Here is a 227,032-nt window from a genome sequence, read left to right as displayed (position 1 = left end):
CGGCCGGCCGCACTCGGCGGACCTCCTGCACTCGGCATCGTGGGCCGCGCGCGGCCGCGGTACGCCCGCGAACGCGGCACGACCCGGGCCTTCGTCGTGGTCGCGCCGAGGTAGGAGCGCAGCGGGGACAGGGTGTCATTGGTGATGAGCCCCGACCAGACGAGATCCCAGAGCGCGGCGAGGAGCTCCTTGTCGTCGGTGCTGCCGACGGCGTTGGAGAGCTGCCGGAAGAAGTAGGCCCCGCCGCCGGTGAGGCTCGCCAGGATCGAGCGCTGCAGCTCGGAGGTCTCGGCGCCCGTCGGTTCCGGCAGGGTCAGGCCGGCGGTGTCGGCGAGGTGCAGGCTCACCCAGCCGTCGTTGCCGGGCAGCGCGCCCCCACCCGACCAGATGACCTCTCCCGCGGCGGTCAGTTCGTCGAGCATCACCGGCGAATAGTCCTTGACCCGTGCCGGGAGCACCAGCGACTCCCAGGCGGATGCCGGCAGCGCGACCCCGGCGAGCTGGTCGATCACCGCTGCAAGCCCATCGACCCCCCGCAGCGGCTCTGCCACGTGCTGCCAGGACGGCAGGAAGCGGCCGAGGGTCGCGGCATCCACCGGCTCGACCTCGTGGCGGAGGGCGGCGAGCGAGCGGCTGCGCAGCCGGCGGAGCACCTCGACGTCGCACCACTCGCTGCCGGTAGCGCCCGGACGGAACTCCCCCTCGACTACCCGCCGTTGCCCCGCGAGAGCTCGCAGGGCGGTGAGCACCACGGCGGTTCCGAGGCCGAGGCGATCGGCGACGGCGGCGACGGTGAACGGGGCGTGGGTGCGCGCGAACCGGCTCACCAGGTCGCCGAGCGGGTCATCCACCGGCTCGATGAAGGCAGAGGGGATGCCGATGGGCAGAGGTGTGCCGAGCGCGTCGCGAAGGCGGGCGGCATCTTCGATGATCGCCCAGCGATCGCTTCCGGCGCGCCAGATGCGGTTCGAGCGGGCGAGGGACGCGAGCGCAGTATCTAGTACCGCGCCAGCGAGCCCACTGGCCGGATCGAGGCGCTGCAGGATCTCCGGCTCGGAGAGCGGCCCGAGCATGCGCAGCAGGTCGACGATGCCCTCGGAGTCCCGGGCCCGCCGATCCGGGGCCAGGCGTTGCAGCTCGAGCTCGAGCTGCTCGATCACGGTGGGATCGAGAAGCTCCCGAAGCTCCGCCCGTCCGAGCAGTTCGGCGAGGAGGGTGGGATCGAGCGACAGTGCCGCGGCCCGGCGTTCGGCGAGCGGCGAATCGCCCTCGTACATGAACGCAGCAACATATCCGAACAGCAGCGACCGTGCGAAGGGCGACGCCTGCTCCGTCTCGGTCTCGACGATGCGGATGCGGCGGCTCTCGATCTGCCCGGCGAGTTCGGTGAGCGCCGGAAGGTCGTAGACGTCCTGGAGTACCTCGCGCACCGCCTCGAGCACGATGGGGAAGCTCGGGTACTTGCGCGCGACATCCAGAAGCTGCGACGCCCGCTGGCGCTGCTGCCAGAGCGGGGACCGACGCCCGGGGTTGTAGCGCGGAAGCAGCAGGGCCCGGGCGGCGCACTCACGGAAACGGGAGGCGAAGAGCGCGGATCCGCCCACCTCTTCGGTGACGATCTCGCGAAGTTCCGCGGGGTCGAACACGAACAGCTCGGCGCCGGGTGGTTCGCTCTCCGTGTCGGGGATGCGCAGGATCACGCCGTCGTCGCTGGCCATCGCTGCCCCGTCGAGCCCGAATCGCTCACGGATCCGAGCCCCGATCGCCAGTGCCCATGGTGCGTGCACTTGCATGCCGTACGGGGAATGCAGAATGACGCGCCAGTCCCCGAGTTCATCGCGGAAGCGCTCGACGACCAGGGTCCGATCGCTCGGCACGTGCCCGGTCGCCTTCTTCTGGTCGTCGATGAACGACACGAGGTTGTTGACGGCACGATAGTCGAGCCCTCCGAGTACGGCCCTCGTGCGAGCGTCCGTCGTCGATCCGCTTGCGATCTCGCGGGTGAATTCGCCGATCGCCCGCCCGAGTTCGGCGGGTCGGCCGATCCCGTCGCCTTTCCAGAATGGCACTTTGCCCGGCTGTCCGAAGGCGGGCGAGACGATGACGCGGTCGTGCGTGATGTCCTCGATTCGCCAACTCGTGGCGCCGAGCGCGAAGACGTCGCCGACTCGGGACTCGTAGACCATCTCCTCGTCGAGTTCGCCGACCCGTGCCGGCGCTTTGTCACCGGTGCCCGATCCGACCATGAACACACCGAACAGCCCGCGATCCGGGATGGTTCCGCCAGAGGTCACCGCGAGGCGCTGTGCTCCCGGGCGGCCGGTGATCGTGCCGGCGACACGATCCCAGACGATGCGTGGGCGCAGTTCGGCGAACTCGTCGGACGGATACAGCCCGCTGAGAAGATCGAGGGTGGCGTCGTAGGCCGATCGCGGCAGGCTCGCGAAAGGCGCGCTGCGTCGCACGGTGTCGAACCATTCGTCCACGTCGAGGGAGTCGAGGGCCACTGCGGCGACGGTCTGCTGGGCGAGCACGTCGAGCGGATTCTGCGGAATGCGCATCGCCTCGATGAGTCCGGCGGACATCCTCTCGCTCGCCACCGCGGAGTGGATGAGGTCGGCCCGGTGCTTGGGGAAGATGATGCCGCGCGACACCTCGCCGACCTGGTGCCCGGCGCGCCCGACACGCTGGAGACCGCTCGCGACGCTCGGGGGCGATTCCACCTGGATCACGAGATCCACCGCGCCCATGTCGATGCCGAGCTCGAGCGAACTCGTGGCCACGACACAGCGCAAGCGCCCGGATTTCAGGTCGTCCTCGATGAGCGCGCGCTGCTCCTTCGACACCGAGCCGTGATGGGCGCGGGCCAGCAGCGGACTTCCCGCACCCTCTGCAATCCCTGTTTGTCGAGTAGGGCGCTCAGCGCGTTCTGCTGGTCGAGTAGGGCGGTCAGCGCGTTCTGCTGGTCGAGTAGGGCGCTCAGCGCGTTCTGCTGGTCGAGTAGGGCGCTCAGCGCCCGTGTCGAGACCCGCGCCGACCAACTCCGACTCCTCCTGCCGCACCGCGTAGATCTCATTGAGTCGCGCCGTCAACCGCTCGGCCAGACGGCGAGAATTGGCGAACACGATCGTCGAGCGGTGTTCGAGGATGCGATCCACGATCTGCTCTTCGACATGAGGCCAGATCGACCCCTGCACGGCTTCGGTGGATGCCGCCGCCGACCCCTCGCGCACCGCCGGAGCCGTGCCGAGTTCGGTCATGTCCTCCACGGGCACGACGACGCTCAGGTCGAACTTCTTCGTCGATGGCGGGGCAACGATCGTGACGGGGGCGCCCCCGGCGAGGAACCGGGCCACCTCCTCGCGCGGCCGTACCGTTGCGGAGAGCCCGATCCGCTGCGCCGGCCTGTCGAGCAGCAGGTCGAGCCGCTCGAGGGACAGCGCGAGATGGGCACCGCGCTTGGTCGAGGCGACGGCATGCACCTCGTCGATGATCACCGTCTCGACGCCCCGTAGAGTCTCCCTGGCCGAGGCCGTGAGCATCAGGTAGAGAGATTCCGGCGTAGTGATCAGGATGTCCGGGGGCAGGCGCTGCAGCAGGCGACGGTCGCTCGACGTGGTGTCGCCCGACCTCACGCCGACGGTGACCTCTGGGGGCGACATCCCGAGCCGTTTCGCGGTCTGGGTGACGCCGACCAGCGGGGCGCGCAGGTTGCGTTCGACATCGACGGCGAGGGCTTTGAGAGGGGAGATGTAGAGCACGCGGGTGCGGAGGGCGCGGTCTTCGGGCGCCGGGGTGGTCGCGAGGCGATCGATCGCCCAGAGGAATGCCGCGAGAGTCTTGCCCGATCCGGTCGGGGCGACGACGAGCGCATTGGCGCCGGCGGTGATGGCCTCCCAAGCGCCGAGCTGCGCCGGGGTGGGCGCGCTGAACGCTCCCGAGAACCAGTCCCGGGTCGCCGGGGAGAATCGCCCGAGCACATCGCTCATCCCCCTATCCTCCCCGAACCCGCTGACAGTCTCGTTTGTCACTAGGCTTCCTCAGGGATGGGGCCGGAATTCCGTGCTCCCGGAGGGGGCACTGATGGACTTCAACTTCTATACGAACCAGATGTCGGGGGAGCAGTCGACCACGAGCAGTCTCGTCTCGCTCGTCTTCTACGTGATCGCCGTGATCGCCCTCTGGCGAGTCTTCACGAAGGCGGGCCGACCGGGCTGGCTGGCGATCATCCCCATCGTCAATGTGGTCGTGCTCGTGCAGATCTCCGGTCACAGCGGATGGTCAGCCCTTCTCTTCCTCATCCCCATCGTCGGCTTCGTCTGGGCGATCGTCGTGTCGATCCATGTCGCGCAGAGCTTCGGAAAGGGCGGCGCGTTCGGTTTCTTCCTGCTCTGGCTCTTTTCGATCATCGGATACCTCATCCTCGCCTTCGGAGCGAGCACCTACCGCGACCGCCGGACGCTGATCGCCTAGACCCGGCGCGCGGGTCGTCATCCGGGAGTCCGCCGATAAGTGACAATGGAGCATGAGCTCAGTAGGCACTCCTGACCCGAACTCCGGCTGGCTGTCCGATGAGGAGCTCGCCGAAACGCGTCGACGACTTCCGCTGCTCTACGTGGAAGCGGTGCCCGTGCGCGTGGATGGCGTCGGCCAAGTGACCGAGGTCGGCATCCTCTTGCGCGCCAACTCGGCGGGGGCGATCACCCGCACCCTCGTCTCCGGGCGGGTGATGTATGGCGAGAGCCTTCGGGACGCGCTGTTCCGTCACCTCGAGAAGGATCTCGGGCCGATGGCGTTCCCGCTGCTTCCCGCGAGCCCGATCCCCTTCTCCGTCGCCGAGTACTTCCCTTTTCCCGGGTCGCAGTTCACGGATGACCGCCAGCACGCGGTCTCGCTCGCTTACGTCGTGCCGGTCACCGGCACCTGCGATCCTCGCCAGGACGCCCTCGAGCTCACCTGGATGACCCCGCAGGAGGCGGCATCGGAGGCGGTCTCCGTCGAGATGGAGGGTGGCCGCGGCGCACTCGTGCGTGCGGCCCTCGCCTCGGTCGGCCGCCTGTACTGAGCGTCCTTCCCGGCTGTCCGCCTCTGCCGTCCGGCTCCGCTGGCCCTCTCTGCTGCCGCGAGTGACACGCGCGCCCGAATGTGCGGGCGCGCGTGTCACTCGGCGGCGCGGGGGGTGGTCCCGGGCGTCCTGAGGGTGCGAAAGAGGGCCCTCACACCGCGGTGTGAGGGCCCTGTCAGATCGTGTAACTGACTAGCGACCGCCGCCGCCACTGCGACGACGTCCGCCCCCCTGCGACATTCCGACGAGTCCGCCTCCGGATCCGGCACGACCGGCACCGGATGACGCACCGCCGCGCGGAGCACCCCCGGAGCGAGGAGCGCCGGATGACGCGCCCTCACCGCTTGCCGTGCTGTAGAAGTTGCGCGAGCCTCCGACGGGAGCGGCACCGTCGCGGTTGGCGCGCTTGCGCTGGGCGTTCGCACCCTGCGAGCCGCCCTGCGAGCGACCCTGTCCGGCGGCGCGCCCGCCCTGAGACTGGCGCTGTCCGGACCGGGCACGCGGGGCACCCTGCACCTGGGCGGCGGCGCGAGGAGCCGGCTTGACCCAGGCCGCGACGTCGCCGACGAGGGCGGCAACGGCGGCGGAGTCGGCGGTCACCTGCTGCGGGGTGACGGTGATCTCCGCCTTCTTGAGGAGAGCTGCGGTGTCGCGACGCTGTGTGGGGAGCACGATCGTGACGACCTCGCCCTCCTTGCCGGCGCGGGCTGTGCGGCCAGAGCGGTGCAGGTAGGCCTTGTGCTCGGCCGGCGGGTCGACATGGATCACGAGTTCGATGTCGTCCACGTGAACCCCACGAGCCGCGACATCCGTCGCCACGAGCACGCGGGTGTCGCCGGCAGCGAAGGACGCGAGGTTGCGGTCACGCTGCACCTGCGACAGGTTGCCGTGCAGGTCGACGGAGGGGATGCCCGCGTCGGTGAGCTGCTTGGCCAGCTTCTTGGCGTGGTGCTTGGTGCGCATGAAGAGGATGCGGCGTCCGGTACCGGAGGCGAGCTTCTCGATGAGGAGACGCTTGGCTTCGACCGAGTCGACCTCGAACACGTGGTGTGTCATCGCACTGACATGAGACGTAGCCTCGTCGACGGAATGGAGCACCTCGTTGTGGAGGTACTTCTTCACGAGACGGTCGACGCCGTTGTCCAGCGTTGCGCTGAACAGCATGCGCTGGCCTGACTGCGGGGTCTTGTCCATGATTCGGGTGACCACGGGGAGGAATCCGAGATCGGCCATGTGGTCGGCCTCGTCGAGGATCGAGATCTCCACGGCATCCAGCTGCACGAAGCCCTGCTTCATGAGGTCCTCGAGGCGACCGGGGCAGGCGACGACGATGTCGACGCCGGCCTTGAGCGCCGCGACCTGGCGCTGCTGCGAGACGCCGCCGAAGATCGTGACGGACTTGAGGCCGTAGACATCCGCGAGCGGGGTGAGCGCAACCGTGATCTGCGTGGCGAGCTCGCGGGTCGGGGCGAGGATGAGCGCGAGCGGCCGACCGGGACGGCGCTGGCCGCCGGCGAGCGAGCCGCCGAGCCGCGCGATCATCGGGATGGCGAACGCGAGGGTCTTGCCACTGCCGGTCTTGCCGCGCCCCAGCACGTCACGCCCGGAGAGCGTGTCGGGCAGGGTGTCGACCTGGATCGGGAACGGGGATTCGATCCCCTGCGCGGACAGCGCCGAAACGAGGGGGGCCGGCACGCCGAGCGCGCCGAAAGATGAAGTTGATTCAGACATGGTGGAGCTTTCGGATAGAACCACACCCGGCGATCGAGCTTGTCGAAACCCTGGTGTGAAGTGGCGAGAGCGACAGTGGCCGCAATCGATCGCCGCAGAAAGTATCTACAACCCGTTCGCGCCGCAGTTGTCGAGTAAAACCTGGGGTGCGACGGGGAGAAGAGGGAGCGTTCAACGACGCAGGGAGACCTTCGTGGTCTCACAAGTACCCTCAGCCTAGCAGGTGCCTTCAGTGGACCCCGGAATAGCGTTCGCCTACCGGGATTTCCACTGCCACGCGGTTGCCGGCCTGGGCAAGGGGGCAGGCCCACGCCGGGTCGTAGGCGCACGACGGGTTGTAGGCGAAGTTGAAGTCGAGCACGAGGGAGTCCGGCGCGCGGCCCGGGCCGAGATCCGCTCCCTTGATGGTGTCGAGGAGGTAGCGTCCGCCGCCGTAAGTGCCCCCGGCCAGCCCGGCTAGGGCATCCTTCACCGGCAGGTAGATGCCGCCGCCGTAGCTGCCGAGCTTCCAGACGTCCAGGGAGCCGACCCCCGGAATGTCGGCGACCCCGAGCAGGTCGAACGGCACTATGCCGTCGGTGCCCGTCTCGAAGTCCATGTGCCGCGGCTCTGCCGGTGTCAGGGCGACCTCGAACCGCCAGTCCGGGTCGTAGGGCTTCACCGGGAGACCGGTGAACACCGCGAGGTCCTCGGCGAGCAGCGGAGAGGACGGATGCTCGGCGAAAAGCCGGTCCCGTTCGCGTCGCCACAGGTCGTGGGCGGCGAAGAGATCCGTCGCGCCGCGCACCTCCGCGTAGAGCGCGAAGACCCGGCGACGCCAGTCGGCCACTTCGAATGCGGTGATCGTCATGCTCAACCGACCCAGCGGCTTGTCGCACCGATGATCGCGGACCCGTCGAGGTCGGCGAGCTTCGGCGCAATGAAGTTTCGAGCGGTCTCCGAGGTCTGGACCCGAAACGCCGGGGAGTCGGCGAGCAGGGTCGCCACGATGGCCCCGGCGGCGTCCGCGGACGTCTGCGCCGCGCTGAAAGCTCCCGCGGTGCGCTCCAGGTAGTTGCCGAGGGCCGTGCCGTAGGGCCCCGCCGCCTCGACCATCGCGGGCACATCGATCCCGACGTTGGAGACGAATTCACTCCCGACGGCACCCGGTTCGACCACCGTCACGCGCACCCCGACGGCTGCCGCCACAGGGGCCAGGGCCTCCATGAACCCCTCGACCGCGAACTTAGCGGCACAGTACGCCTCGTTGAAGGGCTGGCCGACCACCCCGCCGACGCTCGTCACCGTCACGAGGCGGCCGGCGGACGCGCGCAGGTGCGGCATGACCGCCTTCGTCATCGCGACGACCCCGAAGAAGTTGACCTCCATCGTGGAACGCACCTCGTCGATGCTCTCGAGCTCGATGGTGCCGACGTGGCCGGCGCCGGCGTTATTCACGAGGGCGTCGATCGAGCCGTGGTGGGCGACGACTTCGGCGACGCAGGAGGCGATGGAGTCGGCATCCGTCACGTCGAGGCGGCGGATGTCGAGGCTCACGCCGGCGCTCGCCGCCGCCGCGCGGAGTGCATCCGCCTTGCCCGGGTCGCGCATCGTCGCAACGACCGTGTGGCCGGCGGCGGCAGCCTGGACAGCGGTTTCGAGGCCGATTCCGGAGGAGGTTCCGGTGATGAGGGTGACGGTCATGAGACGGGCGCCTTCCAGGTGGGGGCGAGCGAGCGGATGCGGGCGGCGCGCCACTGCCAGAACGCCCAGTAGCCCAGCCAGAGAAGCGGAGTGAGGGAGCCGGCCTCGAAGACCAGCTGGTCGCGGTAGAGCGTGCGGCCGCCGGCCGCGGGAGCGATGGCGATGGAGTGCTGCCATTTCGTCACGAGGGCGAGTGGACCACTGAGTCCTCGCCCGTCGTCACGCTGGACGCGCACGTCATCGTGCCGCTCGGGGTAGGAGATGCCAATCACCTGCTCGCCGATCGGCACGATCCCGAAACTCGAGATCTTCACCGGGTGCTCGCCCGGCGACCAGAACGGGGGGAACCCCACTCGCTCGAGCGACTCGAAGGTGGTGAACGGTGCGGACACCTGCTGCATGCCGCGCGGGGAACGCACGGCGTTCCAGGCGGCATCCGGGGTGCAGTCCAGCACGAGCTTGAGGAGGATTCGCATCGCTCAAGTCTGCCACCGTCGCCTGAGGGAATTCAGGTTGCGCGCGTAGCGTTACGCCCAGTACCAACCCACAGTCTCCAGGAGGAATCATGACCCAGGCAATTCTCAACGGCGTCGTAATCGCCGACGCTCCGCAGGAAGACCTCATCAAGATCGAGGGCAACTGGTACTTCCCGCCGTCGAGCGTAAACAGCGAATTCCTCGTCGACAGCGCCACCCCGTACACCTGCCCGTGGAAGGGCGAATGCCAGTACTTCAGCGTGAAAGACGGCGACGCGCTGCTGCAGGACCGCGCCTGGAGCTACCCTCACCCCTACGAGACGGCTTTCGCTCGCACCGGCGGCAAGGACTTCAGCAACTACGTGGCCTTCTGGAAAGAGGTGCAGGTCGGCTAGACCTGCATATTCATTCCGATCAGCTCGAGCTGGTGCGCGCGCGATGCGCGCGCACTTTCGCCCGGTTGCCGCACCGCTGCATGGAGCACCAGCGGCGGTTATTGGAGCGCGACTCGTCGTAGAAGACCAGGTCGCAGTCATCCGCAGCACACTCGCGGATGCGATCGGTCGGGTCGGCGGCGAACAGTTCCACGGCCTCCCTCGCCAGAACGGAGAGGGCCTGGCTCGCTTTCGCCCGGGAGCGCCCGGCCTGTCGCGTGCCTCCCACCAGGGAGGGCGCGATGTCAGGCGTCGCGGCGAACAGGTTGATCACGTCCACGTCGTCCGAGAGGATCTCCTCGCCTCGACTGCGGGCGACTGCTGCGCGGGCGAGCGATCCGCGTAAGGCTCGCGCGTCGATCAGGTCGCGGTCCGTCGCTCCATCCACGACCTCGGGGAACCTCCCGCTGAGCCACGCCGTGAGATCGGATGCCGCGTACATGGTCTCCCCGCCCGCATCCAACACGGCGCCCGTGTAGGCGAAGTCGATCGCGAGCGATCCGGAATCGAACCACCAGGAGTGGCCATCGGTCATGGTCATCTGCTGGCCGGTCGGGCGGCCCTCGGTCGCGTGCATGTAACCAATATAGCCAGTTACGTCTCCCCGGTGCTCCCTCTTCAGTGCGCGAGGCCGGGATGCGGCCGCGCACCCTTCGTGGCAGAGTCGGAGGCGACATCAGGAGAGAGAGCCCATGAGCGACAGCACGGCAAAGCCCAGCACGGGAAAGACCAAAGGTGCCGGCTGGGAGGTCGGCGTTCGCCAGACCGTCGCCGCCTCGGGGGATGTCGTCTGGGCGTTCCTGCTCGGCGAGGGTCTCCCGTTGTGGCTCGGCGAGACCGCCCTCCCGCACGCGAAGGGCGAGACGTACCGCACGGCCGATGGCATCGTCGGCGAGGTGCGTGGCTACACCGAGGGCACGAAGGTGCGGCTGACCTGGCAGCCGGATGACTGGCCGCACGAGACCACCCTGCAGGTGTCGGTCAAGGAGGTACCCGGCGGTACGACCATCGTGCTCCACCAAGAACGCCTCGCCGACCGGGACGAACGGCGGATGATGCTCGGCCACTGGAAGAACGTCGCGGCCCACATCGCCGCCGCCTTCGACCCGAACCGCTGACTCTCGCAGAAGACCGCAGCGGTCAGCGTTGCCGCGCCACCTCGCGCCGTGTCCAGGCGATGGTGTGCGCTGCGTCGAACCGCCGGGAGCACTTGCCACACGCCAGCGTGCGGGTCGGACGGCGGTACCGGTAGTGGAGATGGCCGGCCGGGCAGGCGCCTACCCACGGTGCGAGTTCGCTGGCGATCGCCCCGTCGTGTAGGCGCTTGCCCTCGTAGCCGAGGTCGGCGGCGACGGATTTCCAGCGCGGCCCATGGCCGGCCCGCGTGCCGGCGATCGCGTGGGCGACCTCGTGGAGCAGCACCTGGTGGATCTCGTCGTCCTCGTACCGCGACGCGAGATGGCGCGAGACGCTGATCGTCTTCGAGGTGTAATTGCAGAGGCCGGCGCGTGTCTTCGCCGTATCGAAGGCGAAGGTCCAGGCCGGGTCGAGGTGCAGGGTGATCAGGGCATCGGCCCAACGGCGCACCCGTAGGAGATCAGCCATTCGCAGCCGCCTGACGGGTGGCGATCTCGAGCGCGAATCGAGCCGCCTCGATCTCGTCGACAGGGGCCTCGGATCCGGTGCGGATGTCGAGGGCTGCGCTGAAATCCGCCCGCGCTTCGGCGAAGCGGCCGAGGTCGAACAACACGGTTCCCGCACAGAAGACGGCCGCTCCTTCGAGGGAGGCCCATTCTTCGAGGGCGGCGGTCGCGCGCACGGCGGTCATCTCGGCGAGGGCGCGGTCGAGTTCTCCCTGATGCTGGAAGACCCGCGCTCGCCGCAGGCGTGCCGTGGTCAGCTGCTCCCGGTCTCCGCCGAAGTGGGCGAGCCGGAAGGCCTGCTCGGCGGCAACCAGCGCCTCCCCGTTGCGACCGAGCAATCGCAGCAGCTCGGCCTTCTCTCCCAGCGCTGCCGTGCTTCGACCATTGCCGAGCTGGCGCAGCCGAAATTCCGCGGCAGCGCGGTCGACGAGCTCGCGCAGGGTCTCGGGGTCGTAGCCGGTAATCATCCCTTCGAGATTAACCCGCCGGGGAGACATCCAGTCGCACCTCGAGCAGTTTGTCGTCCCCGGCTGTGGGCGACCCCCGCCCGTCGGTGTTGTTGGTGAGAATCCAGAGGGATCCGGCCGGGCCGGGCACCGCATCGCGCAGGCGACCGAACGATCCGGTGAGGAACGGAATCGCAGTCGTCGCGGATCCCGGCGAAATCGCCCACAGGCGTTCGCCCCGAAGGGCGGCGAGGAAGAAGGTGCCGTCGACGAAAGCGAGTCCACTCGGGCTCGCGTCGGAGGTCGGCCACTGGTACTCCGGATCCACGAAGCCGTCCTTCGCTCCGATGCCCTCGACGATCGGCCAGCCATAGTTGCGGCCGGGCTCGATGCGATTGAACTCGTCCCAGGTGTTCTGGCCGAACTCTGCCGCCCAGAGCTGACCGGTCGAGTCCCAGGCGATGCCCTGCGGATTGCGGTGGCCGAGCGAGTAGACGAGCGAGCCGGCGGTCGGGTTGTCGCGCGGCACGGCGCCGGTGGGCGTCATCCGCAGGATCTTGCCGTTCAGCGATGCGGGATCCTGGGCGCGCGAGGGCACCCCGGCGTCGCCGACTGTCGCGTAGAGCATGCCGTCCGGGCCGAAGGCGATCCGGCCGCCATCGTGGTTGCCCGCCCGCGCGAGCCCGGTCAGGATCGGGGTCGCGGCTCCGAGCCGATACGATCCGGATGCCCCGTCGAGCGGCATCCGCACGATGCGGTTGTCCGTGGCAGTCGTGAGGTAGGCGTAGAGCATGCGGCCGGAGCCTGCGGAGTCGCGCGGCGGTGTCGCCAGCCCGAGCAGACCACCCTCGCCGACATGAACCACACCCGGCACCACCCCGACGTCGCGCAGCCGACCCGAGGGGAGCCGCTCCACCACCGTGCCGGAATCGCGCTCGCTGATCAGGGTGGAGTCAGCGGTGCCGAGTCGAACGATCGACCACGGTGCCTCGAGGCCGCTCGCAAGCACGGTCGGATCGCCCACCGGGCGGAGTGCCCCGGGGGGAGAGGCGGAGGCCGTCGGGGCCGCAGGGCGGCTCGATTCGGGGCTCGCGGTGCATCCCGCGAGCAGGAGCACCACCGCAGCGGACAGGGCAAGGCGACCTCGGACCATGACTCGAGTGTGCCTTCGCTTGCTGACAGTTGCAGGTCAGCGGCCCGGGTCAGTCGCGATTGCCCGCCTGGAAGATGTTCTTCGCCGGGGGAGGGGACTGCACCGCCGTGTCGTCGGTGACGATGGAGGCTCCCGCGATCCAGTTGCGCAACTCCGCGCCCTCCACCACTTTCGACGGATGCGGTCCGCCGGCCAGCAGCCGCGGCATCCAGTCGAGGGGCAGCGGTGCGCGCGAGCCCACCATCACCACGTTGCCGAAGCGACGGCCCTTGAGGATCTGCGTCTCGGCGAGGGCGGCGACGTGCCCGGTTCCCGCCAGCCCCGGGCCTGACTGCGCCGTGGCGGCGAGCATGGTGGCCGCCTGGCCGCGCGCGAACGCGAGGCCGGGACCGTCGGCGACGTTCGCGACGATGATGCCGTCGGGCTTCAGCAGCGCCACCGCCTCCCGGTAGAACTCGAGGCTGGTCACGTGCGCGGGGGTGCGGGCGCCGCTGAAGACGTCCACCACCAGGAGGTCCACCTCCCCCCGGAGTCCTCCCGGGAGCTTTCCGAGCACTTCGCGGGCATCGCCGTGCCGGACCCGGATCGAGGCGTTGCGGGGCAGGGGGAGGTGGGCGCGCACGAGGTCTACGAGGTCGGTCTCGATCTCGACCACCTGCTGGCGGGATCCCGGTCGGGTCGCCTCGATGTAGCGGGGCAGGGTGAACGCGCCGGCGCCGAGATGCACGGCGGTGAGAGGCTCGCCCGGCATCCCGATCTGGTCGATCACGTGCCCGATGCGCTGGATGTACTCGAAGAACAGCTGGCTGGGATCGTCGAGGTTCACGTGGGACTGCGGCGTGCCGTCGACGATCAGGGTGAAGCTGCCCGGCACCCAGCGGTCGGGCTCGATCACCGCGCGGTAGCCACTGAGCTTCAGGATCGCGGAGGGATGTTCGGTCACCACACCGACCATGCCACACTCACCGCCAGACCGCGGGCGTCCCTCATCCGGGGAGCACCAGTTATGGGGAATTGTCTGGATACCTACCAATGCATGAGAATGACTCTGGATCAGCTTCCGGCGAAATGGACCCCATGAATTTGTACGACGAGATCGGCGGATCATCCGCGGTCACGGCTGTTGTCGAGGACTATTGGCGCCGGGTGAGCGCCGACGAGATCCTGGCACCGTGGTTCTCCACAATCGACAGCCGCCAGCTCAATTTCCACCTTCGCGCCTACCTCACGGTGGCGCTCGGGGGGCCCGAGGAGTACGAGGGGCGCAGCATGCGCCATGCGCATGCTGGGCTCTCGGTGACCGGAACCGCCTTCGATCTTCTGGTCACGCGATTGAACGAATCGCTGCTTGCCGTTGGCGCCACTCCCGAAAGCATCGTGAAGGTGGATGCCCGACTCACCTTGCTCCGCCCGGTGATCGTCGAGCGCGAGGCCTGACCGGGCGTCTGCGGACTTTCGGGGCCGGCGCGCCAGCCCGGATTGACCGTTTCGGCCCGGGTTGTGGCCGTCGCGCCCCGAAAGTCGCCCGGCCCGCCGGCCGCTTCGCCCCGAAAAGTCGACGGTTATACTCGCTTTTTCGAAATTGGTCAAGAATCGACTTGCACTTGTGATCAATTCCGGCCTATAGTGGTTCTTTGCGCTCCCAGGAAATCTCTGCCTTCATATTGCGGTCGGCTGCGCTCGTCAACGACGAACACACCCCTGGAGCGAAACCCATCACCGACTGAACTCCTTACTTAGGCAACGGGGCGCGTAACACCGCCCACCGGAGGTTATTTCCTTGGCTGCTGCTCGCAACGCATCCACCACGAACTCGTCGAAAAAGGGATCTCCCAAGAACGGACGCTCAGCTGAGCGTCTCTCGTTCGCGAAGATCACCGACACGCTGACAGTTCCCGATCTTCTCGCACTCCAGACGGAGAGCTTCGACTGGCTCGTCGGGAACGACCTCTGGAAGGAACGCGCTGCAGAGGCGAAAGCCTCCGGTCGCCAGGACCTTCCGGCACTCACCGGCCTCGAAGAGATCTTCGAGGAGATCTCCCCGATCGAGGACCTCGGCGAGACCATGCAGCTCTCGTTCACGAATCCCTTCCTCGAAGAGAAGAAGTACTCGATCGACGAGTGCAAGGAGAAGGGCAAGACCTACTCCGCCCCTCTCTACGTCGAGGCCGAGTTCATGAATCACCTCACCGGTGAGATCAAGACGCAGACCGTCTTCATGGGCGACTTCCCGCTGATGACCCCCAAGGGCACCTTCGTGATCAACGGCACGGAGCGCGTCGTCGTCTCCCAGCTCGTGCGTTCGCCCGGTGTGTACTTCGAGCGCCAGCAGGAGAAGACATCCGACAAGGACATCTACTCCGCCCGCATCATCCCGAGCCGTGGTGCCTGGCTCGAGTTCGAGATCGACAAGCGCGACCAGGTCGGCGTGCGCATCGACCGCAAGCGCAAGCAGTCGGTCACCGTGTTCCTCAAGGCCCTCGGCCTCACCAGCGAAGAGATCCTCGAGGAGTTCAAGGGCTTCGCGTCCATCGAGCTGACGCTCGAGAAGGACAACATCCTCACGAAGGATGAGGCGCTCAAGGACATCTACCGCAAGCTCCGTCCAGGAGAGCAGGTCGCCGCCGAGGCAGCCCGCGCGCTCCTCGACAACTTCTACTTCAACTCCAAGCGCTATGACCTGGCGAAGGTCGGTCGCTACAAGATCAACCGCAAGCTCGGCATCGACGCGCAGCTGTCGAACTCGGTGCTCAGCCAGCAGGACATCCTCGCGACGATCAAGTACCTTGTCGCCCTGCACGACGAGCAGAAGACGCTCCCGGGCATCCGAGATGGCAAGCCGGTCGAGCTCCGCCTCGACGTGGACGACATCGACCACTTCGGCAACCGTCGCATCCGCGCGGTCGGCGAGCTCATCCAGAACCAGGTGCGCACCGGTCTCTCCCGCATGGAGCGCGTCGTCCGCGAGCGCATGACCACTCAGGACATCGAAGCGATCACCCCGCAGACCCTGATCAACGTGCGCCCCGTCGTCGCCGCGATCAAGGAGTTCTTCGGCACCTCGCAGCTCTCGCAGTTCATGGACCAGAACAACCCGCTCGCGGGTCTCACCCACAAGCGCCGCCTTTCGGCGCTTGGCCCGGGTGGTCTGTCGCGTGAGCGTGCCGGTGTCGAGGTGCGAGACGTTCACCCCTCGCACTACGGCCGCATGTGCCCGATCGAGACCCCGGAAGGCCCGAACATCGGCCTGATCGGATCGCTCGCGTCGTTCGCACGCATCAACTCCTTCGGTTTCATCGAGACCCCCTACCGTCGCGTCATCAACGGTGTCGTCTCCGAGACCATCGACTACCTCACGGCGAGCGAAGAGGACGAGTACGTGGTGGCCCAGGCCAACGCGCCCCTCACCCCCGACGCCCGCTTCGCCGAGCCCCGTGTGCTCGCTCGTAAGAAGGGTGGAGAGGTCGACCTCTTCCTCATCGACGAGATCGGCTACATGGATGTCTCGCCGCGCCAGATGGTGTCGGTCGCGACTTCGCTCATCCCGTTCCTCGAGCACGACGATGCAAACCGCGCCCTCATGGGTGCGAACATGCAACGCCAGGCCGTCCCGCTGCTGCGCAGCGAGTCGCCGCTCGTCGGTACCGGTATGGAGGGCTACGCGGCCATCGACGCCGGAGACGTGATCACCGCGGATGCCGCGGGAGTCGTCTCCGAGGTCTCGGCCGATGTCGTCACCATCCAGCTCGATGCCGGCGGAACGCAGGACTACTACCTGCGCAAGTTCAACCGCTCGAACCAGGGAACGTCGTACAACAACCGCGTCATCGTCAGTGCGGGCGACCGCATCGAGGTCGGCCAGGTTCTCGCCGACGGCCCTGCGACGGAGAACGGCGAACTCGCCCTCGGAAAGAACCTCCTCGTGGCATTCATGCCGTGGGAGGGCTACAACTTCGAGGACGCGATGATCCTGAGCCAGAACCTGGTGAAGGACGACACCCTCTCCTCGATTCACATCGAGGAGTACGAGGTCGACGCCCGCGACACCAAGCTCGGCAAGGAAGAGATCACTCGCGACCTGCCGAACGTGAGCCCGGAGCTGCTTGCAGACCTGGACGAGCGTGGGATCATCCGCATCGGTGCCGAGGTACGCCCCGGCGACATCCTGGTCGGAAAGGTCACGCCGAAGGGCGAGACCGAGCTCTCCGCCGAGGAGCGTCTGCTTCGCGCCATCTTCAACGAGAAGAGCCGCGAGGTGCGCGACACCTCGCTCAAGGTTCCTCACGGTGAGGCCGGAACGATCATCGGCGTCAAGGTGTTCGACTCGCAGGACGGGGACGACGAGCTCGGCTCGGGCGTCAACCAGCGCGTGGTCGTGTTCATCGCCCAGAAGCGCAAGATCACCGAGGGCGACAAGCTCGCCGGCCGTCACGGCAACAAGGGCGTCATCTCCAAGATCCTCCCGGTCGAAGACATGCCGTTCCTCGCCGACGGAACGCCGGTCGACATCATCCTGAACCCCCTCGGTATCCCCGGACGAATGAACTTCGGCCAGGTTCTCGAGACTCACCTCGGATGGGTTGCAAAGCAGGGCTGGGATATCAAGGGCAACCCGAAGTGGGCCGCCAAGATCTCCGACGAGGCCAAGTCGGCCGCCCCCGGCACCAAGGTCGCGACCCCGGTGTTCGACGGCGCGCTCGAGGCCGAGATCGAGGGTCTCCTCGACTCCACGACCCCGACCCGCGACGGCGACCGCCTCATCGGTTCGTCCGGTAAGGCCCAGCTGTTCGACGGCCGCTCCGGCGAGCCGTTCCCGCAGCCGGTCTCGGTCGGATACATGTACATCCTGAAGCTCCACCACCTCGTGGACGACAAGATCCATGCACGCTCGACGGGTCCGTACTCGATGATCACGCAGCAGCCGCTGGGTGGTAAGGCGCAGTTCGGTGGACAGCGATTCGGTGAGATGGAGGTCTGGGCCCTCGAGGCCTATGGCGCCGCTTACGCCCTGCAGGAGCTTCTGACGATCAAGTCGGATGACATCCTCGGTCGAGTCAAGGTGTACGAGGCCATCGTCAAGGGTGAGAACATCCAGGAGCCCGGTATCCCCGAGAGCTTCAAGGTGCTCATCAAGGAGATGCAGTCGCTCTGCCTCAACGTCGAAGTGCTTTCGGCGGACGGCACGGCAGTCAGCCTGCGCGACACGGACGACGAGGTCTTCCGTGCCGCCGAGGAGCTGGGAATCAACATCTCCACCCGCTTCGAGAACTCGTCGATCGACGACATCTGAGCTAGCTAAAGCTCTTTGGTCACGATCCAGACAACGACAAAACTTTTCTAAAGTAGGAGAAAAATTGCTCGACGTAACAACGTTCGATGAGCTTCGTATCGGCCTCGCAACCGCTGACGACATCCGTCGCTGGTCGCATGGTGAAGTAAAGAAGCCCGAAACGATCAACTACCGCACGCTCAAGCCCGAGAAGGACGGCCTCTTCGGAGAGCAGATCTTCGGCCCGAGCCGCGACTGGGAGTGCTCGTGCGGCAAGTACAAGCGCGTGCGCTTCAAAGGAATCGTCTGTGAGCGCTGTGGTGTAGAGGTCACGAAGTCGTCGGTGCGCCGTGAGCGCATGGGCCACATCGAGCTCGCAGCCCCGGTCACCCACATCTGGTACTTCAAGGGCGTTCCGTCGCGCTTGGGCTACCTGCTCGACATGGCTCCGAAGGACCTCGAGAAGGTCATCTACTTCGCCGCTTACATGGTCATCTCCGTCGACGAGGAGGGCCGTCACGACGACATGCCCGGACTCGAGAACGAGATCCGCCTCGAGATCAAGGAGCTGGAGAGCCAGCGCGATGCCCGCATCGCCGACCGCCTCCAGCGCCTCGAGACCGACCTCGCCGCCCTGGAAGAAGAGGGTGCCAAGGCCGACCAGAAGCGACGCACCAAGGATGTCGCCGAGAAGGAGATGGGCCAGGCCCGCAAGTCCTTCGACGAGCAGATCGCCCAGCTCGAGCGCGTGTGGGATGACTTCCGCAGCCTCAAGGTCGGCGACCTCAAGCCCGAGGATGCCGTCTTCCACGACCTCCAGGACCGTTTCGGCGTGTACTTCGAGGCCTACATGGGCGCCGAGGCCATCCAGAAGCGTCTCCAGGCCTTCGACCTCGCCACCGAGAGCGACGACCTCCACGACCAGATCGCCAACGGCAAGGGCCAGAAGAAGATCCGCGCCATCAAGCGCCTCCGTGTGGTCAACTCCTTCCTCCAGACCGGCAACTCGCCGGCCGCCATGGTGCTCGAAGTCGTTCCGGTCATCCCGCCGGAGCTGCGCCCGATGGTGCAGCTCGACGGTGGACGTTTCGCCACGTCCGACCTCAACGACCTCTACCGTCGTGTGATCAACCGCAATAACCGTCTTCGTCGACTGCTCGACCTCGGTGCACCCGAGATCATCGTCAACAACGAGAAGCGGATGCTGCAGGAGGCCGTCGACGCACTGTTCGACAACGGTCGCCGTGGTCGCCCCGTCACCGGTACCGGTAACCGGGCGCTGAAGTCCCTGAGCGACATGCTCAAGGGAAAGCAGGGTCGTTTCCGCCAGAACCTGCTCGGAAAGCGCGTGGACTACTCCGGTCGTTCCGTGATCATCGTCGGCCCGCAGCTCAAGCTGCACCAGTGTGGTCTGCCCAAGCAGATGGCACTCGAGCTGTTCAAGCCGTTCGTGATCAAGCGCCTCATCGACCTCAGCCACGCTCAGAACATCAAGAGCGCCAAGCGCATGGTCGAGCGTTCGCGCCCGCAGGTGTGGGACGTGCTCGAGGAGATCATCCGCGAGCGCCCCGTGCTGCTGAACCGTGCACCCACCCTTCACCGCCTGGGTATCCAGGCGTTCGAGCCTCAGCTCGTGGAGGGCAAGGCCATCCAGCTGCACCCGCTCGTCTGTGCGGCGTTCAACGCCGACTTCGATGGTGACCAGATGGCTGTGCACCTTCCGCTGTCGGTCGAGGCCCAGGCCGAGGCGCGCATCCTGATGCTCGCCTCGAACAACATCCTGAAGCCTTCCGACGGCCGCCCGGTCACCCTGCCGACGCAGGACATGATCATCGGTCTCCACCACCTCACCACGCTCAAGGAAGGCGTCGTCGGCGAAGGCCGCGCGTTCTCCTCGATCGCCGAGGCGATCCTCGCTCACGACCAGCACTCGGTCGACCTCAACGCGAAGGTGCGCATCCGCCTGTCGGATGTCGTCTTCGCCGAGGGCCAGGAGCCGGAGGGCTTCGAAGCCGGCAAGCCGGTGCTCGTCAACACGAGCCTCGGACGGGCCATCTTCAACGAGACCCTTCCGGCGGACTACCCGTACGTCGAGGCCGTCGCCGACAAGGGTCAGCTCTCCGCGATCGTCAACGATCTCGCCGAGCGGTACCCCAAGGTGGAGGTCGCCGCAGCACTCGACCGCATCAAGGACGCCGGATTCCACTGGGCATCCCGTTCCGGTGTGACCGTCGCACTCAGCGACGTGCTCACCCCGCCGAACAAGCGCCAGATCATCGAGGGCTACGAGAAGCAGGCCACGAAGGTGCAGACCCAGTTCGAGAAGGGACTCACGACCGACGCCGAGCGTCGCCAGGAGCTCATCGAGATCTGGAACAAGGCAACCGCCGAAGTCGCCAAGGCGATGGAAGACAACATGCCGGCCGACAACACCATCAACCGCATGGTCACCTCCGGTGCCCGTGGTAACTGGATGCAGGTTCGCCAGATCGCCGGTATGCGTGGACTCGTGTCGAACCCGAAGGGTGAGATCATCCCCCGCCCGATCATCTCGAGCTACCGCGAAGGACTCTCGGTCGCCGAGTACTTCATCGCGACTCACGGTGCTCGCAAGGGTCTGGCCGACACGGCGCTTCGTACCGCCGACTCCGGATACCTCACGCGTCGCCTCGTGGACGTCTCGCAGGATGTCATCATCCGCGAAGACGACTGCGGCACGACCAAGGGTCTCGACATGCCGATCGCGGTGCAGGATGCCGCGGGCAACTGGGCTCTGGACGTCAACGTCGAGAACTCGGTCTACGCTCGCAGCCTCGCCGCTGACGCCGTCAACGACAAGGGCGAAGTCATCGCCCAGGCCGGTGCTGACGTCGGAGACGTGCTGCTCGACACCCTGCTCGCCGCCGGTGTTCACAACATCAAGGTGCGTTCGGTGCTCACGTGTGAGTCCGCTGTCGGTGTGTGCGCGACCTGCTACGGCCGTTCGCTCGCGACCGGCAAGCTCGTCGACATCGGAGAGGCCGTCGGCATCATCGCGGCCCAGTCGATCGGTGAGCCCGGCACGCAGCTCACGATGCGTACCTTCCACACCGGTGGTGTGGCATCCGCGGATGACATCACCCAGGGTCTGCCGCGCGTCACCGAGCTGTTCGAGGCCCGCACCCCCAAGGGTGCGTCCCCGATCGCCGAGGCCGCCGGTCGCATCACGATCGAGGACACGGACCGCAGCCGCAAGCTGATCCTGACCCCCGACAACGGTGACGAGCCGATCGCCTACCCGGTGCTCAAGCGCGCGACCCTCCTCGTCGAGGACGGACAGCACGTCGAGCTCGGACAGCAGCTGCACGTCGGCGCCATCGACCCGAAGGAAGTCCTTCGAGTCCGCGGTGTCCGTGCCGTTCAGATCCACCTCGTCAGCGGTGTTCAGGGCGTCTACCGCTCGCAGGGTGTGCCGATCCACGACAAGCACATCGAGGTCATCGTTCGCCAGATGCTCCGCAAGGTGACTGTCGTCGACCACGGTGACACCGGGCTGCTTCCGGGTGAGCTCGTCGACCGCCTCAAGTACAACGAGCTCAACCGCTCCGCGCTCACCGAGGGCAAGAAGACAGCATCCGCTCGCCAGGAGGTCATGGGTATCACCAAGGCATCCCTCGCGACCGAGTCGTGGCTGTCGGCCGCGTCGTTCCAGGAGACCACGCGTGTTCTCACGCAGGCCGCCATGGAGGGCAAGTCCGACCCGCTGATGGGCCTGAAGGAGAACGTGATCATCGGAAAGCTGATTCCCGCCGGAACCGGTCTTCCGAAGTACCGCAACGTCTCCGTCGAGGCGACGGAAGAGGCGAAGGCCGAGCGCTACCCAAACCGCATCTTCACTGATGACTCGGTGTTCTCGGAGGCGGACCTCTCGTTCGTCGACTTCGACAGCTTCTCGTCGGACGACTACACGCCGGGTACGTACAACTAAGCACCACTCGCTGGTCGAGTAGCGCCGTCTTCGGCCTACTGCTGGTCGAGTAGCGCCGTCTACGGCGCGTGTCGAGACCGCTCCACGAATGGCCCTTCACTGCGGTGAGGGGCCATTCGCGTTTCCCGGGTCCGCCCGCGCCGCGCCCCGGAGTGACACCCGCTTCCGAAAGTGCGAGCGCATGTGTCACCACGGCGCGCGGAGACCGGTGGTCGAGTAGCGAGCGCCAGCGAGCGTGTCGAGACCGAGGGGCGATCACTCTCGATGGAGTGGGTCCCCTCCGCGGTTGACTGGCGAGAAGTACACCTTCGTTCCCTTCGGGAACATGTACTTCCCGCCAGTCGCCCTCAGCCGGACACGACTGCCGTCAACCCCTCGACCCCGTCCCGCGCCCCGGAGTGACACGGGCGTCCGAGAGTGCGGGCGCGTGTGTCACAGAGGGGCGCGCTAATCGACCACCGCCCGACCACCGCCTGGTCTCGATACGCGCGCTGCTGGCGCTACTCGACCACCGCTGGTCGAGTAGCGCCGTCTTCGGCGCGTATCGAGACCCGCGCATCCGAATGGCCCCTTTACTACGCCGTGCGCCTCTTCGTGGTCAACCACGCCGTGCCCCCCTATCGCGGGACTGTGTTTGCCCCCGTTGCGCGGATAACGTGGGATTTCCGGGGGGATCGTCCTACTTTCGTTTTGCGTCCTTCCCGTCGAACACGAAATGAAAGGGCGCGGGAATGTCTTCAGTTGCTGAGATTCTCATCATCCGTGGCCTCATGCCGATCGAGAGTCTCGATGACATCAGCGGAGACCCGGCCACTGATGAACTCCAGATCATCAACCTGATCGACAAGGGAGTGCTGACCGACGTCCAGGTCGCGTCCGCACGTGCCGCACAAGCCGGGCTCCCCTTCGTGGAACTCGTGGACTTCCCGATAGACCGCACCGCGGTATCCCTCGTCTCCGCCGCGCTCTGCCGTCGGCACGACCTCCTCCCGCTCTCCGTCGCCGGCGACACGATCACCGTCGCCATGTCCAACCCCGGCGACGTCTTCGCCCTCGACGACATCCGAGCAGCGACGCGGATGCGCGTCAACGCGGTCGTCGCTGAGCGCCAGGACCTGCGCAACGCCATGAACCGCCTGCTGCGCGCCGACGGCGAGCTCAGCGATCTCACGACCGCGCTCGAGGAGGAGGTCAAGCCGTCCGCCGACATGGTTCCGGTGGGGAGCGATGCCTTCGAAGACGACGCGCCGATCGTGCGATTCGTCAACCTGCTCATCAGCCAGGCCATTCAGGACCGGGCGTCCGACATCCACATAGAGCCCGCCGAGCACGAGATGCGGGTGCGGTACCGCATCGACGGCGTCTTGCACGAGATGCAACGGGCTCCGAAGCAGATCCAGAACGGAGTCATCTCCCGCCTCAAGATCATGAGCGACATCGACATCGCCGAGCGTCGCAAGCCGCAGGATGGCCGGCTCTCGGTGATCCACGGCGGCCGCAAGGTCGACCTCCGGGTCGCGACCCTGCCGACGGTGTGGGGCGAGAAGGTCGTCATGCGAATCCTCGACAACTCGGGGTCCAGCATGAGCCTCGACGACCTCGGGCTGCTGAAGCGCAACTTCGACGTCTACAAGAAGTCGTACACCAAGCCCTACGGCATGATCCTCGTGACCGGACCGACCGGATCCGGCAAGTCGACCACCCTATACACCACCCTCAACACGGTGGCCAAGCCCGAGATCAACGTGATCACGGTCGAGGACCCGGTGGAGTACCGCATGGCCGGCATCAACCAGGTGCAGGTGAACCCGAAGGCCGGGCTCACTTTCGCGAGCGCGCTGCGGTCGATCCTGCGATCGGACCCGGATGTCGTGCTCCTCGGTGAGATCCGCGACCATGAGACCGCGCAGATCGCCATCGAAGCGTCGCTCACCGGTCACCTCGTGCTCTCGACCCTTCACACCAACGACGCCCCAAGCGCGATCACGCGTCTCACCGAGATGGAGATCGAGCCGTTCCTGGTCGGATCTGCGCTCGACTCGGTGGTCGCCCAGCGACTCGCCCGTCGACTCTGCGACCGCTGCAAGCAGCCGTACACGCCGATAGCCACCGAGATGGCGGCCTTCGGCTTCTTCATCGATCCTGACCAGCCCGTGCCGACGCTCCACCAGCCGATCGGATGCTCGGTCTGTTCGAACACCGGCTACCGGGGGCGTATCGCGATCCACGAGATCATGGCGGTGAGCGAGGAGATCGAGCGAATGGCTGTCCGTCGAGCGTCGAGCGCCGAGATCAAGAGCGTCGCGATGGCCGAAGGCATGCTCACCCTGCGCCAGGACGGATGGTCGAAGGCCCAGATGGGCCTCACCTCCATCGAAGAGATCCTGCGCGTGGTCGCCTAGCTCACACATTTTCCGTGTCCGTGGGGGGCTCGGGTCACACGTTGTACCAAGGGGGATATCCGAATGAACCAGCCGTATGAAATTCCGGTGGGTAACATCACACCGATCCTGTCGCCGCGTCGCGCGGCACAGGCTGCCGCAGACGCCGCGGCGATGAACGCCGATCCGCTTCACTATGCCTCGACGCCGTATGTCGCGCCCGAATACGTCGAGCCGGCCGGCCAGCTGCCCCCGGAGGAGTTCTTCGCGAGCCAGCCCCAGAGGCTCTCGCCCGACCTCGCCCCGCCCGTGGCGGGAACCTCGCCGTTCGGGGTGGCACCCCCGGCGGCCACCTATTCCCCGACGATCGAGCCGGATGCCTACGACCTCACGATCATCCCGCCGGCAAGCGCCGCTCCCGTCTACGCTGCGCCGACCTACGCCGCCGCGCCGCCGCCCTCCGTCGCCCACAACTACGAGGCGCCGTCGACGCCACCCGCCTATGACCTGTTCGAAGCACCGGCCCCGGTTGTCGCGGCTGCGGCACCCCAGGCAGCCCCGTCCGACACCAGCTCACTCCTCGAGCAGGCGCTCGCCGACATCACCGCCGGCTCGACGTCGAGCTACGATCTCGACGATCAGCAGGACCTGCAGTATTCCGCGGACCTCGACGACGTTCAGGATCGCGACGAGACGCCGTTCTACGAAGATCCCACCGCCGGTGAAGGCAACTCCTCTCCGCGACTCAACGTGGACGCCGACCTCATCGCCGCTCTCACCGATGTGCTGTACTCCGGCGCATCCGACCTGCACGTGACCGTGAACGCTCCGCCGACCATCCGGGTGGATGGCGTGCTACGGCAGGTCGACGGCACATCCGTCTGGAACCGCGCGAAGGTCACCTCCGCCCTGCTCAGCATCCTCACCGCCGAGCAGAAGGTCGCGTTCGACAAGGAACTCGAGCTCGACCTCGCGTACACCCTCTCGGCCAACGCGCGATTCCGCGTCAACATCTACCAGCAGCGCAACTCGATGGGGGCCGCGTTCCGACTCATCCCCACCGAAATCAAGCAGCTGAAGGACCTCGGTGTGCCGGAGACCATCGGCAGGTTCGCCAAGCTCCCTCGTGGCCTCGTGCTCGTCACCGGGCCGACCGGTTCGGGCAAGTCCACCACCCTCGCCGCGCTCATCGACCTCGTCAACCGCACCCGGGCCGACCACATCGTCACCGTGGAAGACCCGATCGAGTTCATGCACAAGAACCACAAGTCGCTGGTCAACCAGCGCGAGGTCGGACCGGACACCCACAGCTTCCAGTCCGCTCTCAAGCACGTGCTGCGGCAAGACCCCGACGTGATCCTGATCGGTGAGCTTCGAGACCTCGAGACGATCTCGGTGGCCCTCACGGCGGCCGAGACCGGCCACCTCGTGTTCGCGACCCTCCACACGCAGGATGCGGCCCAGACCATCGACCGCATCATCGACGTGTTTCCTCCTCACCAACAGGGCCAGGTGCGTTCTCAGCTCGCGGCGGTGCTCCAGGGCGTCGTCTGCCAGACACTGGTGAAGAAGGCGAGCGGATCCGGCCGAGTCGTCGCTACCGAGATCCTGATCGCGACGCCGGCCATCAACAACCTCATCCGCGAGGGCAAGACCTACCAGATCGCCTCCGCCATGCAGGCCGGTCGCGATCACGGGATGCACACCATGGACTCGCACCTCGCGGATCTCGCCAACGCCGGCATGATCACCGTCGCGGCCGCGATCGAGAAGGCGCAGGACGTCGAGTCGCTGAAGCAGCTCATCCACCGTGGTGAGAGCGCGTCGGATGTCGCGGCGCAAGCCATGGCCGCCACCGGGATCGACTTCAAGGACGCCTACTCGAGAAAGATCGGTGAATGATGGCCACTCTCGCCTACGCCTACAAGGGCCGGGATGCCCAGGGCAAGGTCGTCAAGGGCAGGCTCGAAGCATCCACCGAATCGAACGCGGCGATGCGCCTGCGTTCGATGGGGGTGTCCCCGACCTCGATCGAGGAGTCCAAAGAGGGCACCGGTCTCAACATGGAGATCAAGTTCCTCAGCAAGGGCGTCGGGCTGAAGGACCTCGCCATCATGAGCCGCCAGATGGCCACGATGATCGCGGCCGGACTCTCACTGCTTCGCACCCTGACGATCCTGGCCGACCAGACCGAGAACAAGGCACTCGCCTCGACCCTCGGCGAGGTTCGCACCGACATCGAGGGCGGTTCTTCACTGTCTGCGAGCTTCGCCAAGTTTCCCCGGGTCTTCCCGAGGCTCATGATCCACCTCGTGCGCGCGGGTGAGACCGGCGGGTTCCTCGACGGAGCACTGGAGTCGATCGCCAACAACTTCGAGTCCGACGTGAAGCTGCGGGCGACCATCAAGTCTGCGCTGACCTACCCGATCGCGGTGCTCATCATGGCCTTCGTGGCGGTCATCGCCATGCTCATCTTCATCGTGCCGGTGTTCCAGGCTATGTTCACCAGCCTGGGGGGCACGCTGCCCCTTCCCACCCAGATTCTGGTGACGCTCTCGCAGAACATGGTGTGGATCTTCCCGCTGCTCGTGGTGATCATCGTCGGAACGAACGTCTGGTGGAGGTTCAACAAGGAGGATGACCGGGTCCGAAGCATCTTCGACCCGCTCAAGCTCAAGATCCCGGTGTTCGGAGGTCTGTTCGCGAAGGTGGCCGTCGCGCGCTTCACCCGCAACTTCTCTGCGATGATCGGTGCCGGTGTTCCCATCCTCCAGTCCCTCAGTATCGTGGGGGAGACCTCCGGGAACTGGGTCATCGAAGATGCCCTGAAGAAGGTGCAGGAGTCGGTGCGCACGGGAAACTCGATCGCCGCGCCCCTCGCCCAGCAGCCCATCTTCCCGTCGATGGTCGTTCAGATGATCGCCGTCGGAGAGGACTCCGGGGCGCTGGAGATCATGCTGACGAAGGTCGCGGACTTCTATGAGGAAGAGGTGCAGAGCACCGCAGAGGCGCTCACCTCCCTCATCGAGCCGCTCATGATCGCTGTCATCGGCACGGTGATCGGCGGAATGATCGTGGCGCTGTACATGCCGATCTTCACCATCTTCAACGCGATCAACAAGTAGAGCCGCCGGTGCCCGTGCTAGCGTGCGGGCATCACCGCGTCACCGCGAAATGCCGCAATACCCCCTAACTGGGGCCGGATTTCGACTGTTTCACCCCTGTTCGCGGGATTTCGGGCTGCTTACGCCGCCGCCACCATGATCTCAGGGGGCAGTGTTACCGGTGCCACCTGTCCATCGCGAAACCAATGAACAGGAACACTTCACATGATCACTCGACTCAACCGAGCCATGTCGGCCGGCCGTGAGGCTCGTAAGGATGGGGAGAAGGGCTTCACGCTCATCGAGCTCCTCGTCGTCATCATCATCATCGGCATCCTCGCCGCGATCGCCATCCCGGTGTTCCTCAACCAGCGCCAGAGCGCTTGGAAGGCCTCGCTGGCTTCCGACCTGAAGAACGCTGCTGTGGTCGTCGAGACCTACGGCACCTCGAACGGTGGGTCGTTCTCCGGCTTCACGCCGACCACCGTTCAGACTTCCACGTCGACGGTGTTCAAGATCAGCGCCGGAAACAACATCACCGTGACCCTCGGCGGAACCCCCGTCGGCTCGTCGTACACGATCCTCGGAACGAACTCAAACATCTCCACCGGCAGCCAGACCTACAACAGCGCTACCGGTGGTCTCGGAAAGTTCACTCCCTGACCGTTCGGGGATTGAGGCTCGCGGTGGGGAGTGCCCGGCCGACCGGCCGAGCACCACAGTGGACATCGAACGAGAGGAGTGGTCACATGACCGAACGCAGCGCCGAAACCATCGCCGGTAGGCTTCCGGTGCGGGGGGAGAGGGGCTTCTCTCTTATCGAACTCCTCGTCGTCATCGTCATCATCGGCATCCTCGCTGCGATCGCCATCCCGATGTTCCTCAACCAGCGCCAGAGCGCCTGGAAGGCTTCTGTGGCGTCCGACCTGAAGAACGCTGCTGTAGTCGTCGAGACCTGGGGGATGAACCACGACGGGTCTTTCGCGGCCTTCCCCCTGAGTAACGCCGTCAACGGCATCAAGGTCTCTCAGGGCAACACGATCCTCGTCAGCCCGAGCGCGACGACGTTCACTATCCTCGGCAGCAACGTGAATATCAGCCCGGGCGGGCAGACCTACGATCGAACCTCAGGTGGCCTGGGGAAGTTCACACCGTAAGCGTCGACGCACCAGCTCTCACAACGGCAGCATCCGATATCGGGTGCTGCCGTTGTCGTGGGTGCCGAATCGCCGGAACACCCCCGTTTTGGGGCCGCTTTTTCGTCGAATTACCCCTGTTCGCGGGATTCCGGGCTACTTACGGTGCCGCCATTCTGATCTCAGGGGGCATTGCACTTGGGGGCCACCTGTCCATCAACATTCTCATGAACAGGAATCAATCACATGATCATTCGTATGAACAAGGCCATGTCGGCCGGCCGTGAGGCTCGTAAGGATGGGGAGAAGGGCTTTACGCTCATCGAGCTCCTCGTCGTCATCATCATCATCGGCATCCTCGCCGCGATCGCCATCCCGGTGTTCCTCAACCAGCGCCAGAGCGCCTGGAAGGCCTCTGTGGCTTCCGACCTGAAGAACGCTGCTGTGGTCGTCGAGACCTACGGCACCTCGAACGGCGGTTCCTTTACAGGCTTCTCTCCTCAGACCGCACAGACGCCGGGCTCCGCAACCTTCAAGATCAGCGACGGCAACACGATCACCGTCACCGTGGGCGGAAGTCCAGCCGGATCCTCGTACACCATCCTGGGCTCGAACTCGAACGTAACAGGCTCACAGACCTACAACAGCGCAACCGGTGGTCTCGGAAAGTTCACTCCGTAACTTCCGCCCGTGGAACGGTGCGGACTGTGGCCAAGCCACCAGTCCGCACCGTTCTCGCATCATTTGTAGCCAAAAACTTCTGCTGATCGTTCTGAGGGAGGTGCCATGAACAGGATCCGACGTCTATTCGACCGTGTCACCACGGACTCGAGCGGGATGACGCTCGTCGAGGTGATCGTCGCGATCGCGATCATGGGCATCGTCGCCACAGCGGCGATCGGCCTCGCGATCTCTTCGACGCTCGGCTCCGTCTCGCAGCAGCGACGGGCGATTGCGGTGACCGTGGCAAACGCCGCGATGGAGAAGGCCAGCGGCCTTCCCGCCGACAGTCTCTTCAGCGGACGGTCGCTCGCCGCCGTGGCCACCAGTTTCACCGGCAATTCAGGAACAAGCGGCGTCAATAAGACCTACCAGGAGTACGACCACTCCCTTCCTCTTCCCGGCGCCCAGACGGTGCCGATCAACGCTCCCGTGACCCAGAACGGCACGCCATACACCGTCACGACGATCATCGGGACCTGTTTCGAGAAGCTCGGCACGAATGCGGGCCAAACGGCTGGTGGCGACTGCGCAAAAGTGGATTCCGCCACCTACGCGCCAGTGACACCGGCTGGCTACACCCCGCTGACGCGGGTGATCGTGATCGTCGGATGGACCGCTGGTCAGGGATGCGGCGTTGCCGGATCCTGCGTGTATACGATCTCATCCCTGATCGACTCCCACTCCGACCTTGAGTGGAAAACCAATGGCTGAGCGTTCGCAGCAGGATATGTCGGCTCGCAGCGCCGAGTCCGGTTTCAGTTTGATCGAGCTCATGGTCGCGATGGCGATCTTCACGATCTTCGTCGTTATCGTCATCACCTCGGTTGTGGCCATTTCGCGAAGCGCCGTCCGCACGCAGCTCGTCGGCCAGTCGACGAACAGCACCCTTGTGGTCTTCGGAAGCATCGACCGGCAGGTGCGGTACTCGGACTCGATCAACTACCCGGGGGTCGGCGCATCCGGCAATCGTTATGTCGAATTCCGGGTGCCCGCCGCGAGCACGACCAGCGGGCTGCAGGCCATCTGCTACCAGTGGCGCTTCTCCATCGCGAACTCCCGGCTTGAGTCCCGCCAGTGGAATGAGAGCGACCCCACGACTGCAACGGCCTGGTCTCCGAAGCTCACCGATGTCGCCGACGACGGAGACCCGACGCATCCGTTCCAGCTGATCCCGGCAAACATCTCGGACAAGCCCCGCCAACAGCTCCTGATCATTCTCAACCCTGGGGCAGACGCCCAGAATGCGGGAGCGGGGATGTCTACGACCTTCATCGCCCGCAACACGTCGATCAAGTCCCGAAGCAATGACCCACTCACTCCCGTCTGCACATTCGGAGCGTACCGACCATGACAAGGATCCCGACGGCGCTCACTTCCTGGCGAACCTCTGCGTTGAGAAGCCGACTCCGCGAGGACGGGGAAGAGGGAGTCGCGCTGCTGACCGCGATCCTCTTCATGATCCTTGCCGCGGGCCTCTCGGTAGTGCTGCTCAGCGTCATCCTGTCCCAGGCGACGCCGATCTTTATCGCGCAGAAGAACACGCGCACGATCTACGCGGCGCAGGCCGGAGTCCAGGCATCCCTCGGTGTAGTTCGCTCCCTCGCTCAGACGGATATCGCCACGGGAAAGACGACCGGTATCCGGGCGAAACTGCCGTGTTCGGTAGCAGGCAAGGTCGATGGCAACGATGCGACCTCCACGTACTCGGTCAGCATTAAGTACTTCATGCTCGATCCCACCGGAAAAGACACCGTGTGGCAGGATGCGAACGACATGGACTGCAGCGGCACGGTGCTGGCGGGTACGACCCAGCCCCTCTATGCGCTGGCGCTCGCCGATGGTGTCGGTGCGGGCGTGCCTGGCAAAGCCGACGTCAACTATGGCAACCGCTATATCTCGGCGGTCTACAAGTTCAAGGTGACCAACGTCAACATCGCGGGCGGTCGCATCTGGGACTACAACATCGGTTACTGCCTCGAGGCCACCACGGCCACGGTCGGTTCGACTGTCGTCTTCAAGTCGGCGGCCAACTGCACCTCGGCGAAGGACGCCACTCAGCTGTGGGTCTACGACGACGACTACGAGATCAAACTCGCCAGCACGACGGTCTCGCCGGCTACTCCCCTCTGCATCACCAGCCCGACCAACGTCTCGGCGACGGCCGCTGCTGCGGGAAACGCGGTTCTGGCGGTATGCAAGTCGGACGCAACCCGGTGGAGCCAGCTGTGGAGCTGGTTCGGCTCCAACACCTGGCAGGGCCAGAAAGCCGACAACACGGACTATTCCAACTACTGCCTCAACCCCGGGACTCCTGCCAACAACTCCTTGCTGACCGTGACCAACGGCTGCGGCGGCGGGTTCACTCCCACGACTGCCGTCGGAGCCGGCGCGGCGAGCTACGCCACGAACCAGATGGTCAACTACAAGGAGTTCGGCCGCTGCGCCGACGTGACAGACCAGTCGATCACCAAGACCTTCATGATCTCCTACCCATGTAAGCAAGACCCGACGGGCACCGGCCTGAAGCTCAACTGGAACCACAAGTGGTACTACACCGAGCCGACCTTGCCGGCCAGCTCCCTCGGCAACCAGCAGATCTCCGTTCTCAACAACAACGATGCAGCCCAGAAGTACTGCCTCACGACGCCGGCGGTCGGAAGCAAGCTCGTCACCTTCACCCTCTGCAGCGCAGGCAACACCACGACGCAGCGATGGACCCGCTTCCTCGACACCGGCACCTACTCCACCAGCTACCTCTTCACCGATTACCTCGGTCGTTGCCTCGCGGTCGACGCGACAGACACGTACACCAGCGGACAATGGTCGAAATTGATCGTCGCTACCTGCAACGGTGGCCTCGAGCAGAAATGGAACGCACCCGCCTCCTACAGCGACTCGGACGTGAGTGGTTACAAGGAGTACAGCAAGTGATCGCCGTGACCGTCGTGCTCGCGGCCGTGCTCGGACTGCTGCTCGGATCCTTCCTCAACGTCGTCGTCTACCGGGTCCCTATCGGCAAGTCGATAGTGTCTCCGCCGAGCGCGTGCCCACACTGCGACAGCGAGATCAAGCCCTGGGACAACATCCCGGTGCTGTCGTGGTTGCTGCTCCGCGGCAAATGCCGCAACTGCTCCGCGCCGATCTCGGCGCGCTATCCGCTCGTCGAACTCGCCACGTCGGTCTCCTTCGCGCTGGTGGCACTCGGCTTCGCCCCCGCGGCCTTCGCGGCCACGACATCCGCCGGTGCCGTCGCCGCAATCCTGGTCATGATCGCTTTCCTCTACCTCGCCGCGATCACCATCGCGCTCGCACTGATCGACCTCGACGTGCACAAGCTGCCGAACGTCATCGTGATTCCGGCGTACGGCGTCAGCGCGGCACTCTTCACGGCAGCCAGCATCCTGTCGGGCGATTTCGGACCGTTGATCGGCTCGGGCATCGCCATGGCAGCCCTGTTCCTCTTCTACCTCGTGATGGCACTCGTCTACCCCGGGGGGATGGGCCTCGGCGACGTCAAGCTCGCCGGCGTCCTCGGCATCTACCTGGGCTGGGCGGGATGGGGAGCCGTGGCCGTCGGGGCGTTCAGCGCCTTCCTTCTCGCCGGCGTCTTCTCGATCATCCTCATCGCGACCAAGCGCGCGGGGCGCAAGAGCGGCATCCCGTTCGGGCCGTGGATGTTTGCAGGGGCGTGGCTCGGCATCGTCATCGGCAACGCGGCCTTCGCGAGTTACCTTTCAGTCTTCGACCTCACGGTCGCCTAGTACACGCAGTTCACAGGGGGAGAAATGGCGAAAACAATTGTCGGGCTGGATATCAGCGCTAACGGGATCCGAGCCGCAGAGCTGGGAGCGGCGTCGAAGTCGCGCCCGGAGCTTCTGAGGTACCACTCGCTGCCTTTGCCGCCCGGAGCGGTCAATCGCGGTGAGGTCGCGGAGCCGGCCACCGTGGCGACGGTCCTCAAACAGCTCTGGTCCGCTGGCGGGTTCGGCACCAAGAACGTCGTGCTCGGAATCGGTAACTCCCGGGTGCTCGCCCGCGACCTGAGCGTGCCGAAGGCGCCGCTCAACCGCATCCGCGAGTCTCTCCCGTTCCACGTGCAAGAAATGCTGCCCTTCCCGACGGAAGACGCCCTCCTCGACTTCTACCCGATCAGCGAGGGGGTGGATGCCAACGGGCCGGTCATCAACGGACTCCTCGTCGCCGCCCTCAAGGAGGCGGTGCTCGGCAATGTGAAGGCCGTGCAACTCGCCGGCCTCAACCCGGTCGCCGTCGACCTCATTCCCTTCGCCCTCAGCCGGATCCTGCTCCGCGGATCTCAACTGAGCGGCACCTCGGCGATGATCGACGTCGGCGCCACGACGACGACCGTCGTCGTCTCCTCCGACGGGGTTCCCCGGTTCGTGCGCATCATCCCCACCGGAGGGGACGATCTCACCCACGCGCTCTCCAGCCGGATGGGCGTGTCCATGGAGGTCGCCGAGCGGGCGAAGAGGGCGCTGGGACTTTCCACCGCCCCGACCACCGCGGAAGAGAATGCGGCGGTCGGCATCATCTTCGAGACCACCGGCGAGCTCATCACAAGCCTCCGTAACACCCTGACCTACTTCGCCTCGACCGGGGCGAGCAACACGATCGAGCGCGTCGTCCTCTCGGGCGGCGGATCCACCCTCGGCGGGTTCGGAGCCGCGGTCTCGGAATACACCAGGCTGCCTGTCTCTGCCGGCGATCCCTTCGGCAATATCGCGATCGGGCGCCAGGCGGACAAGGCTATGAAGGAGAGAGGCGTGGATTCTTCCATGACTGTAGCAATCGGCCTCGCGCTGGGGACAGCGGCATGAGCGCCATCACGCTCGGTCGGCCATCGGTCGACGCGTCCCTGATCCTGGGAGGAATGCCGAGAGTCCATCTTCTTCCCCGGGAAGTGGGCGCCGGGCAGAAGACCCGCGCACTCCGACGTCGGCTCCTCGCCGGACTCGCGGTCGTCGTCGTACTGGCGATCCTCGCGACGGTAGGCGCAACCTTCGCGCTCTTCACGGCGAATTCGCAACTGGCGAATGAGCAGTCACGCAGTGCGCTGCTTGCGGCATCCCGGGCCAAATACGGCGATGTGACCAAACTTCAGAGCCAGGTCGACCAGATCGTCGCTTCCCAGCCCATCGCGGCCGCAGGGGAGATTCTCTGGGCGCCATACCTGCAAGAAATCCAGGCTTCGCTGCCGGCCGGGACGACGATCACGGCCTTCACTGCGTCTACCGCCACGGCGACTTCTGTCACCGACGCGTTGACGCCGGCGCATGTTGCGGATGTCAAGATCTCCGCGGACAGCCCGCAGCAACCGATCTCCGACTGGCTCGACAACCTCGCGAAGGTGAAGGGGTTCGTCGCGGCGCTGCCGGGAAGTGTCACCCGGGTAGAGGAGACGGGGCATTACACCGTCGAGGTCGACCTTCTCGTTAATTCCGATGCGCTGTCCGAGCGCTTCGCCCCGGTGAAAGCAGCGAAGAAATGAACCGCGATCGTCTTCTCACCCTCGCCATCGTCGGTGCCATCGCGCTTGTCGGGGTGCTCGGCTGGCTGGTCGGCGTCTCGCCGATCCTCTCCCAAGTGGCGTCCGCCGACGAGGAGCGCGCCAACGTCACGTCGACCAACGACCTCAACGCGATGAAGCTGATCGCTCTCAAAAAGCAGTTCGAGAACATCGGCGAGACGCAGACCGAGCTCGACAAGCTCCGAGGGTCGATCCCGGCCACCGCCGACATGCCGGTATTCCTGCGCACCATCAAGGAGTATGGCGATGCTCAGGGCATCACTCTCAAGAGTGTGGAAGTCAGCGGAGTCTCGGCTTACGTGGCTCCTGCCGCTGCTGCCCCGGTGGTCACTCCCGGTGCGGCAGCGACGACTCCCACGCCGACTCCGACCCCCTCGACTCCCGCCGCCGGCACTACGGCACCCGTGGTGCCAGCGGCCCCGTCGAACGGTTTGTACGTCGTGCCGATCAAGGTCTCGGTGAGCGGGACCTACGCCCAGGTCATGGCATTCGCTGGAGCGATCCAGGCTGGGCCCCGCCTCTTCCTGGTGACAAGCCTGGCGCTCGGCAGCGTCGACGGTGTGTTCACCGGCGACCTCGGCGGGGACGTGTATGCGATGCCAGCGCCGGTGACGGCAGCAGCGACCGCAGGGGCGACGGCGACGACCACCCCGTAACCGGCACCTCCTCGCGAGCCGACCTCCCGGCAGTTCACCGTCATTGCTAGAGTGACCTGAACTGCCGGGATGGCCCGGCTGGCCCGTAAGGAGTGGCACCGATGAGCGACAACACGCCCGAAACCGCTGCAACCCAACCGCCGAAGCGAGTCGACGGACCAGACATCGACGGCGGTGTCGTTCCGGCAGAGGAACTGCCGACGACTGGCGGGCCCGAGCCGGTCTACGATCTCGTCGAGGTCGCCCCGGCCGCGCCATCCGCCACCGAGCCGGTCGTGGCGACACCCGAACCGGCCGCAGCCGAGACGACGGTTGTGGAGCGCGCGCCAGCAGAGGCCGCCCCGCTCGCCGCGACGTCCGCGGCCTCGATGCAGACGATCTACGTTCCCTCGCCGGTACCCCCGCGCCGCAAGGGCAATCGGGGCTTCGGCGTACTGATCGCGCTGCTATCGAGCGTCCTCTTCGCCGCCCTGTATGCAGTGGCGATCGCGACGATCCACGCTGTCGAGATCGGTGTTTTCCGGTTCGACTTCTTCGGTTCGCTCGCCTATTACACGCCCATCGCATTCTTCTTCGTCGGCTTCGTCATCGTCGTGCTGCTCGCCAATCGCGCATCGTGGTGGGGTTACGTGCTCGGTAGCATCTTCGTCGGGCTGTTCGTCTACTTCGGATCGGTCGGCACCAGCCTGCTGGTCAACAACGTCTTCGGTCTGACCCCGACCAACGCCGCCCGGCTCTTTTCGACCGCACTCACCAGCCCCTTCATCATCGCGGCGGCGCTGCTCGCCCGCGAGGTCTCGATGTGGATGGGGGCGCTCATCAGCGCCCGTGGCCGCAAGGTGAAGATGCGCAACGTGGAGGCGCGGGAAGCCTTCGATCGCGAGTCGGCCGAGCGCACAGCGGAGTACGAGAAGTCGCGCTACGCCACGCCCGTCTCCACCGTCTAGCCCGACCGGGTGGATGCACGCACGCGCTACGCGACCACGATCGCGGTCTTCGCCGTGGTGCTCTTCCTCGCGCTCGCCATCGCGGCCAGCGGGGTGATCAGCCTCTATGCCGACCGCGAGGTGCTCACCGAGCGGGACGCTGGGCCGCTCATCGCGCCGACGATGTTCGCCGCGGCAACAGCCGCGCTCTACGTTCTGCTGATCACCTTCGCGCGGCGGCGCGGCTCCCTCATTGTCAGCGCACTGCTCACGGCGGTCATCACCTACTTCTTCTTCCTCCTCAGCGGATCCACCCTCTACTCCCTCGGCAAGGGCCGACCCCTGCTCTCCCTGCTCTTCTTCGGCGCGAACGCCGTCGGACCGTTTGCGATCGCCGTCGCCGTGATCGCGTTCGTGGTGGCGCTCGCCTTCCTGCTGTTGCTGTCCTACCGCGACAGCGGGGGAGCCGGCCGCACGCCTCGCTGGTGGTGGGAGAACCGAGACGAGCGGGAGCGTGACGATCCCGCGTGATGAGTGAGTTTGTCTCTCTCCTATACTTACTGCAGCGTCCAGCAGGTCGCCTCGGGGGAGGAAGAACGTGCGTCTCAAACTGACCCTTCGGCGGGCATCCGGAGTCACCGACGACATCGTCGTCACCGCGGATGCCTCGGCGAGCATCTCCGATGTCGCCGCGACGATCGCCCGGCTGGATCCGCAGGCCGCGGCCGCGAAGCCGGATCCGCAGCGCGTTCTCACCCTTCACGCCACGCTCCCCGGGCAGACGGAGGCCCTTCTCCTGCCCCCGGATGCTCCCCTCGGAGAGGCCTGGATCGGCAGCGGCGCCACAGTGAGCATCGCGGATGCCGGCACCTACTACCAGCCCGCAGCCTCGGGCAAAGCCCCCACCATCGCCACGCTCACCGTGGTGTCCGGTCCGGACGCCGGTCGCGAGTTCCCCCTCGTCACCGGCACCACCGTGCTCGGCCGAGAGGATGCTGCGGACATCACCCTCCACGACCCGCTCGTCTCTAAGCGCCACGTGCGCTTCGAGGTCTCCTCGGTGGTCGAGGTCGTGGACCTCGGCTCGGCGAACGGAGTGGTCGTCGACGGCGGGATCGTCACCCGCCTGCGCATCGAGAAGGAGGAGACGCTGCTCATCGGCGACTCCGAGGTACGCGTCACGGTGGCGGACTCCGCCGTGCACTCTGGGGTCGCTCCCACCGCCGGCCCGATCTTCTTCAACCGTTCGCCGAAGGTCGAACGCCGCTACGCCGGCCAGGAGTTCGCGGGCCCCGCGGTGCCGGCCGAGAAGCAGGACCAGCCGTTCCCCCTGCTGGCGATGATCGCCCCCGTGCTGATGGGCGGCGCCATGTTCGCGATCTCCGGTTCGCCGACATCCCTCATCTTCGTCGCGATGTCGCCGATCATGCTCATCGGCAACTTCATGACGGGCAAGACCCGCGAGAAGCGGCGGCTGAAGAAAGCCATCGGAAAGTTCGACGTGCACCTCGCGTCGCTCACCTCGCAGCTCGAAGAGGAGCGGGTGAGGGAACTCGAACTGCGCATCAACGAGTCGCCGTCCACCGAGGAGGCCTACGCCCAGGCCATCCGTCGTGGACCGCTGCTCTGGACCCGACGCCCGGAGCACTGGTCGTTCCTCAACGTGCGCATCGGCATCGGCACGATGGCCTCGCGAAATGTCGTGTCGACCCAGCCCAAAGGCGAGATGCTGCCCGAGTTCCAGAGTCGCCTCGACACTGTCGTCGAGGAGAACCGGATGATCGCCGGAGTGCCGATCATCGACAACCTGTTCGACTCCGGTGCGCTCGGTATCGCCGGCCCGACCTCGGCGACGGTCGGCTCGGTCAACTCGGTGCTCGTGCAGATCACCGCGCTTCACTCCCCGGCTGAGCTCGTGGTCGCCGCGCTGGTGAGCCCGGCCTGGTCCCGAGAGCTCGAATGGCTCAAGTGGATGCCGCACACCTCGTCTCCGCACAGCCCGCTGGAGGTCAGCCACCTCGCCGACAGCGCGGCGAGCGGATCGCAGCTGCTGTCTGCGATCGAGGGCCTCATTGCTGACCGGCTGGCGGGCAAAGGCGCGCAGCGCCGCGGGGCGATGGAGCAGGAGGGGGCAGCGCTCGAGCGCGGTGCCGAGGTGGGGTCCGCCAACACCACCGTCGGCACCCAGTCCCCGGTGCCCGCCATCGTGCTTCTGATCTCCGACGATGTCGCCGTCGACCGCGCGCGCCTGGTGCAGCTGGCCGAGCAGGCCGCGGACGCCGGGGTCTATCCGATCTGGGTCGCGCCGAGCGTGCCGTCCCTTCCGGCGGTCTGCCGTACCTACCTGCATCTCGAGCCGGAGTCCGCCCTCGGCACCGTCGGGCTCGTGCGTCTCGGCGAGACCATCACCGAGGTCGAGACCGAACAGGTCGATTCCGCTCGCGCCCTCGACTTCGCGAAGCAACTCGCACCGGTGATCGACGCTGGCGCTCTCGTGGCCGACTCCAGTGACATCCCCCGCTCGGTCTCGATGATCACGCTTCTTGGTCACGAACTGATCGAGACCAGCGACGCCGTCATCGACCGCTGGCGCCAGAACGCGTCGATGCACGACCGCACCCCGGGGGCGACCCCTAAGCCGCGCCGGGCAGGCAAGTTGCGGGCCATCATCGGATCCGCGGGAGTGGATCCTCTGCACCTCGACCTGCGCACTCAGGGGCCGCACGCCCTCGTCGGCGGCACTACCGGAGCCGGCAAGAGCGAATTCCTTCAGGCCTGGGTGCTCGGGATGGCCGCGGAGTACAGCCCCGACCGCGTGACCTTCCTCTTCGTGGACTACAAGGGTGGATCGGCCTTCGCCGACTGCGTGTCGCTCCCGCACACCGTGGGCCTTGTCACCGACCTCAGCCCACACCTGGTTCGTCGCGCGCTCACGTCACTTCGCGCCGAACTGCACTACCGGGAGCACCTGCTCAATCGCAAGAAGGCCAAAGACCTGCTCGAGCTCGAGAAGCGCGGCGACCCCGACAGCCCCCCGGCACTGGTGCTCGTGATCGACGAGTTCGCGGCCCTGGTCGGAGACGTGCCGGAATTCGTGGACGGCGTCGTCGACATCGCCCAGCGCGGACGTTCGCTCGGGATCCACCTGATCATGGCCACCCAGCGCCCGGCCGGCGTCATCAAGGACAACCTGCGGGCCAACACCAACCTGCGCATCGCGCTGCGCATGGCCGACGAGTCCGACAGCCAGGATGTGGTGGGCATCAAGGATGCCGCCCACTTCGACCCGGGCATCCCCGGCCGTGGTGTCGCCAAGACCGGTCCCGGCCGCCTCGCCCTGTTCCAGTCCGGCTATGCCGGCGGGTGGACCAGCCGCGAACCGGAGAATGCCGACATCGAAGTGGCCGAGCTTCGGTTCGGCGGCGAGAACCGCTGGGAGGACCTCACCGCGAGCACCGTCGACGAGGCGCGGGATCTCGGTCCCACCGACCAGCAGAAGCTCGTGGCGTCCATCGTCAGGGCCAACGCCGACGCGCAGATCCCGCCGCCCCGCCGACCCTGGCTCGACGAACTCGCCGGCCTCTATGATCTCGGCCGCCTTCCGCAGCGCACCGACTCGGAGCTCCTTCTCGGCGTCTCCGACATCGCCGAGCGCCAGCAGCAGCTGCCCACCTACTTCCAGCCGGACGTCGACGGGCACCTCTCGATCTTCGGCACCGGTGGCTCGGGAAAGAGCGCCGTGCTCCGCACGCTCGCGGCGGCGGCGGCCATCACGCCGCGCGGGGGCCCGGTGAAGGTCTACGGCATCGACTTCGGCTCCGGAAGCCTCCGCATGCTCGAGACCCTTCCGCACGTCGGCGCGGTGATCGCCGGTGACGACTCCGAGCGCATCATCCGGCTCTTCCGCCAGCTGCAAGCCGAACTCGAGGACCGCGGTCCGCGCTTCGCCGCCGCGAACGCTTCGAACATCGTCGAATACCGCAGGCTCGCGAATCGGCCGCAGGAACCCCGCATCCTGTTGCTGATCGACGGGTTCCCGAACTTCCGCAACGACTTCGAAATCCCCGCCGGCAGGTCGATCTGGTACGACGTCTTCAAGGACATCCTCAGCGACGGGCGGCAGCTCGGCATCCACGTCGCACTCACGGCCGACCGCGCGGGAGCCGTTCCGGCATCGATCGCCTCCAGCATCCAGCGAAAGGTCGTGCTGCGCCTCGCGGATGACGGCTACGGCATGCTCGATGTGCCCAGCGACATCCTCGGCTCGAAATCACCCGCAGGCCGGGCCATCGTCGACGGCTTCGAGACGCAGATCGCCATCCTCGGCGGATCCTCTTCGGTCTCGGAGCAGGCTACCGCCACGCGGTCACTGGCCGAGGCAATGGTGCGCGCGGGCGTCGCCGCCGCCCCGGGCATCGGATCGCTGCCCAAGGAATACCCGGCCTCGGACCTGCCCCCACGGGTCGCGGGCGAGCCGGTGCTCGGGATCAGCGACTTCGACCTCGGGCCGCTGGGGTTCGATCCGGTTGGCACGTTCCTGCTTGCGGGGCCACCGGCGAGCGGACGAAGCAATGCGCTCCACGCACTCGCCCGTTCGGTGCAGGCGTTCGATCCGGATGCCCGCCTCTACTACCTCGGCAACTCGCGCTCTCCGCTGTCGCAGGCGATGCCGTGGACCGACTCGGCGACGACAGTCGAGACCGTTGCCGCCCTTGCGAAGGACCTCACGGCCGCCATCTCGGATTCCGATACCGAGGGGCGGATTGTGGTGCTCATCGAGTCCATCGGCGACTATCTGCAGACCCCGGCGGATGGCGCGATCGTCGAGCTGGCCCGCGCGGCGAAGCGCAGCGACCACCTGGTGATCGCCGAAGCGGAGATGTCTGCCTGGGGCTCGTCGTGGCCGCTCATGGGCGAGTTCAAGAACGGCAGGCGTGGCTTCCTGCTCCAGCCGGAGACAGTCGAGGGCGACATCATCCTCAAGACGCAGCTACCGCGCATCAACAAGTCCGAATTCCCTCCCGGGCGCGGGATGTATATCGCCAAGGGCAAGTCCGCGCGGGTGCAGTTGCCGCTCATCGACGGCTGACGCACCGGATGGGGAGTGCTGCCCATCGCCATCCCGGCGGGTGCTCGATAGATTACTGACAGCGTCGAGGTGGGGAAGAAGATCTCGACCGTAAGTAGTGCGAAGAACGAATAGGGGACGATCGTGGCCGACCTGGTACTGGACCTCCAGTTGATCGAGCAGTTGAAGAGCGACCTCGCTGCGGTCGCCAAGGAGTTCAAGGATGCCGACGATTTCAGCAACACCGTCGCAGACGCCACGGGTCACGACTCCCTGCACGACCACGTGCGTGACTTCGCCCACAACTGGAATGACAAGCGCAAGTCGATGACTGAGGATGTCGAGGCGCTCCAACAGCAGGTGCAGGCCATCGCCGACGGCTTCACGGACGTTGACGAGTCGTTCCGCAAGGCCCTCGAGGACGGCGCGAAAGAGACGGCCACCAACCACCCGGGCGCCGTTCCGCCGAAGAAGAACTGAGCGACGAGACCATGTCAGATAGAGAATTCGAGCCGCTCAGCGGCGATGCCGACACCCTGCAGTCCAAGGCCAACCACTACATGAATATCGCCAACGCCATCACTCGCTCGGTGGTGACACTTCGCAAGATCCACAGCGTCGACGGCATGACCTCAAAGGCGGTGGATGCCATCAAGGAGAAATCGGGCGGCGTCGCCGATGACATCGACAAGGCGCAGCAGCGCTACGAGGTCACGGCCAAGGCACTGCTCACGTACTCCTCTGCACTGCGACAGGCGCAGGATGATGCGCGCACGGCCATCAGCCACATCAACGCGAAACAGGGCGAGGCCGATTCCGCTCATCGCACCGAGTCCCACGCCAAAGACAAAGTCACCTCCGCCACCGACACCGACAAGACGACGGCCCAGACGGAGGCCGACAAGGCCGCAGGGGATTCCGACTCGGCCGACCAGGCGCTGAGGGCCGCCCACGGTGAGTGGCACGCGGCCGTGCAGGCGAAGAACGACGCGGCCGAGCGGGCGGTGAAGGCCATCGTCGAGGTCGTCTCCGGCAAGAAGAACAACGGCCTGGAAGACTCCTGGTGGGACGACTGGGGATCCAAGCTCTATGACGCTTTCAAGACGATTTGCAAGTGGGCCGGTGTCCTGGCGATCTTCCTTGCCTGGGTGCCCGGCCTCGGCCAGATCCTCATGGTGCTCGCCGCCATCGGCGCCGTGCTTGAACTGCTCGACTCCGTGATCGCCGTGATCGCGGGCAAGGGAAGTTGGGGAGATGTGCTCATGGCGTCGGTTGGCGTCGTGCTCACCTTCGCCGGTGGCGCTCTGCTCGCCCACCTCGGAAAGCTCGCGAAGTCGGCCATGATCATGAAGAGCGTGCCGAAGCTCGCCGGCGACGCACAGATGCTCGGCCGCATGCGCGGCATCCTCAAGCTCAAGGACGGCGAGAGCATCGCCCCCGAACTTCTGTCGGCAAGCAAGCAGATGCGCATGGGGCTGAAGGACATCATGAAAGAGCCGTTCAAGGCCCTTGTGCCCAAGAGTGTGATCAACGACGCCAGCGAGTTCACCCGCGCCAACTTCCTCAAGATGCTCACAGAGGCCGGGCCGGGCAATCCGATCAAGAACGCGTTCAAAATCAACGGCGACACGCTGCAGGCGATCAAGATGGGCTTCATGAATCCGTCGGCACTCGCCGATCCGATGGTGTTCGCCCGGGTCGCTATCCCCGCGACCATCCAGGGAGTGCAGACCGTCATGGCGAGCACGACTATGATCACCGACCCCATGGCGTTCATCAAGGACCCGACGAATTTCCTCGGCGGGCCGACAGTCGATGCAATCAAGGGCACCCAGGAAACCATTCACCACATCTGGGGTTAGCCTGTTAGCGGCCCGGGGGACCGGCCGTTGACCACCGACAGCTGCAGAGCCAAGGAGCGCGCGAAACCATGTTCGGAAGCAAAGCCCTCAACCGCGTCATCACCGATTTCGACATCGGCATCCCCGAGAATTGGCATCTCGTCGACCTTGCGGATTCCACCTCGGCGGAGTGGGCACGGGCGACGAGCACCGCTCTCGCCACCACCGATGAGAGTCGCATCGCCCTGTCAGAGCGGCTGAAGACGGTCTTCGAGTCGCTGGCCGCACTCGGCCAGCCGGGGTTGTCGGCGGCGGTCTGGGTGCGCGACCCCGATTCGGGAGTGGTGGATGCCATCCTGGGAATCAGGATGGCGCAACTCGACGAGGGCATGGACAGCGCCGCATACCTGGCGGGTCTCGAAGAAGACGAGGGCCGCGCGCAGCCGGGGGAGCGCTACCAGGTGGTGCAGACCTGGACGACCCCCATCGACGCCGGTCTCGCCGTCGGCGCCTACAACCGCATCACCCACCTCGAACTCGGCGGGGATCGCGTCGATGTCGAGGAGCGCACGGTCATCGCCGTGTTCCCGCCGAAGTCCAGCCAGGTCATCGAGTGCGTGTTCACGACCGCTGTGCCGGGCACCTATGACGACATCATCCTCGAGACCATGGCGCATGTCGCCACGATGCGCATCGAGACGGCGAAGGCGTGAGCGACGCGCGATCGGCGAAGACCGAAGCGCGCCAGGTGCGGATGGGTGCGGGCGACTACAGTCTCGTGCTCCCGGGTACGTGGGCGGCGATCCCCCTCACTGATGAAACGGTGATGAAGAAGAGCATCGCGGCCCTGGTGAAACGACAGCTCGGGGGCGACGACCGCATCGCCCGACGACGCATCCAGCTGCGCAACGAACTTGTCGAGACGGCTGAGAAGGCGGCGGCCGAGGGTGCTCTCTCGTTCTCGCTGTCGATGGAGTTGTTGCCCGGGGTGCCCTTCCCCGCCGCGATGATGGGCAAGCGTCGGCCCTGGCCGGAGGTCACCGCGGCCCCGGTAGCCGCGCCACAGCAGGAGCGCCTCGCCGCCGCGTTCCCGGGGGCGACGGTGCTGCCGCTCGACTCCGGGGACTGGATGGCCAGGGTCGCCACATCCGAGACCCAGCGCTATGTCGAGCAGACCACGCCGTCGCTGACCGTCGAATACTGGATCGTGGCGCCCGACGGCGACCTGCTCTATCTCACCATCTCAGCCCCGATGGTGCCCGAGGCCGAACTCTTCGTCGAGCTCTTCGACCTGATCGCCGCTTCCCTCACCTGGGACATCGATGTAGCGAGGTCGGTGATCGCCGTCGAGGACAGCCTCGACGACGGCGTCGACGAGGAGCCGCGGGATGTCCGCTAGGGGTGAGCGCGCTGGTCGGGTGTTGTTGGCCATCGGCGTCGCTGTCGCCGTCGTCGCCCTCGCGAGCGTGCTGGTGCTGTTCTGGTACTTCAGCCTGCCTATCGACCACGGATCGCTGTCTACCGAGACGAAGGTGCGCGGCGGGCTGTTCCTCACCGAAGACACCGTGAGCGAGGGCGGAGTCGTCTTGGCCGTGCCGGCCGGGCTGCTACTCCTCGCGAGCTGCCTGCTCTTTCCGGGCTATTTCCTCACCCGCGGCCGGATGGGGCTGTCCTCCGGCACGCGGCTCGGGGGCAGCGTGGCCGCCTCCTACCGCGTGCTCGGACGGCGAGCTCACCTGGCCTGGATCGCGGTCGCGATAGTGCTCTGGATCGGGCTGCTCGTCGTCCCCCTCGCGAGCGGCGCGGCGGGAGGTTGGCCGGCATCCATTGAGGATGACGCTCGCCAGTACATCTATGTCCTCTCGGGCCTGTACGGCGGATTCGCGGCAGGGATGGCCGCGCTGCTCGGGGTCTCCCTGGTCAAGAAGAGTCACTACCTCGCTATGGTGGCCGCAGCCGACAACCGGCTTCAGACCACCGATCCCGCGCGGGGCTTCTGGCGCTGGTTCGGCTTCCGGTGGCGCATCGACGGCTGGCTCGCCACTGTCGGCGGCATCTTCGTCGGGGCCAGCGTGATGGCCTTGGTGGTGGGCACCCCTCTGTTCTTTGGGGTGACCCTTGCCATCGGAGTCGTCCTGATCGCGATCGCTGTCATCACAGCCCTGCAGTTCTGGCGGGCGGGCGAACCCATCGGCTCGGCAGAGGGATTCTCGTGATCGACCGGAATGCTGGCGGTGCGGCCGCGCAGGCATGGGGAGTCCTGCCCATTCCGGCGTCGAAGGGCGCCCGATAGGTTGTAGGTAGTTGGTTGGCCCCGGGGGTCGGCCCCCAATCGAACAAGGAGTTCAACTCATGGCGAACATGAATGTCACGTACAGCGAGATGACCGATGCGGCGAACCGTCTGACGACGGGTAAGGACGACATCACCTCGAAGCTCCACGAGCTGCAGTCGCTGGTCAATGGTCTCGTCCAGGGTGGTTTTGTGACGGATGCCGCGTCGGGTGCGTTCCACACCTCGTACGAGCAGTTCACGAAGGGCACCACAGAGGCTGTGAATGGTCTCGATGGTATGTCGCAGTTCCTCACCAAGGCCGCGTCGGCGCTTGAGAACGTCGACTCCGAGCTCGCCAAGGGCATCAGCGGCTGACCCGTCCCTGTACCAAGGAGAGCCGGTCCTTCGGGGCCGGCTCTCCTGCAGTTAATGCGCCGTTCGCCATAATGGGCACCGCTGCCCATTTCGAGTTTCCGTCAGTGACGATAGGTTTACCGGTAGTCGGTTGGCCAGGGGGTCGGCCCGTCACTATGCGAAGGAGCACCACCTCATGGCGAACATGAATGTCACGTACAGCGAGATGACCGATGCGGCGAACCGTCTGACGACGGGTAAGGACGACATCACCTCGAAGCTCCACGAGCTGCAGTCTCTCGTGAACGGCCTCGTCCAGGGTGGCTTCGTGACGGATGCCGCGTCGGGTGCGTTCCACACCTCGTACGAGCAGTTCACGAAGGGCACCACAGAGGCTGTGAATGGTCTCGATGGTATGTCGCAGTTCCTCACCAAGGCCGCGTCGGCGCTTGAGAACGTCGACTCCGAGCTCGCCAAGGGCATCGGCGGCTGACCCGTCCACTTCACCGTCCGACGGCGCGGGCCCGTCCAGCCGGACCGGCCCGCGCCGTCGCGCACCACATTCATCAATCACCGCTCGGCGACCGTGGGGGACTCTCGTGCCGGATCTCGACTTCAACCTGACTCATCTCGAAACGCTCATCTCGGACCTGCGCACGATCAAGTCGAACTTCGACGACGCGGAGAAGTTCAGCGACGAGGTCTCAGCCGCCGTCGGGCATGCCAGGCTCTCCTCGAAGGTGCAGGATTTTGCCGGCCAGTGGAACGACAAGCGGCGCGAGATGGGCGACAAGGTGGGCTCGATGGCCCAGGCCGTGGACGGCATCCACGACTCCTTCATCTCGGTGGACATGGAGTTGCGGGACGCCGTGACCGTGGAACAGGGCGTCACCACCCACACCAAAGACAATCGCTGATGGCCACGTTCGATGCCCTCCCGGGCAACCAGGTCACGGTCGCCACCCACGCTCAGAAGTACCTCGTCACGGCAGACGCGATCAATCGCGCCGCGGCAGACCTCATCTCGATCTCCAACCAGGACGACTCGGTGGGTAAGGCGTTCACCGCCATTCGTGACCTCGCGTATGAGGTCTCCAAAGACATCCAACTGGCCGAGTCCCGCTACCGGCAGACGGCGACTGCGCTCAGTGCCTACGCGGTGGCCTTGGGTGAGGCGCAGGAAAAGGCGCTGCGGGCAGCCTCCGCCGCCGGCGACGGACAGCAGCAGTTGAATTCGCTCCTTGCCCGCCGGCCCGATCTCGAGGACAAGGCCCGGGTGCCGGATGCCGAGCAATTGGCTAACCAGAAGGCCCTCGAGCTGCTCGATCGTCGCATCGATGGCGCGCACGCGGACACCCAGCAGGCCGAGGCCCTCTACAACCAGGCCGTGCACGATCGTGACGAGGCGGCGGATCGCGCGGCGAGCCTGATTGAGGATGTCGTCAAGGACAGTCCGCTGAACGACGGGTTCTGGGACAACGTGAAGGGATTCGTCGAGGGCATCGGCGACTGGATCAGCGGCGTGCTCGGCCCGATCCTGCAGTCGATCATCGACATCGCGACGGCGATCGGCAAGATCCTGCTCGCGGCGATCATCGTCATCGCGCTCGTACTACTGGTGGTGGCGGCACTCCTGTTGCTCGTCTTCGTCTTCCCCGCCCTCGCCGGCCTGGTGCTCCCACTCGCTGCCCTGCTGGTGCTCGTCACACCGCTGTTGGTCGCCGCGATCGTCGGACTCGCCGTCTCCGCCATGATCAAGGAGACGGGCACTCCTACGGTCGTGCCGATGGGTACTCCCGAGACCTACGAGTATCCGCCCCGTATCCCGGGCACTTCCGACTACGGGCCGGGCGAGCAGCACCGCGACCCGTACTACGATCTCTTCGCCGAGCAGGCCCGCATCGATTCGGCGGATGACCTCGACGGCGACGGCGTCGCAGACGTCGGAGTCATCAGCGTCACCAAGGTGGTCGGCGACGACGGGGTGACCCGCTGGCGGGTGCAGATCCCCAGTACCCAGGAGTGGTCCCCGTTCGCCGACGGAGTGCCGAACGACCTCAACTCCGACCTCGTGTCGAAGCTCAACCCGGCTCAGCAGACACAACTCATGAAGGCGGTCGAGCTCTCTCTCCAGCAGGCGGGCTACGTCCCCGGGTCCGGAGATCCGCTCCTGCTCGGCGGCTTCAGCCTCGGGGGTATCGCCGCGGGAAAGCTCGCAGCCGATGCGGGCTTCACCTCGCGGTTCAACGTGCAGGCTGTGGTGACGGGAGGATCGCCCCTCGACGACGTGTACATACCGCCCAACATCAAGGTCGTTTCGCTCGAGCACAACACCGACCCGGTGGCCAACGTCGGCGATCTCCTTGCGCCGCACCAGCCCTACCCGAATCGGATCGTCTTCGACGTGCCGCCGCCGTCGACAGTCGACAAGGCGCTGTCGGATGCCCCGGCTCCCCTCGGACACGGCGCGGCCGACTACGCGGCCAGCGCCACCAAGTACATCTCCGAGTCGACGGATCCCCGCATGCAAGACTTCAGGGACAGCACGGCGGAGTTCTTCGGCACCACAGAGACCTCTATGGACTACGCGGTGACGAGAGGATGAACGCGGTGACATCTCCCCTGAGAGCGGCCATCGTCGCCGGCGCCGCCAGAGTGCTCGGTCTCGCGGAGGGACACCCGCTCCGCTCCGGCGCCGGCGGCGACCCCGTCATCGTCTCGGCGGCGCTCCAGAGCCTCCGCCTGCAACTGGTGGCGCTCGATCCGGTCATTACGGACGCCGTGGCAGCGAGCAGCTTCGACGGCTCGCCCGAACGCCGCATTCTCAACCTCCGGCTGTTTCTCGCCGTGTCCGCCGCGGACCTTCCCGCACCGGAATTGGCCCGCATCGTGGACGACGCCCTCGAGTGCGCCTGGGGGTTCCGGGAGTTCCTGGCGGCCGGCATCTCCGTGCAGGTGTGGCTCGGACCGCGCCAGGAGCTGCCCTACGACAACTCGGCGAAGGTTGACCTCGCGCCGGTGCTCGCGGCGCTGGACCTCCCCGGCGCGCGGGTGTTCAAGAAGTTCCTCTCCGTCTCCGCGCGCGATCTCGAGCTGCATTTCGGGCCGCGATCTGAGGGCGCCGAGTGAGCGCCACGCTGCCGGCGGTGAGCGCTGCCGAGAGGCTGCGCCTGCGATTTCCGGGGGCCTGGCGCGAGGTTCCGCTGCGCGACGCCGCCGTCACACGAGAGGCCATCCGCCGGCTGGTCGTCGAGTCGATCGGTCGCGCCGACGACCGGGCACGACTCCGGGCTGAGGTGCGGGATCGGCTCCTGTCCGCAGCATCCGAAGCCCGCGCGGCAAACGCGGACCGCTTCGTCATCGCCCTCGAGGCCGTCACAGACCTGCCCATTCCCGCCTTTCTCGGGGTCTACGCTCCGGGTCTCGACGTCAGTGCCGCCCCCTCGGTGGCCGCGGCCGCTGTGATGGATGTAATTGTCGCCGCCCTCGACGCGCGCCCGGGCGAGGACGGCTTCGAGCGCTATTCGACCGGCGAGTCGGAGGTACTGGTGTCGAGCCGGGTGGATGTCGCGGTACCTGAGGTACCCGCTGGAGTAGACATCGAACCCGACGAGGTGCGCAATCTGCTCATCGACTTCTGGATGACCGTACCGGGGGAGCGTCGCGTCGTCCTGCTGTCGTTCTCCTCTCCGGCCGTCGAGCTACGGGAGCCGCTGTTCAACCTCTCTCGGGCGATAGTCTCGACCGCGGAATGGAGCCCATCGTGACCACTCGACGCCGGATGGGGGTCGCTGCGGTGGCGGTTTCCCTGGTCGTGCTACTTGCCGGATGTGCCTTTGCGCCGCCGTCCGCGCGCACGCCGGATCCCGCCCTCGTCAGCCTCGCCGCCGAGGTCGCCGCGTTGGACGGGGTGCAGGACGCCGCAGCAGTACCGAGTTACGACGGTTCCCCTACCGCGCGGAGACTCGGCATCCGCATCTACCTCGATGAGCCCGCCACCGGCGACCTGGCAGCGATCACCACCGAGGCGCTGCGCCTGGCCTGGGGATTCCGCGGTTTCACCCCCGTCTCGTACACAGTGCAGGTGTGGAATGGGCCCCGTCAGACGCCGCCCTATGACAACAGCAAGCGGGTGGATCTCTCGACCGTGCTCGACCAGCTCGACCTGCCGACCTCCCGGGTCTACAAGGGCGATCTCATCGCGTCGATAGACGACCTGACGGCCGAGTTCGGAGCCCGCGAGTGAGCACGGTGGTCATTTGACCGCTACCCCTCGCGGAGGATAGTATCTACGAGGTGTGCGCTTTGTCGTGCGCTTGAACCGTGCCCGCTTTTCCCAGGGGTTCCGGTCAGGTTCGACACCAGCCATACAAGCTGGGTTTGCCGGTCTGTGTAAGATCGGCAGCCCCCACGGCATACCACTCAGAATCTCGCACTCGTGCGATTCGCGTGTGGTGCAAAACGTTTCCGACGGACCTACAGAACGTCGGAAACGGATGCTACGCAAGATCTGTCACCGTGCAGTAAATACAAGGAGTATGTAGTGCCCACCATTCAGCAGTTGGTCCGCAAGGGCCGCAGCCCCAAGGTCGTCAAGACCAAGGCGCCCGCCCTCAAGGGCAACCCGCAGCAGCGCGGTGTGTGCACCCGCGTGTACACGACCACCCCGAAGAAGCCGAACTCGGCCCTCCGCAAGGTCGCGCGCGTCAAGCTCTCCAACGGCACCGAGGTGACCGCCTACATTCCCGGCGAAGGCCACAACCTGCAGGAGCACTCGATGGTGCTCATCCGCGGCGGTCGCGTCAAGGACCTCCCCGGTGTGCGCTACAAGATCGTGCGCGGCGCGCTCGACACCCAGGCCGTTAAGAACCGCAAGCAGGCCCGTAGCCTCTACGGCGCGAAGAAGGACAAGAAGTAATGCCTCGTAAAGGACCAGCACCGAAGCGTCCCGTAGTCGCGGACCCGGTCTACGGAGCCCCCATCGTCAGCCAGCTCGTCAACAAGATCCTTCTTGATGGCAAGAAGGGCCTCGCCGAGCGCATCGTCTATGACGCGCTCGTCGGAGTCTCGACCAAGAACGGTGCAGATGCCGTCGTCACGCTGAAGAAAGCGCTCGACAACGTCCGCCCCACCATCGAGGTCAAGAGCCGCCGTGTCGGTGGATCGACCTACCAGGTGCCGGTCGAGGTCAAGCCTCATCGCGCCAACACCCTCGCGCTGCGCTGGCTCACCACCTACGCCAAGGGCCGTCGCGAAAAGACCATGACCGAGCGTCTCACCAACGAGATCCTCGACGCGTCCAACGGCCTCGGTGCCGCGGTCAAGCGTCGCGAGGACACTCACAAGATGGCCGACGCCAACAAGGCCTTCGCGCACTACCGCTGGTAACACCTCTGTTCGTCGAGTAGCGAGCTCTGCGAGCGTGTCGAGACCCTGGGTCTCGACACGGGCGCGGGCCGCCTGCTCGGCGGGCATCCATTCCACTTTTTAACCGTAAGGACACTCCGTGGCACAAGACGTGCTCACCGACCTGAACAAGGTCCGAAACATCGGCATCATGGCTCACATCGATGCCGGCAAGACCACCACCACCGAGCGCATCCTGTACTACACGGGCATCACCCACAAGATCGGTGAGGTGCACGATGGTGCAGCCACGATGGACTGGATGGCGCAGGAGCAGGAGCGTGGAATCACCATCACGTCCGCTGCGACGACCTGTTTCTGGAACAAGCACCAGATCAACATCATCGACACCCCCGGCCACGTGGACTTCACCGTCGAGGTGGAGCGTTCGCTCCGTGTGCTCGACGGCGCGGTCGCGGTGTTCGACGGCAAGGAGGGCGTCGAGCCCCAGTCCGAGACCGTCTGGCGCCAGGCCGACAAGTACGACGTGCCGCGCATCTGCTTCGTGAACAAGATGGACAAGCTGGGCGCCGACTTCTACTACACGGTCGACACCATCATCAAGCGCCTCGGTGCGAAGCCCCTCGTCATCCAGCTCCCGATCGGGTTCGAGAACACCTTCGAAGGTGTCGTCGACCTCGTCGAGATGCGTGCGCTGACCTGGCGCGGAGACTCCAAGGGTGACGTCGAGCTCGGTGCCAAGTACGACATCGAAGAGATCCCGGCCGACCTGGTCGAGAAGGCCAACGAGTACCGTGCGGCCCTCCTCGAGGTCGTCGCCGAGACCGATGACTCGCTCCTCGAGCGTTTCATGGAGGGTGACACCGACTTCTCGGTCGCCGAGATCAAGGCCGCCATCCGCAAGCTCACCATCTCGAGCCAGATCTACCCGGTGCTCTGCGGTTCCGCGTTCAAGAACCGTGGCGTCCAGCCCATGCTCGATGCGGTCGTCGACTACCTGCCGACGCCTCTCGATGTGCCGGCCATCGAGGCCCACGACCCGCGCGACGAAGAGAAGGTCATCCTTCGCCACCCGGACTCGACGGAGCCCTTCGCGGCACTGGCCTTCAAGGTCGCGGTCCACCCCTTCTTCGGTCGTCTCACCTACATCCGGGTCTACTCGGGCAAGGCGGACTCCGGTGCCCAGCTGGTCAACGCGACCAAGGGCAAGAAGGAGCGCATCGGCAAGATCTTCCAGATGCACGCCAACAAGGAGAACCCGGTCGACAGCGTCACCGCCGGGCACATCTACGCGGTCATCGGCCTCAAGGACACGACGACGGGTGACACCCTCACCGACCCGACGAACCAGGTCGTTCTCGAGTCGATGACGTTCCCGGAGCCGGTCATCGAGGTGGCAATCGAGCCGAAGACGAAGGCCGACCAGGAGAAGCTGGGTCTCGCGATCCAGAAGCTCGCTGAAGAGGACCCGACTTTCCGTACTGAGCAGAACATCGACACCGGCCAGACCGTCATCAAGGGAATGGGCGAGCTCCACCTCGACATCCTTGTCGACCGCATGAAGCGCGAATTCGGCGTCGAGGCGAACGTCGGAAAGCCGCAGGTCGCTTACCGCGAGACGATTCGTCGTGTCGTCGAGAAGCACGACTTCACTCACAAGAAGCAGACCGGTGGTTCTGGCCAGTTCGCCAAGATCCAGATCTCGCTCGAGCCGATGGAGGTGACCGCGGAGAAGAGCTACGAGTTCGTCAACAAGGTCACCGGTGGTCGGATCCCGCGCGAGTACATCCCGTCGGTCGACCACGGAATCCAGGACGCGCTGCAGGTGGGCGTGCTCGCGGGGTACCCGATGGTCGGCGTGATGGCGATCCTGCTCGATGGTGCATCCCACGATGTCGACTCCTCGGAGATGGCATTCAAGATCGCCGGCTCAATGGCATTCAAGGAGGCGGCTCGCAAGGCCGATCCCGTGCTGCTCGAGCCGCTCATGGCCGTCGAGGTCCGCACCCCGGAGGAGTACATGGGCGACGTCATCGGCGACCTGAACTCGCGTCGTGGGCAGATCCAGTCGATGGAGGATGCCACCGGTGTGAAGGTCATCGCCGCGAAGGTCCCCCTGTCCGAGATGTTCGGCTACGTCGGAGACCTCCGGTCGAAGACTTCCGGCCGCGCGGTGTACTCGATGTCGTTCGACAGCTACTCTGAGGTGCCGCGCGCGGTGGCCGACGAGATCATCCAGAAGAACAAGGGCGAATAGCTTCGGCTGTCTGCCCAAGTAAAATATCTACATCCAAACCCCGTAGCGCACGCGGTTCGAAACAATTCGAACCGTGGGCGTCTACACCTAAGTCCTGAGGAGGACCAATTGGCGAAGGCAAAGTTCGAGCGGACTAAGCCACACGTCAACGTCGGTACCATCGGTCACGTCGACCACGGTAAGACCACGTTGACGGCTGCAATTACCAAGGTGCTGCACGACAAGTACCCGACGTTGAACGCTTCTTACGCGTTTGACCAGATCGACAACTCCCCTGAGGAGAAGCAGCGTGGAATCACGATCAACATCTCCCACGTGGAGTACCAGACCGAGAAGCGCCACTACGCACACGTAGACGCCCCCGGCCACGCCGACTACATCAAGAACATGATCACCGGTGCCGCCCAGATGGATGGCGCGATCCTGGTCGTCGCCGCCACTGACGGCCCGATGCCCCAGACGCGTGAGCACGTTCTGCTCGCTCGCCAGGTCGGCGTGCCGTACATCGTCGTCGCACTGAACAAGTCCGACGTCGTCGACGACGAGGAGATCCTCGAGCTCGTCGAGATCGAGGTTCGCGAGCTGCTCTCGAGCCAGGAGTTCGACGGGGACAACGCTCCCGTCGTGCGCGTCTCTGCGCTCAAGGCCCTCGAGGGCGACGAGAAGTGGGCAGCGACCGTTGCCGACCTCATGGACAAGGTCGACGAGTTCGTTCCCGAGCCCGTCCGCGAGACCGAGAAGCCCTTCCTCATGCCCGTCGAGGACGTCTTCACGATCACCGGTCGTGGAACCGTCATCACCGGCCGTGTCGAGCGTGGAATCCTCCACCCGAACGATGAGGTCGAGATCGTCGGAATCAAGGAGAAGTCCTCCAAGACCACCGTCACCGCCATCGAGATGTTCCGCAAGACCCTCGAAGACGCGCGCGCCGGTGAGAACGTCGGACTCCTGCTCCGTGGAACCAAGCGTGAAGACGTCGAGCGCGGCCAGGTTGTTGTCAAGCCCGGCTCGGTCACGCCTCACACCGAGTTCGAGGCGAACGCCTACATCCTGTCCAAGGATGAGGGTGGCCGTCACAACCCGTTCTACGCGAACTACCGTCCGCAGTTCTACTTCCGCACCACGGACGTCACCGGCGTCATCTCCCTGCCCGAGGGCACCGAGATGGTCATGCCCGGCGACACCACCGAGATGACGGTCAACCTGATCCAGCCGATCGCCATGGAGGAAGGCCTCCGCTTCGCTATCCGCGAAGGTGGACGCACCGTGGGCGCCGGAACGGTCATCAAGATCCTCAAGTAGTAACTGTTCGGCGCTGATCCAGCGCACACGAAGGGCCGCATCCGAGAGGGTGCGGCCCTTCGTCGTTGTCGCGGCCGCCCTCCTCACCGCCCTCCTCACCCTGTCCTCCGTGCAGTCCGATCGCTTCGAGCCGGCACTAACTGTCATTCCCGGCCGCGCTTGGGACGGAACGTGACGTATCGATCACGAAAACCTGGGCGGGGCGGGCACCCGCGGGCGGGGAGCTCGCCACGCACGGAAAGGCCCTTCGCGCAACCCGCTTGTCGGTGCACTCAGGCTGCCTAGGGTGAAATCATGCCTCGTCTCCGCCGCAGCGACTCGTCCGGTGCCGGACTGCGCCGGGTGCGCGCCGGACGGGGCTTCTCGTACAAGGATGCCGCGGGCCATCCGATCTCCGACCCGGACCTGCGGCGGCGCATCGAGCACCTCGCAATCCCGCCGGCGTGGACCGAGGTCTGGATCGCGCCCTACGCCAACGGCCACATCCAGGCGACGGGAGTGGATGCCGCGGGCCGCCGCCAGTACATCTACCACCCCACCTGGCGCGAGCAGAAGGACCGAATCAAGTTCGATCGGGCGTTGAGCCTCGCCGAATCACTGCCTGCAGCCCGCCGGCAGGTCACCCGGGAATTGCGCTCACCCGAACCCGGTCGAGCGCGCGCACTCGCCGCGGCGTTCCGCATGCTCGACACCGGCTCGCTGCGGGTGGGGTCGGAGCAGTACGCCGAGTCCAACGGCAGCCACGGCCTCGCCACGCTGTTGTGCTCGCACGCGCGCGTGAGCGGCGACACCGTGTCGCTCCACTTCCCCGCCAAGAGCGGCCAGGAGTGGCAGTCGGACATCACGGACCCGGACCTCGCGCCGGTGGTGCGGTCGCTGAAGCGCCGAGGACCCAACGCCCGGCTCCTCGCCTGGAAGGACGGCGCGAGGTGGCATCCGGTAGTCGCCCAGGACATCAACGCCTACGTGCGTGAGCGCACCGGGGGAGAGTTCACGGCAAAGGACTTCCGCACGCTCCACGGAACGCTCGCTGCGGCGGTCAGCCTCGCCAAGCACGGGCCGGAACCCCGCAAGTCGGCACGCGACAGGGCGATCGCCCAGGCTATGCGGGACGCGTCGGCGGTGCTCGGCAACACCCCGTCGATCGCACGGAAGAGCTACGTGGATCCGCGCCTCATCGACCGCTATTCGGAGGGGGCGACGATCGACCCGACGAGACTCGGGTCCGCGGAATCCGAACTGCGGGCGCTGCTGTTCGACTGACTCTTTACGGCTGCCGGGGAGTAGGGCACACTGGTGTCGCCATCCGGTCTGGACGGATCAACAGTCAAGGAGATGCGCATGGGACTCGAAGACATCACGGGCAAGGCGGAGGCATTCCTCAAAGATGAGAAGGTTGCCGGCGCCCTTCACAGCTCACAGGCCGAAGACATCAGCGACAAGCTGCTCGATGGCGTGGCCGATCTGGCGAACAAGGTCACCGGCGGCAAATTCGAGGAGCAGATCGACGGCGCGCGGGACACCGCGGACAAGGCCGTCGGCACCGAGTAGTCGCCGAGGCGGGCGCGCCGTTCCAGTACCGTTAGGAGAATGGCGCGCCTCCCTCTCCTCCCCGTCGGCCACCACTTCGTCACCGGACTACTGCTGCTGACCGCATCGACAGGATGCATCGATGCGGTGAGCTACCTCGCACTCGACAAGGTCTTCACCGGCAACATGACCGGCAACGTGCTCTTCATCGGGTTCAGCCTGGTGGGTGCGGGAAAGACACCGCTTCTCAACAACATCATCGCGCTCCTCGGATTCGCTCTCGGCTCCATCATCGGTGGGCGTGTCATCGGCCGGTCGGCGCCGAAGGGTCTGCCTCGATCGAGCAGAGCCGTGTTGGTCGGAGGCGCAGGGCTGATGATCGCCCTCGCCATCTATTGGCTCGTCGTGCACGATCTCGGCCATCCGGCACTCTTGGTGGTGACGGCACTTCTCGCGGTGGTCATGGGCGCTCAGGTTTCCGCGGTAAAGCCGATCGGCAACTCCGACGTCACCACCATCGTCGTCACCAACACCCTCGCGAACCTCGCTCGGGACAGCCGGCTTGCCGGCGGAACGGGCAAGAACTGGTTCCCCCGTCTCGCCGCCGTCGTCTCGATGGGCGTCGGTGCAGCGATCGGCGCACTCTGCGTCGAATGGGCGGGCGGAGCGGTCGCACTGCTCGCCGGCACGATCATCTTCACCGCGGGCACGATCACGCTGGTGACCGCAGACCGACGCTCCGCCTGAGCCCGTGTTTCCGGCCCCGCCGCGACACGCCGGAGAGTGACACGCCCGGGTTGCAGACACTCCGAACCTGTGGCAGACTCTCCTAGTTCAACAAAACCGGCCATGCGCCGGGATCACTGCCAGGCAGTGCACAGATGTGAGACCGGGTCGTCAAGATCCAGCGTCACCACCTGGGCCGCGGGTAGCAGAACACGACTTAATCGAATCCCCTGGATATGGCGCTACACCCAATGGGTGTAGGGCCATGTGCGGTGCGAGGGCAACACGCCCGAGCGCGGGGGTCGGTAAAAAGCACGCAGTAATTGACACAACAACAGTGGTGCGCAGCGTCTGAGTTACCAGCAGGGGCCAAGCAAACCGAGCATCCAATAGCCGCGCGCTTGTCGCCAAGCCACGATGCATTAAAGAGAGTGAGTCACACATGGCGGGACAAAAGATCCGCATCCGACTTAAGTCGTATGACCACGAGGTCATCGACAGCTCGGCGCGCAAGATCGTCGACACGGTGACCCGTGCCGGTGCTACTGTCGTCGGCCCGGTGCCCCTTCCTACCGAGAAGAACGTGATCGTCGTGATCCGTTCCCCTCACAAGTACAAGGACAGCCGCGAGCACTTCGAGAAGCGCACCCACAAGCGCCTCATCGACATCATCGACCCGACGCCGAAGGCCGTCGACTCGCTCATGCGACTCGACCTCCCCGCCGACGTTAACATCGAGATCAAGCTCTAAGGGAACTCTGATGGCTACTACTAAGACAAGCAAGGGACTGCTGGGCAAGAAGCTCGGCATGACCCAGGTCTGGGATGCGAACAACAAGCTCATCCCCGTCACCGTCGTGGAGATCACTCCGAACGTCGTGACTCAGCTCCGCACCCCCGAGGTCGACGGCTACAGCGCCGTGCAGATCGCCTTCGGTGCGATCGACCCCCGCAAGGTGAACAAGCCCGCGACCGGTCACTTCGACAAGGCGGGCGTCACGCCTCGCCGCCACCTCACCGAGGTGCGCACTGCGGATGCCGCCGAGTACACGCTCGGCCAGGAGATCGCGGTCGACATCTTCGAGGCCGGCCAGAAGGTCGACGTCGTCGGTACCTCCAAGGGCAAGGGCTTCGCCGGAGTCATGAAGCGCCACAACTTCAAGGGCGTCTCGTCCTCTCACGGTTCGCACCGCAACCACCGCAAGCCCGGCTCGATCGGTGCATCCTCCACGCCCTCGCGCGTGTTCAAGGGAATGCGCATGGCCGGCCGCATGGGTGGTGACCGTGTCACCGCGATGAACCTCATCGTCCACTCGGTCGACCTCGAAAAGAACCTGATCCTGGTCAAGGGTGCCGTTCCCGGCGCTAAGGGCCGCATCGTCTTCGTCCGCAACGCAGTGAAGGGAGCGTAAGGCCATGGCCGAAACGAACACGCTCGACGTCATCGACTCGAAGGGCAAGAAGGTCGGATCCGTCGACCTCCCCGCCGAGACCTTCGACGTGCAGACCAACGTCCCGCTCATCCACCAGGTCGTCGTCGCCCAGCGCGCCGCCGCCCGCCAGGGAACGCACAACACGCTCCGTCGTGGTGAAGTCTCCGGTGCCGGCCGCAAGCCGTTCAAGCAGAAGGGAACCGGTCGTGCCCGCCAGGGATCGATCCGTGCTCCCCAGATGACCGGTGGTGGAATCGTCCACGGACCCCACCCTCGCGACTACGCCCAGCGCACCCCCAAGAAGATGATCGCGGCAGCACTGCGCGGCGCCCTCTCGGACCGCGCTCGCGGCGGACGCATCCACGTCGTCGACTCGCTCTCCGTCGGAGACGTGCCCTCGACCAAGACCATCGTCGCGCTGCTTGCGAGCATCACGACCTCGAGCCACGTGCTCATCGTCATCGAGCGCAACGACATCGTCAGCCAGAAGAGCGTGCGCAACATCCCCGGCGTGCACGTGCTCACCTGGGACCAGCTCAACGCCTACGACGTCGTCGTGAGCGATGACATCGTGTTCACCAAGAGCGCCTTCGACGGCTTCGTCGCCGGACCGGTCAAGACCGCCACAGTCGAGACCACCGAAGACGACGCGCCGGTCAGCAAGAAGCGCGTCAGCCCCGAGCGTGCAGCTGCACGCCGTGAGCTCGCTAACACCGGGAAGGCATCCGCATGAGCACCGCGACCCAGAAAGACCCCCGCGACGTGATCCTGTCGCCGGTCGTCTCCGAGAAGAGCTACAGCCTGATCGACCAGGGCAAGTACACCTTCATCGTCGACCCGCGTTCGAACAAGACCGAGATCAAGCTGGCGATCGAGAAGATCTTCAGCGTCGAGGTCGCGTCGATCAACACCCTGAACAAAAAGGGCAAGACCCGCCGTACCAAGTTCGGTCTCGGCAAGCGCAAGGACACCAAGCGCGCGATCGTGACCCTCAAGTCCGGTTCCATCGACATCTTCACCGCTGTCGGCTAGGGATCACAGGAGATAACTCATGGCTATTCGTAAGTACAAGCCCACGACTCCAGGTCGTCGCGGTTCCTCGGTTGCAGACTTTGCCGAGATCACGCGTTCGACCCCGGAGAAGTCGCTTCTTCGCCCGCTGCCCAAGACCGGTGGACGCAACAACGCCGGTCGCATCACGACTCGTCACATCGGTGGTGGCCACAAGCGCCAGTACCGCGTGATCGACTTCAAGCGCAACGACAAGGACGGCGTCAACGCCCGCGTCGCCGAGATCGAGTACGACCCGAACCGCACGGCGCGCATCGCGCTGCTGCACTTCGTGGATGGCTCGAAGCGGTACATCATCGCTCCGAACAAGCTCAACCAGGGCGACATCATCGAGTCGGGTGCCGGCGCGGACATCAAGCCGGGTAACAACCTGCCTCTCCGCAACATCCCGGTCGGTACCGTCATCCACGCGATCGAGCTGAAGCCGGGCGGGGGAGCCAAGATGGCTCGTTCCGCCGGAGCATCCGTTCGTCTCGTCGCCAAGGACGGCCCGTACGCGCAGCTCCGCCTGCCGTCGGGTGAGATCCGCAACGTCGACGCGCGCTGCCGCGCCACGATCGGCGAGGTCGGCAACGCCGAGCAGTCGAACATCAACTGGGGAAAGGCCGGCCGTATGCGCTGGAAGGGCGTTCGCCCGACCGTGCGTGGAGTCGCCATGAACCCGGTCGACCACCCACATGGTGGTGGAGAGGGCAAGACCTCCGGTGGACGCCACCCGGTCAGCCCGTGGGGCCAGAAAGAGGGCCGCACCCGCCACATCAACAAAGAGAGCGACAAGCTCATCGTTCGCCGCCGCAATGTCGGCAAGAAGCGCAAGTAGGAGTTGTAAAGGATGCCACGCAGTCTTAAAAAGGGCCCCTTCGTCGACGACCACCTGTTTCGCAAGGTGGCCAAGGCGAACGAAGCCAGCAGCAAGAGCGTTATCAAGACCTGGTCGCGTCGCTCGATGATCATCCCGTCTTTCCTGGGACACACCATCGCAGTGCACGACGGCCGCAAGCACATCCCGGTGTTCATCACCGAGACCATGGTTGGGCACAAGCTCGGAGAGTTTGCTCCCACCCGCACCTTCCGTGGACACGAGAAGGACGACAAGAAGGGTCGTCGCCGCTAGCGCGGGGACGGAAAGGTATAGAGAAATGGTTGAATCCATCGCTCGCGTGAAGCACATTCGCGTCACTGCCACAAAGGCTCGTCGTGTCGTCAACATGATCCGCGGCAAGCAGGCGCACGAGGCCCTGGCCATCCTGAAGTTCGCTCCGCAGGGTGCAAGCACCCCCGTCTACAAGCTCGTCGAGTCGGCTATCGCCAACGCTCGGGTCAAGGCGGACGCAAGCAACAGCTACCTGGATGAGCAGGACCTGTTCGTCTCGTCGGCCTATGTCGACGAGGGAACGACCCTCAAGCGCTTCCAGCCTCGTGCACAGGGACGCGCCTTCCAGATCCTGAAGCGCACCAGCCACATCACGATCGTCCTGGCCACGCCGGACGAGAACGAGACCGCTGTCGTCGCGCAGCGTTCATCGACTGCGAAGGCAGGGAAGAAGTAATGGGACAGAAAGTAAACCCCTACGGGTTCCGCCTGGGGATCACCACCGACCATGTGTCGCGTTGGTTCTCGGACAGCACAAAGGTCGGCCAGCGTTACAGCGACTTCGTCGCCGAAGACGTGAAGATCCGCAACCTGCTCAAGACCTCCCTCGACCGTGCCGGAGTGGCACGCATCGAGATCGAGCGCACCCGTGACCGCGTTCGCGTCGACATCCACACCGCCCGTCCGGGCATCGTGATCGGTCGCCGTGGAGCCGAGGCGGAGCGCATTCGCACCGACCTCGAGAAGCTCTCGGGCAAGCAGATCCAGCTCAACATCCTCGAGGTCAAGAACCCCGAGGCCGAGGCCCAGCTCGTTGCACAGGGGATCGCGGAGCAGCTCAGTGCTCGCGTCGCGTTCCGCCGCGCCATGCGCAAGGGACTTCAGGGTGCCCAGCGCACCCCCACGGTCAAGGGTGTTCGAATCCAGGTCTCCGGTCGACTCGGTGGTGCGGAAATGAGCCGCTCCGAGTTCTACCGCGAGGGTCGCGTTCCGCTGCACACGCTGCGCGCGAACATCGACTACGGCTTCTACGAGGCCAAGACCACCTTCGGCCGCATCGGCGTGAAGGTCTGGATCTACAAGGGCGACATCACGAACAAGGAGCTCGCTCGCGAGCAGGCCAACGCCAAGTCAACGCGCCCCGAGCGCCGCGACGACCGTCGTGATGGTGCCCGCGACAGCGGACCGCGTCGTGGAGCTGCCCCGGCAGCCGCGGCCGCTCCGAAGGCAGACGCTGCTCCGGCAGCCGTAGCAGTGGAGGCCTAGAGCCATGTTGATTCCCCGCAGGGTCAAGCACCGTAAGCAGCACCACCCCGGCCGTAGCGGCCAGGCGACCGGTGGCACCACGGTGACGTTCGGCGAGTACGGCATCCAGGCCATCACTCCCGCCTATGTGACCAACCGCCAGATCGAGGCAGCTCGAATCGCGATGACCCGTCACATCAAGCGTGGTGGAAAGGTGTGGATCAACATCTACCCCGACCGCCCGCTCACCAAGAAGCCGGCCGAAACCCGAATGGGTTCCGGTAAGGGTTCCCCCGAGTGGTGGATCGCCAACGTCAAGCCGGGTCGCGTGCTCTTCGAGCTCGCCGGCGTGAACGAGACGGTCGCGCGTGAGGCACTGACTCGCGCAATCCACAAACTGCCGCTCAAGGCACGCATCATCAAGCGCGAGGAGGGCGACGCATAATGGCGATCGGTTCCAAAGAGCTCGCTCCAGTCGAGCTCGACACATTCGAAGACGAGCGTCTCGTCGACGAACTCAAGAAGGCCAAGGAAGAGCTGTTCAACCTGCGCTTCCAGTCGGCCACCGGCCAGCTGGAAAGCCACGGTCGCCTTCGCGCTGTCAAGCGCGACATCGCTCGCATCTACACGGTGATCCGTGAGCGCGAGCTGGGCATCCGTGCGACTCCGGCGCCGGTCGAGGTGGCTCCCAAGGCCGCCGCCAAGAAGACCAAGAAGACTGAGGATGTCGCTGACGCGGCCGCCGAGTCCGCCGAGGAGAAGAAGTAATGGCTACCGAGACCAAGACCACCGCGGTCGAAGAGACCGTTGCGGACCGCGGATACCGCAAGACCCGTCGTGGCTATGTCACGAGCGACAAGATGGACAAGACCATCGTCGTCGAGGTCGAGGACCGCGTAAAGCACCCCCTCTACGGCAAGGTCATCCGCCGTACCTCCAAGGTCAAGGCGCACGATGAGGCCAATGCGGCCGGAATCGGCGACCTCGTCATCATCAGCGAGACCCGCCCGCTCAGTGCCACGAAGCACTGGCGCCTGGTCGAGATCCTCGAGAAGGCCAAGTAGGCCTCGCGTCTACTTCGTATAAGGACACCTAAATGCTTCAGCAGGAATCCAGGCTCAAGGTCGCCGATAACACCGGTGCCAAGGAGCTGCTCACGATTCGCGTACTCGGTGGCTCCGGCCGTCGCTACGCCGGCCTCGGCGACATCATCGTCGCCACGGTCAAGGATGCGATCCCTGGCGGAAACGTCAAGAAGGGTGACGTCGTCAAGGCGGTCATCGTGCGCACCAAGAAAGAGACCCGTCGTCCCGACGGCTCGTACATCAAGTTCGACGAGAACGCCGCTGTCATCCTGAAGGCTGACGGCGACCCTCGTGGTACCCGCATCTTCGGACCGGTCGGTCGCGAGCTCCGCGACAAGAAGTTCATGAAGATCATCTCGCTCGCACCGGAGGTCTTGTAACCATGGCGAACATCAAAAAGGGCGATCTCGTCCAGCTCATCAGCGGTCGCAGCCAGGCTCGCGGCGGCGACCGTGGCAAGCAGGGTCGTGTCATCGAGGTGCTCGTGGAGAAGAACCGCGTCGTCGTCGAGGGACTCAACTACATCACCAAGCACGTGCGTGTCGGACAGAGTGACCGCGGCACCAAGACCGGTGGCATCGAGACGCGTGAAGCGCCGATCCACGTGTCGAACGTGCAGCTGGTCAACCCCGACACCAAGCAGCCGGCTCGTGTCGGCTTCACGGTCGACACGGATGACTCTGGCAAGACGACCCGCACCCGCTACTTCAAAGAGTCGCGCCGCGTTCCCGTGAAGGCGACTGCCAAGAAGACTGACTCCAAGAAGGCCGACACCGCGAAGGCCGGCACTGCAAAGGCCGACAAGGCCGACGACGTTGTGGTCACTGACGGAATCGTGAGCGACGAGGAGTCGACGACTCCGGTGGCCACCGAGGTCGTCGAGCCCAAGGCGAAGGCCGCCCCCAAGGCGAAGGCCGCCCCCAAGGCGACTGCGACCGACAAGGACGCCGCCCCCAAGGCGGCTGCCCCTAAAAAGGCCGCCCCCAAAACCACCAAGGCAACTGAGAAGGACGCCGACTAATGACCGACACTTCAACTGCTCCCGCCGCTGGCAAAATCCAGCCGCGTCTCAAGCAGAAGTACAAGAACGAGATCTCCGCCCAGCTGGCGAAGGACTTCGGTTTCACGAACGTGCACCAGGTGCCCGGACTCGTGAAGATCGTCGTGAACACCGGTGTCGGCGAGGCTGCCCGTGACGGCAAGATCATCGATGGGGCCGTCAAAGACCTCACCGCGATCACCGGCCAGAAGCCTCAGGTCACCGCCGCTCGCAAGTCCATCGCGCAGTTCAAGCTCCGCGAGGGCCAGCCGATCGGCGCTCACGTCACCCTCCGCGGTGACCGGGCCTGGGAGTTCCTCGACCGCCTGCTCTCGCTCGCGCTTCCCCGCATCCGCGACTTCCGCGGCCTCTCGGACAAGCAGTTCGACGGCAACGGCAACTACACCTTCGGTCTCACGGAGCAGTCGATGTTCCACGAGATCGACCAGGACCGCATCGATCGCGTCCGCGGCTTCGACATCACTGTCGTGACCACCGCCAAGACCGATGACGAGGGTCGTGCGCTGCTCAAGGCGCTCGGGTTCCCGTTCCGCAACGCGGAGAACACCCCCGCCCAGGTTCGATAGTTTCACTCACGCATCACCGATCACTGCAGGTCGCCAGTTCCGTAAGAGCTGGCGAAACCGGGTGAGGAAGGCACCACCATCATGACAATGACAGATCCGGTCGCAGACCTGCTGACCAGACTGCGCAACGCGAATTCGGCCTACCACGACACCGTGTCAATGCCGAACAGCAAGCTCAAGTCCCACATCGCCGAGATCCTCAAGACCGAGGGTTACATCGGTGGATGGAAGATCGAGGACGCGCGCGTCGGCAAGACCCTGACCCTCGACCTCAAGTACGGCCCCAACCGTGAGCGTTCCATCGCTGGAATCAAGCGCGTCTCGAAGCCCGGCCTCCGCGTCTACGCGAAGTCCACGGAGATCCCCCGCGTTCTCGGTGGCCTCGGCGTCGCGATCCTCTCGACCTCCTCCGGCCTCCTCACGGATCGCCAGGCGTCAAAGAAGGGCGTGGGTGGGGAAGTCCTCGCCTACGTGTGGTAGTCCCTGATGTCACGTATTGGACGCCTTCCCATTGAGATCCCGACCGGGGTCGATGTCACGGTGACCGGCTCGGCCGTCACCGTCAAGGGCCCGAAGGGTGAGCTCGCGCTCACCGTCGCCAGCCCGATCGAGGTCAAGATCGAGGATGGCCAGCTTCTGGTCACCCGTCCGGACGACGAGCGCGAATCGCGTTCGCTTCACGGCCTCACCCGTACCCTGATCGCCAACCAGATCATCGGCGTCACGACCGGCTATTCCAAGGGCCTCGAGATCGTCGGTACCGGTTACCGCGTGCAGGCGAAGGGCAGCTCGCTCGAGTTCGCTCTCGGCTTCTCGCACTCGATCACGGTCGACCCCCCGGCCGGCATCTCCTTTGCCGTCGAAGGCAACAACAAGCTGACGGTGCACGGCATCGACAAGCAGGCTGTCGGAGAAGTCGCCGCCAACATTCGTAAGCTGCGCAAGCCGGAGCCCTATAAGGGCAAGGGCGTTCGCTACGCAGGCGAGGTAGTCCGCCGCAAGGCCGGAAAGAGTGGTAAGTGATCATGGCTCTCGGAACTAGAGGCAAGAGCAAGTCGGCCGCAAAGGGCCGCAGGCACGCACGTCTTCGCAAGAAGATCGTCGGCACCGAGCTTCGACCGCGTCTCGTGGTCACCCGCTCGGCCCGCCACGTCTTCGTGCAGGTCGTCGACGACAGCAAGGGTTTCACCCTCGCGTCGGCATCGACCCTCGAGGCGGACATGCGCACCTTCGACGGTGACAAGACCGCGAAGGCCCGTAAGGTCGGCGAGCTCGTCGCCGAGCGTGCGAAGGCCGCCGGCGTCGAAGCCGTCGTATTCGACCGTGGTGGAAGCAAGTACGCGGGACGCGTCGCTGCAATCGCCGAAGGCGCCCGCGAAGGGGGACTCGACCTGTGAGCGACACAACCAACACCAGCAAGGAGACACCTGTGGCAACCGAAGCCGAACCGACCGTCACGGTCGTGGAGACTGCGGCCGCGACCGAGCCTGCCGCCAACGAGCCTCGTGAGGCCCGCCGCGGTGGACGCGAGCGCAACCCCAACCAGCAGCGCGGGAGCCGTGACTCTGAGAAGAGCCAGTTCCTCGAGCGCGTCGTCACTATCAACCGCGTCTCCAAGGTCGTCAAGGGTGGTCGTCGCTTCAGCTTCACCGCTCTCGTCGTCGTCGGCGACGGAAACGGACTGGTCGGCGTCGGCTACGGCAAGGCCCGCGAAGTGCCGACCGCGATCTCCAAGGGTGTCGAGGAAGCGAAGAAGAACTTCTTCCGCGTTCCCCGCGTCGGAGTGACCATCCCGCACCCCGTCCAGGGTGAAGCCGCTGCCGGCGTCGTTCTCCTGCGCCCGGCATCCGCCGGTACCGGAGTTATCGCCGGCGGACCGGTGCGCGCCGTACTCGAGTGCGCGGGCATCCACGACGTTCTGAGCAAGTCGCTCGGTTCGTCCAACACGATCAACATCGTGCACGCAACCGTCGCTGCCCTCAAGCAGCTCGAGGAGCCGAGTGCGGTCGCCGCACGTCGTGGCCTCTCGCTCGAGGATGTCGCGCCCGCGCGCCTCCTGCGTGCCCAGGCTGACGCGAAGGCAGGTGTCTGATGGCTGCTCGCCTGAAGGTGACCCAGATCAAGTCCAAAATTAGTGAGAAGCAGAACCAGCGCGACACGTTGCGGAGCCTCGGGCTCCACCGCATCGGCGACGTCGTGGTTCGCGAGGACAACTCGCAGAACCGCGGATACGTTCGCACCGTCGCTCACCTGGTCAAGGTCGAGGAGATTGACTAATGGCTGAAGAAACGAAGGCCGACAAGGCCCCCGCGGCAGCCCCCAAAAAGGCCAGCGCAGCGAAGGCCACTGCCACCAAGGCCGCTCCGGCGAAGAAGGCTGCAGAGCCCGTCGTCGAGGCTCGCCCGCAGGTGCTGAAGATGCACCACCTCCGCCCGGCTCCCGGTGCGAAGAAGGACCGGACCCGCGTCGGACGCGGTGAGGGCTCCAAGGGTAAGACTGCCGGCCGTGGTACCAAGGGCACGAAGGCCCGTTACCAGGTGCGCGTCGGGCTCGAGGGTGGAAACCTGAACAGCATCATGCGTACCCCGAAGCTGCGCGGGTTCAAGAACCCGTTCCGCGTCGAGTACCAGGTCGTGAACCTCGAGAAGCTGGCCGAGCTGTACCCGGCCGGTGGGGACGTCACCATCGGCGATCTCGTCGCCAAGGGTGCCGTGCGCAAGAACGAGAAGGTCAAGGTTCTCGGCGCTGGTGACATTGCAGTTAAGCTGAATGTTGCAGTTGACAAGGTCTCTAGCTCTGCTGAGCAGAAGATCGTTGCAGCGGGCGGTTCCGTAAACTGAGGCGACCGCCGGGCTCAGGCCTGGCGATAGCCCACGCTACGCATCGTCAAGGTGGCCCGAAAGGGCCACCTGCTTCGCCCGACCGTTCTCACCAGGAGGCCTCGTTGTTCAGAGCCGTAGCGCGGATCTTCCGCACCCCCGATCTTCGCAAGAAGATCGGTTTTACGCTCGCCCTGATTGCGCTCTTCCGCCTCGGGTCGTTCATCCCCTCGCCGTTCGTCGATTTCGGCAACGTACAGATCTGCCTCAAGGCGAATGCCGGCACCTCCGGCCTCTACGAGCTGGTCAACCTCTTCAGCGGTGGAGCTCTGCTCCAGCTGTCGATCTTCGCGCTCGGCATCATGCCGTACATCACGGCGTCGATCATCGTGCAGCTGCTGCGCGTGGTCATCCCACACTTCGACACCCTCTACAAAGAGGGCCAGTCGGGCCAGGCTCGTCTGACTCAGTACACGCGCTACCTCACCATCGCGCTCGGTGTGCTGCAGTCCACGACCCTGATCACGGTCGCTCGCAGCGGCGCGCTCTTCCCCACCTCGACCGGAACGCCCGAATGTTCGGCGCTCATCACGAACTCGGCCTGGTACGCGATCCTGCTGATGGTCATCACGATGACAGCCGGCACCGGTCTCATCATGTGGATGGGCGAGCTCATCACCGAGCGCGGCATCGGCAACGGCATGTCGATCCTCATCTTCACCTCCATCGCCGCCCGCTTCCCCGGCTCGCTCTGGGCGATCAAGGAGTCCAAGGGCTTCGAGACCTTCCTTCTCGTCATCCTCATGGGCATCGTGATCATGGCGCTTGTGGTCTACGTCGAACAATCGCAGAGACGTATCCCCGTGCAATACGCCAAGCGGATGGTCGGCCGACGCACGTACGGCGGTAACAACACCTACATCCCGATCAAGGTGAACATGGCCGGCGTCGTGCCCGTCATCTTCGCTTCCTCGCTGCTCTACCTGCCGGCCCTGATCGCCCAGTTCAACCAGCCCGCCGCTGGCAAGGCCCCGGCGCCCTGGGTGACCTGGATCACCGACAACCTGCGCACCGGTGACAACCCGCTGTACATGGTGCTGTACTTCCTGCTCATCGTCGGCTTCACCTACTTCTACGTCGCGATCACCTTCAACCCGGAGGAAGTCGCCGACAACATGAAGAAGTACGGCGGGTTCATCCCCGGTATCCGTGCCGGTCGACCGACGGCCGAATACCTCGACTACGTCCTGACGCGAGTGACCCTGCCGGGATCGATCTACCTCGGCTTGATCGCGCTCGTGCCGCTCATCGCACTCGGGCTGTTCGGTGCCAACCAGAACTTCCCGTTCGGTGGCGCCAGCATCCTGATCATCGTCGGCGTCGGACTCGAGACCGTGAAGCAGATCGATTCGCAGCTGCAGCAGCGCCACTACGAGGGTCTGCTCCGTTGACCCGCCTGCTGATCGTCGGTCCCCCCGGGGCCGGCAAAGGCACGCAGTCCGCTCGTCTGCTCGAGACCTACTCGATTCCCGCGATCGCGACCGGCGACATCTTCCGCAAGAACATCAAGGATCAGACTCCCCTCGGTGTCGAGGTCAAGGCGATCGTGGATGCGGGCGACTACGTTCCCGATTCGCTCACCAACGCGCTCGTCAAGAGTCGCCTCGAAGAGGAGGATGCCCTCGACGGCTTCCTGCTCGACGGCTATCCCCGCACCCTCGAGCAGGTCTCCTACCTCGACGACCTGCTCGCGACGAAGGGCCAGTCCCTCGACGCCGTGATCCAGCTCGTCGCCGACCAGGAAGAAGTGGTCACCCGGCTGCGAAAGCGGGCGATCGAGCAGGGTCGCACCGACGACACCGAAGAGGCGATCCGTCATCGCCAGCACCTTTATGGTCGAGAGACCACGCCGTTGATCGCGGTCTACCGTGATCGTGGGCTGCTCATCGAGGTCGACGGTCTCGGCGAGATCGATGATGTGAGTTCCCGCATCTCCGAGTCCCTCGTCGCTCGCGGAATCGTGCCCGCAGCGAAGTGAGCTTCCGCAAGAACATCTACAAGTCGCCGGCGGAGTTGCGTCTCATGGTCGCGCCGGGTCGTGCAACCGCGGCATCCCTCGCCGCCGTCCGCGCGGCGATCCGGGCGGGAATCACGACCGGCGAGCTGGATGCCATCGCCGAGTCGACGATCCGCGGCCTGGGTGGGGTGCCTAACTTCATGAAGGAGCCGGGCTACCACCACACGATCTGCGCCTCGGTGAACGACGACGTGGTGCACGGAATCCCCGGCGCGCGCGTACTCGAGCCCGGCGACATCGTCTCGATCGACAGCGGGGCCGAAATCGGCGGGTGGAACGGCGACGCCGCGATCACCGTCGTAGTTCCGGATTCCTCCCGGCCGGGCGTGGTCGCGGAGCGGCAGAAGCTCGCGGACGTCACGGAGCAGTCGCTCTGGCACGGGATCGCAGCCCTCGCCTCCGCCACCCATCTCAACCACATCGGCGCTGACATCGAGGCGTACATCGACTCGCAGGGGAGCTACGGCATCCTCGAGGACTATGTCGGCCACGGGATCGGCCGCTCGATGCATGAGGAACCCCCGGTTTTCAACTACCGCGTGCGCGATCGCGGCCCGCAGGTGAAGCCGGGGCTGGTCGTCGCGATCGAGCCGATGGTCACACTCGGAGGAATCGATACGTTCACGCGGGAGGACGAGTGGACCGTCGCGACGCTTGACGGCAGAATGGCGGCACACTGGGAGCATTCCGTCGCCGTGCACGCGGGCGGCATCTGGGTGCTGACGGCCGAGGATGGGGGAGCTGCGGCTCTCGCTCCGCTCGGTGTGGTGCCCGTCCCAATCCCCTGATCGGCGACCCCGCTGGTCGACCAGCGGGGGCGCTCGCTCCACGTCCGGCGCGGGCGTTCGCGGTGGGCGGAGGCGGAGTATAGGCACAAGTTGGCAAAACGCCCGGGATTGGCATAAGATCGATCTTTGGTGTCTGCTGCCTGTTTAATCACGCCCAGATCACCACAACCCCATTAAGTACAGTCCATCCGCACGACCAGCAAACAATACTTTTAGCGACGAAGAGGCTATGGCCAAAAAAGACGGTGTCATCGAAATCGAGGGTGCAGTAGTCGAAGCGCTGCCCAACGCAATGTTCCGCGTTGAGTTGACCAACGGCCACAAGGTCCTCGCCCATATTTCGGGGAAGATGCGCCAGCACTACATCCGTATCCTCCCTGAGGACCGCGTGATCGTAGAGCTGAGCCCGTATGACCTGACCCGCGGCCGGATCGTCTACCGCTACAAGTAGTGCCGCCCGGCACGTGATTGCTGGAAAGTAACGGCTGATTCGGCGTGTCGCCGAATCAGTACGAAGACAGCGAAAGAAGAAGAAACAATGAAGGTCGCCCCCAGCGTCAAGCCCATGTGCGAGCACTGCCGCGTCATCCGCCGCAACGGCAACGTCATGGTCATCTGCAAGAACAACCCGCGCCACAAGCAGCGCCAGGGCTAAGAGAACTGACTTGCCGTCGGCCGGGTCCGCCCGGCCGACGGCGATAAATAGCAACACCAGATCCCACGCAGGTGGGGGACACCACGGGTCGGAGGCCCGTGCACAGGTGCTGCTACAGACCTCCACTCACAACCAGGAGAAGCCACTATGGCTCGTCTAGCAGGAGTCGACATCCCGCGCGATAAGCGCGTCGAGGTCGCATTGACCTACATCTACGGCGTCGGCCGCACGAGGGCCCTCAAGACCCTCGCCGACACCGAAATCAGCGGCGAGATCCGCGTCAAGGATCTCACCGATGACCAGCTCATCGCGCTCCGCGACTACGTCGAGGGAAACTTCAAGGTGGAGGGTGACCTTCGCCGCGAGGTGGCCGCCGACATCCGTCGCAAGGTCGAGATCGGAAGCTACCAGGGCATCCGTCACCGTCGTGGACTCCCGGTCCACGGACAGCGCACCAAGACCAACGCTCGTACCCGCAAGGGCCCGAAGCGCACCGTCGCCGGCAAGAAGAAGGCCCGATAGCGAGCACTGCTCGCATCGCCATACAAGTTTTTAGGAGAAAACAATGGCAGCACCAAAATCGGCCGCTCGTAAGCCGCGTCGTAAAGAGAAGAAGAACATCGCCGTCGGCCAGGCCCACATCAAGTCGACGTTCAACAACACCATCGTCACCATCACCGACCCGACCGGGGCCGTGCTGAGCTGGGCGTCGTCGGGAACCGTCGGCTTCAAGGGATCGCGCAAGTCCACCCCGTTCGCCGCGCAGCTCTCCGCCGAGTCCGCCGCTCGCCAGGCCCAAGAGCATGGCGTGAAGAAGGTCGACGTCTTCGTCAAGGGACCGGGATCCGGCCGCGAGACCGCGATCCGCTCCCTCCAGGCCGCTGGCCTCGAGGTCGGTTCGATCAACGACGTCACCCCCCAGGCGCACAACGGATGCCGTCCGCCCAAGCGCCGTCGCGTCTAGTCGAGAAGAACAGCGCTTTCAGCGAGCGTGTCGAGACACCAGCCACCACCGCGTGACGGGGGTCTCGACACGGCCGCGAGCGGCCTGCTCGACCAGCACAGGTTTCACCACGAACACAACTCAATAGAACGATGGGCCAGCCACCCCGTCGTACGCACAAGTGTCAAATAGCGGACACTTCGCCGAAAGGAATCACCAGTGCTTATTGCACAGCGTCCAACTCTTACCGAAGAGAACATCTCCGAGTTCCGTTCGCGGTTCATCATCGAGCCGCTTGAACCCGGCTTCGGTTACACCCTCGGCAACTCGCTCCGCCGCACCCTCCTCTCTTCGATTCCGGGAGCTGCCGTCACGAGCATCCGCATCGACGGAGTGCTCCACGAGTTCTCGACGATCGCAGGCGTGAAGGAAGACGTCACCGAGATCATCCTGAACATCAAGGGACTCGTCGTCTCGAGCGAGCACGACGAGCCGATCACCGCCTACCTGCGCAAGCAGGGTGCCGGCCAGGTCACGGCCGCCGACATCTCGGCTCCCGCCGGCGTGGAGATCCACAACCCGGAGCTCGTGATCGCGACGCTCAACGACAAGGCGAAGTTCGAGCTCGAGCTGACCATCGAGCGTGGCCGTGGCTACGTGTCCGCGACGCAGAACCGCAGTGAGTTCAGCGAAGCCGGCCAGATCCCGATCGACTCGATCTACTCGCCAGTACTCAAGGTCACCTACCGCGTCGAGGCGACTCGTGCCGGTGAGCGCACCGACTTCGACCGCCTCGTGGTGGATGTCGAGACCAAGAACGCGATCACCCCTCGCGACGCCATCGCTTCGGCCGGTCGCACGCTGACCGAGCTCTTCGGCCTGGCACGCGAGCTCAACTCGGCCGCCGAGGGCATCGAGATCGGACCGGCTCCGGTCGACGCCGTTCTCTCGAGCGAGCTCAGCATGCCGATCGAGGACCTCGACCTGTCTGTGCGCAGCTACAACTGCCTCAAGCGTGAGGGCATCAACACCGTCAGCGAACTGGTCGCCCTCTCGGAGACGCAGCTCATGAACATCCGCAACTTCGGACAGAAGTCGGTGGACGAGGTCAAGGACAAGCTCGTGGAGCTCGGCCTCAGCCTCAAGGACACCGTGCCCGGCTTCGATGGCGCGCACTTCTACAGCGGCTACGACGACGTCGAAGAAGCCAACTAGGCCCTCGGCACATCACTGTTACACCTGGCCTTTCACACCTGGAGAAATGACTAATGGCTGCACCAACTAAGGGACCCCGCCTCGGCGGTGGACCGGCGCACGAGCGCCTCATGCTTGCGAACCTCGCGGCTGCCCTGTTCACCCACAAGAGCATCAAGACGACCGAGACGAAGGCCAAGCGCATGCGTCCTCTCGTCGAGAGGCTCATTACGTTCGCAAAGCGTGGAGACCTTCACGCACGTCGCCGCGTCCTCGCGACGATCGGCGACAAGACCGTTGTGCACGAGCTCTTCACTGAGATCGCGCCGCTCGTCGAGTTCCGTGAGGGCGGCTACACCCGCATCACCAAGCTCGGTTTCCGCAAGGGCGACAACGCCTCCATGGTGCAGATCGAGCTCGTCCTCGAGCCCGTGACCCCGAAGCCGAAGTCGGCCAAGAAGTCTGCAAAGGCCGAGGCTCCCGTCGCCGAGGCTCCGGTCGAGGCCCCCGCGGCCGAGGTCGTCGAGTCGGAGGCCGAGGTCGAGGCTGTAGATGCAGAGACCGCTGAGGTAACTGCCGAGGAGCCCGCCGCCGAGGCGCCTGCCGCCGAAGCAGACGCCAAGTAGTCACTCTCTGACGATGGCCCCGCCTTTCGGCGGGGCCATCGCTCGTTAACGCCCCGCGCAGGTCGAACCTTGCCCGAGTAGCGTTGCACCATGGCTAGCGATGCGGTAACCCTCGATGTACCCGGACCCCACGGCGCGCGCCAGATGCGGGTCTCGAGCCCCTCTCGCGTGCTCTGGCCCGACTCCGGCATCACCAAGCTGGACCTCGCCCGGTACATGGTGGAGGTCGGCGACGCTTTCGTCAGGGCCAACGGCGATCGCCCGGTGTCGCTCCAGCGCTTCGCGGAGGGGATCGACGGGGAGCAGTTCTTCTCGAAGAACCCGCCGAAGGGGGCGCCGGACTTCGTACGAGCGGTTCCGGTCGTGTATCCGAGCGGCCGGTCGCATCCGCAACTGGTGATCGACGAGCCCGCCGCGGCGGTCTGGGCGGTGCAGATGAACACCATAGTCTTCCACCCCTGGCCGTCGCGGGCGGAGGACACCGACGATCCCGACCAGTTGCGCATCGATCTCGACCCGCAGCCTGGCACGGACTTCGACGACGCCATCCCCGCCGCCATCGAACTGCGGGCGGTGCTGGCCGAGGCGGGGCTCGAGGCTTTCGTGAAGACCTCCGGCAACCGCGGCCTGCACGTCTTCGCGCCGATCGAGCCGAAACGCGAGTTCCTCGACGTGCGGCATGCGGTGATCGCCGCCGCCCGGGAGCTCGAGCGCCGGATGCCGACGAAGGTCACGACGGCCTGGTGGAAGGAGGAGCGCGGCGAGCGGATCTTCGTCGACTTCAACCAGGCCAATCGGGATCGCACCATGGCCGGCGCCTACAGTCCGCGGGCGCTCGCCCACGCCCCGGTCTCCTGCCCGATCGAGTGGAGCGAACTCGAGACAATCGACCCGCGCTCGCTGACCGTGCTGACCGTGCCGGCCCGACTGGCGACTACCGGAGACCCCTGGAAGCGGATGGGGGAGAACCCCGGAACTATCGACGCGCTCTTCGGCTGGTGGGAGCGGGATGTGGCGGACGGACTCGGCGAGCTGCCCTTCCCTCCCGACTTCCCCAAGATGCCAGGGGAGCCCCCGCGCGTGCAGCCGAGCCGGGCGAAGCATCCGGAGTAGTCGGCCGGTTAGTCGAGAACCTCCGCGAGGTCGTAGGCAATCGGGCGTTCGAGCTGGTCGAAGGTGCACGATCGTGCATCGCGGTCCGGTCGCCACCGGTCGAACTGCACGGTGTGGCGGAAACGTGAACCCTCCATCTGGTCGTACCGCACTTCGAGGACCCGGATCGGATCGAGCGGCACGAACGAGGTGTCGCGGCTACCCGAGAACCGGCTGCGCTCTCCCGACGCGGAGACGATCTCGCCATGCTCGTCCCTGAGCACCAGCGGCGCGAGCTCGTCGACGAGCGCGAGACGCGTCTCATTCGAGAACGCGGATGCCCCGCCGACGCTGAGCAGCTCGTCGCGGCCGTCATAGAGCCCGAGCAAGAGCGATCCCACACCGCTGCCGCTCTTGTGCACGCGATAGCCCATCAGGACCACGTCGGCGGTGCGCTTGTGCTTGGTCTTGAACATCACCCGCTTCCCGGGCGAATAGACCGCCGCCAGCGGTTTGGACACCACGCCGTCGAGCCCGGCGCCCTCGAATTCGACCAGCCAGCGGCGAGCGGTCTCGACATCCCGGGTGGTGCGGGTCACGTGCAGCGGCGCTTCGCATCCCGCGAGTAGCGCCTCGAGGCTCGTCCGTCGGGCTTCGAATGGAGTGTCGACCAGGGATTGGTCGCCGATGCCGAGCAGGTCGAAGGCCACGAACGAGGCCGGGGTCGCGACGGCGAGGGCCGCGACACGGGAGGCGGCCGGATGGATGCGCTGCGACAGCGCATCCCAGTCCAGGCGCTCGCCGCCGTCTACCGCCGATCGCAGCACGATCTCGCCGTCGAGCACACAGGGCTGGGACAACTGGGAAGCCAGGGCCGTGACGAGCTCGGGGAAATAGCGGGTGAGCGGCTTGGAACCGCGACTGCCGATGGTGACCTCCGTGCCGTCGAAGTACACGATGGCCCGAAAGCCGTCCCACTTCGGCTCGTACGACAATCCGCCGGTGACCGTTGTCGGCTCCGGAATGCCCTCGATGGACTTCGCGAGCATCGGAGAGACGGGATCGGCGGGGTCGGGGCGCATACCCCGATAGTGCTCCCAACGGCGACCGCTCGCTAGAGCGGCGTGCCGGCGAGACCGAAGTCGTTGGGGCTGCGAGAGGGCGGTAGCTCGGCGAGCCGCTGCAGGGCATCCGTCACGGCACGCACATAGATCTGGCCGCCGGCGGCCCCGGGATGGATCTGGTCGCGCGCCAGGAGGTCGAGGCGCGGGGAGATCGCATCCCGCCAGTTGGCGAGCTCGACCGAGCGGTACTGCTGCGCGAAACGCGTGAGGGTGTCGTTGACACCGTCGGTCCAGCCCCGGGGTGCCTGCACGTTCACGACCACGATCTCGTGCCGCGGACCGGCGATCGAACGGATCTGCTCGAGAGACTGGCGATCGATCGGCCCATTGGTGCCGAGCCCGATCAGCAGCACGGGCCGCAGTGTGCCGGAGTCGCGCAGGCCCTGCACGATCGCCGGGGCAGACGAGAGCTGCCGTGACACGACCGCGTCGATCTGGATGCCAGGAAATCCCGCCTGCAACTCGGGGGCGGAGGCGAGCATGACGGAGTCGCCGATCGCGTCGATCTGGTCGCCGCCCGGCAGGCGGGGAAGAGCGGCGGTGGTCGGGGTGGGTTCCGGCCGCGCCGGCACGACCGACTCTCGTCCATGCTCGATGACGGCCTGCGCGTCCGTGGTGCCCGGGTCGGAGGCTATGGCGACCCCGGTGGTGCCGAGGAGAGCGACGACGAGCAGACCGCCCCCCGCGATGGCGGCGCCGCGTGCCAGGGAGCGGGGTCGCGATCCGACCCATCGGCGCAGCGTCGTGCGCAGCCCGGATCGATGGATCGGCTCCTCGACAAAGCGGAACGAGGCCGCGGAGAGCACGACGGTGATGATCAGGGCGATCGCACCCGGCATCCACCCGGTACCGGTGCGCACCAGCGTGGGGAGGGCTGCGGTCACGAGAACCCACACCGGCCAGTGCCACAGGTAGAGGCCATAGGAGCGCACCCCGATCCAGCGGAGTGGACCCCAGTCGAGCAGCGTGCCGACCCGGGAGTCCACCGCGCCGGCGATCGCCACTGCGGTGAGTACTGCCACCAGCACGAGTCCGCCGCGGTAGGTGACCGGGGCATCCGCCGGCAGCACGACCGCGAGGACGACGATCGCAACGACCGAAAGTGCGGAAAGCCAGGGAAGGACGCGCCGGACGAATGGAACGCCGCGCATCGGCCAATCGCTGAAGAGGATGGCGAGGGCGGCCCCGATTGCGAGGCCGAAGCTGTGGGTGTCGCTGCCGTAGTAGACCCGGGTGGGGTCTCCCGCGGTGGCGAGGATGGCCATCGCCACCGCCGAGCAGACCGCGATCGCGATCACGATCGAGAGTCGGGCCCGGCGGGAGTGCACGGCGAGCACGAGAAGGATCACGAGGGGCCAGGCCAGGTAGAACTGCTCCTCAACGCTGAGCGACCAGAGGTTACGGAACAGCTCTGGGCTCGTCTCGTCGAAATAGCTCTGCGAGGCCGCGATCGACAGCCAGTTGCTGCTGAACGTCGCGGCACCGAGCACCTGGCGGCCCAGGTGTACGAGCGGATTGCCGCCGATCACGAGCGCCGCGGAGGCCGACACGACCACGACGAGGCCGAGGGCCGGAAGCAGGCGGCGAGCCCGGCGCATCCAGAATCCGGAAAGTCGGATGCGTCCGCTCGCGTCCTTCTCCCGCACCAGCAGTCCCGTGATGAGGTAGCCGCTGATCACGAAGAAGACATCGACCCCGAGGTATCCGCCGGGAAGGATTCCCGAACCGAGGTGGTAGAGGATCACCGCGATAACCGCGATGGCGCGGAGGCCGTCGAGCCCCGCCAGCCGCGCTGGTTTCGGGTCGGCGATGTTCGACATCCGGGTCGGAGCCGGAGCCGGGGGATCGAGAAGGGTGGAAGAGGGAGTCATAGTGAGACCACTCGAGTTTCGTCGTGACCGGGCGGCAGGTCAACTCCGGCGGATGCCCGCGACCCGGGTCCGATCGATCTAGACTCTCCGGTGTGGACGTCGAGAATATCCCTGGCGCGAACGTCCTGCACGGTCCGCCGGAAGTGTCGGGACCGGCGCCGGGCAAGACCCGTATCCGGCTCGATTTCTCCTACGACGGGGGAAACTTCCTCGGCTGGTCATCGCAACCCGGGCTTCGGACAGTACAGGGCGAGCTCGAATCGGCACTCGCGATCATCTTCGGAAAGCACGGTCCGGTCGAGCCGCTGACGGTCGCCGGTCGAACCGATGCCGGAGTGCACGCGACCGGGCAGGTCGCGCACCTCGACGTCACCGCAGCCCAGCTCGGAGTGCTCTCCCGGCCGCGCGGCAAGACCCCTCCGCTCGCGCCCGGCGCGCGTTTCGACGGCCCCCGAGCACTCGGGCGCAGACTCAACGGGATCGCCGGCCTCAATGCGGACATCTACGTCTCGCGCGGATCCTTCGCGCCCGAAGGCTTCGACGCCCGGTTCTCGGCCACCTGGCGCCGCTACCAGTACCGGGTGGCGGATGCTTCCGCTCCGCGCAATCCGCTGCTGCGTGGGCACACGCTATGGTACCCCGCCGTGCTCGACCTCGATCGCATGAACCAGGCCGCCCACGACCTCCTCGGCCTCCATGACTGGGCGGCGTTCTGCAAGCCTCGGGAAGGCGCGACGACGGTGCGGAGCCTCGAGGTCTTCCACTGGACCCGCTCGGACGACGGTGTGCTGACCGCCGAGGTGCAGGCCGACGCCTTTTGCCACAGCATGGTGCGATCCCTCGTCGGCGCGACGATCGCTGTGGGAGAGTCGAAGCTGGAGTCCGACCGGCTCGTCGAATTGCGTGATGAGCTCGACCGGCCGAGCGATTTCAAGGTGCTCCCGGCGAAGGGACTCACGCTCGTGGAAGTGGGGTACCCGCCGGAGGCCGAGATGGCAGCGCGGGCACACACGACGCGCAACAGGCGTCCCGTGCGCCTCACATCCGCCTCCTCGGGAGTGCAGGCGAACAGCGGTTTGACCGAAGCGCCGTCGGCAGACTATTCTTGACCCTTGGTGCCTGCGCTGATCGAGCGCGACATCACGAACTTGAGCCCTCCACCGGCAGCGTTCGCGGCGACATCGTCTCGCGAACATCCATCGGAGTGGGATTCACGAACACCTCATTTCGACACAAGAAAGCAGTACTACTGTGACGCGCACTTTCTCTCCCAAGCCCGAAGATGTCCAGCGTGACTGGGTCATCATCGACGCGACCGACATCGTCCTCGGACGCCTGGCAACCCACGCGGCGGTCCTGCTGCGCGGCAAGCACAAGCCGACATTTGCCCCGCACATGGACATGGGCGACTTCGTCATCATCATCAACGCCGAGAAGGTCGCCCTCACTGGCGCGAAGCTCGCGCAGAAGCGGGCCTACCGCCACTCGGGTTACCCGGGCGGCCTCAGCTCGATGACCTACATCGAAATGCTCGAGAAGCACCCGACGCGTGCCGTCGAGAAGGCCGTCCGCGGCATGCTGCCGAAGAACTCGATCGGTCGTGCCCAGCTCACCAAGCTCAAGGTCTACGCCGGCGCCGAGCACCCCCACGCTGCCCAGCAGCCCAAGACCTACACCCTCGGCCAGGTCGCGCAGTAGCGCGCACCAGTAAAACTTAAGGATTCGTAAAGACATGGCGAAGATCGAAGATTCCATCGACGAGGCAGCTCTCGAGAGCTACTCCACCGAGACCACCCCGGCTGCCGAGACCAAGGCCCCCCGTGCCGTTCTCAACGTTCCCGGCGCAGCCGTCGGCCGTCGCAAGCAGGCTATCGCCCGCGTGCGCATCGCTCCCGGCTCCGGCACCATCACGGTCAACGGCCGCACCCTGGAGAACTACTTCCCCAACAAGCTGCACCAGCAGCTCATCAACGACCCGTTCAAGGTGCTCGACCTGCTCGGCAGCTACGACGTGATCGCGCGCATCACCGGCGGCGGCCCCTCCGGCCAGGCCGGCGCCCTTCGCCTCGGCATCTCGCGCTCGCTCAACCAGATCGACGAAGAGAACAACCGCGCGGCCCTCAAAAAGGCCGGCTTCCTGAGCCGTGACGCTCGCGTCAAGGAGCGCAAGAAGGCCGGACTCAAGAAGGCGCGTAAGGCTCCCCAGTTCTCCAAGCGTTGACGCGCCCGCTCTAAACGGGTTCTATGCCTCGCCTCTTCGGCACCGACGGAGTTCGGGGCCTTGCAAACGATGTCATCACGGTGGAGCTTGCCCTCGGGCTTGCCCAGGCTGCCTCCGTCGTGCTGGGCAAGGGACGTTTCGCCGACGGCCGCCGCGCTTCCGGGCGCCGGCCGGTCGGTGTCGTCGCACGCGATCCCCGGGTCTCCGGTGAGTTCATCGCGGCGGCGGTCATGGCAGGCTTCGCGAGCTCCGGCGTCGACGTGCTCGATGCCGGAATCATCCCGACTCCGGCCGCCGCGTTCCTGATCGCCGACATCCAGGCCGATTTCGGCGTGGTGATCTCGGCATCGCACAATGCGGCTCCCGACAACGGCATCAAATTCTTCGCGGTAGGCGGCACGAAGCTGCCGGATGAGGTCGAGGACCGCATCGAAGCCGCTCTCGGCGAGAAGAAGCTGGCCCCGACCGGAGTCGAGGTCGGGCGCATCCGCCGGTTCGCGGATGCCGAGGACCGGTACGTCGTGCATCTCCTGTCGACGCTGGGCTCCCGTCTCGACGGCATCCATGTGGTGCTCGACTGCGCAAACGGGGCCGCCGCCGGCATCTCCCCGGAGGTCTTCACGGATGCCGGGGCGACCGTCACGGTCATCGGTTCCGAGCCGGACGGGTACAACATCAACGACGGGGTCGGATCCACCCACCTCGACGTGCTCGCCGCAGCGGTGCTGGAGCACGGCGCCGACGTAGGGATCGCCCATGACGGCGACGCCGACCGCTGCCTCGCGGTCGACCATCTCGGCCGGGTCGTCGACGGTGACCAGATCATGGCGATCCTCGCCGTCTCCATGAAGGAGCGTGGCCTCCTCACCGATGACACCCTCGTGGCGACGGTCATGTCGAACCTCGGGCTGAAGGTCGCGATGGCCGAGCACGGGATCACCCTTCTGCAGACCGCGGTGGGTGACCGCTACGTGCTCGAGACCCTCACCGAGAAGGGGCTCAGCCTGGGCGGCGAGCAGTCCGGCCATGTGATCATGAGCGAATTCGCGACGACGGGTGACGGCATCCTCACCGGGCTCCACGTGCTCGCGGAGATGGCCCGCACCGGCAAGTCGCTCGCGGAGCTCGCTTCCGTGATGACGGTCTTCCCCCAGGTCATGATCAATGTGAGAGACGTGGATCACCACGGCCTGGCCACGAATACGGTGATCGCGGATGCGGTTCGCGCAGCCGAGGAGCGCCTCGGCGAGACCGGACGAGTGCTGCTGCGCAAGTCCGGAACCGAGCCCATGGTGCGCGTGATGGTCGAGGCAGAGGACCAACCGACCGCGCAGGCGATCACGGAGTCCCTGGCCGAGGTCGTGCGGGAGCAACTCGCTCGCTGACGATTCAGGGCGCTGCTGCCTCAGTGAGGCATCCGTCCCACGGGCGGGCGCGCCTGCCCGGCCGCGCCGCGCCTGCCCGGCCGCGCCGCGCCTGCCCGGCCGCGCCGCGGTTGCCCACCCGGGTGGGGTATCGCCAGCATGCCCGGCCGTCGGTAACTGCTCTCTTGCGCGGATGAGGCGACCGTTCGTGACGGGTCGCCGCGGCGGGGGCCAGCGCCCGGGACGACTTCATCGCACGGGCTCCGCCCGGCCCGACCATCCGTCGATGGATGTTCTGTGCGGGGCCGGTCACGACATCGAGTGACGGTTCGATCACCGCTGGCCGCCGACGGGCCGCTCCCGCGCAGACGGGCCGCTCCCGCGCAGCCGGGCCGCTCCCGCGCAGCCGGGCCGCTCCCGCTCAGCCGGGCCGCTCCCGCTCAGCCGGGCCGCGTCCGTCCGCCAGCCCGGCCGTCGGTAACTGCTCCCTGGCGCGGATGAGGCGACCGTTGGTGACGGGTCGCCGCGCGGGCGGGGCCGAAACGCGGCACCATCTAATCGCGGCATAGCCCGCCGATCCGTCGGTGGATGCTCCCTGAGCGGCCGGTCACGACGTCCAGTGACGGTTCGACCACCGCTGGCCGCACGCCGGAGACCGCGCGGTTGCGGCGCAGGGGTCCGCTAGAGCTTTCGCAACAAGACGCTGTTGACGGCGTGGTCTGTGCCCTTGCGCAGCACGAGATCGGCGCGGGATCTCGTGGGCAGCACGTTCTGAAGCAGGTTCGGCTCGTTGATGCGCTTCCAGATATCCGCTGCGCGGGCCACGGCCTCCTCGTGGCTGAGGCTCGCGAACCGGTGGAAATAGGACTTCGGGTTCGTGAAGGCACCCTGTTGCAGCTTGAGGAAGCGTTCCTCGTACCAGCGGGCGATGTCGGCCGTGCGGGCATCCACATAAACGGTGAAGTCGAACAGGTCGCTGATCGCCAGGCCGTGGCCCGACGACGGCGGTTGGAGCACATTGAGACCCTCGACGATGAGGATGTCGGGACGCCGCACCACGATCTCGGCATCACTGATGATGTCGTAGCTGAGGTGCGAATAGAACGGGGCGCGCACCTCTTCTGCGCCGCTCTTCACTTTCGTGACGAAGCGCAGGAGCGCGCGGCGGTCGTAGGACTCGGGGAATCCTTTGCGCTCCATCAGGCCCCGCCGCTCGAGCTCGGCGTTGGGCAGCAGGAACCCGTCGGTGGTCACGAGCTCGACCCGGGGGGTGTCCTCCCAGCGCGACAGCAGTTCCCTCAGGAGCCGGGCGCTCGTCGACTTGCCGACGGCGACGGATCCGGCCACCCCGATCACGAAGGGGGTCGCGGGTGAGTCCCGACCGAGAAAACGACTGGTGTCGCGATGGAGCTGTCGTGCTCCGACGGCGTAGAGGCTGATGAGCTTGCTGAGCGGGAGGTAGACATCCGTCACTTCGCTCAGGTCCAGGCGGTCGCCGAGGCCCCGCAGTCCCACGATCTCGGTAGGGGAGAGGGGTAACTCGGTGGTCGGCGCGAGCGCCGCCCAGTCGGCGCGGTCGATCTCGACGAAGGGTGTCGAGTTGGCGGGCGTCGAGTGGGCCGCGGTCGAATGGGCCTTATCGGACATAGGAATTCAGGCTACCGGAGAGCGCGGATGCCGGCGGCCGGGCGGATGCGCGGCCCCGGTACCGTAAAATCGGTTTCCATGTGTGGAATCGTGGGATACGTCGGAAGCAACCAGAGCATCGAAGTACTACTGGGGGGCCTGCGCCGACTCGAATACCGCGGCTACGACTCGGCGGGCATCGCCGTGATCGACCCTGAGGGTGAGCTGCACACGCGCAAGCGGGCCGGCAAGCTCCAGGTGCTCATCGACGACCTCGACGGTCTTCAATTGGCGAACGGCGCGACCGGCATCGGGCACACCCGCTGGGCGACCCACGGCGGTCCGAACGACCAGAATGCGCATCCGCATCTCGGCGACGACGGCAAGCTCGCGCTCATCCACAATGGCATCATCGAGAACTTCGCCGAACTCAAGGCCGAGCTGGTGGCTTCCCACCCGAACACCGTTTTCACCAGTGAGACCGACACCGAGGTCGCGGCGCTGCTCGTGGGTCTCGAATACCAGAAGACCGGTGACCTCGCCTTCGCCCTTCGCAACGTCGTCGACCGGCTGCACGGTGCGTTCACACTCCTCGTGCTGCACAAGGACCAGCCAGGGGTCGTCGTCGGCGCGCGCCGCAACTCTCCCCTGGTGATCGGTCTCGGTGACGGCGAGAACTTCCTCGGTTCGGATGTCGCGGCTTTCGTGGAGCACACGCGTCGCGCCATGGCGATCGGCCAGGACCAGCTCGTGACCATCACCGCCGACAGCGTCACCGTCACCGACTTCCTCGGAAACCCGGTGGAGACCGAGGAATTCGAGATCGCCTGGGACGCCTCGGCGGCCGAGAAGGGTGGCTGGTCGAGCTTCATGGCCAAGGAGATCAGCGAGGAGCCCGACGCGGTGGCCAAGACCCTGCTCGGCCGCATCGCCGACGGGGCGGTGCGACTTCACGAGCTCGACGCCCTCGGAGACCAGGCCCTTCGTGATATCGACCGCATCGTGATCCTCGGCTGCGGAACCGCAAACTACTCCGGCATGCTCGGCAAGTACGCGATCGAGAAGTGGGCGCGGATCCCCGTGGATGTGGAGCTCTCCCACGAGTTCCGCTACCGCGACCCCGTGATCGATGCTCGCACCCTCGTCGTGTCGATCAGCCAGTCCGGCGAGACGATGGACACCCTGATGGCCGTCAAGTACGCCGTCGCCGCCGGGGCAAAGACCCTGTCGATCTGCAACACGCAGGGCGCAACCATCGCCCGGGAATCCGACGCCGTGATCTACACGCACGCCGGACCAGAGGTCGCCGTGGCATCCACCAAGGCATTCGTCGCGCAGGTGGCCGCGCTCTACCTGTTCGGCCTGCACGTGGCCCGGGTGCGCCAGACGCTTTCCACCGTGGAGATCGCCGATCTCCTCGGCGAACTCGAGGCGCTGCCCGATCAGCTCTCCACGGTGCTCGAGCAGCACGACGCCATCACCCAACTCGCGGGCTGGATGACGGACACCCGCTCCGTGCTCTTCCTCGGCAGGCATGCGGGCTACCCGGTGGCCCTCGAGGGTGCCCTCAAGCTCAAGGAGCTCGCCTACATCCACGCAGAGGGATTCGCGGCTGGTGAGCTCAAGCACGGCCCGATCGCGCTGATCGAGCCCGGCCAGCCCGTGTTCGTGATCGTTCCGAGCCCGCGCGCGAAGGATTCCCTGCATCCCAAGGTCGTCTCCAACATCCAGGAGATCCGCGCCCGCGGTGCCCGCATCCTCGCCATCGCCGAGGAGGGGGATGTCTCGGTACTCCCGTACGCCGACACCGTGATCCGTATTCCGCTCGCCTCCACGCTGTTCGAGCCGCTGCTTGCCGTGGCTCCGCTGCAGATCTTCGCCATGGAACTCGCCGCGGCGAAGGGCCTAGACGTAGACCAGCCCCGCAACCTCGCTAAGTCAGTCACGGTCGAGTAGCGCGGGCACAAGCGCGGTCGAAGGGCACTCCATGATCATCGGCATCGGCGTGGATGTCGTCGATCTCGCCCGTTTCGAGCGCGCGACTTCACGCACCCCGGGGGTTCTCCGACGCTTGTTCGCCGAGAGCGAACAATGGGACGGAGAGGCAAGAAGATCCCTCAGTTCCATGGCCGCGCGGTTTGCGGCGAAGGAGGCGGTCATCAAGGCGATCGGCGATTCCACCGGAGTGCGCTGGCACGACATGGCGGTCGTGTCCGACGGCTTTCGCAACCCGTCGATCGAGGTCTACAACGCTCTCGCGGCGATCGTCGCCGCCCGCGGAATCACCGCCATCCACCTGTCGATGAGTCACGATGCCGGTGTCGCCATCGCCTACGTGATCGCCGAGGGCCCGGACTCGCCCGCCACCGGGGGGCTCGGATGACCGGGATGACGCGGCCGCTTCGCGAGGCCCGCGTCGATCTCGAGGCAGTGGCGCACAACATCCGCACGATGCGTGCCGGCATCGGGGGCGCCCGGCTCATGACCGTGGTCAAGTCCCGCGCCTACGGTCACGGCGCCGTGCCCGTCGCGCGCGCCGCTGTCGCCGCTGGCACGGACTGGCTCGGCGTCGTGGACATCGCGGAGGCGCTCGAGCTGCGCGCGGCCGGGATCGACACGCCGATCCTGGCCTGGCTCCACGGCCCGGAAGCCGGATTCGACGAAGCGATCGCCGCCGGCATCGACCTCGGGGTGCACTACCGGGAACAGCTCGACCGGGTCGCGGATGCCGTGGGCGTCGCATCCGTTCAGCTGAAGGTGGACACCGGCCTCGGTCGCAACGGTGCCGCTGAGCCCGAGTGGAGTGCGCTCTTCGCCGCGGCCTCGGCGCACGAGCGCGCGGGGCGACTGCGCGTCCGCGGCCTCTGGAGTCATCTCGCGAACGCGGGGGAGGCGGAAGACCTCGCCCAGGTGGCGGCCTTCGAACGGGCGATCGCGGATGCCGTCGCTGCCGGGCTCGACCCCGAACTCCGCCATCTCGCGGCGACCGCCGGCGCGCTGCGCGTGCCGTCGGCCCGATTCGGTCTCGTGCGGGTCGGCATCGGCACCTACGGCCTCTCGCCCTTCGACGACGCGACCTCCGCCGACCTCGGACTCCGCCCGGCCCTCGAGCTGAGCGCAGCGATCGTCTCGGTCAAACGCGTAAAAGCGGGCAGCGGTGTCTCCTACGGCTACGACTATCGCACCGATGCGGAGTCGACCCTCGCGCTCGTGCCCCTCGGCTACGCCGACGGCATCCCGCGTCAGGCCTCGGGACGCGCGCCGGTCTCGATCAACGGTCGGCGGTATCGCATCGCCGGGCGCGTGGCCATGGACCAGTTCGTCGTCGATCTGGGTGATGACGAGGTCGCTGTGGGCGACCGCGCCGTGCTGTTCGGCGACCCCGCCACCGGCGTGCCAGCGGTGGAAGAGTGGGCTAGGGCGGCCGACACGATCAACTACGAGATCGTCACCCGCCTCGGCGGAAGAATCGAGTGGACCTATGCAGCTCGAGATTGATACCCCGGAACACATGGCAGAACTCGGCGCGCGTCTCGCCCTCGAGTTGCGTGCTGGTGACCTCGTCGCGCTCAACGGCGAGCTCGGCGCGGGCAAGACCACCCTCACCCGCGGACTCGGCGACCAGCTCGGTGTGCGCGGATCGGTGACGAGCCCCACCTTCGTGCTCGCCCGCACCCATCGGCGTGCCGCCGGAGGCCCGCCCCTCGTGCACGTGGACGCCTATCGTCTCGGCAGCGCGGCCGAGCTCGACGACCTCGACATCGACTGGGCGGCGTCGATCGTGGTCGTCGAATGGGCAGCTGGGATGCTCGACGGCGTCGCCGAACACTGGATCGAGATCGACATCCGCCGGCCGACTGGCGCCGGCCCCGACATTCGGGAGGGCGACGAGCCGGTCGAACCGCGCACTGTCACGGTCACGGGCCACGGTGCCCGGTGGCGGGACCTTAGGCTGGACTGATGCTGCTCGCGATCGATACCTCCGCCGGCACGAGCATCGCCGTGGTGGACCGGGACCGGGGCATCCTGTCGGAAGTGAACGAGTCCGACACCCGGCGCCATGCCGAGGTGATCGGCGAGGCGATCCTGTTCGCGATCGAGCGGTCCGGCATCGCGATCGCCGAACTGTCCGGGGTCACGGCCGGGATGGGCCCTGGCCCGTTCACCGGACTCCGGGTGGGCATCGCCGCGGCGCAGGCGTTCGCTTTCGGGGCATCCATCCCCCTGGTGCGGGTGGTGAGCCACGATGCCGTCGCCTGGGGTCATTTCGCCGCGGGTAACGAGGGCCCTCTCCTCGTCGTGACCGATGCCCGCCGCCGCGAGGTGTACTTCTCGGCCTATTCCGGGGTCGATGCGGAAGGCCTCCCGATTCGCGTGCAGGGTCCGGGTCTCTGTCGCCCCGACGACCTGTCCACGGCCGTCGACGGCTATTCGGGCTACCACCGCGTCGATGCGGCCGAGGTGTCCGCGGCGTCCGCCGGCCTGCTCGCCGAAGGCCTTTTCCTTCACAAGCGCGCCTTCGCCGGGCCGGAAGCCCTCTACCTCCGGGCACCGGATGTCACGGTGTCGGCCGGTCCGAAGCGGGTGAGCTGAGTGAGCTGGCAGTTGCGGCGCGCGACGATTGAAGACCTCGCGCGGATCATGGAGATCGAGTCCGGCACTTTCGGCACCGATGCCTGGTCGAGCGACGCGATGCTCAGCGACCTGCGCAACCCGCAGTGCTACTACCTCGTCGCCGACCGCGTGGGATTCCCCGGCGAGCTCGACGGCTACGCCGGGCTGTTCGCGCCGAAGGGGGCGCACGCGGGCGACATCCAGACCATCGCCGTCGCGGAGTCCGCCCGGCGTGGCGGGCTCGGGCGGGCGCTCATGAACGCCCTCATCGGGGAGGCCCGCAAGCGCGGCGCGACCGAGGTGTTCCTCGAGGTTCGGGCCGACAATCCCGGCCCGAAGCGGTTGTACGAGAGTCTCGGTTTCGCGGAGATCGCGGTCCGGGTGGCGTACTACCAACCGGATGGCGTCGATGCCATCGTGATGCGTCTCGTCGTGCCCGCACCCGTGACGTCACCGGCGGTCGGGCAGTGACCGGCGGCGCACTCGTGCTCGGGATCGAGACGAGCTGTGATGAGACCGGGATCGGCATCGTACGAGGCACGACTCTCCTCGCGAATGTGATCGCGTCGTCGATGGACGAGCATGCCCGCTATGGCGGGGTCGTTCCCGAGATCGCGGCCCGCGCACACCTCGAGGCGCTCACTCCGGCGCTCACTGCGGCGCTTGCCGAGGCCGGGGTGACGCTCGCCGAGCTCGATGCGATCGCGGTGACAAGTGGGCCAGGTCTCTCCGGTGCGCTCATGGTGGGGGTCGGCGCCGCTAAGGCGCTCGCCGTAGCGCTGGACAAGCCCCTCTATGCGATCAACCACCTCGTCGGCCACGTCGGTGCCGACGTGCTGCGTGACGACGGCACCGACATCGAACTGCCCACCATCGCGCTGCTGGTCTCGGGCGGGCACACCTCTCTCTTGCACGTGCGAGACCTGATCGCCGACGTCGAACTGCTCGGGGAGACTATCGACGACGCCGCAGGGGAGGCTTTCGACAAGGTCGCCCGACTACTCGGGCTGCCCTACCCCGGAGGCCCTCAGATCGACCGGGTCGCCGCGGACGGCGACCCGAAGGCCATCCGATTTCCCCGCGGACTCAGCCAGCCCAAAGACATGGAGAAGCATCGCTACGACTTCTCCTTCTCGGGGCTGAAGACCGCGGTGGCGCGCTGGGTAGAGCAGAAGCGCGATTCGGGCGAAGAAGTGCCGGTGGCGGATGTCGCGGCGAGCTTCCGCGAAGCGGTCACCGACGTGCTGCTCACCAAGGCGGTCGCGGCCTGCCAGGACCTCGGGGTACCGCGGTTGCTCCTCGGCGGCGGTGTCGTGGCCAACGCCAGGGTCCGGGAGGTCGCGGCCGAGCGCTGCGCGGCCGCAGGCATCGAGCTGCGGATCCCCCCGCTCGCCCTCTGCACCGACAACGGAGCAATGATCGCGGCGATCGCGGCGCGACTGATCGCGGCCGGCCACCCGCCATCCGCGTTGTCCTTCGGAGCCGACTCGACCCTGCCCGTCACCACCATCCAGGCGTGAGTCGAGAGCCGCTGTTACGGTGGCCCTGTTTGACATGCCACCACGGCGGTGAAAGGCTGTGAATCGCCTGACACCGACAACGTTCTCAAAGGAGCAACCATGACTGACCCCGACAACGGCGCCGTGCCGCCGGTACCGCCGCCAGCCTCGCCCGTGACTCCGCCTGTCGCGCCCCCCGTGGCGCCGCCGACTCCTCCGGCCGGAGACGGTTACACGACTGCCCCTCCCGCCTATGCTTCCGCGGGTGTCATCGCCCCTAAGAAGACCCTCAGCCTCATCGGAATGATCGCCGGGATCGTCGGTCTTCTCGGTTTCTGGATCGTCTTCATCCCCATCATCGGATCGGTGCTTCAGCTCTTCATCCCCGGTGCCGCCCTTGTGCTCGGTATCCTCGGTCGCAAGCGCGAAGGCGTACCGGCAAAGGGGTTCTGGATAACCGCGATCATCACCGGGATCGTCGGCCTGGTCATCGCGGTCATCGCCCTTATCGGTTGGATCGCCCTCTTCGCCATCGGTGGCGCCAACGGCGCCTTCGACTCGAACAACTACTAGTCGCTCAGTTCGCGACCGCCAGGGTCCGTCTCCTTCGGGAGACGGGCCCTTCGTCATTCCGGGCGCACGTCGGCGACGGCTCGTCAGCCGCGGAAGGTGACGCGCTCGCACAGCAGCGCGGTGTGCCTCCCCGAGACGCGGGTGAGCACGAGAGTGGCCGAGGCGGGACCGTGCAGCGCGAGCTTCTTCCGGAAGGCCGCGGGGTCGACATCCACCCCCCTCTTCTTGATCTCGAGTGACCCGATGCCGCGGGTCGCGAATTCCCTCTTCAGGCGCCGTTCGTCGAGGGGGAAGGATTCGATCACCCGGAAGCAGGCCGCGAAGGGCGTCTCGACGGCGCCGTCCGAGGTGAGGTAGGCGATGCCGTCGCTCACCATGGTCGCCCCGATGCGGCGGCCGAGATCGCCGATCAGGCGCGAACGGATGACCGCCCCATCCGGCTCGTAGAGGTAGCGGCCCAGCGTGCCGGTGCCCACGTCCGCGCTGTCCTCTGCCGAGGAGAGCTCGGCGGTGCCGTGTTCGCCGATCACTAGAGCGGACCGGCGGATGCCCAGGCGGGCGAGCACGCCGAACCAGAGTCCCAGCTCGACGACGTCGCGGTCCACCGAGACCCACTGCGCCTCCGCGTCGGCGGGGATGAGGTCGCGGTCGATCCCGGGACCGAGCTTGATGCCGGTCGGCAGGCGCTCCGCGATGCCGAAGGCGAAGTCCAGGGTCGGCGAGTAGTCCGACGGGTCGGTCAGGCGGGAGGTGTTCTGGTGCCCCGCGGTGCGCCGTGCCGGATCGAGGAAGACCCCGTCGAACCGCTCGAGGTCGAACGTCGTCACGTCGCCGTGCACGACGGAGGCGTTGGGCCAGAGCGCGAGGTTGTAGGTGGCGATCGCGGCCGTCACCTCGTCGAGTTCGACCGCCGTCACGTCGACGTCGAGGGACGCGAGGGCGAGGGCGTCCCCGCCGATGCCGCTTCCGAGGTCGGCGACGCGGGTGAGCCCGGCCGCCTGGAAGCGCCCGGCATGCAGGGCGGCGACGCGGAGGCGGGTCGCCTGTTCGAGCCCGGCCTCGGTGAAGAGCATCCGCTCGGCGAACGGGCCGAATTTGGCCACGGCCTTCGCCCGCAGCTTCGACTGGCTCAGAACTGCGGCGACGAGGCCCGGGGAGTGCCCGGCGCGACGGAGGTCGTTCACCGTCTTCAGCACATCCGCGCTCGACTGCCACGGGGGGAGCGAATCGAGCAGCCGCAGCCCGTCTGACGACAGCAGTTCGATGAGCTCGGAGGATTCCATCGCCCCACCGTACCAACCCGTCGATTGGCACTCACCTTGCAGGAGTGCTAACGCGCGGCTAAGCTACATCTGGCACTCTCCTCTGGAGGGTGCTAACCCTCCAGATTTCGAAGTACTTCAAGAAAGAGGTCAACCGTGGCAGTCTCCATCAAGCCGCTCGAAGATCGCATTGTCATCAAGCAGGTCGAGGCCGAGCAGACCACTGCGTCCGGACTCGTCATCCCGGACACCGCGAAGGAGAAGCCCCAGGAGGGCGAGGTCGTCGCTGTGGGACCGGGTCGCATCGACGACAACGGCAACCGCATCCCCCTCGACATCGCCGTCGGCGACAAGGTCATCTACTCCAAGTACGGCGGAACCGAGGTGAAGTACGGCGGGGAAGACCTGCTCGTGCTGTCGGCTCGCGACGTGCTCGCGGTCGTCACTCACTGACAACGCTTCCTCGAAGGGCCCGTTCCGAATCACTCGGAACGGGCCCTTCGTCATTCGGGCTGCCGCAAGTGCCGTAACATCCCCATGATGTCCAGCAGCAGAACACCCGAACAGTCCACAGAGCGATCGGGTGTGGCGATGGCCGTCGCGGCCTACGCACTCTGGGGCGTCCTGCCGCTCTATTTCCTGTTGCTCCAGCCTGCGGGTGCGTTCGAGATCGTCGCGCTGCGCATCCTCTTCTCGCTGGTGTTCTGCGCCATCATCATCACCGTCACACGCCAGTGGCGAGCGCTGGTCGCCCTCCTGCGACAGCCGCGCATCGTCTTCACGATGGGCCTCGCCGCGGCCTTCATCTACGTGAACTGGCAGGTCTATGTCTTCGCAACCCTCGAGGGCAAGGTGATCGAGGCATCGCTCGGCTACTTCATCAATCCCATCGTCACCGTTCTGCTCGGAGTGATCTTCCTTCGCGAACGGCTGCGGATCGCCCAGTGGATCGCCGTCGGCACGAGTTTCGTCGCGGTGGTGGTGCTCGCCTTCAACTACGGCGCCCTGCCCTGGATCTCCCTCGTTCTCGCCTTCTCCTTCGGGCTCTACGGCCTCATCAAGAAGTGGGTGGGACCCGCCGTGGATGCCGTTGGCGGCCTCACCCTCGAAACGGCGTGGCTCACGCCCGTCGCGATCGTGCAGCTGGCCGTTGTCGGCACGAGCGCCGGCCTCACTTTCGGCACGGTGAGCCTCGCCCACACGCTGCTGCTGGTGAGCGCCGGGGTCGTGACCGCCGTTCCGCTGCTGCTCTTCGCCGCCGCAGCACGGCGCCTCCCTCTGGTCTATCTCGGCCTCATCCAGTACCTCGCTCCGGTGCTCCAGTTCATCGTCGGCGCGTTCGTGCTCGGCGAGAACATGCCGCCCGCGCGCTGGATCGGCTTCAGCCTCGTGTGGGTTGCGCTCGCGATCCTCTCGGTGGATGTCTTCCTCTCCGGGCGTCGCGTCCGTCGCGCCTCGCCGGTGCCCGAGTGACCGAACTGTAAGGTTCGGAATACCCGATCGACCCGAAGGACCTCCATGTCGCGCTCCCGAACGCTTCCGGCTGTCGTCGCGGGAGTGCTCTTCAGCCTCGCTCTCGTGTCGTGTTCGACCCCCGCGCCGACGCCTGTCACGCCGGCGCCGACCGCGACCGCGACAGTGCCGCCCGCCGGTGACGGTGTTCTGCGCATCGGCACCCTCTTCCCCAGTACTGGCGCACAGTCCTACCTCGGGGGCGCGCAAGCCGCCGGGGTCGCGGTCGCCGTGAAGGAGATCAACGACGACGGGGGGGTGCTTGGCAAGCCCGTGGAGATCCTGGCCCGCGACTCGGGTGACGTGACGACCGGAACGATCGAAGCGTCCATCGCCGACCTCGTGACCGCGAAGGCGGATGTGCTCATCGGGCCGTCCTCATCGGTCCTGGCCGAGCGGGTGCTCCCGAATATCGTCGCGGCGAAGCTGCCGATGATCTCGCCGGCCGCGACCTCGGTGCGCCTGGCCACGCAGGCATCGCAGGGCTTCTTCTTTCGCACCATCGGGTCCGCCGCGTTGGAGGGAGACGCCCTTGCCAAGACCATCGGCGGGGGCACGGCCCGCATCGCGATCGTCTACTTCGACGACGACATGGGCCGGGCGGTACTCGGCACGATGCGCGCCGCACTCGGGGCATCCGGTGGCCTGGTCGGCGTGCAGAAGATCACCGCAGCCACGAAGGATCCGGCGCCGATCGTCGCTGCTGTGAAGGCGGCGAAGCCGGACGACGTGGTGTTCGTGAGCCCGTTCAGCGCAATGGAACAGAACAAGAGCATGATCACCCAGCTCACCGCTGCCGGCCTGGGCGGCGCACGGCTCTGGCTCACCGGACAGAACACCGCCGACTACTCGCAGGCGCTCCCCATCGGAACGCTGACGAACGTCAACGGACTCCTCGAGGGAGCCACGCCGACGGCCGCCTTCGCCGCCCGCGTGGCGGCGATCGCTCCGACCGTCACCGACCTGACCTACGCGGAAGAGGCTTACGACGCCACGATCCTCGCCGGCCTTGCCGCAGCGGTCGCGAGGGATGCTGACGGCGCTGCGATCGCCGCAACACTGCGGGAGGTCTCGACCGGAGGCATCGAGTGCACGACCTTTCGCGAGTGTCTCGACGTGCTGAAGACGTCGTCCGACATCGACTACGACGGAATCTCGGGAGCCACCAATTTCGATGCCGCGGGTGACACTAGTCCCGCGCACTTCGGGCTCTACCGCTACAACGCGGCAGGACGCTTCGCCCGGGTGGGCGAGATCATCGCCGGCTGAGGTCCCGGAGGGCGACCGAAGCGTGCGCCGTGGCCGAAACGGAGCATTTCGACCGGAGAACGATCTCAACGTAACGAAAAGTAACGATTAGACCGTGTTACGTGGCTGTAACACGCACGTATTGTTTCCAGACCTTCGGGGCAATACCTTCGATAACAGTGCAGTACCCCGTATTGTCACGTCCTCATCACAACTCAACGCAAGGAGCATCATGAGCGTTTTCGCGAAGGCTAAGGCCTCCCGCTCACGGGCTCTCAAGTCCACCATCAGTGGTATCGCGATCCTCGGTGTCAGCGCGCTTCTTCTCAGCGCCTGCGCATCCACGGGCAGCACCACCTCTGGCAGCAAGGACCTGAGCCTCAAAATCGGCACCATTCTTCCGCAGACCGGAACCCTCGCGGTTCTCGGCCCGCCCGAGATCGCCGGGGCCGACCTCGCAGTGCAGGACATCAATGCGGCCAAGGCCGGGCTGAAGATCTCCGTCACCCACAAGGACTCGGGCGACACCACCACCGACATCGCGACCCAGTCGGCGACCGCGCTTCTCGCAGATGGCGTCTCGGTCATCATCGGCGCCGCGTCGTCGGGAGTCTCGAAGACCTTCATCGACCAGGTCACCCAGGCCGGCGTCGTGCAGATCTCCGGTGCGAACACCTCACCGGACTTCACCAACTACGCCGATGACGGCTACTACTGGCGCACCGCTCCGTCCGACGTGCTCCAGGGTCGCATCCTCGGGAACAAGATCCTGAAGGACGGCGCCACCAAGGTCGCCATCCTGTACATGAACGACGCGTACGGAACCGGCCTCGAGTCCAACGTGAAGAAGGCCCTCACCGCGGGTGGCGCGACCATCGCGGGCGAAGAGATCTTCGAGCCGGCATCCACCGACTTCAACAGCGCGATCACCTCGCTGCTCGCGACCAGCCCCGACGCGCTCGTGGTGATCTCGTTCGACGAGATCAAGACGATCGCGGAGCAGCTCGCGGCGAAGGGCTTCGACTTCAAGAAGTTCTACGGTACGGACGGCAACTACGGAGTCATCGGAGCGAAGGACACCAACGTCGACATCGCCGGCGCGCAGTTCACCAACCCGGGTGTCGAGGCGACCAAGAAGTTCCAGGCCGACCTCCAGACTCTCGTCAAGAAGCAGGGGGCGTCCGAGCTCGGTGTCTTCAGCTATGCAGCAGAGACCTACGACGCCGTCGTGCTTTCCGCTCTCGCCGCCCTCCAGGGTGGCGCGACTGATGGCGCGACGATCAAGGCGAACCTGCAGTCGGTCTCCGAGAAGGGCACCAAGTGCACGTCGTACTCCGACTGCGCCAAGCTGATCGCGGACAAGAAGGACATCAACTACGACGGTCTCTCCGGTCCGATCACGTTCGACAAGAACGGTGACCCGACCGAGGCGTACGTCTCGATCTACAAGTACGCGACGGGCAACACCAACGCGTTCGAGCAGCAGGTCTACGGCAAGCTGTAACTGCCACCAGACGAAGCGCAAAGGGGTCCGGCCGCAAGGTCGGGCCCCTTCGTGCGTGTGCGGCGGCCGCGCTGACCTGCTCGCTGCTGGTGACGGCCGCACATCGACGCGGGAGTTGTCGCGGCTTAAAGGTGCCGCCACCCCGCGACAACTCCCGAGTCGATCTGTTCCCGAGTCGATCTGTCCGGTGGCTTCCGAACCCACCACGACCCCGAGTTCTCTATGGCTGTTCTTGCCCCGTTGTCGCTACGGAAGGTGGTATCTCGGTGATGGGAGAACGGACGGGAGATCGCCGGTGGCTCGGCCCGCCGCCCGAACGCATCCGCGAGACCTTGCCAGAAGCGCCTGGCGGGCGCTGGCGCAGACACGAAAGCGCGGGCGGACACCGTCCGCCCGCGCCCGTAAAACAGTCCTAGCTGGCCGCCTTCGACTTCTCCTGGTCGGCGGCGAGGGTGCCGAGGTAGAGCTCGATCACCTTCGGGTCCTTCATGAGGTCGCGGCCGGTGCCGGTGTAGGCATCCGTTCCCTGGTCGAGCACGTACCCGCGGTTGCAGATCTGAAGGGCCCGACGAGCGTTCTGCTCCACGATCATGATGGAGACGCCGGCGCGGTTGATCGCGGCGACGTTGATGAAGGTCTCGTCCTGGCGCACCGGGGAGAGCCCCGCGCTCGGCTCGTCGAGCAGCAGGACACTGGGCTCCATCATGAGCGCCCGGGACATCGCCACCATCTGGCGCTCACCGCCGGAGAGCGATCCGGCGCGCTGCTTGAGGCGCTTACCCAGCTCCGGGAAGAGGCTCGTCACGAAGTCGAGTCGCGGCTTGTACATCTTGGGCTCCTGGTAGATGCCCATCTGCAGGTTCTCTTCGATCGTGAGGCTCGGGAAGACGTTGTTGTTTTGCGGCACCATTCCGACGCCTTTGGACACGAGCTTGTCGGCCTTGAGCCCAGTGATGTTGTCACCCTTGAGCACGACGCTTCCGCTGCGGATGTTCACCTGGCCGAAGATCGCCTTGAGGAGCGTCGACTTGCCGGCGCCGTTCGGGCCGATGATGCCGACGAGTTCGCCCTTGCCAACGTAGACGTTGCATCCATTGAGGATGTTGACGCCGGGCAGGTAGCCGGCAACCAGGTCGGTGGTCTCGAGCACGATCTCGCTCATTTGTCTTCCGCCTTCGCGTCGGTTGTGGCGGCATCGGTTGGAGCTGCATCCGCCGTCGGAGATTGTTCCGCGGCGAGGTCGGACTCGATCTCGTCCTTGACGAGGGACGACTCCATGCCCTCCGCGATCTCCATCTGGCCGGTGAGCGTGCCGAGGTCGGTGTCGTGGTGGGCGCCGAGGTAGGCGTCGATCACGGCCTGGTCGTTCATCACGACGCCCGGAGGGCCTTCGGCGACGATGCGTCCCTCGGCCATCACGACCACCCAGTCCGCGATCTCGTTGACCATGTGCATGTCGTGCTCCACGAACAGCACGGTCATCCCCTCGGCCTTCAGGTCCTGGATGTGGTGGAGCAGCGACTGCGTCAGCGCGGGGTTGACCCCGGCCATCGGTTCGTCGAGCATCACCATCTCCGGCTCGCTCATGAGCGCGCGCGCCATCTCGAGCAGCTTGCGCTGGCCACCGGAGAGGCTGGCCGCGTAGTCCTCCGACTTGGTGTCGAGCTTGAACTTCGCCAGCAGCGCCATCGCACGTTCGGTGATGGCATCCTCGCGCTTGCGCCAGAACGGGCGGATAAGTGCGACGAAGAGGTTCTCGCCGCCCTGCTCCTTCGCCCCCAGAAGCATGTTCTCGAGCACCGTGAGCCGGCCGAGAGCCTTGGTCAACTGGAACGTGCGCACCATCCCGAGCCGCGAGACGCGGAACGCAGGCATGCGGGCGAGGTTCTTGCCGCCGAAGTTCCAGGTTCCGGTGTTCGGCTTGTCGAATCCGGTGAGCAGGTTGAAGAAGGTGGTCTTGCCGGCACCGTTCGGTCCGATGAGGGCGGTGATGGCGCCCCGCGGGATCTCGAGGTGGTCCACCTCGACGGCCATGAGACCCCCGAAATGGCGGCTCACCTTGTCGGCGATGAGGATCGGGTCGATCTTGGCTACGCCGGGCACCGCGGGGCCGGCAACGAGTTCTGCGGTGGGAGTTCGATTAGACACTGAACTGTGCATCCTTCTTCTTGCCGAAAATACCCTGTGGTCGGAAGATCACCAGGATCATGAGCGCGACACCGACGATGACGAAGCGGATCGGACCCTGCTGGATCGAGGAGATCGGAATGACATGAGCATTCACCCCGAGGCTGAGCAGACCATCTGAGAGCGACAGCGTCACCCAGAAGATGATCGACCCGATGATGGGTCCGAAGACCGTCGCCGCTCCTCCGAGCAGCAGGATCGTGTAGAGGAAGAAGGTGAGTTGCGTGCCGTAGTTATCGGGCTGCAGCGACCGCGGAAGGATGAAGAGCGCACCGGCCAGTCCACCGAACACGCCACCGAGCACGAGGGCCTGCATCTTGTAGGAGTAGACGTTCTTACCGAGGCTGCGCACGGCATCCTCGTCTTCACGGATTCCGCGGATCACGCGTCCCCAGGGGCTGCGGATGAGCAGGAACACGAGAAGGGCGGCAAGCGCGACGAGTCCCCAGCCGACTATTCGCACCCACCACTGGTCGGAGGAATAGGTGAGCACCCCGAAGCCGAACCTGCCCTCGGGAAGTGGATTGGTGGCGTTGAAGGTGATGGCCGAGCCGTTAATGCCCTCAGACCCGCCGGTGACGCTCGAGAATTCCGGTGTCTTCACCGATAGTCGGATGATTTCTGCGGCGGCGATCGTCACGATACTCAGATAGTCCGCCCTGAGTCTCAGTGTGGGGATTCCGAGGATGAGCGCGAAGATCGTCGCCGCCACGATAGTGGCGAGCACCGACCCGTAGAGCGGCCAGTGCCACTTCACCGAAGTGATGGCGAAGGCATAGCCACCGATGGCCATGAAGCCGGCCTGGCCGAAGTTGAGTAGCCCGGTGAAGCCGAAGTGCACGGCCAGGCCGATCGTCGCCAGGGCGTAGGCCGCGGTGGTCGGCGAGAACAGTTCGCCGAACGAGAGGGGGATGAAGTTGTAGTCCATGTGTATTCGCTCCCTTAACCGATGCGGTCTCGTCGACCGAGAATGCCCTGTGGGCGGAAGAGGAGGATGAGGATCATGACCACAAGCGCGGCCACGTACTTCAGGTTCTCCGGAAGCCAGACTGTCGACACGTTGATGAAGACACCGATCACGATCGAGCCGATGAGGGCTCCGAACGCGGTACCAAGGCCACCGAGCGTGACGGCGGCGAAGATCAGAAGCAGGATCGATGCCCCCGTGTCCCACCGCAGGGATTGGTAGTACCCGACGAATACGCCGGAGAGGGCGGCGAGGGCGGCCCCGCCGATCCAGACTGTGCGGATGACGCCCTCCACATCGATGCCGGATGCGGCGGCGAGCGACCGGTTGTCAGCCACTGCGCGGGTGGCCTTGCCGATCTTGGTGCGGAGCAGCACGTAGGCAACCGCAAGCAGGAGCACGATCGCTACGACCGCTCCCGCGACATCCGTGAACTTGAGGCTGATCGCCCCGATCACCAGGAACGGCTTCGTCGAGTTCGGGAGGGTGAGCCGGTCGGCGCCCCAGAAGAACACGAAGATATAGCGGAGGGCCAGCGAGAGACCGATCGTCACGATCATCAACGGGATGAGCCCGAGGTTGCGCTTCCGCAACGGTGCCCACAGGCCGGCGTTCTGCACCCAGCCGAAGGCCCCGCCGAGTACGACAGCGATGATGATCGCGATCCAGGCCGGCCAGTGCAGAATTCCGCTGAAGGTATAGGCCATGAGGGCGCCGAACGTGACGAGCTCACCGTGGGCGAAGTTGTTGAGCCCGGTGGTCCCGTAGATCAGGGAGAGTCCGATCGCGGCGAGCGCGAGCAGCAACCCGAAGATGAGTCCGGTCACGACCTTCGACCAGAAGACGCTCCAGAACTGGGCACTCGTCTCGTTGGAGATGCCGTCGCTCGGCCCGGGTGCCGGCGTGCTGCCGATTGCGGGGTTCGAGGGGGAGACGAGGAAGTAGGCGGGAACCTCTATGCCCTGGGCGAAGACATCCACCTTTCTCGGGTTGAGATTGGGGAAACCAGCGCCGGCCGGCAAAGATTTCTCGTCCACGGTCACGGTGTAGGTGCCGGACTTTGCGAACCCGACGAGCACCTTGCCGTCCGCCCCGGTCACGACGGTCTCGTCGAATCCGCCCTTCCCGGTGACACTCACGTTCACATTCGGAACGCCGGTCTTATCCGATTCGAGGCGGATCCAGATCTGCATCGACTGTTTCGCTGTAGTTGGATCGACCGGGGGCGTGGTGGCCGCATGAGCCGCGGTCACGAGCGCCGGACTGGTCGAGAGAGCGAATATAGCGAGCAGCATGGCAGCAATGCCGATGAGCCAGCGCGTTCGCTGTGGGCGGGCACTTCGTACGAGTGTCACGAAACCTCCAAGACGTGCGCCAGCCGGGACAAAGGGGTTCCCGGGCCTTTCTGGCGTACGTCGTCGTTGACGTTACTGGCGGATTGTGTCCCCCGTGTTTCATGGAGGGCACAATCTCTGGTTGGCTAATTATGGCGGGGGAATAGCGTAAGGGCTAACCAGTTAACATTGGATACCGGAATCCATCGTCGTAGCCCGGTTATCTTCACTAACCACATGCGCGAAAATGAGGACTTTAATGGATCAGCCGGATCCCTTCGGATTCATCGGACTCACCTACGACGACGTGATGCTGCTGCCGGGGCACACCGACGTGATCCCGAGCGAGGCGGATACCACCGCGCGCCTCAGCCGTCGCATCACCGTGGCGGCTCCATTGCTCTCTTCGGCGATGGACACGGTCACCGAGTCCCGCATGGCCATCGCCATCGCCCGCCAGGGCGGATTCGGTGTGCTGCATCGCAACCTCTCCCTCACCGACCAGGCCGAGCAGGTGGATCGGGTGAAGCGCAGCGAGTCCGGCATGATCACCAACCCCGTCACCACCACCCCGGACGCCACAGTCGCCGAGGTGGATGCGCTCTGCGGACAGTTCCGCGTCTCCGGGCTTCCAGTCGTCGAGGGCGATGGAACTCTGGTGGGAATCATCACCAACCGCGACATGCGCTTCGTCTCGCCGTTCGAGAAGGCCACGACCTTCGTGCGTGACGTGATGACCCGCACGCCCCTCATCACCGCGCCAGAGGGCATCGACCCGGACGACGCGATCGCTATCTTCGCGCAGCACAAGATCGAGAAGCTGCCCCTCATCGACGCCGCAGGGCGCCTGCGCGGCCTCATCACCGTCAAGGACTTCGACAAGTCGGAAAAGTATCCGCAGGCAACGAAAGACGAGAATGGCCGACTGCGCGTCGGGGCTGCGATCGGCTTCTTCGGCGATGCCTGGGAGCGCGCGATGCTGCTCATCGACGCCGGCGTGGACGCCCTCGTCGTCGACACCGCCAATGGCGACAGTGCCGGAGTGATCGACATCATCCGTCGCCTCAAGAGCGATCCGGTCGCACGCAACGTGGACATCATCGGCGGCAACGTCGCGACCCGTGGAGGCGCACAGGCGCTCGTGGATGCCGGTGCGGATGCCATCAAGGTGGGTGTCGGTCCCGGCTCGATCTGCACCACTCGTGTGGTGGCCGGCGTCGGAGTGCCCCAGGTGACCGCGGTGTACGAGGCGTCCCTCGCGGCCCGTGAGACCGGCATCCCGGTGATCGCGGATGGCGGCCTCCAGTACTCGGGCGACATCGCGAAGGCGCTCGTGGCGGGCGCGGACACCGTGATGCTCGGATCGCTCCTCGCGGGCTGCGACGAGAGCCCGGGCGACCTGGTCTTCGTGAACGGCAAGCAATTCAAGAAGTACCGCGGAATGGGATCCCTCGGGGCGCTCCAGAGCCGTGGCGAGAAGACGTCGTACTCCAAGGATCGCTATTTCCAGGCCGATGTGCCTTCCGACGACAAGCTCATCCCCGAGGGCATCGAGGGCCAGGTGCCCTACCGCGGACCGCTCTCGGCCGTGGCGTACCAACTGCTCGGTGGCTTGCGGCAGTCGATGTTCTACACGGGGGCTCGCACGATCCCGGAGCTCAAGGCCAAGGGCAAGTTCGTGCGGATCACGGCCGCCGGGCTCAAGGAATCGCACCCGCACGACATCCAGATGACGGTCGAAGCGCCGAACTACTCCCGGTAGCGCGGGGGCGGCGCGAACTCGCGCGCGGGTTGCAGCTGGCGGCGTGTGCGGCGGTTGCTGCGGAGTCGACCCGCGGGCCGCTGGCGGGTGGCCGCTGGCCGGTGGCCCGGGCGGGCGTATGCGGACATTGCGGGCGGGCGCGCCGGCCCCGACTGTCCGTATTCGCCCGGAGTGCGGGTCGAGTTGGGTCGGCCGGTCCTGGGGGGACTCCTCCTCCCCATCCTTGGCGTCGCGACGAGTTCGAGGATGAAGGGCCTGCGGCGCCCCTGGCGCCAGCCCGGTGCGGCATCGTTCAGCGCATGCAGAACATCGCTCCCATCCGTGACATCACCTACGTCTCCGAGCTTCGCCAGTTCGATCTCGATGGTCGACCATTCCGACGGGCGGCCCTTCGCGGGGATGTGGTGCGCATCCATCGCGGTGCCTACCTGCCTTCGACGGTGTGGCGCAGCCTCGATCGAACCGAGCAGTATCGGCATCAGGTCATCGCCGCGACGGGTGCCAGCCGCACGCATCCGACTCTCAGCCATCGCTCGGCGGCGGTCGTATGGGGCGTCCCGCTGATCGGTCCGCTCCCCAGGCTCGTCGATGTGCTCGCCAGCGAATCATCGGGAAGCCGGACCGAAGGGTCGTTCCGTCGACACGCGACCCGCGATCTCGAGGGAGACATCGAGCTCCTTGGCGGGGTTCCGGTGACCAGCCTGCGACGGACTGTCATCGATCTCGCCCGCGTCCTCCCGTTTCCCGCGGCCGTAGTTGCAGTGGATTGGGCGATCCGACCCGGCACTGTCGATTCGCCGAAGCCGAGCATCACCATCGAGGATCTCTGCGATGCTGTGACTGCTCTGGAGATATCGCGCGGTCATCGGCGCGTCAGCCGAGCGATCCAGTTCGGCGACTATCTCTCCGGTTCGCCGGGGGAGTCATTGAGCCGGGCGCTCATCCACGAGCTCGGATTCCCTGCTCCGGTGCTTCAGCAGCGATTCGATGACAGGCTCGGGCTCATCGGATACACGGACTTCTGGTGGCCGATGTTCCGGCTGATCGGGGAATTCGACGGGCTTCTCAAATATACGAGGGGAGCCTTCGGCACCACTCTGTCCATCAGCGACATCGTCGTGGCCGAGAAGAGGCGCGAGGACCGGCTTCGTGCGCTCGGTCCTTCGGTGGCGCGGTGGCTCTGGGCGGACACGATGGCGCCGCGATCCCTGTTCACCCTGCTTCGCGAGGCCGGTCTGCCGACGAGGCGCAACGGCGCTTAGTTGCGATCCGCGGACGCGTGGCGGGCCCGGGCGTGGCGAGGGCGGTTGGCGTGCCGGTAGATGCCGCAACTCGGGCCTCCGCGGACAGTCCGGGCCGGCGTGCCAGCCCGGACTGTCCGCGGACGCCCGGCTTCGTGGTGACGGGCGCTCATCCGGAGGCTGGCGTGCGGGTGCTCCCCGCTCGGCGAGACCCGCAGGGGGCCGCGCGGGCCCCCCGCCGCGACGCCCCTAGGGGCCGACGGCCGCACCCGCTCGCCAACCCACGCCGCCACGGACTACCCCCGCGGCGCACCCCGGGTAGGGTTGGACCCGTGAGTGACGTAGAAATCGGCCGCGCTAAGCGCGCTCGCCGGGTGTATGCCTTTGACGACATCGCCATCGTGCCGAATCGACGCACTCGAGACCCCCAGGATGTCGCAGTCAACTGGGGGATCGACGCCTACCAGTTCTCCATCCCGTTCATCGCGGCCCCGATGGATTCGGTCGTTTCCCCCGCCACGGCGATCCTCATGGGCAAGCTCGGCGGCCTCGGAGTGCTCGACCTCGAGGGACTCTGGACACGGTATGACGACCCCGAGCCCCTGTTCGCGGAGATCCGGGCCCTGCCGGCCGCCGACGCTATCCGCCGGATGCAGGTGATCTACGCCGAGCCGATCAAGCCCGAGCTCGTGATCTCACGGCTCGCTGAGATCCGGGCATCCGGAGTCACCGTCGCCGCGGCGCTCTCGCCGCAGCGCACCCAGGAGCTCTACAAGACCGTCGTCGAGGCCGGCGTCGACCTGTTCGTGATCCGCGGCACGACCGTGAGCGCCGAGCATGTCTCCAAGAACCAGGAGCCCCTCAACCTCAAGAAGTTCATCTACGAACTGGATGTGCCGGTAATCGTCGGCGGAGCCTCCGGGTACACGCCCGCGCTGCACCTCATGCGCACGGGTGCTGCGGGCGTGCTCGTCGGCTTCGGCGGAGGAGCGGCGTCGACGACGCGGGCGAGCCTCGGCATCCACGCGCCCATGGCCACCGCGGTAGCGGATGTCGCCGGCGCGCGTCGCGACTACATGGACGAGTCCGGCGGTCGCTACGTCCACGTGATCGCCGACGGCGGCCTCGGCACGTCCGGCGACATCGCCAAGGCATTCTCCGTCGGTGCGGATGCCGTCATGCTCGGCTCGACGCTCGCGCGCGCGACCGAGGCACCGGGAGGCGGCTGGCACTGGGGCGCCGAGGCCCACCACAGCGAGTTCCCGCGGGGCAATCGGGTCGAAGTCGGCCAGGTCGCACCGCTCGAACAGATCCTTTTCGGCCCATCCACAGTTGCGGATGGCACCGTGAACCTCGTCGGCGCTCTGCGTCGATCGATGGCGACGACCGGATACTCCGACCTCAAGGAATTCCAGCGGGTCGAAGTGGTGGTCGCCCCCTATCAAAAATGAAGTAGTTGCGCATACGAACGACTGACGGAGGCAGAGATGGCCAGGCTCAAGACGGTTACCCGCTCATCGAAACTGGGACCGGAGGAGCGCGCCGATGCCATCAGGGCGCTCACAGAGAAAGAGCTCGACATCCTGGTCGTGGGTGGCGGGATCGTTGGAACGGGCAGTGCCCTCGACGCCGTGACCCGCGGGCTGAGCGTCGGAATGGTCGAGGCACGGGACTGGGCGAGCGGCACCTCGAGCCGGTCTTCGAAACTTGTGCATGGCGGCATCCGCTACCTCGAACAGCTGGACTTCCGACTGGTGCGCGAAGCACTTATCGAGCGCGGCCTGCTGCTTCAGCGCCTCGCCCCGCACCTCGTCAAGCCGGTACGGTTCCTCTACCCGTTGAAGAAGCGCGTTATCGAGCGCGTCTACATCGGCGCCGGCATGCTGCTCTATGACATCTTCAGCTACACCGGGGGCCGTCCGCCCGGGGTGCCCCATCACCGCCACCTCTCCAAGACGCAGGTGATGCGTTCCATCCCGAGCCTCGCCAACGATGCGCTCGTTGGCGGCATCACCTACTACGACGCCCAAGTGGATGACGCCCGCTACGTCGCGAGCCTCGCCCGCACAGCATCCTTCTATGGCGCGCATGTTGCCAGCCGGGTGCGCGTCGAGGGATTCATCAAGGTCGGCGAGCGCGTCGTCGGAGTGAACGCCCACGACCTCGAGACCGGCGAGAAGTTCGAGATCCGGGCCAAGCAGGTCGTCAACGCGACCGGGGTGTGGACGGATGACACCCAGTCGATGGTGGGCGAGCGCGGCCAGTTCAAGGTGCGGGCCTCCAAGGGCGTGCACCTGGTCGTGCCACGTGACCGCTTCCAGTCCAGCATGGGTCTGCTGCTGCGCACCGAGAAGAGCGTGCTCTTCGTGATCCCGTGGGGTCGCCACTGGCTGATCGGCACCACTGACACCGACTGGCACCTCGACAAGTCGCACCCGGCAGCGACGGCGGCCGACATCGACTACATCCTCGAGCATGTCAACGATGTGCTCGCGGTGAAGCTCACCCGCGACGACGTGGAGGGCGTCTACGCCGGGCTGCGCCCGCTGCTCGCCGGTGAGTCGGACCAGACATCCAAGCTCTCGCGCGAGCACATCGTCGCGCACAGCGTTCCCGGCCTCGTGGTGGTCGCCGGCGGCAAATGGACGACCTACCGCATCATGGCGAAGGATGCGATCGACGCCGCCGCCGCAGCTCTCGACGCGAACGTGCCGAAGAGCGTCACCCAGGACATCGCCCTGCTCGGTGCGGAGGGCTACCAGGCGGCCTGGAACAAGCGGGCGAAGATCGCCCGGGCGTTCGGCGTGCACAAGGTGCGCATCGAGCACCTGCTCAACCGCTACGGCGTGATGACGGATGAGCTGCTCGACCTCATCCGCGAGACGCCCTCGCTCAACACCCCGCTGCCCGGCGCGGACGACTACATCGAGGCCGAGGTGGTCTACGCGGCGACCCATGAGGGCGCGCTGCACCTCGAGGACGTGCTGGCGCGCCGCACACGCATCTCGATCGAGGCTTGGGACCGCGGCATATCCGCCGCCCCGGTCGCGGCGAAGCTCATGGGCGACGTGCTCGGCTGGGACGCCGCGAAGGTGGAGGGGGAGACCAACAACTACCTCAAGCGCGTTCAGGCGGAGCGGGACAGCCAGCTCGAGCCCGACGACGAGTCCGCAGACCGCGTGCGGCTCGAAGCCCCGGACATCATCTCGAGCAAGTAGGCCCACCGCGTGCCGCTCCGGTGAACCGGAGCAGTACAGCGGAGTGCCTTCACGCCGAGCCGGATCCGGCAGGATGCCCCGATCTCTGGCGGCTCATATGGCCGAATCCGGCTCATCGCTGGGGAACAAGGCCGAATGGCAGAAGGTACTCGGCAAGCACACGGCGATCGCGCACTAGTTCGGCAGTCAGCCGCACGAATCCGCCCACCACGCGCCGCATCCTGTCTTCGCGCACCTTCTCCTGCCACAACACCTGCTCGACAGAGATGTCACGCTGGAACTGACGATTCACCCCGTATTTCGAGAGGCCGTCGTACTCGCAAACCAGTCCGAGATGGCGCCAGTAGAAGTCCACGAAACCGATCGATCCGGCTTCATCGACAATCTCGACCTGCAACTCGGGCGGGGGCAGCCCGAGCGCATGGAATTGAACTCGCGAAAAGGACTCCCCCGGAGAGCCCGACTTCCCGTCGGCGAAATTGATCGCGAGGCGAGCCCGCGTTGATCCCGGATACGGCAGCAGCGAGTCAAGGCTTTCCAACAGCGACAGCTTATTCACTGCGGGCACGCCAAGCCCGTAGCGGAATTCGCCCGACCGAGGCTCGCGGAAAGCGGCATCGGACATGGTCACAGCACGCACGAACGGCGTGGTCGAGGACATGTCGATGATCGTTCGCTGCAGCGACGTGACGGTGACCCCGTCGATAACCCTAGGTTCTTCATCCAGCCCGAGACCGTGGCGACGAATACTCTTGCGGGAGGTGCCTCCGGGGGAGGGCGCCGTCAGCTGGTGTGCCTTTTGGGGCCACGCCCCGACATTCGGAAGGCGATACAGCGCGGCAGCGGAATCGTGGGAGAACTGGGCTCCAGGGTCGGACACCAGTGCCGCAGATCGCACAACGGTTCGGTAGCGCTCATTCAAGTCCATGCCGCGCCAAGTCGCGGAGTCCATGTACACGCCGGTGGCCACCCTTGTCAGCACACCCTGCTGCGTCAGACGCCGCAGGTCACGCCCGGACCCGAGTCGCTCCGCTTCGCGTGCCAGGTACAGTGCCGGACTAGTCATGAGGAGAAGTGTGACCGTCGTGCTTTTCCCACGGGGTCTCACCACTGAATTCTGTTGAAGGTCGCGCATCCGCGCGGACTGTGAGGAAGAAGTCCGGGCGGACTGTGAGAACGAAGTCTCCCTCGAACGCGAGCCGTTTTCGGCGGGATGAGTGCTCGTGATGTGGCTCATCCCGCCGGATACAGCTCTCGGCGAGAGTGGCGGCTCCCCGGGAGGCGTCAAGGGGAGCCGCGGTAGACTGACTTCTGGTTTTCGGGTCGGCGAAAGGGTCAGCACAATGGTCGATGTTCGACGCGTCAAACTCCCCGGAGTGGGTGTTCTCCACACCTTTGTGACCGCCGACGGCGGCAAGGCCGGCGTCATCACCCACCGTTCCGGTCACAGCGATCTCATCACCTTCGCCGATGAGGAAGACGGATCGGATGCCAGCAAGGTCTCGCTGCGCCTCAGCGAAGACGAGGCGCACACGCTCGCCGAACTGCTCGGCGGCACGCGCATCACCGAGGGGCTGGACAAGCTCGACCAGATCCCGGGCCTCTCGATCGACTGGTTCACCGTGGACTACGACGACCACATCGCCGGACAGCAGCTCGGCAACCTCGCCACCCACGGCGTCGTCGGCCTCGCGGTGGTCGCAGTGGTGCGCGGCGAGTCTGCGAACCCCGCACCGGCCGACGACTTCAAGGTCTTCCCCGGTGACACGCTCGTGGTCGCCGGCTCCCCGGAGAAGGTGAACAAGGCCTTCAACTTCTACCGCACGGGCGAATTGGCGCACCGAGTGTTGGCCGATTCGCCGCCCGGAGAGTAACGGTGCACCTCGGTGGCGAGCTCGCCGTTTTGGGTCTGCTCTTCGTCATCGCTTATGGGCTGGGACGGCTAGGGAAGCTCGTTGGCGTTCCCGCCATCCCGATCTATATGCTGGTCGGCCTCATCGCCAGCCCTAACTTCCACCTGTTCCCCCTGAGCTTCAAATCGGCCGATGTCGAACTGATCGCCGTGTTCGGCCTGATCTTCCTTCTCTTCAGCCTGGGGCTCGAATTCGACCAGGACGAGTTCTACGGCAACGCCAAGGCCCTGTTGCTGTCCGGTGGCACCCGCATTCTCATCAACATGGCCGCCGGTTTCGGGTTCGGCCTGTGGGTCGGGTGGGGAACAAGGGAGGCCCTGATCATCGCGGGGATGACGGCGACCTCCTCGAGTGCGATAGTCACGAAACTGCTCATCGAGTTCCGCCGACTGGCCAATCGCGAGACGCCCGTGATCCTCGGCATAATGGTGCTCGAAGACGTCTTCATCGCGATCTATCTCGCGATCATCTCGGTTGTGCTCGGAAAAGAGAGCGGATTCTGGCCGGTCGCCCTGCAGCTCGCCATCGCCTTCGCGTTCCTGGTCTCGATGTTCGCACTCGCCCGTTGGGGCGGTCGACTCGTCTCGCGACTTGTGCGCACACGGGACGACGAGCTGTTCACCATCCTCTTCTTCGGTCTCGCCGTCGCGTTCGGGGGTATCGGCGAACTTCTCGGTGTCTCCGATGCCATCGGCGCGTTTCTGATCGGCCTGGTGCTGGGGGCGACGCGATATCGAGCGCGCATCGAGCAGTTCGCCCTGCCGCTTCGCGACGTCTTCGGCGCGTTCTTCTTCCTCAACTTCGGTCTCGCCCTCGACCCGTCCACCTTCGGCGGGGTCGCGTTGCCGGTTGCCGTCGCGATCATCATGACCCTCGTGCTCAACACCCTCGGGGGGCAACTCATCGCGTGGATCGCAAAGCTGACGCCACCGCAGGGATTCAACGCCAGCGCGATGCTGCAGAATCGCGGCGAGTTCGCCCTGATCCTCGCCACTCTCGCCACTACGGCCGGATTGGACTCTCGGCTCACCCCGTTCGCCGGCCTCTATGTGCTCATCATGGCCATAGTCGGCCCTGTGCTCGCCTCCCGATCCGAGAAGTTCGGCAATCGCTACCTCCGCAGCGGCAGCAAGAAGACCGCCGCCGCAAGGCCGGTTCCCATAATGGCGGAGGAGAATATTGCCCTGGTGGAAGCAGCGACCGCGGGGCTGGATGGCGGGGACCCCGACCATGCGGTCTCCGCGGCCGATCGACTGATCGAGCAAGCCATGCTGCAGTCCGACGAGCACGGTGGGCGCCAGAGTGACCGCCAGCAGAACGAACGCCAACCGAATGAACGCCAGAGAGATCCGGAATATTGAGAGTATGACCGAGACAGAGACGGTGTGGACCGTTGCCCGGCGTCCGCGCTGGATCGGGGCCCTCGCCCTCGCCCTCGTGGTGGCGGCCGGGTTCGCCGGACTCAGCCAGTGGCAGCTCGCACGCGCCATCGCCACCGGCACCGTGATCGAGCGTGACACGGAGACCGCGATACCCCTCGACCGGGTCGCGAAGCCCCAGGCCCCGGTGACGGATCGGGCCAATGCGCAGATGGTGACCGCGAGTGGCCGCTGGAACCCCGGGGACTATTCACTGGTGAGCGATCGGTTGAACAAGGACAAGCCGGGGTACTGGGTCGTCGGGCACTTCTCGGCGGGCCTCGACTCCGGCACCACTGCCGGCCTCGCCGTGGCGCTCGGGTGGTCCCCTGATCGCGCGGGAGCCGAATCCGCCCTCGAACGACTCGACCGGCAGGCCGACCTCGCTGTGGTGCCGATCGAAGGACGCTACATCCCCGCCGAAGGTCCACAGGACAGCGACTTCGAACACGGCAAGCTCTCTACGATGACCCCGGGCGCGTTCCTCAACACCTGGAAGACACCGGATGCTGCCGGCGTCTACGGCGGCTACCTCACGTCTGCGCAACCGGTCGCCGGTCTCACACGCATCGACTCCCCGAAGCCGTCGTCCGACGTGGAGGTGAACCTGCTCAACATCTTCTACGCGGTGGAGTGGGTGGTGTTCGCGGGCTTCGCGATCTTCCTCTGGTACCGCCTCGTGCGGGACACCTGGGAGCGGGAGCAGGAAGAAGCGTCGGAGGCCGCGGCCGCCGACGCGAACGCGGCGGACGCCCAACCGGCGCACGTAAACTAGGGCCATGGCGCTTCGACCCCGACTGTCCGACATCCCGAAAATCCGCGGGGCGGTGAAGTGGTACCGGGTGTCCGCCTATGTCACCGGAACCCTGCTGTTGCTGCTCGTGCTCGAGATGGTGCTCAAGTACACGCCGATCCAGCGGGAGATCGAGCTGGGGGGCACCCAGGGTTTCATCGCCCTCGTGCCGGACGGCACGGTGCGCGCCGTGAACCTGTCGACGGGCATCCTCATCGCCCACGGCTGGTTGTACGTCGTCTACCTGTTCGCCGACTTCCGCCTGTGGAGCTTCATGCGTTGGCCGTTCCTGCGCTTCATTCAGATCGCCCTCGGCGGCGTCGTACCGTTCCTCTCCTTCATCGTGGAGCACTTCATCACGCGTCGCGTGCACCTCGAGCTCGCCGAGCTCGAACAGTCTGTTCCGGCCCCGGCCGCGCCCTCGGAGGTAACGAATCATTAGCACGGCACGCAGCGAGACGGACCACCAGAGAGTACTCGTCGTCGACTTCGGCGCGCAGTACGCACAGTTGATCGCCCGCCGGGTGCGCGAGGCCAATGTCTACTCCGAGATCGTGCCGCACACGATCACGGCGGAGGAGGTGGCCGCCCTCAATCCCTCGGGCATCGTGCTGAGCGGAGGCCCGTCGAGCGTGTACGAGGCCGGCTCGCCGACGCTCGATCCGGGCATCCTCAAGCTCGGCATCCCCACCCTCGGCATCTGCTACGGATTCCAGGTGATGGCGCAACAGCTCGGGGGTGAGGTCGCCAATACCGGACTTCGCGAGTACGGCTCCACTGCGGTCACCCTCGCCGCCGGCTCTTCGACCTTGCTCGGGGATCAACCGACGGAGCAGACCACCTGGATGAGCCACGGCGACTCGGTGTCGAAAGCGCCGGAGGGCTTCACCGTGCTCGCGTCGAGTGCGTCGACCCCGGTAGCGGCGTTCGCGAGCGACGAGAAGCGGATGTACGGGGTTCAGTGGCATCCGGAGGTCAAGCACTCCGAGTTCGGTCAGCGGGTGCTCGAGAACTTCCTGCACGATGCCGCCGGGATCCCCGCCGACTGGAACAGCGGGAGTGTGATCGCCGAGCAGGTGGAGCGCATCCGCGCGCAGGTCGGCTCGGCACGGGTGATCTGCGGACTCTCCGGCGGCGTCGACTCCGCCGTCGCCGCGGCGATCGTGCACAAGGCCGTCGGTGACCAGCTCGTCTGCATCTTCGTGGATCACGGCCTTCTGCGCCAGGACGAGCGCCGCCAGGTGGAGGAGGACTACGTCGCCTCCACCGGGGTGCGACTGGTGACCGTCGACGCCGTCGACCAGTTTCTCGACGCCCTCGCCGGCGTGAGCGACCCGGAGACCAAGCGCAAGATCATCGGGCGCGAGTTCATCCGCTCCTTCGAGGCCGCAGCGGCCGACCTCGTCGCCGAAGCGGCGGGGGATGGCGCGTCGATCGACTTCCTCGTGCAGGGAACGCTCTACCCGGACGTCGTCGAGTCCGGCGGCGGCACCGGCACCGCCAACATCAAGAGCCATCACAACGTGGGCGGGCTTCCGGAAGACCTCCAGTTCAAGCTGGTCGAGCCGCTGCGCGCTCTCTTCAAAGACGAGGTGCGGGCGATCGGCCGTGAGCTCGGGCTTCCGGAGGTCATCGTCGGTCGCCAGCCGTTCCCGGGTCCAGGTCTCGGCATCCGCATCGTCGGCGAAGTCACCCGGGACCGCCTCGAACTGCTCCGGAAAGCGGATGCGATCGCTCGTGCCGAACTGACCGCTGCCGGTCTCGACCAGGAGATCTGGCAGTGCCCGGTCGTGCTGCTCGCGGACGTACGCTCGGTCGGTGTGCAGGGGGACGGCCGCACGTACGGGCATCCGATCGTCCTTCGCCCGGTGTCGTCGGAAGACGCCATGACCGCGGACTGGACGCGCCTGCCGTACGACGTGCTCGCGCGCATCTCCAACCGCATCACGAATGAGGTCGCTGGGGTCAATCGCGTGGTGCTCGATGTCACGTCGAAGCCGCCGGGCACCATCGAGTGGGAGTAGCGCCCCGAGATCCGGGCGGCGGGGCCGGTTCGGCTATCCTGCCGGAGAGATGGTCGAGCGGATCGCCGTCGCCACATGCTCAAGCACGTCGATGGCCCGTGGCCCGTTCTGCGGGTGCCAGGTGTCGACCGCCTCGGTGACGGCTTCGAAGTAGCGGCGGTAGACCTCTTCGCGGGCCTCTTCCCCGCGCGGCGACAGCCGCACGAAGAGTGATCGGCGATCGACGGGATTTGGCCGACGAAGGACGAGTCCTGCCGCTTCGAGCCGATCGACCATCGAGGTCATGGCACCGGTCGTGAGCGCGAGTTCCTTGGCGAGCGCTTTCGGGGTCACCTCGCCCATCTCGCCGAGGTGCATGAGGGCGTTGAACTCCGACCCGCTCACATGGAGGGAGCCGGCGAAGATCGCGCGGATGCGGCGATGTTCGATGTCGAGATGATGGAGCGCTCTCGCGAGCAGGCGCGTGTTGCTCGTGGGCTCGCCGAGAAGGCGCACGTCATCGGAGACCAGCGAAGCCTCCCGGGTGTCCGATTCGACCGATTCCACGGCTGGCTCCTTTCGCGAAGGCGGTGATGAGTTTTCAGCTTAGGTTCGCGAGCCGCTCGGTAGGGGCGGTCGGTTACCCCCCGAACGCGGGGATCCTTCGAGGTGCATATTAATCAGAGATTGTATAATTCAAATAACGTACGAATATCGGATGATCTGCCGAGAGGCCTACGCGGTCATGCGATAGCGGAGATAGACGACGCCGTTCGCGAATCGGCGCTCCTCCAGAAGGGAGAGCGACACTCGTGCACCGAGCGGAAGGAACGGGATGCCGCCCCCGACCGAGACCGGGGAGACGAGCATCCGCACCTCATCGACCAGGCCGGCTGCGATCGCGTGGGCGGCGAGGGTCGGACCCCCGATCGAAAGCGGCCGGTCGGCCGTCCGCTTCATTCGCGAGACCTCCGACGCATCGAACCGCCGCTCGATGCGTGTCCGCTCGGTTGTCACAACCTGCAGCGTCGAGGAGTAGACCACCTTGTCGGCCGCCCGCCAGAGAGCGGCGTAGTCCCTGATTTCCGCCGGCTGGTCCGTGGCGCCCAGAGTCTCCCAGGCTGCCATCACCTCGTACAGCCGACGCCCGTACAGGTACGTGCCGACGTCGCGCTCGAGGTCGTTGACGAAAGCGTGCACTTCTTCATCCGGAACGCTCCAGTCGAAGCGGCCGTCGGCATCGGCGACATAGCCGTCGAGGGAGGTGATGCCGGTATAGACCAATTCAGCCATGGATGCTCTCCTCCGTACTCCGCCCCACTCGGACCTCAGCGTCCGAACGCCGCTAGCGGCGCAGCAGCGCGAGCAGTCGCAGGATCTCGAGGTACAGCCAGACGACGGTGACCATGATGCCGAAGGCGGCGGTCCACCCGTAGATGCGCGGAGCTCCGCGCTTCACACCGGTCTGGATGCTGTCGAAGTCGAGCACGAGCGAGTACGCCGCCATGATGATCACGAGCGGGCCGATAATGACACCGAGGGGGATGCCGAAGAGCTCGACGCTTCCCCTCAAGCCGAACGAGTCGGACTGGGCACCGGTGGCGACCAGGATGAAGTTGATGAGCGAGAAGATCCCGTAGCCGACCAGCGCGATGAGGAAGACCTTGGTGGCCTTCTTCGACGCGCGGATCTTGCCGCTGGCGAAGAGGGCGAAGGTCACTCCGACAACCACCAGGGTGCCCAGAACTGCCTGAACGGCGATACCGCTGTATCGGGTCGTCTCGAAGAACTGAGTGATCGCTCCGACGAAGATTCCCTCGACCGCGGCGTAGCTCAGCACGAGCGCGGGCGATGGCTTCTTCTTGAAGATGTTCACCAGCGCGAGCACGAAGCCGACGATGGCGGCGGGAAGGGCGAGTACCGGGAAGAACCAGCCGACCGCGGCACCGACGAGCAGGATCACGAACGAGACGACGATCTTCACGATCGTGTCTTCGTAGGTCATGCGGTCGGTCTGGGAGGGCGTCGCGGAAGGAACGCTGTAGAGATCGGTGAGCTGGGCCGCGGTCATGTTCTCGGTTCTCACCGGTGCCGTCGAGCTCTGCAGCTTCGCGACGACATCGCGGTTCGAGGAGAACGCGGGGGAGCGGTTGAACGCCGGGTTGGAGGTAGCCATGCCGGTGAGTTTACCGGGCGAGCCATCCGAAATGCTGGGGATTCGCCCCCGCTCGCTGCGCTAGGGGCGTAGCGCGCGGGGCCGTGCGACAGCGCGCGCCAGCCACGCGGATGCCACGATCACCACGAGGGAGACGGCCACCACGATCGCGCCGTCCCCGTATTGCGGATACAGCCGCGCAAGCGCGAGGCCGCTCACCAGCGGGAGCAGGGTTGCGAGGTAGCTGCGCGCCGGCCGCTGTCGCACCATCAGCCAGAAAGCGAGCGGCCCGACGAGAAGGACGGCCGCGACGGATCCGAGGAGGAGGGATCCGACGAGCAGGGCGCTCGGCACCGCGACGGCGGCACGAGGACCGCCCCGCGCCGGCAGGATCGCCCAGCCCGCGATGTGGGAGACGAAACCGATCAGGATCAGGTAGTCGGCGTAGGCCGAGCCGGCCTGGAGCACGAGGGCACCGGCAAGGATGAGCACGATCGCGCCGACGTAGCGCGGGCGATAGCGGCCCCAGCGCAGCTCGAGCAGGGAGGTCGGCTCGCGCCAACTGCTGCGTGTTTCCATGCGCTCAACCCTTGGGGGAGAAGAGGGCGATCGCCACGACAATGATCAGCACCCCACCACCGAGAGCCATGATCACACCCACGATCACCGCGAGGTCCGGTCGCCTTCGCTGAACAGGCTCGTCGTCGAATTCGGTGATCGGCCGGATCACCGCGGGGATCGGCTCGGGGATCGCCGTGGATGTCGATGTCGCCGTGGCAGCCTCGTCGCCCCGCGCGGCCTCCGTCGCAACGACCGCCGTTCCGCAAGTGACGCAGAACTTCCAGCCTGGATCGAGCGCCGCCCCACAGCTCGTGCATTTCCCCATGGGCACGAGAGTAGCAAGGTCGCGAAAGCGCGGCATGCGTATCCCGTAGCGTTGGCACGTGACTTCTTCGCCCGGCCCCCTCGTGATCGGTCATCGTGGGGCGAGTGGCTATCGGCCGGAGCACACGCGCTCGGCCTATCGGCTCGCCTTCCAGCAGGGAGTGGACGCCGTAGAGCCAGACCTGGTCGCCACGAAGGATCGCGTGCTCGTGATCCGCCACGAGAACGAGATCTCGGGAACGACGGATGTCGCCTCACTCCCGCAGTTCGCCGACCGCCACACCACCCGCGTGATCGATGGGCAGTCCCTCAGCGGCTGGTTCACCGAGGACTTCACCTGGGCAGAGCTCGCCACCCTGCGGGCTACCGAGCGGCTGCCGAAAGTACGGCCGGGCAACACGGAGTTCGCGGCCGAGGGCATCCTCAGGCTGTCCGACCTCCTCGAGCTTCTGGATGACGCGCCCCCGAGCGCCCGAGGTGGGCGCATCGGCATGGTCGCCGAGATCAAGCACGCGAGCTATTTCGCGTCGATCGGACTGCCGCTCGACGAACTCTTCGCGGCGGAACTGGCCGCGGCCGGCTGGAGCGCTGACGAGCGACTCACCATCGAGAGCTTCGAGGAGACCGTGCTCGGGCAGATCCGAGAGCGGGGAGTGCGGGCCCGGTACGTGTTCCTTGTCGACGTCGAGGGATGCCCGGCCGACCAGGTGGCGAAGCTCGGAGCAGAGGCTCGGCTCTACTCCTCCTATCTCACCGTCGACGGGATGGCCGCGCTCGCCGTTTCCGTCGACGGAGTCAGCTTCGACAAGCACATTCTTCAGGCGACGGATGCCTCGGGCTCCACGGTTGGCACCGAACTCGTCGCTCGCGCCCACGCCGCCGGGCTCACGGTCTTCTGCTGGACGCTGCGCGCTGAGAACAGGTTTCTCGCGAAGGCGCTGAGGCACGGCGCATCCGCAAGCCGCTTCGGTGACTGGATGACGGAGTTCGTCGACCTGATGGGCATGGGCGTAGACGGAGTGTTCACCGACCAGCCCGACCTCGCGATCGAGGCGCGGTCCGCCCTGCTCGCTCGCCCGCTGATCGAGTGGGCCGCCCGCGACGCTCCCGCTGATCGAGTAGGCCGCCCGCGGCGCTCCCGCTGATCGAGTAGGCCGCCCGCGGCCGTGTCGAGATCCTCGACACCCAAGCAGTAACGAACTACTCTCACGATATGGACACTCTCGCCACGGCAGAACGCGCGCTCCAGCTCGACGCCATCCGCCTCCGCGGCCGTCGCAACGGTGGCCTCCTCGGAGTCCTTGGTGTACTCGCCGTGCTCGGGTCGTGGTGGCTCATTCCCCAGTCGATCTTCGGGCCGCTCAACGCCGCCGATCCGACAGGCGCAGTCAATCTCGCGGTGGGGATCATCGCGCTGGTCTCGGGCATCACCCTCATCGTGGTCGGTGTTCAGGCCTTTCGGCGAGCGAGCGCGGGCGATCCACAGTCCGGTTCCGGAGCATCCAACCCGCGCTTCGACAACCCCGGTGCGCCCACTCCGAACGGTCAGCCGCCGCTCAACTGGACCGGCCTCACGGTTCACTAGCGGCCAGCCCAATCAGGGCCCGTCGAATCAGGGCCGGCCGGCCGGCTCCGTCAGCAGCGCCCGCGCCGCCAGCCCGATCACCGCGCTGTAAGTGGGATAGGCGAACTTCACGTTCGCGAGAGTCGCGACGTCGATGCCGGCCGCCATCGCCGTGGTGACCGACTGCACCACCTCGATCGCATTCTCGCCGACTGCGTGCGCCCCGAGGATCAACTCACGTCGGCGATCAGAGATGAGCATCAGGAATCCGCGCTCCCGGTCGTCGATGACGGCCCGGTCGAGCGTGGAGTAGTCGACGCGGGCGACCACGCACTGCGGATCGCGCTCGCGAGCCTGTGCTTCGGTGAGCCCGACCCCGGCATAGTCCGGGTCGGTGAAGCCGCCAGCGGGCAGAAGGTGATGTGGGGTTCGGCGGTTCGCGTCGAGCACCGCGTTCTCCGCTGCCGCTTCCCCCTCGAAGTGCGCGGCCTGCACGAGCATGTCCCGCCCGTTCGCGTCACCGACGGCGAAGATGTGGGGCACGGATGTGCGGAAGTACTGGTCGACCGCGATCGCGGACCGCTCGGGCGTGATCCCGGCGCTCTCGAGACCGAGGTCGTCGACATCCGCCGGCCAGCCGGTCGCCATGATCACGGCATCGAAGTCGGCGGATGCCACGGCGCCACCCTCCCGCCAGCGCAGCGTGATCGAGCCGTCGGCGGCGCGCGAGAGGCCGTCCACCCCGTCGATGCCGGTGCGCACGGACACCCCCTGCTGCACGAAGGCCCCGCTGACGGCCTCGGCGATCGCGGCATCCGATGCCAGGAGAAGGCGGGGCGCGACATCCAGCACGGTGACGGCGCTGCCGAACGAACTGAACACCGTCACCAGCTGGGCACCGGTGTTGCCTGCCCCGATCACGGCCAAGCGAGCGGGAAGCTCCGGTAGGGAGAGGATGTCTTCCGGAACCGTCGCGAGCTGCGCTCCGGGGATAGGGAGCCGACGGGAGTGCCCGCCGACGCAGATGATCACCGAGTCGGCAGTGACCACGCGACCGCTGTCGAGCACGAGCGTGTTGGCGTCGGTGAAGCGCGCGCGGCCCTCCAGGATGAGCTCGATGCCGGCTGCCGCGAATCGATCGGCCTCGGCTTTGATCGAGCGCACCCGGTCCACGGTGCGTGTCACCCGCGCCACGGTCTCCGGCCAGTCGAGAGACTGCTCGGTGAGGATGATCCCCCAGGATCCGGCCGTCCGCATCTCGCGGGTGATCCGGGCTGTGCGGGCGAGCACGCGGGTAGGTACGCAGCCCGTGTTCACGCAGGTGCCGCCGGTGCGATCCGCTTCGAGCACGGCGACGCGGGCGCCGAGTTCGGCGGCGCGCAGGGCGGCGGCGGTCCCGGCCGGGCCGGCACCGATCACGACGACGTCGAAGTCACGATCGACTGAAGATGCGGGCACTGGTGTCTCCCTCGGGCTCACTTTCAGAGTAGGGGAGAGGCTGTGTGCGCCTCCCGCTCCCAGCACCTTCGCAGCACCGTCGGTGCTTCGCCCTAGAATTGGGTCGGTCATGACCTTCATCCTGGATCCGGCCGAGCCCCATTCTGAGCCGACTCAGTCCCCTCTTCTCGCGGGACTCAACCCGCAGCAGCGCGAAGCTGTCGAGTACCGCGGTCACGCCCTGCTGATCGTCGCGGGCGCGGGATCCGGCAAGACAAGCGTGCTCACCCGGCGGGTGGCGAGCCTCATCGAGACGCAGGATGCCTGGCCGTCGCAGATCCTCGCGATCACCTTCACCAACAAGGCCGCGGCCGAGATGCGGGAGCGTGTCGAGGCCATCCTCGGGCAGGCCGCGCAGGGCATGTGGATCTCGACCTTCCACTCGGCCTGCGTGCGCATTCTCCGCCGCGAGGCCGAGCACTTCGGTTTCGGCAAGAACTTCACCATCTACGACTCGGCGGACTCCCGCGCACTCATCAAGCGGATCATCAAAGACCTGGATGCCGACACCTTCGGCTTCACCGTCTCCTCGGTGGCCGGCAAGATCTCCAAGCTCAAGAACGAGCTGAGCGATGTGGAGTCCTACGCCAGGGGCGCCAACTTCAACGATCCGCAGGAGCGGGTGTTCCTCGACATCTTCCGCGAGTACACGCGCAGCCTGCAGAGCGCCAACGCCTTCGACTTCGACGACCTCATCGGCCAGACCGTCTACCTGTTCCGCGCGTTCCCGCAGGTGGCTGCGCTCTACCAGCGTCGCTTCCGGCACATCCTGGTCGACGAGTACCAGGACACCAATCACGCCCAGTATTCGCTGATCCGGGAGCTGACCCAGCCGCCGCGCACCGACCTGCTCGGCGGGGCGACGGGCTTCGACGGGTCGCTGCTGAGCAACCCGACGAAGCACCTCGAGCCCGCGTCGCTCACCGTCGTCGGCGATTCCGACCAGTCGATCTACGCGTTCCGCGGCGCGGACATCCGCAACATCGTGGAGTTCGAGCGGGACTTCCCGAACTCCAAGGTGGTGTTGCTCGAGCAGAACTACCGGTCGACCCAGAACATCCTGAGCGCGGCGAATGCCGTGATCTCGAACAACTTCGACCGCAAGGACAAGAAACTCTTCACCACCGTCGGCGACGGCGACAAGATCGTCGGCTTCACCGGCTACAGCCAGCACGACGAGGCGCAGTTCATCGCGGACGAGATCACCGAGCTTCACTCCACCGGCAATATCGAGTACCGCGACATCGCAGTCTTCTACCGCACCAACGCGCAGACGAGAGCACTGGAAGAGATCTTCATCCGCTCCGCGCTGCCCTACCGGGTGCTCGGCGGCACGAAATTCTACGAGCGCGCCGAGATCAAGGATGCCTTCGGCTACCTCATCGCGATCGCGAACCCGGCCGATCCGATGGCGCTGCGCCGCATCCTCAATACCCCGAAGCGCGGCATCGGCGGCGTCACCGAGGCGACACTGCAGCGCTACGCCGAGACGCACGGGATCACGCTGCGTGAGTCGCTGCGGCACGCGGATGAGATGGGCTTCGGCCCCAAGATCACCGGCGCGATCCTCGGCCTCGGCGCGATCCTCGATGAGGTCGCGCTGACCGCGGATACGGCCGCGGTCGCCGACATCCTCACTGCACTCATCACCAAGACCGGACTCGTGGAGGCGCTGCGCTCCTCCCGCGACCCGCAGGATGAGGCCCGTGCCGAGAACATCGAAGAGCTCGTAGCGGTGACAAAGGAGTTCAACAAGAACAATCCGGATGGCACCCTTCTCGACTTCCTCACCGAGACCTCTCTCGTGGCCGCGGCCGACGACATCGACGACTCGAGCGGCACCGTCTCGCTGATGACGCTCCACACCGCGAAGGGTCTCGAATACGAGGCGGTGTTCCTCACCGGCATCGAGGAGGATCTGCTCCCGCACCGCATGTCGGCGAACGAGCCCGGCGGACCGGCAGAAGAACGGCGTCTCTTCTACGTCGGCATCACGCGCGCACGCCGAAAGCTCTACCTCTCCCTCGCGATGACCCGGGCGCAGTTCGGCGAGGTCTCCGTCGCCATGCCGTCGCGTTACCTGCAGGAGATCCCGCCTGAGCTCATCGAGTGGCGGCAGTCTCCCGGCATGGCGACTTCGCGCGGGGGCACGCAGCCCCGAGCGCTCAACGCCCGGCGCGGAGGATTCGGCGCGGAGGATGCCCCGGCGCTGGGTTCCGGCTATGGCGCGTCCAGCGGACCGGGGGCGACGGCCCTCGCCCGCGCCGCCCGGGCCGAGCGAGCGGCCCAACCGAAGACGCAGTGGGCCAACCGGGTGACGAACGTGGTGCGGGACAACGGCGACCTCACGCTGGCCGCGGGCGACCGCATCCGCCATATCGATTTCGGGGACGGTCGGGTGACGGCTGTCACCGGCACCGGGCCGAAGTCGATCGCCGAGGTTCAGTTCGACACCGCCGGCCGCAAGCGCCTGCTGATCAAACTGGCGCCGATCGAGAAGCTCTAGCCCGGCATCCTCGCGGGGTGCTACCCGAGCGGTGACCCCGGGGAGAGCGGAGCGTACGCACCCCACGACGCGGTGGACGCGCCAGGCTGCTCGGGATTCGCGCCGCCACCGAGAAGGTTGCGGGCAAGCTGGGCGCCGGCATCCAACAGCTCATCCAAGGATGTCGACAGGTCGTCGTCGGTGACGGGGCGATCCTGCTCTGCTGCGGAGAGTACGGCTCGTCGCACCAACTCCTTGGCGAATGACCCGGTGGTCTCGACGGCTCGATCGGCAGCGGCATCGATCGCCGCCGAGGAGAACGGCAGGCGATTCGCGTAAAGCCGGAACAGGCGACGGCGCGCACCGGCATCGGGCAACGGGATGTCGACAGCCAGGTCAACGCGCCCGGGGCGCTCCGCCAAGGCGCGTTCGAGTACCTGGACGCGGTTCGTCGTCAGGATGAACGTGACATCTGCATCCCCGTCGAGGCCGTCGAGCGCATCCAGCACCGCGAAAAGTAGGGGCTGAGGCCCGTGCATCCCTCGCTGCTCCGCGACCAGGTCCACATCCTCGAGCACGACGATGGCGGGTTGCATAGCGCGCGCCAACTCGGCGGCTTCGGTGATGAACTGGATGCTCGATCCAGTGAGGAGCACGGCCGTCGTGCCCGGAGTCCGTGACAGCAGGTGACGCACGGTAAGGGTCTTGCCCGTGCCGGGAGGCCCATAGAGCAGCACCCCGCGCTTGAGGTGTTGTCCGGCAGCGAGCAGACGCTCGCGCTGCTCTCCGATGCCGACGACATGGCGAACCACGGTCTCGAGCACGCCGGGCGGAAGGACCACGTCATCCGCGTCGACCGCCGGTCGGTGCAGGAAGGTTGCACCGGCCGACGAGTTGCCGTATTCATTTCCGGTGAACGACAGCAATTTGCCCCGCAGCACGCTGAGACTCAGCACCAGTCGGGAGAATTCGTCGAGGAACCGCGACGAGATCTCGGTGTCGAGAGAGAGGATCTCGAGTTGCGCTCCGGGCCGGCCGAATTGAGGTTGGGCCGCGCGCTCGAGCACGACCACGGGGTGGCCCTCGAAGACGATGCGGTGAAGGCCGAACGCGATGACCCTCCGCGTGGTCTCCGGGCCATCGGCGATCGAGAGGTAGTCGATCGGCGCGGGGGAGAAACGGCCGTAGGGGCTGAACAGGAGCTCCGAGAGCGAGAGGTGCTCGCGTTGCTGGCCGCCGCTGACGCCGACGGGAGGGTGGCCGGAGTCCCGCCCGAGCTCGGCGAGGGCGAGGTCGGCGTCGACGAGCCGGTGCGCGGGAAGCCCGTGCGTGATCACCGGCAAGGTGGAGATATCCGTCGCGAGGAACTCCTGCACCACCAGGCCGAGCGGAGTGAGGTCGCTCGATTCGACAGCGACCTGGTTGACGACCTCGGACATGAATCGCTGGAAGGTGGAGAGAAACTCGCGGGTAGGGTCATCCATCGTCTCAGGCTAGTCGCGCGCGGGACGCAGAGAAGGGAATAGTGCGGGGCGCGCGCCCGTTGGCCAATCGGTACCCGCAACCCAGCCAGAAGGATTTACCGTGCAACTCTTCGCGCCCGTCAACCTCGGAGCCCTCGCCCTCTCCAACCGCGTCGTCATGGCGCCCCTCACCCGACTGCGGGCCGGTGATTCCGGTGTTCCCAACGACCTGCTGGTCGAGCACTATCGGCAGCGTGCCACCCTCGGCCTCATCGTGACTGAGGGCACCTTCCCCAGCCCGGTGAGCCGCGCCTACCCCGGCCAGCCCGGCATCGTCACAGACGAGCAGATCGCCGGATGGCGCCGGGTCACCGACGCCGTGCACGAGGAGGGTGGCGTGATCGTGATGCAGCTCATGCACGGAGGCCGTGTCACGCATCCCGAGATCACCGGAGGCCTCACCCCGGTGGCTCCGAGCGCGATCGCTATCGACGGCGAGACCCACACGCCTCTCGGCAAGAAGCCCTATGCCGAGCCCCGCGCTCTTCTGACCGAGGAGCTTCCCGCGGTGACCGCCGAGATCGTGCAGGCCGCTCGCAACGCGATCGCCGCCGGATTCGACGGCGTCGAGGTGCACTCCGCCAACGGCTACCTGCTCCACGAATTCCTGTCGCCCGTATCGAACGTGCGCACCGACGCCTACGGCGGCTCGCCGGCGAACCGTGCCCGTTTCGGCATCGAGACCGTGACGGCGGTCGCCGAGGCGGTCGGCGCGGATCGGGTGGGCATTCGCATCTCACCCTCGCACAACATCCAGGACGTCTTCGAGACGGACGAGGCGGAGACCAGGGCCACCTACGAGGCGCTCATCGACGGCATCGCACCGCTCGGCCTCGCCTACCTCAGCGTGCTGCACAGTGACCCCGCGGGAGAGCTCGTGCAAGACCTCCGCGCCCGTTTCGGCGGGCCGCTCATGGCCAACAGCGGGTTCGGTCAGCTGACCACCCGTGACGAGGCCATGGAGTTCGTGACCGGGAACCACGCGGATGTCGTCGCCGTCGGCCGCCAGGTGATCGCGAACCCCGACCTCGTCGCCCGCTGGCGCGACGACCGCGAGCTCAACGAGCCGAACCCGAGCACCTTCTACGGTCCCACCGGCGAGGGCTACACGGACTATCCCGCGCTGGCGAGCTGAGAGGTCAGCCCAGCCGGCGCAGCAGGTGGTTCTTCGGCCAGTGGCGCAGCCGGGTGGGCAGCCGCGGAAAGACGCGGGTCGTGACACCCATCAGGCGGTCGAAGCGGCGCTGCCGCCGGGCGTCCCACGGCAGTGCATAGGCCTCGCGCAGCGCGGGCGGTAGGAGTCCAGCGGTCGCGAGCCTGGCGACCGGCATGACCGCGCGCATCCACAGGGGACCGGATGCCGGGCGCAGCACCTGAATCGCGACCGATCGAACCCGGTCATCGACCTCCAGCCCCGCCAGTTGTTCCCGCCAGTAGCGACCGAACGCCTCCCGGTCGGCGGGCCAGAGGGCGGCCGGCATGCCGAGAGCGGTGCCGACGTTCGCGTAGTCCTGATAGACCCGCTCGGCGGATGCCTCGTCGAGCGGACCGAACACGCGCTCATGCAGTGTGGCCGCCGTCTCGTAGAGCGTGGCGGCCACCCAGAGCTGCAGCCCGGCATCCGAGGCATCGTAGGTTGCGGACCGCACCGGGGCGTGGGCGCGTTGCACCATGGCCGTCACCGCTGCGACCTGGTGCGGGGTCCCGAAGACCAGTGCATACACGTATGTCAATGTGTTGCGGAGTCGGCGCAGCGGTTCGGCCGCGAAGTCGCTGTGGTCGGCCACGGCGTGACCCACCGCGGGATTGGCGAGCTGCAGCAGGATCGCCCGACCGCCGCCCGCGAGCAACACGGCCTCGGCGCCGATGTCGACGAGTCCCAGGATCTTGGCAGCCACAGTCCATTGTGCGCCGTTGCGGCCGGGTGCCGCCCGTAGGCTGGCGCGCGTGACCGTGTCTTCCGTGCGTTTCGTTTCCGATTCCCCCTCCAGCCAGCTCGCCGAGAGATTCGCCGCAATGCGCGGCGAGCTCGGGCTCACCGCCGACTTTCCGCCGGCCGTCGAGGCGGATGCCCGGTCCGTTGTCGCCCACCAGGTGCTCCCCGATCTCGACTCCACGGCGATCCCCTTCATCACGATCGACCCGGCGGGTGCGACCGATCTCGACCAAGCCCTCCATCTCGAGCGCGATGCCGACGGGTACCGGGTCTGGTACGCCATCGCGGACGTGCCGGCGTTCGTCGCACCGAACGGCCCGATCGATGCGGAGGCCCGCCGGCGCGGCCAAACCATGTACTCGCCTGACGGCCGCATCCCGTTGCATCCGACCGTGATCAGCGAGGATGCCGCGTCGCTGCTGCCCGGCCAGGTGCGCAGCGCCTTCGTGTGGGAGTTCCGGCTCGATGCTGAGGCGAACGTGACCTCTGTGGGGATCGCCAGGGCGCGCATCCGAAGCACCCGCCAGTGCGACTATGCGGGTGTGCAGGCCGAGCTCGATTCCGGCACGGCGAGCGATGTGGTTCGGCTGCTGCGCGAGGTCGGTGAGAAGCGCATCCGTCTCGAACGGCAGCGTGGTGGGGCGAGCCTCAACCGTGCCGACCAGGAGGTGATCGAGGTCGACCACGTCTACCGGCTCGAGCGTCGCCGATCCCTGCCGGTCGAGGGGTGGAACGCGCAGATCTCCCTGATGACGGGTATGGAGGCCGCACGAATCATGATCGATGGGGGAGTGGGAATCCTCCGCACCATGCCGGCTCCGGATGCCGTGGCGATCGAGAGGTTCCGGCTGCAGACCTCGGCTCTCGGCTGGCCCTGGGCGCCCGGTCTCGCGTACGGCGACTACCTGCGCACGCTCGACGGGTCCGATCCCGGTCAACTCGCGATAATCCATACCGCCGGTTCGCTCTTCCGTGGCGCGGGCTACACGGTGCTGCCGGGCGCGGCCCCGGATGCCGTGATCCAGGCCGCGGTCGGGGCACCGTATGCCCACACGACCGCTCCACTTCGACGTCTCGTCGACCGCTTCGTGCTCGTGACCTGCGAGGCGCTCGTCGGCGGTCATCCGGTGCCGTCCTGGGTGCGCGACGCCCTGCCGTCGCTTCCCGGGATCATGTCGGCCTCCGACGGCATCGCCTCACGACTCGACCGGGGCTCGATCGATGCCGTCGAGGCCGCGATGCTGCGCGGGCGGGTGGGCGAGGTCTTCGACGCCACCGTCATCTCCGCCCGCAAGAGCGGGGGAGTCATCCAGCTGGCCGATCCCGCCGTGAGTGCGGACTGCTCCGGTGCCCTGGTGGCCGGGACCCGGGTGCGTGCCACCCTGCTCACCGCCGACATCACCACCGCGACCGTGGCGTTCACGGCGTGAATCGCGGGCGTAAAAACCCCCAAAGTTTCCCCTCCGGCGGCCTCTCTCGCGAGAAGCTCCCGGGTCGTCGGGGGTAGAGTGCTTGGTGGCCCAAATATCTTGATGTCGAGCTATCTCGACATCAAGACAGTTGCCACCACACCGGACAGACGAACTGCGGATTGGACACAGCAGCGTGGATCTATTTGAGTACCAGGCCCGAGATCTCTTCGAATCGTACGGGGTGCCGGTACTCGCCGGCATCATCGCCGATACGCCCGAAGAAGTACGCGCGGCAGCGGCGAAGCTCGGCGGAACCGTCGTCGTCAAAGCCCAGGTAAAGGCCGGCGGCCGCGGCAAGGCCGGCGGAGTGAAGGTCGCCCACAACCCGGATGATGCGGCCGCGGCCTCCGAGGCAATCTTCGGCCTCGACATCAAGGGACTCACCGTCAAGCGCGTGATGGTCGCCGCCGGAGCACGCATCAAGCAGGAGTACTACTTCTCGGTGCTTCTCGACCGGGCCAACCGCAGCTACCTCTCGCTCTCAAGCTACGAGGGCGGCATGGAGATCGAGGAGCTCGCCGTCGAGCGCCCCGAGGCACTGGCCCGCATCGAGATCGACCCCCTTGCCGGGATCGACCTGGCCAAGGCCACCGAGATCGCGATCGCCGCCAAGTTCCCGGCAGAGATCGTCGACAAGGTCGCTCCGGTCTTCGTGAAGCTCTACGAGGTCTACAAGGGCGAGGACGCCACGCTGGTCGAGGTCAACCCGCTCGTTCTCACCGAGGAAGGCGACATCGTCGCCCTCGACGGCAAGGTGTCGATCGACGAGAACGCCGAGTTCCGTCACCCGAACCATGCGGCCCTCGTCGACACCGATTCCGAGGACCCGCTTGAGGCGAAGGCCAAGGCCCTCGGCCTCAACTACGTGAAGCTCGATGGCGAGGTCGGCGTGATCGGCAACGGTGCCGGCCTCGTGATGTCCACTCTCGACGTGGTCAGCTACGCGGGCGAGAACTTCGGCGGCGTGAAGCCCGCCAACTTCCTCGACATCGGCGGCGGGGCATCCGCCGAGGTGATGGCCAACGGCCTCGATGTGATCCTCGGCGACCCGCAGGTGAAGAGCGTGTTCGTCAACGTCTTCGGTGGCATCACGGCGTGCGACGCGGTGGCCAACGGCATCGTCGGCGCACTCAAGACGCTCGGCGACACCGCCTCGAAGCCACTCGTGGTGCGTCTCGACGGCAACAAAGTCGAGGAGGGCCGCGCGATCCTCGCCGAGTACGCCCACCCGCTCGTGTCACTCGCCGACACCATGGACGACGGCGCCGCCAAGGCCGCCGAACTGGCCTCGAAGTAAAGGGACAACAGAAAATGTCGATCTTCCTCAATAAGGACTCCAAGGTCATCGTGCAGGGCATCACCGGCGGTGAGGGCACCAAGCACACCGCCCTCATGCTGAAGGCCGGCACGCAGGTCGTCGGTGGCGTCAATGCCCGTAAGGCCGGCACCACCGTGACCCACGCCGGCACAGACGGTAGCAGCGTCGAGCTGCCGGTCTTCGGGACAGTGGCCGAGGCCATCGAGAAGACCGGGGCGGATGTCTCGATCGTCTTCGTACCCCCGGCTTTCGCCAAGGACGCGGTGCTCGAGGCCATCGAGGCCGAAATCCCGCTCGTCGTCGTGATCACCGAAGGCATCCCGATCCAGGACTCTGCCGAGTTCTGGGCAACGGCCAAGGCCTCCGGCAAGACCCGCATCATCGGCCCGAACTGCCCCGGCATCATCACGCCCGGCGAGTCGCTCGTGGGCATCACCCCGGCCACCATCACGGGCAAGGGTCCGATCGGCCTCGTCTCCAAGTCAGGCACGCTCACGTACCAGATGATGTACGAACTGCGCGACCTCGGATTCTCGACCGCCATCGGCATCGGCGGCGACCCCATCATCGGCACCACCCACATCGACGCTCTCGCGGCCTTCGAGGCCGACCCCGAGACCAAGGCGATCGTCATGATCGGCGAGATCGGTGGAGACGCCGAGGAGCGCGCCGCGGAGTACATCAAGGCGCACGTCACCAAGCCGGTCGTCGGCTACGTCGCCGGCTTCACCGCTCCCGAGGGCAAGACCATGGGCCACGCCGGCGCCATCGTCTCCTCCGGTGCGGGCACCGCGCAGGGCAAGAAGGAGGCCCTCGAGGCCGCCGGGGTCAAGGTCGGCAAGACGCCGAGCGAGACCGCCACTCTCATGCGCGAAGTGCTCGCCTCGCTGTAGCGGAACTGGAACGCAACGGAAGGCCAGCCTCGGCTGGCCTTCCGTCGTTAACCCGGGTGCTTTTCGAACCGTCAGATGACGGCGGGAAGCAGCACTCGGTTGATCGTGTGGATCACGCCGTTGCTCGCCTGGATGTTGAGGCCCGAGAGCACGAGGCGCGGATCCTGGAAGGCCGGGTTCGCGTCGCGGAGGGTGAGGCCGCGCGGCTTCACGATGCCGCCGTTGGCCATGGTCAGAGACCCGGCCGTGAGCACACTGATCGGCCCGAGCTTGCGGTCGGCGACTACGTGGTAGAGCAGCACGTTCTTGATCTGGTCGATGGTGAGGGCGCTCGTGATGGTGCTGAGCGCGGCCGCTTCGCTGGTGGGGGCGACGCCCGTAAGGTCCTGCACGAGGCGCTCGAAGGCCAGGTCGTTGGGGGCGAACACGGTGAACTTGCGGCTGGTGTCGGCGAGCACGGGAACGAGCCCGGTGGCCGTCAACGCCTGCACGAGGAGGTCGTAGTCGTAGGGGTTGCTGTCGGGGGTCCCTCCTCCGGAGGCGGCGACCGCGACATCCACGATGGATCCCTTGGGGGCTGGCGGCCCATAGTGCGCGGGCACGGAAGCCGATGCGGGAATCGAGCTGCCGAGCACGAGCACTCCGGCGGCGACGGTGGTGATGGCGGTGACGATGAGACGGTTCTTCACGATGCACTCCTTTGTGGGGCCCGGCGAGCGGGCGGAAACGGTCGTTCTCACTGGTTAGTTCCGCCGAAACAGCCCGATCGGATGCACCCGACCGAGAGTTTCTCGCGCGGGCCGCTGAACTCTGGCGCGGCACAGTGCTCGGGTCTAGCGTGATATCCAGGAAAACTCGAGGAAGAGGGCTCACCCGTGAAAAAACTCATCAACGACCCAGAGAACGTGCTGGCCGATTCCCTTGTGGGAGTCGAGGCAGCTCATCCGGAACTGCGGGTCGACCATGTCAACCGCATCATCTATCGCGGCGAACCGACGAAATCGGGCAAGGTCGCCCTCATTTCGGGCGGCGGATCCGGTCACGAACCGCTGCACGGCGGATTCGTCGGCTTCGGGATGCTCGACGCCGCCTGTGCCGGTGAGGTGTTCACCAGCCCGACGCCCGACCAGATGCAGGAGGCGACCAAGGTTGCCGATTCCGGCGCAGGCGTGCTGCACATCGTGAAGAACTACACCGGTGACGTGATGAACTTCGAGATGGCGGCAGAGCTCGCAGAGGCGGATGCCGGGGTGAAGGTCGAAACGGTCGTCACGAACGACGATGTGGCGGTCGAGGACTCCACCTGGACGGCCGGCCGACGTGGCGTCGGAGTAACGGTGCTGCTCGAAAAGATCGTCGGGGCGGCGGCCGAGGCCGGCAAGGACCTCGGCGCGGTCGCCGAGCTCGCCCGCAAAGTGAACGACTCCGGACGGTCGATGGGGATGGCTCTCACGAGTTGTACCGTGCCCTCCGCGGGAAAGCCGACCTTCGAGATCCCGGACGACATGATGGAGATGGGCGTGGGCATCCACGGCGAGCCGGGCCGGCATCGCGTGCCGCTCGCGCCCGCGGCATCCATCGCCCAGCAGTTGGTGGAGCCGGTGCTCGCGGATCTCGACTTCACCGACGGCCCGACGATCGTGATGCTGAACGGCATGGGCGGATCCCCTCTCATCGAGCTGTACCTGATGTACGGAGAGGTGAAGAAGATCCTGGATAAGGCCGGCGTCACGGTGGCGCGGAGCCTGGTCGGCAACTACATCACCTCGCTCGATATGGCGGGCTGCTCGGTGACGATCCTGAAGGCGGATGACGACATGCTGAAATTCTGGGACGCCCCGGTGAACACCGCCGGCCTGCGCTGGGGGGTCTAGAACCGTGGCGGACGGCACCGTCTCACTCGACCAACTCGTCGCCTGGCTATCGCGGTTCACCGCGCTGGTCACGGAGAACCGCGGCTACCTCACGGACCTCGATTCCGCTATCGGCGACGCGGACCACGGATCGAACATGGCCCGCGGCATGGCAGCGGTGATGGAGAAGACGGCGGCGGCGCCGTCGACCGCGGTCGACGAGCTGTTCAAGCTGGTCGGGATGACCCTGGTCACCTCGGTCGGTGGGGCGAGCGGTCCGCTGTACGGCACCTTCTTCCTGAGGTTCGGCACTACGGCCGGCGCGGTGGCCGAGCTGGACTCCGCCGGGCTCTCGGGGGCACTCCGGGCCGGACTCGGCGGAGTGGTGGCCCGCGGAAAAGCCGAGCTCGGCGACAAGACGATGTTCGACGCGATGGCGCCGGCGGTCGATGCCTTCGACGCCGAGATCGCGGCCGGAGCCGACCTCGCCGCGAGCGCGGCCGGTGCCGCCGCGGCCGCCGCTGCCGGACGGGATGCCACCGAGCCGCTGGTCGCCCGCAAGGGTCGCGCGAGCTACCTCGGCGATCGCAGCGCCGGGCATCTCGACCCCGGCGCCACCTCGACCGCGTACCTGTTCCAGGCGCTCGCCGAAGCGCTCGCGTGATCGGAATAGTGGTCGTCTCGCACAGCTCGCCCCTTGCGCACGCGGCGGTCGAGCTGGCCCTGCAGATGGTTCCCGGGCAGCGGCCGGCCATCGCGATCGCCGCCGGGGCGGGGGAGGGGCTGATCGGTACGGATGCCACGGCCGTCTCCGCCGCCATCGACGAGGTCGCCTCGCCCGACGGCGTGCTCGTGATCATGGACCTCGGGTCGGCTGTCATGAGCGCGGAGATGGCGCTCGACTTCCGGGCATCCGAGACCGAGGTGCGGCTCTCGAGCGCCCCGTTCGTCGAGGGCCTGCTCGCGGCCATCGTGACCGCAGCGGGCGGAGCCGGCCTCGACGAGGTCGATCGAGAGGCTCGCGGAGCACTCGCGCCGAAGATCTCGATGCTCGGGGAGGCCGCTCCAGCCGTCGCATCCGCTCCCGTTCCCGAGGGGCTGACCGCCGACCTGACCATCATCAATCCGGACGGCCTCCATGCGCGGCCCGCGGCCACGCTCGTCTCGACCCTCGCCGGCTTCGATGCGAAGCTCACCGTGGTGAACACGCGCACCGCCGGCGCGCCCGTTGCGGCCAACAGCCTGATCGGACTCCTCTCGCTCGGGGCGAAGGCCGGGGACGTGCTGACCGTTGCCGCATCCGGAGCCCAGGCCGCAGAAGCGCTCGCGAAGGTGACGGAGCTGGTGACCGACGGATTCGGCGAGCTCTGAGTCGGCGCCTCCGCAGGGAATTGCCGGGGGATTGCGCGATGACGGATCGGCGACCCGGCGGATGGGGCCCGCCCGGGTAGGCTCGCCCCCGGTATGAATCGTCCGCTCACCGCTCTCTTCTCCGCGCTCGAAGCGCTGCTCGTGGCTGCCATCGGGGTCGCGATACCGCTCGTTCCCCTCACGGTGCTGTGGGCGTTCCAGTACGGACTCCAGGTCGATTTCATTGTGTTCTGGCGCACGGCAGTCGACCTCTGGCTGCTCGGGTCGGGTGTCGACATCCGCCTCACCCTCGATCCGGTGATGGCCACCGGGCTCGGATTCGACGGGGCCGGAACACCGTTCATCGTCACGATCGCGCCCCTCGGTTTCGCGCTCGTGACCGTATTGCTCGGTGTACGAGCCGGGCGTCGGATCGGCGAGACTCCCCATCGACTGCTGGGGATGGCGGTCTCCGTCGCCACCTTCGCCGTGATCTCGCTCGGGCTGACCCTCAGCGTGCTTCTGCCGGCTGCCCGCCCGTCGATCTGGCAGGGCACCCTGCTGCCGACGCTCGTGTTCGCGCTCGGGATCGTGATCGGGTCGGAGATCCTTCGACCGGCGTCGACGGATGCCGACGTGCTCGGTGAGCGCGCGCGCGGCATCGTGAGGGGCTGGCGCCCGGAGGTGCGCACGATCATCGTGGCGAGTCTGCGTGGCGGCGTGGCATCCGCGAGCGTCGTGATCGCGGCATCCGCCCTCGCAGTCGCCGTGCTGTTCCTTGCCAACTACGCCGCAATCATCTCGCTCTACGAGAGCGTGCACGCGGGAGTTCTGGGAGGCATCGCCCTCACGATCGGGCAGCTCGCTGTGCTGCCGAACCTCGTGATCTGGGGTGCGTCGTGGCTGATCGGGCCGGGCTTCGCGATGGGGACCGGCTCGTCGATATCCCCTCTCGGCACTACCCTCGGGCCCATCCCGGCCATCCCCGTGCTCGGCGCGCTCCCCGCACCCGGACAGCTCGGCTGGGGATTCCTCGGCCTCCTCGTGCCCGTGCTCGCCGGGTTCTTCGTCGCCATCGCCGTGCGGCCGCGGCTGGCGCGCGACCTCGGACCCCGGGCATCCGTTCGCTCATATCTCGCCGCCGGACTCGCGAGCGGGGTCGTCGGCGGCATCCTGCTCGGGATGCTCGCCTGGGCGTCCGCCGGGTCGGCGGGCCCGGGACGCCTGGTGGATGTCGGACCGTCGCCGTGGCTCGTCGGGGGCTTCGCCGCCCTCGAAATCGGAGTCGCGGCGACGATCGGATTGCTGGCCGGGCGGCCGTCGCGCCGCTGACGCCCCCGGCCGGGCCACTCGGATAAGCCCACTCCGATAAGCTCTGGGGGTGCTCTCTTTGGTCGTGTTGATCTCCGGCGGAGGGTCGAACCTCCGCGCGCTCCTCGAGGCATCCGAAGACGCAGAATTTCCCGCGCGGGTCGTGGCGGTCGGAGCGGATCGTGATGCCGACGGCTTCGAACACGCCGAGGCTTACGGCATCCCCACCTTCGCCGCCGCGCTCTCGAGCTTCGACGACCGCGAGAGCTGGGGTGATGCGATCCTCGGGCAGATCCGGGTCTGGCAGCCGGATCTGGTGATCCTCAGCGGCTTCATGAAGCTGCTTCCGCCCCGCGTGATCGCGGCCCTCAGCCCCAACCTGATCAACACGCATCCGGCCTATCTGCCTGAGTTCCCTGGAGCGCACGGGGTACGGGATGCTCTCGCCGCCGGTGTCACCGAGACCGGCGCGAGCATCATCATCGTCGACAACGGGGTGGACGCCGGACCGATCATCTCCCAGCGCCGGGTGCCCGTGCTGCCCGGCGACACCGAATCGACCCTCCACGATCGCATCAAGCCGGTCGAGCGCGAGCTGCTCGTGCAGGCCGTGCTCGACATCGCCAACGGTGCGATCGATCTCTCGACCATCGCCGCCGACAAGGCGACCCAAGACCCGAGGAGTGCACAGTGAGCGCGCCGACCCACGATCCGTCCGAGTACCGCGCGCGCGACGCCATCCCGATCACCCGCGCCCTCATCTCCGTCAGCGACAAGACCGGCCTCCTCGAGCTGGCCGCAGCCCTCGCCGGTGCCGGGGTCGAGGTCGTCTCCACCGGCTCCACCGCGAAGACGATCGCGGATGCCGGCCACCCCGTCACGGAGGTCGCGAGCGTCACCGGGTTCCAGGAGACCCTCGACGGGCGCGTGAAGACCCTGCATCCCGCCATCCACGCCGGCATCCTTGCCGACTTGAGGCTCGCGACTCATGAGGCCCAGCTCGTCGATCTCGGCATCCGCCCGTTCGAGCTCGTCGTGGTGAACCTGTACCCCTTCGTCGAGACGATCGCCTCCGGGGTCACCGGCGACGACGCGATCGAGCAGATCGACATCGGCGGACCGGCGATGGTGCGTGCCGCCGCCAAGAACCACGCCAATGTCGCGATCGTCGTCTCACCCGACAGTTATGCCCAGGTGATCAAGGCCGTGACCCTCGGCGGCACGACTCTCGCCCAGCGCCAGCGTCTGGCGGGGGAGGCCTTCACCCACACCGCGGCGTACGACACCGCCGTCGCGGAGTTCTTCGCCGCGAACATCGGGATCCGCGCCGAGCACCCGCGCGAGGAGGCCCACAGCTTCACGGTGTCGGCGTCGCTGAAGAACGTGCTCCGGTACGGCGAGAACTCGCACCAGGACGCGTCGCTCTACGTCACCGAGAGCGGTGTCGGCATCGCCCAGGCGATCCAGCTCGGCGGCAAGGAGATGTCCTACAACAACTACGTGGACGCGGATGCCGCGCTCCGCACCGCCTACGACTTCCGCGAGCCTGCCGTCGCCATCATCAAGCACGCCCAGCCCTGCGGCATCGCGGTAGCGCGGGGTGCGGGCGACCCCATCGCCTCCGCTCATCAGCGCGCCCACGACTGCGACCCGGTGTCCGCATACGGCGGGGTGATCGCGGCGAACCGCCCGGTCTCCATCGAGATGGCCCGTACCGTGAAGGACATCTTCACCGAGGTGGTGATCGCTCCCGAGTTCGATCCAGAGGCCCTCGAACTGCTGCAGAGCAAGAAGAACCTGCGCCTGCTCAAGCTGCCGGAGGGCTACCGCCGGGAGCCGCTGGAGTTCAAGCAGATCAGCGGCGGACTCCTCGTGCAGCAGCCCGACGTGTTCGACGAGTTCACCAGCGACGGCTGGACCCTCGTGGCCGGCGAGGAGGCGGATGACGCCACTCGCGCCGACCTCGAGTTCGCCTGGCGTGCGGTGCGCGCGGTCAAGTCCAACGCGATCCTGCTTGCCGATGACGGCGCCTCCGTCGGCGTCGGAATGGGCCAGGTCAACCGGGTCGACTCCTGTCGCCTCGCCGTCTCACGGGCCGGCGATCGGGCGGCCGGGTCGGTGGCCGCATCCGATGCCTTCTTCCCCTTCGCCGACGGCCTGCAGATTTTGCTCGACGCGGGGGTTCGCGCGGTCGTGCAGCCGGGCGGATCGATCCGCGACGCCGATGTGATCGAGGCGGCGAAGGCCGCGGGGGTCACGATGTACTTCACGGGCGAGCGCCACTTCTACCACTAGGTAGCGGCGCCGCGGAGGGTTCCCGCAGCTGTCACAATTTGCTCCGAAACTCGCTCCTTGGAGCACTTTGTTCCGGCTCGCTCTGGGCGCGCAGGGGATGGGCCCGGGGCCACGGCTCCGACCTCGGGGTGCGGGGCTCTGGGGGCCGGATGGCGTGCGCCAGCGCCGTCGGCCCGCTCATCCGTCACAATCGGCGCTGAACCGCGCCCCTGAGAGCGCTTTGCGCCGGCTGAGAGCGCGGTGGCCGCAGCGTCCCGGGCGAATGTGACCTGGTGACGGCGACGTCAGGCACGCCGGTCGAGCAGCGAGCGTCAGCGAGCGTCGGCGAGCCTAGCCCGACCAACGGAGCGAGCCTAGCCCGACCAACGGAGCGGGCCTAGCCCGACCAACGGAGCGGCACAGGCGATCCATAGCCGTCTTCCCCTAGGGTCGTGACCCATGACTTCCGTAAGCGCACGCGTGCCCCTCCTCCGTCGGTTCGCGGGAGCGGTGGTCTCTGCCCTCGCCGTCGCCAGCATTGCGATCGTCGCCACAGCGCTGCTCTTCTTCGGGGGCAACGCCGCCACCCTGGGGCAGCTCTTCGACTTCTTCCTCGGGTCGGCGCTGGCGACTTTCGTCGCACTGGCCGTCTTCGGGATCATCGGCATCTACCGGTTCTGGTACCTCCGCCTGGTGGGCGGAGTGGTCGCCGGCATCGTCGGCGCGCTCGTTGGCTCCTCCCTCACGTTGATCACGGGCGGATCATCGCTGTCCGGCGACATCGCCGGGCAGCTCTTCGGCACCCTTGCCGGACCCAACCTGCCGTTCGTGCTCGCGACCACCGTAGCCACGGTCACCGCGGGCCATGCGTTGTACGGGCGCCTCGTGGGCACGGAGGCGGATGCCGGCACTCGCCGGATCGCGATCGTCCGGGCTCCGGCAGACAGCCTCGCCGACGGCCAGCTCACCCACATGGAGCGGGTGCCGGTGGATCTCGAGCTCGCCAACTCCCAGTGGGATGAGTACGTCGCGCTGCTGTCGAACGCCGGCTGGGAGATAGTCGAAGTGCCGGTCGCGACCGGGCAGCCCGATTCCGTGTTCGTGGAGGACACCATGGTGGTCTTCGGTGACCTCGCGGTGATCGGAAGCCCGGGGTCCGACTCCCGCGCGGGTGAGATCGTGGAAGCGGAGCGCACGATCACCGAACTCGGCCTCACCATCCGCCGCATCGAGATGCCAGGCACCCTCGACGGCGGCGATGTGCTGAAAGTGGACCGCACCGTCTTCGTCGGCCGCGGCGGTCGCACGAATGCGGAGGGCATCCGTCAGCTCCGCGCCCTCGTGACGCCGCTCGGCTACACGGTGGTCGCGGTTCCGGTGACGAAGGCGCTGCACCTCAAGAGCGCTGTCACCGCGCTGCCGGATGGCACGGTCATCGGGTACTCCCCGCTGGTGGACGACCCTTCGGTGTTCGGTCGCTACCTCGCGGTGCCGGAGGCGGAGGGGGTGGCCGTCGTCGTGCTCGCGGATGACACCGTGCTCATGTCGTCGGCGGCACCGAAGTCGGCCGCCCTCATCGCCGACCTCGGCTACCGCGTGCTCACGGCCGACATCAGCGAATTCGAGAAGCTCGAGGGCTGTGTGACCTGCCTGTCGGTGCGGGTGCGCTGAGCCGTTTCGGGTGCCGGGCCCGGCCCAGTTATGCAGCAATTCGTGGCAAACCTTGTGGCACGGCGATAAGCGGGCATATCCTGTAGGGCTGTCCGGTTGACCCCTACGAGGGGTTGGTCAGAGGCCACCTGGTGAAGACACAACTGTTCCGGAGGACACCATGACCATCACATTTCTCGCAACTGCAGGCGCGATGCGTGGTGCGGTCCTCCCGTACAACCCGACCACCCGGATCCGGTAACACCAGGGGCTGTTGACTCCCGGTCGCCGCCCCACCAGCGTCACAGTCCGTCGCCCGGCCCTTGTTTTCGCGGCCGCACGGCATCATCCATATCTCCCACATCTGTTTTCTCCGGCCACCACCGAATGGGTGCGTGCCGACCAATCCGCAAGGAAATCCTGTGTCTGCAGACAACTCGAAACACTCCACCACGGCCAAGAAGAAGGCGAGGGAGGCCCCCGAAGCCAAGCGCCAGGGCACCTTCGCCTCGATCGTGCGGATCTACCCCTGGGCGAAGCCGGCGATGCCGCGCATCTACCTCGGGATGGTGTCCGCCCTCATCGCGGCGCTCGTCGCGCTGCTCATCCCCCAGGTGCTGCGCGCCCTGGTCGACGGTCCGCTCAAAGACGGCGACTCGAGCCAGATCTGGTGGCCCGTCGCCGCCGTGCTCGGCCTCGGCGTGCTCGAAGCCGTGATGATCTGGTTCCGCCGCTGGTTCGTGCTTCAGCCCGGCACCCACGTCGAGGCGGATCTCCGCAACTCCCTCTACAAGCAGCTCCAGGATCTCCCGGTGAACTTCCACGACCGGTGGGCGAGTGGCCAGCTGCTCTCCCGCGCCGTGAGCGACCTCAACCTGGTGCGCCGCTGGATCTCCTTCGGCATAGTGCTGCTCGTCGTGAACACGATCACCATCCTCGTCGGATTCGTCTTCCTGCTCTCGATCAGCTGGATCCTCGGGTTGGTCTTCGTGGTCTGTTCGATCCCCCTATGGATCTACGGCTATCTCTTCGAGCAGAAGTACTCGGTGGTCGCGCGTCGCAGCCAGGACCAGGCCGGCGACCTTGCGACGGCAGTCGAGGAATCGGTGCACGGCATCCGGGTACTCAAGGCCTTCGGTCGCGGCCAGCACGCGCTCAAGAACTTCGCCTCGCAAGCGGAAGACCTGCGCGGCACCGAGATCGAGAAGGCCAAGGCGATCGCCGGAATCTGGCTGTGGCTGCTGATGGTTCCGGATGTCACGTTCGGGCTCTGCCTGCTCGGCGGGGTCTGGCTCGCCGGCGCCGGAGAGATCTCGGTCGGCCAGCTGGTGGCGTTCTTCGCGACCGCCACCGTGCTGCGCTTCCCGGTGGAGTCGATCGGCTTCCTGCTCTCGATGACCTTCGACACGCGCACCGCGGCCGATCGCTTCTTCGAGGTGATGGACGCGAAGAACACGATCGTGGATCCCGAGCACCCGAAGACGATCGCGGCACCGGAGGGACGCCTCGTGTTCGACGACGTGCACTTCCGCTACTCGGATTCTCCGAGCCAGTACGACGATCTGCTCGACGGAATCGACCTGGAGCTCGAGCCGGGGGAGACGATGGCGGTAGTCGGCCTCACCGGCTCCGGCAAGTCCACGCTCACCGCGCTGACCACCCGGCTCTACGACGTGACCGGTGGCGCGATCCGACTGGACGGCGTCGACATCCGCGACCTCGCCCGCCTCGACCTGCGCACGCACATCGCGATGGCGTTCGAGGACGCGACACTGTTCTCGGCGTCGGTGCGCGACAATGTGATGCTCGGCCGCCCGGAGGGGTCGGATGCCGACCTCGCAGAAGCCCTCGACATCGCCCAGGCGGACTTCGTCTACGACCTCCCATTCGGGATCGACACCAAGGTGGGTGAGGAGGGGCTGAGCCTCTCCGGTGGCCAGCGCCAGCGTCTCGCCCTCGCCCGGGCGGTGGCGGCGCGGCCGGAAGTGCTCGTGCTCGACGATCCGCTCTCCGCGCTCGACGTGGACACCGAGGCGCTCGTGGAGGCGGCGCTGCGCCGGGTGCTCGCGTCTACGACGGCGCTCATCGTGGCGCACCGCCCCTCGACGGTCATGCTCGCCGACCGGGTCGCCCTGCTCGAACGCGGTCGCATCACCGCCGTCGGCCGGCACAGCGACCTGCTCGAGTCGAGCGACCACTACCGGTTCGTCATCTCGAGTCTCGAAGACGAGGAGAAACGGGAAGAAATTGTGAAGCGCGAATCAGAGGAGGTCGCTTCATGAGCACCGCCAACATCACCGGGGTCGAGGGCGAAGAGCGCAACGATTTCAGTAAGGCGGAGAGCCGCCAGATCCGGGATCGTTCGCTTCGACTGCTGAACTCGCTGTTGCGCCCGCTCTGGGCGCGGGTCACCCTCACGATCATCGTGGTGGTCATCTCGACGGCGGCGCAGGTGGCCGGGCCCGCCCTCATCGCGTTCGGCATCGACAGTGGGTTACCCGCCCTCGTGAAGCACGACTGGGTGCCGCTCGGCTTCGCCGTCGGTGCGTACCTGTTCACGGGAGTGATCGGGGCGGTGCTGATCGCCTGGTACACCGTGCTGACCGCGCGTATCAGTCAGGCGATCCTGATCGACCTGCGCAAGAGGGTGTTCCTCCACACGCAGCGCCTGAGTCTCGAGTTCCACGAGAGCTACACCTCCGGCCGCATCATCGCGCGCCAGACCAGCGACCTCGATGCCATCCGCGAGCTGCTCGATTCGGGAATCAACCAGCTGATCCAGGGTGGGCTGTACATGGTGTTCATCGCCGTCGCACTGTTCTCCATCGACTGGGTGAGCGGGGTGGTGCTGTTCGGCTCGCTGATTCCGCTCGGGTTCCTCATCCGCTGGTTCCAGGTGCGCTCGCAGAAGGCGTTCCGCGAGACCCGCACGGCCTCCGCGCGTCTGATCGTGCAGTTCGTCGAAACGATGACGGGCATCCGTGCGGTGAAGGCGTTCCGCAAGGAGAAGCGCAACGAGACCGAGTTCGCGGGGCTCGTCGAGGACTACCGGCTGGCGAACCTCCGCACCATCAAGCTCTTCGGAGTGCTCGACCCCGGGCTCGTGCTCATCGGTAATGTGGCGCTCGGCGTGGTGCTGCTCGTCGGCGGCCTGAGGGTGGCCGGCGGCGGTCTCGCCATCGGTGTGCTGCTCGCGGCGCTGCTCTACACGCGGTCGTTCTTCGCTCCGGCGCAGGAGATGGCGATGTTCTACAACTCCTACCAGTCGGCGACGGCCGCGCTCGAGAAGATCTCGGGGGTGCTCGAGGAGCAGCCGAGCGTGCCGGATCCCACACGTCCGATCGACCTCTGGCAGGCGAAGGGCGAGCTGCGATTCGAGGGGGTCGAGTTCGCCTACAAGGCGGATCGCGTGATCCTTCCGCACTTCGACCTCGAGATCCCGGCCGGGCAGACCATCGCTCTCGTGGGCTCGACGGGAGCGGGCAAGTCGACCCTGGCGAAGCTCATCTCCCGGTTCTACGACCCCTCGGACGGTGTCGTCTCGCTCGATGGCATCGATCTGCGCCGGTTGCATCCGAAGGACCTGCGGCGCGCGATCGTCATGGTGACCCAGGAGGCCTACCTGTTCTCCGGCTCGGTTGCCGACAACATCGCGCTCGGCAAGCCGGATGCGACGCCGGAGGAGATCCGGGCGGCGGCAAAGGCGGTCGGGGCGCACGAGTTCATCCAGTCGCTCCCGGACGGCTATGACACCGACGTGAACAAGCGCGGCGGTCGCGTCTCGGCTGGCCAGCGCCAGCTCATCTCGTTCGCGCGGGCGTTCCTCGCTGATCCCGTCGTGCTCATCCTCGACGAGGCCACCGCATCGCTCGACATCCCTTCGGAACGACTCGTGCAGGAGGGCCTGCAGACTCTGCTGGCCGACCGCACCGCGATCATCATCGCGCACCGCCTCTCGACGGTGGCGATCGCCGACCGCGTGCTCGTGATGGAGCACGGGATCATCGTGGAGGATGGCGCCCCGCGCGACCTCATCGCGGGCACCGGTCGCTTCTCGAAGCTGCACGCGGCGTGGCGGGAGTCGTTGGTTTAGGCGCCTGCTGGCGGTGGGCGGTCGGCGGTCGGCGGTCGGCGGTGGGCGGTCGGCGCGGGGCCGCACGCCGCCGCTGGGTGCGGCGTTGGCCGGTCATCCGTCACAGAGTGCTCGTCCGGGCGCTGTGGGGCGCCGTTTGTGACGGTTCGGCGCAGGGGTGCGTCGAGATGGTCTGGGTCATCCGTCACGAACAGCTCGTCCGAGCGCCGGGGCGAGCCGTTTGTGACGGTTCGGCGACGTGAGGGCGAGCCGACGTGAGGGCGAGCCCCGGTGAGGGGGAGTCCCCGCGCACAGACGTCCCGACGGTCAGGGCGCCCAGCGCGCCGCGGCGAGGTCCACGCGGAAGATCCCGGAGGCCGACCACTTCAGTAGGGTGCCCTCGGCACGGAAGTGCTCGAGGGCGCGGGACTCGTGATCGACCGCGGGATGCCCGCTCGCGCGGATGACCCGCCACCACGGGACATCCGAGCCGTAATAGGCCATCGTCTGGCCGACCGCCCGGGCGGCGCGCGATCCGAGAGCCGCGGCCACGTCGCCGTAGGTCATCACCCGGCCGCTCGGGATGGACTCGACCACGGCGAGCACGCGGGAGACGAAATCGTCGGATGCCGAGAGTGTGGGGCCGACTATGGGCGGTACTCCGGCGGGCGCCCGGCAGGTCGGACGGGTTCCGAGTTGTGGCCAACGAGCCCGGGGAGCGTGAAGCGGATGATCCGCATGATGGACGCACCCACCCCCCGAAGCGCCCTGATCACAGCCCGAGCTCGCCGATCTTCTCGCCGTACTGGGTCTCGCCGACCACGGTGAAACCGGTGTGGAGGAAGAACTGCTCCGGCCCCTCTTCGCCCTCTTCCCAGATCGCGGTGATGCGATCGAAGCCGCGCTGGCGGGCTTCCTCAGCGAGGGCCCAGACGGCGAATCGGCCGACGCCGGTGCCCTGGGCGTCCGCCGAGACGGTCACGCGCCAGATGCAGCTGCGGAATTCCTCCTGGGTGGCCTCCGGGTCGAAGTTGCCACGGATGAAGCCAACGACAGTGTCACCGTCGAGCACTACGCGCGGCCAGGATGTCACGGGGCTGATGTACGCATCGGCGATCGCGTACGACGGGGGAGTGACGAACTGCTCCTGCCCGCGTCTCAGCGTGAGGCTGTTGGCGGCCACGATTGTTTTCGCCGACAACTCTTCCAGTCTCAGTTCAGCCATGAGCACAGGCTAACCCCCGCCACCGATCCGGGGGTAGTCGAAGTCGTCCCGAGTCGAAAAAGTATCTCGATGTCGAGATACTTCCGGAAACCGGTAAGCTTGCTGGCGGTGCGCAGAATGCCCCGTCGCGTAAGGAGAATCGGTTGTCCAAGAGCCAGGTTGAAAAGATCAAGGTAGTAGGCACTGTCGTCGAATTGGACGGCGACGAGATGACGCGGATCATCTGGCAGAAGATCAAGGACACACTGATCCACCCCTACCTCGACATCGATCTCGAGTACTACGACCTCGGCATCGAGCACCGTGACGCGACCGACGACCAGGTCACCATCGACGCGGCCCACGCCATCCAGAAGCACGGTGTCGGCGTGAAGTGCGCCACCATCACTCCCGACGAGGCCCGCGTCGAGGAGTTCGGACTCAAGAAGATGTGGAAGTCGCCGAACGGCACGATCCGCAACATCCTCGGCGGCGTGATCTTCCGCGAGCCGATCATCATCTCCAACATCCCGCGCCTCGTGCCTGGCTGGAACAAGCCGATCATCATCGGACGCCACGCCTTCGGCGACCAGTACCGCGCCACCGACTTCCGCTTCCAGGGCAAGGGAAAGCTCACCGTCGAGTTCACTCCGGAAGACGGATCCGAGCCACTCAAGTTCGAGGTCTACGACGCCCCCGGTGACGGCGTCGCCCAGGTGCAGTACAACCTCGACGACTCGATCCGCGATTTTGCGCGCTCGAGCCTCAACTACGGCCTCACCCGCAACTACCCGGTGTACCTGTCGACAAAGAACACGATCCTCAAGGCCTACGACGGCCGGTTCAAAGACATCTTCGAGGAGATCTTCGAGGCGGAGTTCAAGGACAAGTTCGAGGCCGCCGGTCTCACTTATGAGCACCGCCTGATCGACGACATGGTCGCCTCGGCCATGAAGTGGGAGGGCGGCTACGTCTGGGCCTGCAAGAACTACGACGGTGACGTGCAGTCCGACACCGTCGCCCAGGGCTTCGGCTCGCTCGGGCTGATGACTTCGGTGCTCTCGGTTCCGGATGGCTCCGTCGTTGAGGCGGAGGCCGCGCACGGCACCGTCACGCGTCACTACCGGATGCACCAGCAGGGCAAGCCCACCTCGACCAACCCGATCGCCTCGATCTACGCCTGGACCCGAGGCCTCTCGCACCGCGCGACCCTCGACGGCAACCCCGCCCTCGAGACCTTCGCCGCGACCCTCGAAGATGTCGTCATCAAGTCGGTCGAGGCCGGGCACATGACGAAGGACCTCGCCGCCCTCGTCGGGCCGGACCAGAAGTGGGAGACCACCGAGGAGTTCCTCGACACGCTCGACAAGAACCTGGCACTGCGCTTGTCATAAGCACTGCCTGGGCCAGGCCACTGTGCGTTCCGGCGATACGGGAGTTATCCATGCACGACAATTCCGCCCTCGTCCTCATGCGCATCGCCCGTTTCGTCGACGAGCGACTCACCCCGGCCCTCTATCGCCAGCGACAGGCAGTCGCGCTGGCCACCTGGGAGGTTCCGGATGAGCCGGTGCCATTCGCCGACGCGATCGGGCAGCACTACGAGCCCATCGCAACCGGTCGGCCCTGGGGCAAGCCGTGGGGAACCACCTGGTTTCATGTGACCGGCACGGTTCCGCCGGCCTGGCGGGCCGAGGGGGCCGAGGTCGAGTTGCTCGTGGACCTCGGATTCACTCTCGGACAGCCCGGTTTCCAGGCCGAGGGACTCGTCTACGAGCCATCCGGAGCCATCGTCAAGGCGATCGAGCCCCTGAACAACTACGTGCCGATCCCCGCGAGCGCGAGCGGTGAGATCGACCTCTACATTGAGGCGGCGTCGAACCCCGACATCGGGTCGGACTGGAGCTGGACGGCATCGCCGTTCGGCGACAAGGCCACCGCGGGCACCGACCCGATCTACACCCTCCGCAGCATCGAGATCGCGGTGCGGGATGTCACGGTGTGGGAGCTCGATCGGGACTTCTGGACCCTGCGCGGGCTGCTCGCCGAGCTCTCGCCCGACCTGCCCCGGGCCGGCGAGATCCTCCGCGCCCTCGAGCGGGCCGTCGACGCGATGGACCCGAACGACATCGCCGGCACCGCATCCGCCGGTCGAGCCGCGCTCGCCGGAGTGCTCGCCAAGCCCGCCTATGCGAGCGCCCATCGCCTGACGGCCGTCGGGCACGCGCACATCGACTCGGCGTGGCTCTGGCCGACCCGGGAGACCGTGCGCAAGTGCGCCCGCACCTTCTCCAACGTGCTGCAGCTCATGGATGTCGACCCCGACCTCGTCTTCGCCTGCTCCTCGGCGCAGCAGTTCGCCTGGATGAAGGAGTTCTACCCCGAACTCTTCGAGCGCATCCGCGCGCGCGTCGCCGAGGGCCGATTCGTGCCGGTGGGCGGCATGTGGGTGGAGTCCGACACCAACCTGCCGGGAGGGGAGGCTCTTGCCCGACAGTTCGTCGCGGGCAAGGGATTCTTCCTTCGCGAGTTCGGCGTCGAGCCGCTCGAGGTCTGGCTCCCCGACTCCTTCGGCTACTCGGCTGCCCTCCCCCAGATCGCGGTGGCGTCGGGGTCGAAGTACTTCCTCACCCAGAAGATCTCGTGGAACGAGACCAATGTGATGCCGCACCACAGCTTCGAATGGGAGGGCATCGACGGCACGAGGATCTTCACCCATTTCCCACCGGTCGACACCTACAACTCGGTGCTGTCCGGTGAGGAACTGGCGAAGGCGCAGCGCCAGTACTCCGAGAAGGGCGAGGCCAACTCCTCCCTCGTGCCGTTCGGCTTCGGTGACGGCGGCGGAGGCCCCACGAGGGAGATGCTCGCCGCGGCATCCCGCACCCGGTCGCTCGAGGGATCGCCGACGGTGCGGATCGCCTCGCCGAAGCAGTTCTTCGACGATGCTAGGGCAGAATATCCGCATCCGCCGGTCTGGACGGGTGAGCTCTACCTCGAGTTCCACCGCGGCACCTATACCTCGCAGGCGCGCACCAAGCAGGGCAACCGCCGCAGCGAGCACCTGCTGCGCGAGGCGGAGCTGTGGGCGGCGACCGCGCTGGTGCGGGCGGGCGTCGGATATCCGTACGACGAGCTGCAGAGCATCTGGCAGACGGTGCTGCTGCTGCAGTTCCACGACATCCTCCCCGGCTCGTCGATCGCCTGGGTGCACCTCCAGGCCGAGCAGAGCTACCGGGAGGTGGCGGCTCGGCTCGAGGCGATCATCGAGGAGAGCCAGGCAGCGCTCGCCGGCGTCGGCGACACCACTGTCGTCTTCAACGCTTCGCCCTTCGCCGTCGACGGGGTCGCGCCGCTCGCCGCGGGCATCCCGATTCGGCGCAGCGGCGTCTCACTCACCCCCGTCGATGATGGCCTCGTGCTCGAGAACGAACACGTGCGCGTGACGCTGGATGCCACCGGCCGCGTCTCCTCGCTGGTGGGCCTCGCTTCGGGGCGCGAGTTCGTCTCCCCGGGGGAATCCCTCGCCGAGCTCCAGGTCTTCCGGGACACCCCGAACCAGTGGGACGCGTGGGACATCGACGCGCACTACCGTCGGCATGGCGAGGTACTCACCGCGGTGACGACGCGCACCTTCACGGTGGACGACGGGGCAGCGATGGTGCGGATCGAACGCGGCTTCGGCTCCTCCACGGTGCTGCAGGACTTCCGGTTGGCGGCGGGTTCGACCACCCTGGAGATCACGACGACCCTCGACTGGCACGAGCGCCAGAAGCTCATCAAGCTCGCCTTCCCCGTCGATCTGCGGGCCGAGCGGGCGGCATCCGAGATCCAGTTCGGCCATGTCTACCGTGCGACCCACGAGAACACGAGCTGGGATGTCGCGCGCTTCGAGACCAGCGCGCACCGCTGGGTGCATGTCGGCGAACCCGGCATCGGAGTGGCCGTGGCCAACGACGCGAGTTACGGGCATGACATCACGCGGCAGTCGCGCGTCGGCGGGGGCACTACCACCCTCGTGCGCCAGTCGCTGCTGCGTGCACCGCTCTTCCCCGATCCCGAGGCCGACCAGGGTACGCACGTACTCCGCTCCTCCATCACCGTCGAGGCGGACATCGCGGATGCCGTTTGCGAGGGCTACCGCATCAACCTGCCGCAGCGCTCGAGAGCGGCCGCCGGCCCGGTCGAGCCTCTCATCGTGGTCGGCAACCCCGCCATCGTCGTGGAGGCGATCAAGCTCGCGGAAGATCGCTCGGGCGACGTGATCGTGCGGCTCTACGAGTCGACCGGGGTACGCTCCCGGGGCACGATTAGTTTCGACGACGCGTTGGACACCTCTGGCGTACGAGAGACCGACCTGCTCGAGCGGGATGCGCCCGCAAGCGCCGTCACGTCGCAGTCGGCGACGGGCGTGGCTCTCGAACTCCGACCCTTCCAGCTCGTCACCCTGCGGGTGTCGCGGGGGTAGGGCGGTCAGTGCCCCGTCTCGTCGTCGATCGGGGTGGGCGCGGCATGACGGCCGTGCGACCGGCGTTGCCCGGTGATCCGGCCGTCGTGCAGCTCGATCACGTTGTGCGCCTGCTTCACGATGAGCGGATCGTGGGTCGAGATGATGGCGGCGATCGAGCGTTGCGACACGAGAGCGTTGATGAGCGCCATCATCTCGGAGGCGGTCGAACTGTCGAGCTGGCCGGTCGGCTCATCGGCGATGAGCAGCTGCGGCTCGATCACGAGCGCCCGAGCGAGCCCGACACGCTGCTGCTGACCACCCGAGAGTTCGTAGGGCCGTTGGTTCGCGTGATCCCCGAGCCCGACGAGGTCGAGCATGGCGTGCACCCTCTCGTCGCGTTCAGTCGGATCGACCCCCGAGATCCGCAGCGGCACGCCGATGTTCTCGGCGGCCGAGAGCACCGGTACCAGTCCGAAGGTCTGGAAGACGTAGCCGACCCGGCCACGGCGCAATTCGGTCAGGGCGCCATCCGACAGCGTCGACAGCTCGGTGTCGCCCCACCACACCTCGCCAGAGGTCGCGGTGTCGAGGCCACCGAGGATGTTCAGCATCGTCGACTTGCCGCTTCCCGAGCGTCCTCGTACGACGACGAGCTCACCCGCGGCCAGTTCGAGGGATATGCCCTGGCAGGCATGCACTTCGGTGGCGCCGCGGCCGAAGGTGCGTGAGACCTCGACAGCCCGGAGGGCCGGCACCGTCATTGGTCGTCTCCGCTCGGCGTCGGGGTCGGGCGCTGCCCGGGGAACACTTCCACTCGGTCGGGCTCGAGGGTGAGCCGCACCCGCTCGCGCAGGTCGAGTGCCCGGGTGTAGGCATCCGGAAGCTGAAGCCGACCCACCCGGTCGATCACCGCGAACTCCTCCGAGATGTGGCGCTCTTCGCCGTGCTCATCGACTTCGCTTCGCCGCAATACCTCGGTTGAGGTTCGCCCGTCGCGGATCTGGATGGTGCGTCGGACGTGCCCCGAGACCGCCGGGTCGTGGGTCACGATGAGGATCGTGGTGCCGAGTCGCTCGTTCACCCCGCGCATCGCCTCGAGCACTTCCGAGGAGGTAGCCTCGTCGAGCTCGCCGGTCGGCTCGTCGGCGAGCAGGATCTCCGGTGAGTTCGCGAGGGCGACGGCGATGGCGGTGCGCTGCTGCTCGCCTCCCGACATCTCGCTCGGACGCCGATCCCGGCAATAGCCGACCTCGAGGAGGTCGAGCAGTTCCTCGACCCGGGCGGCCCGGTCGACCGTCGGATTGCCCGCGACGATCATGGCCATCGCGACATTCTCCCCGGCCGAGAGGTAGGGCAGGAGGTTGCGTGAAGTCTGCTGCCAGACGAATCCGACGCTGTGCCGCTGGTATTCGACCCGGTCGCGTCGCGACAGCGTGAGCAGGTCGAATCCGGCGCAGCGGGCGGTGCCGGCGGTGGGCGTGTCGAGCCCGGACAGGATGGTGAGCAGCGTCGACTTGCCCGATCCGGATGCCCCGACCAGCGCGACCATCTCTCCACGCTCGACGCGCAGGTTGAGGCCCTGCAATGCCTGCACCTCGACGCCCTTTGCGGCGAAGATCCTGACCAGGTCCGCGCACAGGATGTGCGGTTCGGCGACTGTTGTCATGGTAATCATCCTTCCCCCGACGTGCGGAGAGTTCGAGCGATATCGACGCGGCGCGCGGCGGTGATGGCGAGAAGTGCCGCGCCGGCGACGACGACGAAGAATCCGCCGACGAGCGTCGCGAGCACGAGCGGATCGAAACTCTCCCGCGGTTGAGTAGTGCCGCCGGTGAAGGATCGCACGTCCACTCCGGCGAGGACCACGAGTGGCAGCACGAGACCGAGGATTGCGCCGGCGATGATCGCGATGACCGCCGACGGACCGACCTCCCAGGCCACGATGCCCCGCGACTGCCGCCTGGACAGGCCGAGGGTGCGAAGCAAGGCAAGGAGGCGCTCCCGCGGGCGGGCCGAGACCAGGAGGGCGAGCACGACGGTTCCCGCGCAGAGCAGGCCGACCGCCACGATGAGCAGCACGAGCAGCAGCTGGAGCCCGGATGCCACGGGAGAGGTGCGGAACGCTGCGGCGGATTCGGCCGGCGTGGCGAACACGACGCCCTCGCCCACCACGGCTCGGATCGACTTCTCGACGGCGACGAGCCCGTGGCCGGAACGCGACGCCGGGGCCAGTCGCACGAGGGCGAGCTCCGGGCGGAATTCGGGGGTGTCGAAACGGGGCGCCACTGCGCGGTCGACCAGCAGCCAGGCATCCGCTCGGCTCAGGGCGGTGCCCGTGGCCGGATCGCCCAGGGCGTGGATCTGCTCACCGCCGACGGAGAACCGCGCGCCGGGGAGTGTCGCGGCGGTGTACGAGGGGAAGACGATGCCCGGCACGGCGCCGCGAGAGAGCCGGGACATGCCGGGGGGCACCACCGCGACGTTCTCGAGGTCGCCCTGCACGCGGGCGAGCCGGCGCGTGTCGGCCACGACCAGCGCAACCGAGAATCTCGAACCGTCGAGCACTGCGTCGAGGCGGGTCGAGGGCTCGTAGATGCCGGCGACCTCGGAGACCCCGTGAACCTGCGAGATCCGGTCGAGAGTCATGTCGGTGAAGGTGGCCCCGGTGACCCGAAGATCCGCGCCGACATTCGACTCGCCCGCCGCCGCGACGCCGTGCTGAACCGTGCCGACGAGCACGCCGGAGAAGACCGCGACCGATAGTCCGACCACCATCGCCAGCACGGGCGCGAGTCCGGCCGGGGGGTCGCGCACCGCCCGGAGCGACCCGAGATGCCCGACGAATCCGCGCCCCCGGGCGAGCCGCCTACCCAGCGCGAGAAGCGGGGCCGGAAAGAGGCGGAGCACGATGAGCGCCGTGGTGACGGCGAGCAACAGGGGCACCGAAGCCAGCAGCGGATCGACACCGATCGAGGTGCTGGTCGTGAGGCCGCGCTGAAGGAGCAGCACGACAGCGAGCACCGTGAGGGCGCCCACCAACAGTTCGAGCACCACCCGCACCCAGGGCCGAGACCGCGGATCGAGATCGGTTCTCCCGGCCCGCACCGCACGTCCTGTCGCGGCGATGGCGATGAGGAGACCGGGGAGCAGCGCGATCGCCAGAGGGATGACGACGAGAGCGGAGGGAAGTGGCCCGGGGTTCGCGACGACAGCAATCGCCGCGCCGACGGCCGCGGCCGGCACGGTGAGCAGCAGGGTCTCGACGACGAGCACCCCGGCAAGCTGCACCGCGGATGCGCCGCGGGCCCGTGCGAGAACGAGGGTCTCGCGCCGGCGTTGCACGATGAGGGACACCAAGAGCCAGAGCACCGCCGCAGCGACGCCGAGCGGTCCGATCGCCACCATCAGCAGCACGGCGGATGCCGCCCGCCCCCGGTCGAGCGCGGGGGCGAGGGCATCGTCGATCCCGGTGTCGAACCGTACCCTCGTGACGGTGCCGGCCGGGGTCTCAGTGCCGGCCGGGGGTTCGGCGGCGATCGACTGCGCGGTCGCGGCGAAGCGGCGCACCTGCGGAAGCATCCGGTCGGCCTGGTCGGTCGCAAGCGGAGCGGCGCTGAGCGGAATGCGGAAAGTGGTGGTGGTCGCGGAGAAAGAGTCCCGAAGGTTCGGCCAGGACGCCGGGTCGATCACTACGGTGCTCACCTGGATGAGTTCGATGTCGCTGCCGCGTTGCACGGTGATCTTCTCCGGTACGAGGGCCGATCGATCGAGAGCCCAGTACGGGTCCGCGGCCGAGCGGGGAGCGAAGATCCCCGACAGTGTGACCGGCTGGGTGCGCTCCGGCCCCACGACGATGGACCGGGTCTCGCCCACCCTCCAGCGCAACGCCGCAGCGTTTTCGGCGGTCATCATGACCTCGATCGCCGGTCCACCGGCGGCCACGGGCCCGAAGGCCGCGGGACGTGCCCCGTCGGTGATCCGCACGCGGGTATCGATCCCCGGAGCGACCGCCACCGTGAGCTGGAGCGCCGGATCAGAACGCCGGGCTGGCGTGGCGGCAGACACGGGCGCGGTGAGGGACAGGTATTGAGGCGTCGCCATCCGCGAGCGAAGCGGCTCGGGGCTGTCGGCGATTACCCTGGCGAGCCCGGCGTCGGTCGGAGCGAAGATCTCCTTCTCGGTCTGCCCGTCCTTCCCAGGCCCTGCCGCGGTCGCCACCGAACCGGGCACCGTCGCACCAAGGTCTCGCTGGGGCGCCGAGAGCTGCTTCAGTCGATAGCCGATCTCGTCGGAGTTCATCGACTGCACCACGAGAGGCAGGGCCGTCGTGAGGGCGGTGATCGCGAGCACCGTGGCGGCGAGCACGATGTGCGCGGTACCGTCCGAGCGGAATTGACGAGTCAGGATGCTGACAAGCCGGTAGCGCGGCGGTCTCGCCTCGCGCGTCATCGCTCGACTCCGCGGGCGGCCGCGACCGCCCGAACTCGCGCCGCGGCGACCGCTCCGATGAGCACGATGGCCACACCTTCGACGGCGAGCACAACGAGGGCGGGGTCGGGGGAGAACAGCAGCGGAGCGGGGAGGGCATCGGATGCCCCCACCACTGACCGCGCGAGGAGCGACGCCGTCGACCCGGCCGCGACGAGCCCGGCCAGCACTCCGAAGCCGGCAGCGAGAGCGGCGACACCGAGCAGCTCCCCGAGCCGCGCTTTCGCCTGAGCGCTTGCCGACTGCCCGACCGAGCTGAGGGCGGCGGATTCGCCGGCGCGCTGGCGGGTGAGGGTGATCACCACGGCCGACACCGCGATCAGGGCGAGCATCACCGTGCCGACGCTGCTGAGCTCCAGGCCGGTGAGGGCGACCTGAGACGCGGATGCCGCGGCCGGCGTCGTCGGCACGGTCACCGCGGACCCGGGGCCGGCCAGGCGCTGCACCGTGCGAAGAAGGGGCGCCGTCGCCGCATCCGTCTTCAGCCAGAGCTCGTTCGGCTCGAGAGGGATCGCGGTGCCGCGCAGAAAGTAGTCATTGAGGCTCGGCAGGTCGGCGAGCACGGCGTATTCCGCCGAGGTGCCCGGCACCACCGAGGTGATCGCGCCGACCTTCGCGGGCAGTCCGAAACTGGAATCACGCGGCGCGAAATCGAAGCTGTCTCCGACCCTGAGGTCGAGGTGCCGGGCGAGTGCGCGCGTCACCGCCACCGGCAGCGGCGGCGGGCTGGCGAAAAAGGATCCCTCCTCGTCTCCCGGCAGTGCAGGCATCAGGCGGAGGTCGACGTTGCCCAGCGGAAAGACGGAGACGCCGATCGGCGTCCGCGGAGCGGAATCGTCCGTCGGCAGGTTGGGGCTGATTCGGCGCTGGACCCCCCAACTGCGGGCGGGCTCCGCGGCGGCCGTCTCGCTGGCGGCCGTCGTGCCACTGGTAATCGAGCCGAGGGCGATCGTGTACTCCACGTCTCCGCGCGAGGTGATCGACAGGTCCACCGCAGCGATTCTCCACCTGCCCTCGGCGCGCGGAAGGGTGAGTCGCGTCGTGGCGGGCTGCCCGCCGTTGTCGAGGTCCACCGGGGTGATGACCTGGCGGGAGAGCGATCCGCCGCTGTCCTCGAGCCACAGGGCACCTCGCACGGTCCCGAGCGCACCGCTGCGCGGCGGGGCGATCGATCCGTCGAGGTTGCCGAAGATCACCGGCGCCGTGGAGGCGGTGAGGGTCACGCTCAGCGATTTGGCTCCCGCGGCAAGGGGTACGCCACCGGATCCACCCGCGGGGACAGCGCGAGCGAGCGCCCGGGTGTCGACGAGGCCGTCGACAGTCGTGAGCACCCCGGGGATCGCGGCGGACGGCAGGGCCACGAGCTGGGCGGTGCTGTCCCCGATGCCGATGGCCTGCGAGCTGACAGCGGTCGCGCCATCCACCCCGGGCACGCTGTCGAACAGGCTCGGTCTCGGCTGCGAGCCCGATGCGTCGTCGGTAGCGCCCCGCACTCGCAGGTCCGCACCGTTCGCGAGTTGGCTCGAGCGCGCCTCGAGTGATGCCATCGTGCCTGCGAGATATCCGCCGAACACTATCGCTCCGACCGATCCGGCGACCAGCAGTATCGAGACCGCGTAGGTGCCGAGCCGGCGGGCTACCTGCACGACGGACTGGTAGGGCTGGATGCCTCGCCGAGAACTCGCCAGGCGCTGGAGCAGGGTGAAGATCGGGGTGAAAGCGAGCAGGGCGAGGAGAGCGATGGCGACGATAGTGAGAGAGGGTGAGGTGACCGCGACCGGATCCACGTGCCGCTCGCCGGTGGCATCCGTCACGATCGGCGAGCTGTAGAGCTGGAACTGCCAGGCCGCGAAGCCCGCCGCGATCACGGAGAGGGCGGCCGCGGCGGCCGTCGCGGTGCCTCGGATCCGACCGGAGTCGTCGATGATGTCCCGTCGCGTCAGGCGTCGGGCGTCGATGAGGGCGGTGACGACGAGAGTCAGCGCCGAGGCGACGACGACAGTCGCGACGATCACCGGGTTCGGCGCGCGAAGCGCCTCACCCCCGAAGACCGGCACGAGTGCGACCACCCCGATGGTCGCACCGAGAGCGCCTCCGACCACGACCGAGCCGGCGGCATCCACGGCGGCAGCACCGACGATCCGTGCGAGCGATGAGCCGCGGGATCGGAGAAGCACGCTCTCCGGACGCCTGGTCGCCACGAGCAGCCGAGCGAGTTGGAGCAGGGTGGCGAAACCGACGAGCGAGACGAGGATCGACCCCACCGGGGTGACCCCTTCTATCGTGCCGAGCTCCCTTGCGATGCGCGCGGCCGTCGACGAGAGCTCACCCGATACTTCGACGGCGCCGCCACTCACCGCCGGATCGCCGTTCAGTCGGTCGAGCGCCTTCGCCGAGAGGGTCGAGAGGCGAGGGAGGTCGGCGGTCGTGATCTCGTCGATACGCGGGGTCACCGTCCAGCGCACCGTCGGCGCGGCGCTACCTTCGGGAAAGGCGCCTTCGGGGATCACTATCGGGCCGAACGTGGTCCCGCTGTTCGCGGCGTCCGTCGCACGGCCCGTCGTCGAGAGATCGGCGAACCACCGCGGAGACCCGCTGTCCGAGACCCGCCACGTCGCGACGAGACGCACGGTCACTACATCCGGAGCCTCACCGACCACCAGCTCGTCGCCGAGGCGCAAACCGAGCGATCGCGCGGCATCCGCCTGAATCGACGCGTCGACGGCAGAACCGGGAGCGGTCGAGGTCGGGATGGATGCCGCGGGCCACCGCCCCAACACCAGCTGCGCGTCACGCTGCAGTGCCGTGTCTGCGGCAAGCTCGACCAGCACGGTCGACGACGATCCGTCGGAGATCGGAGCGCCATCGAGGGTGGCCGGCAGCGACGGTGACTCCGCGGTGCGCGTTATCCGGGCGGGGATGCCTCCGAGCGCGCGGCGCAGCACGACATCGGCCCGATCGGCCTGGCGTGACGTGTCATCGGCGGCGGCGGACTCGAACCGCAGGGCTGCGTCCCGAGGGGCCACGGTGACGAGATCCGATCGGAGGACCCGCGCGCTCGCGAGGTCGAGATAGTTCGCCCCGCCGACGAGGAAGCCCGTGATCACCGCAACGACGATGGCGATCGACGACAGCAGCGCGGCCTGTGACAGCGATCGCTTCGCCGCCAATACCCAAGCCCGCATCGGTCCTCCCCGCACGACTGTACCAAGGCGCTCGAGACACGGACGAAGTGTCCCCCGAACGCTCTCGCCAGGGACGGTCGGGGGACATTCCTGTAACGGAACGGTAACGACCGACCCCCGAGAAGGGGGTAGAACCTTAGGTTGAGACCCACACGCGCAGTTCCCGACTGCCCGGCAGAGATCCACCTTCCACGAAAAGGACCTATCTGTGAGCATTCGGAAAGCACTGTCAGGCCTCGCCATCGTCGGCCTGGTCGCCACCTCTCTCATCGCCGGCACCGCGCTCAGCGCGAGCGCCGCGCCCACCGGTATCGGCGGACAGCACCAGACCACCTTCACGCCGGGGCGCTACATCGTGACTCTTGCCGACCCGTCTGTCGCGACCTATCGTGGTGGCGTCAAGGGCTATGTTGCGACGAAACCCGATGCGGGCAAGCAGCTCAATGCGCGTGCCAAGGCCGTGCAGACCTACTCCGACTACCTCGAGACGCAGCAGAAGGATGTCGCGGGCGCGGCCGCCGTGAAGATCGACCAGTCCTACACCCTGGCTCTCAACGCCTTCTCCGCCACGCTCTCGGTGAAGCAGCTCGCCGCGCTCTCCTCCGACAAGAAGGTCGCCTCCCTCGCCCCCGACGAGATCAAGCACGTCACCGCGACCCCGTCGACCTCCTTCCTCGGGCTCGACGGCACTGGTGGTGTCTGGGACAAGATCGGCGGCCTCGACAAGGCGGGCAAGGGCATCGTTCTTGGCGACCTCGACACGGGCATCGCGCCGGAGAACCCCTCCTTCGCGGGTTCACCGCTCGGCACGACAGCGGGCGCCGATCCGTACCTCAACGGCACGACGACGACCTTCGCGAAGGCCGACGGCAACACCTTCACCGGTGCCTGCCAGACCGGTGAGCAGTTCACGGCCGCCGACTGCTCCACCAAGATCATCAGCGCCCGGTACTACCTCGCGGGCTTCGGTGCGGGCAAGATCGGCAACGCCTCGACTGGCGAATATGTGTCACCCCGAGACGGGGACGGCCACGGATCGCACACGGCGAGCACCGCGGCGGGTAACGCCCGGGTTCCGGCCTCGGTCAGCGGCACGAGCTACGGCACCATCACCGGCGTCGCCCCCGCGGCCAAGATCGCGGTCTACAAAGTCTGCTGGTCCGGACCCGACCCGACGGTGACGACCGACGACGGCTGTGCCACTTCGGACCTCCTCGCCGGCATCGATCAGGCCGTCGCGGACGGCGTCGACGTGATCAACTACTCGATCGGCGGCGGAGCGGCGCAGACCACGGTGTCACCCACCGACCAGGCCTTCCTCGGAGCGGCGGCCGCCGGGATCTTCGTCTCCGCCTCGGCCGGCAACTCCGGCCCCGGTGCGTCCACTCTCGACAACGCCTCCCCGTGGATCACCACGGTGGCGGCGAGCACGATTCCGAGCTACGAAGCCACCGTCACCCTCGGCGACGGCAGCAAGTTCGGCGGGGCATCCGTCTCCGTCGACCGTACTCCCGGGGCGACCCCGCTCACCGGACCGCTGGTGACCGCGACGAGTGTCGCGCTCGCCGGAGGCACCAGCCCGAATCTCTGCTTCGCGAATTCGCTCGACCCGGCGAAGGCCGCCGGAAAGATCGTGGTGTGCGAGCGCGGAATCAACCCCCGGGTGGACAAGTCCGCCGAGGTGAAGCGCGCCGGCGGCATCGGAATGGTCCTGGTGAACGTGGTGCCGGGATCCCTCGACCTCGACCCGCACAGCGTGCCGACGGTGCATCTCGATGCGCAGTACCACAACCAGGTGCTGGCCTACGCGGCGACCGCCGGGGCGACCGCGACCTTCACCCCGGACAACACCGCGGGTGACACTCCACCGACGCCGATCGTCGCGGGCTTCTCGTCGCGCGGCCCGGTGCTTGCCGACGGCAGCGACATCCTCAAACCCGATATCTCCGCTCCGGGCGTCGCGATCATCGCGGACGGCGCGAACGCGGCGGGGGAGGATCCGACCTTCCAGTTCCTCTCCGGCACCTCGATGGCCGCGCCGCACATCTCCGGTCTCGGTCTGCTCTACCTCGGGGTGCATCCCACCGCCTCGCCGGCGGAGATCAAGTCGGCGATGATGACGACGGCCTACAACACGAAGGACGGAACGGGTGCGCCGGTCACCGATCCGTTCACCCAGGGTGCGGGTCACGTCGATCCGACCCGGTACTTCGCTCCGGGGCTGCTCTACCTCAACGGTCTCGACGACTGGTACGGCTACATCCAGGGCGTCGGCTACGACGTCGGGGTGGCACCGATCGACCCGAGCGACCTCAACCTCGCCTCCATCGCGATCGGGTCGCTCACCGGCTCCCAGACTGTGACCCGCACGGTGACCTCGACACAGGCGGGCACCTTCACCGCCGCGGCGAGTGTCGCCGGTATCAACACTGTCGTCTCCCCGTCCACCCTCACTTTTGCGGCGGCGGGGGAGTCCAAGAGCTACACGGTGACGTTCACGCGCACCACGGCTCCGCTCGACGCCTTCGCGACGGGTTCGCTCACCTGGACGAGTGGTTCGACCACCGTGCGCAGCCCGATCGCGGTGCAGCCCGTTACGATCGTGGCTCCCGCCTCGGCGAGCGGCACCGGCACCTACGGATCCGTCGACATCACCGTGACGCCAGGTGGGGATGGCGACATTCCGCTCTCGACGACCGGTCTCACCGCAGGCACGCTGCAGCCCGATCCCACGGCGGGTGCAGCGCCGGGCCACTCCGGTTCGAGCGCCGACGGCGACACCTTCGACTACACCGTCGCGGTGCCCGCGGGCGCCCAGTACGCCCGCTTCGATCTCGACACGACGGACAACACCGCCGACCTCGACCTCGTCGTCTACCAGCTGGATGCCGCGGGCACTCCGATCGCGGCATTCCAGTCGGCGACCGGATCGGCCGACGAGCGGGTGAACCTGCTCGCACCGGACCCCGGGAACTATCTTGTCGAGGTGAGTGTCTACGCGGCACCGGCACCAACCACGTTCGACCTCCGCACCTACTCCGTGGTGAACGGGGGAGCTCCGCTCTCGCTCACTCCGCCGGTGTTGCCGGGCAAGCAGGGGGTGCCGGCCACCTACACGGCGGCGTGGGCCGGCCTCGCGGCCTACTCGAACTACCTCGGACTGGTCAACTACGGTGACACCGGTGCCTACACCGTCGTCAATGTGGTGACACAGGCCGATGTGAAGCCCGGAACTCCGCTCAACACTGTGGCGCCGACCATCACCGGCACCCCGGAGGTCGGTGAACGCCTCACCGCGACACCCGGAACCTGGGATGTCGCGGGGCTGCACTTCGCCTATCGGTGGCAGGCCAACGGGGTCGACATCCCCGGGGCAACCCGGGCGAACTACCGGGTGGCAACCTCTGACCAGGGCAAGGCCCTCACCGTGATCGTCACCGCGACGAAGGGCAAACTCCCGCCGGGCACGGCGACCTCGGCCGCCGTCACGGTCAAGTTCGCGTCGGCGACGAGCCTGTCGCTCAGCCGCTCGGTGCTCTTCTCCTGGCAGCAGACAACTGCGACGGTGAAGCTCACCTCCGGCGCTGCCACTCTGCCGGCGGGCAAGGTTGTGATCACCCTCAACGGGCGATCTCTCACCGAACTGCCGGTGGCTGCCGGGTCCTCCGGAGTGGTCACCTATCCTCTGCCGAAGAAGAGCAGCGGGATCTACTCTGTGCGCGCGACGTTCGTGCCCGCCGGTGACACGGTGGCCGGATCCACGAGTCCCGTCAAGCGGTTCGTGGTGATCTTCTAGCCTGTCGGGGCCCCGGCCGGTGGTTTCACCGGCCGGGGCCTCTGCCGGTGATCGTCGCCGCGACACGGGCGTTCAACATCAGATTGTGGGGCGATCGGGCGTTCAACATCAGATTTGGGTCCATGTCGGGCCGTGGCGGCTGTTGGAGCGCTCACTTTCGCTCGTCATCGCGCATGACCGACGCGGGATGCCCCTAGGCGGAGTCGCCCTTCGTAAGCTTTACTAACAAACATGATGGAGTCAGGAGCAGGCGCGCCCGCGGCGGGAGCCGCGCGCGGTCGCCCGTCGTTCCTCTCCCTCGGCGGCGCCGCATCCACCGGACGGATGCTCCGCCCGAGAACCAAGGTGCTTCCGGAGCACGCGCGCGGCCATAATCGAGCCCTCGTGCTGCAGACCCTGTTCACGGCAGGTCAGCAGAGCCGCGCCGATGTGGCGCGCAGCACCGGCCTCACCCGGGTGACCGTGTCCGAACTCGTCACCGAACTGATGGCCGAGGGATTGCTCGTGGAGACGGGCCAGCGCGAGGGTGCGCGACCGGGCAAACCGGCGATCCTGCTCGACATCGATCGGAGCTCCTTCCAGATCGTCGGCATCGACCTCAGCGACTTCGCGGTGTTCCGGGGGGCAGTGCTGGATCTCGGCGGCACCATCCTCCGCCGGGTTGAGTTGCCGCTCGCGGGCAGCACCGGCCCGTCCGCGCTGGATCAGGCCATCACCCTCACGGAGCGCCTCCTCGCGCTCGTCACGGCGCCGTTGCTCGGCATCGGGGTCGGCTCGCCGGGAGTCGTGACCCTCGCCGGCGTTGTGGTGAGTGCCCCGAACCTCGAGTGGACGGATCTTCCCCTTCGGCAACTCCTTGCCGAACGCTTCGGCGTGCCCGTCGTCGTGGCGAACGATGCGAATGCTGCGGTGCTCGCGGAGCACAGTTTCGGCGATGCGACGGCCGACCTGTTGCTCGTGCGGATCGGGCGTGGCGTCGGAGCCGGGCTGCTGCTCGGCGGAAGCCCGGTCTACGGCAGTCGCTCGGCCGCGGGGGAGATCGGCCACGTGGTCGTCGGCACTGACGGCGGCGAGCTGTGCAGTTGCGGCAAGCACGGCTGCCTCGAGACCTGGATCGCCGCGCCCCGACTCGAGTCGAAGCTCGCCGATGCCGCTCCGGGCGGCGCCCGCAACGACATCCTTCGCGCCGCCGGCGCCCGGCTGGGCATCGCCCTCGCCCCGATCGTGGGGGTGCTCGATCTCGGCGAGGTCGTACTGAGTGGTCCCGTGGGATTGCTCGCGGGACCGCTCGTCGACTCGACGCTCGAGACCATCCGCAGTCGCACAATGGCCCAGCTGCCCGGCCCCGTCTCGTCGGGCGCAGAGGCACCCGCTGGGCTCGTCCTGCGGGTCACGACCCTCGGCGACGACATCGTGCTCCGCGGTGCCGCGGTGATGGTGATCTCGGCTCGACTCGGGGTGTCCTGACCTTTCGCTCGGACGCGCAGGGTTAGTAAGCTCTACTAACAAACATCGAGCCGAAGCGGTCGCAGGGGAGTCGTAATGAGTGGAGTCAGAGATGGCGCCCCGCTGTCACCCAACCCGGCCGCCGTGCTACTGCCCGGTTTCGTGGGCACCACGCTGCCCGAGTGGCTGGCGGCCCGCCTTCGCGCGGGCCTCGCCGGGGTTTGCCTGTTTGCGCAGAACATCGCGTCTCCCCAGCAGTTGCGCGCACTTACGGAGGCGATCCGCGAGGCCAATCCCCGGGCCGTGATCGCCATCGACGAGGAGGGTGGCGATGTGACCCGGCTGCATTCCGCGCTCGGGTCGCCGTATCCGGGCAACGCGATCCTCGGTCGAATCGACGACGTGTCGTACACGGAGTCCGTCGCGGCCACCGTGGGGTGGGAGTTGCGGCGGGCCGGATGCACCCTCGATTTCGCCCCGGATGTCGACATCAACTCCAACCCGGACAACCCGGTGATCGGCGTGCGCAGCTTCGGCATCGATCCGGGGCGCGTCGCCCGCCACAGCGCCGCGTGGGTGCGCGGCCTTCAGTCGACGGGCATCGGGGGGAGCGCCAAGCACTTCCCCGGCCACGGCGACACCGCTCTCGACTCCCATCTCGCTCTGCCCGTCATCGACCGCTCGCTCGAGCAACTGCGTGAGCGAGAGCTGGTGCCCTTCGTCGCGGCGATCGCGGCCGGGGTGCGCACGATCATGACGTCGCACATCATGGTGCCGCAGCTCGATGCGACCTTCCCCGCGACCTTCTCCGCCGCGGTGCTGCACGGGGTCCTCCGCGAGGAGCTCGGGTTCGACGGGGTGATCGTCACCGACGCGCTCGACATGGTCGGCGCGAGCGGCGAGATCGGCATCCCCGAGGCGGCGGTGCGGGCGATTGCGGCCGGGTGCGACCTGCTCTGCATCGGCACCGACAACTCGGATGATGAGCTCGCGGCCATCGAGGAGGCTCTCGACGAGGCGGTGCGGGTGGGGCGGCTCGCACCGGACCGGCTCACCGATGCGGAGGGGAGGGTTGCGCGCCTCGCCGGGGTGTTGGCCGAGGATCGCGCTCGCATTCCCGTACCGGAATATACGGCTGGCCCGAGTTTCGCGCTGGATCGCACGATCGCCGCTTTCGACACCACCGGCTTCGATGCCGACGGCAGGCAGGTCGCCGCGCGTCAAACGATCGTCGTCCTGGAAACCGGGTCGAACATCGCCGTCGGTGCCACACCGTGGGGTGTCGCGGCGGCGGGCGCCCAGGTGCTCGTCCTGCGCGAGGGCGACTCCCTCGACCTGCCGGAGGGGACCCAACCGGTGATCGTCGGCACGGCGAACCACCGTCGCCCGTGGGTGCGGCGCCTCATCGACGACACCCGCCGCGAGCATCCGTCGACAGTCGTAGTGGACCTGGGTTGGCCGGGGGACGATCGCCGTTATGCCGATATCGCCACCTTCGGCGCGTCGCGCCACGTCGGACTCGCCCTGCTCGAATGGTTGGAATCGCAGGCGCGCTCGTGAGGGTGGGGGTCGACATCGGCGGCACTAAGACGGATGCCGTGGCCATCGACGATTCAGGCGCGATCCTGTACCAGCTGAGGGTGTCCACCGGATTCGGCGAGTCATCGGTGCTCGAGACGACCGCCGCGGTCGTCGCCGCGCTCGCCAGCGCGCTGCGGGTGCCGGTCGAGGCCTTCGAGTCCGTGGGTGTCGGTGTGCCCGGAGCCGTCGACAGCACCACCGGACGCGTCTCACACGCCGTCAACCTCGGGGTGGACGAACTCGAACTCGGGGCGCTGCTCGCCGAGTTGCTTTCAGTGCCCGTGCGGGTCGAGAACGACGTGAATGCCGCAGCGCTCGGGGCCTTCCACCTCCTCGACCTGCCGACGGATGCATCCATGGCCTACCTCAATCTCGGTACCGGCCTCGCCGCGGGCCTCGTACTCGACGGCCGGCTCTGGCGGGGCGCACGGGGGACGGCGGGGGAGATCGGCCACATCCCGGTGGACCCGGACGGGCCGCTGTGCCAGTGCGGTCAGCACGGATGTCTCGAAATGGTGGCCTCCGGATCCGCAGTGTCACGGCAGTGGCCGAGTGAGGCCGCATCGCCGGTGCACGCGCTCTTCGATGCGGCTGAGGCGGGCGAAGCGCTGGCGATCGAGGTGCGCCAGCGGTTTCTGGCCAACGTGGCCTCCGCCGTGCGGATCCTCGTGCTGAGCGTCGACGTGCAGACGGTGGTGATCGGCGGCGGCATCAGCTCCCTCGGCGATCCCCTCCTCGCCGGCATCCGGGAAGCGCTCGACGGCTGGTCGCACTCGTCTCCGTTCCTCGCGTCGCTGCGACTCTCCGAACGGGTGCGCCTCGTACCGCCGGGAACCCCGGTCTCGGCGGTCGGTGCCGCGTTCGTCGGCGCCACCGTCTACCAGAACGAACCGCTTACGAAAGGCACTGACTGATGGCTGAGATCGTGATCGTCGACGGCACTGAGGCTGCAGGCAAGCTGGCAGCGGATGCCATCCTCGCCCTGGTGGCGGCCAAATCGGATGCGGTGCTCGGCCTCGCGACGGGATCGACGCCCCTCGGAGTCTGGCGCGCCCTCGCGGGCCGCGGGGAGGACCTGTCGCGCGTGCGCGGATTCGCACTGGACGAGTACGTCGGCCTGCCCGACGGTCATCCGGAGAGCTACCGGGCCGTGATCACCCGGGAGGTGGTGGAGCCACTCGGCCTCGATGCGGCGCTCGTCACAGTTCCCGGTCATCTCGGGCCGATCGAGACCGCGGGCGAAGACTACGAACACGCGATCCGCGCCGCCGGGGGAGTGGACCTCCAGGTGCTCGGCATCGGCACTGACGGCCACATCGGCTTCAACGAACCGGGCTCGTCGTTCGAGTCACTCACCCGTGTCAAGACACTGACACAGCAGACCAGGCGTGACAACGCGCGGTTTTTCGCCTCGGTCGACGATGTTCCCGTCAACTGCATCACCCAGGGGCTCGGCACCATCCGACGCGCGCGTCACCTGGTGCTTCTCGCTTTCGGCGAGGGGAAGGCGGCGGCGATCGCGGCTGCCGTCGAGGGGCCGGTGACCGCGAGCGCACCGGGGTCCGCGATCCAGCTGCACCCGCACGTCACGGTGATCGTCGACGAGGCCGCGGCATCCGCCCTCGCCAATGTCGACTACTACCGGTACGCCTGGGCCAACAAGCCCGAGTGGGAGGGCCTCTAGCCAGCGCCCTGGACCGCCGCGGTCCTCCGCCCCCACCTACCACCTCCCGTTTTTACCACCCCCTCCGTGTTCTCACAGGGAGGTGGTCGCAAAAACGGGAGGGGGATGACGCGGCGGAGGGAGCCGGCGGGACGGGGATGACGCGGCGGAGGGAGCCCGCGGCCGGGCTAGAGCTTCTCGCCCGCAGCCCAGACCTCGGTCACCCGCCAGTCGTGGCCGAGCAGCACCGCATCCGCGGCGAAGCCCGGCGCGAGGTATCCGAACCGGTCGCCGTAGCCGAGGGCTTTCGCCGGTGTCGTGGTGAGAGCGGCCACGGCGTCACGGGGTGAGACGCCCGCCGACTCGATCGCGCAGCGCAGCGCCGCATCCTGGGTGAGGGTCGACCCGGCGATCGTGGAGGTGCCGGACAGCACGGCGAGGCCGTCCCGCACGGTCACGTTGAGGGACCCGAGGCGGTAGTCACCGTCTTTCGAGGCAGCGGCGGCCATCGCGTCGGTGATGAGGGCCACTCGGCCGGGCGCCGAACTGAAGACGAGTGCCGCGACATCCGGATGCACGTGAAGGCCGTCGAGGATCAGCTCGATGGTCACCCGCTCATCCTCGAAAGCGGCGATGATCGGTCCGGGCGCGCGGTGATGGATCGGCGGCATGGCGTTGAACACGTGAGTGAGAAGACGCGCACCGCGGTCGAATGCCTCACGCGTGAGGTCATAGCCGGCGTCGGTATGGCCGACGGCCACCGTCACTCCCACCTCCACGAGCACGTCGATCGCTTCGAGCGCCCCCTCCCGTTCCGGCGCGATCGTGATCTGCCGAAGGGTGCCCCGGGCCGCTCCGAGCAGCTCGTCGACTGCCCAGGGCAGCGGGTCGAGCAGGAACTGCGGGTTGTGGGCGCCGCGGCGATCCGAGGAGAGGAACGGCCCCTCGAGGTGGGAGCCCAACACGAGCGGATCGGATGCCGCGAGCTCGGCGATCACGCCGAGACTCTCGCGAAGCTGGGCGACGGGGTTGGCCACGAGGCTGATCACCGAGCGGGTGGTGCCGTGGGCGCGGTGCGCGTCGAGGGCAGCCGAGATCTCCTCCCCGCCGTTGTCGAAGGAGTGCCCGCCGCCGCCATGAGAGTGCAGGTCCACGAAACCGGGAACGAACCAGCGCCCACCCACGTCCACCTTCGCGTCGGCCTCGGGGTGCTGCCGTCCGGAGCCGACGGATTCGATCGTGTCGCCGCGCACGAGCATCCAGAAGTCGTCGACCTGGCCGTCGGCATCCAGCTTGCGGGCGCTGTGGAAGAGAGTTGTCATCGGTCTGTGGCCTCCTGGCCTGTCACTTCTGTGCCGGTGTCCGCCGCTTCTGCGGCGATCTCGGCGCGGCCGGCGATGACGCCGCTGACGGCGGCGGCGATGCCGAAGACCACTCCCACGACGGGGTAGCCGAGCATGAACCACACCGCGACGGCGGCGCCCATCACGAAGATCTCGACGAGGCTCCGGCCGACGACGTCGAGGGGGAACACCGCCTTCGGCGAGCGGAACAGGGCCCACACGACGGCGGCGAACAGGGGCGTCCCGATCATGAAAAACACACCGGGTAAGGGGAACGGCCACGCGAGGTAGCCCCAGAATCCCAGTGAGAACAGGGCGAAGAGTTCGAGCAACAGGCGCAGCACGTCGTTCGGTCCGATTCGGATCGCAACAGTCCCTGGCGTCGTCACCTTCCCACAGTAGCGATCCACCCCCCTATCGCCACATCGCCGATCCGGGCCGTCGCGGACCCGAGGGGTCTGCGTGCCGGCCCGCCCGTTTCCCATTCGCCCGTAGTCAGGCGAAGCCGAGCCCGACGAGGTCCCCATTCGCCCGTAGTCAGGCGAAGCCGACCCCGGCGAGGCACCCATTGACACCCCGTCGCCGGCGCAAGTAGCGTGTGCTCACGGACTGAACAGGTCTGAACAGGTGCAGCAGTGATGCCGCTTCGACCCGAGGAGAACCCCTGTGAGCACTACCGACACCCCGCGAGACACTCGAGAAGCCCGCGGCATCGAGCTCAACGGCATCAACACGATCCACGAATCCGAACGCAAGGGCAAGGCGTCCAGCCTGTTCTGGCCGTGGTTCGGTGCGAATGTGTCGGTCTTCGGTATCAGCTATGGATCGTTCATCCTCGGTTTCGGTATCTCGTTCTGGCAGGCGACCTTCGTCAGCCTGGTCGGGATCATCGTCTCGTTCCTGCTCTGCGGCATCGTGGCGCTCGCCGGCAAGAGGGGCTCGGCCCCGACCATGGTGCTCAGCCGCGCGGCATTCGGTGTGCGGGGAAACCGGGTTCCGGCCGTGCTTTCCTGGGTGCTCACCGTGGGCTGGGAGACGGCGCTGACAGCGCTCGCAGTGCTCGCGACCTCCACGGTGTTCACGGAGCTCGGTTTCGACGGTGGGACCGCGACGAAGATCGTCGCACTGATTGTGATCGCCGCGCTCATCGTGGTCGCCGGGATCGTCGGCATCGACTTCATCATGCGCCTGCAGGTATGGATCACCGTGATCACGGGAGTTCTCACGATCGTCTACATCGTGCTCGCGCTGCCCAGCATCGACTTCGCGAAGATCGCGGCCATTCCCGCCGGCCAGCCCCAGGCGGTCGTCGGCGCTCTCGTGCTCGTCATGACCGGCTTCGGTCTCGGCTGGGTCAATGCTGCGGCCGACTATTCCCGCTATCTTCCGCGATCCACCCGCAGCTCTGCCGTGGTGGGCTGGACCACGTTCGGAGCCGCCATCGCACCCATCGTGCTCGTGGTGTTCGGGCTGCTGCTCGCCGGATCATCTTCCAAGCTGAGCGATGCCATCAGCGGCGACCCGATCGGCGCGCTCACGTCGATCCTCCCGATCTGGTTCTTGATCCCGTTCGCGCTCGTCGCGGTGCTCGGCCTCGTCGGGGGCGCGGTTCTCGACATCTACTCCTCCGGTCTGGCCCTTCTCAGCGCCGGCATCCGCATCCCGCGCTTCGCCGCTGCCGGCATCGACGGCGTGGTGATGATCGTCGGCGCGATCGTGGTGGTCTTCTTCGCCACGAACTTCATCGGTCCGTTCCAGGGCTTCCTCATCACCCTCGGAGTGCCGGTCGCCGCGTGGTGCGGCGTGATGGTCGCCGACGTGATCCTCCGCCGCAAGAACTACGCGGAGGCCGAGCTCTACTCGACCACCGGGCGCTACGGCGACGTGCGCTGGGTGCCGATCCTCCTCATCCTCGTCGGCACCGGTCTCGGCTGGGGACTCGTCGTGGCCACAGCCGATGTGCCGTGGCTCAACTGGCAGGGCTACTTCCTCGGCCCGCTCGGCCTCGCGAAAGACTGGTCTTACGCCAATCTCGGGGTGCTGCTCGCCCTCCTCGTCGGCTTTCTCGGAACGCTGGTCTTCAGTCGAGGTGCCGTCCGGCGCCAGGAAGCCCTTCCGATCGAGGAGCCCGTCGAGACCGTCGTGCGATGAGCAGTCCCTGGCTCGTCGTAATCGACATGCAGGTGGTGTTCGGCGACCCGTCCAGTGCGTGGTTCACGCCCGGCTACGCCGCTATCGAGCCGACGGTCGCGCGTCTCGTTGAGCAGTTCGGCGAGCGGGTCGTGCTCACGCGATTCATCGCGCCGGAGCATCCGACCGGCGCCTGGGTGCCCTACTACGAGCAGTGGCCGTTCGCGCTCGTGCACCACACCGACCCGCTCTACGACCTGATGCCCGCGTTCGCCGGCACCGATCACCCGGTGATCTCCCGCACGACCTTCGGTAAGTGGGGTGACGAGTTGTCCACGATCATCGGGCCGGATGCCGCGGTGGTGCTCGCCGGCGTCTCGACCGACTGCTGCGTGCTCTCGACCGCGCTCGCGGCGGCAGACGCCGGAGTGCGGGTGAGCGTTGTGGAGGATGCCTGCGCCGGGCTCAGCGCCGCGGACCACCAGCGCGCCCTGGACGCGATGGCGCTCTACGCGCCGCTGATCGAGATTACGACCGCGGATGCCGTGCTCTCATGACCCCCGGCGGTCCGAGGGTATCCGGCCTCAAGCACGAGGAGATCGCCCGCATCCTCACCGACGAGATCCGCGATGGGAGAGTCGGATACGGGCTGCGGCTGCCGGGCGAGACGACCCTCGCCGAGAGGTTCTCGGTGAGCCGCAATACCGTGCGGGCCGCGCTCACCCAACTCGGGCGCGCCGGGCTCATCAGCACCCGCTCGGGCAAGGGCTCGTTCGTCACCTACGACGGCCGCCCCCTCAACGTGCGACTCGGGTGGGCGCGTGCGCTGCAGGAGCAGGGGCTCGACACGACGGTGCGGGTCGTGCGAGCCGAAGAGGTGGAGGATGCCGCGCTCGCGGCGGACCTCGGCGAACCGAGCACGCACTTCATCGCCATCGACCGCCTTCGCTCGATCGTGGACGGCCCGGTGATCTCTTACGAGCGCTCCCGCGTGCGGTCGATCCCGCGGGTGGCCGACGCTGTCGCGGCGGGCCAGGCGGCGGGTTCCCTCACCCGGATGCTGCTCGATGCCGACCTCGTCGCGTCCACTGGCGAACAGTGGGTGGAGGTGCGGATGATCGGTCAGACCGAGGCGGCCATGCTCGAGCGGGAGCCCGGCGCCGCCTTCCTCTGGTCGCGCTGCGTCACCCGCAACACCGTCGGCGAGCTCGTCGAACACGTGGAGAGCCTGCTCGATCCCGCCCATTTCAGTCTGCATTTCCAGTTCACGGCCCACGAGTGACCGCGCGCGACCACGCCGTCGGCGCCCTGTACGGCCTCGCTATCGGCGACGCCCTCGGCATGCCGACCCAGCTGATGTCCCGCGGGGAGATAGCGAGCCGCTACGGCGTCATTGATCGTTTCCGGGCCGCGGACGCCGGGCATCCGCTGGCCGGAGGGCTGCCCGCCGGGCACATCACCGACGACACCGAACAGGCGCTGCTGCTTGCCCGGTTGCTGAAGGAGGGGAGCGGACGGGTGGATGCCGGCGTCTTCGCCCGGGCACTGGTGGAGTGGGAGGACGACATGCGGGCCCGTGGTTCGCAGGACCTCCTCGGACCCTCGACCAAGCGGGCGGTGCAGGCCGTGCTCGACGGCGAGCCGCTCGCGACGGCGGGGCGGTACGGCACGACGAACGGTGCGGCCATGCGGGTGACACCGGTGGGCATCGCCCGCCGATGGCAGCCTGTTGACACGCTGGTGGATCTCGTCGCCGCGACCAGCATCGTCTCGCACAATACCGGGGTCGCGATCGCCGGAGCGTCGGCTGTCGCCGCCGCGATCAGCGCCGGTATCGATGGCGCACCGCTCGAGTCGGCCTTCGCTGCCGCGATCGAGGCCGCACGCCTCGGTGCGACTCGGGGCTACTGGGTAGCCGCGGCGGATGTCGCGGCACGCATCCGTCTCGCTCTCGATCTGGCCGACCCCTCCGACCCCGGGGCCTCCCTCACTCGCCTGTACGAGGTCGTCGGCACGAGCCTTCTCACCCAGGAGTCGGTGCCGGCCGCCTTCGGCATCCTCGCCACCTTTCCCGACGACCCCTGGCGGGCCGTCTGCGCTGCCGCCTCGCTTGGCGGCGACAGTGACACCGTCGCGGCGATGGCCGGGGCGATGGGCGGGGCCGTCTTCGGCACGGCCGGCTTTCCGCACGACGCCCGGGACACCGTCATCGCGGTGAACGACCTCGACCTCGAGGCTGTCGCCGACGGACTGTTGGCCCTGCGGTGAGCCCGCCACGCCTGGTGAGTGTCGGCAACGTGATCGTGGACGTGACCCTGAGCATCCCCGCCCTGCCCGAGCGCGGGGGTGACGTGGTCGCGCGTGACACCGGCACCACTCCGGGAGGCGCGTTCAACACGCTCGTCGCGGCGGTACGCCAGGGCCTGGCCGCCGCCTACGCGGGTGGCCACGGAACGGGGCCCTTCGGCGACCGGGTGCGATCGGCCCTCGAGGCGGAGGGGATCGCGGTGCTGCTCGATCGGTCGACCGCGTCCGACACCGGATTCGACATCGCCCTGATCGACGACGAGGGGGAGCGCACCTTCGTGACTGCCTTCGGGGCCGAGGTCTCGCTCGGCGCACGCGATCTCGCGGGCATCCACCTTCGGGCTGCGGATCTAGTTCACGTCTCGGGCTATGGCCTGCTCGAGGTCACGAACGCCGCGGTGCTCGCGCCTTGGGTCTCGGCGATCCCGCCCGGGCACACGGTGTTGCTCGATCCGGGTCCGCTCGGCGGCGATATCCCCGCGACCGTGCTTGCGAGCGTCGCCGGCCGGGCGGACTGGCTCAGCTGCAACCTCCGAGAGGCTCTCGCCCTGAGCGGGACGACGGATGCCCGGGCGGCGGCCGTCGCCCTCCGCGAGACCTGGCGCGCTGTCGTCATCCGTCTCGGTCCGGAGGGCTGCCTCGTCGCCCTCGACGACCTCGAGTCGGTGCCCGGTTTCGCCGTGGAGGCCCTCGACACCAACGGGGCGGGCGACGCTCACACGGGAGCGTTCCTCGCCGGTCTCGCCGCAGGGGAGTCGCCGCGGGACGCCGCACTGCGGGCAAACGCCTGCGCCGCGCTTGCCGTCACCCGCCGAGGGCCGGCGACCGCACCGACCGCCGCCGAGGTGCAGGCGCTCCTCGACGCGGGCCGCTAGGGCTGCAGCCGCTCCAGGGACCAGCCGCCGTCGACCGCCGTGAACACCAGGCGATCGTGAAGTCGCGAGGTGCGTCCCTGCCAGAATTCGATCGAGCTCGGCACCACGCGGAATCCCCCCCAGTGCTCCGGGCGCGGCACTACCGAACCTTCCGGATAGCGCGACTCGAGCTCCCGCATCCGGTCTTCGAGCACCTGGCGGGAGGCGACCGGCTCCGACTGCTCGCTCGCGAGGGCGGCGAGGCGGGACCCATGGGGACGGGACGCGAAGTAGGCGTCGGAGGTGGCGGCATCCGCGCGGTGGGCGATCCCACGCACGATCACCTGCCGGGTCAGTGCGTACCAGGGGAAGAGCAGCGACACGTTCGGATGCGCGGACAGCGCCCGCCCTTTGTGCGAGCGGTAGTTCGTCACGAACTCGAAGGCCCCGGCGTCGAGCCCCTTGAGCAGCACTGTGCGGCTGCTCGGCGTGCCGTCGGCATCCACGGTGCTCAGCACCATCGCGTTCGGCTCGAAGATCTGCGCCTCCTCGGCGGCGGTGAGCCAGGCCGCGAACTGGGCCATCGGGTCGCGCAGCACGTCCGATTCCGAGAGGCCGGTCGATCCGTAGTCCGTGTGTCGTTCGAGTGAGCTCATCTGCCGATCCTAGGCACCCCGGCTGGCAGCGCTACTTGAAGATGATGGTGCGGGCGCCGTCGCGAAGCACGCGATTCTCGGCGAACCACTTGACCGCCTGGGTGAGGGTGCGGGACTCCTCGTCCTGCCCGATCGCCATCAGCTCGGCCGGCGTGCTCGAGTGGTCGACCCGCACGACGTTCTGCTCGATGATCGGCCCCTCGTCGAGGTCGCTCGTCACGAAGTGCGCGGTCGCACCGATCAGCTTCACGCCGCGCGCGTGTGCCTGGCGATAGGGATTCGCGCCCTTGAATCCCGGCAGGAAGGAATGGTGGATGTTGATGATGCGTCCCGAAAGACGCTCGCAGAGCGCCGGGGAGAGGATCTGCATGTACCGCGCGAGCACCACGAGCTCGATGTCGAACTGCTCGACCGCATCGAGGATCCGGTCCTCGAAGGCGAGCTTCTGCCCTTCGGAGGTCACCGGGTGCGACTCGAAGGGAACGCCGTAGAACTCGGCGAGGCCGCCGAGGTCCGGGTGGTTGCTCAGCACAAGGGGCAGCTCCACCGGAAGCTGACCGGCGCGCTGGCGGAACAGCAGGTCGCCGAGGCAGTGGGCGGCTTTGGAGACCAGCACGAGTGTGCGCAGCGGGCGGCCGACGACATCCAGGGTCCAGGTCGCGTCGTAGTGGGTGGTGACGGGCAGGATCGCCGCTTCGAAGGCCTCGCGGGTCACGGCGGACTCGACCTGCAGCCTGATGAAGAAGGTTCCCGTGTCGGCACTCGAGAACTGCTGCGACTCGGTGATGTTGCCGCCGGCGGTGACGATGGCCCCGCTGATGGCATGCACGATGCCGGGCCGGTCCGAGCAGACGAGGGTCAGCACCCAGTGGGTCGATAGCGCAGAGGTCACCCGCCTAGGTTATTGCCTCCCCCGCGCCCGATTGGGCAGAGATGGCCCTACTCTGGAGAGGATGTCGCATGAGCCGCGGCCTCCCGCGGACGGCGATACGTTCCACCCCTTCCTCGAACGGACTTCCGGTCCCATGACCGCGCCACGACCGACAGCCCCCTTCCCCTATTTCGCCCTCTTGACCGTTGCGGTGGCGATCTTCCTCAGCGTCACCACCGAGATGCTGCCCACCGGTCTCCTGCCGGAGATGAGTGCGGATCTGCACGTGAGCGAATCCCTCATCGGGGCCACGGTGTCGGTGTTCGCCTTCACCGTCGTGCTCTCGTCGACCGGGCTCACGGTGCTCACCCGGCGCATCCCGCGCCATGCTCTCGTCGTGTCCGTGCTGCTCATTCTCGCGGTCAGCACCGTCGTCACCGCGATGGCGCCGAACTACGGCGTGCTCCTAGCGGCTCGAATCCTCGGCGGACTCGCCCACGGTGTGTTCTGGTCGGTGGTGGGGGCGTACTCCGCCTACCTCGTGCCGAAGCACCAGGTCGGTCGAGCAGTCTCCATCACACTCGGCGGCGGCTCACTCGCCTTCGTGCTCGGAGTGCCGATCGGCACCGCTCTCGGCCAGGCCATCGGATGGCGGGCGAGCTTCCTTGCTCTCGGTGTGCTGCTCGTGATCGGCGCCGGGTTCGTCTATCGGTTCCTTCCCCGGGTGGAGCATCTCGCCGGTCCCAGCGTCGTCGGTACGGCAACCGGCGGCATCACTGTGCTCGACGGGGAGTTCCGCAGTTCGACTGTGCCGCGGCGGGATCATTCGATCATGGCCGTGGTCTTCGTCTGTGTGATCGCCGCCATCACCATGATCGGCCAGTACAGCTTCTACACCTTTGTCGCCCCGTACCTCACGCGCGCGGTCGGACTCGACGAATCGGCGGTGAGCCCCGCGCTCTTCGCCTATGGGATCGCCGGGGTGCTCTCGCTGGTGCTGGTGGCCTTCGTGCTCGGCCGGCGCCCGAACCTCGGCCTCGTGGTCGCCCTCGTCGCGCTGCTGGCGGCGGTGCTCGTGCTCGGGCTCAGGCCGCAGCTGCTGCCCGCATCCCTCCCCGCCTTCTTCCTGTGGGGGTTGGCCATCGGTGTCATTCCGCCGCTTCTGCAGACGAGGATGCTGCACGCGGCTCCCGCGCGCTTCCGGGAGACCGCGAGCGCGTTCTACACCACCGCGTTCAACGTCGGCATCGGCGGCGGTGCCCTCCTCGGGTCCCTGCTTCTCGGCACTCTCGGGCTCGCCGCGCTCCCGTTCGCTTTCGCGGGCATCCTCGTGCTGTCGATCGCGCTCGTGCTCGCCTCAGACGCCATCCTGCGCCAGCGCCCGCCGCGTCGCGTGCTCGACCACTGACGGTTCTGGCCGGGGTCTCCCGGCGCGAAGTGCACTCTTTTGCGGGTGTCCCCGGCCGGCAACCCGCAAAAGAGTGCAACTCGATGGCGAGGGCCATGCGAGCGGGAATTCATCGAACAGGGGCCCGCCGCGACACTCTGAGGAAGCCCCCAGGTGCACCATCCCCTTCGGCCCGGTACACTCGAAAGCGTCACGACTGGCGTTCGGATGGGCATCCATCAGGGAGTGACTTTCCTCCAAGTTTCGGCCGTTCGCCTGGGCCGAACCGGATAACCTTTTTCCTGATCCGGTCATGCCAAGAGGAGTCATCCAGATGCCCACTAGCTTCAATTCACCCCGCAGCTTCAATTCACCGCTCAGTGACGTCGATCCCGAGATCGCCCGCGTTCTCGAGCAGGAGCTCGACCGCCAGCGCGGCACGCTCGAGATGATCGCGAGCGAGAACTTCGTGCCCCGCGCGGTGCTCGAGGCTCAGGGTTCGGTCCTCACCAACAAGTACGCCGAGGGCTACCCCGGTCGTCGCTACTACGGCGGCTGCGAATTCGTGGATGTCGCGGAGACCCTCGCCATCTCCCGGGCGAAGAGCCTCTTCGGCGCGGCCTACGCCAACGTACAGCCGCACTCCGGGGCGTCCGCCAACGCGGCCGTTCTCGCCGCGATCGCGAGCCCCGGCGACCGCATCCTCGGCCTTGAGCTCGCCCACGGCGGCCACCTCACCCACGGTATGAAGCTCAACTTCTCTGGCAAGCTCTACGAAGCCCACGCCTACGGGGTGGATCCGCAGACCTTCCTCATCGACATGGACGTCGTGCGCGAGAAGGCCCTCGAGACCCGCCCGCACGTGCTCATCGCCGGATGGAGCGCCTACCCGCGCCAGCTCGACTTCGCCGCCTTCCGCGCCATCGCGGATGAGGTGGGAGCCACCCTCTGGGTGGACATGGCGCACTTCGCCGGGCTCGTCGCCGCCGGGCTGCACCCCAACCCCGTGCAGCACGCGCACGTCACCTCCTCCACGGTGCACAAGACCATCGGCGGACCGCGCTCCGGCTTCATCCTCAACAACGACCTCGAGCTGCAGAAGAAGATCAACTCCAACGTCTTCCCCGGCCAGCAGGGCGGGCCGCTCATGCACGTGATAGCCGCGAAGGCGACGGCATTCAAGCTGGCCGCCGAGCCCGAGTTCAAGGATCGCCAGGAGCGCACCATCCGCGGTGCCCAGATCCTGGCCGAGCGTCTGACCGCGGCGGATGCCACCGCTGCGGGCATCGACGTGCTCACCGGTGGCACCGACGTGCACCTCGTGCTCGTCGACCTGCGCAACGCGGCGATCCACGGCCAGGAGGCGGAGGACATCCTGCACTCGGTGGGCATCACCGTGAACCGCAACGCCGTGCCGTTCGACCCGCGCCCGCCGATGACGCCGTCCGGAGTGCGCATCGGCACGCCGGCGCTCGCGACCCGCGGGTTCGGCGACGAGGAGTTCACCGAGGTCGCCGACATCATCGCCAACGCCCTCAAGCCGACCCCGGATGTCGCGGCCCTCCGCGCCCGCGTGCTGAAGCTCACCGACGGCTACCCGCTCTACCCGGGTCTCGTCTCGCCCGGCACCTGGGCCTGACAGCGGCGGCCGTCGTGCGCGCCGCGGGTCTCGCTCCCTACCGGCACGGCCGACCGATTCTGACGAATCGGTCGGAACCGGCGGCGTGGGCCCACGCGTCCTCGTGCCTCGGGAGCTACTCGACCGGAAGTGTATGACGTGTCGAGACCGACGATGGACGGAACAATCGTGAAGGAGAAGCCATGACCGCAGTGCGCATGGACGGAGTCGCGACCGCGTCGGCCGTCAAGAACGAACTCATCGATCGCATCGCGGCGCTCAAGGCCCGCGGCATCCGTCCGGGCCTCGGCACCCTGCTTGTGGGCAGCGACCCGGGATCCCTGTCCTACGTCGCCGGCAAACACCGCGACAGCGTCGAGCTCGGCATCGAGTCGATCCGGGTGGACCTGCGCGCGGACGCGACCGAAAACGAGGTGCGGGCGGCCATCCTCGAGCTGAACGCGAATCCGGCCGTCACCGGCTACATCATCCAGCTGCCCCTGCCCGCCGGCATCGACGAGAACGCGATGCTCGAGCTCATGGACCCGGCCAAGGATGCCGACGGCCTGCACCCCACGAACCTCGGCCGGCTGGTGCTCGGGGTCGGCGGCGACCTCGACTCGCCCCTGCCCTGCACTCCCGCCGGACTCGTCGAGATGCTGCGCCGCTATGAGGTGCCGATCGCCGGCAAGCACGTGGTCGTGATCGGTCGTGGCCTCACCGTCGGCAGACCGCTCGGTCTCCTGCTCACCAACAAGGGAGTGGATGCCACGGTCACGCTCACGCATTCCCGCACCGTGGATCTCGCCGCCGAAGTGCGCCGGGCCGACATCGTGATCGCGGCGGTCGGTGTGCCCGGGCTCGTGAAAGCGGACTGGGTGAAGCCCGGTGCCGCGGTGCTCGACGTCGGGATCACCCGTGTCGTCAACCCCGAGACCGGCAAGGCCCGCCTCATCGGCGACATCGACCCCGGCGTCGCCGAAGTGGCGGCATTCCTCTCGCCGGTGCCCGGCGGAGTGGGTCCGATGACCCGCGCCATGCTCATGGTCAACGTCGTCGCTGCGGCAGAACGACTGTGAGCGGGGCCGGGCGTACCGTGCCGACCCGGATGCCGGAGAAGTTCGTGCAGCCCGACCTCGCCGCGCTCGCCGCCCTCGTGCGCGACGCGCGCGTCGGACACTTCGCCTTCGTGGAGGACGGCCAGCCGCGCGTGCTGCCGGTCGCTATCGTGGCGGATGGCGCAGAGATCCTGCTGCACGGATCCTCCGGCTCGCACTGGCTGCGTCTGCTCGCCACGGGCATCCCGGTCGCGCTCTCGGTGACCGCGATCGATGCGCTCGTCGTGGCGCGTTCCGCCTTCGAGTCGTCGATGAATTACCGCAGCGCTGTGCTCTTCGGGCACTGCGCGCCGACCGCCGACACGGTGCCCGCGCTCGATCTCGTGACCGACGGACTCATCCCCGGCAGGGTCGCCGAACTTCGACCGCACTCGGCGAAGGAACTCGCCGCGACCCTTGTGCTGCGGATGACCGTCGACGAGTGGACGCTCAAGGTGTCCGACGGCTGGCCGGAGGACGGACCGGCGGATGTCGCTGGCCCCGCCTGGGCGGGCATCCTGCCGCTCCGCACCGGGTACACCGGCGCCATCCCGACTCCGGATCTCGCCCCCGGCATCCCCGAGCCCGAGTCGGTGCGCGCACTCCTCGGGTAGTGAGCTCGGGCGGAGCTACTCGCCGACGTAGCCGATCGTGCAGGCATAGCCCGTCGCGGCCTGGGTCGGATCCCAGCCCGCCACGTCCTGCACCGTCGTCTTCGCTGCATCCGTCAGAGTCACCTTGCAGGCCTCGATGGTGGAATTCGAATCCGCCGGCACGCTGAAGCCGTAGAGGGCGTACTTCCAGCTGCTGAGGTCCGGGCCCGGGTTGCCGCTCTCGAAGTCGGCGATCGCGCGACCGCTGCCCGATGTGGTCCAGGTGAAGCCGCTCGAACACGGATGCGCGGCATCGGAGGGTGCGATGCCCTTGCCGGTCACGGACTGGCCGAAGTAGACGTTGCCGAGAGTCACGTCGATCGGGTAGACGAAGGCCTTCCCGCTGGTGCTGGAGGCGAGGTCCATAGCGAGGAGGATGCTGCCGTTGGCGGCCAGCGTGTCCGCGGTGACCGGCGTCGTGCCGACACCGGTGCCGCAGGCGCTCACGAATTCGCTGACGAGGGACTTGGCTGAGCTGTCACTGTAGGGCAGAGGCTTGTGGGCGGTGAGCTCGATCGCGATGGTATTGCCGGTCTTGTCCCGCACGTTCGCCTGGATCGTGAAGAGCACGTCCTTCGGGGCGGGCGCGGCACTCGAACTCGCCGAGGGGGTGGGCGTCGTCGAGGGCGAGGCGGTCGGACCGGCGTTCGTCGCCGACCCGCTACATCCCGCGAGCACCGCGATGAGGAGGGTGCCGGTGAACACACCGAGGATCGACTTGGCTCTCACTGGTGCTCCTGCGTGCTCGGGGGGATCAGTTCTCGCGCGAGGCTCCCTGCGCGGCCGTCACGACGAAGGTATCAGGCTGGCCGAATCCATGTTCCGCGAATGCGCCGTCGATCGCAACCTGGAGGCGGGAAAGTTCATCCGATCGGATGAGGGCGATCGCCGCGCCGCCGAAGCCCCCGCCGGTCATCCGGGCGCCGATCGCACCGTTGGCCTGTGCCGTCTCCACCGCGAGGTCGAGTTCGCGGACGGAGATCTCGAAATCGTCGCGCATCGAGCGGTGCGAGGCGTCGAGCAGGTCGCCGATGCCCGCCGGGCCGATCGTGCGCAGCACATCGACCGTGTCGAGGACGCGCTGGTTCTCGGTCACCACGTGGCGCACGCGGCGGAAAGTCACGTCGTCGAGGATCTCGCGGGCACGGGGGAGGTCGTCGACCGTCACGTCGCGAAGGGACTCGACCCCGAGCATCCGCGCTCCGAGTTCGCAGGATGCCCGGCGCTCGGCATAGCCGCCGGTGGAGTGGTCGTGGCTGACCCCCGTGTCGATGATCAACAGCACGAGGCCGGCGGCTTCCAGTCCGAGGTCCACGATCTCGGACTCGAGGCTCCGGCAGTCGAGGAACACCGCGCTGTCTTTCTGCCCGAGGAGGGACGCGGACTGGTCCATGATGCCGGTCGGGGCGCCCACGACCACGTTCTCGGCCCGCTGCCCGACCTGTGCGAGCACCGGGCGGGAGAGGGTGAGCCGCCAGACGTCGTTCAGGGCGATGGCCACCGCGCTCTCGATGGCGGCGGAGGAAGAGAGACCAGCACCCACCGGAACGTCGGACTCGATGAAGATGTCCACGCCGGGAACCGCAGCGAGGTCGGCCCCGTGTTCGCTGAGGGCCCAGGCCACTCCGAGTGGGTAGGCGCTCCAGCCGTGGAGGGCGCCGGGGGCGAGCTCGGCGAGGGGGATCTCTACGACCTCGTCAGCGAAGGAACTCGCGACCCGGATGACGCGGTCCTCGCGAAGCCCGAGCGCGACGAAGGTGCGGCGGTTGATCGCGAAGGGCAGCACGAAGCCGAGGTTGTAGTCGGTGTGCTCGCCGATGAGGTTGACCCGGCCGGGTGCAGACCACTGGCCGGCCGGCTCGTAGCCGTACAGCTCGAGGAACTTCGCCTGTACGTCGTCGCGGATGTCGATCTCGGTCACTGGGGGTCCTTTACTCTGCTGAGGGCGTCGCGCACGAAGGCGGCCGTCTGCTCGGGGGTGACATCGCCGATCCAGGCGCCCATGGCGGCCTCGGACCCGGCGAGATACTTCAGTTTGCTCTCGGCGCGGCGCGGCGAGGTGACCTGCAACATCAGGCGGATGTCGTCACGACCGGTCGAGACCGGTGCCTGGTGCCACGCAGCGATGTAGGGCGTGGGGGTGTCGTAGAGCTCGTCGATGCCGCGAAGCAGCCGGAGGTAGAGTCCGGCAAGCTCATCGCGCTCCGCGGTCGAGGTCGCCGCGAAGTCGGGCACATGGCGATGGGGAAGCATGTGTACCTCGATGGGCCAGCGGGCGGCGAAGGGCACGAAGGCCGTCCAGTGCTCACCGCGGAGCACGACCCGGTCGGAGGCGGACTCGAACTCCAGGATCGACGCGAACAAGTCCGGCCCGAAGCGGGCGATCGAGTCGAGCAGGCGGGTCGTCCGCGGCGTGATGTACGGGTAGGCGTAGATCTGCCCGTGCGGATGCCGCAGGGTGACGCCGATGGCCTCGCCGCGGTTCTCGAAGGGGAAGACCTGCTGCACGCCCGGCAACGCCGACAGCGCCTCGGTGCGATCGGCCCAGGCCTCGATCACCGTGCGAGCCCGAGAGCGACTGACGCTGCCGAACGCCCCCTCGTGTTCCGGGCTGAAGGAGACGACTTCGCAGCGGCCGATCGACGGGAGCGTTCGCCCGAGCCCGATGCTCGTGAGCTCGGCGCTGTCGAAGGCGGCCGCGATGTCGGGGCCGAAACTCGGGGAGCGGTTCTCGATGACGGCGACGTCATAGGCATCCGGGATCTCGGAGGGGTTCGTGGCGCTCGCCGGGGCGAGCGGATCCTGGTCGGCGGGGGGCAGGAACACTCGATTCTGGCGCGAAGAGGCGATCGAGATCCATTCCCCCGTGAGCGGATCCTGCCTCATCGAGGCGGTGGCGGGACGCGGATCGAGCTGGCGGGCATCCGGGGCACGATCCGCCGGAAGGGTGGTGTCCGCGTCGTCGAAGTAGATGAGCTCCCGGCCATCGGCCAGGAGGTATTCGCGTTTGACGATCGCTGGCATGGCCACCTCGCAATTGGGTTGTGAAAACACAGAAACGTTACCGGCGATTGACAAGAAAACGCAAGTAATCGAAGATGAGCGCATGCCAGAATCGTTCTCGCGCCCACCGGCCGCGGCCCGGCGCGAGCAGATCCTGGCGATCGTCGAGGAGCGGGGCTTCGCGAAGGTCGGCGAGTTGAGTCGGCTGTTCGGCACTTCCGAGGTCACCGTGCGTGCGGATCTCGATGCCCTCGCCGGCATCGGTGCGGTGCACCGGGTGCACGGTGGAGCGGTGCCCGGCGGGGCAACCGCCGGCCGATCCCCGGGCCTCGAGAGCCCGTTCGAGCAGTCGATGCTCGCGGGTTCCGTCGAGAAGGCGCGCATCGGTCGCGCCGCGGCAGCACTCGTGCAGTCGCACCAGGCGATCGTGCTCGACGTCGGCACCACGACCTCCGCGATCGCGACGGCCCTTCTCGAGCGTGACGACCTGCAGGGCGTCGTCGTGATCACCAACGCCCTCAACATCGCACTGTTGCTCGAGCCGGTCATTCCGCGGTTCACCGTCGTCGTGACAGGGGGCACGGTGAGGCCGCTTCAGCACTCCCTGGTCGATCCGCTTGCGGGCGTGGTATTCGATCGCATCCGCGCCGACCTGGCCTTCATCGGCTGCAGCGGCGTCGACGCCGTCTCGGGCATCACCAACGTCAACCTGCCGGAGGCGGACCTCAAGAGGCGGATGCTCGAGGCATCCGCCCGCTGCATCGTGGTAGCCGACAGCTCGAAGCTCGGTGTCACCCAGCAGAGTCGGGTCGCCCCCATCGGCGAGATCGAGACCCTCATCACCGGGGTCGAAGCCGATGCGGGCCAACTCCGACGCCTCGAAGCCACGGGCCTCCGCATTGTGCTGGCCGCGTAGCCCGGCTCGCTAGGCTGGCCGCATGCGTGCCCCCACCGGAGAACAGTTCGCCCTCTCGAGGACCACCCCGCACGGAGAGGCCGTCGCGGTCATCACGGAGGTCGCCGCATCGCTCCGGGTGCTCTCGATCGGCGGGATCGACCTCACCGAGCCCTATCCCGAAGACGCGGTGCCGCCCTTCGGCGATGGCATCGTGCTCGTGCCCTGGCCCAATCGCGTCGAGGACGGCGTGTGGATCCACGAGGGAGCGGCGCAGGTTCTCGACATCACCGAGCCGGCGCTGCACAACGCCCTGCACGGCCTGCTCAGAGACCGGCCGTACTCCGTGGTGGAACGCACACCGGATGCCGTGATGCTGGCCGCCACGGTGCACCCGACCCGCGGGTACCCCTTCACCCTCGACACGACGGTGCGGTACGAATTGGGTGACGACGGCATCCGCGTGACCCACGGTGTGGTCAATGCGGGGGAGACGCGCGCACCCTACGCCGTGGGCACCCATCCGTTCCTGCGCCTCGGCGAGGTGCCGACCTACGAGCTCACCCTCGCCGTCGCGGCGGGAACACGGTTCGAGACGGATGCCCGGCTCAACCCGATCCGGGAGGCCTCCGTCGACGGCACCGACTACGACCTGCGCGACGGTCGGCTGGTGGCCGGCCTCGATCTCGACGATGCCTTCGGTGGCGTCACCTCGGTGGACGGCGTGAGCCGCCATCGCCTCACCGCGCCGGACGGCCGATTCGTCGAGCTGTGGCAGGAGTCGGACTTCGCCTATGTACAGGTGTTCACCACCCGCATCTTCCCCAAGGACGGCGGTCTCGGCACCGCGATCGCCGTCGAGCCGATGACCGCTCCGCCCAACGCCTTCAACAGCGGCCAGGGCCTGCGCTGGCTTGAACCGGCGGAGAGCTGGTCGGGTTCGTGGGGCATCCGCTATTCTGGAGGCAACGAAGGGGAGTAGTTCCCTCGCGCCGGGTCACTGCGACCGGCGTAGTCGGGAGTATCGACATACTGGCGGGTCACCATGACCGGCCCGGTACCCCACCGTAGCGACCTCGGCCGCCGCGGCGAACGAGACCTTCGGTCCGATAGTGATCCCCGGCGACGCCAGGGATTCACGCGACCGAAAGGATCCCCGTGAGCGCCACGCGCCCGGATTCACCCCCCGCCCCCTCCTCGTCGGATCTCCGTCGCTGGCGCCAGTACCTCGCCGACGAGAAGGCCGAGGCCGCCGTCTATCGCGATCTCGCCGGTCGTCGTGACGGGGAGGAGCGGGAGATCCTTCTCGCCCTCGCCGAGGCCGAAGGCCGGCACGAACAGCACTGGTTCGACCTGCTCGGCGACAGAGTCGGCAAGCCGCGGCGCGGCGACTTCCGCACCCGGTCGCTCGGCTTCCTCGCCCGGCGGTTCGGATCGGTCTTCGTGCTCGCCCTCGCGCAGCGGGCAGAGGCGCGCTCTCCCTACGACTCGGACTCGGATGCCACGGCCGCAATGGCCGCCGACGAACGCATCCATGCCGAGGTGGTTCGGGGACTCGCCGAGCGCGGACGCAACCGGCTGTCCGGTACCTTCCGTGCCGCGGTGTTCGGGGCCAATGACGGACTCGTCTCCAACCTCGCCCTGGTGATCGGCATCAGCGCGAGCGGTGTGCCCAACCATGTGGTGCTGCTCACCGGCGTCGCAGGCCTCCTCGCCGGTGCCCTGTCGATGGGGGCGGGGGAGTACGTGTCGGTGCGGTCCCAGCGGGAGTTGCTCGAGGCATCCACCCCTGACCCCGAGAGCAACAGGGCGCTCCCGCACCTCGATGTGGACGCCAACGAACTCGCGCTCGTCTACCGGGCACGCGGTATGACGACCGAGGAGGCGGCGTCCCGGGCCACCGAGGTATTGCACGATCACAGCCTCGCCGAGTCGGAGGGCGCCGTCGACACGCACGAAGCCGTCGGCACCGGATTCGGCGCCGCGATCTCGAGCTTCTGCTTCTTCGCCTCCGGGGCGATCATCCCGGTGCTGCCCTACCTGTTCGGGTTGCAGGGGATCGCGGCACTCCTCGTCGCAGCCGTACTCGTCGGTCTCGCGCTGCTCGGAACGGGTGCGGTCGTCGGCCTGCTCTCCGGGGGCCCGCCCCTTCGTCGCGCCCTCCGCCAGCTCGCAATCGGCTACGGTGCCGCGGCCGTCACCTACCTGCTCGGCCTGCTCTTCGGCACGACGACGGGATAGCACAGCGGAGCGTCAGGCGCGCTGCCAGAGCTCGATGCGGTTGCCCTCGGGGTCGGTGACCCAACCGAATCGACCCACGCCGTCCATCTCCTGCACCTCGTCCGCGACATCCGCTCCCGCCGCGCGCAGCTGGGCGAGCATCGCGTCGAGGTCGCTCACCCGGAAATTGAGCATCGTCTGCTGCGAGCGCGAGCCGAAGTAGTCGGTCTCTGACTCGAAGGTCGCGAATACCGTCGGCCCGTCCTGCTGGTGCCACTGGCCATACTGGTCGGCATCCAGCCCGAGACGATCGCGATACCAGGCACCGAGAGCCGCCGGATCGGCCGCCCGAATGAAGTGCCCACCGATTCCTAGTACACGTTCCATGGCGTCAGCCTCCCACGCCCCCGATCGGAACGGCACCCCTAAGGCTTGAGGATGCGCACCCGGCTGAGCGCGAACACCGCGAGCCCGAACAGCACGGTGAAGGCCGCGATCGCGATGCAGTAGAGCGCCACCGAGCCGTAGCCGGTGTCGGGGTTGAGGAACGGATAGGGCACCCAACCATCCGTGGCCCCGCGGATGAGGATCACGACCAGCCACACGATCGGGTAGATGAGCACGATCCAGAGCTTGTTGTACGGCAGCTTCTTGCGGTCGGCGAACAGCACCCAGTCCACCAGTGCATAGATCGGGATGATGACATGGAGGATGTCGCTCGACCACCGGAGGTCGAATGACCCTGCGAGCGACGCCCCCGCCAGCAGCGTGTTGTAGACGAGCCCGACGATCACGATGATCGTTGTGGCGACCGCGCGCAGGTAGATCACCCAGGTCGGTTGCTTCTTGCGGCTGAGGATGAAATAGGCCGACGCCAGGAAGGCGACCATCGTGATGATGTTGCTCTGGATGGTGAAGTACCCGAAGAAATTGAACGGATTGATCGTCGTACGCTCAGCGCTGTAGGCGAGTTGGCCGATGATGGCGATCAAGATCGCGAGGCCGGCGACGAGCCGCAGGAGTCCGAAGAGTCGCTTCATGGTGATCCGCCAATCGAGAGGGGCGCCGCTGCGGGCTGCTGTAGAACCGAGCGTATCGTGTCCAAACGGTCCCGCAGCAGAGGCCTTACTCGACGTTTCTCGAGGCTATGGCTTGTCGCTGGACTCGCCGCGATGCTCGGTTTCGTCGCTCAACTGAAGGCCAGAGGGTCTTCCCGCTGCCAGAAGCAACGACTCGACCCAGACGCGATTGATTCCCGCCGGCCGTGACCCGCTGAAGAAGAAGTGGAGGCGGATACCGTTGTCTATCCAAATAGCATGACGACCACTGCCGCGCTCCATCGGCTGTGTCCATGACAGGAAGAAATTCTCGCCCCGCCGCAACTTCGTACTGATCACGATCTGCAGATGGCTGAGGAGCCGGTCATCGAGTTCGAATTCGCTGTCGCCGTAGTAGAGAACACCCACGGAATCCCCTCGCAGTAAGTGGCAGCAGGAGTGTTCCTGCTGCTTGCAGAGTAGTCGCCGTCGGGGCGGTCGATTGCCGGGCGTACCCTAGACCTGCCGACGATTGCCGGCGTGATCACCCCCTCAGGTTAGGAAACCAGTGATAGTCAACCGGCTCACCGTCGACGGGCGCGACTATTTCCTTCCCGACCCTGTCACCGCACTCAAAGCGCGCATTCTCGAAGCGATTCAGGCCGGAGGTGGCTATGTGACAATTCCGCCCCTGAAATCGGGCACCGGAATCGAGATTCTCTTTTCGCCCGGAATGCCCGTGTTGTGGACTCAGCTCGATGTCGGGGGCGATTCTGGGGCAGAGCCGCTGCCGGAGGCGAATCCTGCCCCGAGCGAAAGCGAGTTCGGCGAGGAGCTCGAGAGCACCCTGTGATTCTCGGGGTTGGCGACCCAGTCAGCTGCTCGGTTGGCACGGATCCGCCGCTCCAGTTCGATCCCCGGTGTTGCCGAGGCGAATAGAAATCCCTGCGCTCGGTCGCAACCCAGCTGGCGGGAGAACTCCAGGTGTTCCGCAGTCTCGACGCCCTCAGCGACCACCCGGATGTGCTGCCCGTGCACGAGTGAGACCACCGCGGCGAGGGCCGAGCGGGCGGAGTCGGTTCCCCCTTGGATCAGGGTGCGATCGACCTTCAGCTCCGTCGCTCCTAACCCGAGCACCCGTTCGACCGACGAATGCCCGGAGCCGAAATCGTCGATGGAGATGCGCATGCCTCTCTCCCGTAGTACGTCGAGTTGCTCGCGCACGGCGCCCATCTCGTGGATCGGTTGGGACTCCGTGATCTCGAGGGTGAGTCGCTCGGGTGCCACGGTCAGTCGGTCGAGGCACGACACCACACGATCGAAGAATCGGGAGGTCGAGAGTTGCGCAGCGGAGACATTGATCGAAACCTCGAGAAGGCGCCCCCGCGCCTGCCACTGCGTGGCACATCCGAAGCCCTCCTCGATCATGAGAGCACCGATCTGGTGAATCTGTCCGGTTCGTTCCGCAAGGGGTATGAATTCGCTGGGACCAATGATTCCCCTGAGGGGATGAATCCAGCGACTGAGGGTCTCGACGGCGACTACCTCTCCCGTTGCCAGGTCGATCTGCGGCTGGAAATATGCCACGATCTCGCCCCTCTCGAGGGCATTGCCAAGCTCTGATTCGTGCACGGAGTCGGAGACAGAGTGCATGCTCACGCTCATCCTCTCATCGTGGATCTCCAGATCTGAGGTAAGGATCCCTGCCGAGAGACTGCTTTGTCAAAGCCCACAATTCGGCGCTCTGGTAAGCTAAAATCTCGCTCACATTCAGCATTCCCAACCATTTCCGTGGGAATGAAAGGGGTCACGGTTTTCGCCGGGTTGAATGCGACATCGATTGGTCTTCTCCGAGAACGCCGATGTGGTGCATTCTTCCGTGTCCTTCTACCTGAAATCTGTGATGACCAAAAACCCTTCAGCCGTCGGCGATCCGGTCACCCGCAACAATGTTCGCGTTTCGGGAAATCCGGCCGGTCGGCCCATCGTCTTCGCCCATGGTTTCGGCTGCAGCCAAGAAGTGTGGCGCCACATGGTTCCGCTCTTCGAACGCGACTACCGGGTCGTGCTCTTCGACTACGTGGGGGCGGGGCTGTCCGACCATTCCGCTTACGACCGCGGTAAGTACGACTCACTCGACGGCTACGCGAAAGATGTTCTCGAAATCATCGAGGCTCTCGATCTCAGGGACGCGGTCTTCGTCGGTCACTCGGTCAGCGCAATGGTCGGTGTCCTGGCCGCCAATAGCGACGCCTCCCGGTTCGGCGCACTCGTTCTCGTCGGACCTTCGGCGCGTTACGTCGACGACACCGACTATCGCGGGGGATTCGCCCGGGCAGACATCGACTCCCTGCTCGACGCGCTCGATGCGAATTACCTTGGTTGGTCCGGTGTGATGGCACCTATCATGATGGCCAACGACGACCGTCCGGAATTGGGGCAGGAACTCACCGAGAACTTCTGCAGCACCGACCCGGTGATAGCGAGACAGTTCGCCCGCGTGACCTTCCTGTCCGACAACCGAAGTGACCTCGCCCGAGTATCCATCCCGACTCTCGTGCTGCAGAGCACAGAGGATGTAATCGCCCCGGAGGAGGTAGGCCGCTACGTGCACAACCAGATCGCGGGAAGCGAACTCGTGATGCTCACGTCGCGCGGCCACTGTCCCAACCTGTCGGATCCCGCCCAGCTCGCGCGCCGCATCCTCAATTTCATCGAATGACCGAACCCGGGCAGCATCCCGCTGACGGAGCGCTTCCCGTCGAGGATTCCTTCGAAGCGCTCTACAACAGTGCTCCATGCGGATTCTTCTCGACGACTCCCGACGGCGAGATCATCAGCGTCAACCACACCCTGTCGACGTGGCTGACCATGCCAAAGGACGCGCTGATCGGGCGCGCGTTTCGGCAATTGCTCACTCCCGGAAGCCAGCTCTTCTACGAGACGCGTTACCTGCCTGTCCTCCGCCTCACCGGCGACATCAAGGAGGTTGCACTCACGATGCTGCGGCCAAACGGCACCGAGCTTGCTGTTCTGGTGAACTCGGTGGTCGTTGCCGATGCTTCGGGTGTGCCTCGCCTCGTCCGGACAGCGGTCTTCGACTCGACCGCCCGGCAGGACTACGAGAGGCAGTTGCTGTCCGCGCAGCGCTCCGCGGAGCTCTCGGAGTCTCGCGTCCGTATCCTCCAAGAGGCCTCAGCTGAGTTCGATGCGAGCACGACCGTCGAGGACCTTGCCGAGGCCTTCGTCGGCGTAGCACGACACGCGTTTTCTGCGCCCGCGGTCGCGGTGATGCTGCGTGACCCATCGGGTGAGCTCCGACTCGTCGCGGGCTCGATGGCAGTCGAGGTGTCGGGGCCGACGGATGCTCGTCCCGAACTGGATGCCCTCGCAGCCTCCCAGACGGTGAGCCTCACGACGCTCGATGACGCGCTCGCGCGCTATCCATCGACCGGCGAGGCAATGTCGCAGGCACGCGTCCAGGCGCTCTGGGCCATTCCCCTGACTGCCGAGGGAATTGGAACGGGTGTGCTTGTGTGCTACTTCGCCAGGGAGCGGAAAATCGATGACGAGGTGTCCCTGCTTCTGGACACCCTCGCATGGCAGGCAATGCTGGTGTGGGGCCGAATCCGGCTGCAGGCCGAGTTGAAACATCTCGCGCTTCACGACCCGCTCACCGGCTTGGCTAACCGGCGGCTTCTTCAGGAATACCTCGCCCCGACGCTCGCCGCGGCTCACCGCCACGGCACATCTGTAGCGATGATCTTCATCGACCTCGACGGCTTCAAATCGGTCAACGACACCCTCGGGCACGCCATCGGCGATGCCATCCTGCGCGCAGTGGCGGGCCGCCTCTGCGCGGCGGTACGAGACGACGATATCGTCGGTCGGCTCGGGGGGGACGAGTTCTTGGTCATCTGCGCTGATACCGACATCCCAACTGCCACCGTGATCGCCGAGCGAGTGCGAATCGCGGTGCGCGCACCCGGCGCGCGCGTGTCACCACCGACGCCGATCACCGCGAGCATCGGCGTCTCGGTGTACCGGCCTCGCCACGGAGGGCGTGCAACCGGTACCGATCTCATCGCCGCTGCCGACTCGGCCATGTACGAGTCCAAAAAGTCAGGCAAAGACCGGGTCACTCTCGTGCAGGTCTGAGGGAGCTCAGAATCGATCGTGTAGCGAAACGTGATGTTGGCGACCTACCGACGAAATCCAATGGATTGTTGATCAGGGTCGGTCAGCACACTGATGAGCACTCTGTCAAGCCCCGCCTCCAATTGCCGTACGCACCGTAGCTTCGAACCGCTGCCCCAGAAAACGTCAGTCTTTTACACAACCGGCTCGAAGGATGCGAAGAATGACGATCACCCTGACAGCGGACGAGAATTCGGCCGCGCAGCTGCGCTCGGCGCCCAACGGCCTGCTTCTTCGGGTAGCTGAGGGCGACCATCAGGCGTTTCGGGAGCTGTACGAACTCCTGGCCCCGCGGGTGCACGGCCTGATCCGCCGCACTCTTGTCGACGACGGCCAGTCACAGGAAGTGACGCAGGACGTTTTTCTCGAAGTGTGGCGGTCGGCATCGCGGTTCGATGCCTCTCGGGGGTCTGCTGTGAGCTGGATCATGATGACCGCCCATGGCCGTGCGGTCGACCGCGTGCGGGCATCCCAGGCCAGCCGGGATCGTGACCTACGAATCGGATCCCGTGATCGCGAAGTGTATTTCGACCCGGTTTCCGAGGCTGGCGAAGTCTCGGTCGAATCCGCGCGAGTGAGCGTCGCGATGGGGCGCCTCACCCCGATCCAGCGCGATGCGATCTCCATGACCTACTTCGAGGGACTCACCGGCCCCGAACTCGCGGCCCGGCTGCAGATTCCGGTCGGCACTCTCAAGTCACGACTTCGCGAAGCGATGATACGGCTGCGTGCGGAGCTCGGCTCGACCATCGAGGGTGCGCTCGCCTGATCGCGGTGTCGGTCGCCCGTGCGATCGTGCCCGCGAACGCCCGGGTTGCGAATCTGCGGGACGGAGGCCCGATCGAGCACCGGACGGTACCGGCCCCACCCGTGCTAGTGAGCGTGCCGGTGATGCGCGTCCGGATAGTGCTCGTGGCTGTGGGTGATCGCGTCGTGGGTGTGCAGGTGCTTGTGACGAACGCCCGGCGCGACGGCATCCGGATGCTCGTGCTGGTGATGCTCGTCGTGCGTGTGCCAGTGTTCGTGCGTGATCGCCTCGTGACGGTGCTCGTGTTCATGGCGTTCGGTGAGGTGCAGCCACACTCCCAGTGCCATGAGCAGGGCGGCGGCGACCAGGATGAGGGATACCGGCGCCCCGAGGATGACCGCGAGTACCGCCCCGAAGAACGGTGCGATCGAGAAGTAGGCACCGGCGCGTGCCGCGCCCACGTGCCGCATCGCGACGATGAACAGCACGAGGCTCACTCCGTAGGCGAAGAATCCGACCAGCATCGCGGCCGCGATGTTGAGCACGGGAGGCAGCGTCGCGCCGAGGGCGAATGCGATGGCGAGGTTCACCGGCCCGGCGACACCGCCCTTCACGGCGGCGAGCCAGGTGGCATCCGTCAGGGCGATCTTGCGGGTGAGGTTGTTGTCGATTCCCCAGCACAGGCAGGCGCCGAGGATCGCCAGTGACGGCCAGAGCGTGCCGAGATCGGCACCGGTGGGGATGCTCAGTAACACCGCCCCCGCGACGATGGCGGCCATGCCGAGCGCGATGCGCCGATCGAAGTTCTCCCGGAACACGAACCAGGCGAGAAGGGCGGTGAAGACCCCCTCCGCGTTCAGTAGCAGCGAGGCACCGGTGGCGGGCATGCCGGAGAGCCCGAACATCAGCAGGACCGGACCGAGGATGCCGCCGAGCCCGACCGCGCCGGCCAGAGGCAGCAGCTCCGAGCGCCGGATTCGCACGCGTGGGCTGCGGCGGATGAGGCGGAAGAGCCCCAGCCCGACCCCGGACCCGAGGTAGAGCAGCCCGGCCAGCAGCCACGGACTCACGCTGTCGAGCAGCAGTTTGGCGATCGGGGTTCCGGCCCCGAAGAGGATCGCCGCTGCCAGGCCGGCCCGCACGCCGACGCTTCGCAGTGACGAGAGTCTCATCCCCCCATCCCACCACAGGAGACGGGGTGGTGGAATCAGCTCGAGGTGTCCTGGGGCACGCGCACGAGAAGGGAGCCACGGGGAATCGCTGGTTCATCGACACCATGCGATCGCTATCGACACTCGGCGTACTGTTCGCCTTCGGGTGCGTTGATCCGCGATGCGCACTCGCAATTGCAGTTGCAGAAGGACCACACTTGAATCCGCAGCACCCGATCAGCATCCAGGAGAACGATGTCCAAGAAGACCGGCAGCGACCCGCGCAAGCTCTCCAAACGGGCCTACGAAGCAGAACTCGAACGCCTCCAGATCGAGCTGGTGCAGATGCAGCAGTGGGTGGTGAAGTCTGGGGCGCGTGTCCTGGTGATCTTCGAGGGTCGGGATGCGGCAGGCAAGGGCGGTTCGATCAAGCGCGTGATCCAGTACCTGAACCCTCGCTCGGCACGGGTCGCGGCGCTGCCAACCCCGAGCGAACGCGAGCGGGGCCAGTGGTACTTCCAGCGGTACATCGAGCGGCTGCCAGCGGCCGGGGAGATCGTACTTATGGATCGGTCCTGGTACAACCGCGCGGGGGTCGAGCACGTGCTCGGGTACTGCACCGAAGAAGAATACGAACGCTTCCTGAGGCAGGTGCCCGTGGTCGAACGCCTGCTCGTCGAAGACGGCATCATCCTCATCAAGTACTGGTTCTCCGTCTCCGACGAGGAGCAGCAGAAGCGATTCGCGTCGCGACTGGAAGACCCGATGCGGCGGTGGAAGCTCTCGGAGACCGACCTCAAGTCCATCATCGAGTGGGAAGGCTATTCGCGAGCCAAGGATGCGATGTTCCAGGTGACGGACATTCCGGAGGCACCGTGGTGGACGATCGAGAGCGACGACAAGAAGTCCGCCCGGATCAACTCGATAAGCCATCTCCTGTCGCAGGTGCCCTGGGACACGATCGAGCCGGAGCCGATCGAACTGCCCGATCGACCCTTGGCCGACGACTATGAGCGACCGCCGCGCGAGCTGCACAAGTATGTACCGGACCGTGCGTCCGAACTCTGAAGTCGCGGTGGCTGGCAATCGACTTTCAGTTGAGGGGTGGGCCCCGTCGGGCTCGAACCGACGACCCACGGATTAAAAGTCCGATGCTCTACCAACTGAGCTAGAGGCCCCTGTCGTTAAATCTAGCGTGGATTGCGCGACCGGCGAACGAGCCGATGGTGCGGCATCCGCTGGCTTAGGCTTGAGCGGATGACCGACGAGTTCCACAAGCCGACCCAGTTCTCGGGTGCCAAGTTCGAGAGCTTCGTGGGTGGGGAAGACCCCGCCCAGATCAGCCGCGTCGCCCATGAGACCGCAGGCGCGCTGCTCAGCCGTGTGCGACAGAGCTCCGACCAGGGCGTGGTCGACCGGCTCGTCGCCTTCACCGACGAGCACGGCATCGACGCCGTCGCCGAGCTGTGGGCGCGCGCGAGCCCCCGAAGCCTCCCCGGCGCGCTCTGGCGCATCTACCTGATGCGCGCGCTCGTGCGCCAGGATGCCGAAGGCACCGCCTACCTCTTCCAGCGCGGCACCGAGCTCGCCACGACGATCGACCCGGTCGTCGCCGGAGCGACGGCGCCGACCGGCCCGGCGGAGATCACCGCGCTCGCCGACCAGATCCTGCGGGGCCTGTTCCAGGGCGACTTCGGCGTGGCCCTCGACCGTGCCGCGGCCTTCTGCCGCATCACCGCGCTCGGCGCCACGAGCGTGGCGGACGATTCCGATCTCACCTCGCCGGAGCGTGCAACCGAACTCACGACCCGCGCGCTGCGTCTCTCCCAGACGGCCACCGAGTTCGTCTCGTGCGCCAGGCTCTGGCGGGCCGGCTCGCTCGACTAGGTTTGCGCTGAGGCCGGCCCACCTCGTTCGCGCCCGGCCCGCATCGTTCGTCGAGTTGCACCCATTTGCGGGCTCGCTCGCTGGATGACCCGCAAAAGAGTGCAACTCGACACAGAACCTCAGCGACCACGGGACCGCCCCGACGGCCCCGCGCCGCCGAGACGGAAGCATCCAGTCTCGGCGAGTACACTTGTCATCGGCTCGCAAGGGCCATCGCCGGGCCGCAGTAACCCCGGGCTCCAATATTCGCCGCTTCGAGCGGCCTAGCGCCGAGAGGCGTTTCTGCGGCCTGGCACCCCTCCACGGCGTTCGTCGCCCCCTTCCGGAGGCGGGGCGCGCTCTAGACCAATCCGTTTGGCTCACCGCGCCGAACTCCAGTTGTGACCCGCATAGACGGAACGGCCTCGTACGAGATACGACGCAGTCTCGCCTGCGCCCGTCGCTCACAACTGAATATCGAGGTGTTCGGATGGGCGCTCGACCTGAGTGTTTTTCCCGCACCGCGCACGATTGCACGGATTGTTTGCGATGCTTAAGCTCGTGCCCCGTGAAACCGACCGCAGCCAGGACTATGAGTCCATGGACAAACCTGCGACAAAGGAAACCATGCTCGCGCAGATCGCGACGGGGGACCAGGCGGCGTTCGCGGCACTGTACGACGAGATCTCCCCGAGAGTCTTCGGGCTGATTCGCAGGCTGTTGGTGGATCACGCGCAATCGGAAGAGGTGACCCAGGAAGTGTTCCTGGAGATCTGGCAGAACGCGTCGCGCTACGAGCCGAGCAAGGGCGGGGCATCCACTTGGATCCTCACCATGGCTCACCGTCGCGCAGTCGATCGCATCAGATCATCGCAGTCCGGTCGCGATCGCGATGTGAAGATCGGAATCAGGGATTACGTGGCGGACTACGACAATGTAGCCGACACGGTAGAAGTGACTATCGAACACGAAAGGGTGAAGGAAGCCATGTCTCAATTGACCGAACTGCAGCGCCAGGCCGTCACCCTTGCGTACTACGGCGGCTACAGCCACAGTGAAGTGGCAGCAATGCTCAGCGTGCCCATCGGCACGGTGAAGACACGACTACGCGACGGCATGATCCGTCTGCGGGATGAATTGGGGGTGGCATCGTGACCGATCGCGAGGAACTGCACCTCCTCAGCGGAGCGTACGCGCTGAACGCACTTGACGGCGAAGAGAAGGCTCGGTTCGAGGCATACCTGCTGACATCCGAAGAGGCACGGGCGGAGGTGGCTTCATTGTCGGATACAGCGGTGCTGATCGGACTCTCGACCGACTCGGTCGCGCCTCCCGCCGACCTCAAGGCCCGGTTGATGGCCCAGATCGCGGTGACCCCGCAGCTCGCGCCCCTCACGGAGACGCGGGCAACGCTCACGGCGGTGCCATCTGTGCCATCGCAGTCGGACGGGCCATCGCGGTCGGACGGGCCATCGCAGTCGGATGGCGCGGCCGAAGCCATTCGCACCGCCAGTCTCGGCACGCCCACGCGCGCGTCGACGAAGGCCACCTCTCGCTGGTTCACGCGCCCGGCATCGATCCTGGTGGCCGCGGCCGCCGCTGTCGCGCTCTTCGTCGGAGGCAACGTCCTCGGACTCTCCGCAGCCAACCAGTCCCAGCAGCAGGCCGCGGCTCTCTCGGCGATCGTCTCGGCGAGCGACTCGCAGCAGGCAAAGGCCGACGTCTCCGGCGGCGGTAGCGCCACCTTCGTCTGGTCGGTAGGTCTCAAACAGTCCGCCGTCGTGATCGACAAGCTTCCGAAGCTCGCCGATGGCAAGACCTACGAGCTGTGGTACATCGACAAGGCATCGAAGGCGACTCCGGCGGGCACGTTCAACGCCGCATCCTCTGGAACGACCGTGAGTGTGCTCGACGGTGCCATGAGCGAGGGGGACACCCTCGGCATCACCATCGAACCGAGTGGCGGCTCCAAGACACCGACCACCGCGCCGATAGTGGCGGTACCGAGCGCCTGATCCTGGCCGCTCTCGATAAGCGCCCGCAACGGGAGCTGGGCCTGAACTCCCCGCACAGCGTTCGAAATGCAGGACCGCACGTGACGGGTGAGACGGATGAGGCGCTCGGGTAGACATCCGTCACAGTGTTTCCTGCATTTGCGACAACAAGCGGGTGAGCAAGTGCGCCGCAGCAGTGGCTGCCTCGCAAACCGACCGCCCCCTCGAGGGCGCTCAGCGCCCTTTGCTGGTCGAGTAGGGCGCTCAGCGCCCGTGTCGAGACCCGGCTATCCGAACTTGCCGGAGACGTAGTCCTCGGTGGCCTGCACACTCGGCTTCGAGAAGATCGTGTTCGTGTCGTTGTACTCGATCAGCTTGCCCGGCTTGCCCGTTCCGGCGATGTTGAAGAACGCCGTGCGGTCGGACACCCGCGAGGCCTGCTGCATGTTGTGGGTCACGATCACGATCGTGTAGTCGAGCTTCAGCTCTTCGATGAGGTCCTCGATGGCGAGAGTCGAGATCGGGTCGAGGGCCGAGCATGGCTCGTCCATGAGCAGCACGTCGGGGGAGACGGCGATGGCGCGCGCGATGCACAGTCGCTGCTGCTGGCCGCCGGAGAGACCCATCCCGGGCTTGTCGAGCCGGTCCTTCACCTCGTTCCACAGGTTGGCTCCCTGCAGGGAACGCTCGACGAGGGCATCCCCGTCGCTCTTGGAGAGCTTGCGGTTGTTCAGGGTGACGCCGGCGAGCACATTGTCGCGGATCGACATCGTGGGGAACGGGTTGGCGCGCTGGAAGACCATGCCGACCTGGCGGCGCACGAGCACGGGATCCACGCCTTCGCCGTAGAGGTTGTTGCCATCGATGATGACCTCGCCCTCCACGTGCGCGCCGGGGATCACTTCGTGCATACGGTTGAGCGTGCGCAGGAACGTGGACTTGCCGCATCCGCTCGGGCCGATCAGGGCGGTGACGGTGCGGGGCTCGATCGAGATCGACACCCCTTCCACGGCGAGGAAGTCGCTGTAGTAGATGTTGAGATCGTTCACTTCGATGCGCTTTGACACGGTATTCCTTCGGGTCTGTTCTCGGCGATGCTACCGGGCGCCCTTGGGGGCGAAGATCCGGGCGATGATGCGAGCGATGATATTGAGGATGACGACGATGAGGATGAGCAGCAGCGCGGCGCCCCAGGCCGACGCGTTGGAGGCAGCGATGTCCTGGCTCGGGAACTTATACCCGGTGTAGGCGAGCACGGGCAGGGTCTGCATCGGCCCGCTGAAGGGGTTCGAGTTGAAGTTGTCGGTGAAGCTCGCCGCGAGGAAGATCGGCGCGGTCTCGCCGATCACCCGGGCGATGGCGAGCATGACGCCGGTGATGATCCCCGCGATGGCGGTCGGCAGCACGATCTTCACGATGGTGGAGAAGCGGGACACGCCGAGTGCGAAGGATGCCTCCCGCAGGTCGTTCGGCACCAGCCGCAACATCTCCTCGCACGCCCGCACGATGATCGGGATCATCAGGACCGACAGCGCGACCGAGGCGGAGAACCCGCTGAAGGCCTTCGGGCCCACAATGAGGGTGAAGAGCGAGAACGCGAATAGGCCGGCGACGATCGAGGGGATGCCCGTCATCACGTCGACGAGGAACGTGACGGTGCGGGCCATCCACTGGTGCGGCTGGGCGTACTCCACGAGGTAGATCGACGTGAGGATGCCGATCGGGATCGACATGAGCGCCGCGATCCCGGTGATCTCGAGGGTGCCGACGATCGCCTGCAGCGCGCCGGAGGTGACGGTGACCTTGAGGGTGTCGGCATTGAACACCGCGCCCCCGGTCTGGGAGATGAAGGCCCAGTTGAGCTGGCCGATCCCCTTGGCCGTCACCGTGTAGAGCGTGGAGATGAGGGGGGCGATCGCGAGAAGGAATGCGATGGTCACGAGGCTGCGAACTATGCGGTCGACGGCCTTGCGGCGGTTCTCGGCGACCGTGGAGAGCGCCGCGAGGCCGATGAGGTAGACGATGATCGAGACGAAGATCCAGCCGCCCCAGTTGAATCCCATCAGCAGGAGGGCGCCGGCGCTGATCACGAGGGCACCCGCCAAGACATAGAACTCGACGAAGCGCGGCAGCTGGCCGGTGGTCAGGGCGTTCGTCATCGGGCCCTGCGGTTTGCGGGCTCCGGACTGCACGGCAGTGGTCATGCCGGACCTCCTTCGAGTTCGGGCGAAGCGATGGAGGCGACCGTGGGGGCGGCACCAGCGGAGAGGGTGGTCTCGGCCACTGCCACCCGCTTCTTGCGCGGCACCCGGCCGGCCTTGCCGGATCCGGTGCGCGAGACGATGAAGCGGGCGACCATGTTCACGGCGAGGGAGATCACGAACAGCATGAGGCCGGTGCCGATCAGCGCCTCGCGCTGGAGGGTGTTCGCGATGGGGAAGTTGAGGGCGATATTCGCGGCGATCGTCTGCGAATTCTGGCCCTCGGTGAGGATTCGGGCCGAGACCTCGATCGACGGCGAGATGATCAGCGCGATAGCCATGGTCTCACCGAGCGCACGGCCGAGGCCGAGCAGGGTGGCGCTCACCACGCCGGAGCGGGCGTAGGGGAAGACAGCGAGCTTGATCATCTCCCACTTGGTCGCGCCGAGTGCGAGCGCGGCCTCTTCGTGAAGTCTCGGCGTCTGCAGGAAGATCTCGCGCGAGATCGAGCTGATGATCGGCAGGATCATCACGGCGAGGACGACGGCGCCGGCGAGGATCGTCGAACCGGTGGTGGACGGCTGTCCGCCGAAGATGGGGATCCAGCCGAGGTTCTGGTTGAGCCACTGGGTGAGGGGCAGTAGAAGCGGGCGGATCACGATGATGCCCCAGAGGCCGAACACGATCGACGGCACGGCGGCGAGCAGGTCGATGAGGTAGCCGAGCACGCCGGCGATCCGCCGGGGTGCATAGTGCGAGATGAAGAGGGCGATGCCGATCGCCACGGGAGCACCGAGGATCAGCGCGATGAGGGATGCCCACAGCGTGCCCCAGATGAGCGGCCCCACATACGACCAGAAGCTGGCATAGCCGCCGGTCGGACCAGAGTTGAGGTCGGGGTTGCTCGCCCAGTTAGCCGCGATCGCGGGCACGGCCTGCACGATCAGGAAGAGAGCGACACCGGCGAGGATCACCATGATCGACACCGCGGAGGCGAAGCTCAGGCCGAAGAAAATGCGGTCGGCGGGCCGGGACTTGACGCGGGCCGGCCCCGCCCCCCTCGAGGGGGAGCGGGGACCGGACGACGCGGCGGCACTCGGGGAGGGAACAGCTTGGGTGTTACTCACTGGTTTCTTTCTCGAGGATGCCGGGAACATCGTGAGCCAGTCTGCGGCCTGATCGCTCAGGATGCAGTGCGGTCAGACCACAGACTGGCAGAGCAACTGCTACTTGACCAGCGCGAGGCTCTTCTGGATCGAGGCGAGCATGCTCGCCGGGATCGGCGCGGAACCGGCGTTCTTGGCTGCGATCTTCTGTCCCTCGTCGCTTGCGATGTAGCCAACGTAGGCCTTCGTGAGCTTGGCCTGGGCCGCGTCCTTGAAGGTCTTGCAGACAATCTGGTAGGAGACCAGCGGGATCGGGTAGGCGGACTTTTCCGTCAGCTTCGAGTAGTCGAACTTCTGCGACAGGTCGCCTGTCGCGCTCGTTGCGACGGTTGTCGCGCCCTTTGCGAACGCCTCCGTCGCGCCGGCCTGGCTGAACTTCACGAAGTCTTTCGAGGTTCCGGCCTGAACCGCAGCGCTGGGAAGACTGCCAATCGCACTGTGGTCGGCATAGCCGATAGTGCCCACTCCGGCCTTCACTGTGTTGACCACACCGGATCCGCCCTGCTGGGCGCTAGAGCCCTTGATCGGCCAAGCATTGCTGGCCGGGGAGGTCCAGTCGGTGGGGTCTGCAGCGCTGAGGTAGTTGGTGAAGTTCTGAGTAGTACCCGAACCGTCGGAGCGGGAAACAGTCGTGATGGGAGTGGACGGGAGCGTCGCCTTGGGGTTGTCCGCAACGATGGCGGGATCGTTCCACGTGGTGATTTTGAGGCTGAAGATCTTGGCGATGGTTGCCGTGGAGAGGTTGAGATCAGTCACTCCGGGGAGGTTGAAGATGATGGCAACCCCGTCAAGATAAATCGGGAGGTTCACTGCGCCGTCAGCGCCACAACTGGTCAGCGATGCAGCGACCTGCTCGGGCTTGAGGGGCGCGTCGGAGCCCGCGAAGTCATAGCTGCCGGCGAGCCAGTTGGTGACTCCACCGCCCGAGCCCTGCGACTTGTCGTAGTTGATGGTGACTCCGGGCACCTGGGCCTGGAACGCGGCGGTCCATGCTGCCTCGGCATTGGCCTGTGCGCTGGATCCACCGGCGGTGATCGTGCCGGTGAGTGTCTTGTCGAGGGCAGCGACGCTGGCCTTCGGGGTCGTGCTGGCTGCGGGGGTGCTTGGCGTGCTTGCACAAGAGGAGAGTGCGAGTGCGGCGACGAGCGCGAGTGCGCCCGCCGAAGCGGCGTGAGTGAACTTCACTGTGTTCCCTTCGGGATGGTGACTCCGGCGGGCGAGCAGCTTGGGGCTCGGCCACCGGGAAGACCGGTGCTGGTCCAAGAGACGACGCTATGTGGGGAGGGTGTCCACGGTCGTCCTAGAAGATGAACAAGAGGTTAACGAGCCTCGAACTTACGACCCACCCGACGCTGTTCAGAGGAACGCAGGGCCGTGCGTTTCGACGGCGACGAGCGGAGCATCCGGATGCTCGGATGACACGTGCATCACGGTGAATTCGGAGGTCGACAGCATGCCGGCGCGCCGAAGTGGAGCGTCGAGAGGGGTATTCGTGAGCGCGGCAGTCTCGTCGATCATCTCGGGGATCACCGGCCCATGGCTGCAGAGCACGACCGCGACGCCCGCGGCGAGGCGTTTGCGCATCGTCTTCCGCACCCGGGCGGCACCGTCCTCGTAGGCATCCTGGCTGATTCCCGTTGACTGCTTCACCGGGAGGCCGGTGAGTATCGCCACCGGCTCGATCGTCGCAAGGCAGCGCACCGCGGTGCTGCTGATGAGCTTGGTCGGCGCCCAAGCCGCGATCGCGGGAGCCACATTGCGGGACTGCTCGAGCCCGCGATGGAGCAGCGGGCGCGTGGCATCCGGTCCGTCCCAGCTCGCGGGCGGCACCGCGCGGCCGTGCCGAAGGACGATGATCGGGAAGGTACGAATGGTGCCGGCCTTCACGCGCGCCGAGAACCGGTCGAGCACATCGCGGTCGAGGTCGTAGCTCAGGGCCGCACGAGCCGCCTTGACCGACAGCCACTGGATGGCGGCGACCTCTTTATTGGCGACGAACGTGGACTCGGCGATGGCCTCATCCGACACCTCCGCCGACCAGTAGTGCACGATCTTCTCGCGCCCGCCGGGCATCGTGTATTCGGTCGTACCGAGAGGGGCTCCGAGGGCGATCGCGAGCCCGGTCTCCTCGGCGATCTCGCGCACCGCCGTCTGCGGCGGAGTCTCCCCGGGGTCGACCTTGCCCTTGGGGATGGACACATCGGCGTGGTCGCCGCGGTGGATCAGGAGGAGTTCGATGCCGCCGGGGGTCTGCCGCCAGAGCACCGCTCCCGCGGCCTGCACGACAGCGGGGCCGGTGAGCGTCACCGCACGACTCCGGTGCGCTTTCTCTGGGAAACCTGTCGCATCAGCACATTCTGCATGTCTTCGAGCAGCGAGCCGTCCTCCGCGCGATAGTGCCGGGTCCAGCTGCCGTCGGCCGCGAGCTTCCAGTGGGCTGTGTCGTCCGACATGGCGAGGTCGAAGAGGTCCTCGATCTCGCGAAGGTGTTCGGGGTTCGTGAGCCGCACAAGTGCCTCGACCCGCCGGTCGAGGTTGCGATGCATCATGTCGGCGCTTCCGATGTAGACCTGAGGGTCGCCGCCGTTGATGAAGGAGAAGATGCGGGAGTGCTCGAGGTAGCGGCCGAGGATCGACCGCACCTCGATGTTGCCGCTGAGCCCCTCGACCCCGGGCTTGACGCCGCAGATGCCGCGCACCACGAGCTCGACCGGCACTCCGGCCTCGCTCGCCCGGTACAGCGCGTCGATGATGGCCTCGTCGACGATCGAGTTGAGCTTGATGCGGATGCCGGACGGCATGCCGTTGCGCGCATTGTCGGCCTCGATACGGATGCGCTTGACCAAGCCCTTCCTCAGATGGAGGGGTGCAACGAGCAGTCGCTTGAACTTCTTCTCGATGGCGTAGCCGGAGAGCTCGTTGAAGAGCCGGGTCAGGTCCTTGCCCACCGTGGCGCTCGCGGTGAGGAGACCGAAATCCTCGTAGATCCGACTCGTCTTCGGGTTGTAGTTCCCCGTGCCGATATGGCTGTAGTGCTTGAGCAGGCCGTTCTCCTGCCGGATCACCAAGGCGAGCTTGCAGTGTGTCTTCAGCCCGACGAGGCCGTAGACGACGTGGACTCCGGCCTTCTCGAGTTTGCGCGCCCACGAGATGTTGGCCGACTCGTCGAACCGGGCCTTGATCTCCACAAGAGCGAGCACCTGCTTGCCCGACTCGGCGGCCTGGATGAGCGCTTCCACGATCGGGCTGTCGCCGGAGGTGCGGTAGAGGGTCTGCTTGATGGCCAGCACGTTCGGGTCGCTCGCGGCCTGCTCGAGGAAGGCCTGCACGCTGGTGGCGAACGACTCGTACGGGTGGTGGAGCAGGATGTCCTGGCGGGCGATAGAGCCGAAGATGTCCGGCGCCGCGTTCGGCTCGAGGGGCATCAGCTGGGCCGCCGTCGTCGGCAGGTGCTTGCGGTACTTCAGCGTCGGCCGGTCGATCTTGTTGAGCTCGAAGAGACCGCCGAGGTCGAGGGGAGCCGGGAGCCGGTACACCTCGGACTCGGTGATGTCGAGCTCGCGCACGAGCAGGCCGAGGGTGAGGTCATCCATGTCGTCGGTGATCTCGAGACGGATCGGCGGACCGAACCGGCGCCGCAGCAGCTCGCGCTCCAGGGTCTGGATGAGGTTCTCCGACTCGTCCTCCTCGAGCACGACGTCCTCGTTGCGGGTGACGCGGAACTCGTGGTGGTCGAGCACCTCCATGCCGGGGAACAGGTCGCCGAGGTGGTTGGAGATGAGGTCTTCGAGCGGGATGAAGCGAAGCAGCCCGCTGCCGTCATCCGGAAGCTGCACGAAGCGTGGCAGCATCGGCGGCACCTTGAGGCGGGCGAACTCGTCCTTGCCGATCTTGGGATTGCGCACCCGGATCGACAGGTTGAGCGAGAGGCCCGAGATGTAGGGGAACGGATGCGCCGGGTCGACGGCAAGCGGCATGAGCACCGGGAAGATGCGGGCCGCGAAGATCTCGTCGAGGGAGTCGCGATCGACCTGGCCGAGGTCTGCCCAGGTCTCGATGTGGATGCCGGCGTCGTCGAGTTCCGGCTTGACGAGCTCCCGGAAGGCGAGGGCGTGGCGGGCCTGCAGCTCGTGGGCGCGGTCCTGGATCACGGCGAGCACCTCGGTCGGGGCCGCGCCGATGTTGGTGGGAACGGCGAGGCCGGTGAGGATGCGCCGCTTGAGCCCCGCGATGCGCACCATGAAGAACTCGTCGAGATTGCTCGCGAAGATCGCGAGGAAGTTCGCCCGCTCGAGGAGGGGCAGTTCCGGGTCTTCGGCGAGCTCGAGCACCCTGGTGTTGAACGCAAGCCAGCTGAGCTCGCGGTCGAGGTAGCGGTCGGGCGGAAGGGTGCCGTCGTCGACCCAGGTGGATTCGTAGTCGTCGTCGTCGAGACTGTCGGTGGCCAATCCGGCGTCGCCAAGATACGTCTCGTTGCTCATACCTAAATCATTGCACTTCGCCTCTCGCCCCGATCGCGAGCCATATTAACGCGGGGTAAACGACTCAGACCCGGGCGTACTGGATGTCGACGGAGTGCTCGGTGAACCCGAGCGAGCGATACAGGGCGACGGCGGGAACGTTGTCCGACTCCACATACAGGGCAGCGGTGCGGATGCCGCGGGCGGCCAGCCGCGCGAGCCCGGCATCCATGAGGCGGCGGCCAAGACCTTCACCCTGTCGCTCGGGATCCACCCCCACCACGTAGAACTCGCCGATGCCGTCCTCGATCTTGAGCCAGCAGTACCCGACGAGGTCGCCGCCCTCTCGCAGAAGGAGGAAGTCGGCGGGGTCGAACCACGGCTCTCCGGTGAGCTGGTCGAGGTCGGACCGGGTGACGGATCCCTGTTCCGGATGGAAGGAGAAGGCCCGGGCGTTGAGGGCGAGCCACTCGTGCTCGTCGAGGCCGGGGCGGAAGACGGAGGTCGGCACAGCCGACGAACGGGCGCCCACCGTCGCTCGCAATTGCAGCAGTCGCCGCACCGGTACGAAGCCGTGGCTCGCGGCGAGGGCGCGCGCGGCGGGATGATCCCCGTGCGCCCAGATCTTCACCTCGGGGTCGCAGCGCGCCACGAGCAGCTCGAGCATCCGGGTACCGACTCCGGCGCCGCGGGCGGCGGGGTCGACCACGAATTCGGCCTCAGCGCCCGAATACACGGCCGCCGCGTCATCAGTCTCCAGCAGCTGCTTCTCGCCGGTGCGCAGTTGCACGAGGGAGCCGTCGGAGAAAGGGGGCTGGCCGTCGGCATCCCGTGCCCGCTCGATGAGGCGGGCGAGAGCGTCAGGAATTGACGGACTGGGCAAGGCGCTCTGTGTCGTCTTCGTACACGTTGAAGCGGTAGCCGACGTTGCGGACCGTGCCGATCAGCGACTCGAGGTCACCCAGCTTCGCGCGAAGGCGCCGCACGTGCACGTCCACCGTGCGGGTGCCGCCGAAGTAGTCGTACCCCCACACCTCGCTGAGCAGCTGCTCGCGGGTGAAGACCCGGGAGGGATGGGTGGCGAGAAAGCGAAGCAGCTCGAATTCCTTGAAGGTGAGGTCGAGCGGGCGCCCGTGCACCTTCGCCGAATAGCTCGCCTCGTCGATGACCACTCCGGAGGCGTGGATCTTGTTGCTCGTCTTGTCGAGGGCCTGGCGCCCGACGACGAGGCGGATGCGGGCGTCGACCTCTGCCGGCCCCGCGGTCTCGAGGATCACGTCGTCGACGCCCCAGTCCGCGCTGACGGCCGTAAGACCGCCCTCGGTGAGGATCAGCATGAGGGGAACGTTCACACCGGTCGTGTTGAGGATCTTGCAGAGCGACTTCGCGCTCGCCAGGTCTTGCCGGGCGTCCACCAGGATCAGGTCGCAACTCGGCGCGGTGATGAGCGACGCCGGCTCTGCGGGGATCTGCCGCGTCCGGTGACTGAGAAGTCCGAGGGCGGGCAAGACATCGCTGTTGACGGCGGAAGTCAGGATCAATAGCTGCGCCAACGAGTCCTCCAAGTGCCGAACCACAGTCTAAAGGCACTTCTCGGCTCCGTCAGGCGCGGGTAGTGCACAATTGGGCTGTGACCATCGACCAGCCCGCCACCCGCCTCGCTCTCACAAGCGTCGTTCCGGTGTGGTCGGTCGCCGTCGTCGGCTCCGTCCTGATCGGCCTGCTCGCGCCGCCCACCCAGTATCTCGATTGGTTGCCGTTCGTGCTGGCAGCGGATGTGCTCCTCACCTTCTGCATCCAGCTCGCGATCGTGCAGAAAGAGGGCCTCGTCGACCGGATGATGGCCTGCCTCGGAGGCTCCGTGGTGATTCTCGGCATCGCGACCCTCGTGCTGGGCATTCTGCAGCTGCGCGCCGCGTAGAATCGAAGCATGTACCTCGGTCTAGAGCTGTTTTTCATCGGCCTGCTGATCCTCGCCACCCTGGCCATCGGCTACGTCTCCGTGGTGGTGCTGTTCAACCTCTTCCGCGGCCAGCGCTAGTACGGGTCGCCGTGATCGATCTACCGGTCAACCTGCCCGCCGAGCTCGTACCGCTGTCCTGGCTCATCGGTGTCTGGGAGGGCACCGGGGTCGTCAATTACGACGTCGACGGCGAGACCCGCAACTACGAGTTCGGTCATCGCTTGAGTTTCACCCATGACGGGCTGCCCCACCTCAACTACACCTCCTACACGTGGCTTCTCGACGACGACCTCACGCCTCTTGCGACCGAGATCGGTTACTGGAGACTGAGCCGGCAGGCCACCGAGGGTGATCCGGGGCCGGGACTCCTCCAGGGCGTCGGCATCCAGCCGTTCACCACGGCCCGCGCGGTCGAGGCCCTGCGAAACGCCTCTGACGGATTCGACATCGAGGTATCGATCCTGCATCCGGGCGGGGTCAGCGAGCTGTACATCGGGCAGGTCAAGGGTCCGCGCATCGACCTGGCGACCGATGCCGTGATGCGCTCCGTCACCTCCAAAGAGCACACGGCCTCCACCCGCATCTACGGACTCGTCGACAACCACATGCTCTGGGCCTGGGATCTCGCCGCCCTCGGGCAGGAACTCGCGACCCACGCCTCCGGACGGCTGGCACGCCTTGAGTGAGCTCGTGAGGCCCGGAGCAGTCGACGGCACCGGCGCGGATGCCGGAGTCGCGGCGCACTACGGAAACCCTCTCGCTGAACAACGCGCGCTCGCCGCGGGGGAGGCAGTAGTCGACCTCTCGCATCGGGCCGTGCTCTCCATCTCCGGAGTCGACAGGTTGACCTGGATCAACTCGCTCACGTCGCAGAGCGTCTCCGACCTGAAGCCGGGGCAGTCGAGCGAGACCCTGCTGCTCGATGCCACCGGCCGTCTCGAATACGCCGTGCGGCTGATCGACGACGGCGTCGACCTGTGGCTGCTGCTCGAGCGCGAAGAAGCACACGGTCTGTTCGCCTGGCTCTCGAAGATGGTCTTCATGCTTCGGGTGGAGGTGCGGGATCGCACGGACGAGCTCGCGACGATCGGCACCCTCGGATCGCCCGAGATCCTCGTCGCCTCGCCCAACGGTGTGCCGCTCGTCTGGAACGACCCGTGGTCAGCGGTCACTCCCGGCGGGTGGCAGTATGCCGCCGTCGACCATCATCCTTCCGCGGAATGGACCTATAGCGAGGTGTTGATCCCTCGCGAATCCCTCGCAGCGCTGGAGCTTCCGCTCGCCGGGTTCCTCGCGCTCGAGGCTCTCCGTATCGCAGCCTGGCGCCCGCGCCTGGCCACCGAGGGCGACGAGAAGACACTTCCCCACGAACTCGACTGGCTGCGATCCGCCGTGCACCTCACGAAGGGCTGCTATCGCGGGCAGGAGACCGTCGCGAAGGTCCACAACCTCGGGCATCCGCCGCGCCGCCTGGTGATGCTGCACCTCGACGGCTCCGACTCCGTGCTGCCGTCGGCGGGGGACGAGGTGCTGCTCGGCGAGAACGAGGTCGGCCACGTGACATCCGCAGCCCGCCACTTCGAGCTGGGGCCGATCGCGCTCGCTGTCGTCAAACGCACCACCGATCCGGACGCCGAGCTCGCGGTGCGCTCGGAGGGAATCCTCGTGCCCGCTGCACAGGAGATCGTGGTGCCGCCAGACGCCGGCGCCGCCGCGAACGTGCCCCGGCTTCCCCGTCTCGGCGCGATCAAACGCTAGGGATCGAGCGCTGATGGACGGGGGCAGGCTTCGCTCGGTCGTACCGCACCTCTTCGACCTCGCCTCCTCAGGAAGGCGGGCGGTCGGATCCCTCGTGCCCGCACTGCAGATCGCGATCGCGGCCACGGCTTCCTATGCCTTCGCGCACTTCGCTCTCGGGCATGCCGTGCCCCTCATCGCCGTTACCGTCACGATCTCCAGCCTGGGGTTCGCGCGGGATGCCCGGCCGATTCGAGTGCTCGAGTCGGCCGTCGGCATGGTGATCGGGATTGTGTTGAGCGAGGTGATGCTGATGGTCGTCGGCCAGGGCATCTGGCAGATCGCCGTCGTGTTGTTCGTGACCCTCCTCGTGGCGCGGGTGCTCTCACCGAGCGCCGGTTTCGCCACCGCCGCGGGCGTCCAGTCGATGCTCGTCATCCTTCTCCCAGCTCCGGCCGGCGGGCCTTTCGTTCGCAGCATCGACGGAATCGTGGCCGGATTCGTGGCTCTGCTCGTGACGGCGCTGGTGCCGCGGGACCCCCGCCGAATCGCGCGTCAGGATGCCCGGCGCCTGTTCGCGTCGCTGACCGAGTCGCTGCATCTGTTGGTCTCGGCACTCGAGAAGGCCGACGAGCCCGCGGCAGAGCATGCTCTCGAACGCCTTCGCCTGACCCAGCCCATCATCGATGACTGGGGCACTTCGCTGGAGTCCGCCCAGGCGATCGCCCGGATCTCCCCGTTCCTCCACCGGTACCGGCCGGATCTCCTCGACCAATCGCGCGTACTACGCGGAATGGATCTGGCCACCCGGAATCTGCGCGTGATCGCCCGGCGCATCGACTTCCTCGTGCGCGACGGGGTGCCACGCCCGATGATCGCCTCCATTATGGGGAGTCTCGGCACCTCGGTGGAGTTGCTCGGCCAGAGTCTCGACGACCCGCCGCTCGGCGACACCGTGCGGGTGGGGCTCGTGGCGATCGCCGAGAGGCTGAGGCCCGATACCGTCGTCAAGGGTGCACCGGTGGCCGACTCCGTCGTGATCCTGATGATGCGGCCACTGCTCGTCGACCTCCTCACCGCAGCGGATCTTGCGCCCGACAAGGCGCGGGCGCTCCTCCCCGAGGTCTAGCGGCTCCCCGGCCATCTCCCGTTTTTACGACCACCTCCGTGCTCCCATCGGGAGGTGATAGTAAAAACGGGAGGTGGCCGGCAGGGGAGGGCAGTCACCAGGCGAAACCCTGCGGCGCCACCGCCGCCCAGTCCACCGTGAGTTCGCCGAGCTTCCAGCGGGAACGACCGCCGCGCACCGGCCAGCCCTCGTTCGCGAGGCCCTGCGCGGTGGCGATCCACCGCTGCGACGGGCCGTAGACCGAGAGGGCCGCATTCAGCTGCCAGTGACGGTCGAGATCGCGGAGGAACGCGTGCACCCGCTCGCCGGGCACATTGCGATGGATGAGCACCTTGGGCAGCCGCTCCGCCACGATGGACGGCCGTTCGAGGTCGGCGAGACGCAGGCTGAGGGTGAGGGTCTGGGGACCATCGGCCGTGACATCCACCCAGCTCGCCACCCGGCCCACCTCGTTGCAGGTGCCCTCCACGAGCACCCCGCCCGCCTCGAGGCGGGACACCATGAGGTGCCACGCCGCGAGCACCTCTGACTCGTCGTATTGCCGCAACACATTGAGCGCGCGGATGATCGTTGCCGATCGCCCGCCCGGCAGCGGCACCTCGAACCCACCGAGCGCGAAGCGCACCCCGGTCCGGGCGGAGAGTGACGCCAGCGCGACCCGGGCCGGGTCGATCTCGAGGCCCACCACCTGCACCTGCGGCCGAACGCGCCCGAGCCGCTGGTGCAGCTCGAGGGTGGTCGTGGCGGATGCCCCATAGCCGAGGTCGACCACGAGCGGATCGGTCGCTCGACGGAAGGCCGGGAGCTCGGCGATCCAGCGGTCGATGCGGCGAAGCCGGTTGGTGCCGGTGGTCCCGCGCGTGATCGAACCGATGGGCATCGCACCAGTATCCCAGCAGGTCTCCCCAGCGCTCCCGGCATCACTCCGGCGATCGGTGCGCTCGCTAGAGTTGACGCATGACGTACACGCTCATCCTCTTGCGCCACGGCAACTCCGACTGGAACCAGAAGAACCTCTTCACGGGATGGGTGGATGTCGACCTCAGCGACCAGGGTCGAGCCGAAGCGCTGCGGGCCGGGGAGTTGCTCGCCGAGTCCGGCATCCTGCCTGACATCCAATACACGAGCGTGCTCAAGCGCGCCATCCACACCGCGAACATCGCGCTCGATGTCGCCGACCGCGACTGGATCGACGTGAAGCGCAGCTGGCGACTCAACGAGCGCCACTACGGCGCGTTGCAGGGCAAAGACAAGGCGCAGACCCTCGCCGAGTACGGCCAGGAGCAGTTCATGACCTGGCGTCGGTCCTTCGACGTGCCGCCACCGCCCCTCGACGACGCCAGCGAGTTCTCGCAGGCACACGACCCGCGCTACGCCGGGCTGGGCGCCGACCTCCCGCGCACCGAATCCCTCAAGCTCGTGATCGACCGGATGCTCCCCTACTGGCATTCCGACATCACCGTCGATCTCGCCGCCGGCAAGACCGTGCTCGTGACCGCGCACGGCAACTCCCTGCGGGCGCTGGTGAAGCACCTCGATCACATCCCGGATGACGAGATCGCCGAATTGAACATCCCCACCGGCATCCCGTTGATCTACACGCTCGACGAGACTTTCGCGCCCGTGGAGCCGGCCCGCTACCTCGACCCGGAGGCCGCCGCGGCCGGTGCCGCTGCGGTCGCCGCCCAGGGCAAGAAGTAGCCCGGGCGCTAGATCCGCCACCCGCGCGACCACCATCTCCCGTTTTTACGACCACCTCCGTGTTCTCACACGACAGTGGTCGCAAAAACGGGAGATGGTTCGGGGTTACACTTCCGCGGCCACCCAGTCGCCGGTGGCGAGGTACTGCACCTTCTTGGCGATCGACACCGCGTGGTCGGCGAAGCGCTCGTGGTAACGCGACGCGAGGGTGGCATCCACAGTGTCGACGGCCGCACCCTTCCACGTCTCTCCGAGCACCTTGTCGAACACGCTGAGGTGCAGCGCGTCGATCCGGTCATCGTCGTTGCGGATCTCCTCCGCGATGCGCACGTCTTCTGTGCGCAGCAACTCGGTGAGCTTGCGGGCGATCTGCACGTCGAGGTGGCCGAGTTCGGCAAAAGTGGTGCGAAGCGACTTCGGCACGACCTTGTCAGGGAAGCGGTAGCGCGCGAGCTGCGCGATGTGCTCGGACATGTCGCCCATCCGTTCGAGCGAGGCACTGATGCGCAGCGCGCTCACGACGATCCGAAGGTCGCGGGCCACCGGCTGCTGGCGGGCGAGGATGTTGATGGCGAGCTCGTCGAGGGCGATGGCCGCTTCGTCGATCTTGTCGTCGTCGGCGATGACGGCCTCAGCGAGAGACACGTTCGATTCGTTGAACGCACGGGTGGCGTTGTCGATCGAGATCTCCACCAGAGTCGCGATCTCGACAAGGCGCTCCTGCACCTCCGCCAGTTCCTGCTGGAATACCTCGCGCATCGTTCACGTCCCTTTCGCTGCGAGTGTTCGATTCCCGCACAGTTCTGCTGCCACACTGCCCCGCGCAGGTGAACAGCGGGGGAACCGCACCTGAACAACACGCCAAGTGAAGGAGCCGGATGCTGTCCGGGCGCCAGCCGACCCCGCGAATGTAACTAATCTAGTCGCTATGGACTCCGCCCTGCTGGTGCCGCTCGCGCTTGCGTTCGGCATCGTCGTCGGCGTCGGCGTCACGGCGGTTCTCGTCGCCTCCGCACGCCGCGGGCAGCGTGCGGTGGAGGTCGTGAGCACAGCGGTCCCGGATGGCGTGGACCAGGTGATCGAAGCGCTCGAGTCGGCCGGGGTGGTGCTCGATCCCTCGAATACGGTCGTGAAGGCGAGTCCTGGCGCGCTTGCCTTCGGGCTCGTGTGGAATCAGTCGCTTGTGCACCCGGAACTAGTGACGATCGTCGATCGCGTGCGCCGCTTCGGCGAGCCGATCACCCAGGAGCTGGAACTCGCCCGCGGGCCGTTCGGCGACGCCAACATCTACCTCTTCGTGAGGGTCGCGCGCCTCGGTGCGCGCTATATCCTCCTGCTCGCGGAGGACCGCACCGAGTCTTACCGGCTCGACGAGGTGCGGCGCGACTTCGTTGCCAACATCAGCCACGAACTCAAGACCCCGATCGGCGCCGTCGGTCTCCTCGCGGAAGCGCTGCAGGCGGCATCCGACGAACCCGACCAGGTTCGCCGTTTCGCCAAGCGCCTCACCAAAGAGGCGGATCGCCTCGCCCGCATCACGCAGGAGATCATCGAGCTCTCCCGCCTTCAGGCCGCGGATGCCCTCACCAGCCCGAAGGTGGTGGAGATCGATCACGTAGTCGCCCTCGCCATCGACCAGAATCGCGTCGCTGCGGAGTCCGCTCGGGTCACCATCGTGAGCGGAGGGGATGCGGGCGCCGAGGTCTACGGCGACGAGCCGCTGCTCGCCGTCGCACTGCACAACCTCATCGCCAACGCCATCCAGTATTCGCCGAAGGGCTCCCGCGTCGGGGTCGGGGTGAGCAACGCGGACGGCATCGTCGAGATCGCGGTCACCGACCAGGGCATCGGCATCCCCGACGAGGAGCTCGACCGCGTGTTCGAGCGCTTCTTCCGTATCGATCCGGCCCGCTCCCGCCATACCGGTGGATCGGGACTGGGTCTCAGCATCGTCAAGCACGTCGTGCAGAACCATGGCGGCGACATCCGCGTCTGGTCCCAGCCCGGCAATGGTTCGACCTTCACCATCCGACTGCCGGAGGCGTCTCACGCCGCGGCGGCATCCCTGAAAGAGGCCTGAGTTGCGCATCCTGATCGTCGAAGACGAACCCTCCCTGAGCGAGCCGCTCGCCTTCCTGCTCGGTCGGGAGGGCTACGAGACCACTATCGCGGCGGACGGCATCGCGGCTCTCGCGGAGTTCGATCGCAACGGCACCGACCTGGTGCTGCTCGACCTCATGCTGCCCGGGATCGCCGGTACCGAGGTGTGCCGCGAGATCCGAACCCGGTCGCAGGTGCCGATCATCATGCTGACCGCGAAGGACAGCGAAGTGGATGTCGTGGTCGGCCTCGAGCTCGGCGCAGACGACTACGTCACGAAGCCATACTCCACCCGGGAGCTGCTTGCCCGCATCCGGGCCGTCATGCGCCGCCGCATCGAGACCGATGAGGACGACACGGCGATCCTCGAGTCCGGCGATGTGCGTATGGACGTCGACCGCCATACCGTCTCCGTGCGTGGGGTGGACACGGCCATGCCGCTCAAGGAATACGAGTTGCTCGAGGTGCTGCTGCGCAACTCCGGCCGGGTGCTCACCCGCGGCCAGCTCATCGACCGGGTGTGGGGATCCGACTACTTCGGCGACACCAAAACTCTCGACGTGCACATCAAGCGCATCCGCTCCAAGATCGAGAAGGAACCCTCCGACCCGCGCATGCTACTGACGGTGCGAGGTCTGGGTTACCGCTTCGAGCCCTGAGTCGAGACGCGCCGGGCTTCGAGTCCGGCGGACGCTACGGAGTGGTGGTCGCCGTCGGAGTCGGTACGGGGATGACCGTGGGGCTCACCGGCGGAGTCGCGGTCGGCAGGGGTGACGGCAGCAGCTTGGAGTACTCGGGCAGCGATCCGTCGAGCACCGGCACGAGCAGCTGCTCGCCGGTCTGGGTGCCGTACTGCACGAAGACCGGGAACAGGGATCCGGCCCGGGAGTCGATGCCGTTGAAGAGCAACTGGCGCGTGTCGGACGACCCGAAGGTCTTCACCTCGCCCGCGTCGAGCTGCACGCGGGTGTCGACCTTGCCGGCCGTGCCGTTCGCGGTGGTGCCGTCGTACTGGATGAGCACGTTCACCGTCTTCTCGCCGTCGTTGATGAGGTTGACGAGGAAGCTGGCCTCCTGGCCGTCCTTGGTGAGGAGCAGCGCATTGCGCACCTTCACCTGGCCGACGGTGGTGCCGACTCCGTCACTCGGGTCGTAGTGCTTCAGGGTCGCCTGCGGCGCAAAGAAGCTGCAGCCGGCGGTGGAGAGCAACAGCGATGCCGCCACTACGACGGTTGCTGCGATTCGAGCTCTCACGGGACCCTCCAGAACGGAACGAAGACGGTGGGATGTCGCGCCCGGTTCGGTGCGCGAAACCCGTTCGAAGTTTAGCCTACGGTTGCGGTCGTCGAGGCCCGCGGCCCCTTCGCTGAAAACGCCCTGTGATAAAGTGGGGGCCACTGAAACGGAGTGCCAGCAATGCTTTTCGAGGTCGGCGAGACGGTCGTTTACCCCCACCATGGTGCGGCGACGATCACCGAAGTGAAGACGCGCATCGTGCGAGGCGAGGAGAAGTTGTACCTCAAACTCCGGGTGGCCCAGGGCGACCTCGTGATCGAGGTGCCGGCCGAGAACGTCGATCTCGTGGGGGTGCGGGATGTCATCGGGCAAGACGGCCTCGACCGCGTATTCGACGTGCTTCGGGCTCCGTTCACGGAGGAGCCGACCAACTGGTCGCGCCGCTTCAAGGCGAACGGCGAGAAGCTCGCGTCCGGGGACGTGATCAAGGTGTCCGAGGTCGTGCGCGACCTCTGGCGTCGCGACCAGGATCGCGGGCTCTCCGCCGGTGAGAAGAGCATGCTCGCCAAGGCTCGGCAGATTCTCGTCTCCGAACTCGCTCTCGCCGAGAAGACCGACGAAGAGAAGGCCTCGACCGTGCTCGATGAGGTTCTTGCCTCTTAGCTCCGAACCGGCGGTCGGCATCATCGTCGTCGCCGCGGGCAGCGGATCCCGTCTCGGGCATCCCGATCCCAAGGCATTCGTGGCCGTCGCGGGCCGACCCATCCTCGCCCACGCGCTCGAGGGGGTCTTCGGCAGTGACGAACCTGCGCAGGTCGTGGTGGTGGCTCCCGCGGAGTGGATCGACGAGGCTCGCGTTCTCGCCACCGGCATCGCGGGCGCCGCTCGCGAGTCGGTGACGGTCGTGGTCGGAGCGGATTCCCGCCAGGGCTCCGTCGCGGCGGGCCTCGCCGCCCTCGCCGCCGGGGTCGAGATCGTGCTGGTGCACGACGCGGCACGGTCCTTCACCCCCTCCTCCCAGTTCGACGCGGTGGTCGCGGCGGTGCGAGAGACCGGTGCGGGCGTGATCCCCGGCCTCGCGGTCGCGGACACGATCAAGCGGGTGGATGGTGGCCTCGCGATCGCGACAGTCGACCGGTCGCAACTCGTCGCGGTGCAGACCCCGCAGGGCTTCCCCCGCCGGCAGCTGGCCGCCGCCTACGCGGATGCCTCGGCGGACCACACCGACGACGCGGCCCTCTTCGCTGCCGCCGGCCATGACGTGCGAGTGATCGACGGCGACGCCCTCGCCTTCAAGATCACGACGCCCTGGGACCTGCGCCGGGCGGAGTCCCTGCTCGCGACGGCGATCGCGCCCGCCGGCACCCGCACGGGCATCGGCATCGACGTGCACGCCTTCGACACCGAGAGCCCGCTCTGGCTCGGCGGGGTCTTCTGGCCCGGCGAAGTCGGCCTGGCCGGGCACAGCGACGGGGACGCCGTGAGCCACGCCATCTGCGACGCGCTGCTCTCCGCGGCGGGACTCGGCGACCTCGGTTCGAATTTCGGCACCTCCGATCCCCGGTTCGCGGACGCCCACGGCGAGGTATTCCTCAGCGCGACCGTCGAGCTCGTCGTGGCGGCCGGATTTGCGATCGGCAACGTCGCCGTGCAGGTCGTGGCGAACCATCCGAAGATCGGCACCCGCCGGGCGGAGATCGAAGAGCGACTCGGGTCGCTCGTCGGGGCGCCGGTGAGTGTCGCGGCGACCACCTCCGACGGGCTCGGATTCACCGGGCGCGGCGAGGGTGTCAGCGCAGTTGCGACCTGCATCCTGCGAGTCGGTCGCTAGGCGCTGGCGATAGGCGCTGGCAACACGGGCGCACTCGATAGGCTGGTGCGCGTGACAGTGCGCCTCTATGATTCCCGCTCGCAGGGGCTTCTCGACCTCGTGCCGATCGTCGAGGGCAAGGTCGGCATCTACGTCTGTGGCCCGACCGTGCAGTCCTCCCCGCACATCGGCCACCTGCGCTCCGCCCTCGTCTACGACCAGTGGCGACGCTGGCTGAGCTACCGCGGCTACGACGTGACCCTCGTGCGCAACGTCACCGACATCGACGACAAGATCCTCGCGAGCGCGGCCTCCGGCACCTCCTCCGAAGAGTGGTGGGCACTGGCCTACCGGTTCGAGCTGGAGTTCAGTCGTGGCTACGAACGACTCGGGATCCTCGCCCCCACCTACGAGCCGCGCGCGACCGCGAGCATCCCCCAGATGCAGCGGTTGATCGCCGCGCTGATCGAGCGCGGTCACGCCTACGTCGCCGACGACTCCTCCGCCGACGTCTACTTCGATGTCGCGTCCTGGCCGGCCTATGGCGAGCTCACCAACCAGAAGCCGGGCGACATGGCGGCATCGGCGGATGCCCCGACACGAGGCAAGCGCGACGCCCGCGACTTTGCGCTGTGGAAGGGTCACAAGGCCGACGAGCCGGCCTCCGCGGCGTATCCGTCGCCCTGGGGGGACGGACGACCCGGCTGGCACATCGAATGCTCCGCGATGTCGCAGCAGTATCTCGGCACGCGCTTCGACATCCACGGGGGAGGGCTCGACCTTCGGTTCCCACACCATGAGAACGAGCTCGCCCAGTCTTCCGCCGCCGGGCACGGCTTCGCCAATGCCTGGGTGCACAACGGGTTAGTGAATGTGAACGGCCAGAAGATGTCGAAGTCGCTCGGCAACTCGATCTTCGCCGCCGAGTTTCTCGACCAGGCCCGACCGCTCGTCGTGCGCTACTACCTCGGATCCGCGCACTACCGGTCCACCATCGACTACCACGATGGCGCTTTAGTCGAGGCGGAAGCCGCCCTCGAGCGCATCGAGGTCTTCCTCGATCGCGCCCGCCGTCGGCTCGAAGACACCCAGTTCGCCGGAACCGGCGCCGAGGTGGTGCCGGATGGGTTCGCCGAGGCGATGGATGACGACCTCGCGATCCCGCAGGCCATGGCGGTGCTCCACGAGCAGGTGCGTGCCGGCAACGCGGCCCTCGATGCGGAGGATCTCGGCAGTGCTGCGGCGCTGCAGGGCCAGGTGCTGGCGATGACGGAAGTTCTCGGAATCAACCCGATGGCCGTAGAGTGGCAGACTGCTGCGGATGATCCGGCGAGTGTAGCGCTCGCAACTCTCGTCGAGAAATTGCTCGAGGACAGGGACGCGGCACGCAAGGCGCGCGATTTCTCGTCCGCCGATCGCATTCGCGATGAACTTGCCGCAGCCGGCATCCAGATCGAAGACACCCCGTCGGGGTCGCATTGGAGTCTTGACTAATGAAGAGCAGTGGAGCCAACAAGCCGCGCGCGGGTGCCGTGCGCAAGAGCAGCACCGGCAAACAGGTCGGCTCCGGAGGCCAGGGACGCCAGGCGCTCGAGGGCAAGAAGCCCACTCCGAAGGCGGTCGACCGTCCGTACCATCCCGCGGGCAAGCGCAAGGCGGCGAACGACCGCTTCGCGGCCGCCGGTGGCACCAAAAAACCGTCCAGCACCGGTGCCCCGCAACGGGCCGCCGGACCCCAGCGTGCCCAGCGACCCAAGCAGACCGACGAGTTCGAGGTCGTCACCGGCCGCAACTCCGTGCTCGAGGCCCTTCGCGCCAAGATCCCGGTGACCGCGCTCTACATCGCCACCCGCATCGAATACGACGACCGCGTCAAGGAGGTCATGCAGATCGCCACGAAGCGCGGACTGCCAATCCTCGAGGTCATGCGGCCCGAACTCGATCGCCTCGCCGGGTTCGACTCCGTGCACCAGGGGCTCGCGCTCAAGGTGCCGCCGTACGAATACGCGCATCCCACCGACCTGCTCGACAAGATCGTGGCCAGCGGTCGCGTGCCGCTGCTGGTGGCGCTCGACGGCGTGACGGATCCGCGTAACCTCGGGGCGATCATCCGCTCGGTTGCCGCCTTCGGTGGACACGGCGTGATCGTGCCGCAGCGCCGCTCGGTCGGTCTCACCGCCGCCGCGTGGAAGACCTCCGCCGGTGCCGCCGCGCGCACGCCGGTCGCGATGGCTTCGAACCTCACCCAGACGCTCAAGGCGTTCAAGGAGCGGGGCGTCTTCGTACTCGGCCTCGCCGGCGACGGTGACACCCCGCTGCCCGAGCTGTCCTGGGCGAAGGAGCCTCTCGTCGTGGTCGTCGGAAGCGAAGGCAAGGGGCTGTCCCGCCTCGTCACCGAGACCTGCGATGCAGTGATCTCGATCCCGATCAGCTCCTCGACCGAGTCGCTCAATGCCGGCATCGCCGCGAGCGTCACGCTCTACGAGATCTCGAAGCAGCGCGCCAAGAAGAAGTAGCGCAGGTCACGCGTGGGCCTCCGCCTCCGCCGGCTCGCGCGCGCCGGCCACGGCGAGGGCCGCGAGGATGTCGTCGGTGAGGTCGTCGACGTGTTCGAGGCCGATCGACAGTCGCACGATGCCCCCGCCGGGCCTCGCCTCCGCCGCAACCGGGCGGTGGGTGAGCGATGCGGGATGCTGGGCAAGCGAGTCGACTCCGCCGAGTGACACCGCATTGGTGACGAGGTCGAGTGCCTCGATGAAGCGCACCGCGGCTTCGTAGCCGCCGGCAAGGTCGATGGCGATCATGCAGCCGCCGCCGAACATCTGCCGGCCGAGCAGGCCGGCGGGGTCGCAGCCCTCTAGCGTGGGGTACAGCACCCGTGACACTGCCGGGTTTTTGAGCATGCGTCGCGCGAGCAACTCGGCGGTCTCCTGTTGGGCGCGTACGCGAATCGGCAGGGTGCGCAGCCCCCGGTGCAGGAGGTACGCGGCGAGCGGATGCAGCACTCCGCCGGTGAGGGCGCGAACGTGGCGGAGGCGGCCGGCCCACTCGTCGGTGGTGGCGATGACTCCGCCCATCACGTCGCCGTGACCGCCGAGGTATTTGGTGGCGCTATGCAGCACGAGGGTTGCGCCCTGCTCGAGCGGGCGCTGCAGCACCGGGGTGGCGAAGGTGTTGTCCACGAGCACCGGCACTCCTCCCGCGGCCGCTACGACGGCTGCGATATCCACTAGCTCGAGGGTCGGATTGGCCGGAGACTCGACCACGACGAGACCGGTGTCGGCACGGATGGCCGCGCCGATGCCCGCAAGGTCGGTCCAGCTGACGGTGGTGCCCACCAGCCCGGTGTCGAGAACATGATCCGTGCCGCCGTAGAGCGGTCGGAGTCCGACGATATGAGGTCGTCCGGCGCTGACGGTGGCGATCAGGCAGGCGGAGAGGGCGGCCATCCCGCTCGCGAAGGCCACCGCGGTCTCGGTTCCCTCGAGCGCGGCGAGGGCCTGCTCGAACCGCGCCACTCCGGGCTGCCAGAGGCGCTGGTACACGGCCGACTGGCCGGTGAGCAGCCCACCTCCGGTGGCGAGCTCCTCATAGGACTCACCACCGAGCTCGACTCCCGGCAGGGGATTGGTGGTGGAGAAGTCGATCGGCGGCACATGCACGCCGGCCTCGGTGAGGCCCTCCATTCCGGCATGGACGGCACGGGTCTCGAGGCGCAACTCTGAGTTCGACATACGGCCAGCGAAACAGAACCTGCGAATCCATGCAATAGGCTGAAACGAAAGTGCGATATTCATCGCAAATGTCGCAGAATCTGCACGATCTGCGTCAATCGGGTATCGCCGATGGGCTTCGCACCGAAAGGACATTCCGATGGGCGATCCGGCGATGATCGACGATACCGACCGGGCAATCATCCGAGCGTTGTCATCCAACGCGCGGATGTCGGGCGCGGCTCTCGCCGCCGCCGCGGGCGTAGCCGAATCCACCGTCTCGTTGCGGCTCAAGCGACTACACGGCTCCGGAGTGATTCGCGGGTATCACGCCGACGTCGACATCTCCGCCCTCGGCATGACCGTGCAGGCTCTCATCTCCGTGCGCCTTGTCTCCATCGTGCGCGAGGACGTCGACAGGTTCCGACGTGAGGCACCCACCTGGCCCGGAGTGCTCGCCCTCTTCCACCTGGGAGGGGTCGACGACTTCCTGCTTCACGTCGCCGCGCGCAACGCCTCCGAGCTGCGGGACTTCGTGCTCGAACACCTCGCCGGGCAGCCGGCGGTTGCGCACACCGAGACGAACCTCGTCTTCGACCATGTACCCGGCACAGCAGGACTCGCCTGAGCCGGTGATCCTCGCCACGAAGCCGATGATTCCGAGGCCGACGCGGCTCAGACCTTAGAACGCCAGTCGTCTTCGTCGATGATGTCAACCGGAACCGTGATCGTGCCGGTGGCGGGGGCGATGACGGTGGCCTCATCCCGCCGATGGCGCAGAACCGTATCGATGTAGGAGCTCACGGCTTCGGCGAGCGGCACGTCGCGATTCTCGTTCTGAGAGAGGTACCACCGGTGGTCGAGCAGCTGGTGGAAGACCTCCGCTGGCTCGAGCCGCCCCTTGAGGTCGCGCGGGATGGCTCGGATCACCGGCTCGAAAACCTTGGCGAGCCACTCGTGGGCCACCATCTCCTCGTCGTCGCCCTGCTTGTTGAACGTGGCCGTGTAGGAGTCGAGGTCGTTGAGCAGGCGACGGGCCTGGTTCTCCTGGGCGTCGAGCCCGGTGAGGCGAAGCAGGCGGCGCTGGTGATGCCCGGCATCCACGACCTTGGGCTGGATGCGCACCTGCGACCCGGCGTCATCAGTCTTGATCGCCAGCTCCTCGATGTCGAAACCGAGCTCGTTGAGGCGCTCCACCCGCTCGTTGATGCGCCAGCGCTCGGAGGAGGAGAAGGATTCGGATCCGGTGAGCTCCTTCCAGAGGTTGCGATAGGCCGCGACGATGCCGTTCGACACCTCCACCGGGTCGAGCCCCTCTTCGAGGCGACCCCCGGCCGCGAGGTCGAGCAGCTCTCCGGCGATGTTGACCCGCGCGATCTCGAGGTCGTTCTCGCGCTGGCCATTCGACAGTCCGTTGTAGAGCTGACCGGTCTCGGCATCCACAAGGTAGGCAGCGAACGACCCGGCATCGCGACGGAACAGCGTGTTGGAGAGCGACACGTCCCCCCAGAAGAATCCGATGATGTGCAGCCGCACCAGCAGCACGGCAAGGGCGTCGACGGTGCGGGTGGCCGTCTCGGGGCGCAGGGTCTGCGAGTAGAGGGCACGGTACGGCAGGGAGAACTTGAGGTGGCGGGTGACGAGCACGGAGTCGAGCTCGTTGCCCTCGTCATCCGTGCGGTTGGTGATCACGGCCACCGGGTCGACGCAGGGCACATCGAGTTTCTGAAGCGTGCGGAGCATCTCGTACTCGCGGCGGGCGAGCTCCGAGGAGGTCTCCTTGATCGCGATCACGTAGCCGCTCAGGTGCACGAACCGCACGAGATGGCGGGAGATGCCCTTCGGAAGGGCGGCGATGACGCTGTCCGGCCAGGTGTCGAGCGGGAGATTCCAGGGCAGATCGAGGAGTGCCGGATCGACCGTCGCCGAGGTGATGTTGAGGGAACCGCTCATGTGCTGTGCCAATCGGATTCGCGCCGGGATGCTGACAAAAAAGTGCGGGCGACGAAAGGAGATCGTCGCCCGCACTCGAGGGTGTTCGACGGGTCAGTCGACCACGGCCTTGCTCAGGCGGTCGCCCGACTCGATGTCGAAGGCGTGCACGTGAGCCGGCTCCGGGAGGATGAACACGGTGTCGCCGGCGTTCGGGTGCGAACGGCCGTCGACGCGGGCGACGATGTCGACGCGTGAGCCGTCGATGTCGGTGTGGCCGTAGAGGTAGCCATCCGCACCGAGTTCTTCGACGAGGTCGACCGAGACCTGGAGGCCGTTGCCGGAGGTGGAGACGCGAACGTCTTCCGGGCGCACCCCGATGGTGACCTTGGTGTTGTCGGTCTTGCCCATGGTGGCGCGGTCGAGAGCGGCGACTGCCGTTCCGAACTTGAGGCCGCCATCGACCAGGTCGGCGGTGAAGAGGTTCATCGCGGGCGAGCCGATGAAGCCGGCCACGAACACGTTCTTCGGGTTCGCGTAGAGATCGCGCGGGGTTCCGACCTGCTGCAGCACGCCATCCTTCAGCACGGCGATGCGGTCACCCATGGTGAGCGCCTCGGTCTGGTCGTGGGTGACGTAGACGGTGGTGACGCCGAGACGACGCTGGAGCGACGCGATCTGCGTGCGGGTCTGCACGCGCAGCTTGGCGTCGAGGTTCGACAGCGGCTCGTCCATGAGGAATACCTGGGGCTGGCGCACGATCGCGCGACCCATGGCGACGCGCTGGCGCTGGCCACCGGAGAGGGCCTTCGGCTTGCGGCCGAGGTAGGGCTCGAGGTCGAGCAACTTCGCGGCCTCGAGTACGCGGGTGGCGCGCTCGTCTTTGTTGACGCCGGCGATCTTGAGCGCGAAGCCCATGTTCTCGGCGACAGTCATGTGCGGGTACAGCGCGTAGTTCTGGAACACCATCGCGATGTCGCGATCCTTCGGCGGCACGTCGGTGACGTTGCGGTCACCGATGAGGATGTTCCCGTCGTTCACCTCTTCGAGGCCGGCGAGCATTCGCAGCGACGTGGACTTTCCGCAACCGGAGGGTCCGACGAGAACAAGGAACTCGCCGTCGGCGACCGAGAGGTCGAGCGAGTCGACTGCCGGTCGGGTAGAGCCCGGATAGAGGCGGGTAGCTTTGTCGAAGGTGACAGAGGCCATGGTTGTACAACTCCTTCACCGGCAGGTACGTGCCGGACGATCCGTAGTGAATGGATGGTAGTGCGCCCCCATTATGTCACCAGAACGGGGCACGGCGTGAGGGAAAATCGTCTGGATAGGCTGGAATCCACGGCACTCTGGCTTTTTCCCAGACTGCATGTCTAATGTGCTTAGGGCTCCGCTCACGGCAAACTGCAGCGGCTGATAGCCACGGCATTGATGGATAGCGAGTGAGGTTCGATGACCTACGACGGTTCGAGTGACAGAGGTCTCAGCAAGAACGAGAGGCGCGAGGCTGCGCGCGAGAAGTCTCGTGCGCTGCGCGAACAGCAGAAGAAGAAGGATCGCCGCAGCCGCGTGATCCTTCAGGGAAGCCTAGCCGTGCTGGTGATCGCCATCGTCGCCGTGATCGGTCTCGTGATCGCGAACAGCGTGCGGCCGCCCTCGCCCGGGCCGGCGAACATGCTCAGCGACGGCATCAAGATCGGCCAGGGGTTCAAGGCAGTGCCGACCGCTGCGCTGCAGCCGGACGACACCCCGGTGCCGTCCAAGACCAACGCCTCGAACGTGATCGACCTGCGTGTCTACATCGACTACCAGTGCCCGTACTGCGGCGACTTCGAGGCGACGAACGCCGCGCAGATCAAGAAGTGGATTTCCACCGGGGCTGCCACTCTCGAGATCCACCCGCTGGCCATCCTCGACCAGGCCTCGCTCGGCAAGAAGTATTCCACGCGATCCGCCAACGCGGCCGCCTGCGTGGCCAACTACTCTCCCAATCAGTTCTTCGACTTCAGCGCGCTGCTCTTCGAGAACCAGCCGAAGGAGAACACCGAGGGCCTGACCGACGAGAAGATCATCTCCCTGACGAAACAGGCGAAGGTGAGCAAGGCGGATTCGATCGCGTCCTGCATCACCGACCAGAAGTTCAAGTCCTGGACCAACGCCGCTACGGCACGGGCCACAACGGACCCATTGGCCGGCACGGATGTCAAGAAGCTCGCGGGCACCCCGACGATCATCATCAACGGCAAGAAGTACAGTGGTGCGATCGACAACGCGGCCGACTTCGCCAGCGCCGTGTCGAAGGCCGCGGGAGACAGCTTCAGCGAGGATTCGACCAGCTCGCCGAGCCCCTCGCCGTCGCCGAACTCCGACGGCTGACCCGCGCTCCCGGTCAGTCTCGGAGCGCCGGCACTGCCGCCTTGGTGATGATCTTGCCCGGGTTGAAGGTGTTCGTCGGGTCGGCGGAATCGAACAGCCCCTGCATCACGGCGACGCCGCCGGTGGAGATGTCCTGTTCGAGCCACGGGGCGTGCTCGAGGCCGACGCCGTGGTGGTGCGACACCGTTCCGCCGGAGTCGATGAAGGCCTGCTGAATGGCGCTCTTCACCACGTCATACTGGTCGAGCGAGTCGCCGCTCGGCAGGTAGGCGAAGGTGAAGTAGAGGCACGCGCCGGAGTGGTACGAGTGCGAGAGGTGGGCCATGATCCAGCCCTTGACGCCGATCTCGTCGAAGGCCTTGTTCGCTGCCGCCATGACGTTGTCGTAGAGCCCGGGCAGCTTCGACCACGGAGCGGATGTCTCCGAGACATCCGCAGAGCCGCCGAGGTCGAGCAGGAAGTCCCGGATGTACGGGGTGTCGAACTTCTTCTGGTCGTAGAGGGCGCCAGGGCCCTTACCCACCCCGATGCCGCCGTGCTTCTTGACGATGCGACCGACGAGCTTCTCGTTGCGGGCGACATGCTCTTCGCTGCCCTCGTAGCCGATGAACGAGAGGCACATCCTGTCGGTGTCCCAGCCCTTCGACTTGAGGAAGACGCCGAGTCCCTTGGTCACGAGGCTGGAGATGCCCTTGCTCTCCTTGCTGGTCGCGAACGAGAACACCGTCTCGCGGCCGTCGGAGACGCGGGTGACCGAGGGGGTCGCGTCGCTCTCGGAGATCTCTTTCATCGCCGCAAGCCCGTCGGTCCAGGTGGGGTAGAGGTAGGCCTGGATCTCGCGTTTGGCCGGGATGCGATGCACTTGCACGGTCACCTCGGTGATCACGCCGAGCCGGCCCTCGCTGCCGAGGATCATCTCGCGCACGCTCGGCCCGGTTGAGGCACTCGGAACGGCCCGGATCACCAGCACCGCTCCCGGTCGCACAACACGCAGGCCCTTCGCGATGTCCGCGATGTCGCCGTATTTGTCGGACTGCATGCCGGAGGAGCGCGTCGCGACCCATCCGCCGACGGTCGAGTGGGTGAAGCTGTCGGGGAAGTGGCCGATCGTCCACCCGCGCTTCTCGAGCTGTGCCTCGAGGTCGGGTCCCTGGGCTCCCGCTTCGATGCGGGCGAGGCCGGATCCCTCGTCGATGTCGATCACGCGGTTGAGGCGTCCGAGGTCGAGCGAGATCACGGTGCGCATCTCTTCGGCGAGCGGCTCGAGGCTGCCCACGATGTTGCTTCCTCCGCCGAAGGGGATGATCACCGCGTCGGCCGCGACCGCGGCATCCACCACCTGCTGCACCTCGAATTCGTCGGCCGGGTAGACCACGACATCGGGCGTGCGGGGGAAGGATCCGGCGCGCACGCGGATGAGGTCGCGGATGCTCTTGCCGAAGGTGTGGACGACGCGGCTGAGATCTTCGGTGACCACATGGTCGTCGCCGGCGATGGCGACGAGCTGCTCGAGCAGATCCGCACTCGCTCGGCTTGCCGGCACATCCAGGTCCTCGAAGGTGGGGGGAGCGACCGTCGGCGCCCCCGGCTCGAGCCCGAGGGCGAAGGTGAGGAATGGCGCGAAACCGGGCTTGTCGTCGTGATGGAACGCGACGCCATCCCGTCCCCAGCCCCACCACTTCATGTGCTGAACTTCGGTCACTTCTGTACTCCTCTTGTTGCGGGTACCGCGGTCATTTCTGCCGGGGCCGGGCGTGACGACCGAGGATATCGGCCGAATGCAGTTCTCTCAGGCGCACGATCTCTTCGCGGGTGCGCTCGGCGAATTCTCCCTTGGATTCACCGGGGGCGACACGAAGCGGGTCGCCGAAGACGACTCCGACCGGCAGCCTTCCGGGCCTCGGCCAGTTCGTGCCGCGGGGGTGCGCGATATGAGCCCCGATGAGAGCCACCGGGATGCACGGCACATCGCAGGCGGCCGCGAGGGCTGCTGCGCCCGGCTTGAAGCGGCCGAGCTCGCCGTCCTTCGATCGGGTGCCCTCCGGGAATATCAGTACCGGGATGCCGCGCATCAGCAGCGAGCGGGCGCTGGTCGGCGAGGTGTCCGTTCCGGTTCGGCGAACCGGGAAGGCGTTGAAGAACAGAGCGGTGAGTCCGCGGCGCCACCAGACGTTGAAGAAGTAGTCCGCGGCGGCGCCGGCGGCGAGGTAGCGGGCAAGGGGGCGGGGGAGCGATCCGACGATCAACGGGGTGTCGAGATGGCTCGAGTGGTTGGCGACGACGACGAATCCGCCCGTGACATCCTTCAGTTTCTCGCTGCGGATCACGGTGACGCTGGTGAGCGACCAGATCAGCGGCTTGAGCAGTGCACGCTGCGCGAGAAAGCGGGCGACGGCCTGGTAGGGAGAATTGAAGCGATCATGAAGCCGCTTGGCGGCGGATCGCGGCCCGGCGGGGCGTGGCCGGGAAGGCATCCGCACCGTCACCGCGCCACGGGCTTCCGTCGCGACGACGAGATCGCGCCGGAGAATGAACGGATGGCACTCTTTGGCGCGAGACCGGCCAAGCCGATCAGCGCTCGGTAGCGAAGAGTAGGTATGGAAATCACTTTGCCTCGATCCACGTCGCGCAAGGCTGCGCTCACCAGTTGTTCGGCGTCGAGCCACATAAAGTTTGGGATACTGCTCGAACGGATGCCGGCCCGCTCATGAAACTCCGTGCGAACCCAGCCCGGGCAGAGGGCCGTCACGGTCACGCCGGTGCCCCGCAGCTCCACAGCGAGCCCCTCGGTGAACGACGTGACCCACGCCTTGATCGAGGAGTACGCGCCCATGGTGAGGAATCCGGCCGTGCTCGACACATTGACGATTCTGCCCGACCCACGCTGAACCATCGCACGGGCTGCCGCACCACTCAGCACGAAGACCGCGCGGCACATCACCTCGAATCCACGGTCGAATTCCGAGACGTCGGGATCGAGGGCCGACGCGTGCATGCCGAATCCGGCATTGTTCACGAGAAGGTCGATCGGGCGGTCCGGATCGGTGAGTCGATCGGCGACGCGCGACACGGCATCGCGGTCTGCGAGGTCGGCCGGAAGCAGCTCGACGGTGCGGCCGAGGGCCCGCAGCTCGCTGGCCATCTCTTCGAGCCGGTCGGTCGACCGGGCCACGAGCACGAGGTCGTAGCCACGCGCAGCGAGAAGGCGGGCGAACGCGGCACCTATGCCAGACGTCCCGCCGGTGACGAGAGCTACACCCATGCCGTTAGGTTACGCTGCTCAGGGGGCAGCGGTTGCCTAAACAGGGGCTCCGATGGCAGCAAGGGCTTGAAATCATGACATTCGCGAACAGCGACTCCACCACACACTCTCCGGCGGGTTCGGGCGACGCTCCGACCGGCCCTTCCGGCGCGCGATTCGACGTGCGCGGCTTCGCCCGGTCTGCTCAGGGCAACCACCGCGAAACGCTCCAGCTGTCGCAATTCGCGGCCCAACCGCTCTCGGCCGACAGCCTTCGCTCGGTGCGCTACCTCGCCCGCCTCGAGAGCGGCACGATGGAGCAGTTGCGCAACCTGCTGGTGACTGCAACCCACAAGGATGCCCGGATCACCGCGTTCCTGGTCACCTGGGCCTTCGAGAAGTTCTGGATCGCCGATGCCCTCGATGCCGTGCTCGAAGCCAACGGCCAGCCGAAGTCGCATGAATCCGACGAGGGCTCGACGCGGCGTGCGCGAAACGAATCCGTCGAGCGCCGAGGACCCATCCGTCGGGCCATCACGGGGCTCATCCAGGGCGTGCCGATCATCGGGGTGCACGTGACCACCGGCCTGGTCGACGAGTGGGTCACTCGCGCGGCGTACGACCGGCTCGACGCCTCGAGCGAAAGCCCGGCGCTGTCGTCCACGATCGCCACGATCGTCGCCGTGAAGGAGCGCCATGTCGCCTTCTTCGACGACGAGGCTCGGCGACGGCTGGCGGATGACCCGCGAGCCGTTTCGTTGACGCGCACTTCCCTCGAGCGCCAGGCCTGGCCACTCGGCGCCATCGATCGCGCCGACGACGACCGCTCGTTCTTCGAGACCTCCGTATTCGGCGACGACGAGGGGCGAGCACGGGCGGCGGATATCGGTCGCCGAGTCGCCGCACTCCCCGGCATGGACTCCCGCATCGGTGACGCCGTCACCCGGAAGCTGCGCGCGTGAGCGCCGTCGAGCCCGGGAACGACGGGACCGTTGCCGTCGGGCCTGCGAAGAAGGCGGCCGCTCGTAAGTCCCGGGCGAAGCCGAAGGCCGCTCCCTCATCCAGTCTCGGGTCGTCCCACATCTTCCTCACCGGCGGCACTGGTTTCGTCGGCCAGGCGATCCTCGAGCGATTGCTCTCGTCGCATCCGGACACCACCATTTCGTTGTTGATCCGTTCGAAGGGCAGCACGAGTGCGGCCGACCGCCTTCGCACCCTGTTGCGCAAGCCGGTGTTCCGCCAGTGGCGCGAGCGCGTCGGCGACGACGAGGTCGAGCGTGCCGTGCGCGAGCGGCTGCGAGTTGTCGAGGGCGACCTCGGCTCGGTGCCCGCACTTCCCGCGGACCTGGATGTCGTGATCCACAGCGCCTCGTCTGTTTCGTTCGATCCGCCCATCGACCAGGCCTTCGAGACGAACCTCGGGGGAGCGGTCGCGCTCTACACCGCGCTGAAGGAGAGCGGAGCCGACCCGCACGTCGTGCACGTCTCGACGGCGTACGTGGGCGGCATCCGCAAGGGGATCGTGCCGGAGGCTCGCCTCGCGCACACCGTGGACTGGCGTGGCGAGTTCGATGCCGCCCGCGATGCCCGCGTGCGGGTGGAGATGGCCTCCCGCCAGCCGGAGACCCTTCGGCGGTTCCTCGGGGATTCCCGGGCCGAACACGGCAAGGAAGGCCCGCAGGCCGTCGCCAAGGCCGCAGAGGCGGCTCGCGTGGAGTGGGTGCGCTCGCGTCTCGTCGACTACGGCCGCACCCGCGCGGAGAGCCTCGGCTGGACCGACGTCTACACGCTCACCAAGGCCTTCGCCGAACGTGCCGCCGAGGAGATGTGGGGGGATGCCGGCCACCGACTGTCGGTCGTACGGCCCGCGATCATCGAGAGCGCGCTGCAGCATCCATTCCCGGGCTGGATCGACGGCTTCAAGGTCGCCGATCCGCTGATCCTCGCCTATGGTCGCGGACTGCTTCCCGAGTTTCCCGGCCTTCCCGACAGCGTGCTCGACGTGATCCCGGTGGACTTCGTGGTCAACGCGATCCTGGCGATCGCCGCCCGACCGGCCACTATCGCACAATACGTGCACGTGAGTTCCGGCGCGAGCAACCCGCTGCCGATCCACCGCATGCTGCAGAACATGAACGAGTTCTTCACGGCCAACCCGATGCCGCACGCCAGCGAGGGCCACGTGCGCGTGCCCACCTGGAGCTTCCCCGGTGATCGGAAGGTCGAGCGGGCCCTTCGTGGCCAGGAGCGTCGGAACGACCGTCGCGAGCAGCTGCTCGAGCGCTTCCCCTCCACGGCCCGCACCCGCGCGCAGATCGCCAAAGTGACGACCAGGCGGAGCGACCTCGAGTCCCTGCGCAACTTCGCCGAGCTCTACCGCGCCTATGTGCAGACGGAGATCATCTTCGACGACCGCCAGCTGCGCGCCCTCGGGGAGTCCCTCGCGCTGGCGCCGGGCGACGACACCGGATTCGACGTCACCACGATCGACTGGGAGGACTACCTCCAGCGGGTGCACTTCCCGGCGATCACCACGCTCACCCGCGCGTTCGCGGTGCGTCCGGCGGCCTCCGAGAAGGCGCAGAAGGCCCTTCCGGCCCGCACGGATGTCGTTGCCGTCTTCGACCTCGAGGGCACTGTCGTCGACTCCAACATCGTCGAGCAGTACCTCTGGGTGCGGTCCGCCGGATTCCGCAAGGCGGCGTGGCCGGGCGAAGTGGCGAGTCTCCTCGGCTCGCTGCCGGGCTACCTGAGCGCCGAACGTCGGGACCGCGGCGAGTTCATCCGAGTCTTCCTCCGTCGGTACAGCGGCATGCCGGTCGCGCGCCTCGAGAGTGTCGTCTCCGGCGGCTACCGCGAAACCCTGCTGCGGCACACCATGCCCGCGGCCATCGCCCGCATCAAGGAGCACCGGGCCGCCGGCCATCGCACGGTGCTCGTGACCGGATCGATCGGCACCCTTGTTGCGCCGCTCGCCGATCTCTTCGACGAGGTGATCGCCGGCTCGATGCACGAGCGCGATGGCGTGCTCACCGGCTATCTCGCCCAGCCGCCGCTGGTGGATGAGGCGCGTGCCGCGTGGCTCTTGCGCTATGCCGAGATCAACGGATTCGATCTCTCACAGAGCTACGGCTACGGTGACAGTCATGCCGACCTGGTCTGGCTCGAGCTGCTGGGAAACCCCAGTGCGGTCAACCCCGACACCAATCTGTCCCGCGAGGCACAACGAAGAAGGTGGAGCATCCATAACTGGAAGCGCGGATCCCACCCCACGGATTCAGTCAGCCCGAAAGGAGAGGGAGAGTAGCCTTCCGGCCTCTTCCCACAGCACATGGCATTCGATGTAGACAAATACACCGCGACCTCGGTCAACGTGAATTGGGACGATCTCGACCTCGAGCGCTTCCGCGAGCATCCGCTTCCCGAAGGCTCGCTGCGCACGCTTCGTTATATGACGGATGTGGAATATCACACCGTCTGCTACACCCGTGACCTGCTCACCACCCCCTCGCACAAAGAGGCGGACATGAGCGCGTTCATGACGATGTGGAACCGCGAGGAGTTCTGGCATGGAGAGGCGCTGGCGACAGTCCTCGGCATCCACGGCATCGTCGTCGACTTCGACGAGTTGAAGGCCAACCGCCTCAAGCTCGGGTGGAAGGATCGCCTCGACCCGATCAAGCAGTCCATCGCCGGCAAGCTCGTCGGCTCGGACTTCGTGGCCGTGCACATGGCCTGGGGCGCCGCCAACGAATGGTCGGCGATCACCGCCTACAACCGCATGGCCGACCTCGAGGAAGACCCGGTGCTCGCCGAACTGCTCAAGCGGATCGCGAAGCAGGAGGCGCGCCACGTGGCGTTCTACACCTCCCAGGCGCGCGATCGCCTCGCCAAGAGCCGCAAGGCCCAGGTGCTCGCCCGCTTCGCGCTCAAGAACTTCTGGGCCCCTGTCGGCTCAAGCATCATGGACCGCACCGAGGTGGTGCACGTGATGGGCCACCTCATGGGCGGACCGGAAGGGCGCAAGGGTGCCCGCAAGATCGACGCCGCCATCTCCGGGCTCCCCGGTATGGAGGGCCTCACGATCGTCGAGGACTCGCTCGACAAGCTCGGCGTCGCGGCCTGACCTCG

At 66.8% G+C, this 227,032-nt stretch carries 217 protein-coding genes, 1 tRNA gene, 1 pseudogene and 1 riboswitch (1 of these 220 cut by a window edge); of the genes and pseudogenes, 155 read left to right on the top strand and 64 right to left on the bottom strand.

Annotated features, from left to right (window positions below):
- Window positions 1–3,989 carry the 5' portion of an ATP-dependent helicase gene (locus ACVXZ4_RS16545; RefSeq protein ID WP_461795879.1) on the bottom strand. 670 nt of this gene lie to the left of the window's left edge, so the window shows 3,989 of its 4,659 coding nt (coding positions 1–3,989); its start codon is at window positions 3,987–3,989; its stop codon lies off the left edge, out of view.
- 94 nt (window positions 3,990–4,083) lie between these two features.
- Between ACVXZ4_RS16545 and ACVXZ4_RS16540 the strand changes: the two genes are divergently transcribed.
- The gene (locus tag ACVXZ4_RS16540; protein WP_461795878.1) at window positions 4,084–4,473 is read left to right on the top strand and encodes a DUF5684 domain-containing protein; all 390 of its coding nucleotides are present in this window, start codon (window positions 4,084–4,086) and stop codon (window positions 4,471–4,473) included.
- A 52-nt stretch (window positions 4,474–4,525) separates the two neighbouring features.
- A complete protein-coding gene (locus tag ACVXZ4_RS16535) occupies window positions 4,526–5,065 on the top strand; it encodes an NUDIX hydrolase family protein (RefSeq protein WP_461795877.1) in 540 nt (179 codons plus the stop codon).
- A gap of 192 nt (window positions 5,066–5,257) precedes the next feature.
- Here ACVXZ4_RS16535 and ACVXZ4_RS16530 read toward each other — a convergent pair whose 3' ends face one another.
- From ACVXZ4_RS16530 to ACVXZ4_RS16515, 4 genes are all read right to left on the bottom strand, one after another.
- Window positions 5,258–6,796, bottom strand: a complete 1,539-nt coding sequence (locus ACVXZ4_RS16530; protein WP_461795876.1) for a DEAD/DEAH box helicase — start codon at window positions 6,794–6,796, stop codon at window positions 5,258–5,260.
- Between the two features lie 229 nt (window positions 6,797–7,025).
- Entirely contained in the window at window positions 7,026–7,646 is a 621-nt protein-coding gene (locus ACVXZ4_RS16525; protein WP_461795875.1) for a DUF1684 domain-containing protein, read from the bottom strand.
- A 2-nt stretch (window positions 7,647–7,648) separates the two neighbouring features.
- Complete coding sequence (locus ACVXZ4_RS16520) at window positions 7,649–8,479, bottom strand: SDR family NAD(P)-dependent oxidoreductase (protein WP_461795874.1); 831 nt, start codon at window positions 8,477–8,479, stop codon at window positions 7,649–7,651.
- Window positions 8,476–8,955, bottom strand: a complete 480-nt coding sequence (locus ACVXZ4_RS16515) for a hypothetical protein (RefSeq protein WP_461795873.1) — start codon at window positions 8,953–8,955, stop codon at window positions 8,476–8,478. Before ACVXZ4_RS16515 ends, ACVXZ4_RS16520 begins: the two co-directional genes overlap by 4 nt.
- Window positions 8,956–9,044: 89 nt before the next feature.
- Between ACVXZ4_RS16515 and ACVXZ4_RS16510 the strand changes: the two genes are divergently transcribed.
- Entirely contained in the window at window positions 9,045–9,350 is a 306-nt protein-coding gene (locus ACVXZ4_RS16510; RefSeq protein ID WP_461795872.1) for a DUF427 domain-containing protein, read from the top strand.
- Between the two features lie 19 nt (window positions 9,351–9,369).
- Here the strand turns inward: ACVXZ4_RS16510 and ACVXZ4_RS16505 are convergent, their stop codons facing one another.
- Window positions 9,370–9,966: a CGNR zinc finger domain-containing protein gene (locus ACVXZ4_RS16505; RefSeq protein ID WP_461795871.1), complete on the bottom strand. Its 597-nt coding sequence runs from the start codon at window positions 9,964–9,966 to the stop codon at window positions 9,370–9,372.
- A gap of 115 nt (window positions 9,967–10,081) precedes the next feature.
- On the opposite strand from ACVXZ4_RS16505, the gene ACVXZ4_RS16500 reads away from it, so the two are divergent.
- A complete protein-coding gene (locus ACVXZ4_RS16500) occupies window positions 10,082–10,507 on the top strand; it encodes an SRPBCC domain-containing protein (protein WP_461795870.1) in 426 nt (141 codons plus the stop codon).
- A 22-nt stretch (window positions 10,508–10,529) separates the two neighbouring features.
- On the opposite strand, the gene ACVXZ4_RS16495 is transcribed toward ACVXZ4_RS16500, so the two are convergent.
- The 4 genes from ACVXZ4_RS16495 to ACVXZ4_RS16480 are packed head-to-tail and all read right to left on the bottom strand — an operon-like array spanning window position 10,530 to window position 13,574.
- The gene (locus ACVXZ4_RS16495; RefSeq protein ID WP_461795869.1) at window positions 10,530–10,994 is read right to left on the bottom strand and encodes a SprT-like domain-containing protein; all 465 of its coding nucleotides are present in this window, start codon (window positions 10,992–10,994) and stop codon (window positions 10,530–10,532) included.
- Window positions 10,987–11,499 (bottom strand): hypothetical protein, encoded by a 513-nt coding sequence (locus ACVXZ4_RS16490; RefSeq protein WP_461795868.1) that lies wholly within the window; start codon window positions 11,497–11,499, stop codon window positions 10,987–10,989. The genes ACVXZ4_RS16495 and ACVXZ4_RS16490 overlap by 8 nt, the downstream gene beginning before the upstream one ends.
- A gap of 10 nt (window positions 11,500–11,509) precedes the next feature.
- On the bottom strand, window positions 11,510–12,631 hold the full coding sequence (locus ACVXZ4_RS16485) for a PQQ-dependent sugar dehydrogenase (protein ID WP_461795867.1): 1,122 nt from the start codon (window positions 12,629–12,631) through the stop codon (window positions 11,510–11,512).
- A gap of 49 nt (window positions 12,632–12,680) precedes the next feature.
- Window positions 12,681–13,574, bottom strand: coding sequence for a spermidine synthase (locus tag ACVXZ4_RS16480; RefSeq protein ID WP_461795866.1), 894 nt, complete (start codon window positions 13,572–13,574; stop codon window positions 12,681–12,683).
- A gap of 134 nt (window positions 13,575–13,708) precedes the next feature.
- On the opposite strand from ACVXZ4_RS16480, the gene ACVXZ4_RS16475 reads away from it, so the two are divergent.
- The 68 genes and pseudogenes from ACVXZ4_RS16475 to ligD all read left to right on the top strand — a co-directional run bounded on the left by ACVXZ4_RS16475 (window position 13,709) and on the right by ligD (window position 74,828).
- A complete protein-coding gene (locus ACVXZ4_RS16475; RefSeq protein WP_461795865.1) occupies window positions 13,709–14,068 on the top strand; it encodes a group I truncated hemoglobin in 360 nt (119 codons plus the stop codon).
- 343 nt (window positions 14,069–14,411) lie between these two features.
- Window positions 14,412–17,921: a DNA-directed RNA polymerase subunit beta gene (rpoB, locus tag ACVXZ4_RS16470; protein ID WP_461795864.1), complete on the top strand. Its 3,510-nt coding sequence runs from the start codon at window positions 14,412–14,414 to the stop codon at window positions 17,919–17,921.
- 64 nt (window positions 17,922–17,985) lie between these two features.
- Window positions 17,986–21,867 carry a DNA-directed RNA polymerase subunit beta' gene (locus ACVXZ4_RS16465; RefSeq protein ID WP_461795863.1) on the top strand — a complete coding sequence of 1,294 codons (3,882 nt, stop codon included), beginning with the start codon at window positions 17,986–17,988 and terminating at the stop codon, window positions 21,865–21,867.
- 731 nt (window positions 21,868–22,598) lie between these two features.
- Entirely contained in the window at window positions 22,599–24,269 is a 1,671-nt protein-coding gene (locus ACVXZ4_RS16460; RefSeq protein ID WP_461795862.1) for a GspE/PulE family protein, read from the top strand.
- Between the two features lie 87 nt (window positions 24,270–24,356).
- Window positions 24,357–26,150, top strand: coding sequence for a type IV pilus twitching motility protein PilT (locus tag ACVXZ4_RS16455; protein ID WP_461795861.1), 1,794 nt, complete (start codon window positions 24,357–24,359; stop codon window positions 26,148–26,150).
- Complete coding sequence (locus ACVXZ4_RS16450) at window positions 26,147–27,373, top strand: type II secretion system F family protein (RefSeq protein WP_461795860.1); 1,227 nt, start codon at window positions 26,147–26,149, stop codon at window positions 27,371–27,373. The genes ACVXZ4_RS16455 and ACVXZ4_RS16450 overlap by 4 nt, the downstream gene beginning before the upstream one ends.
- Window positions 27,374–27,577: 204 nt before the next feature.
- Entirely contained in the window at window positions 27,578–28,015 is a 438-nt protein-coding gene (locus ACVXZ4_RS16445) for a prepilin-type N-terminal cleavage/methylation domain-containing protein (protein ID WP_461795859.1), read from the top strand.
- An 86-nt stretch (window positions 28,016–28,101) separates the two neighbouring features.
- Window positions 28,102–28,509, top strand: a complete 408-nt coding sequence (locus ACVXZ4_RS16440; RefSeq protein WP_461795858.1) for a prepilin-type N-terminal cleavage/methylation domain-containing protein — start codon at window positions 28,102–28,104, stop codon at window positions 28,507–28,509.
- Window positions 28,510–28,734: 225 nt separating this feature from the next.
- On the top strand, window positions 28,735–29,169 hold the full coding sequence (locus tag ACVXZ4_RS16435) for a prepilin-type N-terminal cleavage/methylation domain-containing protein (protein ID WP_461795857.1): 435 nt from the start codon (window positions 28,735–28,737) through the stop codon (window positions 29,167–29,169).
- 105 nt (window positions 29,170–29,274) lie between these two features.
- Window positions 29,275–29,922, top strand: coding sequence for a type IV pilus modification PilV family protein (locus ACVXZ4_RS16430; RefSeq protein WP_461795856.1), 648 nt, complete (start codon window positions 29,275–29,277; stop codon window positions 29,920–29,922).
- A complete protein-coding gene (locus tag ACVXZ4_RS16425; protein ID WP_461795855.1) occupies window positions 29,915–30,562 on the top strand; it encodes a PulJ/GspJ family protein in 648 nt (215 codons plus the stop codon). The genes ACVXZ4_RS16430 and ACVXZ4_RS16425 overlap by 8 nt, the downstream gene beginning before the upstream one ends.
- Entirely contained in the window at window positions 30,559–32,142 is a 1,584-nt protein-coding gene (locus ACVXZ4_RS16420) for a hypothetical protein (protein WP_461795854.1), read from the top strand. Before ACVXZ4_RS16425 ends, ACVXZ4_RS16420 begins: the two co-directional genes overlap by 4 nt.
- A complete protein-coding gene (locus ACVXZ4_RS16415) occupies window positions 32,139–32,972 on the top strand; it encodes a prepilin peptidase (RefSeq protein WP_461795853.1) in 834 nt (277 codons plus the stop codon). Before ACVXZ4_RS16420 ends, ACVXZ4_RS16415 begins: the two co-directional genes overlap by 4 nt.
- Before the next feature lie 24 nt (window positions 32,973–32,996).
- Entirely contained in the window at window positions 32,997–34,049 is a 1,053-nt protein-coding gene (gene pilM / locus ACVXZ4_RS16410) for a type IV pilus assembly protein PilM (protein ID WP_461795852.1), read from the top strand.
- Window positions 34,046–34,720 carry a hypothetical protein gene (locus tag ACVXZ4_RS16405; RefSeq protein WP_461795851.1) on the top strand — a complete coding sequence of 225 codons (675 nt, stop codon included), beginning with the start codon at window positions 34,046–34,048 and terminating at the stop codon, window positions 34,718–34,720. Before pilM ends, ACVXZ4_RS16405 begins: the two co-directional genes overlap by 4 nt.
- Window positions 34,717–35,415: a hypothetical protein gene (locus tag ACVXZ4_RS16400; RefSeq protein ID WP_461795850.1), complete on the top strand. Its 699-nt coding sequence runs from the start codon at window positions 34,717–34,719 to the stop codon at window positions 35,413–35,415. The genes ACVXZ4_RS16405 and ACVXZ4_RS16400 overlap by 4 nt, the downstream gene beginning before the upstream one ends.
- Before the next feature lie 101 nt (window positions 35,416–35,516).
- A complete protein-coding gene (locus ACVXZ4_RS16395; RefSeq protein WP_461795849.1) occupies window positions 35,517–36,362 on the top strand; it encodes a hypothetical protein in 846 nt (281 codons plus the stop codon).
- 9 nt (window positions 36,363–36,371) lie between these two features.
- Window positions 36,372–36,872, top strand: coding sequence for a DUF6121 family protein (locus tag ACVXZ4_RS16390; RefSeq protein ID WP_461795848.1), 501 nt, complete (start codon window positions 36,372–36,374; stop codon window positions 36,870–36,872).
- 67 nt (window positions 36,873–36,939) lie between these two features.
- A complete protein-coding gene (locus tag ACVXZ4_RS16385) occupies window positions 36,940–41,430 on the top strand; it encodes an FtsK/SpoIIIE domain-containing protein (RefSeq protein ID WP_461795847.1) in 4,491 nt (1,496 codons plus the stop codon).
- Window positions 41,431–41,553: 123 nt separating this feature from the next.
- On the top strand, window positions 41,554–41,889 hold the full coding sequence (locus ACVXZ4_RS16380) for a hypothetical protein (protein WP_461795846.1): 336 nt from the start codon (window positions 41,554–41,556) through the stop codon (window positions 41,887–41,889).
- An 11-nt stretch (window positions 41,890–41,900) separates the two neighbouring features.
- Window positions 41,901–43,271 carry a putative T7SS-secreted protein gene (locus tag ACVXZ4_RS16375; protein WP_461795845.1) on the top strand — a complete coding sequence of 457 codons (1,371 nt, stop codon included), beginning with the start codon at window positions 41,901–41,903 and terminating at the stop codon, window positions 43,269–43,271.
- Window positions 43,272–43,339: 68 nt separating this feature from the next.
- Entirely contained in the window at window positions 43,340–43,963 is a 624-nt protein-coding gene (locus tag ACVXZ4_RS16370) for a hypothetical protein (RefSeq protein WP_461795844.1), read from the top strand.
- Window positions 43,960–44,649 carry a hypothetical protein gene (locus tag ACVXZ4_RS16365; RefSeq protein WP_461795843.1) on the top strand — a complete coding sequence of 230 codons (690 nt, stop codon included), beginning with the start codon at window positions 43,960–43,962 and terminating at the stop codon, window positions 44,647–44,649. The genes ACVXZ4_RS16370 and ACVXZ4_RS16365 overlap by 4 nt, the downstream gene beginning before the upstream one ends.
- On the top strand, window positions 44,639–45,466 hold the full coding sequence (locus ACVXZ4_RS16360) for a hypothetical protein (protein WP_461795842.1): 828 nt from the start codon (window positions 44,639–44,641) through the stop codon (window positions 45,464–45,466). The genes ACVXZ4_RS16365 and ACVXZ4_RS16360 overlap by 11 nt, the downstream gene beginning before the upstream one ends.
- Window positions 45,467–45,602: 136 nt before the next feature.
- Window positions 45,603–45,899, top strand: coding sequence for a WXG100 family type VII secretion target (locus tag ACVXZ4_RS16355; RefSeq protein WP_461795841.1), 297 nt, complete (start codon window positions 45,603–45,605; stop codon window positions 45,897–45,899).
- A gap of 175 nt (window positions 45,900–46,074) precedes the next feature.
- Window positions 46,075–46,371, top strand: coding sequence for a WXG100 family type VII secretion target (locus ACVXZ4_RS16350; RefSeq protein WP_185201729.1), 297 nt, complete (start codon window positions 46,075–46,077; stop codon window positions 46,369–46,371).
- A 106-nt stretch (window positions 46,372–46,477) separates the two neighbouring features.
- On the top strand, window positions 46,478–46,795 hold the full coding sequence (locus tag ACVXZ4_RS16345) for a hypothetical protein (RefSeq protein ID WP_461795840.1): 318 nt from the start codon (window positions 46,478–46,480) through the stop codon (window positions 46,793–46,795).
- The gene (locus ACVXZ4_RS16340) at window positions 46,795–48,483 is read left to right on the top strand and encodes a hypothetical protein (RefSeq protein WP_461795839.1); all 1,689 of its coding nucleotides are present in this window, start codon (window positions 46,795–46,797) and stop codon (window positions 48,481–48,483) included. Before ACVXZ4_RS16345 ends, ACVXZ4_RS16340 begins: the two co-directional genes overlap by 1 nt.
- Window positions 48,484–48,488: 5 nt before the next feature.
- Entirely contained in the window at window positions 48,489–49,007 is a 519-nt protein-coding gene (locus tag ACVXZ4_RS16335) for a hypothetical protein (protein WP_461795838.1), read from the top strand.
- On the top strand, window positions 49,004–49,645 hold the full coding sequence (locus ACVXZ4_RS16330) for a hypothetical protein (protein ID WP_461795837.1): 642 nt from the start codon (window positions 49,004–49,006) through the stop codon (window positions 49,643–49,645). The genes ACVXZ4_RS16335 and ACVXZ4_RS16330 overlap by 4 nt, the downstream gene beginning before the upstream one ends.
- Window positions 49,642–50,124, top strand: coding sequence for a hypothetical protein (locus ACVXZ4_RS16325; RefSeq protein WP_461795836.1), 483 nt, complete (start codon window positions 49,642–49,644; stop codon window positions 50,122–50,124). The genes ACVXZ4_RS16330 and ACVXZ4_RS16325 overlap by 4 nt, the downstream gene beginning before the upstream one ends.
- A 297-nt stretch (window positions 50,125–50,421) precedes the next feature.
- On the top strand, window positions 50,422–50,796 hold the full coding sequence (gene rpsL / locus ACVXZ4_RS16320) for a 30S ribosomal protein S12 (RefSeq protein ID WP_130981949.1): 375 nt from the start codon (window positions 50,422–50,424) through the stop codon (window positions 50,794–50,796).
- The gene (gene rpsG, locus ACVXZ4_RS16315) at window positions 50,796–51,266 is read left to right on the top strand and encodes a 30S ribosomal protein S7 (RefSeq protein ID WP_185201722.1); all 471 of its coding nucleotides are present in this window, start codon (window positions 50,796–50,798) and stop codon (window positions 51,264–51,266) included. The genes rpsL and rpsG overlap by 1 nt, the downstream gene beginning before the upstream one ends.
- Before the next feature lie 118 nt (window positions 51,267–51,384).
- Window positions 51,385–53,502 (top strand): elongation factor G, encoded by a 2,118-nt coding sequence (gene fusA, locus ACVXZ4_RS16310; RefSeq protein WP_461795835.1) that lies wholly within the window; start codon window positions 51,385–51,387, stop codon window positions 53,500–53,502.
- 108 nt (window positions 53,503–53,610) lie between these two features.
- Complete coding sequence (gene tuf, locus ACVXZ4_RS16305; RefSeq protein WP_185201720.1) at window positions 53,611–54,804, top strand: elongation factor Tu; 1,194 nt, start codon at window positions 53,611–53,613, stop codon at window positions 54,802–54,804.
- A 294-nt stretch (window positions 54,805–55,098) separates the two neighbouring features.
- On the top strand, window positions 55,099–56,067 hold the full coding sequence (locus ACVXZ4_RS16300) for a DNA topoisomerase IB (protein ID WP_461795834.1): 969 nt from the start codon (window positions 55,099–55,101) through the stop codon (window positions 56,065–56,067).
- A gap of 78 nt (window positions 56,068–56,145) precedes the next feature.
- On the top strand, window positions 56,146–56,355 hold the full coding sequence (locus tag ACVXZ4_RS16295) for an antitoxin (protein ID WP_461795833.1): 210 nt from the start codon (window positions 56,146–56,148) through the stop codon (window positions 56,353–56,355).
- Between the two features lie 39 nt (window positions 56,356–56,394).
- Window positions 56,395–57,081 (top strand): YoaK family protein, encoded by a 687-nt coding sequence (locus ACVXZ4_RS16290; protein ID WP_461795832.1) that lies wholly within the window; start codon window positions 56,395–56,397, stop codon window positions 57,079–57,081.
- Between the two features lie 421 nt (window positions 57,082–57,502).
- Window positions 57,503–57,811 (top strand): 30S ribosomal protein S10, encoded by a 309-nt coding sequence (gene rpsJ, locus ACVXZ4_RS16285; protein ID WP_147783478.1) that lies wholly within the window; start codon window positions 57,503–57,505, stop codon window positions 57,809–57,811.
- A 10-nt stretch (window positions 57,812–57,821) separates the two neighbouring features.
- Window positions 57,822–58,472: a 50S ribosomal protein L3 gene (gene rplC, locus ACVXZ4_RS16280; protein ID WP_461795831.1), complete on the top strand. Its 651-nt coding sequence runs from the start codon at window positions 57,822–57,824 to the stop codon at window positions 58,470–58,472.
- A gap of 4 nt (window positions 58,473–58,476) precedes the next feature.
- Window positions 58,477–59,226, top strand: coding sequence for a 50S ribosomal protein L4 (rplD, locus tag ACVXZ4_RS16275; RefSeq protein WP_461795830.1), 750 nt, complete (start codon window positions 58,477–58,479; stop codon window positions 59,224–59,226).
- Window positions 59,223–59,525, top strand: coding sequence for a 50S ribosomal protein L23 (gene rplW / locus ACVXZ4_RS16270; RefSeq protein ID WP_461795829.1), 303 nt, complete (start codon window positions 59,223–59,225; stop codon window positions 59,523–59,525). The genes rplD and rplW overlap by 4 nt, the downstream gene beginning before the upstream one ends.
- 19 nt (window positions 59,526–59,544) lie before the next feature.
- Window positions 59,545–60,384, top strand: coding sequence for a 50S ribosomal protein L2 (rplB, locus tag ACVXZ4_RS16265; RefSeq protein WP_185201713.1), 840 nt, complete (start codon window positions 59,545–59,547; stop codon window positions 60,382–60,384).
- A 12-nt stretch (window positions 60,385–60,396) separates the two neighbouring features.
- The gene (gene rpsS, locus ACVXZ4_RS16260; protein ID WP_185201712.1) at window positions 60,397–60,678 is read left to right on the top strand and encodes a 30S ribosomal protein S19; all 282 of its coding nucleotides are present in this window, start codon (window positions 60,397–60,399) and stop codon (window positions 60,676–60,678) included.
- Window positions 60,679–60,703: 25 nt separating this feature from the next.
- On the top strand, window positions 60,704–61,114 hold the full coding sequence (gene rplV / locus ACVXZ4_RS16255; RefSeq protein WP_461795828.1) for a 50S ribosomal protein L22: 411 nt from the start codon (window positions 60,704–60,706) through the stop codon (window positions 61,112–61,114).
- Window positions 61,114–61,923, top strand: a complete 810-nt coding sequence (gene rpsC / locus ACVXZ4_RS16250; protein WP_461795827.1) for a 30S ribosomal protein S3 — start codon at window positions 61,114–61,116, stop codon at window positions 61,921–61,923. The genes rplV and rpsC overlap by 1 nt, the downstream gene beginning before the upstream one ends.
- Before the next feature lie 4 nt (window positions 61,924–61,927).
- Entirely contained in the window at window positions 61,928–62,347 is a 420-nt protein-coding gene (rplP, locus tag ACVXZ4_RS16245; RefSeq protein WP_461795826.1) for a 50S ribosomal protein L16, read from the top strand.
- Window positions 62,347–62,670 (top strand): 50S ribosomal protein L29, encoded by a 324-nt coding sequence (gene rpmC, locus ACVXZ4_RS16240; RefSeq protein ID WP_461795825.1) that lies wholly within the window; start codon window positions 62,347–62,349, stop codon window positions 62,668–62,670. The genes rplP and rpmC overlap by 1 nt, the downstream gene beginning before the upstream one ends.
- Complete coding sequence (gene rpsQ, locus ACVXZ4_RS16235) at window positions 62,670–62,966, top strand: 30S ribosomal protein S17 (RefSeq protein WP_461795824.1); 297 nt, start codon at window positions 62,670–62,672, stop codon at window positions 62,964–62,966. The genes rpmC and rpsQ overlap by 1 nt, the downstream gene beginning before the upstream one ends.
- Window positions 62,967–62,998: 32 nt before the next feature.
- Complete coding sequence (gene rplN / locus ACVXZ4_RS16230; RefSeq protein WP_185201707.1) at window positions 62,999–63,367, top strand: 50S ribosomal protein L14; 369 nt, start codon at window positions 62,999–63,001, stop codon at window positions 63,365–63,367.
- A gap of 2 nt (window positions 63,368–63,369) precedes the next feature.
- Window positions 63,370–63,705 (top strand): annotated as a pseudogene (rplX, locus tag ACVXZ4_RS16225) (50S ribosomal protein L24); the annotation flags it as partial.
- A 302-nt stretch (window positions 63,706–64,007) separates the two neighbouring features.
- The gene (gene rplE, locus ACVXZ4_RS16220) at window positions 64,008–64,613 is read left to right on the top strand and encodes a 50S ribosomal protein L5 (RefSeq protein ID WP_461795823.1); all 606 of its coding nucleotides are present in this window, start codon (window positions 64,008–64,010) and stop codon (window positions 64,611–64,613) included.
- An 81-nt stretch (window positions 64,614–64,694) separates the two neighbouring features.
- Window positions 64,695–65,093, top strand: coding sequence for a 30S ribosomal protein S8 (rpsH, locus tag ACVXZ4_RS16215; RefSeq protein ID WP_354574444.1), 399 nt, complete (start codon window positions 64,695–64,697; stop codon window positions 65,091–65,093).
- A gap of 6 nt (window positions 65,094–65,099) precedes the next feature.
- Window positions 65,100–65,636 (top strand): 50S ribosomal protein L6, encoded by a 537-nt coding sequence (rplF, locus tag ACVXZ4_RS16210; protein ID WP_185201704.1) that lies wholly within the window; start codon window positions 65,100–65,102, stop codon window positions 65,634–65,636.
- 2 nt (window positions 65,637–65,638) lie between these two features.
- Window positions 65,639–66,010: a 50S ribosomal protein L18 gene (rplR, locus tag ACVXZ4_RS16205; protein WP_185204174.1), complete on the top strand. Its 372-nt coding sequence runs from the start codon at window positions 65,639–65,641 to the stop codon at window positions 66,008–66,010.
- A 32-nt stretch (window positions 66,011–66,042) separates the two neighbouring features.
- A complete protein-coding gene (gene rpsE, locus ACVXZ4_RS16200; RefSeq protein ID WP_185204175.1) occupies window positions 66,043–66,705 on the top strand; it encodes a 30S ribosomal protein S5 in 663 nt (220 codons plus the stop codon).
- The gene (gene rpmD / locus ACVXZ4_RS16195) at window positions 66,705–66,890 is read left to right on the top strand and encodes a 50S ribosomal protein L30 (RefSeq protein WP_097060176.1); all 186 of its coding nucleotides are present in this window, start codon (window positions 66,705–66,707) and stop codon (window positions 66,888–66,890) included. The genes rpsE and rpmD overlap by 1 nt, the downstream gene beginning before the upstream one ends.
- Entirely contained in the window at window positions 66,890–67,453 is a 564-nt protein-coding gene (gene rplO, locus ACVXZ4_RS16190) for a 50S ribosomal protein L15 (RefSeq protein WP_461795822.1), read from the top strand. Before rpmD ends, rplO begins: the two co-directional genes overlap by 1 nt.
- Window positions 67,454–67,557: 104 nt before the next feature.
- Window positions 67,558–68,883, top strand: a complete 1,326-nt coding sequence (gene secY, locus ACVXZ4_RS16185; protein ID WP_461795821.1) for a preprotein translocase subunit SecY — start codon at window positions 67,558–67,560, stop codon at window positions 68,881–68,883.
- On the top strand, window positions 68,880–69,470 hold the full coding sequence (locus tag ACVXZ4_RS16180) for an adenylate kinase (RefSeq protein WP_461795820.1): 591 nt from the start codon (window positions 68,880–68,882) through the stop codon (window positions 69,468–69,470). The genes secY and ACVXZ4_RS16180 overlap by 4 nt, the downstream gene beginning before the upstream one ends.
- A 44-nt stretch (window positions 69,471–69,514) precedes the next feature.
- Window positions 69,515–70,297: a type I methionyl aminopeptidase gene (gene map, locus ACVXZ4_RS16175; protein ID WP_461798014.1), complete on the top strand. Its 783-nt coding sequence runs from the start codon at window positions 69,515–69,517 to the stop codon at window positions 70,295–70,297.
- Window positions 70,298–70,526: 229 nt separating this feature from the next.
- Complete coding sequence (gene infA / locus ACVXZ4_RS16170; protein WP_022883252.1) at window positions 70,527–70,748, top strand: translation initiation factor IF-1; 222 nt, start codon at window positions 70,527–70,529, stop codon at window positions 70,746–70,748.
- Window positions 70,749–70,835: 87 nt separating this feature from the next.
- Window positions 70,836–70,952, top strand: coding sequence for a 50S ribosomal protein L36 (rpmJ, locus tag ACVXZ4_RS16165; protein ID WP_185201699.1), 117 nt, complete (start codon window positions 70,836–70,838; stop codon window positions 70,950–70,952).
- 147 nt (window positions 70,953–71,099) lie between these two features.
- Window positions 71,100–71,474 carry a 30S ribosomal protein S13 gene (gene rpsM / locus ACVXZ4_RS16160; protein WP_185201698.1) on the top strand — a complete coding sequence of 125 codons (375 nt, stop codon included), beginning with the start codon at window positions 71,100–71,102 and terminating at the stop codon, window positions 71,472–71,474.
- A gap of 43 nt (window positions 71,475–71,517) precedes the next feature.
- Window positions 71,518–71,916 (top strand): 30S ribosomal protein S11, encoded by a 399-nt coding sequence (rpsK, locus tag ACVXZ4_RS16155; RefSeq protein WP_327056367.1) that lies wholly within the window; start codon window positions 71,518–71,520, stop codon window positions 71,914–71,916.
- A 198-nt stretch (window positions 71,917–72,114) separates the two neighbouring features.
- The gene (locus tag ACVXZ4_RS16150; protein WP_354574440.1) at window positions 72,115–73,110 is read left to right on the top strand and encodes a DNA-directed RNA polymerase subunit alpha; all 996 of its coding nucleotides are present in this window, start codon (window positions 72,115–72,117) and stop codon (window positions 73,108–73,110) included.
- Window positions 73,111–73,163: 53 nt separating this feature from the next.
- The gene (gene rplQ / locus ACVXZ4_RS16145; protein ID WP_461795819.1) at window positions 73,164–73,715 is read left to right on the top strand and encodes a 50S ribosomal protein L17; all 552 of its coding nucleotides are present in this window, start codon (window positions 73,164–73,166) and stop codon (window positions 73,713–73,715) included.
- A gap of 90 nt (window positions 73,716–73,805) precedes the next feature.
- Window positions 73,806–74,828: a non-homologous end-joining DNA ligase gene (gene ligD / locus ACVXZ4_RS16140; protein WP_461795818.1), complete on the top strand. Its 1,023-nt coding sequence runs from the start codon at window positions 73,806–73,808 to the stop codon at window positions 74,826–74,828.
- A gap of 8 nt (window positions 74,829–74,836) precedes the next feature.
- Here ligD and ACVXZ4_RS16135 read toward each other — a convergent pair whose 3' ends face one another.
- On the bottom strand, window positions 74,837–75,889 hold the full coding sequence (locus ACVXZ4_RS16135) for an ATP-dependent DNA ligase (RefSeq protein WP_461795817.1): 1,053 nt from the start codon (window positions 75,887–75,889) through the stop codon (window positions 74,837–74,839).
- Between the two features lie 32 nt (window positions 75,890–75,921).
- Window positions 75,922–77,802, bottom strand: coding sequence for an acyltransferase family protein (locus ACVXZ4_RS16130; RefSeq protein ID WP_461795816.1), 1,881 nt, complete (start codon window positions 77,800–77,802; stop codon window positions 75,922–75,924).
- Window positions 77,803–77,945: 143 nt separating this feature from the next.
- Here ACVXZ4_RS16130 and ACVXZ4_RS16125 point away from each other — a divergent pair, with 143 nt between their 5' ends.
- From ACVXZ4_RS16125 to glmM, 4 genes are all read left to right on the top strand, one after another.
- The gene (locus ACVXZ4_RS16125) at window positions 77,946–78,911 is read left to right on the top strand and encodes a tRNA pseudouridine synthase A (RefSeq protein ID WP_461798013.1); all 966 of its coding nucleotides are present in this window, start codon (window positions 77,946–77,948) and stop codon (window positions 78,909–78,911) included.
- A gap of 142 nt (window positions 78,912–79,053) precedes the next feature.
- Complete coding sequence (rplM, locus tag ACVXZ4_RS16120; RefSeq protein WP_461795815.1) at window positions 79,054–79,500, top strand: 50S ribosomal protein L13; 447 nt, start codon at window positions 79,054–79,056, stop codon at window positions 79,498–79,500.
- Window positions 79,501–79,534: 34 nt separating this feature from the next.
- Complete coding sequence (rpsI, locus tag ACVXZ4_RS16115; protein ID WP_461795814.1) at window positions 79,535–80,023, top strand: 30S ribosomal protein S9; 489 nt, start codon at window positions 79,535–79,537, stop codon at window positions 80,021–80,023.
- A gap of 23 nt (window positions 80,024–80,046) precedes the next feature.
- On the top strand, window positions 80,047–81,408 hold the full coding sequence (gene glmM / locus ACVXZ4_RS16110) for a phosphoglucosamine mutase (RefSeq protein WP_461795813.1): 1,362 nt from the start codon (window positions 80,047–80,049) through the stop codon (window positions 81,406–81,408).
- A 660-nt stretch (window positions 81,409–82,068) separates the two neighbouring features.
- Here the strand turns inward: glmM and coaA are convergent.
- Complete coding sequence (coaA, locus tag ACVXZ4_RS16105) at window positions 82,069–83,034, bottom strand: type I pantothenate kinase (protein WP_461795812.1); 966 nt, start codon at window positions 83,032–83,034, stop codon at window positions 82,069–82,071.
- A 78-nt stretch (window positions 83,035–83,112) separates the two neighbouring features.
- Between coaA and glmS the strand changes: the two genes are divergently transcribed.
- From glmS to ACVXZ4_RS16065, 8 genes are all read left to right on the top strand, one after another.
- The gene (gene glmS, locus ACVXZ4_RS16100) at window positions 83,113–84,969 is read left to right on the top strand and encodes a glutamine--fructose-6-phosphate transaminase (isomerizing) (RefSeq protein ID WP_461795811.1); all 1,857 of its coding nucleotides are present in this window, start codon (window positions 83,113–83,115) and stop codon (window positions 84,967–84,969) included.
- Window positions 84,970–85,000: 31 nt separating this feature from the next.
- Complete coding sequence (locus ACVXZ4_RS16095) at window positions 85,001–85,396, top strand: holo-ACP synthase (protein WP_461795810.1); 396 nt, start codon at window positions 85,001–85,003, stop codon at window positions 85,394–85,396.
- On the top strand, window positions 85,393–86,511 hold the full coding sequence (gene alr / locus ACVXZ4_RS16090) for an alanine racemase (protein WP_461795809.1): 1,119 nt from the start codon (window positions 85,393–85,395) through the stop codon (window positions 86,509–86,511). Before ACVXZ4_RS16095 ends, alr begins: the two co-directional genes overlap by 4 nt.
- Before the next feature lie 13 nt (window positions 86,512–86,524).
- A complete protein-coding gene (gene tsaE, locus ACVXZ4_RS16085; RefSeq protein WP_461795808.1) occupies window positions 86,525–86,974 on the top strand; it encodes a tRNA (adenosine(37)-N6)-threonylcarbamoyltransferase complex ATPase subunit type 1 TsaE in 450 nt (149 codons plus the stop codon).
- Window positions 86,974–87,606: a tRNA (adenosine(37)-N6)-threonylcarbamoyltransferase complex dimerization subunit type 1 TsaB gene (gene tsaB, locus ACVXZ4_RS16080; protein ID WP_461795807.1), complete on the top strand. Its 633-nt coding sequence runs from the start codon at window positions 86,974–86,976 to the stop codon at window positions 87,604–87,606. Before tsaE ends, tsaB begins: the two co-directional genes overlap by 1 nt.
- Entirely contained in the window at window positions 87,607–88,098 is a 492-nt protein-coding gene (gene rimI, locus ACVXZ4_RS16075; protein ID WP_461795806.1) for a ribosomal protein S18-alanine N-acetyltransferase, read from the top strand.
- Complete coding sequence (tsaD, locus tag ACVXZ4_RS16070) at window positions 88,095–89,147, top strand: tRNA (adenosine(37)-N6)-threonylcarbamoyltransferase complex transferase subunit TsaD (RefSeq protein ID WP_461795805.1); 1,053 nt, start codon at window positions 88,095–88,097, stop codon at window positions 89,145–89,147. The genes rimI and tsaD overlap by 4 nt, the downstream gene beginning before the upstream one ends.
- Before the next feature lie 99 nt (window positions 89,148–89,246).
- Window positions 89,247–89,699: a hypothetical protein gene (locus ACVXZ4_RS16065; protein WP_461795804.1), complete on the top strand. Its 453-nt coding sequence runs from the start codon at window positions 89,247–89,249 to the stop codon at window positions 89,697–89,699.
- Between the two features lie 83 nt (window positions 89,700–89,782).
- Here the strand turns inward: ACVXZ4_RS16065 and ACVXZ4_RS16060 are convergent, their stop codons facing one another.
- Window positions 89,783–90,982 (bottom strand): THUMP-like domain-containing protein, encoded by a 1,200-nt coding sequence (locus ACVXZ4_RS16060; RefSeq protein WP_461795803.1) that lies wholly within the window; start codon window positions 90,980–90,982, stop codon window positions 89,783–89,785.
- A gap of 135 nt (window positions 90,983–91,117) precedes the next feature.
- Here ACVXZ4_RS16060 and groES point away from each other — a divergent pair, with 135 nt between their 5' ends.
- The 4 genes from groES (at window position 91,118) to ACVXZ4_RS16040 (ending at window position 95,225) form a co-directional block, all read left to right on the top strand.
- Window positions 91,118–91,414, top strand: coding sequence for a co-chaperone GroES (gene groES / locus ACVXZ4_RS16055; protein WP_185201682.1), 297 nt, complete (start codon window positions 91,118–91,120; stop codon window positions 91,412–91,414).
- A gap of 84 nt (window positions 91,415–91,498) precedes the next feature.
- Window positions 91,499–92,434 carry an EamA family transporter RarD gene (gene rarD / locus ACVXZ4_RS16050; protein ID WP_461795802.1) on the top strand — a complete coding sequence of 312 codons (936 nt, stop codon included), beginning with the start codon at window positions 91,499–91,501 and terminating at the stop codon, window positions 92,432–92,434.
- 45 nt (window positions 92,435–92,479) lie between these two features.
- Complete coding sequence (locus tag ACVXZ4_RS16045; protein WP_461795801.1) at window positions 92,480–93,742, top strand: ABC transporter substrate-binding protein; 1,263 nt, start codon at window positions 92,480–92,482, stop codon at window positions 93,740–93,742.
- A gap of 211 nt (window positions 93,743–93,953) precedes the next feature.
- Window positions 93,954–95,225, top strand: coding sequence for an ABC transporter substrate-binding protein (locus tag ACVXZ4_RS16040; protein ID WP_461795800.1), 1,272 nt, complete (start codon window positions 93,954–93,956; stop codon window positions 95,223–95,225).
- Window positions 95,226–95,637: 412 nt separating this feature from the next.
- Here the strand turns inward: ACVXZ4_RS16040 and ACVXZ4_RS16035 are convergent, their stop codons facing one another.
- From ACVXZ4_RS16035 to ACVXZ4_RS16020, 4 genes are read right to left on the bottom strand one after another with little or no spacing between them, the layout of a single operon-like run.
- A complete protein-coding gene (locus ACVXZ4_RS16035) occupies window positions 95,638–96,387 on the bottom strand; it encodes an ABC transporter ATP-binding protein (protein ID WP_461795799.1) in 750 nt (249 codons plus the stop codon).
- Window positions 96,384–97,385, bottom strand: a complete 1,002-nt coding sequence (locus ACVXZ4_RS16030; protein ID WP_461795798.1) for an ABC transporter ATP-binding protein — start codon at window positions 97,383–97,385, stop codon at window positions 96,384–96,386. Before ACVXZ4_RS16030 ends, ACVXZ4_RS16035 begins: the two co-directional genes overlap by 4 nt.
- A complete protein-coding gene (locus tag ACVXZ4_RS16025; RefSeq protein WP_461795797.1) occupies window positions 97,366–98,340 on the bottom strand; it encodes a branched-chain amino acid ABC transporter permease in 975 nt (324 codons plus the stop codon). The genes ACVXZ4_RS16030 and ACVXZ4_RS16025 overlap by 20 nt, the downstream gene beginning before the upstream one ends.
- A gap of 14 nt (window positions 98,341–98,354) precedes the next feature.
- On the bottom strand, window positions 98,355–99,674 hold the full coding sequence (locus ACVXZ4_RS16020; protein WP_461798012.1) for a branched-chain amino acid ABC transporter permease: 1,320 nt from the start codon (window positions 99,672–99,674) through the stop codon (window positions 98,355–98,357).
- A 298-nt stretch (window positions 99,675–99,972) separates the two neighbouring features.
- Between ACVXZ4_RS16020 and guaB the strand changes: the two genes are divergently transcribed.
- From guaB to ACVXZ4_RS16000, 4 genes are all read left to right on the top strand, one after another.
- Window positions 99,973–101,475, top strand: a complete 1,503-nt coding sequence (guaB, locus tag ACVXZ4_RS16015) for an IMP dehydrogenase (protein WP_461795796.1) — start codon at window positions 99,973–99,975, stop codon at window positions 101,473–101,475.
- A gap of 299 nt (window positions 101,476–101,774) precedes the next feature.
- Window positions 101,775–102,737: a hypothetical protein gene (locus ACVXZ4_RS16010; protein WP_461795795.1), complete on the top strand. Its 963-nt coding sequence runs from the start codon at window positions 101,775–101,777 to the stop codon at window positions 102,735–102,737.
- Between the two features lie 311 nt (window positions 102,738–103,048).
- On the top strand, window positions 103,049–104,167 hold the full coding sequence (locus ACVXZ4_RS16005; RefSeq protein WP_461795794.1) for a GuaB3 family IMP dehydrogenase-related protein: 1,119 nt from the start codon (window positions 103,049–103,051) through the stop codon (window positions 104,165–104,167).
- A gap of 36 nt (window positions 104,168–104,203) precedes the next feature.
- Entirely contained in the window at window positions 104,204–105,934 is a 1,731-nt protein-coding gene (locus ACVXZ4_RS16000) for a glycerol-3-phosphate dehydrogenase/oxidase (RefSeq protein WP_461795793.1), read from the top strand.
- Window positions 105,935–106,046: 112 nt separating this feature from the next.
- Here the strand turns inward: ACVXZ4_RS16000 and ACVXZ4_RS15995 are convergent, their stop codons facing one another.
- Window positions 106,047–106,904, bottom strand: a complete 858-nt coding sequence (locus tag ACVXZ4_RS15995) for a hypothetical protein (RefSeq protein WP_461795792.1) — start codon at window positions 106,902–106,904, stop codon at window positions 106,047–106,049.
- A 373-nt stretch (window positions 106,905–107,277) separates the two neighbouring features.
- Here ACVXZ4_RS15995 and ACVXZ4_RS15990 point away from each other — a divergent pair, with 373 nt between their 5' ends.
- From ACVXZ4_RS15990 to guaA, 5 genes are read left to right on the top strand one after another with little or no spacing between them, the layout of a single operon-like run.
- Window positions 107,278–107,808, top strand: a complete 531-nt coding sequence (locus tag ACVXZ4_RS15990; protein ID WP_461795791.1) for a cation:proton antiporter regulatory subunit — start codon at window positions 107,278–107,280, stop codon at window positions 107,806–107,808.
- A gap of 2 nt (window positions 107,809–107,810) precedes the next feature.
- Complete coding sequence (locus tag ACVXZ4_RS15985; protein WP_461795790.1) at window positions 107,811–109,208, top strand: cation:proton antiporter; 1,398 nt, start codon at window positions 107,811–107,813, stop codon at window positions 109,206–109,208.
- 4 nt (window positions 109,209–109,212) lie between these two features.
- Window positions 109,213–110,040 (top strand): SURF1 family cytochrome oxidase biogenesis protein, encoded by an 828-nt coding sequence (locus ACVXZ4_RS15980; protein ID WP_461795789.1) that lies wholly within the window; start codon window positions 109,213–109,215, stop codon window positions 110,038–110,040.
- 4 nt (window positions 110,041–110,044) lie between these two features.
- Window positions 110,045–110,500 (top strand): DUF3817 domain-containing protein, encoded by a 456-nt coding sequence (locus tag ACVXZ4_RS15975; protein ID WP_461795788.1) that lies wholly within the window; start codon window positions 110,045–110,047, stop codon window positions 110,498–110,500.
- Window positions 110,496–112,082 (top strand): glutamine-hydrolyzing GMP synthase, encoded by a 1,587-nt coding sequence (gene guaA / locus ACVXZ4_RS15970; protein ID WP_461798011.1) that lies wholly within the window; start codon window positions 110,496–110,498, stop codon window positions 112,080–112,082. The genes ACVXZ4_RS15975 and guaA overlap by 5 nt, the downstream gene beginning before the upstream one ends.
- 33 nt (window positions 112,083–112,115) lie before the next feature.
- On the opposite strand, the gene ACVXZ4_RS15965 is transcribed toward guaA, so the two are convergent.
- The 5 genes from ACVXZ4_RS15965 to ACVXZ4_RS15945 all read right to left on the bottom strand — a co-directional run bounded on the left by ACVXZ4_RS15965 (window position 112,116) and on the right by ACVXZ4_RS15945 (window position 115,102).
- Window positions 112,116–112,628 carry a MarR family winged helix-turn-helix transcriptional regulator gene (locus ACVXZ4_RS15965; RefSeq protein ID WP_461795787.1) on the bottom strand — a complete coding sequence of 171 codons (513 nt, stop codon included), beginning with the start codon at window positions 112,626–112,628 and terminating at the stop codon, window positions 112,116–112,118.
- Window positions 112,629–112,796: 168 nt separating this feature from the next.
- Window positions 112,797–113,354 (bottom strand): dihydrofolate reductase family protein, encoded by a 558-nt coding sequence (locus ACVXZ4_RS15960; protein ID WP_461795786.1) that lies wholly within the window; start codon window positions 113,352–113,354, stop codon window positions 112,797–112,799.
- A 52-nt stretch (window positions 113,355–113,406) separates the two neighbouring features.
- Window positions 113,407–114,237 carry a Bax inhibitor-1/YccA family protein gene (locus tag ACVXZ4_RS15955; RefSeq protein ID WP_461795785.1) on the bottom strand — a complete coding sequence of 277 codons (831 nt, stop codon included), beginning with the start codon at window positions 114,235–114,237 and terminating at the stop codon, window positions 113,407–113,409.
- A gap of 60 nt (window positions 114,238–114,297) precedes the next feature.
- Window positions 114,298–114,795 carry a hypothetical protein gene (locus tag ACVXZ4_RS15950; RefSeq protein ID WP_461795784.1) on the bottom strand — a complete coding sequence of 166 codons (498 nt, stop codon included), beginning with the start codon at window positions 114,793–114,795 and terminating at the stop codon, window positions 114,298–114,300.
- A gap of 4 nt (window positions 114,796–114,799) precedes the next feature.
- Window positions 114,800–115,102, bottom strand: coding sequence for a zinc-ribbon domain-containing protein (locus ACVXZ4_RS15945; protein ID WP_461795783.1), 303 nt, complete (start codon window positions 115,100–115,102; stop codon window positions 114,800–114,802).
- Between the two features lie 58 nt (window positions 115,103–115,160).
- On the opposite strand from ACVXZ4_RS15945, the gene ACVXZ4_RS15940 reads away from it, so the two are divergent.
- Both ACVXZ4_RS15940 and ACVXZ4_RS15935 read left to right on the top strand, forming a co-directional pair.
- A complete protein-coding gene (locus ACVXZ4_RS15940; RefSeq protein ID WP_461795782.1) occupies window positions 115,161–116,246 on the top strand; it encodes a glycerophosphodiester phosphodiesterase family protein in 1,086 nt (361 codons plus the stop codon).
- A gap of 68 nt (window positions 116,247–116,314) precedes the next feature.
- The gene (locus ACVXZ4_RS15935) at window positions 116,315–116,686 is read left to right on the top strand and encodes a hypothetical protein (protein WP_461795781.1); all 372 of its coding nucleotides are present in this window, start codon (window positions 116,315–116,317) and stop codon (window positions 116,684–116,686) included.
- Between the two features lie 27 nt (window positions 116,687–116,713).
- Here ACVXZ4_RS15935 and ACVXZ4_RS15930 read toward each other — a convergent pair whose 3' ends face one another.
- Window positions 116,714–118,123: a dihydrolipoyl dehydrogenase family protein gene (locus tag ACVXZ4_RS15930; RefSeq protein ID WP_461795780.1), complete on the bottom strand. Its 1,410-nt coding sequence runs from the start codon at window positions 118,121–118,123 to the stop codon at window positions 116,714–116,716.
- A gap of 109 nt (window positions 118,124–118,232) precedes the next feature.
- Here ACVXZ4_RS15930 and ACVXZ4_RS15925 point away from each other — a divergent pair, with 109 nt between their 5' ends.
- Window positions 118,233–120,668: an ATP-dependent helicase gene (locus ACVXZ4_RS15925; protein WP_461795779.1), complete on the top strand. Its 2,436-nt coding sequence runs from the start codon at window positions 118,233–118,235 to the stop codon at window positions 120,666–120,668.
- 20 nt (window positions 120,669–120,688) lie between these two features.
- Here ACVXZ4_RS15925 and ACVXZ4_RS15920 read toward each other — a convergent pair whose 3' ends face one another.
- Entirely contained in the window at window positions 120,689–122,131 is a 1,443-nt protein-coding gene (locus ACVXZ4_RS15920; protein ID WP_461795778.1) for an AAA family ATPase, read from the bottom strand.
- A gap of 100 nt (window positions 122,132–122,231) precedes the next feature.
- On the opposite strand from ACVXZ4_RS15920, the gene ACVXZ4_RS15915 reads away from it, so the two are divergent.
- Entirely contained in the window at window positions 122,232–123,305 is a 1,074-nt protein-coding gene (locus tag ACVXZ4_RS15915) for an alkene reductase (RefSeq protein ID WP_461795777.1), read from the top strand.
- A gap of 4 nt (window positions 123,306–123,309) precedes the next feature.
- Here the strand turns inward: ACVXZ4_RS15915 and ACVXZ4_RS15910 are convergent, their stop codons facing one another.
- Entirely contained in the window at window positions 123,310–124,068 is a 759-nt protein-coding gene (locus ACVXZ4_RS15910; RefSeq protein ID WP_461795776.1) for an oxygenase MpaB family protein, read from the bottom strand.
- Window positions 124,069–124,186: 118 nt separating this feature from the next.
- On the opposite strand from ACVXZ4_RS15910, the gene ACVXZ4_RS15905 reads away from it, so the two are divergent.
- From ACVXZ4_RS15905 to sucD, 3 genes are all read left to right on the top strand, one after another.
- Window positions 124,187–125,536: an RNB domain-containing ribonuclease gene (locus tag ACVXZ4_RS15905; protein ID WP_461798010.1), complete on the top strand. Its 1,350-nt coding sequence runs from the start codon at window positions 124,187–124,189 to the stop codon at window positions 125,534–125,536.
- Window positions 125,537–125,711: 175 nt separating this feature from the next.
- Window positions 125,712–126,875 (top strand): ADP-forming succinate--CoA ligase subunit beta, encoded by a 1,164-nt coding sequence (gene sucC, locus ACVXZ4_RS15900; protein WP_461795775.1) that lies wholly within the window; start codon window positions 125,712–125,714, stop codon window positions 126,873–126,875.
- A gap of 14 nt (window positions 126,876–126,889) precedes the next feature.
- Window positions 126,890–127,789, top strand: a complete 900-nt coding sequence (gene sucD, locus ACVXZ4_RS15895; RefSeq protein WP_461795774.1) for a succinate--CoA ligase subunit alpha — start codon at window positions 126,890–126,892, stop codon at window positions 127,787–127,789.
- Between the two features lie 71 nt (window positions 127,790–127,860).
- Here the strand turns inward: sucD and ACVXZ4_RS15890 are convergent, their stop codons facing one another.
- The gene (locus tag ACVXZ4_RS15890) at window positions 127,861–128,478 is read right to left on the bottom strand and encodes a fasciclin domain-containing protein (protein WP_461795773.1); all 618 of its coding nucleotides are present in this window, start codon (window positions 128,476–128,478) and stop codon (window positions 127,861–127,863) included.
- 186 nt (window positions 128,479–128,664) lie between these two features.
- Here ACVXZ4_RS15890 and dhaK point away from each other — a divergent pair, with 186 nt between their 5' ends.
- The 9 genes from dhaK to ACVXZ4_RS15845 all read left to right on the top strand — a co-directional run bounded on the left by dhaK (window position 128,665) and on the right by ACVXZ4_RS15845 (window position 140,320).
- On the top strand, window positions 128,665–129,663 hold the full coding sequence (gene dhaK / locus ACVXZ4_RS15885) for a dihydroxyacetone kinase subunit DhaK (RefSeq protein ID WP_461795772.1): 999 nt from the start codon (window positions 128,665–128,667) through the stop codon (window positions 129,661–129,663).
- 4 nt (window positions 129,664–129,667) lie between these two features.
- Complete coding sequence (gene dhaL, locus ACVXZ4_RS15880; protein WP_461795771.1) at window positions 129,668–130,306, top strand: dihydroxyacetone kinase subunit DhaL; 639 nt, start codon at window positions 129,668–129,670, stop codon at window positions 130,304–130,306.
- Window positions 130,303–131,013, top strand: a complete 711-nt coding sequence (gene dhaM, locus ACVXZ4_RS15875) for a dihydroxyacetone kinase phosphoryl donor subunit DhaM (protein ID WP_461795770.1) — start codon at window positions 130,303–130,305, stop codon at window positions 131,011–131,013. Before dhaL ends, dhaM begins: the two co-directional genes overlap by 4 nt.
- A 93-nt stretch (window positions 131,014–131,106) precedes the next feature.
- The gene (locus ACVXZ4_RS15870) at window positions 131,107–132,324 is read left to right on the top strand and encodes a cell division protein PerM (RefSeq protein WP_461795769.1); all 1,218 of its coding nucleotides are present in this window, start codon (window positions 131,107–131,109) and stop codon (window positions 132,322–132,324) included.
- Between the two features lie 49 nt (window positions 132,325–132,373).
- Window positions 132,374–132,997 carry a phosphoribosylglycinamide formyltransferase gene (purN, locus tag ACVXZ4_RS15865; protein ID WP_461795768.1) on the top strand — a complete coding sequence of 208 codons (624 nt, stop codon included), beginning with the start codon at window positions 132,374–132,376 and terminating at the stop codon, window positions 132,995–132,997.
- The gene (gene purH / locus ACVXZ4_RS15860) at window positions 132,994–134,598 is read left to right on the top strand and encodes a bifunctional phosphoribosylaminoimidazolecarboxamide formyltransferase/IMP cyclohydrolase (RefSeq protein WP_461795767.1); all 1,605 of its coding nucleotides are present in this window, start codon (window positions 132,994–132,996) and stop codon (window positions 134,596–134,598) included. Before purN ends, purH begins: the two co-directional genes overlap by 4 nt.
- A gap of 438 nt (window positions 134,599–135,036) precedes the next feature.
- On the top strand, window positions 135,037–136,248 hold the full coding sequence (ddaH, locus tag ACVXZ4_RS15855) for a dimethylargininase (RefSeq protein ID WP_461795766.1): 1,212 nt from the start codon (window positions 135,037–135,039) through the stop codon (window positions 136,246–136,248).
- 524 nt (window positions 136,249–136,772) lie between these two features.
- Window positions 136,773–138,509: an ABC transporter ATP-binding protein gene (locus ACVXZ4_RS15850; RefSeq protein WP_461798009.1), complete on the top strand. Its 1,737-nt coding sequence runs from the start codon at window positions 136,773–136,775 to the stop codon at window positions 138,507–138,509.
- Window positions 138,506–140,320, top strand: a complete 1,815-nt coding sequence (locus ACVXZ4_RS15845; RefSeq protein ID WP_461795765.1) for an ABC transporter ATP-binding protein — start codon at window positions 138,506–138,508, stop codon at window positions 140,318–140,320. Before ACVXZ4_RS15850 ends, ACVXZ4_RS15845 begins: the two co-directional genes overlap by 4 nt.
- A gap of 306 nt (window positions 140,321–140,626) precedes the next feature.
- On the opposite strand, the gene ACVXZ4_RS15840 is transcribed toward ACVXZ4_RS15845, so the two are convergent.
- Both ACVXZ4_RS15840 and ACVXZ4_RS15835 read right to left on the bottom strand, forming a co-directional pair.
- Window positions 140,627–140,950, bottom strand: a complete 324-nt coding sequence (locus tag ACVXZ4_RS15840; protein WP_461798008.1) for an MGMT family protein — start codon at window positions 140,948–140,950, stop codon at window positions 140,627–140,629.
- A 121-nt stretch (window positions 140,951–141,071) separates the two neighbouring features.
- Window positions 141,072–141,524, bottom strand: a complete 453-nt coding sequence (locus ACVXZ4_RS15835; RefSeq protein ID WP_461795764.1) for a GNAT family N-acetyltransferase — start codon at window positions 141,522–141,524, stop codon at window positions 141,072–141,074.
- A 209-nt stretch (window positions 141,525–141,733) separates the two neighbouring features.
- Between ACVXZ4_RS15835 and ACVXZ4_RS15830 the strand changes: the two genes are divergently transcribed.
- Together ACVXZ4_RS15830 and ACVXZ4_RS15825 are read left to right on the top strand one after the other, a co-directional pair.
- Window positions 141,734–142,897: an NADP-dependent isocitrate dehydrogenase gene (locus ACVXZ4_RS15830; RefSeq protein WP_461798007.1), complete on the top strand. Its 1,164-nt coding sequence runs from the start codon at window positions 141,734–141,736 to the stop codon at window positions 142,895–142,897.
- Window positions 142,898–142,947: 50 nt separating this feature from the next.
- On the top strand, window positions 142,948–145,971 hold the full coding sequence (locus tag ACVXZ4_RS15825) for an alpha-mannosidase (RefSeq protein WP_461795763.1): 3,024 nt from the start codon (window positions 142,948–142,950) through the stop codon (window positions 145,969–145,971).
- Window positions 145,972–145,976: 5 nt separating this feature from the next.
- On the opposite strand, the gene ACVXZ4_RS15820 is transcribed toward ACVXZ4_RS15825, so the two are convergent.
- From ACVXZ4_RS15820 to ACVXZ4_RS15805, 4 genes are read right to left on the bottom strand one after another with little or no spacing between them, the layout of a single operon-like run.
- A complete protein-coding gene (locus tag ACVXZ4_RS15820) occupies window positions 145,977–146,714 on the bottom strand; it encodes an ABC transporter ATP-binding protein (RefSeq protein WP_461795762.1) in 738 nt (245 codons plus the stop codon).
- Window positions 146,711–147,619 (bottom strand): ABC transporter ATP-binding protein, encoded by a 909-nt coding sequence (locus tag ACVXZ4_RS15815; protein ID WP_461795761.1) that lies wholly within the window; start codon window positions 147,617–147,619, stop codon window positions 146,711–146,713. Before ACVXZ4_RS15815 ends, ACVXZ4_RS15820 begins: the two co-directional genes overlap by 4 nt.
- 5 nt (window positions 147,620–147,624) lie before the next feature.
- Entirely contained in the window at window positions 147,625–150,402 is a 2,778-nt protein-coding gene (locus ACVXZ4_RS15810) for an FtsX-like permease family protein (protein WP_461795760.1), read from the bottom strand.
- On the bottom strand, window positions 150,399–153,626 hold the full coding sequence (locus ACVXZ4_RS15805; RefSeq protein ID WP_461795759.1) for a hypothetical protein: 3,228 nt from the start codon (window positions 153,624–153,626) through the stop codon (window positions 150,399–150,401). The genes ACVXZ4_RS15810 and ACVXZ4_RS15805 overlap by 4 nt, the downstream gene beginning before the upstream one ends.
- 208 nt (window positions 153,627–153,834) lie before the next feature.
- Here ACVXZ4_RS15805 and ACVXZ4_RS15800 point away from each other — a divergent pair, with 208 nt between their 5' ends.
- The 5 genes from ACVXZ4_RS15800 (at window position 153,835) to ACVXZ4_RS15780 (ending at window position 162,133) form a co-directional block, all read left to right on the top strand.
- On the top strand, window positions 153,835–157,422 hold the full coding sequence (locus ACVXZ4_RS15800) for a S8 family serine peptidase (protein ID WP_461795758.1): 3,588 nt from the start codon (window positions 153,835–153,837) through the stop codon (window positions 157,420–157,422).
- Window positions 157,423–157,746: 324 nt separating this feature from the next.
- Entirely contained in the window at window positions 157,747–158,889 is a 1,143-nt protein-coding gene (locus tag ACVXZ4_RS15795; RefSeq protein ID WP_461798006.1) for an ROK family transcriptional regulator, read from the top strand.
- A 75-nt stretch (window positions 158,890–158,964) separates the two neighbouring features.
- Window positions 158,965–160,428: a beta-N-acetylhexosaminidase gene (gene nagZ / locus ACVXZ4_RS15790; protein WP_461795757.1), complete on the top strand. Its 1,464-nt coding sequence runs from the start codon at window positions 158,965–158,967 to the stop codon at window positions 160,426–160,428.
- Window positions 160,401–161,363 (top strand): ROK family protein, encoded by a 963-nt coding sequence (locus tag ACVXZ4_RS15785; protein ID WP_461795756.1) that lies wholly within the window; start codon window positions 160,401–160,403, stop codon window positions 161,361–161,363. Before nagZ ends, ACVXZ4_RS15785 begins: the two co-directional genes overlap by 28 nt.
- The gene (locus ACVXZ4_RS15780) at window positions 161,363–162,133 is read left to right on the top strand and encodes a glucosamine-6-phosphate deaminase (protein ID WP_461795755.1); all 771 of its coding nucleotides are present in this window, start codon (window positions 161,363–161,365) and stop codon (window positions 162,131–162,133) included. Before ACVXZ4_RS15785 ends, ACVXZ4_RS15780 begins: the two co-directional genes overlap by 1 nt.
- A gap of 167 nt (window positions 162,134–162,300) precedes the next feature.
- Here ACVXZ4_RS15780 and nagA read toward each other — a convergent pair whose 3' ends face one another.
- Complete coding sequence (gene nagA / locus ACVXZ4_RS15775; RefSeq protein WP_461795754.1) at window positions 162,301–163,434, bottom strand: N-acetylglucosamine-6-phosphate deacetylase; 1,134 nt, start codon at window positions 163,432–163,434, stop codon at window positions 162,301–162,303.
- Entirely contained in the window at window positions 163,431–163,844 is a 414-nt protein-coding gene (locus ACVXZ4_RS15770) for a YrdB family protein (RefSeq protein WP_461795753.1), read from the bottom strand. The genes nagA and ACVXZ4_RS15770 overlap by 4 nt, the downstream gene beginning before the upstream one ends.
- 277 nt (window positions 163,845–164,121) lie before the next feature.
- On the opposite strand from ACVXZ4_RS15770, the gene ACVXZ4_RS15765 reads away from it, so the two are divergent.
- The 5 genes from ACVXZ4_RS15765 to ACVXZ4_RS15745 are packed head-to-tail and all read left to right on the top strand — an operon-like array spanning window position 164,122 to window position 168,767.
- Entirely contained in the window at window positions 164,122–165,606 is a 1,485-nt protein-coding gene (locus ACVXZ4_RS15765; RefSeq protein ID WP_461795752.1) for a purine-cytosine permease family protein, read from the top strand.
- Window positions 165,603–166,142: a cysteine hydrolase family protein gene (locus ACVXZ4_RS15760; protein WP_461795751.1), complete on the top strand. Its 540-nt coding sequence runs from the start codon at window positions 165,603–165,605 to the stop codon at window positions 166,140–166,142. Before ACVXZ4_RS15765 ends, ACVXZ4_RS15760 begins: the two co-directional genes overlap by 4 nt.
- Complete coding sequence (locus tag ACVXZ4_RS15755) at window positions 166,139–166,867, top strand: GntR family transcriptional regulator (protein WP_461795750.1); 729 nt, start codon at window positions 166,139–166,141, stop codon at window positions 166,865–166,867. The genes ACVXZ4_RS15760 and ACVXZ4_RS15755 overlap by 4 nt, the downstream gene beginning before the upstream one ends.
- On the top strand, window positions 166,864–167,853 hold the full coding sequence (locus ACVXZ4_RS15750; protein ID WP_461795749.1) for an ADP-ribosylglycohydrolase family protein: 990 nt from the start codon (window positions 166,864–166,866) through the stop codon (window positions 167,851–167,853). The genes ACVXZ4_RS15755 and ACVXZ4_RS15750 overlap by 4 nt, the downstream gene beginning before the upstream one ends.
- Window positions 167,850–168,767: a PfkB family carbohydrate kinase gene (locus ACVXZ4_RS15745; protein WP_461795748.1), complete on the top strand. Its 918-nt coding sequence runs from the start codon at window positions 167,850–167,852 to the stop codon at window positions 168,765–168,767. The genes ACVXZ4_RS15750 and ACVXZ4_RS15745 overlap by 4 nt, the downstream gene beginning before the upstream one ends.
- Here the strand turns inward: ACVXZ4_RS15745 and pdxH are convergent.
- On the bottom strand, window positions 168,764–169,402 hold the full coding sequence (gene pdxH, locus ACVXZ4_RS15740; RefSeq protein ID WP_461795747.1) for a pyridoxamine 5'-phosphate oxidase: 639 nt from the start codon (window positions 169,400–169,402) through the stop codon (window positions 168,764–168,766). The genes ACVXZ4_RS15745 and pdxH overlap by 4 nt on opposite strands.
- A gap of 31 nt (window positions 169,403–169,433) precedes the next feature.
- Complete coding sequence (gene purU, locus ACVXZ4_RS15735; protein WP_461795746.1) at window positions 169,434–170,294, bottom strand: formyltetrahydrofolate deformylase; 861 nt, start codon at window positions 170,292–170,294, stop codon at window positions 169,434–169,436.
- 133 nt (window positions 170,295–170,427) lie between these two features.
- Between purU and ACVXZ4_RS15730 the strand changes: the two genes are divergently transcribed.
- The 4 genes from ACVXZ4_RS15730 (at window position 170,428) to ACVXZ4_RS15715 (ending at window position 174,989) form a co-directional block, all read left to right on the top strand.
- Window positions 170,428–171,681, top strand: a complete 1,254-nt coding sequence (locus tag ACVXZ4_RS15730; protein ID WP_461795745.1) for an MFS transporter — start codon at window positions 170,428–170,430, stop codon at window positions 171,679–171,681.
- A 182-nt stretch (window positions 171,682–171,863) separates the two neighbouring features.
- Window positions 171,864–171,949: riboswitch (ZMP/ZTP riboswitch) on the top strand.
- A 45-nt stretch (window positions 171,950–171,994) separates the two neighbouring features.
- A complete protein-coding gene (gene glyA, locus ACVXZ4_RS15725) occupies window positions 171,995–173,299 on the top strand; it encodes a serine hydroxymethyltransferase (protein WP_461795744.1) in 1,305 nt (434 codons plus the stop codon).
- A 182-nt stretch (window positions 173,300–173,481) separates the two neighbouring features.
- Window positions 173,482–174,357: a bifunctional methylenetetrahydrofolate dehydrogenase/methenyltetrahydrofolate cyclohydrolase gene (locus ACVXZ4_RS15720; RefSeq protein WP_461795743.1), complete on the top strand. Its 876-nt coding sequence runs from the start codon at window positions 173,482–173,484 to the stop codon at window positions 174,355–174,357.
- 29 nt (window positions 174,358–174,386) lie between these two features.
- Window positions 174,387–174,989, top strand: coding sequence for a pyridoxamine 5'-phosphate oxidase family protein (locus tag ACVXZ4_RS15715; RefSeq protein ID WP_461795742.1), 603 nt, complete (start codon window positions 174,387–174,389; stop codon window positions 174,987–174,989).
- Between the two features lie 15 nt (window positions 174,990–175,004).
- Here the strand turns inward: ACVXZ4_RS15715 and ACVXZ4_RS15710 are convergent, their stop codons facing one another.
- The 3 genes from ACVXZ4_RS15710 to galT are packed head-to-tail and all read right to left on the bottom strand — an operon-like array spanning window position 175,005 to window position 178,052.
- Complete coding sequence (locus tag ACVXZ4_RS15710) at window positions 175,005–175,757, bottom strand: hypothetical protein (RefSeq protein WP_461795741.1); 753 nt, start codon at window positions 175,755–175,757, stop codon at window positions 175,005–175,007.
- A 25-nt stretch (window positions 175,758–175,782) separates the two neighbouring features.
- Window positions 175,783–176,940 carry a galactokinase gene (galK, locus tag ACVXZ4_RS15705; RefSeq protein ID WP_461798005.1) on the bottom strand — a complete coding sequence of 386 codons (1,158 nt, stop codon included), beginning with the start codon at window positions 176,938–176,940 and terminating at the stop codon, window positions 175,783–175,785.
- 5 nt (window positions 176,941–176,945) lie between these two features.
- The gene (galT, locus tag ACVXZ4_RS15700; protein WP_461795740.1) at window positions 176,946–178,052 is read right to left on the bottom strand and encodes a galactose-1-phosphate uridylyltransferase; all 1,107 of its coding nucleotides are present in this window, start codon (window positions 178,050–178,052) and stop codon (window positions 176,946–176,948) included.
- An 82-nt stretch (window positions 178,053–178,134) separates the two neighbouring features.
- On the opposite strand from galT, the gene ACVXZ4_RS15695 reads away from it, so the two are divergent.
- The 3 genes from ACVXZ4_RS15695 (at window position 178,135) to ACVXZ4_RS15685 (ending at window position 181,167) form a co-directional block, all read left to right on the top strand.
- The gene (locus ACVXZ4_RS15695; protein ID WP_461795739.1) at window positions 178,135–178,947 is read left to right on the top strand and encodes a DeoR/GlpR family DNA-binding transcription regulator; all 813 of its coding nucleotides are present in this window, start codon (window positions 178,135–178,137) and stop codon (window positions 178,945–178,947) included.
- 22 nt (window positions 178,948–178,969) lie between these two features.
- Window positions 178,970–179,908, top strand: coding sequence for an aldose 1-epimerase family protein (locus tag ACVXZ4_RS15690; protein ID WP_461795738.1), 939 nt, complete (start codon window positions 178,970–178,972; stop codon window positions 179,906–179,908).
- A 176-nt stretch (window positions 179,909–180,084) separates the two neighbouring features.
- Window positions 180,085–181,167, top strand: a complete 1,083-nt coding sequence (locus ACVXZ4_RS15685; RefSeq protein WP_461795737.1) for a VIT1/CCC1 transporter family protein — start codon at window positions 180,085–180,087, stop codon at window positions 181,165–181,167.
- 12 nt (window positions 181,168–181,179) lie between these two features.
- Here the strand turns inward: ACVXZ4_RS15685 and ACVXZ4_RS15680 are convergent, their stop codons facing one another.
- The 4 genes from ACVXZ4_RS15680 to ACVXZ4_RS15665 form a co-directional block, all read right to left on the bottom strand.
- Window positions 181,180–181,533: a VOC family protein gene (locus ACVXZ4_RS15680; protein WP_461795736.1), complete on the bottom strand. Its 354-nt coding sequence runs from the start codon at window positions 181,531–181,533 to the stop codon at window positions 181,180–181,182.
- 38 nt (window positions 181,534–181,571) lie between these two features.
- Complete coding sequence (locus ACVXZ4_RS15675; protein WP_461795735.1) at window positions 181,572–182,186, bottom strand: Pr6Pr family membrane protein; 615 nt, start codon at window positions 182,184–182,186, stop codon at window positions 181,572–181,574.
- A gap of 105 nt (window positions 182,187–182,291) precedes the next feature.
- Window positions 182,292–182,612: a DUF7882 family protein gene (locus ACVXZ4_RS15670; protein WP_461795734.1), complete on the bottom strand. Its 321-nt coding sequence runs from the start codon at window positions 182,610–182,612 to the stop codon at window positions 182,292–182,294.
- A gap of 321 nt (window positions 182,613–182,933) precedes the next feature.
- Window positions 182,934–183,836, bottom strand: a complete 903-nt coding sequence (locus ACVXZ4_RS15665; protein ID WP_461798004.1) for an EAL domain-containing protein — start codon at window positions 183,834–183,836, stop codon at window positions 182,934–182,936.
- A gap of 250 nt (window positions 183,837–184,086) precedes the next feature.
- Here ACVXZ4_RS15665 and ACVXZ4_RS15660 point away from each other — a divergent pair, with 250 nt between their 5' ends.
- The 3 genes from ACVXZ4_RS15660 (at window position 184,087) to sigK (ending at window position 187,149) form a co-directional block, all read left to right on the top strand.
- Complete coding sequence (locus ACVXZ4_RS15660; protein ID WP_461795733.1) at window positions 184,087–184,905, top strand: alpha/beta fold hydrolase; 819 nt, start codon at window positions 184,087–184,089, stop codon at window positions 184,903–184,905.
- Window positions 184,902–186,341 (top strand): diguanylate cyclase, encoded by a 1,440-nt coding sequence (locus ACVXZ4_RS15655; protein WP_461795732.1) that lies wholly within the window; start codon window positions 184,902–184,904, stop codon window positions 186,339–186,341. The genes ACVXZ4_RS15660 and ACVXZ4_RS15655 overlap by 4 nt, the downstream gene beginning before the upstream one ends.
- Window positions 186,342–186,543: 202 nt before the next feature.
- Window positions 186,544–187,149: an ECF RNA polymerase sigma factor SigK gene (gene sigK / locus ACVXZ4_RS15650; RefSeq protein ID WP_461795731.1), complete on the top strand. Its 606-nt coding sequence runs from the start codon at window positions 186,544–186,546 to the stop codon at window positions 187,147–187,149.
- Window positions 187,150–187,253: 104 nt separating this feature from the next.
- On the opposite strand, the gene ACVXZ4_RS15645 is transcribed toward sigK, so the two are convergent.
- Window positions 187,254–188,300 carry a DMT family transporter gene (locus tag ACVXZ4_RS15645; protein WP_461795730.1) on the bottom strand — a complete coding sequence of 349 codons (1,047 nt, stop codon included), beginning with the start codon at window positions 188,298–188,300 and terminating at the stop codon, window positions 187,254–187,256.
- Window positions 188,301–188,534: 234 nt separating this feature from the next.
- Between ACVXZ4_RS15645 and ppk2 the strand changes: the two genes are divergently transcribed.
- Window positions 188,535–189,347, top strand: coding sequence for a polyphosphate kinase 2 (gene ppk2, locus ACVXZ4_RS15640; protein ID WP_461795729.1), 813 nt, complete (start codon window positions 188,535–188,537; stop codon window positions 189,345–189,347).
- A 37-nt stretch (window positions 189,348–189,384) separates the two neighbouring features.
- On the opposite strand, the gene ACVXZ4_RS15635 is transcribed toward ppk2, so the two are convergent.
- Window positions 189,385–189,457: transfer RNA gene (locus tag ACVXZ4_RS15635), tRNA-Lys, on the bottom strand.
- A gap of 79 nt (window positions 189,458–189,536) precedes the next feature.
- Between ACVXZ4_RS15635 and ACVXZ4_RS15630 the strand changes: the two genes are divergently transcribed.
- From ACVXZ4_RS15630 to ACVXZ4_RS15620, 3 genes are all read left to right on the top strand, one after another.
- Entirely contained in the window at window positions 189,537–190,166 is a 630-nt protein-coding gene (locus tag ACVXZ4_RS15630) for a DNA-directed RNA polymerase subunit beta (protein WP_461795728.1), read from the top strand.
- Between the two features lie 528 nt (window positions 190,167–190,694).
- Window positions 190,695–191,300, top strand: a complete 606-nt coding sequence (locus ACVXZ4_RS15625) for a sigma-70 family RNA polymerase sigma factor (protein WP_461795727.1) — start codon at window positions 190,695–190,697, stop codon at window positions 191,298–191,300.
- On the top strand, window positions 191,297–192,160 hold the full coding sequence (locus ACVXZ4_RS15620) for an anti-sigma factor (protein WP_461795726.1): 864 nt from the start codon (window positions 191,297–191,299) through the stop codon (window positions 192,158–192,160). Before ACVXZ4_RS15625 ends, ACVXZ4_RS15620 begins: the two co-directional genes overlap by 4 nt.
- A 266-nt stretch (window positions 192,161–192,426) precedes the next feature.
- On the opposite strand, the gene pstB is transcribed toward ACVXZ4_RS15620, so the two are convergent.
- The 8 genes from pstB to ACVXZ4_RS15580 form a co-directional block, all read right to left on the bottom strand.
- Complete coding sequence (gene pstB, locus ACVXZ4_RS15615; protein WP_461795725.1) at window positions 192,427–193,206, bottom strand: phosphate ABC transporter ATP-binding protein PstB; 780 nt, start codon at window positions 193,204–193,206, stop codon at window positions 192,427–192,429.
- Between the two features lie 30 nt (window positions 193,207–193,236).
- Window positions 193,237–194,343: a phosphate ABC transporter permease PstA gene (pstA, locus tag ACVXZ4_RS15610; protein ID WP_461795724.1), complete on the bottom strand. Its 1,107-nt coding sequence runs from the start codon at window positions 194,341–194,343 to the stop codon at window positions 193,237–193,239.
- Complete coding sequence (pstC, locus tag ACVXZ4_RS15605) at window positions 194,340–195,467, bottom strand: phosphate ABC transporter permease subunit PstC (protein WP_461795723.1); 1,128 nt, start codon at window positions 195,465–195,467, stop codon at window positions 194,340–194,342. Before pstC ends, pstA begins: the two co-directional genes overlap by 4 nt.
- 99 nt (window positions 195,468–195,566) lie before the next feature.
- Window positions 195,567–196,691: a phosphate ABC transporter substrate-binding protein PstS gene (gene pstS, locus ACVXZ4_RS15600; protein ID WP_461795722.1), complete on the bottom strand. Its 1,125-nt coding sequence runs from the start codon at window positions 196,689–196,691 to the stop codon at window positions 195,567–195,569.
- Between the two features lie 171 nt (window positions 196,692–196,862).
- Complete coding sequence (locus ACVXZ4_RS15595) at window positions 196,863–197,813, bottom strand: NUDIX hydrolase (RefSeq protein ID WP_461795721.1); 951 nt, start codon at window positions 197,811–197,813, stop codon at window positions 196,863–196,865.
- Window positions 197,810–199,987 carry an RNA degradosome polyphosphate kinase gene (locus tag ACVXZ4_RS15590; protein ID WP_461795720.1) on the bottom strand — a complete coding sequence of 726 codons (2,178 nt, stop codon included), beginning with the start codon at window positions 199,985–199,987 and terminating at the stop codon, window positions 197,810–197,812. Before ACVXZ4_RS15590 ends, ACVXZ4_RS15595 begins: the two co-directional genes overlap by 4 nt.
- Before the next feature lie 64 nt (window positions 199,988–200,051).
- The gene (gene mshD, locus ACVXZ4_RS15585) at window positions 200,052–200,849 is read right to left on the bottom strand and encodes a mycothiol synthase (protein WP_461795719.1); all 798 of its coding nucleotides are present in this window, start codon (window positions 200,847–200,849) and stop codon (window positions 200,052–200,054) included.
- A complete protein-coding gene (locus ACVXZ4_RS15580) occupies window positions 200,827–201,519 on the bottom strand; it encodes a response regulator transcription factor (protein WP_354574350.1) in 693 nt (230 codons plus the stop codon). The genes mshD and ACVXZ4_RS15580 overlap by 23 nt, the downstream gene beginning before the upstream one ends.
- A gap of 77 nt (window positions 201,520–201,596) precedes the next feature.
- Between ACVXZ4_RS15580 and ACVXZ4_RS15575 the strand changes: the two genes are divergently transcribed.
- From ACVXZ4_RS15575 to ACVXZ4_RS15560, 4 genes are all read left to right on the top strand, one after another.
- Window positions 201,597–201,887: a hypothetical protein gene (locus ACVXZ4_RS15575; protein ID WP_461795718.1), complete on the top strand. Its 291-nt coding sequence runs from the start codon at window positions 201,597–201,599 to the stop codon at window positions 201,885–201,887.
- Between the two features lie 131 nt (window positions 201,888–202,018).
- Entirely contained in the window at window positions 202,019–202,615 is a 597-nt protein-coding gene (locus ACVXZ4_RS15570; RefSeq protein ID WP_461795717.1) for a heme-binding beta-barrel domain-containing protein, read from the top strand.
- Window positions 202,616–202,619: 4 nt separating this feature from the next.
- On the top strand, window positions 202,620–203,687 hold the full coding sequence (ygfZ, locus tag ACVXZ4_RS15565; RefSeq protein WP_461795716.1) for a CAF17-like 4Fe-4S cluster assembly/insertion protein YgfZ: 1,068 nt from the start codon (window positions 202,620–202,622) through the stop codon (window positions 203,685–203,687).
- A 13-nt stretch (window positions 203,688–203,700) separates the two neighbouring features.
- On the top strand, window positions 203,701–204,795 hold the full coding sequence (locus tag ACVXZ4_RS15560; RefSeq protein ID WP_461795715.1) for an FUSC family protein: 1,095 nt from the start codon (window positions 203,701–203,703) through the stop codon (window positions 204,793–204,795).
- 94 nt (window positions 204,796–204,889) lie between these two features.
- Here ACVXZ4_RS15560 and ACVXZ4_RS15555 read toward each other — a convergent pair whose 3' ends face one another.
- Window positions 204,890–205,675, bottom strand: coding sequence for a class I SAM-dependent methyltransferase (locus tag ACVXZ4_RS15555; RefSeq protein ID WP_461795714.1), 786 nt, complete (start codon window positions 205,673–205,675; stop codon window positions 204,890–204,892).
- A gap of 77 nt (window positions 205,676–205,752) precedes the next feature.
- Between ACVXZ4_RS15555 and ACVXZ4_RS15550 the strand changes: the two genes are divergently transcribed.
- Window positions 205,753–206,496, top strand: coding sequence for a phosphoglyceromutase (locus tag ACVXZ4_RS15550; protein WP_461795713.1), 744 nt, complete (start codon window positions 205,753–205,755; stop codon window positions 206,494–206,496).
- 105 nt (window positions 206,497–206,601) lie between these two features.
- Here ACVXZ4_RS15550 and phoU read toward each other — a convergent pair whose 3' ends face one another.
- The gene (phoU, locus tag ACVXZ4_RS15545) at window positions 206,602–207,255 is read right to left on the bottom strand and encodes a phosphate signaling complex protein PhoU (RefSeq protein ID WP_461795712.1); all 654 of its coding nucleotides are present in this window, start codon (window positions 207,253–207,255) and stop codon (window positions 206,602–206,604) included.
- Between the two features lie 169 nt (window positions 207,256–207,424).
- Here phoU and ACVXZ4_RS15540 point away from each other — a divergent pair, with 169 nt between their 5' ends.
- Both ACVXZ4_RS15540 and ACVXZ4_RS15535 read left to right on the top strand, forming a co-directional pair.
- Window positions 207,425–208,576, top strand: a complete 1,152-nt coding sequence (locus ACVXZ4_RS15540; protein ID WP_461795711.1) for a sensor histidine kinase — start codon at window positions 207,425–207,427, stop codon at window positions 208,574–208,576.
- 1 nt (window position 208,577) lies between these two features.
- The gene (locus tag ACVXZ4_RS15535) at window positions 208,578–209,255 is read left to right on the top strand and encodes a response regulator (RefSeq protein WP_461795710.1); all 678 of its coding nucleotides are present in this window, start codon (window positions 208,578–208,580) and stop codon (window positions 209,253–209,255) included.
- Between the two features lie 34 nt (window positions 209,256–209,289).
- Here ACVXZ4_RS15535 and ACVXZ4_RS15530 read toward each other — a convergent pair whose 3' ends face one another.
- A complete protein-coding gene (locus tag ACVXZ4_RS15530; RefSeq protein ID WP_461795709.1) occupies window positions 209,290–209,850 on the bottom strand; it encodes a hypothetical protein in 561 nt (186 codons plus the stop codon).
- Window positions 209,851–210,012: 162 nt separating this feature from the next.
- On the opposite strand from ACVXZ4_RS15530, the gene ACVXZ4_RS15525 reads away from it, so the two are divergent.
- Genes ACVXZ4_RS15525 through rlmB form a run of 4 tightly spaced genes read left to right on the top strand, consistent with a single transcriptional unit; the run spans window position 210,013 to window position 214,158 of the window.
- Complete coding sequence (locus tag ACVXZ4_RS15525; protein WP_461795708.1) at window positions 210,013–210,495, top strand: CarD family transcriptional regulator; 483 nt, start codon at window positions 210,013–210,015, stop codon at window positions 210,493–210,495.
- Window positions 210,476–211,663, top strand: a complete 1,188-nt coding sequence (ispD, locus tag ACVXZ4_RS15520) for a 2-C-methyl-D-erythritol 4-phosphate cytidylyltransferase (RefSeq protein ID WP_461795707.1) — start codon at window positions 210,476–210,478, stop codon at window positions 211,661–211,663. The genes ACVXZ4_RS15525 and ispD overlap by 20 nt, the downstream gene beginning before the upstream one ends.
- A gap of 51 nt (window positions 211,664–211,714) precedes the next feature.
- Window positions 211,715–213,136: a cysteine--tRNA ligase gene (gene cysS / locus ACVXZ4_RS15515; RefSeq protein WP_461795706.1), complete on the top strand. Its 1,422-nt coding sequence runs from the start codon at window positions 211,715–211,717 to the stop codon at window positions 213,134–213,136.
- Window positions 213,136–214,158: a 23S rRNA (guanosine(2251)-2'-O)-methyltransferase RlmB gene (gene rlmB, locus ACVXZ4_RS15510; RefSeq protein ID WP_461795705.1), complete on the top strand. Its 1,023-nt coding sequence runs from the start codon at window positions 213,136–213,138 to the stop codon at window positions 214,156–214,158. The genes cysS and rlmB overlap by 1 nt, the downstream gene beginning before the upstream one ends.
- A gap of 6 nt (window positions 214,159–214,164) precedes the next feature.
- On the opposite strand, the gene ACVXZ4_RS15505 is transcribed toward rlmB, so the two are convergent.
- Complete coding sequence (locus tag ACVXZ4_RS15505) at window positions 214,165–215,376, bottom strand: trans-sulfuration enzyme family protein (RefSeq protein WP_461795704.1); 1,212 nt, start codon at window positions 215,374–215,376, stop codon at window positions 214,165–214,167.
- 139 nt (window positions 215,377–215,515) lie between these two features.
- On the opposite strand from ACVXZ4_RS15505, the gene ACVXZ4_RS15500 reads away from it, so the two are divergent.
- Window positions 215,516–215,983, top strand: coding sequence for an Lrp/AsnC family transcriptional regulator (locus tag ACVXZ4_RS15500; protein ID WP_461795703.1), 468 nt, complete (start codon window positions 215,516–215,518; stop codon window positions 215,981–215,983).
- 47 nt (window positions 215,984–216,030) lie between these two features.
- Here the strand turns inward: ACVXZ4_RS15500 and ACVXZ4_RS15495 are convergent, their stop codons facing one another.
- Window positions 216,031–217,308 carry a DUF4032 domain-containing protein gene (locus ACVXZ4_RS15495; RefSeq protein ID WP_461795702.1) on the bottom strand — a complete coding sequence of 426 codons (1,278 nt, stop codon included), beginning with the start codon at window positions 217,306–217,308 and terminating at the stop codon, window positions 216,031–216,033.
- 93 nt (window positions 217,309–217,401) lie between these two features.
- Window positions 217,402–218,496, bottom strand: a complete 1,095-nt coding sequence (locus ACVXZ4_RS15490) for an ABC transporter ATP-binding protein (protein WP_461795701.1) — start codon at window positions 218,494–218,496, stop codon at window positions 217,402–217,404.
- A 240-nt stretch (window positions 218,497–218,736) separates the two neighbouring features.
- Between ACVXZ4_RS15490 and ACVXZ4_RS15485 the strand changes: the two genes are divergently transcribed.
- Window positions 218,737–219,660, top strand: coding sequence for a DsbA family protein (locus ACVXZ4_RS15485; protein WP_461795700.1), 924 nt, complete (start codon window positions 218,737–218,739; stop codon window positions 219,658–219,660).
- A gap of 13 nt (window positions 219,661–219,673) precedes the next feature.
- Here ACVXZ4_RS15485 and ACVXZ4_RS15480 read toward each other — a convergent pair whose 3' ends face one another.
- From ACVXZ4_RS15480 to ACVXZ4_RS15470, 3 genes are read right to left on the bottom strand one after another with little or no spacing between them, the layout of a single operon-like run.
- Entirely contained in the window at window positions 219,674–221,362 is a 1,689-nt protein-coding gene (locus ACVXZ4_RS15480) for an FAD-binding oxidoreductase (protein WP_461795699.1), read from the bottom strand.
- Between the two features lie 31 nt (window positions 221,363–221,393).
- Window positions 221,394–222,134, bottom strand: coding sequence for a lysophospholipid acyltransferase family protein (locus tag ACVXZ4_RS15475; protein WP_461795698.1), 741 nt, complete (start codon window positions 222,132–222,134; stop codon window positions 221,394–221,396).
- 8 nt (window positions 222,135–222,142) lie between these two features.
- Window positions 222,143–222,922, bottom strand: a complete 780-nt coding sequence (locus ACVXZ4_RS15470; protein ID WP_461795697.1) for an SDR family NAD(P)-dependent oxidoreductase — start codon at window positions 222,920–222,922, stop codon at window positions 222,143–222,145.
- 74 nt (window positions 222,923–222,996) lie between these two features.
- On the opposite strand from ACVXZ4_RS15470, the gene ACVXZ4_RS15465 reads away from it, so the two are divergent.
- The 3 genes from ACVXZ4_RS15465 to ACVXZ4_RS15455 are packed head-to-tail and all read left to right on the top strand — an operon-like array spanning window position 222,997 to window position 227,027.
- A complete protein-coding gene (locus tag ACVXZ4_RS15465) occupies window positions 222,997–223,863 on the top strand; it encodes a hypothetical protein (RefSeq protein WP_461795696.1) in 867 nt (288 codons plus the stop codon).
- Window positions 223,860–226,208, top strand: a complete 2,349-nt coding sequence (locus ACVXZ4_RS15460) for an SDR family oxidoreductase (protein WP_461795695.1) — start codon at window positions 223,860–223,862, stop codon at window positions 226,206–226,208. The genes ACVXZ4_RS15465 and ACVXZ4_RS15460 overlap by 4 nt, the downstream gene beginning before the upstream one ends.
- A 24-nt stretch (window positions 226,209–226,232) precedes the next feature.
- Window positions 226,233–227,027 carry a ferritin-like domain-containing protein gene (locus ACVXZ4_RS15455; RefSeq protein WP_461795694.1) on the top strand — a complete coding sequence of 265 codons (795 nt, stop codon included), beginning with the start codon at window positions 226,233–226,235 and terminating at the stop codon, window positions 227,025–227,027.
- The last annotated feature ends 5 nt before the right edge of the window (window positions 227,028–227,032 follow it).

It is taken from the genome of Lacisediminihabitans sp. FW035, from assembly GCF_054880895.1.
This window is presented reverse-complemented; position numbering and strand designations above follow the sequence as displayed.

What these genes read in the sequence shown, in the direction of transcription:
- rplN (WP_185201707.1), top strand. Translation starts at nt 62,999, where the DNA reads ATGCTTCAGCAGGAATCCAGGCTCAAGGTCGCCGATAACACCGGTGCC.
- ACVXZ4_RS15795 (WP_461798006.1), top strand. Translation starts at nt 157,747, where the DNA reads ATGCTCCGCCCGAGAACCAAGGTGCTTCCGGAGCACGCGCGCGGCCAT.
- ACVXZ4_RS15490 (WP_461795701.1), bottom strand. Translation starts at nt 218,496, where the DNA reads ATGGCCTCTGTCACCTTCGACAAAGCTACCCGCCTCTATCCGGGCTCT.
- ACVXZ4_RS15645 (WP_461795730.1), bottom strand. Translation starts at nt 188,300, where the DNA reads ATGAGACTCTCGTCACTGCGAAGCGTCGGCGTGCGGGCCGGCCTGGCA.
- ligD (WP_461795818.1), top strand. Translation starts at nt 73,806, where the DNA reads ATGGCTAGCGATGCGGTAACCCTCGATGTACCCGGACCCCACGGCGCG.
- rplP (WP_461795826.1), top strand. Translation starts at nt 61,928, where the DNA reads ATGTTGATTCCCCGCAGGGTCAAGCACCGTAAGCAGCACCACCCCGGC.
- ACVXZ4_RS15980 (WP_461795789.1), top strand. Translation starts at nt 109,213, where the DNA reads ATGACCGAGACAGAGACGGTGTGGACCGTTGCCCGGCGTCCGCGCTGG.
- rplW (WP_461795829.1), top strand. Translation starts at nt 59,223, where the DNA reads ATGAGCACCGCGACCCAGAAAGACCCCCGCGACGTGATCCTGTCGCCG.
- ACVXZ4_RS15835 (WP_461795764.1), bottom strand. Translation starts at nt 141,524, where the DNA reads ATGGCTGAACTGAGACTGGAAGAGTTGTCGGCGAAAACAATCGTGGCC.
- alr (WP_461795809.1), top strand. Translation starts at nt 85,393, where the DNA reads ATGACCGGGATGACGCGGCCGCTTCGCGAGGCCCGCGTCGATCTCGAG.
- ACVXZ4_RS16340 (WP_461795839.1), top strand. Translation starts at nt 46,795, where the DNA reads ATGGCCACGTTCGATGCCCTCCCGGGCAACCAGGTCACGGTCGCCACC.
- rpsS (WP_185201712.1), top strand. Translation starts at nt 60,397, where the DNA reads ATGCCACGCAGTCTTAAAAAGGGCCCCTTCGTCGACGACCACCTGTTT.
- rplO (WP_461795822.1), top strand. Translation starts at nt 66,890, where the DNA reads ATGGCTGAAGAAACGAAGGCCGACAAGGCCCCCGCGGCAGCCCCCAAA.
- map (WP_461798014.1), top strand. Translation starts at nt 69,515, where the DNA reads ATGGTCGCGCCGGGTCGTGCAACCGCGGCATCCCTCGCCGCCGTCCGC.
- ACVXZ4_RS16450 (WP_461795860.1), top strand. Translation starts at nt 26,147, where the DNA reads ATGATGGCCACTCTCGCCTACGCCTACAAGGGCCGGGATGCCCAGGGC.
- ACVXZ4_RS16525 (WP_461795875.1), bottom strand. Translation starts at nt 7,646, where the DNA reads ATGACGATCACCGCATTCGAAGTGGCCGACTGGCGTCGCCGGGTCTTC.
- ACVXZ4_RS16520 (WP_461795874.1), bottom strand. Translation starts at nt 8,479, where the DNA reads ATGACCGTCACCCTCATCACCGGAACCTCCTCCGGAATCGGCCTCGAA.
- rplE (WP_461795823.1), top strand. Translation starts at nt 64,008, where the DNA reads ATGACCGACACTTCAACTGCTCCCGCCGCTGGCAAAATCCAGCCGCGT.
- ACVXZ4_RS15625 (WP_461795727.1), top strand. Translation starts at nt 190,695, where the DNA reads ATGCTTAAGCTCGTGCCCCGTGAAACCGACCGCAGCCAGGACTATGAG.
- tsaB (WP_461795807.1), top strand. Translation starts at nt 86,974, where the DNA reads ATGCTGCTCGCGATCGATACCTCCGCCGGCACGAGCATCGCCGTGGTG.
- ACVXZ4_RS15465 (WP_461795696.1), top strand. Translation starts at nt 222,997, where the DNA reads ATGACATTCGCGAACAGCGACTCCACCACACACTCTCCGGCGGGTTCG.
- ACVXZ4_RS16025 (WP_461795797.1), bottom strand. Translation starts at nt 98,340, where the DNA reads ATGGACTACAACTTCATCCCCCTCTCGTTCGGCGAACTGTTCTCGCCG.
- ACVXZ4_RS16540 (WP_461795878.1), top strand. Translation starts at nt 4,084, where the DNA reads ATGGACTTCAACTTCTATACGAACCAGATGTCGGGGGAGCAGTCGACC.
- ACVXZ4_RS15630 (WP_461795728.1), top strand. Translation starts at nt 189,537, where the DNA reads ATGACCGACGAGTTCCACAAGCCGACCCAGTTCTCGGGTGCCAAGTTC.
- ACVXZ4_RS15815 (WP_461795761.1), bottom strand. Translation starts at nt 147,619, where the DNA reads ATGACAACAGTCGCCGAACCGCACATCCTGTGCGCGGACCTGGTCAGG.
- rpmJ (WP_185201699.1), top strand. Translation starts at nt 70,836, where the DNA reads ATGAAGGTCGCCCCCAGCGTCAAGCCCATGTGCGAGCACTGCCGCGTC.
- ACVXZ4_RS15825 (WP_461795763.1), top strand. Translation starts at nt 142,948, where the DNA reads ATGCACGACAATTCCGCCCTCGTCCTCATGCGCATCGCCCGTTTCGTC.
- sigK (WP_461795731.1), top strand. Translation starts at nt 186,544, where the DNA reads ATGACGATCACCCTGACAGCGGACGAGAATTCGGCCGCGCAGCTGCGC.
- rplQ (WP_461795819.1), top strand. Translation starts at nt 73,164, where the DNA reads ATGGCTGCACCAACTAAGGGACCCCGCCTCGGCGGTGGACCGGCGCAC.
- ACVXZ4_RS15920 (WP_461795778.1), bottom strand. Translation starts at nt 122,131, where the DNA reads ATGGATGACCCTACCCGCGAGTTTCTCTCCACCTTCCAGCGATTCATG.
- ACVXZ4_RS16445 (WP_461795859.1), top strand. Translation starts at nt 27,578, where the DNA reads ATGATCACTCGACTCAACCGAGCCATGTCGGCCGGCCGTGAGGCTCGT.
- ACVXZ4_RS15830 (WP_461798007.1), top strand. Translation starts at nt 141,734, where the DNA reads ATGACGCGGATCATCTGGCAGAAGATCAAGGACACACTGATCCACCCC.
- rpsJ (WP_147783478.1), top strand. Translation starts at nt 57,503, where the DNA reads ATGGCGGGACAAAAGATCCGCATCCGACTTAAGTCGTATGACCACGAG.
- rplC (WP_461795831.1), top strand. Translation starts at nt 57,822, where the DNA reads ATGGCTACTACTAAGACAAGCAAGGGACTGCTGGGCAAGAAGCTCGGC.
- ACVXZ4_RS16095 (WP_461795810.1), top strand. Translation starts at nt 85,001, where the DNA reads ATGATCATCGGCATCGGCGTGGATGTCGTCGATCTCGCCCGTTTCGAG.
- rplR (WP_185204174.1), top strand. Translation starts at nt 65,639, where the DNA reads ATGGCTCTCGGAACTAGAGGCAAGAGCAAGTCGGCCGCAAAGGGCCGC.
- ACVXZ4_RS15590 (WP_461795720.1), bottom strand. Translation starts at nt 199,987, where the DNA reads ATGAGCAACGAGACGTATCTTGGCGACGCCGGATTGGCCACCGACAGT.
- rpsQ (WP_461795824.1), top strand. Translation starts at nt 62,670, where the DNA reads ATGGCTACCGAGACCAAGACCACCGCGGTCGAAGAGACCGTTGCGGAC.
- ACVXZ4_RS15500 (WP_461795703.1), top strand. Translation starts at nt 215,516, where the DNA reads ATGGGCGATCCGGCGATGATCGACGATACCGACCGGGCAATCATCCGA.
- ACVXZ4_RS15845 (WP_461795765.1), top strand. Translation starts at nt 138,506, where the DNA reads ATGAGCACCGCCAACATCACCGGGGTCGAGGGCGAAGAGCGCAACGAT.
- ACVXZ4_RS16000 (WP_461795793.1), top strand. Translation starts at nt 104,204, where the DNA reads ATGGCCAGGCTCAAGACGGTTACCCGCTCATCGAAACTGGGACCGGAG.
- ACVXZ4_RS16045 (WP_461795801.1), top strand. Translation starts at nt 92,480, where the DNA reads ATGTCGCGCTCCCGAACGCTTCCGGCTGTCGTCGCGGGAGTGCTCTTC.
- nagA (WP_461795754.1), bottom strand. Translation starts at nt 163,434, where the DNA reads ATGACAACTCTCTTCCACAGCGCCCGCAAGCTGGATGCCGACGGCCAG.
- ACVXZ4_RS15715 (WP_461795742.1), top strand. Translation starts at nt 174,387, where the DNA reads ATGCCGGAGAAGTTCGTGCAGCCCGACCTCGCCGCGCTCGCCGCCCTC.
- ACVXZ4_RS16535 (WP_461795877.1), top strand. Translation starts at nt 4,526, where the DNA reads ATGAGCTCAGTAGGCACTCCTGACCCGAACTCCGGCTGGCTGTCCGAT.
- tsaE (WP_461795808.1), top strand. Translation starts at nt 86,525, where the DNA reads ATGGCAGAACTCGGCGCGCGTCTCGCCCTCGAGTTGCGTGCTGGTGAC.
- ACVXZ4_RS16440 (WP_461795858.1), top strand. Translation starts at nt 28,102, where the DNA reads ATGACCGAACGCAGCGCCGAAACCATCGCCGGTAGGCTTCCGGTGCGG.
- ACVXZ4_RS16035 (WP_461795799.1), bottom strand. Translation starts at nt 96,387, where the DNA reads ATGAGCGAGATCGTGCTCGAGACCACCGACCTGGTTGCCGGCTACCTG.
- glyA (WP_461795744.1), top strand. Translation starts at nt 171,995, where the DNA reads ATGCCCACTAGCTTCAATTCACCCCGCAGCTTCAATTCACCGCTCAGT.
- rpsI (WP_461795814.1), top strand. Translation starts at nt 79,535, where the DNA reads ATGGCGAAGATCGAAGATTCCATCGACGAGGCAGCTCTCGAGAGCTAC.
- ACVXZ4_RS15945 (WP_461795783.1), bottom strand. Translation starts at nt 115,102, where the DNA reads ATGGGGAAATGCACGAGCTGTGGGGCGGCGCTCGATCCAGGCTGGAAG.
- ACVXZ4_RS16030 (WP_461795798.1), bottom strand. Translation starts at nt 97,385, where the DNA reads ATGCACAGTTCAGTGTCTAATCGAACTCCCACCGCAGAACTCGTTGCC.
- ACVXZ4_RS15495 (WP_461795702.1), bottom strand. Translation starts at nt 217,308, where the DNA reads ATGAGCGGTTCCCTCAACATCACCTCGGCGACGGTCGATCCGGCACTC.
- ACVXZ4_RS16300 (WP_461795834.1), top strand. Translation starts at nt 55,099, where the DNA reads ATGCCTCGTCTCCGCCGCAGCGACTCGTCCGGTGCCGGACTGCGCCGG.
- ACVXZ4_RS16515 (WP_461795873.1), bottom strand. Translation starts at nt 8,955, where the DNA reads ATGCGAATCCTCCTCAAGCTCGTGCTGGACTGCACCCCGGATGCCGCC.
- ACVXZ4_RS15960 (WP_461795786.1), bottom strand. Translation starts at nt 113,354, where the DNA reads ATGGCTGAATTGGTCTATACCGGCATCACCTCCCTCGACGGCTATGTC.
- ACVXZ4_RS15990 (WP_461795791.1), top strand. Translation starts at nt 107,278, where the DNA reads ATGGTCGATGTTCGACGCGTCAAACTCCCCGGAGTGGGTGTTCTCCAC.
- ACVXZ4_RS16060 (WP_461795803.1), bottom strand. Translation starts at nt 90,982, where the DNA reads ATGGAATCCTCCGAGCTCATCGAACTGCTGTCGTCAGACGGGCTGCGG.
- ACVXZ4_RS15975 (WP_461795788.1), top strand. Translation starts at nt 110,045, where the DNA reads ATGGCGCTTCGACCCCGACTGTCCGACATCCCGAAAATCCGCGGGGCG.
- rpsC (WP_461795827.1), top strand. Translation starts at nt 61,114, where the DNA reads ATGGGACAGAAAGTAAACCCCTACGGGTTCCGCCTGGGGATCACCACC.
- rplV (WP_461795828.1), top strand. Translation starts at nt 60,704, where the DNA reads ATGGTTGAATCCATCGCTCGCGTGAAGCACATTCGCGTCACTGCCACA.
- rpmC (WP_461795825.1), top strand. Translation starts at nt 62,347, where the DNA reads ATGGCGATCGGTTCCAAAGAGCTCGCTCCAGTCGAGCTCGACACATTC.
- ACVXZ4_RS16400 (WP_461795850.1), top strand. Translation starts at nt 34,717, where the DNA reads ATGAACCGCGATCGTCTTCTCACCCTCGCCATCGTCGGTGCCATCGCG.
- ACVXZ4_RS15660 (WP_461795733.1), top strand. Translation starts at nt 184,087, where the DNA reads ATGACCAAAAACCCTTCAGCCGTCGGCGATCCGGTCACCCGCAACAAT.
- ACVXZ4_RS16040 (WP_461795800.1), top strand. Translation starts at nt 93,954, where the DNA reads ATGAGCGTTTTCGCGAAGGCTAAGGCCTCCCGCTCACGGGCTCTCAAG.
- ACVXZ4_RS15950 (WP_461795784.1), bottom strand. Translation starts at nt 114,795, where the DNA reads ATGGAAACACGCAGCAGTTGGCGCGAGCCGACCTCCCTGCTCGAGCTG.
- ACVXZ4_RS16510 (WP_461795872.1), top strand. Translation starts at nt 9,045, where the DNA reads ATGACCCAGGCAATTCTCAACGGCGTCGTAATCGCCGACGCTCCGCAG.
- ACVXZ4_RS15850 (WP_461798009.1), top strand. Translation starts at nt 136,773, where the DNA reads ATGCCGCGCATCTACCTCGGGATGGTGTCCGCCCTCATCGCGGCGCTC.
- ispD (WP_461795707.1), top strand. Translation starts at nt 210,476, where the DNA reads ATGAGGTTCTTGCCTCTTAGCTCCGAACCGGCGGTCGGCATCATCGTC.
- ACVXZ4_RS15780 (WP_461795755.1), top strand. Translation starts at nt 161,363, where the DNA reads ATGGCTGAGATCGTGATCGTCGACGGCACTGAGGCTGCAGGCAAGCTG.
- ACVXZ4_RS16530 (WP_461795876.1), bottom strand. Translation starts at nt 6,796, where the DNA reads ATGTCTGAATCAACTTCATCTTTCGGCGCGCTCGGCGTGCCGGCCCCC.
- phoU (WP_461795712.1), bottom strand. Translation starts at nt 207,255, where the DNA reads ATGCGCGAGGTATTCCAGCAGGAACTGGCGGAGGTGCAGGAGCGCCTT.
- sucD (WP_461795774.1), top strand. Translation starts at nt 126,890, where the DNA reads ATGTCGATCTTCCTCAATAAGGACTCCAAGGTCATCGTGCAGGGCATC.
- ACVXZ4_RS16395 (WP_461795849.1), top strand. Translation starts at nt 35,517, where the DNA reads ATGAGCGACAACACGCCCGAAACCGCTGCAACCCAACCGCCGAAGCGA.
- rlmB (WP_461795705.1), top strand. Translation starts at nt 213,136, where the DNA reads ATGAAGAGCAGTGGAGCCAACAAGCCGCGCGCGGGTGCCGTGCGCAAG.
- rplD (WP_461795830.1), top strand. Translation starts at nt 58,477, where the DNA reads ATGGCCGAAACGAACACGCTCGACGTCATCGACTCGAAGGGCAAGAAG.
- ppk2 (WP_461795729.1), top strand. Translation starts at nt 188,535, where the DNA reads ATGTCCAAGAAGACCGGCAGCGACCCGCGCAAGCTCTCCAAACGGGCC.
- ACVXZ4_RS15555 (WP_461795714.1), bottom strand. Translation starts at nt 205,675, where the DNA reads ATGCCCATCGGTTCGATCACGCGCGGGACCACCGGCACCAACCGGCTT.
- ACVXZ4_RS15805 (WP_461795759.1), bottom strand. Translation starts at nt 153,626, where the DNA reads ATGCGGGCTTGGGTATTGGCGGCGAAGCGATCGCTGTCACAGGCCGCG.
- rpmD (WP_097060176.1), top strand. Translation starts at nt 66,705, where the DNA reads ATGGCTGCTCGCCTGAAGGTGACCCAGATCAAGTCCAAAATTAGTGAG.
- ACVXZ4_RS16460 (WP_461795862.1), top strand. Translation starts at nt 22,599, where the DNA reads ATGTCTTCAGTTGCTGAGATTCTCATCATCCGTGGCCTCATGCCGATC.
- ACVXZ4_RS16010 (WP_461795795.1), top strand. Translation starts at nt 101,775, where the DNA reads ATGCAGAACATCGCTCCCATCCGTGACATCACCTACGTCTCCGAGCTT.
- ACVXZ4_RS16020 (WP_461798012.1), bottom strand. Translation starts at nt 99,674, where the DNA reads ATGCTGCTCGCTATATTCGCTCTCTCGACCAGTCCGGCGCTCGTGACC.
- ACVXZ4_RS16065 (WP_461795804.1), top strand. Translation starts at nt 89,247, where the DNA reads ATGACTGACCCCGACAACGGCGCCGTGCCGCCGGTACCGCCGCCAGCC.
- ACVXZ4_RS15905 (WP_461798010.1), top strand. Translation starts at nt 124,187, where the DNA reads ATGCGCGGCGAGCTCGGGCTCACCGCCGACTTTCCGCCGGCCGTCGAG.
- ACVXZ4_RS15785 (WP_461795756.1), top strand. Translation starts at nt 160,401, where the DNA reads ATGGTTGGAATCGCAGGCGCGCTCGTGAGGGTGGGGGTCGACATCGGC.
- ACVXZ4_RS16425 (WP_461795855.1), top strand. Translation starts at nt 29,915, where the DNA reads ATGGCTGAGCGTTCGCAGCAGGATATGTCGGCTCGCAGCGCCGAGTCC.
- rpsM (WP_185201698.1), top strand. Translation starts at nt 71,100, where the DNA reads ATGGCTCGTCTAGCAGGAGTCGACATCCCGCGCGATAAGCGCGTCGAG.
- ACVXZ4_RS15525 (WP_461795708.1), top strand. Translation starts at nt 210,013, where the DNA reads ATGCTTTTCGAGGTCGGCGAGACGGTCGTTTACCCCCACCATGGTGCG.
- ACVXZ4_RS15540 (WP_461795711.1), top strand. Translation starts at nt 207,425, where the DNA reads ATGGACTCCGCCCTGCTGGTGCCGCTCGCGCTTGCGTTCGGCATCGTC.
- ACVXZ4_RS16135 (WP_461795817.1), bottom strand. Translation starts at nt 75,889, where the DNA reads ATGCGCCCCGACCCCGCCGATCCCGTCTCTCCGATGCTCGCGAAGTCC.
- ACVXZ4_RS15470 (WP_461795697.1), bottom strand. Translation starts at nt 222,922, where the DNA reads ATGGGTGTAGCTCTCGTCACCGGCGGGACGTCTGGCATAGGTGCCGCG.
- ACVXZ4_RS16355 (WP_461795841.1), top strand. Translation starts at nt 45,603, where the DNA reads ATGGCGAACATGAATGTCACGTACAGCGAGATGACCGATGCGGCGAAC.
- ACVXZ4_RS16495 (WP_461795869.1), bottom strand. Translation starts at nt 10,994, where the DNA reads ATGGCTGATCTCCTACGGGTGCGCCGTTGGGCCGATGCCCTGATCACC.
- ddaH (WP_461795766.1), top strand. Translation starts at nt 135,037, where the DNA reads ATGACTTCCGTAAGCGCACGCGTGCCCCTCCTCCGTCGGTTCGCGGGA.
- ACVXZ4_RS15755 (WP_461795750.1), top strand. Translation starts at nt 166,139, where the DNA reads ATGACCCCCGGCGGTCCGAGGGTATCCGGCCTCAAGCACGAGGAGATC.
- galT (WP_461795740.1), bottom strand. Translation starts at nt 178,052, where the DNA reads ATGCCAGCGATCGTCAAACGCGAATACCTCCTGGCCGATGGCCGGGAG.
- ACVXZ4_RS16350 (WP_185201729.1), top strand. Translation starts at nt 46,075, where the DNA reads ATGGCGAACATGAATGTCACGTACAGCGAGATGACCGATGCGGCGAAC.
- pilM (WP_461795852.1), top strand. Translation starts at nt 32,997, where the DNA reads ATGGCGAAAACAATTGTCGGGCTGGATATCAGCGCTAACGGGATCCGA.
- ACVXZ4_RS15560 (WP_461795715.1), top strand. Translation starts at nt 203,701, where the DNA reads ATGGACGGGGGCAGGCTTCGCTCGGTCGTACCGCACCTCTTCGACCTC.
- rpsG (WP_185201722.1), top strand. Translation starts at nt 50,796, where the DNA reads ATGCCTCGTAAAGGACCAGCACCGAAGCGTCCCGTAGTCGCGGACCCG.
- ACVXZ4_RS16490 (WP_461795868.1), bottom strand. Translation starts at nt 11,499, where the DNA reads ATGATTACCGGCTACGACCCCGAGACCCTGCGCGAGCTCGTCGACCGC.
- ACVXZ4_RS15675 (WP_461795735.1), bottom strand. Translation starts at nt 182,186, where the DNA reads ATGAAGCGACTCTTCGGACTCCTGCGGCTCGTCGCCGGCCTCGCGATC.
- ACVXZ4_RS15505 (WP_461795704.1), bottom strand. Translation starts at nt 215,376, where the DNA reads ATGTCGAACTCAGAGTTGCGCCTCGAGACCCGTGCCGTCCATGCCGGA.
- pdxH (WP_461795747.1), bottom strand. Translation starts at nt 169,402, where the DNA reads ATGAGCTCACTCGAACGACACACGGACTACGGATCGACCGGCCTCTCG.
- ACVXZ4_RS16370 (WP_461795844.1), top strand. Translation starts at nt 43,340, where the DNA reads ATGTTCGGAAGCAAAGCCCTCAACCGCGTCATCACCGATTTCGACATC.
- pstA (WP_461795724.1), bottom strand. Translation starts at nt 194,343, where the DNA reads ATGACCACTGCCGTGCAGTCCGGAGCCCGCAAACCGCAGGGCCCGATG.
- ACVXZ4_RS15680 (WP_461795736.1), bottom strand. Translation starts at nt 181,533, where the DNA reads ATGGAACGTGTACTAGGAATCGGTGGGCACTTCATTCGGGCGGCCGAT.
- ACVXZ4_RS15550 (WP_461795713.1), top strand. Translation starts at nt 205,753, where the DNA reads ATGACGTACACGCTCATCCTCTTGCGCCACGGCAACTCCGACTGGAAC.
- ACVXZ4_RS15955 (WP_461795785.1), bottom strand. Translation starts at nt 114,237, where the DNA reads ATGGCTACCTCCAACCCGGCGTTCAACCGCTCCCCCGCGTTCTCCTCG.
- ACVXZ4_RS16500 (WP_461795870.1), top strand. Translation starts at nt 10,082, where the DNA reads ATGAGCGACAGCACGGCAAAGCCCAGCACGGGAAAGACCAAAGGTGCC.
- ACVXZ4_RS15655 (WP_461795732.1), top strand. Translation starts at nt 184,902, where the DNA reads ATGACCGAACCCGGGCAGCATCCCGCTGACGGAGCGCTTCCCGTCGAG.
- ACVXZ4_RS16360 (WP_461795842.1), top strand. Translation starts at nt 44,639, where the DNA reads ATGTCCGCTAGGGGTGAGCGCGCTGGTCGGGTGTTGTTGGCCATCGGC.
- rarD (WP_461795802.1), top strand. Translation starts at nt 91,499, where the DNA reads ATGATGTCCAGCAGCAGAACACCCGAACAGTCCACAGAGCGATCGGGT.
- ACVXZ4_RS16295 (WP_461795833.1), top strand. Translation starts at nt 56,146, where the DNA reads ATGGGACTCGAAGACATCACGGGCAAGGCGGAGGCATTCCTCAAAGAT.
- ACVXZ4_RS15760 (WP_461795751.1), top strand. Translation starts at nt 165,603, where the DNA reads ATGAGCAGTCCCTGGCTCGTCGTAATCGACATGCAGGTGGTGTTCGGC.
- guaB (WP_461795796.1), top strand. Translation starts at nt 99,973, where the DNA reads ATGGATCAGCCGGATCCCTTCGGATTCATCGGACTCACCTACGACGAC.
- ACVXZ4_RS16405 (WP_461795851.1), top strand. Translation starts at nt 34,046, where the DNA reads ATGAGCGCCATCACGCTCGGTCGGCCATCGGTCGACGCGTCCCTGATC.
- ACVXZ4_RS15810 (WP_461795760.1), bottom strand. Translation starts at nt 150,402, where the DNA reads ATGACGCGCGAGGCGAGACCGCCGCGCTACCGGCTTGTCAGCATCCTG.
- ACVXZ4_RS16290 (WP_461795832.1), top strand. Translation starts at nt 56,395, where the DNA reads ATGGCGCGCCTCCCTCTCCTCCCCGTCGGCCACCACTTCGTCACCGGA.
- ACVXZ4_RS16485 (WP_461795867.1), bottom strand. Translation starts at nt 12,631, where the DNA reads ATGGTCCGAGGTCGCCTTGCCCTGTCCGCTGCGGTGGTGCTCCTGCTC.
- ACVXZ4_RS15690 (WP_461795738.1), top strand. Translation starts at nt 178,970, where the DNA reads ATGCGTGCCCCCACCGGAGAACAGTTCGCCCTCTCGAGGACCACCCCG.
- rpsH (WP_354574444.1), top strand. Translation starts at nt 64,695, where the DNA reads ATGACAATGACAGATCCGGTCGCAGACCTGCTGACCAGACTGCGCAAC.
- ACVXZ4_RS16375 (WP_461795845.1), top strand. Translation starts at nt 41,901, where the DNA reads ATGTCAGATAGAGAATTCGAGCCGCTCAGCGGCGATGCCGACACCCTG.
- ACVXZ4_RS16430 (WP_461795856.1), top strand. Translation starts at nt 29,275, where the DNA reads ATGAACAGGATCCGACGTCTATTCGACCGTGTCACCACGGACTCGAGC.
- nagZ (WP_461795757.1), top strand. Translation starts at nt 158,965, where the DNA reads ATGAGTGGAGTCAGAGATGGCGCCCCGCTGTCACCCAACCCGGCCGCC.
- ACVXZ4_RS16475 (WP_461795865.1), top strand. Translation starts at nt 13,709, where the DNA reads ATGAATTTGTACGACGAGATCGGCGGATCATCCGCGGTCACGGCTGTT.
- glmS (WP_461795811.1), top strand. Translation starts at nt 83,113, where the DNA reads ATGTGTGGAATCGTGGGATACGTCGGAAGCAACCAGAGCATCGAAGTA.
- infA (WP_022883252.1), top strand. Translation starts at nt 70,527, where the DNA reads ATGGCCAAAAAAGACGGTGTCATCGAAATCGAGGGTGCAGTAGTCGAA.
- glmM (WP_461795813.1), top strand. Translation starts at nt 80,047, where the DNA reads ATGCCTCGCCTCTTCGGCACCGACGGAGTTCGGGGCCTTGCAAACGAT.
- ACVXZ4_RS15720 (WP_461795743.1), top strand. Translation starts at nt 173,482, where the DNA reads ATGACCGCAGTGCGCATGGACGGAGTCGCGACCGCGTCGGCCGTCAAG.
- ACVXZ4_RS15665 (WP_461798004.1), bottom strand. Translation starts at nt 183,836, where the DNA reads ATGCACTCTGTCTCCGACTCCGTGCACGAATCAGAGCTTGGCAATGCC.
- rplF (WP_185201704.1), top strand. Translation starts at nt 65,100, where the DNA reads ATGTCACGTATTGGACGCCTTCCCATTGAGATCCCGACCGGGGTCGAT.
- ACVXZ4_RS16505 (WP_461795871.1), bottom strand. Translation starts at nt 9,966, where the DNA reads ATGCACGCGACCGAGGGCCGCCCGACCGGCCAGCAGATGACCATGACC.
- ACVXZ4_RS16420 (WP_461795854.1), top strand. Translation starts at nt 30,559, where the DNA reads ATGACAAGGATCCCGACGGCGCTCACTTCCTGGCGAACCTCTGCGTTG.
- coaA (WP_461795812.1), bottom strand. Translation starts at nt 83,034, where the DNA reads ATGTCCGATAAGGCCCATTCGACCGCGGCCCACTCGACGCCCGCCAAC.
- ACVXZ4_RS15870 (WP_461795769.1), top strand. Translation starts at nt 131,107, where the DNA reads ATGAATCGTCCGCTCACCGCTCTCTTCTCCGCGCTCGAAGCGCTGCTC.
- ACVXZ4_RS15820 (WP_461795762.1), bottom strand. Translation starts at nt 146,714, where the DNA reads ATGACGGTGCCGGCCCTCCGGGCTGTCGAGGTCTCACGCACCTTCGGC.
- ACVXZ4_RS16130 (WP_461795816.1), bottom strand. Translation starts at nt 77,802, where the DNA reads ATGACTCCCTCTTCCACCCTTCTCGATCCCCCGGCTCCGGCTCCGACC.
- ACVXZ4_RS15485 (WP_461795700.1), top strand. Translation starts at nt 218,737, where the DNA reads ATGACCTACGACGGTTCGAGTGACAGAGGTCTCAGCAAGAACGAGAGG.
- ACVXZ4_RS15695 (WP_461795739.1), top strand. Translation starts at nt 178,135, where the DNA reads ATGCCAGAATCGTTCTCGCGCCCACCGGCCGCGGCCCGGCGCGAGCAG.
- ACVXZ4_RS15935 (WP_461795781.1), top strand. Translation starts at nt 116,315, where the DNA reads ATGGACACTCTCGCCACGGCAGAACGCGCGCTCCAGCTCGACGCCATC.
- ACVXZ4_RS15925 (WP_461795779.1), top strand. Translation starts at nt 118,233, where the DNA reads ATGACCTTCATCCTGGATCCGGCCGAGCCCCATTCTGAGCCGACTCAG.
- ACVXZ4_RS15475 (WP_461795698.1), bottom strand. Translation starts at nt 222,134, where the DNA reads ATGCCTTCCCGGCCACGCCCCGCCGGGCCGCGATCCGCCGCCAAGCGG.
- rpsK (WP_327056367.1), top strand. Translation starts at nt 71,518, where the DNA reads ATGGCAGCACCAAAATCGGCCGCTCGTAAGCCGCGTCGTAAAGAGAAG.
- ACVXZ4_RS16435 (WP_461795857.1), top strand. Translation starts at nt 28,735, where the DNA reads ATGATCATTCGTATGAACAAGGCCATGTCGGCCGGCCGTGAGGCTCGT.
- ACVXZ4_RS15455 (WP_461795694.1), top strand. Translation starts at nt 226,233, where the DNA reads ATGGCATTCGATGTAGACAAATACACCGCGACCTCGGTCAACGTGAAT.
- rplB (WP_185201713.1), top strand. Translation starts at nt 59,545, where the DNA reads ATGGCTATTCGTAAGTACAAGCCCACGACTCCAGGTCGTCGCGGTTCC.
- ACVXZ4_RS15730 (WP_461795745.1), top strand. Translation starts at nt 170,428, where the DNA reads ATGACCGCGCCACGACCGACAGCCCCCTTCCCCTATTTCGCCCTCTTG.